Origin of the sequence: Streptomyces sp. NBC_01003, assembly GCF_045162695.1 — a bacterium.
In the GTDB taxonomy this organism is placed as follows: Bacteria; Actinomycetota; Actinomycetes; order Streptomycetales; family Streptomycetaceae; genus Streptomyces.
Window position 1 is genome coordinate 1079462 of the sequence record NZ_CP108707.1, and the last position, 230103, is coordinate 1309564.

At 71.0% G+C, this 230103-nt stretch carries 199 protein-coding genes and 3 pseudogenes (1 of these 202 running past the window's edge); 99 read left to right on the plus strand and 103 right to left on the minus strand.

Features of this window, described 5'->3' with window-relative positions; all coding sequences use genetic code 11:
- The first annotated feature begins 394 nt into the window (after window positions 1-394).
- A complete protein-coding gene (locus OG698_RS05140) occupies window positions 395-1243 on the plus strand; it encodes a nitroreductase/quinone reductase family protein (RefSeq protein WP_406101686.1) in 849 nt (282 codons plus the stop codon).
- Window positions 1244-1295: 52 nt separating this feature from the next.
- Here the strand turns inward: OG698_RS05140 and OG698_RS05145 are convergent, their stop codons facing one another.
- A complete protein-coding gene (locus OG698_RS05145; RefSeq protein ID WP_406101688.1) occupies window positions 1296-1802 on the minus strand; it encodes an FBP domain-containing protein in 507 nt (168 codons plus the stop codon).
- A gap of 330 nt (window positions 1803-2132) precedes the next feature.
- On the opposite strand from OG698_RS05145, the gene OG698_RS05150 reads away from it, so the two are divergent.
- Both OG698_RS05150 and OG698_RS05155 read left to right on the plus strand, forming a co-directional pair.
- Window positions 2133-3338, plus strand: a complete 1206-nt coding sequence (locus tag OG698_RS05150) for a cytochrome P450 (RefSeq protein ID WP_406101689.1) — start codon at window positions 2133-2135, stop codon at window positions 3336-3338.
- A gap of 29 nt (window positions 3339-3367) precedes the next feature.
- Window positions 3368-3562: a ferredoxin gene (locus OG698_RS05155; RefSeq protein ID WP_356278193.1), complete on the plus strand. Its 195-nt coding sequence runs from the start codon at window positions 3368-3370 to the stop codon at window positions 3560-3562.
- A gap of 9 nt (window positions 3563-3571) precedes the next feature.
- Here OG698_RS05155 and OG698_RS05160 read toward each other — a convergent pair whose 3' ends face one another.
- The 8 genes from OG698_RS05160 to OG698_RS05195 form a co-directional block, all read right to left on the minus strand.
- Complete coding sequence (locus tag OG698_RS05160; RefSeq protein WP_406101691.1) at window positions 3572-4444, minus strand: universal stress protein; 873 nt, start codon at window positions 4442-4444, stop codon at window positions 3572-3574.
- 313 nt (window positions 4445-4757) lie between these two features.
- Window positions 4758-6041, minus strand: coding sequence for a hypothetical protein (locus OG698_RS05165; RefSeq protein WP_406101693.1), 1284 nt, complete (start codon window positions 6039-6041; stop codon window positions 4758-4760).
- Window positions 6042-6169: 128 nt separating this feature from the next.
- Complete coding sequence (locus tag OG698_RS05170; RefSeq protein ID WP_406101695.1) at window positions 6170-7510, minus strand: FAD-binding oxidoreductase; 1341 nt, start codon at window positions 7508-7510, stop codon at window positions 6170-6172.
- 112 nt (window positions 7511-7622) lie between these two features.
- The gene (locus OG698_RS05175; RefSeq protein WP_406101696.1) at window positions 7623-8075 is read right to left on the minus strand and encodes an ATP-binding protein; all 453 of its coding nucleotides are present in this window, start codon (window positions 8073-8075) and stop codon (window positions 7623-7625) included.
- A gap of 138 nt (window positions 8076-8213) precedes the next feature.
- Window positions 8214-8591: a peptidase inhibitor family I36 protein gene (locus OG698_RS05180; protein WP_406101698.1), complete on the minus strand. Its 378-nt coding sequence runs from the start codon at window positions 8589-8591 to the stop codon at window positions 8214-8216.
- A gap of 17 nt (window positions 8592-8608) precedes the next feature.
- Complete coding sequence (locus OG698_RS05185; RefSeq protein ID WP_406101699.1) at window positions 8609-9157, minus strand: hypothetical protein; 549 nt, start codon at window positions 9155-9157, stop codon at window positions 8609-8611.
- A gap of 7 nt (window positions 9158-9164) precedes the next feature.
- Entirely contained in the window at window positions 9165-9557 is a 393-nt protein-coding gene (locus OG698_RS05190; protein ID WP_100593226.1) for a hypothetical protein, read from the minus strand.
- A gap of 117 nt (window positions 9558-9674) precedes the next feature.
- The gene (locus OG698_RS05195) at window positions 9675-10091 is read right to left on the minus strand and encodes a hypothetical protein (RefSeq protein WP_399971636.1); all 417 of its coding nucleotides are present in this window, start codon (window positions 10089-10091) and stop codon (window positions 9675-9677) included.
- Window positions 10092-10361: 270 nt separating this feature from the next.
- Between OG698_RS05195 and OG698_RS05200 the strand changes: the two genes are divergently transcribed.
- The gene (locus OG698_RS05200; protein ID WP_406101701.1) at window positions 10362-10871 is read left to right on the plus strand and encodes a DinB family protein; all 510 of its coding nucleotides are present in this window, start codon (window positions 10362-10364) and stop codon (window positions 10869-10871) included.
- Window positions 10872-11059: 188 nt separating this feature from the next.
- On the opposite strand, the gene OG698_RS05205 is transcribed toward OG698_RS05200, so the two are convergent.
- Window positions 11060-11347, minus strand: a complete 288-nt coding sequence (locus OG698_RS05205; RefSeq protein WP_406101702.1) for a DUF1905 domain-containing protein — start codon at window positions 11345-11347, stop codon at window positions 11060-11062.
- Between the two features lie 209 nt (window positions 11348-11556).
- On the opposite strand from OG698_RS05205, the gene OG698_RS05210 reads away from it, so the two are divergent.
- Entirely contained in the window at window positions 11557-13245 is a 1689-nt protein-coding gene (locus OG698_RS05210; RefSeq protein ID WP_406101703.1) for a chitinase, read from the plus strand.
- A 25-nt stretch (window positions 13246-13270) separates the two neighbouring features.
- On the opposite strand, the gene OG698_RS05215 is transcribed toward OG698_RS05210, so the two are convergent.
- The 4 genes from OG698_RS05215 to OG698_RS05230 all read right to left on the minus strand — a co-directional run bounded on the left by OG698_RS05215 (window position 13271) and on the right by OG698_RS05230 (window position 15410).
- Window positions 13271-13504 (minus strand): hypothetical protein, encoded by a 234-nt coding sequence (locus tag OG698_RS05215; protein ID WP_116505471.1) that lies wholly within the window; start codon window positions 13502-13504, stop codon window positions 13271-13273.
- 26 nt (window positions 13505-13530) lie between these two features.
- The gene (locus tag OG698_RS05220) at window positions 13531-14187 is read right to left on the minus strand and encodes a TNT domain-containing protein (RefSeq protein WP_406101704.1); all 657 of its coding nucleotides are present in this window, start codon (window positions 14185-14187) and stop codon (window positions 13531-13533) included.
- 185 nt (window positions 14188-14372) lie between these two features.
- Window positions 14373-14813, minus strand: coding sequence for an OsmC family protein (locus tag OG698_RS05225; protein ID WP_406101705.1), 441 nt, complete (start codon window positions 14811-14813; stop codon window positions 14373-14375).
- 123 nt (window positions 14814-14936) lie between these two features.
- Window positions 14937-15410 carry a cupin domain-containing protein gene (locus OG698_RS05230; RefSeq protein WP_406101706.1) on the minus strand — a complete coding sequence of 158 codons (474 nt, stop codon included), beginning with the start codon at window positions 15408-15410 and terminating at the stop codon, window positions 14937-14939.
- Between the two features lie 122 nt (window positions 15411-15532).
- Here OG698_RS05230 and OG698_RS05235 point away from each other — a divergent pair, with 122 nt between their 5' ends.
- Window positions 15533-16288, plus strand: a complete 756-nt coding sequence (locus OG698_RS05235; protein ID WP_406101707.1) for a Clp protease N-terminal domain-containing protein — start codon at window positions 15533-15535, stop codon at window positions 16286-16288.
- A 97-nt stretch (window positions 16289-16385) separates the two neighbouring features.
- Window positions 16386-18014: a phosphoglucomutase (alpha-D-glucose-1,6-bisphosphate-dependent) gene (gene pgm, locus OG698_RS05240; protein ID WP_406101709.1), complete on the plus strand. Its 1629-nt coding sequence runs from the start codon at window positions 16386-16388 to the stop codon at window positions 18012-18014.
- 76 nt (window positions 18015-18090) lie between these two features.
- Here the strand turns inward: pgm and OG698_RS05245 are convergent, their stop codons facing one another.
- Window positions 18091-18780, minus strand: coding sequence for a phosphonatase-like hydrolase (locus tag OG698_RS05245; protein ID WP_406101711.1), 690 nt, complete (start codon window positions 18778-18780; stop codon window positions 18091-18093).
- The gene (locus OG698_RS05250; protein ID WP_383082830.1) at window positions 18773-19546 is read right to left on the minus strand and encodes a GntR family transcriptional regulator; all 774 of its coding nucleotides are present in this window, start codon (window positions 19544-19546) and stop codon (window positions 18773-18775) included. Before OG698_RS05250 ends, OG698_RS05245 begins: the two co-directional genes overlap by 8 nt.
- A 179-nt stretch (window positions 19547-19725) precedes the next feature.
- Between OG698_RS05250 and OG698_RS05255 the strand changes: the two genes are divergently transcribed.
- Together OG698_RS05255 and asnB (OG698_RS05260) are read left to right on the plus strand one after the other, a co-directional pair.
- Window positions 19726-20910, plus strand: coding sequence for a TIGR03364 family FAD-dependent oxidoreductase (locus OG698_RS05255; protein ID WP_406101713.1), 1185 nt, complete (start codon window positions 19726-19728; stop codon window positions 20908-20910).
- A gap of 781 nt (window positions 20911-21691) precedes the next feature.
- Window positions 21692-23533 carry an asparagine synthase (glutamine-hydrolyzing) gene (gene asnB / locus OG698_RS05260; protein ID WP_406101714.1) on the plus strand — a complete coding sequence of 614 codons (1842 nt, stop codon included), beginning with the start codon at window positions 21692-21694 and terminating at the stop codon, window positions 23531-23533.
- A gap of 77 nt (window positions 23534-23610) precedes the next feature.
- On the opposite strand, the gene OG698_RS05265 is transcribed toward asnB (OG698_RS05260), so the two are convergent.
- Window positions 23611-26778, minus strand: a complete 3168-nt coding sequence (locus OG698_RS05265; RefSeq protein WP_406101715.1) for a cytochrome P450 — start codon at window positions 26776-26778, stop codon at window positions 23611-23613.
- 215 nt (window positions 26779-26993) lie between these two features.
- Here OG698_RS05265 and OG698_RS05270 point away from each other — a divergent pair, with 215 nt between their 5' ends.
- Window positions 26994-27641, plus strand: a complete 648-nt coding sequence (locus OG698_RS05270) for a LuxR C-terminal-related transcriptional regulator (RefSeq protein ID WP_399971612.1) — start codon at window positions 26994-26996, stop codon at window positions 27639-27641.
- Between the two features lie 148 nt (window positions 27642-27789).
- Here OG698_RS05270 and OG698_RS05275 read toward each other — a convergent pair whose 3' ends face one another.
- Entirely contained in the window at window positions 27790-28332 is a 543-nt protein-coding gene (locus OG698_RS05275) for an SRPBCC family protein (protein ID WP_406101716.1), read from the minus strand.
- 5 nt (window positions 28333-28337) lie between these two features.
- Window positions 28338-28676 carry an ArsR/SmtB family transcription factor gene (locus OG698_RS05280; RefSeq protein WP_406101718.1) on the minus strand — a complete coding sequence of 113 codons (339 nt, stop codon included), beginning with the start codon at window positions 28674-28676 and terminating at the stop codon, window positions 28338-28340.
- 159 nt (window positions 28677-28835) lie between these two features.
- Between OG698_RS05280 and OG698_RS05285 the strand changes: the two genes are divergently transcribed.
- Window positions 28836-30008, plus strand: coding sequence for a dihydrofolate reductase family protein (locus tag OG698_RS05285; protein WP_406101720.1), 1173 nt, complete (start codon window positions 28836-28838; stop codon window positions 30006-30008).
- A 78-nt stretch (window positions 30009-30086) separates the two neighbouring features.
- A complete protein-coding gene (locus OG698_RS05290; protein WP_406101722.1) occupies window positions 30087-30524 on the plus strand; it encodes an SPW repeat protein in 438 nt (145 codons plus the stop codon).
- Here OG698_RS05290 and OG698_RS05295 read toward each other — a convergent pair.
- Window positions 30463-31500, minus strand: coding sequence for an EamA family transporter (locus OG698_RS05295; RefSeq protein WP_406101724.1), 1038 nt, complete (start codon window positions 31498-31500; stop codon window positions 30463-30465). The two genes, OG698_RS05290 and OG698_RS05295, sit on opposite strands and share 62 nt — an antisense overlap.
- A gap of 111 nt (window positions 31501-31611) precedes the next feature.
- Here OG698_RS05295 and OG698_RS05300 point away from each other — a divergent pair, with 111 nt between their 5' ends.
- The 3 genes from OG698_RS05300 (at window position 31612) to OG698_RS05310 (ending at window position 35366) form a co-directional block, all read left to right on the plus strand.
- Complete coding sequence (locus OG698_RS05300) at window positions 31612-32082, plus strand: protein phosphatase (protein ID WP_406101726.1); 471 nt, start codon at window positions 31612-31614, stop codon at window positions 32080-32082.
- 188 nt (window positions 32083-32270) lie between these two features.
- Window positions 32271-34190, plus strand: a complete 1920-nt coding sequence (gene otr(A), locus OG698_RS05305) for a tetracycline resistance ribosomal protection protein Otr(A) (protein WP_406101727.1) — start codon at window positions 32271-32273, stop codon at window positions 34188-34190.
- 126 nt (window positions 34191-34316) lie between these two features.
- Complete coding sequence (locus OG698_RS05310) at window positions 34317-35366, plus strand: PHP domain-containing protein (RefSeq protein ID WP_406110853.1); 1050 nt, start codon at window positions 34317-34319, stop codon at window positions 35364-35366.
- Between the two features lie 42 nt (window positions 35367-35408).
- Here the strand turns inward: OG698_RS05310 and OG698_RS05315 are convergent, their stop codons facing one another.
- Entirely contained in the window at window positions 35409-36224 is an 816-nt protein-coding gene (locus tag OG698_RS05315) for a putative protein N(5)-glutamine methyltransferase (protein ID WP_406101728.1), read from the minus strand.
- 423 nt (window positions 36225-36647) lie between these two features.
- Here OG698_RS05315 and OG698_RS05320 point away from each other — a divergent pair, with 423 nt between their 5' ends.
- From OG698_RS05320 to OG698_RS05335, 4 genes and pseudogenes are all read left to right on the plus strand, one after another.
- Complete coding sequence (locus OG698_RS05320; protein WP_406101729.1) at window positions 36648-37472, plus strand: slipin family protein; 825 nt, start codon at window positions 36648-36650, stop codon at window positions 37470-37472.
- A gap of 29 nt (window positions 37473-37501) precedes the next feature.
- Window positions 37502-37927 (plus strand): nuclear transport factor 2 family protein, encoded by a 426-nt coding sequence (locus tag OG698_RS05325; protein ID WP_406101730.1) that lies wholly within the window; start codon window positions 37502-37504, stop codon window positions 37925-37927.
- A 113-nt stretch (window positions 37928-38040) separates the two neighbouring features.
- The gene (locus OG698_RS05330) at window positions 38041-38763 is read left to right on the plus strand and encodes an FCD domain-containing protein (RefSeq protein WP_356278273.1); all 723 of its coding nucleotides are present in this window, start codon (window positions 38041-38043) and stop codon (window positions 38761-38763) included.
- 25 nt (window positions 38764-38788) lie between these two features.
- Window positions 38789-38941: pseudogene (locus OG698_RS05335) on the plus strand (exo-alpha-sialidase); the annotation flags it as partial.
- A gap of 84 nt (window positions 38942-39025) precedes the next feature.
- On the opposite strand, the pseudogene OG698_RS05340 reads toward OG698_RS05335, so the two are convergent.
- A pseudogene (locus OG698_RS05340) lies at window positions 39026-40681 on the minus strand (IS200/IS605 family accessory protein TnpB-related protein).
- A 294-nt stretch (window positions 40682-40975) separates the two neighbouring features.
- Here OG698_RS05340 and OG698_RS05345 point away from each other — a divergent pair.
- From OG698_RS05345 to OG698_RS05360, 4 genes are all read left to right on the plus strand, one after another.
- Window positions 40976-41935: a dihydrodipicolinate synthase family protein gene (locus OG698_RS05345; protein ID WP_406101731.1), complete on the plus strand. Its 960-nt coding sequence runs from the start codon at window positions 40976-40978 to the stop codon at window positions 41933-41935.
- On the plus strand, window positions 41932-42861 hold the full coding sequence (locus tag OG698_RS05350) for an ROK family protein (protein ID WP_406101733.1): 930 nt from the start codon (window positions 41932-41934) through the stop codon (window positions 42859-42861). The genes OG698_RS05345 and OG698_RS05350 overlap by 4 nt, the downstream gene beginning before the upstream one ends.
- A 22-nt stretch (window positions 42862-42883) precedes the next feature.
- Window positions 42884-43576, plus strand: coding sequence for an N-acetylmannosamine-6-phosphate 2-epimerase (locus OG698_RS05355; RefSeq protein ID WP_406101734.1), 693 nt, complete (start codon window positions 42884-42886; stop codon window positions 43574-43576).
- 88 nt (window positions 43577-43664) lie between these two features.
- On the plus strand, window positions 43665-45149 hold the full coding sequence (locus OG698_RS05360; RefSeq protein ID WP_406101735.1) for a sialate:H+ symport family MFS transporter: 1485 nt from the start codon (window positions 43665-43667) through the stop codon (window positions 45147-45149).
- Here the strand turns inward: OG698_RS05360 and sigJ are convergent.
- Entirely contained in the window at window positions 45111-46091 is a 981-nt protein-coding gene (sigJ, locus tag OG698_RS05365; RefSeq protein ID WP_406101736.1) for an RNA polymerase sigma factor SigJ, read from the minus strand. The two genes, OG698_RS05360 and sigJ, sit on opposite strands and share 39 nt — an antisense overlap.
- Before the next feature lie 145 nt (window positions 46092-46236).
- On the opposite strand from sigJ, the gene OG698_RS05370 reads away from it, so the two are divergent.
- Together OG698_RS05370 and OG698_RS05375 are read left to right on the plus strand one after the other, a co-directional pair.
- Complete coding sequence (locus OG698_RS05370) at window positions 46237-46704, plus strand: nuclear transport factor 2 family protein (protein ID WP_406101737.1); 468 nt, start codon at window positions 46237-46239, stop codon at window positions 46702-46704.
- Complete coding sequence (locus OG698_RS05375; RefSeq protein WP_406101738.1) at window positions 46701-47333, plus strand: LUD domain-containing protein; 633 nt, start codon at window positions 46701-46703, stop codon at window positions 47331-47333. Before OG698_RS05370 ends, OG698_RS05375 begins: the two co-directional genes overlap by 4 nt.
- Window positions 47334-47395: 62 nt before the next feature.
- Here the strand turns inward: OG698_RS05375 and OG698_RS05380 are convergent, their stop codons facing one another.
- Together OG698_RS05380 and OG698_RS05385 are read right to left on the minus strand one after the other, a co-directional pair.
- A complete protein-coding gene (locus OG698_RS05380; protein WP_406101739.1) occupies window positions 47396-47797 on the minus strand; it encodes a hypothetical protein in 402 nt (133 codons plus the stop codon).
- Window positions 47798-47902: 105 nt separating this feature from the next.
- Window positions 47903-48349 (minus strand): MarR family winged helix-turn-helix transcriptional regulator, encoded by a 447-nt coding sequence (locus tag OG698_RS05385; RefSeq protein WP_399971572.1) that lies wholly within the window; start codon window positions 48347-48349, stop codon window positions 47903-47905.
- A gap of 182 nt (window positions 48350-48531) precedes the next feature.
- Here OG698_RS05385 and OG698_RS05390 point away from each other — a divergent pair, with 182 nt between their 5' ends.
- The 3 genes from OG698_RS05390 (at window position 48532) to OG698_RS05400 (ending at window position 51820) form a co-directional block, all read left to right on the plus strand.
- Window positions 48532-49701: a serine hydrolase domain-containing protein gene (locus OG698_RS05390; RefSeq protein WP_406101740.1), complete on the plus strand. Its 1170-nt coding sequence runs from the start codon at window positions 48532-48534 to the stop codon at window positions 49699-49701.
- Window positions 49702-49850: 149 nt separating this feature from the next.
- Complete coding sequence (locus OG698_RS05395) at window positions 49851-50228, plus strand: hypothetical protein (RefSeq protein WP_406101741.1); 378 nt, start codon at window positions 49851-49853, stop codon at window positions 50226-50228.
- A gap of 122 nt (window positions 50229-50350) precedes the next feature.
- Window positions 50351-51820: a SulP family inorganic anion transporter gene (locus OG698_RS05400; protein WP_406101742.1), complete on the plus strand. Its 1470-nt coding sequence runs from the start codon at window positions 50351-50353 to the stop codon at window positions 51818-51820.
- Window positions 51821-51839: 19 nt separating this feature from the next.
- Here the strand turns inward: OG698_RS05400 and OG698_RS05405 are convergent, their stop codons facing one another.
- On the minus strand, window positions 51840-52448 hold the full coding sequence (locus tag OG698_RS05405; protein WP_406101743.1) for a TetR/AcrR family transcriptional regulator: 609 nt from the start codon (window positions 52446-52448) through the stop codon (window positions 51840-51842).
- Between the two features lie 124 nt (window positions 52449-52572).
- Between OG698_RS05405 and OG698_RS05410 the strand changes: the two genes are divergently transcribed.
- From OG698_RS05410 to OG698_RS05425, 4 genes are all read left to right on the plus strand, one after another.
- Entirely contained in the window at window positions 52573-54054 is a 1482-nt protein-coding gene (locus tag OG698_RS05410) for a cytochrome P450 (RefSeq protein WP_406101744.1), read from the plus strand.
- A gap of 132 nt (window positions 54055-54186) precedes the next feature.
- Entirely contained in the window at window positions 54187-54417 is a 231-nt protein-coding gene (locus OG698_RS05415; RefSeq protein WP_100593188.1) for a hypothetical protein, read from the plus strand.
- 139 nt (window positions 54418-54556) lie between these two features.
- Entirely contained in the window at window positions 54557-55777 is a 1221-nt protein-coding gene (locus OG698_RS05420; RefSeq protein WP_406110855.1) for a cytochrome P450, read from the plus strand.
- Window positions 55778-55884: 107 nt separating this feature from the next.
- On the plus strand, window positions 55885-56664 hold the full coding sequence (locus OG698_RS05425) for an arylamine N-acetyltransferase (RefSeq protein ID WP_406101746.1): 780 nt from the start codon (window positions 55885-55887) through the stop codon (window positions 56662-56664).
- A 66-nt stretch (window positions 56665-56730) separates the two neighbouring features.
- On the opposite strand, the gene OG698_RS05430 is transcribed toward OG698_RS05425, so the two are convergent.
- From OG698_RS05430 to OG698_RS05445, 4 genes are all read right to left on the minus strand, one after another.
- On the minus strand, window positions 56731-57519 hold the full coding sequence (locus OG698_RS05430) for a nucleotidyltransferase domain-containing protein (protein ID WP_406101748.1): 789 nt from the start codon (window positions 57517-57519) through the stop codon (window positions 56731-56733).
- Complete coding sequence (locus OG698_RS05435; RefSeq protein WP_406110857.1) at window positions 57516-58103, minus strand: TetR family transcriptional regulator; 588 nt, start codon at window positions 58101-58103, stop codon at window positions 57516-57518. The genes OG698_RS05430 and OG698_RS05435 overlap by 4 nt, the downstream gene beginning before the upstream one ends.
- 55 nt (window positions 58104-58158) lie before the next feature.
- On the minus strand, window positions 58159-59628 hold the full coding sequence (locus tag OG698_RS05440; protein WP_406101749.1) for an MFS transporter: 1470 nt from the start codon (window positions 59626-59628) through the stop codon (window positions 58159-58161).
- A gap of 175 nt (window positions 59629-59803) precedes the next feature.
- Entirely contained in the window at window positions 59804-60697 is an 894-nt protein-coding gene (locus OG698_RS05445; RefSeq protein WP_406101750.1) for a LysR family transcriptional regulator, read from the minus strand.
- Between the two features lie 130 nt (window positions 60698-60827).
- Here OG698_RS05445 and OG698_RS05450 point away from each other — a divergent pair, with 130 nt between their 5' ends.
- Together OG698_RS05450 and OG698_RS05455 are read left to right on the plus strand one after the other, a co-directional pair.
- Window positions 60828-61754, plus strand: coding sequence for a DMT family transporter (locus OG698_RS05450; RefSeq protein ID WP_406110859.1), 927 nt, complete (start codon window positions 60828-60830; stop codon window positions 61752-61754).
- A complete protein-coding gene (locus tag OG698_RS05455) occupies window positions 61751-62677 on the plus strand; it encodes a Gfo/Idh/MocA family protein (protein WP_406101752.1) in 927 nt (308 codons plus the stop codon). The genes OG698_RS05450 and OG698_RS05455 overlap by 4 nt, the downstream gene beginning before the upstream one ends.
- Here the strand turns inward: OG698_RS05455 and OG698_RS05460 are convergent.
- Window positions 62645-63568 carry a phosphotransferase family protein gene (locus OG698_RS05460; protein ID WP_406101754.1) on the minus strand — a complete coding sequence of 308 codons (924 nt, stop codon included), beginning with the start codon at window positions 63566-63568 and terminating at the stop codon, window positions 62645-62647. The genes OG698_RS05455 and OG698_RS05460 overlap by 33 nt on opposite strands.
- A 154-nt stretch (window positions 63569-63722) precedes the next feature.
- Here OG698_RS05460 and OG698_RS05465 point away from each other — a divergent pair, with 154 nt between their 5' ends.
- The 4 genes from OG698_RS05465 (at window position 63723) to OG698_RS05480 (ending at window position 68600) form a co-directional block, all read left to right on the plus strand.
- Window positions 63723-65012, plus strand: a complete 1290-nt coding sequence (locus tag OG698_RS05465; RefSeq protein ID WP_406101756.1) for a DUF4032 domain-containing protein — start codon at window positions 63723-63725, stop codon at window positions 65010-65012.
- A gap of 98 nt (window positions 65013-65110) precedes the next feature.
- The gene (locus OG698_RS05470) at window positions 65111-66160 is read left to right on the plus strand and encodes a hypothetical protein (protein WP_406101758.1); all 1050 of its coding nucleotides are present in this window, start codon (window positions 65111-65113) and stop codon (window positions 66158-66160) included.
- 497 nt (window positions 66161-66657) lie between these two features.
- A complete protein-coding gene (locus tag OG698_RS05475; RefSeq protein ID WP_406101760.1) occupies window positions 66658-67479 on the plus strand; it encodes an XRE family transcriptional regulator in 822 nt (273 codons plus the stop codon).
- Between the two features lie 80 nt (window positions 67480-67559).
- Window positions 67560-68600, plus strand: a complete 1041-nt coding sequence (locus tag OG698_RS05480; protein ID WP_406101761.1) for a PhlD — start codon at window positions 67560-67562, stop codon at window positions 68598-68600.
- Between the two features lie 18 nt (window positions 68601-68618).
- Here OG698_RS05480 and OG698_RS05485 read toward each other — a convergent pair whose 3' ends face one another.
- On the minus strand, window positions 68619-69779 hold the full coding sequence (locus tag OG698_RS05485) for an amidohydrolase family protein (RefSeq protein ID WP_406101763.1): 1161 nt from the start codon (window positions 69777-69779) through the stop codon (window positions 68619-68621).
- A gap of 109 nt (window positions 69780-69888) precedes the next feature.
- Between OG698_RS05485 and OG698_RS05490 the strand changes: the two genes are divergently transcribed.
- Window positions 69889-70977 carry an acyltransferase family protein gene (locus OG698_RS05490; protein WP_406101765.1) on the plus strand — a complete coding sequence of 363 codons (1089 nt, stop codon included), beginning with the start codon at window positions 69889-69891 and terminating at the stop codon, window positions 70975-70977.
- Window positions 70978-71029: 52 nt separating this feature from the next.
- On the plus strand, window positions 71030-71329 hold the full coding sequence (locus OG698_RS05495) for a hypothetical protein (RefSeq protein ID WP_406101767.1): 300 nt from the start codon (window positions 71030-71032) through the stop codon (window positions 71327-71329).
- On the opposite strand, the gene OG698_RS05500 is transcribed toward OG698_RS05495, so the two are convergent.
- Entirely contained in the window at window positions 71310-72005 is a 696-nt protein-coding gene (locus tag OG698_RS05500; RefSeq protein ID WP_406101768.1) for a DUF2470 domain-containing protein, read from the minus strand. The two genes, OG698_RS05495 and OG698_RS05500, sit on opposite strands and share 20 nt — an antisense overlap.
- A 145-nt stretch (window positions 72006-72150) precedes the next feature.
- Between OG698_RS05500 and OG698_RS05505 the strand changes: the two genes are divergently transcribed.
- From OG698_RS05505 to OG698_RS05515, 3 genes are all read left to right on the plus strand, one after another.
- Window positions 72151-72435, plus strand: coding sequence for a hypothetical protein (locus tag OG698_RS05505; protein WP_406101769.1), 285 nt, complete (start codon window positions 72151-72153; stop codon window positions 72433-72435).
- A 149-nt stretch (window positions 72436-72584) separates the two neighbouring features.
- The gene (locus OG698_RS05510) at window positions 72585-73160 is read left to right on the plus strand and encodes a VanZ family protein (protein WP_406101771.1); all 576 of its coding nucleotides are present in this window, start codon (window positions 72585-72587) and stop codon (window positions 73158-73160) included.
- Window positions 73161-73165: 5 nt separating this feature from the next.
- On the plus strand, window positions 73166-73567 hold the full coding sequence (locus OG698_RS05515; RefSeq protein ID WP_406101772.1) for an ATP-binding protein: 402 nt from the start codon (window positions 73166-73168) through the stop codon (window positions 73565-73567).
- Window positions 73568-73650: 83 nt separating this feature from the next.
- On the opposite strand, the gene OG698_RS05520 is transcribed toward OG698_RS05515, so the two are convergent.
- Together OG698_RS05520 and OG698_RS05525 are read right to left on the minus strand one after the other, a co-directional pair.
- Window positions 73651-74283, minus strand: coding sequence for an MBL fold metallo-hydrolase (locus OG698_RS05520; protein ID WP_406101774.1), 633 nt, complete (start codon window positions 74281-74283; stop codon window positions 73651-73653).
- Window positions 74283-75368 (minus strand): S-(hydroxymethyl)mycothiol dehydrogenase, encoded by a 1086-nt coding sequence (locus tag OG698_RS05525; protein ID WP_100593167.1) that lies wholly within the window; start codon window positions 75366-75368, stop codon window positions 74283-74285. The genes OG698_RS05520 and OG698_RS05525 overlap by 1 nt, the downstream gene beginning before the upstream one ends.
- A gap of 116 nt (window positions 75369-75484) precedes the next feature.
- Here OG698_RS05525 and OG698_RS05530 point away from each other — a divergent pair, with 116 nt between their 5' ends.
- The gene (locus OG698_RS05530; RefSeq protein WP_399971524.1) at window positions 75485-75976 is read left to right on the plus strand and encodes a glutathione peroxidase; all 492 of its coding nucleotides are present in this window, start codon (window positions 75485-75487) and stop codon (window positions 75974-75976) included.
- Between the two features lie 174 nt (window positions 75977-76150).
- Entirely contained in the window at window positions 76151-77674 is a 1524-nt protein-coding gene (locus OG698_RS05535) for an MFS transporter (RefSeq protein ID WP_406101776.1), read from the plus strand.
- Between the two features lie 21 nt (window positions 77675-77695).
- On the opposite strand, the gene OG698_RS05540 is transcribed toward OG698_RS05535, so the two are convergent.
- From OG698_RS05540 to OG698_RS05550, 3 genes are all read right to left on the minus strand, one after another.
- On the minus strand, window positions 77696-78841 hold the full coding sequence (locus tag OG698_RS05540) for an LLM class flavin-dependent oxidoreductase (protein WP_406101777.1): 1146 nt from the start codon (window positions 78839-78841) through the stop codon (window positions 77696-77698).
- Window positions 78842-78910: 69 nt separating this feature from the next.
- Entirely contained in the window at window positions 78911-79471 is a 561-nt protein-coding gene (gene ssuE, locus OG698_RS05545; protein ID WP_406101778.1) for an NADPH-dependent FMN reductase, read from the minus strand.
- A 228-nt stretch (window positions 79472-79699) separates the two neighbouring features.
- On the minus strand, window positions 79700-79783 hold the full coding sequence (locus OG698_RS05550) for a putative leader peptide (RefSeq protein ID WP_351255852.1): 84 nt from the start codon (window positions 79781-79783) through the stop codon (window positions 79700-79702).
- 197 nt (window positions 79784-79980) lie between these two features.
- On the opposite strand from OG698_RS05550, the gene OG698_RS05555 reads away from it, so the two are divergent.
- From OG698_RS05555 to OG698_RS05580, 6 genes are all read left to right on the plus strand, one after another.
- Window positions 79981-81522, plus strand: a complete 1542-nt coding sequence (locus tag OG698_RS05555) for an ATP-dependent DNA ligase (RefSeq protein WP_406101779.1) — start codon at window positions 79981-79983, stop codon at window positions 81520-81522.
- 121 nt (window positions 81523-81643) lie between these two features.
- A complete protein-coding gene (locus tag OG698_RS05560) occupies window positions 81644-82114 on the plus strand; it encodes a cation:proton antiporter regulatory subunit (RefSeq protein ID WP_406110861.1) in 471 nt (156 codons plus the stop codon).
- Window positions 82115-82118: 4 nt separating this feature from the next.
- Window positions 82119-83405, plus strand: a complete 1287-nt coding sequence (locus OG698_RS05565; RefSeq protein WP_406101780.1) for a cation:proton antiporter — start codon at window positions 82119-82121, stop codon at window positions 83403-83405.
- Between the two features lie 105 nt (window positions 83406-83510).
- Complete coding sequence (locus OG698_RS05570; protein WP_406101781.1) at window positions 83511-85040, plus strand: MFS transporter; 1530 nt, start codon at window positions 83511-83513, stop codon at window positions 85038-85040.
- A gap of 18 nt (window positions 85041-85058) precedes the next feature.
- Entirely contained in the window at window positions 85059-85523 is a 465-nt protein-coding gene (locus OG698_RS05575) for an NUDIX domain-containing protein (protein ID WP_406101782.1), read from the plus strand.
- A 91-nt stretch (window positions 85524-85614) separates the two neighbouring features.
- Window positions 85615-87009 carry an NADP-dependent succinic semialdehyde dehydrogenase gene (locus tag OG698_RS05580; RefSeq protein WP_406101783.1) on the plus strand — a complete coding sequence of 465 codons (1395 nt, stop codon included), beginning with the start codon at window positions 85615-85617 and terminating at the stop codon, window positions 87007-87009.
- A 31-nt stretch (window positions 87010-87040) separates the two neighbouring features.
- Here the strand turns inward: OG698_RS05580 and OG698_RS05585 are convergent, their stop codons facing one another.
- Entirely contained in the window at window positions 87041-87490 is a 450-nt protein-coding gene (locus OG698_RS05585; RefSeq protein ID WP_406110863.1) for a GNAT family N-acetyltransferase, read from the minus strand.
- Window positions 87491-87685: 195 nt separating this feature from the next.
- On the minus strand, window positions 87686-88852 hold the full coding sequence (gene xylA / locus OG698_RS05590) for a xylose isomerase (protein WP_406101784.1): 1167 nt from the start codon (window positions 88850-88852) through the stop codon (window positions 87686-87688).
- Window positions 88853-89018: 166 nt separating this feature from the next.
- Between xylA and xylB the strand changes: the two genes are divergently transcribed.
- The 7 genes from xylB to OG698_RS05625 all read left to right on the plus strand — a co-directional run bounded on the left by xylB (window position 89019) and on the right by OG698_RS05625 (window position 98253).
- A complete protein-coding gene (gene xylB / locus OG698_RS05595) occupies window positions 89019-90458 on the plus strand; it encodes a xylulokinase (RefSeq protein WP_406101785.1) in 1440 nt (479 codons plus the stop codon).
- 76 nt (window positions 90459-90534) lie between these two features.
- Window positions 90535-91740 (plus strand): ROK family protein, encoded by a 1206-nt coding sequence (locus tag OG698_RS05600; RefSeq protein ID WP_383083006.1) that lies wholly within the window; start codon window positions 90535-90537, stop codon window positions 91738-91740.
- A 247-nt stretch (window positions 91741-91987) separates the two neighbouring features.
- Window positions 91988-93505: an APC family permease gene (locus OG698_RS05605; RefSeq protein WP_406101787.1), complete on the plus strand. Its 1518-nt coding sequence runs from the start codon at window positions 91988-91990 to the stop codon at window positions 93503-93505.
- On the plus strand, window positions 93502-94533 hold the full coding sequence (locus OG698_RS05610) for an acetamidase/formamidase family protein (protein WP_329566319.1): 1032 nt from the start codon (window positions 93502-93504) through the stop codon (window positions 94531-94533). The genes OG698_RS05605 and OG698_RS05610 overlap by 4 nt, the downstream gene beginning before the upstream one ends.
- An 89-nt stretch (window positions 94534-94622) precedes the next feature.
- Window positions 94623-95219 (plus strand): N-acetylmuramoyl-L-alanine amidase, encoded by a 597-nt coding sequence (locus OG698_RS05615; protein ID WP_406101789.1) that lies wholly within the window; start codon window positions 94623-94625, stop codon window positions 95217-95219.
- 157 nt (window positions 95220-95376) lie between these two features.
- Window positions 95377-96675, plus strand: a complete 1299-nt coding sequence (locus OG698_RS05620; protein WP_406101790.1) for a GAF domain-containing protein — start codon at window positions 95377-95379, stop codon at window positions 96673-96675.
- Window positions 96676-96729: 54 nt separating this feature from the next.
- On the plus strand, window positions 96730-98253 hold the full coding sequence (locus OG698_RS05625; RefSeq protein WP_406101792.1) for an aldehyde dehydrogenase family protein: 1524 nt from the start codon (window positions 96730-96732) through the stop codon (window positions 98251-98253).
- 356 nt (window positions 98254-98609) lie between these two features.
- On the opposite strand, the gene OG698_RS05630 is transcribed toward OG698_RS05625, so the two are convergent.
- Genes OG698_RS05630 through OG698_RS05645 form a run of 4 tightly spaced genes read right to left on the minus strand, consistent with a single transcriptional unit; the run spans window position 98610 to window position 103630 of the window.
- Window positions 98610-100088 (minus strand): amidase, encoded by a 1479-nt coding sequence (locus OG698_RS05630; protein ID WP_406101794.1) that lies wholly within the window; start codon window positions 100086-100088, stop codon window positions 98610-98612.
- Between the two features lie 53 nt (window positions 100089-100141).
- On the minus strand, window positions 100142-101089 hold the full coding sequence (locus OG698_RS05635) for an alpha/beta hydrolase (protein ID WP_406101796.1): 948 nt from the start codon (window positions 101087-101089) through the stop codon (window positions 100142-100144).
- Window position 101090: 1 nt separating this feature from the next.
- A complete protein-coding gene (locus OG698_RS05640) occupies window positions 101091-102383 on the minus strand; it encodes an amidohydrolase (RefSeq protein WP_406101798.1) in 1293 nt (430 codons plus the stop codon).
- Entirely contained in the window at window positions 102380-103630 is a 1251-nt protein-coding gene (locus tag OG698_RS05645; RefSeq protein ID WP_406101799.1) for an MFS transporter, read from the minus strand. Before OG698_RS05645 ends, OG698_RS05640 begins: the two co-directional genes overlap by 4 nt.
- A gap of 170 nt (window positions 103631-103800) precedes the next feature.
- Here OG698_RS05645 and OG698_RS05650 point away from each other — a divergent pair, with 170 nt between their 5' ends.
- Entirely contained in the window at window positions 103801-104796 is a 996-nt protein-coding gene (locus OG698_RS05650; protein ID WP_406101800.1) for an Lrp/AsnC family transcriptional regulator, read from the plus strand.
- A 3-nt stretch (window positions 104797-104799) separates the two neighbouring features.
- Here the strand turns inward: OG698_RS05650 and OG698_RS05655 are convergent, their stop codons facing one another.
- Window positions 104800-106623, minus strand: a complete 1824-nt coding sequence (locus OG698_RS05655; RefSeq protein WP_398376993.1) for a sulfatase-like hydrolase/transferase — start codon at window positions 106621-106623, stop codon at window positions 104800-104802.
- 104 nt (window positions 106624-106727) lie between these two features.
- Between OG698_RS05655 and OG698_RS05660 the strand changes: the two genes are divergently transcribed.
- The 7 genes from OG698_RS05660 (at window position 106728) to OG698_RS05690 (ending at window position 116983) form a co-directional block, all read left to right on the plus strand.
- Complete coding sequence (locus OG698_RS05660) at window positions 106728-107687, plus strand: formylglycine-generating enzyme family protein (protein ID WP_406101803.1); 960 nt, start codon at window positions 106728-106730, stop codon at window positions 107685-107687.
- 72 nt (window positions 107688-107759) lie between these two features.
- Window positions 107760-108326: a PadR family transcriptional regulator gene (locus OG698_RS05665; RefSeq protein ID WP_116505658.1), complete on the plus strand. Its 567-nt coding sequence runs from the start codon at window positions 107760-107762 to the stop codon at window positions 108324-108326.
- 116 nt (window positions 108327-108442) lie between these two features.
- A complete protein-coding gene (locus OG698_RS05670; RefSeq protein WP_406101804.1) occupies window positions 108443-110023 on the plus strand; it encodes a sulfatase in 1581 nt (526 codons plus the stop codon).
- 45 nt (window positions 110024-110068) lie between these two features.
- On the plus strand, window positions 110069-111433 hold the full coding sequence (locus tag OG698_RS05675; protein WP_116505662.1) for an MFS transporter: 1365 nt from the start codon (window positions 110069-110071) through the stop codon (window positions 111431-111433).
- A gap of 46 nt (window positions 111434-111479) precedes the next feature.
- Window positions 111480-112943, plus strand: a complete 1464-nt coding sequence (locus tag OG698_RS05680) for a sulfatase-like hydrolase/transferase (RefSeq protein ID WP_406101806.1) — start codon at window positions 111480-111482, stop codon at window positions 112941-112943.
- Window positions 112944-112975: 32 nt separating this feature from the next.
- Window positions 112976-115447 (plus strand): beta-glucosidase, encoded by a 2472-nt coding sequence (locus OG698_RS05685; protein ID WP_406101807.1) that lies wholly within the window; start codon window positions 112976-112978, stop codon window positions 115445-115447.
- A 48-nt stretch (window positions 115448-115495) separates the two neighbouring features.
- Window positions 115496-116983 carry a sulfatase gene (locus tag OG698_RS05690; RefSeq protein ID WP_406101808.1) on the plus strand — a complete coding sequence of 496 codons (1488 nt, stop codon included), beginning with the start codon at window positions 115496-115498 and terminating at the stop codon, window positions 116981-116983.
- A 9-nt stretch (window positions 116984-116992) separates the two neighbouring features.
- On the opposite strand, the gene OG698_RS05695 is transcribed toward OG698_RS05690, so the two are convergent.
- Window positions 116993-118042, minus strand: a complete 1050-nt coding sequence (locus tag OG698_RS05695; protein WP_406101809.1) for an Lrp/AsnC family transcriptional regulator — start codon at window positions 118040-118042, stop codon at window positions 116993-116995.
- A 101-nt stretch (window positions 118043-118143) separates the two neighbouring features.
- Here OG698_RS05695 and OG698_RS05700 point away from each other — a divergent pair, with 101 nt between their 5' ends.
- From OG698_RS05700 to OG698_RS05715, 4 genes are all read left to right on the plus strand, one after another.
- Window positions 118144-119355 (plus strand): M20 family metallopeptidase, encoded by a 1212-nt coding sequence (locus OG698_RS05700; RefSeq protein WP_406101811.1) that lies wholly within the window; start codon window positions 118144-118146, stop codon window positions 119353-119355.
- Window positions 119356-119452: 97 nt separating this feature from the next.
- A complete protein-coding gene (locus OG698_RS05705) occupies window positions 119453-120778 on the plus strand; it encodes an MFS transporter (protein WP_406101812.1) in 1326 nt (441 codons plus the stop codon).
- A 47-nt stretch (window positions 120779-120825) separates the two neighbouring features.
- Window positions 120826-121725, plus strand: a complete 900-nt coding sequence (locus tag OG698_RS05710; RefSeq protein ID WP_406101813.1) for an alpha/beta hydrolase fold domain-containing protein — start codon at window positions 120826-120828, stop codon at window positions 121723-121725.
- Between the two features lie 292 nt (window positions 121726-122017).
- On the plus strand, window positions 122018-123940 hold the full coding sequence (locus tag OG698_RS05715; protein ID WP_406101814.1) for an acyl-CoA synthetase: 1923 nt from the start codon (window positions 122018-122020) through the stop codon (window positions 123938-123940).
- A gap of 615 nt (window positions 123941-124555) precedes the next feature.
- Here OG698_RS05715 and OG698_RS05720 read toward each other — a convergent pair.
- The 6 genes and pseudogenes from OG698_RS05720 to OG698_RS05745 form a co-directional block, all read right to left on the minus strand.
- A complete protein-coding gene (locus tag OG698_RS05720; protein ID WP_406110865.1) occupies window positions 124556-125554 on the minus strand; it encodes an amidohydrolase in 999 nt (332 codons plus the stop codon).
- A pseudogene (locus OG698_RS05725) lies at window positions 125540-125953 on the minus strand (MFS transporter); the annotation flags it as partial. The pseudogene OG698_RS05725 and the gene OG698_RS05720, both read right to left, overlap by 15 nt.
- Window positions 125954-126287: 334 nt before the next feature.
- The gene (gene xdhC / locus OG698_RS05730) at window positions 126288-127097 is read right to left on the minus strand and encodes a xanthine dehydrogenase accessory protein XdhC (protein WP_383083024.1); all 810 of its coding nucleotides are present in this window, start codon (window positions 127095-127097) and stop codon (window positions 126288-126290) included.
- Between the two features lies 1 nt (window position 127098).
- Complete coding sequence (gene xdhB / locus OG698_RS05735; RefSeq protein ID WP_406101815.1) at window positions 127099-129525, minus strand: xanthine dehydrogenase molybdopterin binding subunit; 2427 nt, start codon at window positions 129523-129525, stop codon at window positions 127099-127101.
- Complete coding sequence (locus OG698_RS05740) at window positions 129522-131021, minus strand: xanthine dehydrogenase small subunit (protein ID WP_406101816.1); 1500 nt, start codon at window positions 131019-131021, stop codon at window positions 129522-129524. Before OG698_RS05740 ends, xdhB begins: the two co-directional genes overlap by 4 nt.
- Before the next feature lie 806 nt (window positions 131022-131827).
- Window positions 131828-133399: a hypothetical protein gene (locus OG698_RS05745; RefSeq protein ID WP_406101818.1), complete on the minus strand. Its 1572-nt coding sequence runs from the start codon at window positions 133397-133399 to the stop codon at window positions 131828-131830.
- A gap of 81 nt (window positions 133400-133480) precedes the next feature.
- On the opposite strand from OG698_RS05745, the gene OG698_RS05750 reads away from it, so the two are divergent.
- Entirely contained in the window at window positions 133481-134164 is a 684-nt protein-coding gene (locus tag OG698_RS05750) for a phosphatase PAP2 family protein (RefSeq protein ID WP_406101819.1), read from the plus strand.
- 12 nt (window positions 134165-134176) lie between these two features.
- On the opposite strand, the gene OG698_RS05755 is transcribed toward OG698_RS05750, so the two are convergent.
- The 23 genes from OG698_RS05755 to OG698_RS05865 all read right to left on the minus strand — a co-directional run bounded on the left by OG698_RS05755 (window position 134177) and on the right by OG698_RS05865 (window position 164519).
- Window positions 134177-135541: a glutamate-1-semialdehyde 2,1-aminomutase gene (locus OG698_RS05755; protein WP_406101820.1), complete on the minus strand. Its 1365-nt coding sequence runs from the start codon at window positions 135539-135541 to the stop codon at window positions 134177-134179.
- Between the two features lie 7 nt (window positions 135542-135548).
- Complete coding sequence (rfbC, locus tag OG698_RS05760; RefSeq protein ID WP_406101821.1) at window positions 135549-136100, minus strand: dTDP-4-dehydrorhamnose 3,5-epimerase; 552 nt, start codon at window positions 136098-136100, stop codon at window positions 135549-135551.
- Complete coding sequence (locus OG698_RS05765; RefSeq protein ID WP_406101822.1) at window positions 136097-137374, minus strand: polysaccharide pyruvyl transferase family protein; 1278 nt, start codon at window positions 137372-137374, stop codon at window positions 136097-136099. Before OG698_RS05765 ends, rfbC begins: the two co-directional genes overlap by 4 nt.
- Window positions 137371-138318: a glycosyltransferase family 2 protein gene (locus tag OG698_RS05770; protein ID WP_406101823.1), complete on the minus strand. Its 948-nt coding sequence runs from the start codon at window positions 138316-138318 to the stop codon at window positions 137371-137373. The genes OG698_RS05765 and OG698_RS05770 overlap by 4 nt, the downstream gene beginning before the upstream one ends.
- Window positions 138315-139613: a hypothetical protein gene (locus OG698_RS05775; protein ID WP_406101824.1), complete on the minus strand. Its 1299-nt coding sequence runs from the start codon at window positions 139611-139613 to the stop codon at window positions 138315-138317. The genes OG698_RS05770 and OG698_RS05775 overlap by 4 nt, the downstream gene beginning before the upstream one ends.
- Entirely contained in the window at window positions 139610-140932 is a 1323-nt protein-coding gene (locus OG698_RS05780; protein ID WP_406101825.1) for a DUF4910 domain-containing protein, read from the minus strand. The genes OG698_RS05775 and OG698_RS05780 overlap by 4 nt, the downstream gene beginning before the upstream one ends.
- Window positions 140920-141945, minus strand: coding sequence for an NAD-dependent epimerase/dehydratase family protein (locus OG698_RS05785; RefSeq protein WP_406101826.1), 1026 nt, complete (start codon window positions 141943-141945; stop codon window positions 140920-140922). Before OG698_RS05785 ends, OG698_RS05780 begins: the two co-directional genes overlap by 13 nt.
- Before the next feature lie 3 nt (window positions 141946-141948).
- On the minus strand, window positions 141949-142596 hold the full coding sequence (locus OG698_RS05790) for a PIG-L deacetylase family protein (protein ID WP_406101827.1): 648 nt from the start codon (window positions 142594-142596) through the stop codon (window positions 141949-141951).
- Complete coding sequence (locus OG698_RS05795) at window positions 142593-143402, minus strand: glucose-1-phosphate cytidylyltransferase (protein WP_399971468.1); 810 nt, start codon at window positions 143400-143402, stop codon at window positions 142593-142595. Before OG698_RS05795 ends, OG698_RS05790 begins: the two co-directional genes overlap by 4 nt.
- Window positions 143399-144673, minus strand: coding sequence for a class I SAM-dependent methyltransferase (locus OG698_RS05800; protein WP_406101828.1), 1275 nt, complete (start codon window positions 144671-144673; stop codon window positions 143399-143401). The genes OG698_RS05795 and OG698_RS05800 overlap by 4 nt, the downstream gene beginning before the upstream one ends.
- On the minus strand, window positions 144670-145911 hold the full coding sequence (locus OG698_RS05805; RefSeq protein ID WP_406101829.1) for a glycosyltransferase: 1242 nt from the start codon (window positions 145909-145911) through the stop codon (window positions 144670-144672). The genes OG698_RS05800 and OG698_RS05805 overlap by 4 nt, the downstream gene beginning before the upstream one ends.
- A 2-nt stretch (window positions 145912-145913) precedes the next feature.
- Window positions 145914-147218, minus strand: a complete 1305-nt coding sequence (locus OG698_RS05810) for an O-antigen ligase domain-containing protein (RefSeq protein WP_406110867.1) — start codon at window positions 147216-147218, stop codon at window positions 145914-145916.
- A 1-nt stretch (window position 147219) separates the two neighbouring features.
- On the minus strand, window positions 147220-148761 hold the full coding sequence (locus OG698_RS05815; protein WP_406101831.1) for a right-handed parallel beta-helix repeat-containing protein: 1542 nt from the start codon (window positions 148759-148761) through the stop codon (window positions 147220-147222).
- An 8-nt stretch (window positions 148762-148769) separates the two neighbouring features.
- Window positions 148770-150746 carry an alginate lyase family protein gene (locus OG698_RS05820; RefSeq protein ID WP_406101833.1) on the minus strand — a complete coding sequence of 659 codons (1977 nt, stop codon included), beginning with the start codon at window positions 150744-150746 and terminating at the stop codon, window positions 148770-148772.
- Window positions 150743-152947, minus strand: a complete 2205-nt coding sequence (locus tag OG698_RS05825) for a bi-domain-containing oxidoreductase (protein ID WP_406101834.1) — start codon at window positions 152945-152947, stop codon at window positions 150743-150745. The genes OG698_RS05820 and OG698_RS05825 overlap by 4 nt, the downstream gene beginning before the upstream one ends.
- Window positions 152948-152975: 28 nt before the next feature.
- On the minus strand, window positions 152976-154910 hold the full coding sequence (gene asnB, locus OG698_RS05830) for an asparagine synthase (glutamine-hydrolyzing) (protein WP_406101836.1): 1935 nt from the start codon (window positions 154908-154910) through the stop codon (window positions 152976-152978).
- A 4-nt stretch (window positions 154911-154914) separates the two neighbouring features.
- The gene (locus OG698_RS05835; protein ID WP_406101837.1) at window positions 154915-156441 is read right to left on the minus strand and encodes a Wzz/FepE/Etk N-terminal domain-containing protein; all 1527 of its coding nucleotides are present in this window, start codon (window positions 156439-156441) and stop codon (window positions 154915-154917) included.
- Window positions 156438-157802 carry a Wzz/FepE/Etk N-terminal domain-containing protein gene (locus OG698_RS05840; RefSeq protein ID WP_406101838.1) on the minus strand — a complete coding sequence of 455 codons (1365 nt, stop codon included), beginning with the start codon at window positions 157800-157802 and terminating at the stop codon, window positions 156438-156440. The genes OG698_RS05835 and OG698_RS05840 overlap by 4 nt, the downstream gene beginning before the upstream one ends.
- On the minus strand, window positions 157799-159010 hold the full coding sequence (locus tag OG698_RS05845; protein ID WP_406110869.1) for a glycosyltransferase family 4 protein: 1212 nt from the start codon (window positions 159008-159010) through the stop codon (window positions 157799-157801). Before OG698_RS05845 ends, OG698_RS05840 begins: the two co-directional genes overlap by 4 nt.
- 43 nt (window positions 159011-159053) lie before the next feature.
- Complete coding sequence (locus OG698_RS05850; protein ID WP_406101839.1) at window positions 159054-160370, minus strand: nucleotide sugar dehydrogenase; 1317 nt, start codon at window positions 160368-160370, stop codon at window positions 159054-159056.
- A gap of 73 nt (window positions 160371-160443) precedes the next feature.
- Window positions 160444-161922, minus strand: a complete 1479-nt coding sequence (locus OG698_RS05855; protein ID WP_406110871.1) for a sugar transferase — start codon at window positions 161920-161922, stop codon at window positions 160444-160446.
- A 902-nt stretch (window positions 161923-162824) separates the two neighbouring features.
- The gene (locus OG698_RS05860) at window positions 162825-163559 is read right to left on the minus strand and encodes a class I SAM-dependent methyltransferase (RefSeq protein ID WP_406101841.1); all 735 of its coding nucleotides are present in this window, start codon (window positions 163557-163559) and stop codon (window positions 162825-162827) included.
- Window positions 163560-163664: 105 nt separating this feature from the next.
- The gene (locus OG698_RS05865; RefSeq protein WP_406101842.1) at window positions 163665-164519 is read right to left on the minus strand and encodes a helix-turn-helix domain-containing protein; all 855 of its coding nucleotides are present in this window, start codon (window positions 164517-164519) and stop codon (window positions 163665-163667) included.
- 115 nt (window positions 164520-164634) lie between these two features.
- On the opposite strand from OG698_RS05865, the gene OG698_RS05870 reads away from it, so the two are divergent.
- Window positions 164635-166071 (plus strand): amidase, encoded by a 1437-nt coding sequence (locus tag OG698_RS05870; RefSeq protein ID WP_406110873.1) that lies wholly within the window; start codon window positions 164635-164637, stop codon window positions 166069-166071.
- A 20-nt stretch (window positions 166072-166091) separates the two neighbouring features.
- On the opposite strand, the gene OG698_RS05875 is transcribed toward OG698_RS05870, so the two are convergent.
- Both OG698_RS05875 and OG698_RS05880 read right to left on the minus strand, forming a co-directional pair.
- Window positions 166092-167687 (minus strand): SDR family oxidoreductase, encoded by a 1596-nt coding sequence (locus tag OG698_RS05875; RefSeq protein ID WP_406101843.1) that lies wholly within the window; start codon window positions 167685-167687, stop codon window positions 166092-166094.
- Between the two features lie 142 nt (window positions 167688-167829).
- Window positions 167830-168963, minus strand: a complete 1134-nt coding sequence (locus OG698_RS05880) for an Lrp/AsnC family transcriptional regulator (RefSeq protein WP_406101844.1) — start codon at window positions 168961-168963, stop codon at window positions 167830-167832.
- Window positions 168964-169022: 59 nt separating this feature from the next.
- On the opposite strand from OG698_RS05880, the gene OG698_RS05885 reads away from it, so the two are divergent.
- From OG698_RS05885 to OG698_RS05895, 3 genes are all read left to right on the plus strand, one after another.
- Window positions 169023-170312 carry an amidohydrolase family protein gene (locus OG698_RS05885; protein WP_406101845.1) on the plus strand — a complete coding sequence of 430 codons (1290 nt, stop codon included), beginning with the start codon at window positions 169023-169025 and terminating at the stop codon, window positions 170310-170312.
- The gene (locus OG698_RS05890) at window positions 170312-171883 is read left to right on the plus strand and encodes an AbgT family transporter (protein WP_406101846.1); all 1572 of its coding nucleotides are present in this window, start codon (window positions 170312-170314) and stop codon (window positions 171881-171883) included. Before OG698_RS05885 ends, OG698_RS05890 begins: the two co-directional genes overlap by 1 nt.
- Window positions 171884-172687: 804 nt before the next feature.
- Window positions 172688-173662: a zinc-binding alcohol dehydrogenase family protein gene (locus tag OG698_RS05895; protein ID WP_406101847.1), complete on the plus strand. Its 975-nt coding sequence runs from the start codon at window positions 172688-172690 to the stop codon at window positions 173660-173662.
- Between the two features lie 147 nt (window positions 173663-173809).
- Here the strand turns inward: OG698_RS05895 and OG698_RS05900 are convergent, their stop codons facing one another.
- Genes OG698_RS05900 through OG698_RS05910 form a run of 3 tightly spaced genes read right to left on the minus strand, consistent with a single transcriptional unit; the run spans window position 173810 to window position 176952 of the window.
- Window positions 173810-174592: a DeoR/GlpR family DNA-binding transcription regulator gene (locus OG698_RS05900; protein ID WP_406101848.1), complete on the minus strand. Its 783-nt coding sequence runs from the start codon at window positions 174590-174592 to the stop codon at window positions 173810-173812.
- Window positions 174593-174643: 51 nt separating this feature from the next.
- Window positions 174644-175657: a 4-hydroxythreonine-4-phosphate dehydrogenase PdxA gene (gene pdxA, locus OG698_RS05905; protein ID WP_406101849.1), complete on the minus strand. Its 1014-nt coding sequence runs from the start codon at window positions 175655-175657 to the stop codon at window positions 174644-174646.
- Between the two features lie 38 nt (window positions 175658-175695).
- Complete coding sequence (locus OG698_RS05910; RefSeq protein WP_406101851.1) at window positions 175696-176952, minus strand: four-carbon acid sugar kinase family protein; 1257 nt, start codon at window positions 176950-176952, stop codon at window positions 175696-175698.
- Window positions 176953-177364: 412 nt separating this feature from the next.
- On the opposite strand from OG698_RS05910, the gene OG698_RS05915 reads away from it, so the two are divergent.
- From OG698_RS05915 to OG698_RS05950, 8 genes are all read left to right on the plus strand, one after another.
- Entirely contained in the window at window positions 177365-178345 is a 981-nt protein-coding gene (locus OG698_RS05915) for an aldo/keto reductase (RefSeq protein WP_406101852.1), read from the plus strand.
- A gap of 33 nt (window positions 178346-178378) precedes the next feature.
- A complete protein-coding gene (locus OG698_RS05920) occupies window positions 178379-179164 on the plus strand; it encodes an HpcH/HpaI aldolase/citrate lyase family protein (protein WP_406101853.1) in 786 nt (261 codons plus the stop codon).
- A complete protein-coding gene (locus tag OG698_RS05925; protein ID WP_406101854.1) occupies window positions 179164-180117 on the plus strand; it encodes a phosphoglycerate dehydrogenase in 954 nt (317 codons plus the stop codon). Before OG698_RS05920 ends, OG698_RS05925 begins: the two co-directional genes overlap by 1 nt.
- Window positions 180118-180237: 120 nt before the next feature.
- The gene (locus tag OG698_RS05930; protein ID WP_406101855.1) at window positions 180238-181665 is read left to right on the plus strand and encodes an Nramp family divalent metal transporter; all 1428 of its coding nucleotides are present in this window, start codon (window positions 180238-180240) and stop codon (window positions 181663-181665) included.
- A 26-nt stretch (window positions 181666-181691) separates the two neighbouring features.
- The gene (locus tag OG698_RS05935) at window positions 181692-182117 is read left to right on the plus strand and encodes a VOC family protein (RefSeq protein WP_406101856.1); all 426 of its coding nucleotides are present in this window, start codon (window positions 181692-181694) and stop codon (window positions 182115-182117) included.
- Window positions 182118-182196: 79 nt separating this feature from the next.
- Window positions 182197-183843, plus strand: coding sequence for a PucR family transcriptional regulator (locus tag OG698_RS05940; protein WP_406101857.1), 1647 nt, complete (start codon window positions 182197-182199; stop codon window positions 183841-183843).
- Window positions 183844-184144: 301 nt separating this feature from the next.
- Window positions 184145-185491 carry a diaminopimelate decarboxylase gene (locus OG698_RS05945; RefSeq protein ID WP_406110875.1) on the plus strand — a complete coding sequence of 449 codons (1347 nt, stop codon included), beginning with the start codon at window positions 184145-184147 and terminating at the stop codon, window positions 185489-185491.
- A 260-nt stretch (window positions 185492-185751) separates the two neighbouring features.
- Window positions 185752-187224, plus strand: a complete 1473-nt coding sequence (locus OG698_RS05950; protein ID WP_406101858.1) for an amino acid permease — start codon at window positions 185752-185754, stop codon at window positions 187222-187224.
- A 48-nt stretch (window positions 187225-187272) separates the two neighbouring features.
- Here the strand turns inward: OG698_RS05950 and OG698_RS05955 are convergent, their stop codons facing one another.
- The gene (locus OG698_RS05955) at window positions 187273-187809 is read right to left on the minus strand and encodes a hypothetical protein (protein ID WP_406101860.1); all 537 of its coding nucleotides are present in this window, start codon (window positions 187807-187809) and stop codon (window positions 187273-187275) included.
- 476 nt (window positions 187810-188285) lie between these two features.
- Between OG698_RS05955 and OG698_RS05960 the strand changes: the two genes are divergently transcribed.
- A complete protein-coding gene (locus tag OG698_RS05960; protein ID WP_406101862.1) occupies window positions 188286-188891 on the plus strand; it encodes a GPP34 family phosphoprotein in 606 nt (201 codons plus the stop codon).
- Window positions 188892-188972: 81 nt separating this feature from the next.
- Here the strand turns inward: OG698_RS05960 and OG698_RS05965 are convergent, their stop codons facing one another.
- Window positions 188973-189698, minus strand: coding sequence for a GNAT family N-acetyltransferase (locus OG698_RS05965; RefSeq protein ID WP_406101863.1), 726 nt, complete (start codon window positions 189696-189698; stop codon window positions 188973-188975).
- Window positions 189695-189901, minus strand: a complete 207-nt coding sequence (locus tag OG698_RS05970) for a hypothetical protein (RefSeq protein ID WP_406101865.1) — start codon at window positions 189899-189901, stop codon at window positions 189695-189697. Before OG698_RS05970 ends, OG698_RS05965 begins: the two co-directional genes overlap by 4 nt.
- A gap of 267 nt (window positions 189902-190168) precedes the next feature.
- Between OG698_RS05970 and OG698_RS05975 the strand changes: the two genes are divergently transcribed.
- Window positions 190169-191965 carry a protein kinase domain-containing protein gene (locus tag OG698_RS05975; RefSeq protein ID WP_406101867.1) on the plus strand — a complete coding sequence of 599 codons (1797 nt, stop codon included), beginning with the start codon at window positions 190169-190171 and terminating at the stop codon, window positions 191963-191965.
- A gap of 83 nt (window positions 191966-192048) precedes the next feature.
- Here the strand turns inward: OG698_RS05975 and OG698_RS05980 are convergent, their stop codons facing one another.
- The 8 genes from OG698_RS05980 to OG698_RS06015 all read right to left on the minus strand — a co-directional run bounded on the left by OG698_RS05980 (window position 192049) and on the right by OG698_RS06015 (window position 202086).
- A complete protein-coding gene (locus OG698_RS05980; RefSeq protein ID WP_406101869.1) occupies window positions 192049-193803 on the minus strand; it encodes an FAD-dependent oxidoreductase in 1755 nt (584 codons plus the stop codon).
- A gap of 226 nt (window positions 193804-194029) precedes the next feature.
- Window positions 194030-195979, minus strand: coding sequence for an acetoacetate--CoA ligase (locus tag OG698_RS05985; protein WP_406101870.1), 1950 nt, complete (start codon window positions 195977-195979; stop codon window positions 194030-194032).
- Window positions 195976-196569, minus strand: coding sequence for an RBBP9/YdeN family alpha/beta hydrolase (locus tag OG698_RS05990; RefSeq protein ID WP_406101871.1), 594 nt, complete (start codon window positions 196567-196569; stop codon window positions 195976-195978). The genes OG698_RS05985 and OG698_RS05990 overlap by 4 nt, the downstream gene beginning before the upstream one ends.
- A complete protein-coding gene (locus OG698_RS05995; protein ID WP_406101872.1) occupies window positions 196566-197837 on the minus strand; it encodes an MFS transporter in 1272 nt (423 codons plus the stop codon). Before OG698_RS05995 ends, OG698_RS05990 begins: the two co-directional genes overlap by 4 nt.
- Before the next feature lie 4 nt (window positions 197838-197841).
- Entirely contained in the window at window positions 197842-198717 is an 876-nt protein-coding gene (locus tag OG698_RS06000; protein ID WP_406101873.1) for a TauD/TfdA dioxygenase family protein, read from the minus strand.
- A 32-nt stretch (window positions 198718-198749) separates the two neighbouring features.
- Window positions 198750-199721 (minus strand): quinone oxidoreductase family protein, encoded by a 972-nt coding sequence (locus tag OG698_RS06005; protein ID WP_406101875.1) that lies wholly within the window; start codon window positions 199719-199721, stop codon window positions 198750-198752.
- A 72-nt stretch (window positions 199722-199793) separates the two neighbouring features.
- Window positions 199794-200852 (minus strand): 3-keto-5-aminohexanoate cleavage protein, encoded by a 1059-nt coding sequence (locus OG698_RS06010; protein ID WP_326772295.1) that lies wholly within the window; start codon window positions 200850-200852, stop codon window positions 199794-199796.
- Window positions 200853-201069: 217 nt separating this feature from the next.
- The gene (locus tag OG698_RS06015) at window positions 201070-202086 is read right to left on the minus strand and encodes an AraC family transcriptional regulator (protein WP_406101877.1); all 1017 of its coding nucleotides are present in this window, start codon (window positions 202084-202086) and stop codon (window positions 201070-201072) included.
- 253 nt (window positions 202087-202339) lie between these two features.
- Between OG698_RS06015 and OG698_RS06020 the strand changes: the two genes are divergently transcribed.
- The 3 genes from OG698_RS06020 (at window position 202340) to OG698_RS06030 (ending at window position 207155) form a co-directional block, all read left to right on the plus strand.
- The gene (locus OG698_RS06020; RefSeq protein WP_406101879.1) at window positions 202340-203437 is read left to right on the plus strand and encodes a TauD/TfdA family dioxygenase; all 1098 of its coding nucleotides are present in this window, start codon (window positions 202340-202342) and stop codon (window positions 203435-203437) included.
- Window positions 203388-204890: a long-chain-fatty-acid--CoA ligase gene (locus tag OG698_RS06025; RefSeq protein WP_406101881.1), complete on the plus strand. Its 1503-nt coding sequence runs from the start codon at window positions 203388-203390 to the stop codon at window positions 204888-204890. Before OG698_RS06020 ends, OG698_RS06025 begins: the two co-directional genes overlap by 50 nt.
- 282 nt (window positions 204891-205172) lie before the next feature.
- A complete protein-coding gene (locus OG698_RS06030; RefSeq protein ID WP_406101882.1) occupies window positions 205173-207155 on the plus strand; it encodes an ABC transporter ATP-binding protein in 1983 nt (660 codons plus the stop codon).
- A gap of 44 nt (window positions 207156-207199) precedes the next feature.
- On the opposite strand, the gene OG698_RS06035 is transcribed toward OG698_RS06030, so the two are convergent.
- Window positions 207200-208126: an RNA polymerase sigma-70 factor gene (locus OG698_RS06035; protein ID WP_406101884.1), complete on the minus strand. Its 927-nt coding sequence runs from the start codon at window positions 208124-208126 to the stop codon at window positions 207200-207202.
- A gap of 198 nt (window positions 208127-208324) precedes the next feature.
- On the opposite strand from OG698_RS06035, the gene OG698_RS06040 reads away from it, so the two are divergent.
- Window positions 208325-208810: a carboxymuconolactone decarboxylase family protein gene (locus tag OG698_RS06040; protein WP_406101886.1), complete on the plus strand. Its 486-nt coding sequence runs from the start codon at window positions 208325-208327 to the stop codon at window positions 208808-208810.
- Window positions 208811-208908: 98 nt separating this feature from the next.
- Here OG698_RS06040 and OG698_RS06045 read toward each other — a convergent pair whose 3' ends face one another.
- Window positions 208909-209577, minus strand: a complete 669-nt coding sequence (locus tag OG698_RS06045; protein WP_406101888.1) for a DUF2238 domain-containing protein — start codon at window positions 209575-209577, stop codon at window positions 208909-208911.
- A gap of 276 nt (window positions 209578-209853) precedes the next feature.
- Between OG698_RS06045 and OG698_RS06050 the strand changes: the two genes are divergently transcribed.
- The 8 genes from OG698_RS06050 to OG698_RS06085 all read left to right on the plus strand — a co-directional run bounded on the left by OG698_RS06050 (window position 209854) and on the right by OG698_RS06085 (window position 218360).
- Window positions 209854-210624, plus strand: coding sequence for a GntR family transcriptional regulator (locus OG698_RS06050; RefSeq protein WP_406101889.1), 771 nt, complete (start codon window positions 209854-209856; stop codon window positions 210622-210624).
- 41 nt (window positions 210625-210665) lie between these two features.
- Window positions 210666-210893, plus strand: a complete 228-nt coding sequence (locus tag OG698_RS06055; protein WP_406101890.1) for a ferredoxin family protein — start codon at window positions 210666-210668, stop codon at window positions 210891-210893.
- Between the two features lie 14 nt (window positions 210894-210907).
- The gene (locus OG698_RS06060; protein ID WP_406101891.1) at window positions 210908-212254 is read left to right on the plus strand and encodes an ABC transporter substrate-binding protein; all 1347 of its coding nucleotides are present in this window, start codon (window positions 210908-210910) and stop codon (window positions 212252-212254) included.
- Window positions 212251-213123 (plus strand): ABC transporter permease, encoded by an 873-nt coding sequence (locus tag OG698_RS06065; RefSeq protein ID WP_406101893.1) that lies wholly within the window; start codon window positions 212251-212253, stop codon window positions 213121-213123. Before OG698_RS06060 ends, OG698_RS06065 begins: the two co-directional genes overlap by 4 nt.
- The gene (locus OG698_RS06070; RefSeq protein WP_406101895.1) at window positions 213120-213869 is read left to right on the plus strand and encodes an ABC transporter ATP-binding protein; all 750 of its coding nucleotides are present in this window, start codon (window positions 213120-213122) and stop codon (window positions 213867-213869) included. Before OG698_RS06065 ends, OG698_RS06070 begins: the two co-directional genes overlap by 4 nt.
- 29 nt (window positions 213870-213898) lie before the next feature.
- The gene (locus tag OG698_RS06075) at window positions 213899-216634 is read left to right on the plus strand and encodes a fumarate reductase/succinate dehydrogenase flavoprotein subunit (protein WP_406101897.1); all 2736 of its coding nucleotides are present in this window, start codon (window positions 213899-213901) and stop codon (window positions 216632-216634) included.
- A gap of 81 nt (window positions 216635-216715) precedes the next feature.
- A complete protein-coding gene (locus OG698_RS06080) occupies window positions 216716-217273 on the plus strand; it encodes a pyridoxamine 5'-phosphate oxidase family protein (RefSeq protein ID WP_406101899.1) in 558 nt (185 codons plus the stop codon).
- 97 nt (window positions 217274-217370) lie between these two features.
- The gene (locus OG698_RS06085) at window positions 217371-218360 is read left to right on the plus strand and encodes a phosphotransferase family protein (RefSeq protein WP_406101901.1); all 990 of its coding nucleotides are present in this window, start codon (window positions 217371-217373) and stop codon (window positions 218358-218360) included.
- A gap of 58 nt (window positions 218361-218418) precedes the next feature.
- Here the strand turns inward: OG698_RS06085 and OG698_RS06090 are convergent, their stop codons facing one another.
- Window positions 218419-218865: a hypothetical protein gene (locus OG698_RS06090; RefSeq protein WP_406101902.1), complete on the minus strand. Its 447-nt coding sequence runs from the start codon at window positions 218863-218865 to the stop codon at window positions 218419-218421.
- 14 nt (window positions 218866-218879) lie between these two features.
- On the opposite strand from OG698_RS06090, the gene OG698_RS06095 reads away from it, so the two are divergent.
- A complete protein-coding gene (locus tag OG698_RS06095) occupies window positions 218880-219095 on the plus strand; it encodes a hypothetical protein (RefSeq protein WP_406101904.1) in 216 nt (71 codons plus the stop codon).
- 237 nt (window positions 219096-219332) lie between these two features.
- Here OG698_RS06095 and OG698_RS06100 read toward each other — a convergent pair whose 3' ends face one another.
- Window positions 219333-221219, minus strand: a complete 1887-nt coding sequence (locus tag OG698_RS06100; RefSeq protein ID WP_406101905.1) for an SMI1/KNR4 family protein — start codon at window positions 221217-221219, stop codon at window positions 219333-219335.
- Window positions 221220-221428: 209 nt separating this feature from the next.
- Between OG698_RS06100 and OG698_RS06105 the strand changes: the two genes are divergently transcribed.
- Window positions 221429-221857: a pyridoxamine 5'-phosphate oxidase family protein gene (locus tag OG698_RS06105; RefSeq protein ID WP_329566463.1), complete on the plus strand. Its 429-nt coding sequence runs from the start codon at window positions 221429-221431 to the stop codon at window positions 221855-221857.
- 131 nt (window positions 221858-221988) lie between these two features.
- Here OG698_RS06105 and OG698_RS06110 read toward each other — a convergent pair whose 3' ends face one another.
- The 8 genes from OG698_RS06110 to OG698_RS06145 all read right to left on the minus strand — a co-directional run.
- A complete protein-coding gene (locus OG698_RS06110) occupies window positions 221989-223419 on the minus strand; it encodes an FGGY-family carbohydrate kinase (RefSeq protein ID WP_406101908.1) in 1431 nt (476 codons plus the stop codon).
- 70 nt (window positions 223420-223489) lie between these two features.
- Window positions 223490-224953 carry an FAD-binding oxidoreductase gene (locus OG698_RS06115; RefSeq protein WP_406101910.1) on the minus strand — a complete coding sequence of 488 codons (1464 nt, stop codon included), beginning with the start codon at window positions 224951-224953 and terminating at the stop codon, window positions 223490-223492.
- Window positions 224954-225011: 58 nt separating this feature from the next.
- Entirely contained in the window at window positions 225012-225788 is a 777-nt protein-coding gene (locus OG698_RS06120; RefSeq protein ID WP_406101911.1) for an SDR family NAD(P)-dependent oxidoreductase, read from the minus strand.
- A 107-nt stretch (window positions 225789-225895) separates the two neighbouring features.
- A complete protein-coding gene (locus OG698_RS06125) occupies window positions 225896-227197 on the minus strand; it encodes a nitrate/nitrite transporter (protein ID WP_406101913.1) in 1302 nt (433 codons plus the stop codon).
- A gap of 245 nt (window positions 227198-227442) precedes the next feature.
- On the minus strand, window positions 227443-228009 hold the full coding sequence (locus OG698_RS06130; protein WP_406101914.1) for a glycerol-3-phosphate responsive antiterminator: 567 nt from the start codon (window positions 228007-228009) through the stop codon (window positions 227443-227445).
- Between the two features lie 148 nt (window positions 228010-228157).
- On the minus strand, window positions 228158-228922 hold the full coding sequence (locus OG698_RS06135; protein WP_406101915.1) for an alpha/beta hydrolase: 765 nt from the start codon (window positions 228920-228922) through the stop codon (window positions 228158-228160).
- Window positions 228923-229119: 197 nt separating this feature from the next.
- The gene (locus OG698_RS06140) at window positions 229120-229887 is read right to left on the minus strand and encodes an NPP1 family protein (protein WP_406101916.1); all 768 of its coding nucleotides are present in this window, start codon (window positions 229885-229887) and stop codon (window positions 229120-229122) included.
- A gap of 134 nt (window positions 229888-230021) precedes the next feature.
- On the minus strand, window positions 230022-230103 hold the final stretch of the coding sequence (locus tag OG698_RS06145; protein WP_406101917.1) for an SGNH/GDSL hydrolase family protein. Its footprint extends 1133 nt past the window's final position; the window shows 82 of its 1215 coding nt (coding positions 1134-1215); the start codon falls outside the window, past its right edge; the stop codon is at window positions 230022-230024.

Here is a 230103-nt window from a genome sequence, read left to right on the forward strand (position 1 = left end):
TTCGAAACGGGAGGGAACGTGGGGCATGTGCGCGCGGAGCCACCAGCACCACGTACCGGCAATTGGCCGGCTGACGTGCACCCGTAGAACAGCGAGCACGTACATGCCCCCGCGGCCCCGCACCCAAAAACGCATCTGCCAGTCCTGCCCCGAGCCCGCACCCGAGAGCAGACCTCAGCAGAACGACCGCCCCGAGCCCTCACCGGTAAGAAACGCATTGCCGCCGCACGCCCACATGAACTAGGGTCTCGCCCCGTGACTGCCGGGTCGGCCTTGGGCCATCAACGAGTAGGGCACCCGGCCTCCGAGTGAGGCCGGGGCGGGCGCGAGGCCCGCCGATCTTCTTTTGCTTCCGCGATCCAGATGTCGTAAGTCCCGGAGACGAAAGAAGAGAATGCCCAACGATTTCAATCAGCACGTCATCGAAGAGTTCCGAGCCAATCGCGGTCGGCTCTCAGGCCCCTTCGAGGGTGGCCGGATCCTCCTCCTCACCACCACGGGAGCCCGCTCGGGCGCCGCACACACCACGCCGGTCGGCTTCCTCCCCGACGGCGGCGAGCGCGTCCTGGTGATCGCCTCGGCGGGCGGCGCGCCCGGCAACCCGGACTGGTTCCACAATCTGCTGGCCACCCCGCGCGTCTCGGTCGAGGACGGCGTGTTCACCTACGAGGCGGAGGCCGAGGTCCTGACGGGAGCCGAGCGCGACGCCGCGTTCGCCCGGGCGGTCGAGCGCGATCCCGGCTGGGCGGAGTACCAGGCGAAAACCTCCCGAGTGATCCCCGTGGTCGCCCTGCGGGCCGTCGAGAGCGGCCCGCCGAACGTGACGGGCGCGACGTCATGGGGTGACGGGCTCAAGGCCGTCCACGACGGGATCCGGCGTGAACTGGGCCTGATCCGCAAGGAGATGGCCGAGTCGGGCCCGGGTCTCGGTCTGGGAGCCCAGCTCCGGATCAACTGCCTCACGCTCTGCAAGGGACTGCACAACCATCACGCCGGAGAGGACGCCGCCCTGTTCCCGTTCATCGGCTCGCGCCACCCCGAGCTCGGCGCGGTCCTGGAGCTGATGCGCGAGGAGCACGAGCGGATCGCCGTGCTCCTCGCGCGTCTGCAGGAGACGGTCTCCACCGACGCCGCCGACCCCAGCCTGGTGCTCCCCGAGGTGGAACGGCTCACGGACGAACTGGAGAGGCACCTGCTGCACGAGGAGGAGCAACTCATCCCACTGCTGGACGCGGCGATGTAAGGCCGCCTCGCCACAACCAGTCCGAACGAGCCCCACACCGGTCACGCACCGGTCACGCAACCTCGGTGACCTTGGCCACGAAGGCGTCCAGGTTGCTCATGGCGCGGGCGATCCGCTCATCGAGCGAGAGCGACTCCTCGTAGCGCCCGGCCCGCAGCTTGGGCTGGCGTTTGCCGCGCAGATAGAGCGAGCAGGCGAGGTCCGCGCAGAGATAGATGCCGACGGTGTTGCCCTCCCGCCCGCGCGCCCCGGCCAGGGGCGCCGCGAGGAGGGCGACACCGGAGGAGGCGTGTCCGGTCAGGCACACCTGGCACATGCTGGACTTCACGGCGCTGGTCCGGCCCACCGAGGGAACCCGCAGGGTGATGCCGAGGGGCCCGTCGGGGCCGGGGCGCACCAGGTGGGCCCGCAGGGGCGCTCCCGGGTCGACCCAGCCGAGAAAATCGAGGTCCTCCCAGGGGACCTCGGCGAAGTCGAGGGGGAGCTTCATCCGGGCGGCCTCACCCTTCGTGCAGTTCACGAAGGACGCCCGGATCTGTTTCTCGTTCAGTGGTTCCACGTGCGGCGACGATACCCACCGCCGCTCGCACAAGCATCCGCATTTCCCCGCGGAGCGCGGCCGGCACCGGTGCGGTCGACACGGCGCGAACAAGCCGCGCCACGCCCGGGAACACCCCATCGGCTCCGGCCGTGCGGCACATGCCCCGTCCGCCCCGCCGGTCCGACGGCACGCCCCGACCAGACAGAACACACCCCTGGCAGAATCGGAACAACAGGGTTCGGCCAGATGTCCCCGATGGGCGGACTGGCCGATCTTCGAGTGGCCGACTGGATGCCCAAGGCATCTAATGAAGATCACCGAGGAAGACTCACCGCCTGCGAGGTCACCATGACCGTGACACCCCCCACGCCGGACACCGTCGCCTTTCCCCAGGACCGCACGTGTCCCTACCACCCGCCGGCCTCCTACGATCCGCTGCGCTCGGCGCGGCCCCTCTCCCGTGTCTCGCTCTTCGACGGGCGGACCGTGTGGGTGGTCACCGGCCAGTCGACCGCGCGCGACCTGCTCATCGACCCGCGCCTGTCCACCGACCGGGAGAACCGCGCCTTCCCGATGCCCACGGAGCGCTTCGCCCTCTCCCGCAAACGGCGCATCGCCCTTCTCGGAGTCGACGACCCCGAGCACAACGCCCAGCGCCGCATGCTGATCCCGAGCTTCACCCTCAAGCGGATCACGGCACTGCGGCCCCGCATCCAGGAGACCGTCGACCGGCTCCTCGACGCGATGGTCGAGCAGGGTCCGCCGGCCGACCTGGTGAGCGCGTTCGCGCTGCCCGTGCCGTCGATGGTGATCTGCTCGCTGCTCGGCGTGCCCTACGCCGATCACGACTTCTTCGAGGAGCAGTCGCGGCGGCTGCTGCGCGGGCCGAACGTGTCGGACACGGAGGCTGCGCGCGAGCAACTCGACACGTACTTGGGCTCGTTGATCGACCGCAAGAGGCGCGAGCCGGGCGAAGGACTGCTCGACGAGCTCATCCACCGCGGGCCTGACGAGAAGGAGATCGACCGCGAGGAGCTGATCAGCCTCGCCACGATCCTGCTGATCGCGGGGCACGAGACGACGGCGAACATGATCTCGCTCGGCACGTTCACCCTGCTCCGGCATCCGGACCTCCTGGAGGAGCTGCGCTCCGCCGACTCGCTGCTGCCGGCCGCGGTCGAGGAACTGCTGCGCTTCCTGTCCATCGCCGACGGCATCCTGCGCGTCGCCACTGAGGACATCGAGGTCGCCGGCGAGACCATCCGGGCGGACGACGGGGTCATCTTCTCCACGTCGATCATCAACCGCGACGGCGACAGTTTCACGGCCCCCGACTCCCTCGACTGGCACCGCCCCACCCGCCACCACCTCGCGTTCGGCTACGGAGTCCACCAGTGCCTGGGACAGAACCTGGCCAGGGCCGAGATGGAGATCGCGCTGGGGTCGCTGTTCTCGCGGCTGCCCGGACTGCGCCTCGCGGCGCCCGCCGAGGAGATCCCGTTCAAGCCGGGAGACACGATCCAGGGCATGCTCGAACTCCCGGTCATGTGGTGACCGCCCGAGCCGCAAGAAAGGCGCAGACCGTGCGGATCCGGATCGACAAGGACAGCTGTGTGGGCGCGGGCATGTGCGCGCTGACGGCGCCGAACGTGTTCACGCAGGACGACGACGGCTTCAGCGAGGTGCTGGAGGGCCGCGAAGACGGCGCCGGTGACCCGCTGGTGCGGGAGGCGGCCCGCGCCTGTCCGGTGCGGGCCATCACCGTCGCCGACGACTGAGGACAAGTACTAGGCGGGCGGTACGACGGCCAGCGGGCAGGGCGCGTGGTGCATCACGGCATGCGCGACGGACCCGATCCGGGATCCGACGGCCGAGCGTCGGGCGCGGCGGCCCACGACCACCAGCTGGGCCCCCGCGGCCGAAGCGAGAAGGACCTGGCCGGCGCTGCCGATCTCGACGTGCTCCACCACCGGCACGTCGGGATACCGCGTGCGCAGCGATTCGAGCGCCTCGCCGAGCGCCTTCTTCTCGTACGGCTCCATGCCGCCGGCCTCGTCGAGCAGCTTCAGCGAGGCGGGGCTGTACGCGTACAGGGGTGGCAGTGTCCACGCGCGGACGACCCTCAGCGTCGCGCCGCGGGCGGAGGCCGTGGCGAATGCGAACTCGAGGACCGCGCGGCTGTCCTCGGGCGCGCCCTCCTGGCCGACGACGATCTCGCGGCCCGCCGCCTCCGGTTCGGCGCGGTCGTCGGCCCTGACCAGGACGACGGGCCGCGCCGACTCGGCGATGACCTGCTGCCCGACCGACCCGACCAGGAAGCCGACGAGCGCGCCGTGTCCGCGGGAGCCGAGGACGAGGAACTCCGCGTCGGCCGCGGCGCCGAGGAGCGCGGGAACGGCTTCGTCGGACGGGGACTCGACCGACAGCGCCAGCTGGGGGTGACCGCCGGCCACGGCGCGCCCGGCCTCGTCGGCCACACTTCTGGCCCACTCGGCCTGCGCCGCGAGATCGGGCGCGGACGCCGCCACGTCCGGCAGCGGGGACCAGGCGTGCAGCAGGCGCAGCCCGTATCCGCGGCGCACCGCTTCGCGCGCAGCCCACGCGGCCGCGGCCGAGCTCTCCGGCGATCCGTCCACTCCCGCGGTGATCCAGCGGTCCATGCGCCTGCCTCTCCGTCGCCGATCAGGTCCCGACCAGTGTGCGTCAGCGAGGCGGACAACACGTCGGAACCATCTAGGGTCTCTCGTTTGGATCAGGCTGGATCAGGGAGCAGGGTCATGGGGGTCCCCCCTGCTCGAGCGCAGTCGAGAGCTTGGGGGAGCGTGCAGCTGCAAGGCGGAGGAGGGAGTCGACGCGATGGGGGTCCCCCCTGCTCGAGCGCAGCCGAGAGCTTGGGGGAGTCGGCGAGTGACGACAACGCCGCAGATGGGCGTGCCAGACCCCGCGAGCCCAGCCTGATCCAAACGAAAGACCCTAGGTGCCGCTGCCTGCGGCGCCGGTGGGTGCCGTGACGGCGTCGCCGAGGTACCGCGACCAGCCACCCGCGGGTACCTCTCCGACCTCCAGCGAGCGGAGCCGGTCGAGCACGTTCGGGTCCTGGGCGTCCAGCCAGTCGACGAACTGCCGGAAGGAGACGAGGCGTACGTCCTTCTTGCCGGCGATCTCCTTGAGCGCGGCCTCGACGGCGTCCATGTAGATCCCGCCGTTCCAGTCCTCGAAGTGGTTACCGACGAAGAACGGCGCCCGGTTCGTCTCGTACGCCCTCTTGAAGCCCGCGAGGTACGACTCGATGGCCTGCTGGCGCCAGCCCGCGTAGTTGTAGGACGGCGCTCGCGTGGAGTTCTTCGACTGGTTGGCCAGGATGTTGTAGTCCATCGAGAGGACCTCGAAGGTGTGTCCGGGGAACGGGATGCCCTGGAGCGGCAGGTCCCACAGCCCCTGCCGCTTCTCGGGCCAGCGCTGGACGCCGCCGGGGGACGAGGCGTCGTAGCGCCAGCCGAGCTCGCGGGCGGTGGGCAGCAGGTTGTCCTGGCCGAGCAGGCAGGGCGTGCGGCCGCCGATGAGTTCCTTGTCGTAGTCGAACGGCAGGGGGTCGTGGTCGTGCCAACCCGTGTTCGTACGCCAGGTCTTGATGAACGAGCTCGCCTGCTCGATCTCGCTGTACCACTGCGCGGGCGTCCAGTTGGCCACGGAACCGGAGCCGGCGCAGAAGTGGCCGTTGAAGTGCGTGCCGATCTCGTGACCGTCGAGCCACGCCTGCCGGGTGTACTTCAGCGTCTCCTTGAGGTGCGCGTCGGTGAGATACCCGACGTCGGAGGCGCCCACGGGGTTGTTGGGCGGGTAGTAGAGCCGTTTCTTCGACTCGGGCAGGAGGTACAAACCCGACAGGAAGAACGTCATGTGGGCGCCGTGGGTCTCGGCCAGTTCGAGGAAGCGAGGGAAGAAACCCTTGCCGACCTCGCCCGCACCGTCCCAGGAAAAGATCACGAACTGCGGTGGCGTCTGGCCGGGTTCGAGGGGGACGGGCGACTCGGGCTGGTTCGGCTGCTCGCCGGTGTACGCCGTCGAGCCGTCACCGATCAGCCGCGGAGCGGCCTTCATGCCCTGGTGGGGGGCCCGGTCGGGGCGGCGGCCGGGGCCCCCGGGCGGGCGGGTCGCGTCCGTGCCCATCCCGCATCCGGCGAGGCCCGCGGCGGCAACGCCCAGGCCGATCCCGAGTCCCAGACCCACGGCTCCTCTGCGGCTGATCTCACTCATCGGCATCCCAACCCGCGTCCGCGAGGGACACGTTGCGCAGCCCCCTGACAACACACGCACCGTAAGTCGGATAAGCACACAATTAGTACATTTAGGTCGGCGCGGCGGGCAAAGCGCTGTCCAATGGGTCAGCTCCGGCCGGGGTCGCCGACGACCTTCCCCGGGTTGAACAGGTCCAGCGGGTCAAGGGTGTTCTTCACCGCGCGCTGCACCGCGCAGACCTCGGGACCGAGTTCCCGCCGCATGCCGCCCCGCTTGAGCAGGCCGACGCCGTGCTCACCGGTGACGGTGCCGCCCTCGGCGACCGCGGCGCCGAGCAGTTCCTCGAACGCGGCCTGCGCCGCGCGCCGCGCCTCGGCGTCCCCGGGCGGGGTGATCAGGAGCGGGTGGAGGTTGCCGTCCCCGGCGTGCGCGATGGTCGCGATCCGCACCCCGTGCCGCTGCCCGATCTCCTCGACGGTGGCGAGCATGGCGGGCACTGCCGAGCGCGGTACGCAGATGTCCTCGGTGAGCACGGGCCCCAGGCGTTCCAGGGCCGGGTAGGCGGGCCTGCGGACGTCGAACAAGGCTTCGGCCTCGACGGCGTCGGTGGACTGTTCGGCCCAGAGTGCTCCCGCGTCCGCGAACGCCTCGGCGACTGCAGCCGCCTCCGCCGCCCCCGCGTCGCCCGGCGCGTCGATCCGCGCGAGGAGCAGGGCGGCGGCGCCGGGCTCGATCCCGAGGTGCTTCCAGTCCTCGACGGCCTGCATGCAGTGCCGGTCGAGGAGTTCCAGGGCGGCGGGCTGGAGGCCGCGCCGGGTGGTGAGCGCGACGGCGGCACCCGCCGCGACCAGGCCGTCGAAGGCGCCGACGACGGTGCGGGGTTCGGCGGCGGGCGCGGGACGAAGGCGCAGCGTGATCTCGGTGATCACTCCGAAGGTGCCCTCCGAGCCGACGAACAGGCCGGTCAGGTCGTAGCCGCTGACACCCTTCGTGGTGCGCCGGCCGAACCGTACGCCGGTGCCGTACTCGCCCGCTGGCCCGCCCATCACGGCTTCGAGGCCGAGGACGTAGTCACGGGTGACGCCGTACTTGAGGCAGCACAGGCCGCCGGCGTTGGTGGACACGTTGCCGCCGATGGTCGACCAGGGGGCGCTGGCGGGGGCCGGCGGGTACCAGAGGCCGTGCTCGGCGACGGCCGCCTTCAGGTCGTTGTTGACGACGCCTGGCTGTACGACGGCGAGCAGGTTCTCGGTGTCGATCTCCAGGATGCGATTCATCCGCGAGAGGTCGAGGACCAGGCAGCCGTCGGTGGCGTTGGCGCCGCCCGAGAGCCCGGTGCCGGCGCCGCGGGTCACGACGGGTACGGACAGCGCGGCGCAGGCGCGCACCACCTGCTGTACTTCGCCGGCGTCCGTGACCCGGACCGCCGCGAGCGCTCGGCCCACCGGCGCCCATTCCGCGTCGTCGTGGCTGAGCCCGGACAGCACGTCGCCGTCCTCGATCAGCGTGAGGCCGGGCAGCGCCTTGGCCAGGTCGTTCAGGAGCTCGCGGTCGGGTGCCGTGTCGATGTCGCCGTCTCCTCGCGCGAGAACCGTTCGATTACGGTCGCAGTCTAAAGACGGCCTTGATCCACTTCCCGACCGGTACCCGCTCCACGATGACCTCGGTGGCGAGCGCGTGGACTATCTCGAGACCGTGCCCGCCGATGCGCCCGGGGTCCCTGACGAAGAGACGGGGCACGGCGACGCTGCTGTCGTAGACGGTGACGGCCACCTCGTCCTTCGTTCCCTCGAGATCGAGGACGTACGGTCCGTGGCTGTGGCGGTCGGCGTTGGTGACGAGCTCGCTGACCAGGAGCAGCAGGTCGCCGCGGGATCTGGCGTCGATCAGGGCGCACCACTCCGACCGCAGCTGCTCGAGGAACACCTCGGCGAAGGCGCGCGCGTCGGCGATGCAGCCCGGCTCTCCGGTGTACTGCGTCGCCCGGCGCAGCGGCTCGACGGGGTCGGCAGCACCGGTCGGCATCAAGGCTCCGTCCAGGTACTCGGTCATGCGGTTCTCTCAATGGGATCGGTCGGCACAGTAACTCCCCTGCAGACCTCCTGATACCCAGTGGCGCGTGCGGCAGTCATAACCGGCCGGAACGGGCGGCTCGGCACGCCGCCCGTTCCGGTCCCGCGGTGCGCGAGGTCAGCAGCTCATTTTCCACGTGTGGGAGTCGCCGCTGTCATTGCCCCAGCTGTCGGAGGCGATCTCCTGGCCCGGGGCGAGGCAGACGGTGCCGAGACCGACGAGACCCGGGTTCTCGTAGACCTGCACGTGGTCCTTGATGCCGGGGCCCGAAATGCCATGGTTCGCCCAGGAGGAGTCCTGGTCCTGGATGGGGTCCTCCCAGTCGTGGTCGTCGCCCGACCAGTTGGTGCGCTGACCGCCGAAGTCCGCGTCCGTCCAGGCGCAGAACTGGCCGCTGGGGCACGAGGCGCCGAAGGCGGCGGACGAGGTGGCGACGGCGCCGCCGAGGGCGAGGGCCACGGCCGCGAGGAGCGCGGCGGAGTTCTTGATGATCACTGTGTCTCTTTCTCTTGCTACGGAGTCCGTGACCGGTCGGTGAGGAGGTGGGTCGCGCGGGTCAGGGCGTGCGCCCGAAGGCGCTGCCAGTCGGCGATTTCGGTGCGGTGCGCGGCCCGGACCGAGGCGAGGCTGGTCTTGCGGTAGGCCGCTTCGGGCTTGAGGTTGTTGACGACGGTCGAGACCTGGAACCAGCGGCGCTGGTCGCCGTAGAGGGCGCGCTGCGCCGAGGCCAGGCAGCCGTCGGTGTGCGCGCGCACGGAGTATCCGGTCGGCAGTCTCAGGGAGAGTTCCGCGCGTCCGGCGCCGAAGAGGGCGTCGGCCAGGTGTTCCTCCTGGGCCTTCGTGCCGGGCCGTCTGCCGGGGCGCGGCGGGGTGAGTCCCCGCGCGGTGAGGCAGCGGCCGGTCAGGAGCTGGGTGGCGGCCTTGACGGTGTCGTCGGCGGAGAGTGCGGGCCCGGGGTCCGGGGCCGCACAGCCGGTGACGAGCACTCCGGCCAGAAGCAGTGGGCCGAGCGCGGTGAGCGCCGGGGCCGGCCGTGCCCAGGGGCGCGGTCGGTGGGTCATCGGCGGATCAGCCCGCTTCGCATCCCATCTTGTTGTCGCTGACGCCGTCGAACTTGGTGGCCCACGCCTCCCAGTTCTCGTCGTAGTCGTCCTTGCGGATCTCGCGGTAGAGGCAGCTGTTCCCCGGTCCGTAGCTGATCGCGTAGACCGTGCCGTCGACGCGGGAGTCGAAGGAGTAGGCGTGGCGCTGGGTGCCGTTCTCCGCCTCGGCATAGCCGGGTGGCGCGTAGCACCAGGCCTGGCCGTGCTGGCCCGCCTCGGTCCAGAAGCAGACCTGTCCGGGGCCCGCGGCGCGTACGGAGCCGGCCGGCGCGGTGGCGACGGCGGTCGGTGCGGCGAGGGTCAGCGCGGCGGCGACGCCGGCGAGAGCGGTGGTGAGCAAGGTGGTGCTGCGGCGCATTCGAGCGGCTCCGAAAGTGTGGTGACGACGCTGTGCATGACCACAATCCCCCGGCATTTACGCAGGTAAGCGCGGCGCCACCCGTACCGGCTACTAGTCATATAGGCGCCGCGCCGATCATGCGTGTGGCACGAGCGCGGCCCTGGACGCGCGGGTGCGCTGCATCCGCAGGGCGTCGATCGACTCGGCGAGGAACTCGTATTCCGTGGTGTCGTCGCGAGTGATCAGCCGGACGAGTTTTCCGTCGGCGAGTTCCTCGGCCACTTGTTCCTGCCGCTCGACATCACCGCACCAGTCGCGCAGCGCTCCGGGGACATCGGGGACGGTGTCGGCGACCGGGGCAATGGCGTGTTCGGGGAAATGCGGATTGCCGGGGCGCGGATCCAGCCGTTCGGCTATCCAGGAGGCGCGGTCGCGCAGCCACCACATCGCGAGCGGCAGAGTGGGCGCGCGATACGTGCCGAGCGGTACGCCGACGCGCTGACCGCCGCAGATTCCGTACGCGGTGACATGGCACAGGAATTCCTCGTGCACGCTCTCCCCCGTCGCTCGTTCGCCGCCCTGCGGGCCTCACTTTCATTCCGTGCGATGTGCGTGGTCCGTTCGGGTGCGCCGGGTCGGGACCGGCGAAATGATCTATTGGTCGGGCGCCATTCAACTTCCTCAGAAGACGAGTATCGACACTTCCGGCGCGCTGTCACCATGCCTTTCTGGCCAGTCTCCTGGCATATTCAGGGCCTCTAATGGCCGGAATGGAACGGGTGCGCGGGTGTGAAATCGTCGCCATCGAGGAAGCAGCACGTCATGCACTCCAAGGACGTTCTCACCGACGCATTCGGACGGATCCACGAAACGGTTCACTCGGCGGTGGAAGATCTTTCCGCCGAGGAACTCAACACCCGGCTCAATGACGACTCGAACTCGATCGCGTGGCTGATCTGGCACCTGTCACGCGTGCAGGACGATCACATTTCCGACGCCTTCCAGACCGATCAGGTCTGGCTCGCCGACGGCTGGGTCGACCGCCTCGATCTCGCCCTGCCACCCTCCGACACGGGGTACGGCCACAGCGACAAACAGGTCGCCAAAGTGCACGTCCCGTCGACCGATCTGCTGCTCGGCTACTTCGACGCAGTGCACGAGCGCACCCTCGCCCACCTGGCAGAACTGAGCGACGCGGATCTGGACCAGGCGATCGACGACACCTGGTCGCCGCCGGTCACGCTGGGCGTGCGCCTGGTGAGCGTCATCTCGGACGATCTCCAGCACTCCGGACAGGCCGCCTATGTGCGCGGGATTCTCGAACGCCTCTGAAACCCGGTGCGCACCCCGTGTGAATCGGGCGCACCCAGTCACTGTGTTCGCACGCTTCCAGCCATCGGAACGACGCAGTCCACTACGAGAGGAACCCCGCACAGGATTGACGGCTCCTGCGCGGAGGGGCCGCCGGCCACTCCCTACCCACGCCCAGGCCGGCGGCCCCGCATCCGCGCTCCCCGGAGTCAGCCCTCCAGCCGCTCCTCGAGCCGGATCGTGACGCGCTCCCCCGCCTCCTTGCCGATCGCCTGGCGCACGTCGGCCTTGATTGGCAGCTTGTGGCGGCCGTCCCCCAGGGCCATGAACGAGCTCCGGAACGGGTGTCCGTCGACCGTGCCCCTGACCTTGACCAGGCCGCGCGTCCCGAAGAAGGCGGCCGACTCGGGCCATACGACATAGGTCCAGCCTCCTTCACTCGGGCTCTTCTCCAGGACGGCGCCGAACTCCTCGTTCAGGCTGCTTGACGTGCTCATATCTGCCTCCTCGGACGCTTTCCGGCATCACTGAAGACCTTCCGCGCGCACGGAACTCATCGCACCTGAGGGCCCTACGCATCAACGCCGGCGCACGCCCCGGCAACGGTTGAGGTCTTGACAACTCGATTGGTCTGGACCAGCTTTGGGCCCTACAGCGGTGGCCACCGTTCACTCCCGCCCCCTTCACTCCCCACCGGAGGCAGTAAGTGGACCGTGCACGCAGATGGATCGAGGGCGCACTGGCCTTCACCGCGGCCGCAGCGCTCGGCGTCACCGCTCTGGCGACCACGGCGCAGGCCGCCGACATCAACGTCGCCAAGAACGCCGGGTTCGAATCGGATCTGAGCAACTGGACGTGCTCCGCCGGCACCGGTTCCGTGGTCGGCTCCCCCGTACACAGCGGCGCCCGGGCGCTCAAGGGCACACCCACCGCACAGGACACCGCCCAGTGTTCCCAGGCCGTCGCGGTCAAGCCCAACTCGACGTACACGCTGAGTTCTTGGGTCCAGGGCAGTTACGTGTACCTGGGCGCGAGCGGCACGGGCACCACCGATGTGTCGACGTGGACACCGGGGTCCTCCGGCTGGCAGCAGCTGAGTACCACCTTCACGACCGGCGCGAACACGACGTCCGTGACGGTCTACACGCACGGCTGGTACGGGCAGAGCGCGTACTACGCCGACGATGTGAGCGTGCTCGGTCCCGACGGCGGCGGTGGCGGTGGCGATCCCGTCGTCATTCCGGCAGTCCCCGCCGGACTCGCGGCCGGCACCGCGACCTCCTCCTCGGTCGACCTCTCCTGGAACCCGGTCTCCGGCGCCACCGGCTACAACGTGTACCGCGACGGCTCCAAGGTCGCCTCCGTCAGCGGCGCGTCCGCCACCGCCACCGGGCTCGCCGCCGCCACCTCGTACAGCTTCCAGGTCAGCGCGACCAACTCGGCAGGTGAGTCCGCGAAGTCGGCGGCCGTCACCGCGAAGACCGCGCCCTCCGGCGGCGGTGGCGGCGGCACCGTGCCCAAGCACGCGGTGACCGGCTACTGGCAGAACTTCAACAACGGCGCCACCGTGCAGAAGCTGCGTGACGTCCCCTCCCAGTACGACATCATCGCGGTGTCCTTCGCCGACGCGACCAGCACGCCCGGGCAGATCTCCTTCACCCTCGACCCGGCCGTCGGATACGCGTCGGCCGCCGACTTCAAGGCCGACATCGCCGCGAAGCAGGCCGCGGGCAAGTCCGTGATCCTCTCGGTCGGCGGCGAGAAGGGCAGCGTGTCCGTGAACAGCGACGCATCGGCCACCGCGTTCGCCGACAGCGCCTACTCCCTGATGCAGGAGTACGGGTTCGACGGCGTCGACATCGACCTCGAGAACGGCCTCAACTCCACCTATATGTCGAAGGCCCTGCACCAGCTCTCCGCGAAGGCGGGCGCGAAGCTGGTCCTCACGATGGCGCCGCAGACCATCGACATGCAGTCCACCTCAGGTGAGTACTTCAAGACGGCGCTGAACGTGAAGGACATCCTCACCGTCGTCAACATGCAGTACTACAACAGCGGTTCGATGCTCGGCTGCGACGGCAAGGTCTACAGCCAGGGCTCGGTCGACTTCCTGACCGCGCTCGCCTGTATCCAGCTGGAGGGCGGCCTCGACCCGTCGCAGGTCGGCCTCGGCGTTCCCGCGTCGACGCGCGGAGCGGGCAGTGGCTACGTGGACCCGTCGGTCGTCAACAACGCGCTCGACTGTCTGACGCGCGGCACCGGCTGCGGATCCTTCAAGCCCGCGAGGACGTATCCGGGCCTGCGGGGCGCGATGACCTGGTCCACGAACTGGGACGCGACGGCGGGCAACGCCTGGTCGAACAGCGTTGGCCCCAAGGTGCATTCACTCCCGTAGGACCCTGCGGCGCTTACGGCGGCACTCAGTTCAGCAGCTGCCACAGATGGGCGCAGGCGGCGTCCTCCGTGGGATGCCGCGCGATCGTCTCGTGGGTGCCGCGCTCGTACGCGCCGGTCTCCCAGCCCCCGCCGGGGTCCTCTCGCACATAGAGGAAGTCGGTGGGGGTGGGGGACGGTTCGTGGACGCCCTCGATCCAGTAGTGGGTCGGGGGCACGGCTGCCTGCCGCAGAGCCCGCTCCAGTGCGTGCCGGTCCACGAGCCGTCCTCCTGTCTCGATCGTGCCTACGCGGGCTCGAGGTAGTCGTGTTCCAGGAGCCACTTCACGTTGAGGCGCTGGCCCTCACCGGGGTTGAGGAACACCTGGTCGAGCTTGATCTGCCGGCCGCCGCCGGGCTGCTCGAACCAGGGAGCGATCGGGCCCTGCCACACGAAGAACGGCTTGGCGACCTCGTAGACGTGATAGTCGCACGCGTAGGCGAGCTCACGGGTGTTGAGGTTCTGCGGCGGCAGCGCCCGCTTCTTGTACGCGTCCCCGGCGGGCGCCAGATAGGAGCCGTACTCCGAGCCGAACCGGTCGAGGGTCTGCCCGGGCCGCAGCTCGGTGGGGCGGCGGTCGACCTGGCCGTTGGTCTCGGTGAATCCGTCGTTCGGCGGGTACTTCCAGTGGCCGGAGTCCGCCGGCCCCTCCCAGTACTTCTTCAGGAACGCCTTCGGGCTGAGGGAGCCCGTGCGGTGATAGGCCTTCAGGAGCGGGCCGACCGGAGCCTGCCACTTCTTGGGCAGGTACTTCGGGCCGAGCCGGGCGTCGCCCTGGAACTCTCCCGTGCAGGGCTCGTGCGCGGCGGGCGCGGGCGCGGGCTCCGCCGCTGCCGCGGACGGCGGCGCGGTGAGCGCCATCGCAGCTCCCAGAGCGGCCAGGACCAGACGTAGGGACTTCACGCAGTCGTCTCCTCGATGCTTCGACGGATCGTCAGGTCCGCATGCGCACAGTGACCATGCGGACACTCAGGGAGACTATGACGATCTTCGGCTGCGGCGGCGACATCCGGCCACCGCGCCGTTCACTGCACCTCGAAGACGCGTCACCCCACCTTGAAGACGAGTCACGCCACCTCGACGGCGAGTCAGCCCGCCATGAAGACGAGCGTGCCGTCCGGGAGCCGCGCCTCGATCCGGGCGCCGTGTTCCACGGTCCGGCTGACGGTGCAGTACTTCTCGTGGGTCAGGCGCACCCCGCGTGCGAACACGTCGGCGGCGTGCTCGTCGCCCTCGGGCAGCTCCACTTCGTAGCTGACGCGCACCGCTCCGACGCGGCCGTCGTCCTCGGGCCGTGACACGGACTCCACGACGATGCGCAGTCCGTCGTGTTCGACGGTGCGGGCCGTGCGGTCGGTGACGAGGCCGCCGCAGCCGCCGAGCGCGGCGAGGAGCAGCTCGACCGGGGTGAACGACGGCTGCACGTCCGGGTCTTCGGCGGCTCCGATGCGGACCTCGGCGCCGCGGTCGTTGCGTGCGGTCCAGTCGCGGAAGCCGTTGCGGACGGTCTCGATGCGGTAGTCGGCCATGTCGGGTGGTTCTCCCTCGCTGCGGTCGCCCGGTCCTGCTCGTCCCCGGCACCGTACGGGCGAGGGGGCGTGGGGCGGCGCAGGCCGGACCGTCGGGCGGGCATGAACGCCCGCTCGGTCGCGTCAGGGAGTGGGCAGGCGTCCGCCGCAGCGGGCGCAGTAGGCCGCCGCGGCGTCCTCGGAGACCCGGTCACAGGCGGGGCAGATACGGCTGAGCAGGCAGGCCGGTTCGCCGCCCTCGCGGGCCGGGGTCCGCGCGATGGTCAGGCCGGGGCGCCTGCGGTGGGCGGTGAGGTAGGCGAGACCGTCGGGGCCGGCCGTCACGGACCGCCGTTCGCCGCGCGCTATGAACACGAGCGCGCCGGGCGCGAGTTGCTCCTCCTGGTCGGCGTACCGAAGCGATCCGTCGCCTTCGAGGACGACGAGCAGGACGTCGAGATCCGGCTCGACATGCTCGGCCACGACGGTGCCGGGCCGCAGCCGGACGACGTTCGCGTCGAGCTGCCGGGCCGCGCCGTCGAGCTTCCAGACGGCGCCTGTCCGTGACTCGTCCGCAGTACGCAGCACGTCCGCAAGTAGCACTCGGGCCGACGGCATGACTCTCCTCATTCAGCGGTGGGTACGTCGTGCACTCCGCAGCCTACGGCGTGCGCGGGGACACCATCAGCGACTGTCAACTAACGGTTGACACCCCCGTACTGTCAACCTACGGTTGTCACATGACGGAATCTGCGAAGCCCGTGGGCATGACCACAGCCGTACGCCTCGACGATCTGATCGACGCCATCAAGAAGGTCCACACCGACGCACTCGACCAGCTCTCCGACGCCGTGATCGCCGCGGATCATCTCGGCGACGTCGCGGACCATCTGATCGGCCACTTCGTGGACCAGGCGCGCCGCTCCGGGGCGTCCTGGACCGACATCGGCAGGAGCATGGGGGTCACCCGGCAGGCCGCCCAGAAGCGGTTCGTGCCGAAGGCCTCGAGCGAGGCGGGCGAACTCGATCCCAGCGCGGGCTTCGGCCGCTACACCCCGCGGGCGCGCAACGTCGTGATGTCCGCGCAGAACGAGGCCCAGGCCGCCGGCAACGACGAGATCCGGCCCGAACACCTCGTGCTCGGCCTGCTCGCGGAGCCCGAGGGGCTCGCCGCGCAGGCCATCCGGGCCCAGAGCGTACTCCTGGACACCGTGCGGCAGAACGCGACGGCCACGCTGCCGCCGGCCGTGTCCGACGTGCCCGGCCTCATCAAGTTCGACGCGAACGCGAAGAAGGCCTTGGAACTGACCTTCCGCGAGGCGCTGCGCCTGGGCCACAACTACATCGGTACGGAGCACATCCTGCTGGCCCTCCTGGAGCAGGAGAACGGCGCGGGCACCCTCGCCGAGTCCGGCATCGACAAGGCCGCCTCCGAGGCACACATCGTGGAGACGCTGGCCGCGATCGTCAAGGAGCGCTCGAAGCGGGAGTCCTGACGGCCTGTCGACCGGCCGCTGTCCCGGAGTCCGCGTGGCGCTCCGGGACACCCGGGCGGTCATGCGTCGCCCTGGTCCCGGATGGGAGACTGCCCCCATGACTGAGCGCGCAGGAACCCAGGCCAGGCCGGAGGATCTCGTCGACGTCGACGAACTCGTCGACGCGTACTTCACCAAGGTCCCCGATATGGACCGCCCCGAACAGCGCGTCGTCTTCGGCACGAGCGGGCACCGGGGCTCCAGCCTGGACGGCGCGTTCAACGAACGGCACATCGCGGCGATCACGCAGGCCATCGTCGAGTACCGCACGGCCGAGGGCATCACGGGCCCGCTGTTCATCGGGCCCGACACCCACGCCCTCTCGCGCCCCGCGCTGGACACGGCCCTCGGCGTCCTCGCGGCGAACGGGGTACGTGTCTTCGCCGACGTCCACGACAGCTACGTGCCGACCCCGGCGCTCAGCCACGCCATCCTGCGCTGGAACAGCACCGCGCCTGACGAGCTCGGACAGGCGGACGGCATCGTCATCACGCCGAGCCACAACCCGCCGCGCGACGGCGGCTTCAAGTACAACCCGCCGCACGGCGGCCCCGCCGACTCCACAGCGACCTCTTGGATCGCGCGCCGCGCCAACGAACTGCTCGCCGACGGCAACCGGGACGTGCGCACCACGAAGGACGTGGCTCCGGAGTTGTACGACTTCCGTGAGCGGTACGTCGAAGAGCTGAGCTCCGTCATCGACACCGACGCCATCCGGGCCTCCGGGCTGCGCATCGGCGCCGACCCGCTCGGCGGGGCGAGTGTGCACTACTGGGCGCGGATCGCCGAGACGTACGGCCTCGACCTGACGGTGGTCAACCCCGAGGTGGATCCGACCTGGCGGTTCATGACGCTCGACTGGGACGGCAAGATCCGGATGGATCCCTCGTCGGCCCCCGCGATGGCGTCCGTCCTCGCGAAGCGGCACGACTACGACCTGCTGACGGGGAACGACGCGGACGCCGACCGGCACGGCATCGTCACGCCCGACGCCGGTCTCATGAACCCGAACCACTATCTCGCCGTCGCGATCCACTACTTGGCCACGCACCGCACCGGCTGGCGGTCCGATGCCGCGATCGGCAAGACGCTGGTGTCGAGCGCCGTCATCGACCGGATCGTCGCGTCGCTCGGCCGCGAGCTGCTCGAAGTCCCGGTCGGGTTCAAGTGGTTCGTGCCGGGGCTCGTCGACGGGTCGGTCGTCTTCGGCGGCGAGGAGAGCGCGGGCGCGAGCTTCGTGCGCAAGGACGGCGGCGTCTGGACGACCGACAAGGACGGCATTCTTCTCGCGCTGCTCGCGGCCGAGATCACCGCGGTGACCGGCAAGACCCCGTCGCAGTACTACGCCGAACTCGCCGCGGAGCACGGCTCGTCCTCGTACGCGCGCGTGGACGCGAAGGCGACCAAGCAGCAGAAGGCACGGCTCGCCGAGCTCAGCGGCGACGCGATCACCGCGGACACCCTCGCGGGCGAGCCCATCACCGGGAGGCTCAGCCACGCGCCGGGCAACGGCGCCGCGATCGGCGGCGTGAAGGTCACCACGGAGAACGCCTGGTTCGCCGCACGGCCGAGCGGCACCGAGGACGTGTACAAGATCTACGCCGAATCGTTCCGCGGCCCCGACCACCTGGCCCAGGTGCAGACGGAGGCGCAGTCGATCGTGGACGCGGCGCTCGCGGAGAACTGACGGAACGTGGGCGGCAGCGCGCGGACTTCTGCCCGAGCACTGCCGCCCACGCCATTTCGCTGTGCTCCGCGTACGACTACTCAGCGGCCGTCGCCTCCGTGAGGCCCGGCACCTCGGCGACACTGTCCAGCACGTAGGTGTGCGGGTGCAGTTCGAGCTCCGTGCGCGGGAGCTGGCCGGTGAGGACGGCGACGACGACGCCCGCGCCCGCGTGGTGCCCCGCCTGCAGGTCGACCGCGGTGTCACCCGCGACGAGCACCTTGCGGACGTCCACGACGCCGGTCTTCTCCATCGCCCGGTGGATCATGTACGGGGCGGGGCGGCCGCGGACGACCTCGTCGGCGGTGACGACCGCGTCGAGGTTGCCGCCCTCGCCCGTGGACCAGCCGAGCGACGCGAGCAGCGGCAGGGCGACGTCGTCGCTGAATCCGGTGGTCAGGGCGACCTTGATGCCCCGGGCGCGCAGTTCGGCGAGGGCCTTGTCGGCCTGGGCTATGGGCTGCGGCGGGACCTCCGCGTAGCGCTGCTTCAGGAACAGGCGGAAGACCCCGTACTGCCGCTCGACGAGCTCCGCGTCGGGGGTGCCGCCGCCGAGGCGGACCAGGGCGTCGATGGCCTCGCGCTTGTCGGTGCCCATCCAGGTCTGGAGGTCCTGCGCGTCGACGGTCACGCCGGTCGATTCGACGGCGTGGCGCAGCGCCTCGTACACCGCGCCGTGTTCCTCGATCGTCGTGCCTGCCATGTCGAAAACGGCGAGTTCAATCACTGGGGTTCTCCTCGTCAGTGCGGTACCGGCCGACGACGGTGCGTCCCTCGGCGGTGTTCTCGATGGTGAAGTTGGCGAGTGTGGGCAGATAGCGGTCGTCGGCGTACTCCAGGGGCACGCCGTCCCGCGAGAACGCCAACCGCCTTACGCGCAGCAGGGGTTCGCCCGGCTCGATGCCGAGGAGCGACGCGTCCTGCGCGTCGGCGGCGATGGCGTCGATGGTGTGGCGGGCGTGGTGCAGGTCGACATCGCGCGCGCACAGCGCCTCGTAGATCGAGCCCGCGTCGGGGTCCATGTCGAACAGGTGCCGACCGACGTGGAGGACGAACGTGGAGCGCTCGACCATGACCGGCACACCGTCCAGGTGACGCAGCCGGACCAGGTCGACCACGGGTTCACCCTCGTCGAGGCCGAGCCGTGCGGCGGCCTCCGGGGAGGCCCGGCGGCGGGCGACCTCGACGGTCAGCTGCCCCGGTTCGCGGCCGATGGATCTGGCCCACTGCGTGAACGACATGAGCGACGCGAAAGGCTGCGACGGGGCTGCTCTGCGGGCGACGGGCGGCTTGCCCCGGCCGCCGACCAGATGCCCGTCGGACCGCAGTATCGACAAGGCCTGCCTGACCGGCCCGCGGGAGGTCCCGAACTCTTCGCAGAGCTGGGATTCGCTCGGTACCGGCTCGCCCTCCGGCCACTCACCGGACTCGATACGCCGCAGGAACTCGGCGCCGAGCTTCTCGTGGAGCGGAACACCCTTACTTGTCTTCACAAGCTGACTATGGCAGCTCGACCCGCCTCGCCTCAAGGCCCGCACGTGGCCAGTGCGGGGCCCTCGGGTGACGTTTCGGGGTCCCCCACCCCCACCCCGGGGCACGGAAGGTAAACAGACGGAAAACTTGTACACACAAGTCTTGCCCCATGCGCCCAAGGCCTCGCACGCTGCAATCCATGAGCATCACAACAGCGTCCCCCTCCACCCCTTCGCCCGCCTCCGAGCTGCCCAGCGGCCGCAGCGACCTGGTCATCGTCGGGGCCGGGGTCGTCGGCCTCGCCCACGCCTTCGAGGCCGCCCGGCGCGGGCTGACCGTCACGGTCATCGAGCGGGACTGGCAGCCCGTAGGGGCTTCGGTACGCAACTTCGGGCACTGCTGCATCACGGCACAGCGCGGCGACCTGCTGGAACTCGCCTACCGCTCGCGGGCCGGATGGCTGGAGGCCGCGAAGAGCTCGGGCCTGTGGGCCAAGGAGGCCGGCGCGCTCGTGGTGGCGAGGTCGGAGGCGGAACTGACGGTCCTGGAGGAGCTGCGCGAGGAGCGCGGCGCGGACACCGTCCGGCTGCAGACCCGCGAGGAGGTCGCGGGCGAGCTCGGCCGGGGCGCCGACGCCGGGGACATCGTGGGCGGCGCCTTCCTCCCCGACGACCTGCGCGTCAACCCCCGCGAGGCCGCCCCGGACCTGGCCGCATGGCTGTCCATACAGCCCAACGTCACCGTGGTGTGGGGCACGAACGTGAACGGCGTCGAGGAGGGCACCGTCCACACCGGCCGCGGCCCGGTCCACGGCGACCGGATCCTCGTCTGCGTGGGTCACGACCTGGACCGCCTGTACCCCACGGCGGCGGAGGAGCACGGCATCGAGCGCTGCCGCCTCACCATGGCGCGCGTCGCGGCGCCCGACGCCTTCCGCACGGACGCGGCGATCCTGACCGCCACGTCCATGCTGCGCTACGACGCCTTCACGGCCATGCCGTCGGGGCCGAGGCTGCGCGAGGAGGTCATCGGCCACAGCCCCGAGCTGCTCGACGTCGTCGCGAACGTCATGTTCACCCGGCTGCCCGACGGCACCGTCCTTGTCGGTGACTCCCACGCCTACGGGCGGACCACGATCCCCTTCGAGGACGAGCCGACGGCACAGCTCCTGCTCGACTCGGCGGCCAAGGTCCTCGGCACGGGCGATCTCCAGGTGAAGGAGCGCTGGCAGGGCGTCTACGCGAGCAGCGGCAGCGGCCCCCTCCTGGTCCGCGACATGGCACCGGGCGTACGGGCCATCTCGGTCACCTCGGGCATCGGCATGACGCTCTCCTTCGGCCTGGCCGCAGCCACGTTCGACGAGTCCCTGACCGCGACGGCCTGACCGGCCACCCCGGCACAGAGGGCACAGAGGGCAGCCCGCGCCGCGAGCACGTCTCGCGGCGCGGGGCCCGGCATCACGCAGCACTGCGGCACGTCACCCCCCGCACTCAGCGCCACCAGGCACCGAGGAAGAGGAGACCACCATGCCCGACGGCACCCGGCGAGGGCTCGCGCTCGACCCGCTCCGGTCCCCCGCCGCCGGCCCCGGATCCGTCCGGCGGTCGCAGCGCCGGCGATAGCAGATCTTCGCAGTCACCTGGATCGCGTACGCGAGCCTCCACCTCCTCCGGCAGGCGTTCTCGGTCGCCGGACTCGGCATTCTGGACGACCCCGCGGTCAACCACACGCTCACGTCCCACACGCTCGGCGTGATCGACGCCGACGCGATCGTCGGCGGCCTGCTCCCGGGTTCCTCCCGACCGCCGTGCTCTTCTACGGCTTCGTGGCCGCGGCGGCGCTCGCCGGTCATGCTGCCGCACTGAAACCGGACGGCCGTGACGGCCTGAGGACCGCGGGGTCCGGCCCGGGGTTGATCAAGTTTTTGCCCTTGGCCGGATCCCGACCGTCCGGCCCTCCCGCATTCCGGCAAGGACCGGCGCGCCGTCGCGATTTGCGATGGGGACCATTCCACTCTGTCAAGCAAAGAGCGGCCGAAACCGTCGGGTCACCGGCTTCCACCGGGTTACCGGCGCGTTGACCGTACACAGTGCCATGTCACACGCTCGACACATAGGTGCCGGATACAACTGATTCGGCGCCAGAACGGCATGCAGGAGGAACATATGTGTGGCATCACCGGCTGGGTCTCCTTCGATCGCGACCTGCGCGCTTCGGCCGACACATTGGATGCGATGACGCAGACGATGGAGTGCCGCGGCCCGGACGACCGAGGCACGTGGGCCGAAGGGCCCGCGGCGCTCGGCCACCGCAGGCTCGCGATCATCGACCTGCCGGGCGGGCGTCAGCCGATGACCGCCGAGACGCCGAGCGGCACCGTCGCGCTCGTGTACTCCGGCGAGACTTACAACTACACGGAACTCCGCCGCGAACTGACCGGACTCGGCCACAGGTTCACCACCGACTCCGACACCGAGGTCGTGCTGCGCGGTTACCTGGAGTGGGGCGATGCGCTGGCCGAGCGCCTCAACGGCATGTACGCGTTCGCCGTCTGGGACGGCCGCGAGAGCAAGCTCGTGATGATCAGGGACCGCATGGGCATCAAGCCGTTCTATTTCTACGAGACTCCGGACGGCGTCCTGTTCGGGTCCGAGCCCAAGGCGATCCTCGCCAATCCGCTCGCGAAGTCGCGCGTGACGTTGGACGGCCTACGGGAGCTGTTCACCATCGTGAAGACGCCGGGCCACGCGGTCTGGGACGGGATGCACGAGGTGGAGCCGGGCACCATCGTGACCGTCGACCGCAGCGGACTGCGGCAGCGGGCGTACTGGACGCTGGAGACCCGCCCGCACACCGACGACCGCGCCACGTCGATCGCGACCGTGCGCTCGCTCCTCGACGACATCGTGCGCCGCCAGCTCGTCTCCGACGTGCCGCGCTGCACGCTGCTGTCCGGCGGCCTCGACTCGTCCGCCATGACGGCGATCGCGGCGCGGCAGCTCGGTGAACAGGGCGAGACCGTACGCAGCTTCGCCGTGGACTTCGTGGGCCAGACGGAGAACTTCGTCGCCGACGAGATGCGCGGCACACCCGACACCCCGTACGTGCACGATGTGGCGAAGGCGGCCGGCACCAACCATCGCGACATCGTCCTCGACTCGACCGAGCTGGCCGACCCCGAGGTGCGCGCCCGGGTGATCCGGGCCCGTGACATCCCCGCGGGCTTCGGGGACATGGACACGTCGCTCTATCTGCTGTTCCGGGCGATCAGGGAGCACTCGACGGTCGCCCTGTCGGGCGAGTCCGCCGACGAGGTGTTCGGCGGCTACCTCCAGTTCTTCGACGAGGAGGCGCGCACTGCCGATACGTTCCCCTGGCTGGTTCGCATGTCCCAGCACTTCGGCGACGACTCCGACGTCCTGCGCGACGACCTGGCCGGCGCCCTCGACCTGGACGGATACGTCCGCGAAAGCTACGCGGGCGCTGTGCGCGGCATCCAACGCCTGGACGGCGAGAGCGACTTCGAGTACCGGATGCGCAGGATGTGCCATCTGCACCTGACCCGTTTCGTGCGGGTCCTGCTCGACCGCAAGGACCGCACGAGCATGGCCGTCGGACTGGAGGTGCGCGTCCCGTTCTGCGACCACCGGCTCGTCGAGTACGTGTACAACACGCCCTGGTCGCTGAAGTCGTTCGACGGCCGGGAGAAGAGCCTGCTGCGCGAGGCGACCGCGGACGTGCTGCCGAAGTCGGTGTACGACCGGGTGAAGAGCCCGTATCCGTCGACGCAGGACCCGAAGTACGCCGTGGCACTCCAGGACCAGGCGAAGGATCTGCTCGCCCGGCCGTCGCACCGGGTGTTCGACCTGGTCGACCGGGAGCGGGTGGCGCGGGCCGCGAACCGTGACGCACCGCAGACCGAGCAGGCGTCCCGGCGCGGGCTCGAACGCACGCTGGACCTCGCGCTCTGGCTCGACATGTACAGCCCTGAGCTGGTCCTTTCCTGAGCCCGGTCCGCTCCGGCGGCAGCGTGCGGCGTCGGCCGGACACTGCCGCCGGGTGCGGTGCCGTGCGCGCGGAGTCCTCAGCCCGCGTAGACGTCCTCCACGTAGCGTCCGTCCATGATCAGACCGGCGAGCCAGCGCTCGGCCGCGTCGTCGTCGGCTCCCGGTGTGCGCTCGCGGAACAGGGCGCGGAACGCGTCACGCACGCCGGGCGCCATCCGGGCCCCGTCGCCGCAGACGTAGACGCGCGCCCCGGCCCCGAGCAGCGCCCACAGTTCGTCTGCCTCGGCGGCCACCCGGTGCTGGACGAAGGCGTGGCCCGCCTCGGGCGCCTCGCTGAAGACGGGGCGCAGGGAGACGGCGCCCGCGGCCTCGGCGGCACGCAGTTCGTCGGCGTGCAGGAAGTCACCTCGGGGGTGGTCGCAGCCGAAGTAGCACAGAGCGGGTGCGAGCGGGGTGCCGGCGGCCAGCAGCGCGCCGCGGTCGGCGATGGCGCCGCGGAACGGGGCGAGGCCCGTCCCCGCGGCGATCATGACGACCGGGGTCTCCGAGTCGTTCGGGACACGGAAGACCTCGCGGCACGGCTGGACGCGCGCGAGCACCGTGTCACCGGGCCGCAGCCCGGCCAGGTACGCCGATCCGGTGCCGCGGAACCGGCCGCGGCCCGAGCGGGCCGGGGCGTCGAGGACGGACACCATGAGGTCGGCGTGCGTGGGGCTCTGCTCGGCGCTCGACGAAATCGAGTAGTGCCGGGGCTTCAGCGGCGGGAGCAGGTCGAGGAGTTGCGGCCAGGTCAGCGCGCCGCGCAGCGCGGGGTGGTCCTCCACGAGTTCGACGAGCGTGCGCGGGTCGTCGGCGAGGGCCGCGAGCGCCGCCTTCTCGGGAGAGCAGGGGTTCGCCTCGGCGAGCAGCGCCACCTGGGCCGGGGTGGGAACGTGCCCCAACTCGACGTGGGATGTGAGGAGTTCACGGACGGTCAGTGGGCGGTCGAGCGCGAGCCCGTCGCGGCGCGGGCGCCGGGCCCTGATGTCGAGGACCGTGTCCGGGCCGACACCGAAGGCTGCGGCCGTCCGCTCGACGAGCGCGGGATCCTGGGCGGGCAGCACCGTGAGATGGTCCCCCGTGCGGTACGTGACGCCCTCGGGCAGCGCCAGACGCACGAAGCGCTTGGTGCGCGGGTGGTCGGGCGCGGTGAGGGAGCTTGCCTCGGTGACGGTGAACGGGACGAGCCCGTGCCGGGCTGCCGCGGCGTCGAGCGGCCCACCGCCGATCTCCCGGATCTCGTACGCGTCATCGGGCTCCGCGGCATCGGCCGGAGCCGCGTCGGGGTCCCCGTACTGCGTGAGGAGCGCGGCGCGCAGCCCGGTCGTGAACGTGCGGACGGTGGCGTTGAGGTCGCCGGAGGCGTCGGCCGCGGCGCGCTCGCACAGACGGGTGCCGCCGAGCGCGTCGAGCCGTTCGTCGATGCGGGTCGGTACGTGCTGGTAGGTGGCGGCCCAGTTGCGGTCGCCCACGCCGAGGACCGCGTAGGTGACGTCGTTCGCGGCGCCGTCCTGCGCACCGTCGAGCCAGGCGGCGAACTCGGACGCGTCGTCGGTGGGCCGGCCGTTGTAGGAGGCCGCGACCACGACGACGGGGCGGTCGGTGGGCAGCGCTCCCGCGTGGGTGTCGAGCGGTGCGACGGCCGTGTCGCAGCCCAGCGCGGCGACGTCGTCGGCGAGCTGCTCGGCGAGGCCGCGGCAGGTCCCGTAATTGCTGCCGTGCAGGAACAGGACCCCGGTGCCGGGCCGCACCCGGGCGGGCAGTGTGTCCGGCGCGGCGGTCCGCTCCTCTACCGGCGCGTGGCCTGGCAGGGCCGGATGCTTCCGGTCGGCGGAGGTGCGTGGGACGAGCGTGAGGGTGAAGCCCTCGGGCTTGAGCGTCAGCGTCTCCTTGACCGTGAGCGCGTAGTCGGCGTGGTCGACGAGCCGGTAGCGGTGCACCAGGAGAGCGAGCAGCATCGTCGCCTCGTGGAGCGCGAACTGCCGCCCGATGCAAGCGCGTTCACCGGTTCCGAACGGCTTGAAGGCGTGCGGCGAGCGCGCGGCCTCCGCCTCGGGTGTGAACCGGGAGGGGTCGAACAGCTCCGGGTTGTCGCCCCACACGGGCTGCCGGTGCAGCATCGGCGCGAGGACGGTGACCGCCTGCCCGGCGCGCAGCGGGATGCGTCCGCCGAGGAGCGTGTCCTCGCGCGCGTGGCGGCTGAACGCGGCCGCGGTCGGCCACAGGCGCAGCGCCTCGTTCAGTACCTGCCGCGTGTACGTGAGCCGGCCGACCTCGTCGAAGGTGGGCTCGGGGTCGGCCGCGTCCCCGAACACGGCGTCGGCCTCACGGCGTACCAGGTCGAGCACCGCCGGGTGCTTGGCCAGGTAGTACAGGGCGAAGGACATCGCGCCGGAGGTGGTCTCGTGGCCCGCGATGAGGAAGGTGATGACCTGGTTGCGGATGTTCGCCGTGTCGAGCGCGCTGCCGTCGGGGTGGCGGGCGGTGAGCATCAGGCCGAGCAGGTCGTCGCCTTCGGGCGCGTCGGTGCGCGCCGCGATGACGTCGTCGACCACCTGCGCCAGATAGTCCGCGTCGGCCTTGAACGCGGCGTCGGCGGCCGAGTGGTCGGCTCCGGGTGTGCGGGCGAGCCGCTTCATCGACCATTCGAGGCAGCGGACCATGGCCTCCACGAAGGGGTGCGGCTCGGAGCCCTCGAAGGACCCGAAGTCGTAGCCGAATCCCGCGAGTCCGATGGTGTCGAGGGTCATCCGCGTCATGTCGCCCGGCACGTCCACGGGGCTGCCAGAGCGCGCGGCGCGGTCCCAGGACTCGATGAGGCGGCGGGACACCTGGTACATGACGGGGTGGTAGGTCCGCATGGAGCCCAGGGCGAACGCGGGCATGAGGATGTCGTGGGCGCGGGCCCAGTTCGGTTCGTCGTTGTACGCGGTGAAGAGGCCGTCGGCCGTGAAGTTGCGGACGTTCTCCAGGGCCGGGCCGACGTGCTTGGCGAAGCGGGTCTCGTCGGCGAGTTCGGTGACGAGGTCGAGGTCGCTGACGAAGAGGGCGTCGCGGCCGTGCAGCCTGCGCACGAGTGCGGGGCCGTGGCGGCGCGTCAGCTCCATGGCCTGCTGGAGCGGCGCGGGTCCCGGACCCGTGGCGGAGATGTCGATGAGCGGAAGGCCGTCGGTGGGGGCCGGCGGGAGCAGCGCGGAGTCGGGCATGGGGGCGGCAACTGCCTTTCGCGGTACGGAGTTCGGTGCCTGTCCAGCTTGGTCCCGCGGCCCCACCGGGCCGGGCCTTCGCACTGCATGATTGTGTAGTGGCCTGCGGCGATCCGTGCTTGCGCTCGCGGGGCGGACGTGCCATGGGTCCGGACGCGACATGGCGCCGGACCAGACATGGTCCGGACGGTGACGGTCACGGCACCGGACGTGACATGGGAAAGGGGTACGCGATGGACGGCGTGCTGTGGCGCAATCGCGCGATGCTGCTCTTCGACCGGATCCCGATGCCCGTCGCGGTGTGCGAACCCCGCGGGACGATCATGCTGGCGAACGCGGCGATGGCCGCGGAGTGCGACACCACCCCCGGCCGTCTGAAGGGCCGGGACATCCTGCACCTGTTCCGCCCGCGGGACGAGTCGCAGCTCCACCGGATCGCCGAGGCGCTGCGGCTGCGGCGGCGCTCCCGCTACCAGGTCTCGGTCACCTGGGAGACGCCGGACGGGGCGCTGCGGGAGGGCGAGCTGACGGTGGATCCGGTCAGCGACACCGTCGAGCGGACGCCGGATCTGCTCGTCATGCTGCGGGTCGTCGGCGAACGCCCGGCCGCGCTGCCCGACCGGCCGCGGGCGACGGCCGGCGCGGCCGAGTCACGCATCCTGGAGCTGCTCGCCGCCGGCGCGACCACGGCACAGGCGGCCCGCGAAACGGGCCTGACCACGGACGGCGTCAACTACCACCTGCGGCGCCTGACCCGCCGGTGGGGCGCGACGAACCGTACGGAACTGGTCGCGCGCGCCTACGCGTCGGGCGTGCTGACGCCAGGGGTGTGGCCGCCGCGGGCCGCGGGACCGGACGGCTGACGGCTGACGGCTGACGGCTGACGGCTGACGGCTGACGGCTGACGGCTGACGGCTGACGGCTGACGGCTGACGGCTGACGGCTGACGGCTGACGGCTGACGGCTGACGGCTGACGGCTGACGGCTGACGGCTGACCGTAGGGGACGGGGTTACGCCTCGTCCATGCCCGGGACCGGCGCCCCCGAAGGCAGTCCGGCCTCGACATAGGCGGCGTAGTGGATCTTCCACGGGGCGAGCGTCCCCGCGTGCGGACCGTCGAGGCTCTCGCCGCGGTCGGCCGCGTCCAGGGCGGTGAGGCAGACCTCCCAGCCCGCGGCGTTGCGGGCCGCGGTGTCTGCGGCCTCCAGGACATTGGTCAGGGTGAAGCGGGTGCGGCCGGCGTCGAGCGCCTCCAGGTCGAAGCGGAGTTCGTCGCCGCCCCAGCTGAAGGAGAGGTGGCGCGGGGCGTCCACGGCGAGGACGCGGCCGGTCGACTCCGGCATGTTCGGGTCGCCGTGGAAACGGATCACGCCGCCTGCGCGCAGCTCGATCTCGACCTGGGAGGGGAACCAATGTGCGAGCTCGGCGGGATCGGTGACGTATCGCCAGACCCGCTCGATCGCGTGGTCGTACGTGCGAGTGAAGCGGATGGCGGGACGGCCGTCGTCGAGCGGGGCGTAGCTGCCGGTGGGTCCGGGCTGCGGGGTGGTCATGGCCTTCAGTCCTTCGCTGGTTCGTCGTCCTCGGGGGCGTGGGCGTCGAGGCGGCGCCCGAGTGCGTCGAGGCGGTCGTTCCACAGGCGCCGGTATGGCTCGAGCCAGGCGTCGAGCTCGGCGACCGGTCCTGGCTGGAGCCGGTAGACGCGTCGCTGGGCTTCCTGCTCGACGTCGACCAGGCCCGCCTCGCGCAGGACCCGCAGGTGCTTCGAGGTGCTGGGCTGGCTCAGGCCGCAGGCCTCGACGATCTCACCGACGGGCCGCGGATGCTCGAGCAGCACCGCGACGATGGCGCGGCGGTGCGGGTCGGCGAGCGCGGTCCAGACGGCGGGTGCGGGCATGACTCCAATATGCCTCATCGGTTATATGCCGGTCAAGGAATGTAAGATGCTGCTGCGGTCGATGCGGCTGCGCTGACGACCGCCTCGGCCGCGGCAGGTCCCGGATAGTGTTCGAAGGTTGAAGCAGCACAGCTCTCGCCACCCGGACCCGGAGCCGCCATGTCCCAGCCGTCCCGCCCGTACGTCCTGCTGTCCGCCGCCGTCTCGCTCGACGGCTGCCTGGACGACGTGGGACCCGAGCGCCTGCTCCTGTCCAACGCCGAGGACTTCGACCGCGTCGACGCAGTGCGCGCGTCGTGCGACGCGATCCTCGTGGGGGCGGGCACTCTGCGGGCCGACCGGCCGCGGCTCCTGGTCAAGTCGGCGCAGCGGCGCGCCGACCGGGTGGCCGCCGGGATGCCCGCGTATCCGCTGAAGGTGGCGGTGACCGCGTCGGGCGAACTGGACGCAGGAGACCCGTTCTGGACGACGGGCGGCGACAAGGTCGTGTACACCACCGACGCCGGGGCGCTCCTGGCGCGGGAGCGGCTCGGCGCGCTCGCCGAGGTGATCGCCCTCGGGGAGACCGTCGACTGGGCGAGGCTGCTCGACGACCTGGCCTCGACGCACGGTGTGCGGCGCCTGATGGTGGAGGGGGGCGCCCGGGTCCACACCCAGTTGCTCCGGAGCGGTCTGGCCGACGAGGTGCAGCTGGCGGTGGCGCCGCTCGTCGTGGGCGAACCGGACGCCCCCCGACTCTTCGGCCCCGGCGCGTACCCCGGCGGCAGCCGGCACCGGATGCGACTCCTGGAGACCCGCCCCGTCGGCGACGTGGTCCTGATGCGGTACGCGCCCTGCGCGCCCGGCACCGATGACTCCCCCACCGCGGCCGACCGGCACTGGCTCGCCCTCGCCTGCGCACTCGCCGCCGACTGCCCGCCCTCGGAAACGGCGTTCAGCGTCGGCGCGGTGATCGTCGCGAGTGACGGCACGGAGCTGGCGCGCGGGCACTCACGCGAGGGCAGAGACCCGGTCGTGCACGCCGAGGAGGCGGCACTCGCCAAGATCGACCCGGCGGACCCCCGGCTGGGGACCGCCACCGTCTACAGCAGCCTCGAACCGTGCGCCCGGCGCGCGTCACGGCCCAAGCCCTGCGCCCGGCTCATCCTCGACGCGGGCGCGCGGCGCGTGGTGACGGCCTGGCGCGAGCCCGACACCTTCGTGGCGGGAGCCGACGGCATCGGAATCCTGGAGGGCGCGGGCGTGACCGTGGCGGAGATCCCGGACCTCGCCGAGGCGGCGATTCGTCCTAATAAGCACCTCATTCTCGCCCCGAGTACACATAAGGAATGAATAAGCGCAGAATGAAGAGTGCGTGGCAGCCCGCCGCGCTACGCGGTGAGACTTCGAAACCCTAAGGAGTCGATTCTCATGGCCGACGTTCACCACAGGCCTGACCTCTCCAGTCACCCTGATGTCTCGGAAATGCGGGACCGGTACGCGCGCGTACTCGGTGGCCGCGATGTAGCCCTCATGGACGCACCGGTCTTCCTGATCGGTCTCTACTGCGCCATCTCTCCCTGGGTGGTCCACTACAGCGCCAGCCAGCCCCAGCTCGCGACCCATAACCTGATCATGGGCATCGCGATCGGAGTCCTGGCCGTCGGGTTCGCCGTCACCCCGGCCCGGATGTACGGCCTCAGCTGGGCCATGTGCGCCATGGGCGCCTGGATGATCATCGCGCCGTGGGTCGTGGGCTCCAGCCCCGACCTGGGAGTCATCCTCAACAACGTGATCATCGGTGGTCTCATCGTCGTGCTCGGGCTCTTGTGCGCGAGCCTGTCGATGAAGAACAGCCGGGCGGCGTAGGAGGCAATGCCGCCCCACAAGAGTCGGCAGATCCGGCGGAATCGGGAGTCACTGACGGCCCGGGAGCGCTCACACCGCTCCCGGGCCGTCGCCGCTCCAGGGTGACGAGGGCGATGCCCGCACAGGCGGCGGCGAGCAGCGCGGCCTCGGTGACTCCCGGAGCGGACGCCGTGCCCAGGACCCAGTCACCGATCCGCACCGTGAACGGCACGGCGAGCTGGACGGCGGCGGTGAACACGGGCCCCTTGAGCAGGATCAGCCGGTGCTGCACCAGATAGGCGGGGGCGTACACGGCACCCCCGAGGAGCGCGATCCCCGCCCACTGCGCCGGCGACGGCGGATGCGCGAGGAGCCCCGGCAGGGTGAGGGGGAGCAGCATCACGGTGGCGGCGGCGAGGAGCACCGGCAGTACGGCCAGTGGCGACAGACCCGCGAGGGTACGCCGGTAGAGGAACCCGTACACCGCGAACCCGAGCATCCCGGCGAGCGCCAGGAGCAGGCCGGGTGCGTCGAGGGTGCCCTGACCGCCGAGGGCCGCGTATGCGCCGGCCGCCGCTGTCGCGAGGACGGCGCCGACCACGGAGTGCCGGCTCGCGCGCTCGCCGAACCAGAGCGCGCCGATGGCCACTCCCGCACACGGCATGAGGGCGACGACGAGATTCGTGAGGGAGGTACCTACGCGCGGGATGGCGAGGAGGGTGCCCGCGGCGTATCCGGCGAAGCCGAGCAGGGCCAACAGGCAGACCAGCCAAGGGCGTTGGAGGACTCGGCGCATCTGCACGCGCCCCGAGGAACGGGCGGCGGCGAAGGCGGTGAGAACGACGCAGCACACCGCGGTGCGCCCCGTGGCGACCGTCAGGGGCCCGGCGGCCGCGACGAGGGCGCCCGACATGAGCCAGGTCCCGGCGAGCAGCGCGACGAGTACGGTCGCGAGCAGCGGCACGAGTGCGCGACGTCCCGTGAGCGTCAACTCCACGTACCGCCTCCGTGGTTCGGGATTCAGGGCTTCTCGTAGATACTCTCGCTTCCCCTGAGTCGTGGTCACCCGTCCGTCGAACAAACTGTTCGCACGGGAAATGGAGCGCAGATGAGCGAATCCGATTCCGGGCCCCCGTCCGAGTCGGGCGACGGGGTCCCGTGGGAAGCAGGCGCCCCCGGCGTCCTGCTCCTGCCGTCCGGACGAACGGTTCGCGGGCGCGGTCTGCGCCGCCCGCTCCCGCCGGGCCCCTCGCCCTCTTACGCGGTGCATCTCCTCGGCCGTCGGCCGCCCGGCGTCCCATGGGAGTCGCGGTGGCTGCGGTGGCCCGACTTCTGGCTGCCGAGCAGCCACGAAGAGGCCCGGGAGGCGTTCACGGACGCGTGGGAGCGTGCCGCCGGGGAGCGGGTCGAGTTCGCGTGCGGCGGTGGCCGCGGGCGGACCGGGACGGCACTGGCCTGCCTGGCCGTCCTGGACGGCGTACCGGCCGACCGCGCAGTGGAGTTCGTGCGCCGGAACTACGCCGCGCAAGCGGTGGAGACGCCCTGGCAGAGGCGGTACGTGCGGCACTTCGCCGGCTGACCCCACCCGGGAGAGCCGGTGGGGCACCGCGAGCTCCGGGCCACGGAAAATGAGTTGCGCGGGCCTGCCGGTAGCCCCCCATCATGGTCGGGCCACGCCCCCGACAGTCCTGGAGCACGGAATGCGTCATTCCTTCGAAGCAGTTCAGCGCCCTGACCGGACGAACTCTTTCGAGGACTCGACCTTCCATGCCTTCCCAGCCCACGCGGCACACCCTGAACATCGGCATTCTCGCCCACGTCGACGCCGGTAAGACCAGCCTCACCGAGCGCCTCCTCTTCGACACCGGCGCGATCACCCGCCTCGGCAGCGTCGACGCGGGCGACACCCGCACCGACACGGGCGAGATCGAGCGGCAGCGCGGCATCACGATCCGCTCGGCCGTCGCCGCGTTCACCGTCGGCGACGTCCAGATCAACCTGATCGACACCCCTGGGCACTCCGACTTCATCGCCGAGGTCGAGCGCGCCCTCGAAGTCCTCGACGGCGCCGTGCTCCTGCTGTCCGCCGTGGAGGGCGTCCAGGCCCAGACGCGGGTCCTCCTCAAGACCCTGCGACGACTGCGGCTGCCCACCCTCGTCTTCGTCAACAAGATCGACCGGGCGGGCGCGCGGGACGAAGCGCTGCTCGACGAGGTCCGCCGCCGTCTGACCCCGCACGTCGTCCCGCTCACGAAGGTCCACGACGCGGGCAGCCCGCAGGCCCGGACGGTCCCGCGAAGCCTCGACGACCCGGCTGCATGGGCCACTGTCGGGGAAGCGCTCGCCGAGGTCGACGACTCGGTGCTCGCAGGTCTGGTCGACGGCCCCGAACCGACCGCCGCCGAACTGCGCCGGGTCCTCGCGGCACGCACCGCGGACGGCTCCGTGCACCCCGTCCTGTTCGGCTCCGCCCTCGGCGGCCAGGGCGTCGCCCAACTCATCGAGGAAATCCCCCGGTTGATCCCTTCCCGACCCGCCGCACAGACCCCCGGAGCCGCACCGCGCGGCACCGTCTTCGCCGTCCGACGCGGCCCGGTCGGCGAGCGGTTGGCCTATCTCCGCCTGTACGAGGGAGAAGTGACAGAGCGTCAACGTGTGACGTTCGTCCGGGACGCGTCCGACGGCTCTGTCACCGAGATCCCCGGACGCGCCACCGGCCTCGACGTGGTGGGGCGAACGACCCACACGCTCACGGCCGGGAACATCGGTGAGCTGCGGGGCGTGCCGGACGTCCGGGTCGGCGACCGGCTCGGCCCACGCGACGGCCTCGACCGGACGCCGGGCTTCGCGCCGCCCACGCTGGAGACCCTCGTACGCGCCGTGCGGCCCGGCCGCTCGGCGGCGCTTCGGACCGCGCTCCTCGACATCGCGGGGCAGGATCCACTGATCCACGCGGAGGCGGCGCCCGACGGGAGCACGGCCCTGCTGCTCTACGGCGAGGTGCAGAAGGAGGTCCTGGCCGCGACCCTCGTCCAGGACTACGGCATCGAGGCCGTCTTCGAGCCGAGCCGCATCCGCTGCGTCGAGCGCCCCGCAGGCAACGTCGAGGTGCACGAGGACATCACGAACAACCGCGAGACGGGATTCTGCGCGACCGTCGGGCTGCGCGTGGAGCCGGGACCCCGGGGTTCCGGGCGGGTCTTCGCGTACGAGACGGAGCTGGGCGCGCTGCCCCGCGCCTTCCACCAGGCCATCGAGGACACGGTCCACGCGACGCTCGGCGAGGGGCCTCGCGGTTGGCCCGTGACGGACTGCCGGGTCACGCTCGTCCGCTCCGGGTTCTGGTCACCGATCACTGTCGCCGGGGACTTCCGGGGGCTGACGCGCCTCGTACTGCGGCGCGCGCTGGAGCGGGCAGGGACGACGGTGCACGAGCCTGTGCACGCGTTCGAGGCGGAGATCCCGCTGGAAGCGCTCGCCGCCGTGACGGCCCGGCTCTCCGCGGCGGAGGCCGAGTTCGGCAGTACGACGGGCGGCACCACGTCCTGGGTGGTCACGGGCACGCTCCCGGCCCGCAAGGTGCGGGAGGCCGAGCTCGCTCTGCCGGGTCTGACGCGCGGGGAGGGCGTGTGGTGGTCCCGAGTGTCCGGCGACCGGCTCGTCCGTACGCCGGAACATGCGGCGTAGGCAACAGGCACTCCCCTCCGTGTCTGCACCTCCCCGGGCTCGCATGTCGCGGCGCACGCGGGGCTGAGCCACGCTGGAGGGAAGCGGTACGCGACGCGGGAGCGGGAGGTGGCGAAGGGCATGGCCATGGAACCCGTCGAGGCGCTGGAGCGGGTCGCCTTTCTCCTGGAGCGCACGCTGGCGCCCCCGTATCGCGCCGGAGCCTTCCGTACCGCCGCCCAGGTGCTCGGCGCGCTGCCCGAGGGGGAGGTGGCCGAGCGCGCCGCGGCCGGGACGCTCGAATCGCTGAAGGGGGTCGGGCCCAAGACGGCGCAGGTGGTGCGGGAGGCGCTGGCAGGCGAGGTACCGGCCTATCTGGAGGGCCTGGAGAGCGAGGGCGCGGCGGCGCCGCTCGCCGAGGGCGGTGAGGGGCTGCGCGCGTTGCTGCGCGGCGACTGCCATCTGCACTCCGACTGGTCGGACGGCGGCAGCCCCATCGAGGAGATGGGCCGAGCGGCGATCGCCCTCGGTCACGAGTGGGCGGTGCTGACCGACCACTCTCCGCGCCTGACGGTGGCACGCGGCCTGTCGCCGGAGCGGTTACGTGAACAGCTGGCCGTAGTGGCGGAGTTGAACGAGCGCTGGGCGCCCTTCCGGCTGCTCACCGGCATCGAGTGCGACATCCTCGCCGACGGATCCCTCGACCAGGAACCCGAACTCCTCGACCGGCTCGACCTGGTCGTCGTGTCGGTCCACTCCAAGCTGCGCATGGACGCGCCCGCGATGACGCGCCGGATGGTGGCCGCCGTGACGAACCCGCTCGCCGATGTGCTCGGACACTGCACGGGACGGCTCGTGACGGGACGAAACAAGGTCGGACGGGGTCGCCCCGAGTCGCAGTTCGACGCGGAAGCCGTGTTCGCGGCGTGCGCGGAGTCCGGCACCGCGGTCGAGATCAACAGCCGCCCCGAACGTCTCGACCCGCCGCGCCGGCTCCTGCGCGAGGCCGTGGCGGCGGGCACGCTGTTCTCCGTCGACACGGACGCGCACGCACCGGGCCAGCTGGACTGGCAGCACCTCGGCTGCGCCCGCGCCGAGGAGTGCGAGGTACCGGCCGACCGCGTGGTGAACACCTGGCCGGCCGACGAACTCCTCGCCTGGACACGCACGCGCCGGGCTCCGAGCCGGGCGGGGTAGGTGCGGGACGCAAAGCCGTCCCCACACCGCCGCGCATGCTCGCTACCCCTCCCCCGCCGCACCCCGCTTCGTGCCGATGACCACGGTGGCGTACAGGTCGTCGTCCGTCACGACCCGGGCCGACAGACCGCTGCGGATGACCGCCGCGACGGCCTCGGCGGCCTGCTGTTCGCTGGTCTCCACGAAGAGGTGCCCGCCCGGGGCGAGCCACTGAGGCGCCCCGGCCGCGACGCGGCGCATGATGTCGAGCCCGTCGGCGCCTCCGTCGAGCGCCATGCGCCGCTCGTGGTCACGGGCCTCGGGCGGGAGAAGGGCGACGTCGCCGGTGGGAACGTACGGGCCGTTGGCGGCCAGGATGTCGACGCGGCCCCTGAGCCCTGGGGGCAGGGGCGCGTACAGGTCGCCCTCGTGGACCTCGCCGCCGAACGGCGACACGTTCCGGTGGGCGCAGCGCACGGCCGCCGGGTCCAGGTCGGCGGCGTGGAGTTCGGCGGGGTCGGCGTGGGTGGCGAGTGCCGCGGCCACCGCCCCGCTGCCGCAGCACAGATCGAGGACGACGGCCCCGGCCGGTGAGAGGGCGGCCGCCTGGCGGGCGAGGAACTCGGTGCGGCGCCGCGGGACGAAGACACCGGGTTCGAGCGTGATACGCAGACCGCAGAACTCCGCCCAGCCGACGACATGTTCGAGGGGGAGGCCCTCCACGCGGCGCTCGACCATCGCGGCGAGTTCGTCCGGCGTACGAGCCGTCGAGAGGAGGATGTCCGCCTCTTCCTCGGCGAAGACACAGCCCGCTGCGCGCAGCCTGGCGACGGCGGCGGGGTGGTCGTGGTGTGACGGGGGTGACGGGTGAACCGACATGTATGAAGCGTGACCTTTCGGGATGCCGATGGGGCTCCCGATGACCTGCGGCCACCTACGTCCGGCGGACCGCGCGGGTCTGCGAAGGGAGCACCCGACCTGACACAGCGGTAATGGGGCTCACCTCCTCGGCCGAAGCGCTGCTGGGAGCGGTAACACTACCCCAGCCGTCGCCGTGGCCCGGCCGGGAGTTGGGGCCGGGCGCGAGTGACCCTCCGGCCGCCGGACGGGCCCGTTCGGCGCGCATCGGAGGGCCGGACGCGGTTACTCCGCGTGAGCGGTCAGCACTCCTCGCCCATTGAACATTTCGGGCATATCGTGGATTAGGCACATCAACCTGCTCACGGACACCGTCGCCGGCTTACGTACCCCGAGCCGGCCTCCGCACATCGAGCTGGACGACTCAAAAGACAGGGGGTCGCCATGCTGGCGGAACTGCTCACGGCCGCGGCCGCGGCCGCCTCGTTCGGCGCTGTCTACACCGCCGCGGCGGCCCGTGTGGTCAAGCAGTACGAGCGAGGCGTGGTCTTCCGCCTGGGGCGGTTGCACGGCGCGGTCCGTGGGCCGGGGTTCACCACCGTCGTCCCCGGTATCGACCGGCTGCACAAGGTCAACATGCAGATAGTGACCATGCCGGTGCCCGCCCAGGACGGCATCACCCGCGACAACGTCACCGTCCGGGTCGACGCCGTCATCTACTTCAAGGTCGTCGACGCCGCCAGCGCGATCGTGCAGGTCGAGGACTACCGGTTCGCCGTCTCGCAGATGGCCCAGACCTCACTGCGCTCCATCATCGGCAAGAGCGACCTCGACGACCTGCTCTCCAACCGCGAAAAGCTCAACCAGGGCCTTGAGCTGATGATCGACAGCCCGGCCATCGGCTGGGGCGTACAGATCGACCGCGTCGAGATCAAGGACGTGTCGCTGCCCGAAACGATGAAGCGGTCCATGGCGCGGCAGGCCGAGGCCGACCGTGAGCGGCGCGCCCGCGTCATCAACGCCGACGCCGAACTCCAGGCCTCCAAGAAACTCGCCGAGGCCGCAGCCCAGATGTCCGAACAGCCCGCGGCACTCCAACTCCGTCTCCTGCAGACCGTGGTGGCCGTCGCCGCCGAGAAGAACTCGACCCTCGTACTGCCCTTCCCGGTGGAACTCCTGCGCTTCCTCGAACGGGCACAGCAGCCCGGTCCCCCACCGCCCGCCGTCGAGGAGGGCGAACACAACAAGCCGGCGAGCTCCGAGGAATGACGGCGCCACGGGGGCGCGTTCGCACCGGCATGGACACAGCTGACGCGGCACGGCGGTTCGTCGAGACCTGGGAGCGGGGCTGGACGCGACACGACGTCCCGGCGCTCCTCGCCCTCTACGCGGAGGACTGCGTGCACCGCTCGATGCCGTTCAGGGCGCCGCACCGGGGCCGGGCGGCGCTCGCCGACTATCTGCGCTGGTCGTTCGAGGACGAGCGCCCGCTCGACGTGCGGTTCGGGCCTCCGACGGTCGGGCCCGACGGACTGGCCGTGACCGAGTTCCGGGTGGTGGCCGAAGAGGGCGGCGAGGTCTCGACGCTGGCGGGCTGCGTGTTCGTACGGTTCCGCGGTGACGGGCTCGCAGTCGAGACGCGGGACTACTGGCACCAGACCAGTGGTCGACAGGAGCCCGAAGGGGCACTGTTCCTCGGAGCCGAGGGCGGCGGGACGCCTTGAGGGGCGGGGTTGCCGGCCCACCCGGCCCGGGACATCTGATGTCCGATGCCTTGGTAGCGTAGAAGCGGCCCGGGCGGCGGGTCCAGGCGCGTCCAGAGGTGGGGAGACCGCTCATGCCCGGTACCAGGCCGGTCCGGCCGCTGCTCCGGCAGGAAGTCGCCGACGGCATCAAGCGGTACATCCTCGAGAACAGGCTGCACCCCGGCGATCCGCTGCCCACGGAGACGGAGCTGTGCGAGGCGCTCGGCGCGAGCCGATCCAGCGTCCGCGAGGCGGTCAAGATCCTGCACGCGCTCGACATCGTCGAGGTCAGGCACGGCCACGGCACGTACGTGGGACACCTGAGTCTGTCCGCGCTGGTGGAGAGTCTGACGTTCCGCGGGCTGCTGAGCCCCGACGACGACGTGCAGGTGCTCGCCGACCTCGTCGACGTGCGTGAGCTGTTCGAGCGCGGCATGGCCGAGCGGATCGTCGCGTCGCTCAGCGGCGAGCAACTCGACGCACTGGAACGCCTGGTGACCCGGATGAGCGACGCCGGCGTCGGCGGCGACGGCCGGGGCCTCATCGAGGCCGACCGCGCGTTCCACGCCCTGCTCGTCGCGCCGCTCGGCAATGACCTGATGGGCCAGCTCTCGATGGCCTTCTGGGATGTGTACGCCATTGTGGCCCCGCAGATCGACGGCTTCACGCACACCGAGCAGGCGGAGACCGTCGCCGCACACCACAGCATCGTGACGGCGGCCCGCGCGGGCGACCCGGTGGCGTTCGTCCAGGCCATCGGTGAGCACTACGCGCCGGTCCGGCGGCGCATCTCCGAGGCCCGCACGCGCTCTTGACGGCCCTCTGCGGCGCCCGTAGGACGATCCCGACCTCCTCACGCCGACCACAGCTTACTCGGACGACGACGGCGTGACCTGGCACCGCCGCATCACATCGATGGTCAAAAACCCCGCGTGGGGCGGCCTGTTCGCCGCGTCCGGTGAGGGCGTCCAGCTGCACCACGGCCCGCACAAGCAGGCGGCGGGTGCAGGCGCCGGCGACGCCCGCGTGACGACACAATCCCTGCGGCTGGGCGTGGGAATGTGACCTCTACCGTTCCTAGAGACTGAGCGGGAGTGAGTCCTGTTGCCAGGGTCCGTGCTCAGCCGTGTGCCCCGAACGGTTTTGGGCACCCTGGTCCCCCGCGTTCGCTCCGCATCCGGGCGGCACGGATCGTGTCCGTGGTCCGGGCATGCGGGGGTGGGGTTCCTCGCCCCCAAGAGCACGCCGCTCGGCCTGGACGGTCCGATGCCCCACACGATCGCTCTGGTCGTGTGGGGGCGGTGCCGTCCGCCGCCGGATCGGGTGCCCTTGGGCGCGCCTGCCGATCGCGATGCTCGCGGCATCGTGACGGCTGGTCTTCCTGGTCCTGCTGGTGAGGGGCTGCTGCCAGTGTTGCGCGCCCCATTTGGAGGTGTAGGCCGGGTCGACGGCGATGACCGCGATGCCCGTCTGGTCGGCCATGGAGGCAAGGCGGGCGCGGAGTTTGCCGGTGGGCATGCCGGAGATCACCTGGCGGAAGCGGCGCTTGCGTCCGTGTTTCTCGCGGGTCTTCTCCGTCGTGAAGTCCAGGTCTTCGACTGCGACGGCGGTGACGCCGCAGGATTTGGCCCAGTTCAGCAGCCGGGTGAGGGCGTGCCGGACCTGGGCGTCGCGGTGCTGGGCGGTGCCGGACAGGTCGTAGAAGAAGCGCCGGGGCCGGCCGATCGGATTGCCGTGGGTGTCGAGCCGCCAGGCGGCGAGGTGGTCGGCGTTGGTGTCCACGCCGACCACCCCGTGCGCCAGCGCAGCATCCATGGGGATGGTCGGGGTGACGGGGAATGTCCACGTGGCGGTGAGGTACCAGCGTGAACGGGCCACGTCCAGGTGGATGCGGTAGGCGACTGCCCGGTTTGCCTCCACGCGGTCTCGCCATTCCTGGCCGCGGTGCGGAAAGCGCACCGTTGCGGCGAGCACGTACCGGCCGTGCTTGCTGTTGGCGTACGAGGCGAGCGGGGCCGGGAGTTTGATGGACACTTCGCCGTCGGGGCTGATGCGGATCGTCTCGTTCCCGTACCGCTTGCCCGACTCGCCGTCCGCCTGCAGGAACCAGCGCTCCGCCTCCCACCGCTGCCGCCACTCCTGCTCGCTGAGCTGGGCCGTGGCCAGGTGGTGGCGGTTGTTCATCGGACGCTTGCCGCCGCGTACTACGTGCACCCGCCCGGCCTCCCGGTCGGCCCGCACCGCAGCGAGACGGTCCTCCAGCGCTGCCAGGCGGCGGGACTTGGCGTGCCACTCCCGCCGCGACCGATAACCTCCCGGAGCCCGCTTGCCGCCCCTCTCCCCGACCGGCAACGACAGGCGGTGCGTGATGGTCCTGATTCCGGCTTCGAGGTTCTGGATGTGCGCCATCTGTCCGCGCCGGGACAGCGCCCACTGATCATGTGTGGCCTTCGTGATCGCACCCGCCCACCTGGACGACGACCGCGCCGTCAGCTCCCGCTTCCTCGCCGCCCACGTCTGCGCCGAATGCTGCAGACCATCCCGGCAACGTGACATGAGATCCCGTGACGCGAGCGCGCCCAGGTGCGCGCCGACCAACGTGAGGACCTGCTCATCCGCGGCCGTGAGGTGCTTGAGACGGTCACGTACCGCCACACCGGAAGGCCCTGGAGCGACGAACGGTCGGGCGGGCACACGCAGCCCCGAAACTGACCGCCCCGTGGTCCCGCGCACCCCACCCACCCCGCTCCACCCTCTGACCCGCTTGTCATACCGAACAACGAACCACGCGGAGGGAGGTCACGCGTTCCCCTCTCGAACGTCCAGGCAACTCACTTGGTGTCACCGAGTAGATCGGGGAGTACGCGTATATATGCGCTCATGCTCTGTAATGAGTTGAGAATCAAAAGCAGTTGAATACCCCTTGACCGCCCCCACAGGGTGCGACTTAAGGTGACGCCAGGACGTAGGACGTCTTATGTCTGATGCCCTACCCCCTCTGAACCGAAGAGAATCCGGAGCGCCGCCATGCCCCTGACCGCACCCCTGCGCGGGGTCGTCCCGCCCGTCTGCACCCCCCTCGACGAGGCGGGCCGGGTGGACACCGCCTCCCTCGCCCGTCTCGTCGAGCACCTCGTCGCGGGCGGGGTGCACGGACTGTTCGCGCTCGGCTCGACCAGCGAGGTCGCGTATCTGACCGACGAGCAGCGTGCCGTCGCCCTGCGGACCGTCGTGGAGACGGCGGCGGGCCGGGTCCCCGTGCTCGCCGGTGTCATCGACACGACGACGGCGCGCGTCATCGCCCACGCGCGCGTGGCCGCCGAGCTCGGCGCCGACGCCCTGGTCGCCACCGCGCCCTTCTACACGCGCACCCACCCCAAGGAGATCGCGGGCCACTTCCGCACCCTGCGCGCGAGCGTGGACCTGCCGCTGTTCGCGTACGACATCCCGGTCGCCGTCCACAGCAAGCTCCCCGCGCCACTGGTGCGCGAGCTCGCCGAGGACGGCACGCTCGCCGGCCTGAAGGACAGCAGCGGCGACGAGGGCGGGCTGCGCCGGCTGATCGTCGAGCTGGGCGGCCGCGACGGCCGCGCGGACGGGCCCGCCCCGCACTTCTCGGTACTCACCGGATCCGAACTCACCGTGGACTGCGCCCTGTTGGCCGGCACGGACGGCGTCGTGCCCGGCATCGGCAACGTCGATCCCGCCGGATACGTGCGCCTCTACGACGCCGCGCTGGCCGGCGACTGGGCGCTCGCCGCCAAGGAGCAGGAGCGTCTTGTCGCGCTGTTCGGCATGGTCGACGTCGGCCCCGAGGCCGACATGGGGCGCAGCTCGTCCGCACTCGGCTCGTTCAAGGCGGCGCTGCGGCTGCTCGGGGTCATCGAGTGCGGCGACACGGCGTTCCCGCAGATCCAGCTCGGCGCGGAGTCCGTCGCCGAGGTCGCGCGGCACCTGCGTGCTGCCGGGCTCGCGCCGGTCCGATGACGGTCACGGGCCCCGCGATCGGCCTCGACCTCGGAGGCACGAAGATCGCCGCCGCGCTCGTGGCCCCGGACGGCACGGTCCTGGCCCGGCACACCCGGCCCACGCCCGCCGCTGACGGACCCGACGCCGTGCTCGACGCGCTCGCCGACGCGGCCCGCTCGGTCGACGGCGGCACAGGGCCCGGCGCCCTCGGGGTCGCGGCGGCAGGGGTGATCGACCCGGTGACCGGCACGGTCACCAGCGCCACCGACTCGATCCGCGGCTGGGCGGGCACGGCGCTCGCGGCCGGTCTCGCGGCCCGTACGGGGCTCCCGGTGGCGTGCGACAACGACGTACGCGCGACGGCGGCCCCCGAACTGGCCGCCGCCGGCACTGGCGCGTCCCTCGTCTACGCGGCGATCGGCACCGGTGTCGGCGGCGCGGTGGCCGTGGGAGGGCGCATGGTGCACGGAACCGCGGGCATCGCGGGCCACCTCGGCCATGTGCCGAGTCCGGAAGCGGCGGGGCTGCCATGCACCTGCGGCGGCACGGGACACCTCGAAGCCGTCGCCTCGGGGCCCGGGATCGCCGCGCTGTACGCGCGGGTCACGGGCCGGCCCGCGGAACGCCTGGAGACCGTGGCCGAGCGGGCCGCGTCGGGTGAGGAGCCTGCCGTGCGCGCCATCGTGACGGGCGCGGTCGCCGCGGGCCGGGTCCTGGGCGGGCTCGCGAACACGCTCGGGCCGGACCGCGTCGTCGTCGGCGGCGGAGTGCCCCACATCGGGCCGCTCTACTGGGACGCGCTGACCGAGGCGTTCACCTCCGAACTCATGCCGCCGTTGGCTCGGCTGCGGCCCTCCAGGCCCCTCTTCGGGGCCGACGCCGCCGTCATCGGCGCCGCGCGTCTGCCCTCCCAGGTGCCGCTGCACGCGCCGCCGCAGTCCTGAACACCCCTCCCTGGAGTCCTCGATGAACGACCCCGCGCCCTCGTCCCCCGTCGCCGACCTGCTCAAGGGCCGGCTGATCGTCTCCTGTCAGGCACCGCCCGGCGATCCCATGCGCGACACCGACACCCTCGTACGGCTGGCGCGGGCCGCCGCGGCCGGCGGGGCGGCCGGGGTCCGGGCCAACGAACCCGAGGTCGTCGCCGCGATCTCCGCCGCCGTCGACCTGCCCCTCATCGGGCTGTGGAAGGACGGCGACACCGGCGTCTACATCACGCCGACCGTCCGGCACGCCCTGGCCGTCGCCGAGGCGGGCGCCCACATCGTCGCGGCCGACGCGACCGCGCGCCCCCGGCCCGACGGCGGCACGTTCGCCGACATCGTGGCCGCGGTGCACGCCGCCGGGGCCCTGGTGATGGCCGATGTGGCGACCCTCGACGAGGGCGTCGCCGCGGCCGTCGCCGGCGCGGACCTCGTGTCCACGACGCTGTCCGGCTACGTTCCCGGCTCCCCCCGCCAGGACGGCCCCGACCTCGAACTGGTGGCGGCGCTCTCCGTCGCGGTGGACGTCCCGGTAGTCGCCGAAGGCCGTATCAGCACCCCCGAAGAGGCCGCGCTGGCGCTCGCGCGGGGCGCTCACAGCGTCGTCGTCGGCACCGCGATCACCGCGCCCACCGCGCTGACCTCGCGTTTCGCGGCCGCACTCCCCTGTACGTAGTTCCCGCTCAACCCCCACTCAGGCCGTACCGCACCCCACACCGCAGACGGGACTCGACGGCGAGTCCTTCCGGCATCCTGGAGTAATCGTGCACACCACTGCCAAGCCACCGCTCCCCTGGTACCGCGAGGTGAGCCGTCCCCAATGGAAGGCGTTCTTCGCCGCCTGGATCGGCTACGTCCTCGACGGGTTCGACTTCGTCCTGATCACCCTCGTGCTGACCGAGATCAGCTCGGAGTTCGGCCTGAGCACCGTGCAGGCCGCGAGCCTGATCTCCGGCGCGTTCATCACGCGCTGGCTCGGCGGAGCGGTCCTGGGCGCGCTCGGCGACCGGTACGGCCGCAAGCTCTCGATGGTTCTCAGCATCCTCCTGTACTCCCTGGGCACGTTCGCGTGCGGCTTCGCCTGGGACTACACGAGCCTGTTCGTGGCGCGCCTCGCGATCGGGATGGGCATGGCCGGCGAGTACAGCGCCAGCGCCACGTACGTCATGGAGAGCTGGCCCACGCGCGTGCGCAACCGGGCCAGCGGGTTCCTGATCTCGGGCTTCTCGATGGGCTCGGTGCTCGCCGCACAGGTCTACAAGTGGGTCGTGCCCACGCTGGGCTGGCGCTGGATGTTCTATGTGGGCCTGGTCCCGATCGTTGTCGCGCTGTGGATGCGGCGGGCGCTGCCCGAGGCGGCGGACTGGAGCGAGTCGGTCGGCAAGCAGGCGGAGAAGGAGCGGCCGAACCCGTTCCGGCCGCTGTTCGCCACGCCCGCCAGGGCGACGGTGAACGTCGTCCTCGCCGTGGCCGCCACGGTGTCGCTGTTCGCGATCTTCACGCCCGTCGGCGACGGGCTCGTGCCCGCGCTGTCCGCCGTGGCCGCGGTGGCGCTGATCGCGTTCGCCATGCAGCTGGGCGGGCGCAGGAGCTGGCTGCTCTATGTGTCGATGATCGTGACGATCTTCTTCGCGTTCCTGTACTCGTGGCCGATCCAGGCGCTGCTGCCGACGTACCTCAAGACGGAGCTGGGCTACTCGCCGGGACAGGTCACCGACGCGCTGTACTTCGCGGGCTTCGGCACGATGGCGGGCTGCTGGCTCGCGGGCTTCGCCGGGGACTGGATGGGCACTAAGAAGGCGTACGCGCTGACGCTGCTCGCCTCGCTGGTCTTCGTCTTCCCGGTGTTCGCGGTGCGCGACAACCTTCTCCTGCTCGGCGTCCTGCTCTTCGTGCTCCAGGCGACCAGCTTCGGCATCTCCGGGCTGCTGCCCCGGTACATCGGCGGCCACTTCCCCACCGAGAACCGCGCCGCCGCACTGGGGTTCACGTACAACGTGGGTGCGCTCGGCGGGGCCGTCGCGCCGGTGCTCGGCGCGCATCTCGCGGCGGGCATGGACCTGGGGCGCGCCCTGGCCGTGCTGACCTTTGCCGGCACGGTGATCGTGGTCCTGCTGGTCGGCTTCGACGTACCGGGCCGCCTGAACCGCCTCACCGACCCGGACGGCACCGTCGACCACCTCGCCGAAGCGGCGCCGGAGACGGCGACGTCACCGTCCGACGGGCATGTCCCCGCGGCGTCCCGCTGACACACGGACCCCGCCACCGTCACCCTCTGTCCAGGGGCGGAGTTTCTCCGGATTGCGTACCGCCCAGATGTGGGTGATCCGGTCACCGGCGACGCGGAACGCGAACACGGTGACCGTGACGCCGTCCTGCTGGGCGACCAGGCCGGGCCGGCCGTTGACCGTACGCTCCAGCAGTGTCTGGTCGGGTGCGAGGCGGGCGACGTTGAGATAGGCGTGGGCGACCCGTTCGCGACCCGTGATCGGCCGCCGCAGGGCGCCGACCAGGCCCCCGCCGTCGGCGATCACGGTGGCGTCGGGGTCGAGCAGGCCCACGAGGGCGCTCACGTCCTTCGCCGCCCAGGCCTGCTTGAACTCCCGGACGATGCCGGCCTGCGCGGTCGTCGGCCCGGCCGGAGCCTGGGAGGCGCGGATGCGGCGGCGGGCCGAGGAAGCCAGTTGGCGGCAGGCCGCCGGCGTACGGCCGACGACCTCGGCCACCTCGGCGAACGCGTAGCGGAAGACGTCGTGAAGGATGAAGGCGACGCGTTCGGCCGGCGTCATGGATTCCAGTACGACGAGGAAGGCCATGTCGACCGACTCGTCGAGGGTGATCCGGTCCGCCGGGTCCGCCGTGACGCCGTCGGTCCACTCCCGGCGTTCGGGAAGCGGCTCCGGGATCCACTCGCCCACATAGCGCTCCCTGCGCGCACGGGCGGAGCCGAGCAGATTGAGGCAGATGCGGCTGGCGACCGTGGTCAGCCAGGCGCCGGGGGCTTCGATGGCGTCGCGTTGCGGCCGGTCCATGGCGTACCAGCGGACGAACGTCTCCTGCACGACGTCCTCGGCGTCGGCCAGCGAGCCGAGGAGCCGGTACGCCAGATTGATCAGCTGGCGCCGCTCGCTCATGATCGCGCTCAGGCCCGGATCGGCCTGGCCTTGTGCCGTCTCGGTTCGGTTGGCCATGGTGTCGCGCACTCCCTTGCCTCGGCCTCGTCACTGCCCTCCGTCTCTTTGACGAGACAGCCCTCCGGAATGTGACGTCGTGCGCGTCGCCTCACATTCCGGAGGGCTGCGTTGTCGTACGAGGTATACGGAACGGAGGAAGCCGATGACCGACTTTCAAGCGATTGCCGACCGCGTCGAGATCGAGGCGCTGCGCGGTGAGTTCACCGACGCGGCGATGATGCGCGACCGAGCCCGCCTCGCGTCCCTGTTCACAGAGGACGGCGTGCTGCGGATGCCCAACGTCCCCATCGAGTTGACCGGCCGGGAGGAGATCCGCGCCGGGGGCGAGCGGCTGCAGGCGCAGTGGGACTTCTTCGTGCAGAACACACATCCGGGCGTGATCCGGATCGACGGCGACACCGCGACCGGCCGCGCCTACATGCAGGAGATCGCGCGCATGCAGAGCGGTCTTCAGGGACTCAACTATGCGATCTACCACGACCGATACCGCCGCACCGGCGAAGGCTGGAGGTTCAGCGAGCGGGTCTACGAGGTCAGGTACTTCGACACCACCCCGCTGACGGGCTCGGCGCCGGCCGGGGACATCCACGCCACTCAGGAGGCACGATGACCGTCTCGACCCCGACCACGCTGTTCACCGACCCGGCGCCCGCAGACCGCTTGGAGCGGGCGGCCGGCGCGCTGGCGGCGCACGGCTTCACCGCCGAGATCCTCGATGACGCCGCGGGCGCGCGGCACCGGGTGCAGGAGCTGATCCCGCAGGACGCAAGTGTGTTCACCGTGGCCAGCGAGACGCTGCGGCTGTCCGGCATCGACGACGACATCAACACCAGCGGCCGGTACCGGGCGGCCGTCAAGCCCCGCGCGCTGACCATGGACCGGGCCACCGAGGCCGACGACATCCGGCGCCTGATCGCCGTCCCCGACGTCGTCGTGGGCAGCGTCGCCGCGCTCACCGAGACCGGCTCCCTCGTGGTCGCCTCGGCCTCCGGAAGCCAGTTGCCCGCCTATGCCGGAGGCGCCGGGCGCACGATCTGGATCGTCGGCGCGCAGAAGGTGGTGCCCGACCTGCCCATGGCGCTGCGCCGCCTCGAGGAACACGCCCTCCCCCTGGAATCCGCCCGGGCCCAGGAGGCCTACGGACAGCCCAGCGCCGTCAACCAACTCCTGGTCCTCAACGCGCAACCCCGCATCGGCCAGGGCTTCGTCCTGCTGCTCCGCGAGGCGATCGGGTTCTGAACCGGGCGCTCGACGTGGCCTCCCCCGGCTGACGCCGGGGGAGGCTGCGGGCGCGTGGGATCTCAGGCCGTGACGTCGATGTACGTCGAGGGGCCGTAGCTCGATCCGCTGACCGGGGTGACGTACATGCGGACGGTCCTGCCCTCTTTGAGGTCTCCGCCCTTCCACGGGCTGCAGTAACCGGCCGTGTGGCCGCGGGTGTCGACGCTCCGGTCCATGATCCCGTCGTAGTTGTAGTCGAGCGCGGTCTCGATGCCCCAGCCGTCCGACTTGGTGTCGCAGGCGCGGATCGCGTCGCCGGGGATCGAGCCGTCCGGATCGGCGTTCCAGGTGGCGTTGCCGGCGCCGCTGGGCGCGTAGATGGTGACCGTTCCGGCCCAGGCCTGGCCCTGCAGGCCGGCGACGAGGCCGATCGCGCAGGCACCGGTGGCGAGTGCTCTGATCACGGTGCTTCGGGTCTTCATGATGTCCCCTCCCCTTGCCGGCGGGCCGTGCCCGCCGACGCTCGAGGAGGAGAATGCCATACGTAGATCAACTTCGGGAGGCGGGGCGCCCGTTCCCCGTACCGCTCACTTCTCCACCAGTCGCTCCATGAGGCCGGTGGCCTCGGCGAGCGTGCGCAGTTCGGCCTCGTCGAGCTCGCCGGCCAGGGCCTGGACGAGCCAACTGTGCTTGGCGGCGCGGACCGAGGCGAGGGTGTGCCGGCCGCTCTCCGTGATGGCGACGACCGACTGACGGCCGTCGTCCGGGTCGGGCGTGCGCGCCACGAAGCCCTGTTCCTCCAGGGCGGCCAGAGTGAGCCGCATCGACTGGGGCCGCACGTACTCGGCGCGCGCGAGGGCGGCCGTGGTGGCGGGACCTTCGCCGTCGAGGCGCGCCAGTACGGTCCGCTGCGTCGGGGTGAGGAGGCTGCCGGGCGACGCGGTGCGCAGTCGCCTGAGCAGCCGTCCGACGACGGCCGACAGATCGGCGGCCACCTGTTCTGCGAGCGGCTCGTCCGCGGTTTCTCGCTGCATGGCCTCACCGTAGAAGGCCGACAGGCAGCCTTGCAATTTCATCCCATTTCGCCTGGCGGGTAGGCGTGGGGAAACCATCCGCCGTCGCCCCTCTTCCCGCTGGTCCGACCAGTCGGTATGTTCACCTCCTGCGGACCCATCCCGACTCGCCCTGCCCCACCGCTTCGGCCCACGGAGACGCCATGACCCAGCACGCGCCCGGCATCCAAGGACACTGCGACGCGCGCTTCGACGCCGTCCGCGCCGCCTTCGAGGAGAACTTCGACGAGCGCGGCGAACTGGGTGCGGCCTTCACCGTCCTGATCGACGGGGCACCCGTCGTCGACCTGTGGGGTGGCTGGGCCGACGCGGCCCGCACGCGCGCGTGGGAGCGCGACACGGTCGTCAACGTGTGGTCGACGACCAAGGGGCCGACCGCCCTGTGCGCCCACATCCTCATCGACCGCGGACTGCTCGACCCGGACGCGCCGGTCGCCACGTACTGGCCGGAGTTCGCCGCGGCCGGCAAGGACGGCGTACTCGTACGGCATCTGCTGTCGCACCGCGCCGGACTCGCCGGGCTGCGCGAGCCGCACTCCCTGGAGCAGCTCTTCGACTGGGAGCTCACCACGTCCCGGCTCGCGGCACAGGAGCCCTGGTGGGAGCCCGGCACGGTCTCCGGCTACCACGCGCTGACGTACGGGTTCCTGGTCGGCGAGGTCGTCCGGCGCGTCAGCGGGCTGCTGCCGGGCGCGTTCCTGGAGCGCGAGGTGACGGGCCCGCTCGGCATCGACTTCACGATCGGACTGCCGGACAAGGAGGCGGGCCGCGCGGCGGAGATGGTGCACCCGCGCGCGCAGGCCGGCAGCGAACAGGCCGCGGTCTTCGCCCAGTTGGCGCCGGCCGCCCTCGCCGCGCTGACCAATCCGATCGCGGGCGCGTCCGAGGCCAACACCGCGGCATGGCGCGCCGCCGAGATCCCGGCCGCCAACGGTCACGGCACGGCCCGCGCCGTCGCCGCGCTGTACGGAATCGTCGCGGGCAAGGGCCGGTCCGGTGACCGCCAGATCCTGTCCCCGCAGGCCGCCGAGCGGATCCGCGAGGGTCAGGGCAGCTGCCGCGACCTGGTCCTGGGCAGCGGGTTCACGCACGAGACGGAGCTGGGCCTCGGCCTCTGGCTGAGCGGGCCGAACGGCTCGTACGGGCCGAACCCGCGCGCGGTCGGGCACGACGGCTTCGGCGGCTCCTTCGGCTCGGCCGACCCCGAGTCGGGTGCCGCGATGGGCTATGTGATGAACCGGATGGGACCTCACATCGCCGACGACCCGCGGAAGATGGCCCTGATCAGCGCCGTGTACGACGCTCTCGGCTGATATCCGACCACCGGAATCCGGCCACCACGCGCCGTCCCGCGCGCCCTTACCGCCGCGCAACCTTACGGTAACCACATGGGCAGTTCGCCAGGCTAATCTGCTGACTGCCCCAGAGGATTACGAGGCGACGCGACCAGGGAGCCGACCGGATGGCACGCGGCACGACGACAGCGAGGGCCTGCCTGATGGCCCTCACCGTCGGCATGCTCGTCCTCCAACTCCTGGTCAGGAGCGCCCCGTCCGCGTCCGCCCACGAGTCGGTGGCACACACCGGCGGCCCGATCGCCACCTGCGACGACAGCGAGCTGCCTCGGAGTTCGTCCCACCACTACCTGCCCCGCGACCGGTACCGCGCCGAGGAGTACGTGCCCGACGGCACCGTGCGCGGGGCCGCGTGCCCGTGGCAGGTCCAGGCCGGGGAGCCCGGCGTCGCGCCGACGGCAGGCGCCGGCGAGAGGTCCCCGCACCGCCAGCCGAGACGGGCGGCCGACGCCCTCCCCGTCATACTCCAGGTCTTCCGCTGCTGAGAGCGCCCGAGGGCAGGAGCAGTTCCCGTGGGTCTTCGGCGCACCCTCCTGCCCGCCTCCATTGACACTCCGCACGTGTAGGACTACGCGCCCCGCACGGGGCGCGCTGGAGGTATGCGCTCGTGAAGCGTTTGGTACCGCGGCAGGACTTCGCCGCGTCTCTCGTCGTGTTCCTGGTCGCCCTGCCGCTGTGCGTGGGCGTGGCCGTGGCGTCCGGCGTCCCGGCCGAACTCGGCCTCGTCACCGGCATCGTGGGCGGTCTGGTTGCCGGGTCCATGCCCGGCAGCAGTCTTCAGGTGAGCGGGCCCGCGGCCGGGCTCACCGTGCTCGTGTACGAGGCCGTGCAGGCGTACGGCCTGCCCGTGCTCGGCGTCATCGTGCTCGGGGCAGGGCTGCTCCAGCTCCTCATGGGCAGCCTGCGCCTGGGCCGCTGGTTCCGTGCGATCTCCGTAGCGGTCGTCGAGGGCATGCTCGCCGGGATCGGTCTCGTACTGATCGCCGGGCAGCTCTACGCGATGGCCGACACGCCGGCGCCCACGTCGGGGCCGGAGAAACTCGCCGGGCTGCCCGGCCTGTTGATCGACTCGGCCTCTTCGCCGAAGGCGCTCGCCGCGCTCGCCCTCGGCGTGGGCACGATCGTCGTGCTGCTCGGCTGGAAGCGGCTGCCCAGGGCGGCCCAGGTGGTGCCCGCGCCACTCGCCGCGGTGGGGCTCGCGACGCTCGCGGCCGCCGGGTTCGGGCCGCCGGTCGCGCGGGTCGAGGTGCAGGGTCTGATCGAGTCCGTGCAGCCGCCCGGCGCCGACGCGTTCGGGCAGCTCGCGAGCGTCGGGGTGATCGGCACCGTCCTCGCGTTCACCCTCATCGCCTCCGCCGAGAGCCTGTTCAGCGCGGCCGCCGTCGACCGGATGCACGACGGGCCGCGCACGTCGTACGACAGGGAACTCATCGCGCAGGGCACCGGCAACACCGTGTGCGGGCTGCTCGGCGCACTGCCGATGACGGCAGTGATCGTACGCAGCTCCGCCAACGTCCAGGCGGGCGCCCGCACCAAGGCGTCCCGGATCCTGCACGGAGTGTGGCTCCTGCTGTTCGCGGCGCTGCTGCCCGCCGCGCTCGGCGTCATCCCGGTCGCGGCGCTCGCTGCCGTCCTGGTCCACGCGGGCTGCAAGCTCATCCCCGTACGGCAGATCACGGGGCTGTGGCGTGAACACCGGGGCGAGGCGCTGGTGCTGCTCGTCACGGCGGTGTCGATCGTCGCGGTCAGCATGTTCGAGGGCGTGCTCATCGGCCTGGCGCTCGCGGTGGCGAAGACGGCGTGGGAGGCCTCGCACGTGCGGCTCGACGTCATAGACAAGGGCGCGGGACCTATCCAGGTGTATCTGACGGGCAACGCGACCTTCCTGCGGCTGCCGAAGATCCTCGACAACCTGGAGGCGCTGCCGCAGGACCGGCCCGTCGTGCTCGACCTGTCCGGTCTTCACCACCTCGACCACGCCTTCGGGACGGCGCTGCGGAACTGGGCGGACCGGCACAGCGGCGCCGGCACGGATCCCGTCAAGGTCACTCCGGGGCGGGCGACTCCGGGGGGCTGAGACCGGCCCGTGCGGCGCGCTACGGCGTGATCGCGCCGAGCAGGGCCCGCGCGCACAGGTCGCGCACCTGATCCCTTGACAGTTCCGGCTCGTCGAGCCACTCCAGGCACACGGCCACCATGAAGGCCAGCCAGCCGCGGACGGCGAGCCGGAGCACGGGGGATTCGCCGTCGATGTGGGAGCTGCCGGGGTCGGCGGCGAGCGCCTCGACGATCTGGCGCTCCTGCGCGGCCAAGCCCTGCCGGTACACCTCGCGCACGGCCGGGTCGCCCGCGGCCCCGGCGCGCTGAAAGGCGCGGAAGCCCTCGCCGTGGGCCTCCACATAACCGAGGAACGTGTCCAGGCCCACGGCGATCTGCTCGCGCACGGGGATCCCGGGAGCGGCCGCGGTCAGGCGCAGCATCCGCTCGCTCTCGCGCTGGACGACGGCGGCGAAGAAGTCCCGTTTCGTCGGGAAGTAGTGGTAGAGCAGCCCGCGCGAGACGCCGGCGATCTCGGCGACCTGCTCGATCCAGACGTCGTCGTACGTGCTCTGCGCGAAGAGCCGCGCACCCACGCTGAGCAGCTGTTCTCGGCGCTCCTCCGTGCTCAGCCGGCGGCGTGTGCGCTCCTGCTCCCTGGCGGCCATGGCAGCACTTTACCCGCATTACTTGACGTGAATTCAATAGCGGGACCACACTGGGAAGCGTATTGAACCCACGTATAACAGCGGCTCGGGTACACGCACTCTCTACGTCCAGCAGGTGGGGATCATGGCTCAGTTGACGCAGGTGGCGACGGATTCGACACCGCCGAAGGGCTTTCGCAGCGCCGAGCTCGGCTGGCCCGGACTCGACCGGATTCCGCACCCGCCGCGACGGGTGCCTTTCGTCGGCGACATCCTCGGCGCGAATGTGCGCACGCCGGTCCAGGACTCCATGCGGATCGGCAAGGAGCTCGGGCCCGTCTTCCGCCGCAAGGCCTTCGGCAACGAGATCGTGTTCGTCTGGGGCACGCGGTTCGCCGCCGACATGGCCGACGAGTCGCGCTTCGCCAAGCATGTCGGCCTGGGCGTGGCCAATCTGCGGCCGGTGGCCGGTGACGGCCTGTTCACCGCGTACAACCACGAGCCGAACTGGCAGCTGGCTCACGACGTACTCGCTCCCGGCTTCGGCCGCGACGCGATGGAGGGCTACCACCCGCTGATGCTGGACGTCGCGGGGAGCCTGATGGCGGCCTGGGACGCCCGGGAGGCGGCCGGCGAGGCCGTGGACGTACCCGGCGACATGACCAAGCTGACCCTGGAGACGATCGCGCGGACCGGTTTCGGCCATGACTTCGGGTCGTTCGAGCGGGAGCGGCCCCACCCGTTCGTGACGGCCATGGTCGGCACGCTGTCGTTCGCGCAGCGCCGCAACGTGGTGCCACCGGCGCTCGCTCCCCTGCTTCTGCGGAGCGCGGAGCGGCGCAACGCCGCGGACATGGCGTACCTCAACCGGACCGTGGACGATGTCGTCGCCGTGCGGCGGGCCGCGTCCGGATCACGCACCGGCGGGCAGGGTGACCTGCTCGACCGCATGCTGGAGGTCGCCCACCCCGACACCGGGGAGCGGCTCTCCCCCGAGAACATACGGCGCCAGGTCATCACATTCCTCGTCGCCGGACACGAGACGACGTCGGGCGCGCTGTCGTTCGCGCTGCACTATCTGGCGCACCACCCCGACGTCCTCGCGAAGGCGCGCGAAGAGGTGGAGCGGGTGTGGGGCGACGCCGACGAGCCCGCGTACGAGCAGGTGGCCAAGCTCCGCTATCTGCGCCGGGTTCTCGACGAGTCCCTGCGGCTGTGGCCGACGGCTCCGGCGTTCGCCCGCGAGGCCACCGTCGACACGACGCTCGGCGGGATCCACCCGATGCGCAGGGGCGCTTGGGCGCTGGTCCTGACCGCGCTCCTGCACCGCGACCCGGAGGCGTGGGGTGACGACCCGGAGGCCTTCGACCCGGACCGCTTCGCTCCGGCGGCCGTGCGTTCGCGCGCCCCGCATGTCTTCAAACCGTTCGGCACAGGTGCGCGGGCGTGCATCGGCCGCCAATTCGCCCTGCACGAGGCGACGTTGGTACTCGGCCTGCTGCTGCGGCGTTACGACCTGCACCCCGAACCGGGCTACCGGCTGCGCGTCGCGGAACGCCTGACGCTGATGCCGGAGGGCCTGCGGCTCAACCTGGGACGCCGGGCGAAGGTCCGTACAGCGGACTGAGTTCGACACCTGAGTTCGACGGCTGAGCCCCCCTCGGCTCTCGCGTCGAAGGCGAATTGTCAGACCCGTGCGCAAGAGTGGAGGCACATGTCTGTACATCCACGTCTTCGCCGAGCTGAGGGGCCCATCGACATGAACGCGACCAGGAGTGCCGAACTCGCCGCGGCCCAGGCCTGCCTGCGCCTGCTGCACACCGCGCGCGCCGCACTGACCGGATGCGAGCCGGCGACCGCCGCCTCGCTGCTCGCCCTGCCGATCGCGGAGGCCGACGAGGCCCTGGACAGGGCGGGACTCGCGGGAAACGAGGCGTGGCTGCTGGAGAAGCTGTACGACTTGGGAACGGAGAAGCGCGTTCATACGTGAGGTAGGTGTACTCGTCCGTAGGTGAGGTATGTGCGTTCGTCCGTGGGTGACGTGCGTACGTCCACGTCCCGCATTCCCCCGCATTCCCGCGACCGGTCAGGAGAGCTCGTTGACGATCCCACCCGTGGTCCCGCACCGCATAGACCCGGCCGGTGGCTGCCCGCACGCGGCGAACGCGCGGCTGCTCGACCAGGGCGTCGTCGCCCCGGTCGTGCTGCCCGGTGACGTCGAGGGCATGGTGGTCCTCGGCCACGACGCCCTCAAGGACTTCCTCGCGCACCCCGATGTCGCCAAGAGCGCCCGGCACTTCACCGCCCTGATCGAGGGCCGCATACCCGACGGCTGGCCGCTCATGACCTTCGCGACCGTGCAGGGCATGACGACCGCGGACGACGAGGACCACCGGCGGCTGCGGTCGCTGGTGAGCCGGGCGTTCACGGCGCGCCGCGTGGAGGCGCTGCGGCCGCGCGTCGAGGAGCTGACCGGCAAGCTGCTCGACGGGCTGGAGGCAGCCGTGGCCGAGGGCGAGGACGTCGTGGAGCTGCGGCGGCAGTTCGCGCTGCCGCTCCCGATGAGCGTGATCTGTGAACTGCTCGGTGTGGACGAGGAGTTCAGAGGACGACTGCACCATCTGTCGGGCCAGGTCGTGGCCACCGACATCGGCCCACGCGAGGCGGTGGCCGCCAACCGTGAGCTGGTGTCGGTCCTCGCGGCGGTCGCCGCGTCCCGGGCGAGCCGGCCGGGCGACGACCTGACCAGCGCGCTGATCGCGGCTCGCGAGGAGGACGGCGACCGACTGAGCGAGCAGGAGCTGATCGGCACCCTGCTCCTGATGATCGTCGCCGGGCACGAGACGACGCTGAACCTGATCACGAACGCCGTGCGCGCCCTGTGCGCCCACCGCGACCAGCTCGACCTCGTCCTGTCGGGCGGGGCGTCCTGGTCCGACGTGGTGGAGGAGACCCTGCGCTGGGACAGCCCCGTCAGCTACTTCCCGTTCCGCTACCCGAAGCGTGATCTGACGGTGGACGGCACGGTGATCCCCCGGGGCACTCCGGTGCTTGCGGGCTACTCTGCGGCGGGGCGTGACCGGAGCGCGCACGGCCCGGACGCCGACCGGTTCGACGTCACCCGAGCCTCCCCCGCCCGCCACATCTCGCTCGGCCACGGCCCGCACTACTGCCTCGGGGCGCCGCTCGCCCGTCTGGAGGCCACCGTCGCCCTGGAGCGCCTGTTCACCCGTTTCCCCGGTCTCGATCTCGCCGCGCCCGACGCGGAGCTCGCGCGGAAGGCGGGCTTCGTGGGCAACAGCGTCGACCAACTCCCGGTGCGTCTGCGGCCGGTGGCCGAGGCGGCCTGAGGGACGGCTCCCGGGTTCCTGGTCCGCTGGTCCTAGGCCGCGCGACCTGGGCCGATACGGTCCTTCCGCCCGTGGCCCAGGTCCGCCCGGCCCCCCAGACTGACCCTATGGACGCCTCACGCACCGACGCCTATCTCCGCCGCATCGCGACGCCACGCCCCGCGGCGCCGACCGCGCAGGCACTGCGCACCCTGCACCTCGCGCACCAGCGGACGGTCCCGTTCGAGAACCTCTCGATCCACCTGGGCGAGGACATCTCCATCGATGAGGACGCGATCGTCGCCAAGCTCGTGGACCGCCACCGCGGCGGCTTCTGTTACGAGCTCAACGGCGGGTTCGCGGCGCTGCTCACCGCGCTGGGCTTCGAGGTGTCGCTGCTCCAGGGCCGGGTGTACGGCAAGGACGGGCACCTCGGCATCCCGTACGACCATCTCGCCCTCCGGGTCCGTACCGTCGACGGGGCCGATCTGCTCGCTGACGTCGGTTTCGGGGCGCACAGCCACTTCCCGCTCGACCTCGGTGAGCGGGGGGAGCAGCGGGATCCGGGCGGCGTCTTCCGGATCGCCGAGACGAAGGAGGGCGACCTCCGTGTGTCCAAGGACGGGGTACCGGAGTACCTCCTCGAACAACGCCCGCGCGAGCTGCGGGACTTCGAGGTCGGGTGCTGGTACAACTCCACGTCGCCGGGGTCGACGTTCACGCGGTCGCTGGTCTGCTCGCTGGTCACGGACGAGGGCCGGCTGACCCTGAGCGGACGCACGCTGAAGACGACGGCCGGCGGCGAGCGCCACAGTACGGAGCTCGCGTCCGACCGGGAGGTACTTGACACGTACCGCGACTCGTTCGGCATCGAGCTCGACCGGGTGCCGCCGGACCCGGCCGCCTGAATCCGGCCCCGCGGCCCTCCGGCTGTGCACCTCTGCGGCTCTCCGGTCACGCCGGCTGCCCGGTTCTCAGCTGTCGGCGGTGTGCTCGGCGACGGTGCGGTCGAGTGCGGGCACGAGCCAGTCGAGGGTCAACTCCGCGCGGCGCGCGAGCCACGCGGGATCGGGGGCGGTGTCGGCCGGGCCGCCCTCGTACCGTCGGCGCTCGATGTCCGCCACGACCTCGGCGGGCGCGCCCAGTTCGGTGAGGACGGCGAGTGCCTCGGCCTTGCTGACAAGGGTTCCGTCGCGCAGGGTGACCGTGGCCCGGGCCACGACCATCAGCCCCAGGTCGACCCAGACATTCTCCAGCCACAACTCGGGGCGCCCGGTCCTGGGCCGCCAGTAGCCGGCCAGGTCGGTGAGGATGTAGTCCCTGAGCGTGCGGTCGTCCACCGGCGGCAGGGTGCCCGCGATGGGGTCTCCGTGGAGCACGAGGCCGTAGGTGTGGAGTTCGCGCCGGGTGATGGGCGTGACCGTGCGGGCGTAGGCCTCCCGGTGGGCCCAGGTGAAGTGCGTACGGTCAGGGTCGTCGAGGTCCCCGTGCGGCATGTAGGAGCAGTGGAGGTGGGCCGCGAGGGGCAGTTCCGCGTCGATTCCCTCGTGCAGCGTGGCGAGCCGTGTCTCCTCGTCCGGCTTCAGCGGATGCGGGACGACGGCGATCAGGTCGAGGTCGCTGCGCCCTTCCTGGTAGTCCCCGCCGGCGAGCGACCCGTGCGCCCACAGCGAGAACGGGGCAGGCAGTGCCTCGCGCAGCCCGGCCAGAAAGCGGTCGAGCAGGTCGGTCGTGGCCGCCGGATGTGCCTCCGCTGTAGTCATCCGGCCAGTGTGCCAGGAGTCAACTGGGCTTGTACGGCTGGTCCGTAGCGTTCGGTGATCTCTTCAACCGAGGCGGAGCGCACATGGGGGCCGCGTGCGATTCCGTACATGACTCCGAGACCGAGGAGCAAGGAGACGGCAAGCTCGGCGCGCAGGCCCGCATCCGGTCCGTGCAGGCGCTCGGCGAGGCGGTCGCTGACCTGCGCACGGAAGTTGGCGCGCAGGATGTCGCCCTGTTCGCCGTGGAGCGGGGCGAACACGATGCGCAGGATGGGGTCGGCGCCGTGCTCGGACTGGCCGGTGAGGAGGTGGCGCACCATGTGCCGGCCGAGGTCCTCCAGAGGCGCGTCGAGGAAGGGCTCCACGTCCGCCTCGAAGTTCATGACCTGGGAGAACAGGGCGTCCTTGTTGCCGAAGTACTTCAGGATCAGCGGGGCGCTGACCCCGGCGCGCTCGGCGACGGCCTTGAGGGTGATGTCGGTGTGCGCGTGCCGGGCGAGGAGGTGGCGGCAGGCGCGGATGATCGCGGTCTTGGTCGCCTCTGCGTCGCGGCGCGCCGGCCCCGACCGGTGGCCATCTCTCACACCGGAGGTGGATTCCGACTCGGCGGATACCGTCGGGGCCGGGCTCGTCACGGGGTCACGCTCCTTCGAGGGCCTTGTCCGTCCGCCCGGTCGTGCCGCTGACGGACTTGCGCCCTCCATTGTCCGCCGCGTCGGCCGGGACGGTGAACGCCGCCGCTATCACCACGAGGGCGACCGCACCGGCCATGAGGAAGGCCATCTGATAGCCGCGCAGTGCGGGGAAGCCGGCGCCGGTGGCGTGGTGGACGAGGATCGCTGCGACGGCGGCGCTGGAGACGGCCTGGCCGATGGTCCGCATCAGGACGTTCACACCGTTCGCGGACGCGGTCTGGCCCGCGGGCACGGCCCGCAGGATGAGGGTGGGCAGCGCCGAGTACGCGAACGTGGTGCCGGTCGACACGATCGCGGCACCCAGGACGATCACCCACAGGTCGCGGCTGTCCGCGATGCGGACGGCATAGCCGAGCGCCATCGCGGCGCCGCCGATGGCGAGGCTCACGCGGGGGCCGCGCGCGGCGGAGACGCGGGCCGACACCGGTGAGAGGAGCAGCATGATCACACCGTTGGGCAACAGGCACAGGCCGGTCTGCACGATGGAGAGGCCGAGCCCGTAACCGCTGGACCTGGGCGCCTGGACCAGCTGCGCCGTGACGAGCGAATTGGCGTAGAAGGCGAATCCGGCGAGCAGGGCGGCGAGGTGCGGCAGGCCGACACGGCGGCCCACGGCGAGCTGGAGGTCCACCAGCGGACGGGCGGCCCGCAGCTGCTGCCACGACCACAGCGCGAGGATCACGACGGCACCGGCGAACAGGCCGACCACGCGGGCGCTGCCCCAGCCCCACTGGCCGCCCTGCGACACGGCGAGCAGCAGGCAGACGAGGCCACCGGCGAGCCCGGCCGCGCCGAGTGTGTCGAACCGGCCCGGTTCGCGTACGGGCGACTCGCGCACGGCCCAGCAAGCGAGCGCGAGGCCGAGCGCGCCGAGGGCGCTGGTCGCCCAGAACATGACGTGCCAGTTCGCGTACTGGACGATCAGGGCGGCGAGCGGCAGGCCGAGCGCGGCGCCGATACCGACGGTCGAGCTCATGAGGGCGACCGCAGATCCCGTGCGGTGGGGCGGGAGTTCGTCGCGCAGAATGCTGATGGAGAGCGGAACGACCGCGGCGGCCGCGCCCTGGAGCGCGCGGGCCGCGATCAGGACGCGGATGTCGGAGGTGAGCGCGCACAGCACTGACCCGCCGGTCATCAGCCCCAGCGCGAGCAGCAGCACGCGCCGCTTGCCGTACATGTCGCCCGCCCTGCCGAGCACGGGGGTGAGGACGGCGCCGGCGAGGAGGGTCGCGGTGACGGTCCAGGAAACCGCGCCGGGCGAGGCTCCGGTCAGCCGGGGCAGGTCGGGCAGCAGCGGGACCACGACCGTCTGCATGACGGCCATGAGGATGCCGCCGAAGGCGAGGACCGGGATCGTCAGCCGACCACGCAGGCCGGGCAGAGGAGCCATTTCGGGGCGTATGCCGGTATTCATGTCTGGGTTTATCGCGGGCTCCATGGACGCTCCGGTGGACGCCTCCGGGGCGGGGGCGGGAGGTGTGGTGAATTTCTATTCACCTACATGGTGAATCAGTATTCACCAGAGCGCTCGCATATGGCCAGAGCGCCCGGACGAAGCCCCCACACACCCCTGCATACCGGCCTGACAGTCAGCCCGTCGCCGCCTCGCGCACCGCATCGACGAACCCCTGGAGGGCCGGCTGCGAGGGGGCCGTGTCCCGGGTGGCCGCACAGATCACCCGGATCGGCTCCGGTCTGCGGACCTTGCGCAGGACGACGTCGGGGTGCCGATTTCTCAGGCCCATCAGAGGCATCAGCCCGATGCCCATTCCCGCGGCGACGAAGCCCTGAGCGGTCGCGTAGTCCTGACTCGCGACGGAGAAATCGGGGCTGAATCCGGCGGCGGCGCAGGCGTCGCGGACGATTTCGTGGCAGGGACCCGCGACGCCCTCGGTGTCGACCCAGGGTTCGTCGGCGAGCTCGGCGAGGTCGATGACGCGCCGTTCGGCGAGCGGGTGATTCCTGGGCAGGACGGCGCGGTAGGGGTCGTCGGCCAGGTGGCTCATGCGGATTCCGGTGGGCGGCACATCGCGCGTGCGCACCACGACGGCCACGTCGGCCCGCCCCTGCCGCACCTCGGGCAGCGGGTCTTCGGGGTCGGTCACTCTCAGGTCGACGCGCACGCCGGGATGCCGCTCACGCAGGCGCGCCACAGCGGGTGCCACGAGCGCGGCTCCGGCGGTGGCGAAGTAGCGCACGGCGAGTGTGCCGGTGCGGCCGTCGCGCAGATCGGCGAGTGCGGTCTCGGCCTCGGCGACCTGGCGGCTGATGGCGTCCGCGTACCGCGTGAGCAGCCGCCCCGCCTCCGTGGCCTGCACTCCCCTGCCGACGCGTTCGAGCAGCGCCGTGCCCGCCTGCTTCTCCAGGGCGGCGACCTGCTGGCTGATGGCGGACGGCGTGTAACCGAGGTTCGCCGCCGCGGCGGTGACCGAACCGCTGGTGACAACGGCCCGCAGGACCTGCATACGTCGCACATCGAGCATGTAGCAGAGATTAACAGTTGGTCCAGGACTTTTCACTTGTCCTGTCGAGTCGAGTGAGGGAGCGTACAAGGCCAGGGCGACGACGACTGGGAGGTGCGGGGTGTTCGGTGGACGCGGCGCGGCGGTGCGGATGGGGGTGCTCGCGCTCCTGTGGGGCTCCGGGTTCCTCTGGATCAAGTTGGCGCTCCAGCACGGGTTCTCGCCGGTGCACATCGTCGTGGTGCGGTGCGCGCTCGGCGCCGGCGTCCTGTTCGCGCTGAGCCGGGCCACCGGACAGCGGCTGCCCCGCGACCGTCGCACGTGGGGGCGTCTCGTGGTCGCCGCGTTCTTCTGCAACGCGGTCCCGTTCGCCCTGTTCGGCTTCGGTGAGCAGACCGTCGACTCGGGCGTCGCCGGCGTGCTCAACGCGACAACTCCCTTGTGGTCCCTGCTGATCGGCGTGGCCCTCGGCTCGGAGGGGGGCCTGCGACCGCTGCGGCTGACGGGTCTGCTGTTCGGCTTCGCCGGTACGTTGCTGATCTTCGCGCCGTGGCAGCGCACCGGCCTCGCGAGCTGGGGCGCGCTCGCCCTGCTCGCGGCCGCGGCGAGCTACGCGGTGGCGTTCGCGTACATGGGGCGCAAGCTCACCGGGCCCGGCGTCCAGCCGATCGCGCTCTCCTCGGCACAGTTGACGACGGCGACGGCGCTGAGCGCTCTGGCGCTGCCCTTCGGTGGCCCGTCGTCCTCGGGTGTCGATCTCACCGGCGTCATCGCGGTGGTGATCCTCGGGATCCTGGGCACGGGAGTGACGTTCTACCTCAACTACCGCCTGATCGCGGACGAGGGCCCGACCAGTGCGGCGACGGTCGGCTATCTCCTGCCGGTCGTCTCGGTGGCGCTGGGCGCCGTCGTGCTCGGCGAGGGCCTGTCGGCGCGGGTGGTGGCGGGGATGGCGGTCGTGCTGGCCGGGGTGGGGATGACGCGCAGGTCCAGAGCCCGCGCGGTGACGCCCGGCGTCCCTGCGGCGGCGGCCGTTCCTGTTCCGGCCGCGGACCGCCAGCCATACTGCCGACCATGACTTCTGCTGCCACCATCCTTCGCGTCGGGCTCGTCGGCACCGGCACCTGGGCCTCGAAGACGCACGCCGCCGCACTGCGCGCCCACCCCGGGACGGATCTCGTGGGTGTCTGGGGGCGCAGGCCCCAGGCTGCGGCCGAGGTCGCCGCCGCCCATGGGACGCAGGTGTTCGAGGACGTCGACGAGCTGTTCGCGGCGTGCGACGCGGTGGCGTTCGCGGTGCCGCCGGACGTGCAGGCGCCGCTCGCCGCGCGGGCCGCCACAGCGGGCTGTCATCTCCTCCTCGACAAGCCGCTGGCCACGTCGGTGCCCGCGGCCAGGGAGGTCGTGGACGCCGTACGGGCCGCCGGGGTGGCGTCCGTCGTGTTCTTCACGATGCGCTTCGCGAGCGTCACCTCGGGCTGGCTGGCCCAACAGGCCGCCGAGGGTGTCTGGTTCACTGGCCGGGCCGACTGGTACGGGTCCCTGTACACCCCCGGCGACACCTCGGAGCTGACCGCGTCGCCGTGGCGGGTCGGACGCGGCGCCCTGTGGGACGTCGGCCCGCACGCCCTGTCCGTACTGCTTCCCGTGCTCGGGGACGTCACCTCGGTGACGGCCGCGCGGGGCCCGGCGGACACCGTGCATCTGGTCCTCGCGCACGCCTCGGGCGCGTCCGCCACGGCGGCGCTGAGTCTGACCACTCCGGCGAAGGCGGCGGGCGTCGCCGTGGAGCTGCGCGGAGAGTCCGGCATCGCGTCGATGCCGACGGGCGGTGAGTCGGTCGACGCGTTCGGGGCGGCCATCGACGCGCTCCTGGAGTCGGTGCGCACGGGACGGCCGCACGCCTGCGACGCCGCGTTCGCGCTGCGCGTCACGGAGATCCTCGCGGCGGCCGAGGCCCGTCTCGCGTCACCCGGCGGCGAACCAGGCCCCGGCGAGTGAGTCGAGCGTCGTCTCCGGCGGCGCGGGCAGTTCTCGCAGGTACCAGGGCAGATCGCTGTACACGTGCAGGAGTGTGTACGCCATCACGGTACGGGGGGCGAACTTGCGGCCGTAGGCCTCGGTGAAGCGGGTCATCAGGCGCGGGTCGGCCCGGGTGACGAACAGGCCGACGGCCACGAAGTCGTACGCCGGGTCGCCGATCATGGCGGGCTCGAAGTCGAGGAGTCCGGTCAGTTTGCGGTCCCGAGGGTCGATGACGAGGTGCTGGCGCATGAACTCCGTGTGCAGCAGGGCGCGTTCGGGCCCGCACGGCAGCGTGAGGGAGTCGAGGAAGGCGGGGATCTGCTCCAACCAACTCTCGGCAAGGCCGTGTTCGCGCTGCTGCTGTACGGCGCCTGCGCGCTGCTTGCGCACGAACGCGTCCCAGTCCTCCGGGCCCACCGCGCCGGCCAGGGGCGTGGGGTCGAGGGCATGCAGTGCGGCGAGGCATGCTCCGGCCTCGTCGACGATGCGGTCCTGGTCGGCGCGCGGGATGCCGGGCCAGGCCACGGCCAGGTCCGCGCCGGGCAGCCGGGACATGAGGATGTAGTGCCACCCGTTCTCGTACGTGCCCGCCGAGCGGACCTCGGGGGTGGGGACGGGGAGCCGGCCTTCGAGGTGGGCGAGGACCCGGGCCTCGGTGGCACCGTCCTGCGCGGAGGCGGCCGGGAACAGCTTCAGGACGTGCTCGTCACCGACGGCGTAGACGGGCTGGGTGCCCCCTTCGTAGCGCGTCAGCGGGAGGCCGGTGAGGCCGAGCCGGGCGCAGAGGTCGTCCGCTCCCCGCCGCATGACCGCTTCGTCGGGGACCACGGCGTCCCATTGTTCGTCGGTTTCCACAAGGGGCAGCATGGCCCGCACCCTAGGGCGCGAGCCGGAGGGCCTCAACGGGAATTCGGCGCCCTTGCCTGCCGAAAGCGGGTCCCGCCCCGGGTCTTGACCCGCGCCGCCCCTTCGGGGTCCGATCACTCGTGGCCCCGCCGCGCGACCCAGGGACTGTGACCGCATGACTTTGCAGATCAGCGCCACCAACCCCGAACACCCGGCCCTCCTCCTCGAACTCCCCTGGCACGTCCCCCTGGAGCAGTGGCCGGACGAGTATCTGGTACCGCTCCCCCGCGGCATCTCGCGGCACGTCGTGCGCTACGCCCGCGCGGGCAGCGAGGTCGTCGCCGTGAAGGAACTCGCCGAGCGGCCCGCGCTGCGCGAGTACGAACTTCTGCGCACCCTCGACCGACTCGCGATACCCGCCGTCGACCCCCTCGCCGTGGTCACCGGCCGCACCGATGCCGGGGGCGCGCCCCTCGAACCCGTCCTCATCACCCGCCACCTGGGCGGCTCGCTCCCCTACCGCTCCATGTTCGAGACGACGATGCGCCCCGGCACCGTGCACCGCCTCATGGACGCCCTCGCCGTCCTCCTCGTACGGCTGCATCTGGCGGGGTTCGCCTGGGGGGACTGCTCGCTGTCCAACACCCTGTTCCGCAGGGACGCGGGCGCGTACGCCGCCTACCTCGTGGACGCCGAGACCGGGGAGCTGCACCCCCGACTCAGCGACGGGCAACGGGCGTACGACATCGAGCTCGCCCGGGTCAACATCAGCGGCGAGATGCTCGACCTGGAGGCGTCGGGCGCGCTGCATCCGTCCATCGACCCGATCGCGTTCGGCACGGAGATCGGGGAGCGGTACGACGCGCTCTGGACGGAGCTGACGCGCACCTCCGTCTACCCGGCCGGCAAGCACCACTACATGGAGCGCCGCATCCGCCGTCTCAACGACCTTGGCTTCGACGTCGCGGAGATGCAGATCTCGCACGCGGACCAGGGGGACACGGTCACGTTCGTGCCGAAGGTCGTGGACGCGGGCCACCACCAGCGTCAACTCCTGCGCCTCACCGGCATGGACGCCGAGGAGAACCAGGCCCGTCGTCTCCTGAACGACCTGGAGAGCTGGATGGCCACGCAGGACGACTACGCGCCGGGCGCCCCTCCCCCAAATTCTCGGCTGCGCTCGAACAGGGGGGACCCTCATGGCGCGCGCGCCGAAGTCCTCGCGCACCGATGGGTGCGCGACGTTTTCCGCCCGACCGTACGCGCGGTGCGCGACCACGTGCCGGACCGGACGGACGCGGCCGAGCTCTACCACGAACTGCTCGAACACCGCTGGTACCTGTCCGAGCGGGCGCAGCACGACATCGGTCTCGACGCGGCGGTCGCGGACTACGTCAAGAACATCGCCGGCCGCTCACGCCCCTTCAACTCCCCGTCCGCGGACGGACCGCGGCCTCCCGCCTGACCGGAAACCTGCCGCTACGAAGATCGTCGGGGGCGGAACCGGTGACGCGGCCCGGTCGTGGTACCACCGAGGAAGAGGCACGACGAGGGGAGACGGACATGGCCGGGAGTGTGCGGGTCGACGGGAACAGTCTGGTGCTGCCGGGCGGTGCGCGGGTGCGGTTCGTGCGCACGCTGCGCCTGCCGGAGACCGGAACGCATCCGCTGCCGCCGGGGCTCGGCGAGTTCCCGGTGCGGCGGGTCGAGGACCACGCGGACTCGGTGCCGCCCCAGTGGCGGGCGCGCGGCGGCGTGATGCTGCCGATGTATCTGCGCGAGGCGATGTGGCTGAGCTTCGCGGGAACGGCCGAACCGGCCGCTCTCCAGGTGGGCGTGGGCAAGGTGTGCGCCATCTCGGGGCTGCCGTGGAGCAGCCGGCTGTCCCGGGATCCGCAGAACTACGTGGTGCTGCCTCGCCAGCCGTGGCTCGACGGCATCAAGTCCGGGAAGGGCACGGTACGGCAGTTCGTGGCGCTGCCCCTGGGGCTCGGCGCCACGGTCGAGGGCCAGGTCACGGGCGAGGAGACCTGGGGCGGGATCCAGCTCCAGGCCTTCACCCTGAGCGAGCCGGCGCTGGGGGCCTGGCGCGCGGAGGAGGCCCGCAAGCGGGAGGCCGCGCGGGCGATGCCGCCTGCGCCCGGCGGCGTGCAGTGGATGGGGGCCTCCTCCGGCGGCTACGGGGCCGCGCCCATGCCGGCCGCGCCGGGTGCGGCGCCGCAGGCTCAGGCGGCGCGTTCGATGGGTCTCGGCGCGGGCGGCACGATGCGCCAGCAGGTGTTCCGGGACGACCGGCCCGAGTCCGACTGGGCCGAAACGCCCGCGGGCCGCGTGTTCGTGCACCTCGTGACGCCGCCGGACTGGCACCGCATCACGGGCGAGGAGCCGCCGCCGTCGCCGGTGGACCGGGCCGCGTACACGAGGGCGGGGCTGCCCTGGTTCGACTACTACGACGAGAGCGCGGAGGATCTCGCGCCGACGGACACGCTGGGGGCGGTGAAGCCCGCGGGTAAGTGGCTCGGCGACGACCACGAGCCGTGGCAGGCGCCGGACGCGCACCAGGTCAAGCCTCTGGGGGACGCGGGCAAGCCGGTGGAGGACGGCGACTGGTGAGTGCGCTGTGCGGCGGGGTCGGTTCGCCGGCCCCGCCCTGCGGCCGGCCCGCGTGCGCGGCCGCTGTTGCGCGGCTGGGCATGCGCGGGCGGCCGGTACCGTGGCCGCTACGTAATGGCGAGTGACGGCACCGGCCGCAGCCAGTGAGCCCTTGATCTGCCCGGGAGAAGTGCCCGAACTGGGCCAAGCGATGCACTTTCCGGTCACATGGATCGGAATATGACAACTGGCCTTGCACTGTTCCCGAAACGGATCCGAGGGTTCGACGGATACCCAACACCGGGAAATTCAGCCATTTTCGAGCGTCCCGGTCCAGGTGTCCCATCGGCGTGGCCGCGCGGCCCCTGGCATTCAAACCAGCAGGTCGCCGACCCCACGAGCTCCATCATGACGCACTGGCTGATCGTTTTCTTCGGGCAATGTTTATTACCAAAGGTGATGGGAGTAATTAGACTGCACTCGCTCAACTCGGCGTGGACCTCAAGGGATTACCCACCATGAACAAGACGGCGCTCCGCGCCCTGCTCCGTGAACGGCGCGCCCTGATAGCCCCCGAATCCCACGGCTTCACCCGCCCCACGGGCCAGGGCCGGCGCGCCCCTGGCCTCTCCCAGCACCAGGTGGACCAACTGCTCCACCGCACCCTGGGGACGTACCACCGGCTGGAGTCGGGCAACTACCCGAACCCGCCGACGGTCCTGCTTCGGGACGTCGCCCTGCTGTTCGACCTCGACGAACAGGAGTGGGTGTCGCTGTGCCGCTACGCCCTGCTCCAGGATCCGCCCGGACCGCTGCACCAGTCGTCGGGGAAGGAGATCCCGGGCTTCTGGCAGGACGCTGTCGACGGGATCGGGCACATGGCGTACGTCACCGACGCCTCCTGGGACATGATCGCCTACAACGTCGCGTTCGCCTCCCTGTTCCCCGACGAGCAGGTTCCGACGAACACGATGCGCTGGATGCTCCTCGAACCCCAGGGCCGCGAGCTCCTGACAGACTGGGAGAATGCCTGGGCCCCCTGGGTGCTCCCGCAGTTGCGCGCGGCGCTGGTCGCGCGGCCGGAGGACGAGACACTGCGGCAGATCGAGAAGGAGGTCATGGAGGATCCCGACACATCAGACATCTACGAGACCGGGGCTTCGCTCATCCACGCCGATGGCCACGAACGTCCCCTGCTCCACAGCAGGAAAGGGCAGGGCTGGGTGTCGATCTGCGCCGCACAACCCATGACAGCTCCCGGCTCGCGGCTGTTCATACTCGTCTTCCGCCGTGGCACCGAACGCCCCGGTCCACGGCCGCCGATGCTCAGGGCCCACTGAGCAGATGGTCGGAGTCGAGGGGCGTCCAGTACTTTGTGCGACACCCCCCACGCCCGACTCAGCACTGTGGGAGACACCCCATGCCCGCCTACGTCTCGCCCCCTCGGACCATCCTCGGCGCCCACAAGGTCACCACCGACGAGATAGCCGACGACATACGCACGAACCATCCGGATCACCCACGCCTCGGCGCCTTTCTGCGTGTCGTCAACAACTGCGGCGTGCGCACCCGTTACTTCACCAGGCCGCTGAACTCCCCCACAGTCGGCGGTACGGCGGACGTACACGCGCGAACCCAGGCGGCCTTTGACGACGCCGTGGACATGTCCGAGCGCGCCGCCGCGGCCGCGCTCGAAGCGGCGGGGGTCGGCGCGCGTGACATCGATGCCATCGTGACGACGCATGCCACCGGCTACGCGGTCCCCAACCTGGACGTCCATCTGATCGGCCGCCTCGGCCTGCGCCCCACCACGCGCCGTGTCGCTCTCACGACAGTGGCGTGCGCCGGAGGGGTCCACTCCCTCATCCGAGCCACGGACCTGGTGGCCGCGCGGCCGGCAGAGACGGTGCTGGTGGTGGCCGCGGAGGTGCTCTCCACCGCGTACAACCACTCCGCTTCCACCATCGAGGCGATGATCTACAAGGCCCTGTTCGCGGACGCGGCCGGCGCCACTGTCGTGACCAGTGAGCCGCTGACCACCGGGCTCGCGATAGAGGACACGTTCGAGTACACGCTTCCGGACACCTTCGACCGTTACCGCGGCCGTCTGGACGCCCACGGCATGCACTTCGACTCCACCAAGAAGGCCCCGCGGGCTGCGACGGAGACGCACCCGGCCCTCATGGACTGGCTCGCGGGACGGGACGTCGGATTCACGGTGATACATCCCGGCAGCCCGAGCATGATCACCGATACAGCCACCGCTCTCGGCCTCACCCCCCAGGCCGCCCACCACTCCACGGACACCCTCTCCGAAGAGGGCAACCTCGGCGGCGTCAGCATTCTCCGGGTTCTGGAGCGCACCCACACCGCGCCTCCCGCCGCCGGAACCAAAGGCGTCGCCGTCGCCTACGGTCCCGGCTTCACCACCGCCGCCCTCCACGGCCACTGGCACGCCTGAAACGGCGCCCCCCGCCCCTCATCCCACGCCCTGAGGCGGGATCAGCTCTCCCCGGCTCATGACGAACCGCAGGTCCGCGAGCGCCTCGAGTCCGGCGCGCGGGTCGCTGCCCACGGCGATCAGGTCGGCCGGGCGCCCCGGGGCGAGCAGTCCCGCGCGGCCGCCGGCACCGAGCGCGTCGGCGGCCTCGGTGGTGGCCATGTCGATGACGCGCGGCGCCGGCATCCCGATGTGCTCGAAGAACGTCAGGCTCCGGCGCAGGCCGTCGAACCCGGCGCGCTGCACCCCCGCGTCGGTACCGGCGATGAACCGGACCCCGCGTTCCGCCATGGTCCGCACCTGGCCGAACAGCCTCTCGGCGCGCTCGGCCCCGAACACGGTCGGCAGCATCCGCCAGTGCGGACTGACGGTCGGGCAGACGCGGATCCCGCGCTCCGCGATGGTGTCGAGCACGTCGTCGCGCAGATCGTTGCCGTCCTCGGTCATCCAGGTGCAGTGTTCGAGCGTGTCGACGCCCGCGGTCACCGCGGCCTCGATCCCGGCAGTGCCGTGCGCATGGGCGGCGACCGGCAGCCCGGCACGGCGCGCCTCCTCGACGACGACGGCCAGCTCACCCGCGCCGAACTGGGCCTGCCACGTGGCCGGTCCGCCGCGTGTCAGAGCGCCACCGGTCGCCATGACCTTGATCACGTCGGCGCCCAGGAACCAGCAGTGACCGCCCTTAGGGGTGACGGGCGTCGTCGCGGCGACGATCCGGGGTCCCGGCACCGCGCCAGACTCGATCTCCTCGCGCAGCCGCAGCGTGAGCCGCCCGCGGTCCCCCAGGTCCCACACCGTGGTGACGCCGCTCGCCACGAGCTGCGCGGCGCGCTCCCTCATGACGGCGAGCAGCGCCTCGTCGTCCTGCCGTTCGAGCGTCCCGACGGGGTCCGTACCCGCGTCGAAGACGAGGTGGACGTGCGCGTCGACGAGTCCCGGCAGCACGGTGGTGCCCGGCAGCGCGATGCGCTCGTCCCGCTCGTCCCGCTCGTCCCGCTCGTCCGCAAGAACCTCGACGTCGGAGCGTCTCCCGGCCGCGACGACGGTGTCCCCGTCGGTGAGAACGGCACCGTCCTCGACACAGCGGCCGCCGGGACCGGTCACCACACGCGCCGCCGTGATCAGCTTCCTGCTGCTCATCCTGACCTTCCGAAGGGTCGGAAAAAGGGCACCCGGGAGTGTGTCATGAAACGGGCCCTATCGGGCAGGGCACCAAGGGTCATGCACCGCGAGGGGCTCAAGGGGAACGATGGACAGGCGCCACGAACCGGCCGGACCAGGAGCACGGGACCCGTACTTCGACAACGCGAAATACCTGACGATCGCGCTCGTGGCATGCGGGCACGCGTGGGAGCCGCTGACGTACGGGAGCCGCACCGTGACGGCCGTGTATCTCGGTGTGTACGCCTTCCACATGCCGGCGTTCGCTCTCATCTCCGGCTATTTCTCGCGGAGTTTCGACATGGCGCCCGGCCGGCTGCGCCGCCTTGTCGGCGGGGTCGTGGTGCCGTACGTGGTGTTCGAGGTCGCGTACACGCTGTTCTACCGGTGGGCGCAGGACGATCCGGGGTATCCGATCAGCCTGCTCGACCCCTGGTATCTGATGTGGTTCCTGGTCGCGCTGTTCATCTGGCGGCTCACCACACCCCTCTGGCTGCAACTACGACACCCGGTACCGGTCGCCCTGGCGTTGGCCATGCTCGTGTCGATGGCGCCGGACGCGGGCGGTGACCTGGCACTCCAACGGGTGGTGGGTTTCCTGCCGTTCTTCGTCCTCGGGCTGACGCTGCGGCCCGAGCACTTCGAGCGGCTGCGCACGCGGCGGGCCCGGCTGTGGGCACTGCCCGTGGCGGCCGGGGCGCTGGTCGCCGCGTACGCGGTGGCTCCCTGGTTCGACGCGGGCTGGTTCTACCGCCGGGGCAGCGTCACCGGCCTCGGCGCCCCCGCCTGGGCGGGACTGGTCACGACGCCGGCCCTGTTCGCCCTCGCCGTCGTCCTCAGCGCCTGCTTCCTGGCGTGGGTGCCGGGACGGAAGACAATGTTCACGACACTGGGCACCGGGACGCTGTACGCGTATCTGCTGCACGGCTTCCTCATCAAGTCGTCGCGCTTCTGGGGTTGGTACGACCACCCATGGCTGCACACTCCGGCGGGCGAACTGGCGGTGACTGCCACGGCGGTCGCCGTCATCACCCTTCTGTGTACGTCTCCCGTGCGGTGGGTCTTCCGATTCGCCGTGGAGCCGCGCGTGCCGTGGGCGTTCCTGCGTACGGAACCGGCGCGGGAGGCCGAACCGCCGGTGACCGGCGTCCCCGTCGAGCGGGTCCTGCGCCCCTAGCCTGTGCCGGGTCGCCGAACCTTCAGCCGGCCCCCAGAGAGGCACCTCCCTCGTGATCCGCACCCGCTTCCGCCGCTTCCGACTGCTGCTGCCCGCGGCCCTGCTCCTCGCCTCCGTGCCCCTGCTCGGTGGCACGGCGCACGCGGGCGGCACGTGTATCGCCACGCACGAGGACGCCCCGATCTACGCGGGCAACAATCCGTGGACGGACATCGTCGGCTATCTGGACCCTGGAATCCCGGTCAACGGCACACGGCAGGGCGCGGACGAGCTGTGGCGGGTCTCGCGTACGGACAACGGCGCGCCCCTCGGATTCATGCGCGCCGCCGACCTCACCTGCGACGGCGGCTGACCGCCTGCGCGGACGAAAGCAGGGCGTGCATGCGCTCGTTCAGCTGGACCAGGTCGTCGGCGGGCGCGTGGAACGGGAGGCGCACGTCGGCCTGGCCGCGGATTCGTTCGAGCCGGAGGGTGATCCCGTGCCGGTCGACGGCCAGGGGCTGGACCCGGACGACGCCGTGCAGGCTGTCCACGTCGACGAGCCGGGTGAGCTGCTCGACGGCTTCGGGGTGGCAGTCGGCGAGATGGGTGAGCAGGCGGGGTTCTGCCGCGGTGAGTGGGTCGGGCGCGGTCTCGGCGAGTTCGTCGAGATCGATGCCCGTGCGGCCGGTACGCGTCTGGAGTACGGCGCGGACGGGCCTGAGCACGAACTGCTCGCCGTCGGGCTCGAGCGACCCGGACAGCCACAGACGTGCGCGGATCCGGTCCCTGACGGGTACCGGCGCGGCGTCCGCGAACTCGACGAGCGCGGTCGGCTCACCCCGGGGCGCGCAGAGCACGGCGGCGGACAGGAGGCTGTCGGCCGGCGGCTGGATCCGTACCTCGCCCTCATCGGTGACGCGATGGGATCCCACGAGGTCCTCCTGCCCGATGTCCGTCGTCACTTCGCACGACCAGGCGGTGGCGAGCATTGATCGCGCGCGTGCCGCCGCGGTGGGAGCGGCGGTACTGATCTGTCGGACACCCATCCGAACCTCCTTAGGTAAGCCTTGCCTAAGTTATCGGAGATTCGCGGAGGAGGCCAGTACGTGCGATGGCGGCGAACGCCACGCGATCGGACGGTGAATATGCCGTATGCCCACGCGCGTCGGCCGGGAGCGGCATCATGCCGCCATGGACGGTACTGCCCTTCTGCGGGACCTCTTCACGCCGGACGAGTACGACGCGGTCCGCTCGCACGCGGACCACCTGGGCGTGACGGTGGTCGAGTACATACGTCAGACAGCCGCCGAACGTGCCCTGGAACGACTGCACTTGGCGCAGGCCATGGAGGAGCAGGACCTGCGCCTGGGGAAGCTGTCGATACCGCACGTCGAGCGCGGCCGCTGCGGCGAAGGACCGCCCGCGCTGCAGCGGTTCCTGGACTCCCTGACGCATCCTCCGGAGACGAAGAGCTGACGCGAACGCTCCCGAGCCGGATTGGCCGGCGCGCGCGGGGGCAACCGGCCTCCATGACCTCAGAGACTGCGGCACGTCGGAGAAAGGGCCAGGAGCGTAAGGGCGACGCACGGAAGCGGGTGGCGAGAAAGCGGGTGCCACGGAAACCGGTGGCGCGTAAGCCGGCGACACGGAAGCCGGTGCCGTGGGGGCGGATCGTCGCCCGGGCGCTCATCGCCGGCCTCGCGTTCTTGGCGCTCGTGGCGTTCTCCGCGGTCCTCGCCCGGCTGACCCTGACACCGTCCCCGGCGTCGGCGGACGTCGCGGGGTCCAACATGCGGCCGGGCCACTCCCTGCGCCAGTACGCCGAGTCGTACACGTTCCTCGGCGCGTGCAAGCAGATCGGCGGGAATCTGCTGCTCGGCGCGCCCTTCGGGCTGCTGCTTCCGGTGCTTGTGGCGCGCAAGGGCCGCATGATGCGGGTGCTCGCGGTGACGGTGCTCGTGATGGCGCTCGTGGAGCTGGCGCAGGGCGCGATCGTCGAGGGGCGCGCCTTCGATGTGGACGACGTGATCCTCAATACGGCGGGCGCCCTGATCGCCTACTTCCTGCTCGGGCGCCGCATCGGGCACAGCTACCACGCCCTCGCACGGCCGTCGGGCCGTAACCGCTTGGCGATCAGGTTCCCGGGGAATGGGGCTCGTTACCGGGGAACACCCGGCGCCACCGGCGACGGAAGGAAGTGATCGTCATGCGTGCGCTCAAGCGCGCGGTACGGCGACCCGCACGCGTGGAGTACCTGTTGCCGCAGGGCTCGGGCTCGGCCCGCTGGGCCCGCCGCCTCACCCAGGACTTTCTTGCGGGACGGAGCCCCGGCGGCGCGCACGACGCGGTGCTCGTCGTCTCGGAGCTGGTCGCCAACGCCGCCCGGATCAAGGGCAGTCACTGCCGGATGAGTCTGTGCCTCGACGCGGACGAGCTGACCGTCTCGGTCCACGACGACAGCCCGCACCACCCGCGCCTCAGGCCGGAATCGGTGTCCGCGGAGTCGGGCCGCGGCATCTCGCTCGTCGACGCGCTGTCGCGACGTATGTGCGTGGTGAGCGACCCCTACGGCGGAAAGACGGTTCGCGCCGTACTCGCCCACCCCTGACGACCAGGCCCTTCCGGGCGGCAGCGCTCTGTCTGCCGCCCGGCCTGTTGGACCGGCCTGATCAACCTGCCTGATCGACCGGCTCAGTGACCCCTGGCGATCCACTCCTCCAGGTGGGGCGCCTCCGCCCCGATCGTCGTGCTGTCGCCGTGCCCCGTCCGTACGACGGTCTCCTGCGGCAGCGTGAGGAGCCGCTCCCTGATCGACTCGACGATGGTCGGGAAGTCGCTGAACGACCGCCCCGTCGCACCCGGGCCACCCGCGAACAGGGTGTCCCCCGTGAAGACGGCGCCGAGTTCCGGCGCGTACAGGCTGACCGCGCCGTGGCAGTGCCCCGGCGTGTGCAGCACGGTCAACTCCACGCCCGCCACGGCAAGTTGCTGACCATCGGCGAGTTCCCCGTCAGGCGTGCGGTCGGGGTGCTTCTGCTTCCACAGCTCCGTGTCCGCGGGGTGCAGGAGGATGGGCGCCCCGGTGCGCTCGGCGAGCGCGGGTGCCGCGTCGATGTGGTCGTCGTGCGCGTGGGTGCACACGATGGCGACGAGCCGCCGGTCGCCCACGGCCTCGGCGATCGCGTCGGCGTCGTGCGCCGCGTCGATCACGACGACCTCGCTGTCATCCCCGACGAGCCATACGTTGTTGTCGACGTCCCAAGTGCCCCCGTCGAGGGAGAACGTGCCGGACGTGACGAGGTGTTCGATGCGCGCGCCCGCCATCAGAAGATCACCACCGAGCGGAGCACGTCGCCGTGGTGCATTCGCTCGAACGCCTTCTCCACGTCCTCCAGGGCGATCGTCTCGGTCACGAACGTGTCGAGGTCGAGCCGCCCCTGCCGGTAGAGGTCGATCAGCATCGGGAAGTCGCGCGAGGGCAGACAGTCGCCGTACCAGGACGACTTGAGCGCGCCGCCGCGCCCGAACACGTCGAGCAGGGGCAGTTCGAGCTGCATCTCGGGCGTGGGGACGCCGACGAGGACGACGGTTCCGGCGAGGTCGCGGGCGTAGAAGGCCTGCTTGTAGGTCTCCGGGCGGCCGACCGCCTCGATGACGACGTCGGCGCCGAACCCTCCGGTCAGCTCGCGTACGGCCTCGACCGGGTCGGTGGAGCGGGAGTTGACGGTGTGCGTGGCGCCGAGCTTCCTGGCCGTCGCCAGCTTCTTGTCGTCGATGTCGATGGCGATGATCTTCCCGGCACCGGCGAGGTGGGCGCCGGTCACGGCCGCCGCGCCGACGCCGCCGCAGCCGATGACGGCGACGGAGTCGCCGCGGCCCACGTTGCCGGTGTTGATGGCGGCGCCGAGACCGGCCATGACGCCGCAGCCGAGCAGGCCCGCCGCGGCGGGCGACGCCTCCGGGTCGACCTTGGTGCACTGCCCGGCGGCGACGAGCGTCTTGTCGGCGAACGCGCCGATCCCGAGCGCGGGCGAGAGCTCCGTGCCGTCGAGGAGCGTCATCTTCTGCTTCGCGTTGTGCGTGTCGAAGCAGTACTGGGGGCGCCCACGCAGGCAGGCGCGGCACTGGCCGCACACGGCACGCCAGTTGAGGATCACGAAGTCGCCCGGCGCGACCTCGGTGACCCCGTCACCGACCGCCTCGACGACACCGGCCGCCTCATGACCGAGCAGGAACGGGAACTCGTCGTTGATGCCGCCCTCCCGGTAGTGCAGGTCGGTATGACAGACCCCGCACGCCTGGATCTTGACCACGGCCTCCCCGGGCCCGGGATCCGGCACGACGATCGTCTCGATCCGCACCGGCTCTCCCTTGGCCCGCGCGATCACGCCTCGCACCTGCTGCGCCATGACGATCAGCCCTCCACTCGCTCGTCGCATCGTTCTTGGCCATCTTCACAGATGGGCCGCCGATCCGGGCCGGGGTGACGAGGAGCGCGACCGCACGGGTCGCTAGCATCCGAAGCATGTCTGTCTACGAGAATGTCGAGATCGCCGCCCTCCAGGGCGGCCCCGCCGACCTCCCCCAGTACGAGGGCAAGGCCGTCCTCATCGTCAATGTGGCCTCGAAGTGCGGCCTCACCCCGCAGTACGCGGCCCTGGAGCAGCTCCACGCCGAGTACGCGGGCCGCGGCTTCAGCGTGCTCGGGGTCCCCTGCAACCAGTTCATGGGCCAGGAGCCCGGCAGCGCCGAGGAGATCGCCGAGTTCTGCTCGGCAACGTACGGCGTGACGTTCCCGATGACCGAGAAGGTCGAGGTGAACGGCGAGGGGCGCCACCCGCTGTACGAGCGTCTGGTCACCACGGCGGACGCGGAGGGCCACGACGGGGACATCCGCTGGAACTTCGAGAAGTTCGTGCTCTCCCCCAAGGGCGAGGTCGTCGCCCGCTTCTCGCCGCAGGTCGTGCCGGACGCCCCCGAGGTGCTCGCCGCGATCGAGGCCAACCTTCCGAAGTAGGGGTTACGCGGTTCTCCGATCGCCGGCCTCCGTCATGCCCCGCTCCGAGCAGTCGGCGCGGGGTCTGTCGGAGGCTCCGTGGCCGACCGGGTCGGGCGCGATGACGGCGCGGTGGAACGGCTCGCTCGCCGCGCGGTCTCGCGCCGCTCCCCCGCGTCCACGACAATGGCTGCGATGACGCCCGAACCCGTCGAGTCCACCCCCGGAATCCGGCTCTCCTCCGCCAGGGGTCGCTGGATCCTCGCCTGCGTCGTCCTGGCCTCCGGGATGGCGATGCTCGACGGCACGGTGGTGAATGTCGCCCTGCCGACCATCGGCCGCGACCTCGACGCCTCCCTGTCGAGCCTCCAGTGGGTCGTGAACGCCTACATGCTGACGCTGTCCGCTCTGCTCCTGTGGGGCGGAGCGCTCGGCGACCGGATCGGACGGCGGCGCACTCTCGTGCTCGGCGTGGCCTGGTTCGCGGTCGCGTCGGCGCTGTGCGGGCTCGCCCCCGACCAGGGCGTACTCATCGCAGCCCGCGCGTTGCAAGGAGTAGGCGGTGCGCTCCTCACACCCGGGTCTCTGGCCCTCGTACGGTCCTCGTTCCACCCCGACGACCAGTCGCGAGCCGTGGGCGCCTGGTCGGGGCTCACTGGCGTGGCGGGGGCGCTCGGACCGTTCCTCGGCGGGTATCTGATCGACGGCCCCGGGTGGCGGTGGATCTTCCTGATCAATGTGCCGCTGGCCGTGATCGTGCTGCTGATCGCGGTGCGGCACGTGCCGGAGAGCCATGAGGCCGAGGTCGCCGGGACCCGCTTCGACATGGCGGGGGCCATACTCGCCGCCCTGTGCCTGGTGGGCATCAGTTATGCGCTCATCGGGTCGTCCGGCGGCGCGTCCGCGGTGTCGACGGCGCTGCCCGCTGTGCTCGGTGTCGCCGCCGGCGTCGCCTTCGTCGCCGTGGAGCACCGGCGCGCAAACCCGATGCTGCCGCCCTCGCTGTTCCGCTCCCGGCTGTTCAGCGCGGCCAACGCGATGACGCTGTGCCTGTACGCGGCGATCGGCGGCATCCTGTTCCTGCTGCCCGTACAGCTCCAGATCGCACTCGGCTACAGCGCGCTCGAGGCGGGTATGGCGACGCTGCCGATCACCGTCCTGATGCTGCTGCTCTCCGCCCGTGCGGGCGATCTCGCGCGCCGTGTCGGACCGACGCCGCCCCTGGTCGCCGGGCCGCTGATCGCGGCCGTGGGCCTGCTCCTCATGCTGCGGATCGAGCCCGGCTCGTCGTACGTGGCCGATGTGCTGCCCGCGGTGGCGGTCCTCGGCCTGGGCATGAGCGCGTTCGTCGCGCCCCTGACGGCCACGGTCCTGGCGTCGGTCGAACCGAGCCACGCCGGGCTCGCCAGCGGCGTCAACAACACGGCGGCCCGTGTCGCGCAGCTCCTCGTAGTGGCGGCGCTGCCGCTGGCGGTCGGGCTGTCCGGGGACGCGTACACGCAGCCGGACTCCGTCAACACGTCGTTCCACCGGGCGGCCATGGGGTGCGCCCTGCTGTTCGCACTGGGTTCGGCGACGGCCCTCGTGTTCATCCGTCCGGCGGCGGTCCGGCCGCGGCTGGAGGAGGCGCCGAAGCCGCAGTGCCGCTCGCATCTGGGCGTGGCGGCACCGGCATTGGAGCCCGGGACGCGCGAGCGGAACCAGCCGAAGGTGCTGTAGCGGCGGAGCGCGCGGACCGGCTCAGCTCCCGAACGGGACCTGGGGTGCCGTCAGCGCTGCCGCATCCCGGTGCGGGTGTGCCCAGAGCCCGCGGGCTTGCAGCCGTGGCAGGACGCCCTCCCCGAACCAGTACGCCTCCTCCAGGTGCGGGTATCCGGAGAGCACGAACTCGTCGATGCCGAGTCGGTGGTAGTCCTCGACGCGGTCGGCGACCTCGTCATGGCTGCCGACCAGCGCGGTACCGGCGCCGCCGCGTACGAGGCCGATGCCGGCCCATAGGTTCGGGTGGATCTCCAGGCTGTTGGAGCTTCCGCCGTGCAGGGCGAGCATGCGCTGCTGGCCCTCGGACTCGCTGCGCGCCAGCCCTTCCTGGACGGACCTGACGGTGGCCGGGTCGAAGCCCTGGAGGAGCCGGTCCGCCTCCGCCCAGGCCTGCTCGGCGGTGTCGCGCGTGATGACGTGCAGCCGGATCCCGAAGCGGACGGTGCGGCCCTCCTTCTCGGCGAGGCCGCGGATCCAGGCGATCTTCTCGGCGACCTGGGCGGGCGGCTCGCCCCAGGTGAGGTAGACATCGCTGTGCCGCGCCGCGATCTCCCCCGCGACCGGCGAGGAGCCACCGAAGTACACCTCGGGAACCGGGTCGGGCAGCCGGGCGAGCCGCGCGTCCTGCACCTGGAGGTGTTCGCCCGCGAGATCGACAGTGTCGCCGGCCCACAACCCCCGGACGATCTCGAGGAATTCACCGGTGCGCGCGTACCGGGATTCCTTGTCGAGGAAGTCGCCGTAGGCGCGCTGCTCGCGGCTCTCGCCGCCCGTCACGACGTTCAGCAGAAGCCTGCCGCCGGTCTGGCGCTGGTACGTGGACGCCATCTGCGCGGCGAGCGTGGGCGAGACGAAGCCGGGCCGGAACGCGACGAGGAACTTCAGGCGCTCGGTCTGCTGGCTGAGCATGGCGGTGGTCAGCCACGCGTCCTCGCACCAGGCGCCGGTGGGGGTCAGCGCGCCGACGAAGCCGAGGTCCTCGGCGGCGCGGGCGATCTGCGTGAGATAGCCGATGGACGGGGGCCGGTCACCGCCCGCCGCGGTCACGGGTGTGCCGTGACCACCGCCGACGACGTGGCGGCTGTCGCCGTTGGTCGGCAGGAACCAGTGGAAGGTGAGGGACACGGGCGGGCTCCGATCGCAAGGAACTACAACATGCTGTCAACAGGCCCTGACTGGGCGGGAGTCGACGGGTCAGCTCGCCGCGGCGAGCAGGGGCCTCGCGGTGCACGTGAGCGCGCCGGAGAACTGGTCGACGACGCGGCTGAGCGCCTCGGCCGACCCCGGCGCGACGCCGACCGTGCCGTCCGGGGCGACCGTGATGTCCTTGTCGAGCGTGAACCACCCCTGGACGATGTGGTCGGCGCCCATGGAGTTGAGGACGGGCCGCAGCGCGTAGTCGAGGGCGAGGACATGGGCGGTGGTGCCGCCGGTGGCGAGCGGCAGCACGGTCTTGCCGTCGAGTCCGTACTGCGGCAGCAGGTCGAGGAGTGCCTTGAGGAGCCCGGAGTACGCGGCCTTGTAGACGGGCGTCGCGACGACGACCCCGTCGGCGCGGGCGAGGAGCTCGGTCGCCTCGACGATGGCCGGATGGGCGAAGTCCGCGCCGAGGAGCGCCTCGGCGGGCAGGGTGCGGACGTCGAGCGCTATGACGTCGTGGCCCTGCGCTTCGAGCCGCGCGTCGAGGTGGCGCAGGAGTCGCGCCGTGCGGGAGGTGGCGGAGGGACTTCCGGAAATGGAGAGGACGGTGCCCATGACGGGACCCTTCGGACTGGAATTCGGCACGTGGAATGCGGGCACTGCGAAAGGCGCGAACGCAGGAAACGCAGGAGTGCCGAAATTCAGGAATTCGCGCATGCCGAATACGCGGTGCGGTTCAGTGCGGTGCGGTGGGAAGCCGTGCGGAAATCGATCGGCACGGTGGAGGTTCGACGATGGCGGTCGCCGCGGAGGCGGCCTGGTCGCCGGGGCGCGTATGGCTCGTCAGAGGGCGCGGCAACAGAAGGAGCTGGAGACGCGCGCGAGGTCGACATGGCGTCGCCGCGTGAGGTCCAGTCTCGTGTTCATGCCACCGATCCAACCAGGGGCGCGTCACGCCAGTCAAGAAATCTCCGTGCCGGTCTCGCATCGCGGAACGGACTTCCGATGACGGGAGAATGGACACGAAGGGCGCGCCCCTTTGGGGAATCCCTTGGTGAGTGCGGTTTATCGGCGGGAGCGCGTACCCTCGTGCGCCGCGTCGCGACCCGGTGCACGATGGCTGCATGCTGTTCTCCCGGCTCGCACAGGTGTCCCAGGAGGTCGCGGCCACCAGGGCGCGGTCGCGGAAGATCGCGCTGCTCGCCGAGCTCTTCCGGGCGGCGGAGCCGGACGACGTACCGATCGTGATCCCTTACCTGGCGGGACGCCTCCCGCAGGGGCGTCTCGGCATCGGGTGGCGGGTGCTGCGCGACCCGGTGGCGCCGGCCGCGCAGCCCCGGCTGACGGTCCAGGACGTCGACGCCGCGCTGACCGCCCTCGGCGACGTGGCAGGCGCCGGGTCGCAGGCCGAACGGACCCGTCTCGTCGGGGAGTTGATGGGCGCCGCGACCGAGGACGAGCAGCGGTTCCTGTTCGGTCTGCTCACCGGCGAGGTGCGGCAGGGGGCGCTCGATGCGGTGGCTCTGGAGGGGCTGGCGCAGGCGACCGGCGCGCCGCCGGAGGAGATGCGGCGCGCAGTGATGCTGACCGGGTCGCTCCAGGTGGTGGCGCAGGCCCTGCTGAGCGAGGGCCCGGACGCGCTGGGCGAGTTCCGACCGACTGTCGGGCGCCCGGTGTTCCCGATGCTGGCGCACAGCGCTCCCTCGGTCGGGGCGGCCGTGGACAAGCTCGGGGCGTGCGCGGTGGAGGAGAAGCTGGACGGCATCCGCGTACAGGTCCACCGCGACGGCGACGCCGTACGCGTCTACACGCGCACGCTCGACGACATCACCGACCGGCTGCCCGAGGTCACGGCCGTGGCCGCCGGGCTCGACGGGGACCGCTTCATCCTCGACGGGGAGGTCATCGCGCTCGACGGGGACGGCCGGCCGCGCCCGTTCCAGGAGATCGCGAGCCGTGTGGGTTCGCGATTGGACGTGGTGACGGCCGCCGGGTCCGTACCCGTGGTGCCGGTGTTCTTCGACGTCTTGTACACGGGCGGGGACGAGCTGCTCGATCTGCCGTTCGCCGAGCGCCACGCGCGCCTGGCACGGCTGGTGCCGAAGGTGATGCGGGTGCGCCACGTCGTCGTTCCGGACGGGGAGGACGCGGCGGCCCGTGCGGCGGCCGACGCGTTCTTCGCCGACGCCCTGCGCCGCGGTCATGAGGGCGTCGTCGTGAAGGGGCTCGACGCTCCGTACAGCGCGGGGCGGCGCGGCGCGTCCTGGCTGAAGGTGAAGCCCGTACACACACTGGACCTGGTGGTGCTCGCGGCGGAGTGGGGGCACGGCCGCCGTACGGGCAAGCTGTCGAATCTGCACCTCGGTGCGCGCAGGCCGGACGGCTCCTTCGCGATGCTGGGCAAGACGTTCAAGGGGCTCACGGACGCGCTGCTCGCCTGGCAGACGGAGCGGCTGCGGGAGCTGGCCACGAGCGACGACGGGCATGTCGTCACGGTCCGGCCCGAGTTGGTCGTGGAGATCGCCTACGACGGTCTGCAGAAGTCCACCCGCTACCCGGCCGGCGTCACGCTGCGCTTCGCTCGCGTGGTGCGGTACCGCGAGGACAAGACGGCCGAGGACGCGGACACGGTCGAGTCGGTGCTCGCCGCGCACCCAGCCCCGTGACAAGACCGTTTCTTTGCCAAATATTGGGGCCGATAGGGTGACACACGACGCCCGGTACCTGCAGGCGCCATGCATCACCCAGGACAAGCACGGACAGGGGAGAGCTGTGCCCGCTTCACGTCTGAGCCGCACGCCACTGCCGGGGATCGGCTTCCGGTACGACCTGACCACCCGCGACCGACGCCAGGTGTCGGTGGTCGCGCACCGGGACGGCGGGCGCACCCTGAGCGCCTACCGGACCGACGACCCGGACGCCTGCGACCTGTCGCTGAAGCTGACGTCCGGTGAGGCGGCCGCGCTGATCGACGCGCTGATGCCGTCCCACCACAGCCCGAACCTGCTGCACACCACCGACCTGGGCCTCGTCGCCGAGCGCATCGAGATAGGCGCGACCTCGCACTGGAACGGGCGCCTGCTCGGCGAGACGCAGCTGCGCACAGAGACCGGCGCCTCGATCGTGGCCGTGCTGCGGCGCGCCGAGGCGATCCCGTCGCCCACCCCCGACTTCCGGCTCGCCGGCGGGGACACCGTGATCGTCATCGGCACCCGCGAAGGCGTGGAAGCGGCGGCGACGATACTCGGAAGGGAGTGATCGGATGCACTCCGCGGTGTTCCTCATCGAATTCGGGGCGATCATCCTCGCGCTCGGCCTCCTGGGCAGATTCGCCGGGCGGTTCCGGTTCTCACCCATCCCCCTCTACCTCCTCGCGGGCCTCGCGTTCGGCGAGGGCGGGCTGCTCCCGCTCGGCGCGAGCGAGGAGTTCGTGGCGATCGGCGCCGAGATCGGCGTCATCCTGCTGCTGCTGATGCTGGGCCTGGAGTACACGGCCAGCGATCTCGTCAGCAACCTCAAGACGCAGTACCCGGCGGGCCTCGTCGACTGCGCGTTCAACGCGCTGCCGGGCGCCGCGGCCGCGCTGCTGATGGGCTGGGGCCCGGTGGCGGCCGTCGTCCTCGCCGGTGTCACGTGGATCTCGTCATCGGGTGTGATCGCCAAGGTGCTCGGCGACCTCGGCCGGGTCGGCAACCGGGAGACCCCGGTGATCCTCAGCATCCTGGTCCTCGAGGACCTGGCGATGGCGGTCTATCTGCCGATCATCACGGCGCTGCTCGCCGGTGTCGGCTGGGCGGCGGGCGGTGTCACCCTGGCCATCGCGCTCGGGGCCGCCGGCCTCGTCCTGTTCCTCGCCGTGCGGTACGGCCGTCTCATCTCCCGGTTCGTCTCCAGCGACGACCCGGAGAAGCTGCTCCTGGTGGTGCTCGGCCTGACGATCCTGGTCGCGGGGATCGCGCAGCAGCTCCAGGTGTCGGCGGCGGTCGGCGCGTTCCTCGTCGGCATCGCCCTGTCCGGTGAGGTCGCCGAAGGCGCCCACTCACTGCTGCTGCCGCTGCGCGACCTGTTCGCCGCCGTGTTCTTCGTCTTCTTCGGCCTGCACACCGACCCCGCGAGCATTCCGCCGGTCCTGCTTCCGGCGCTCGCTCTCGCGGTCGTCACGGCCTGCACGAAGATCGCGACCGGCTACTGGGCGGCGCGGCGGGCGAAGATCTCCGTCAAGGGCCGCTGGCGTGCCGGCGGCGCTCTCGTGGCGCGCGGCGAGTTCTCCATCGTCATCGCGGGCCTGGCGGTCACGGCCGGGATCGAGCCCAGGCTCGGTCCGCTGGCGACCGCGTACGTCCTGATCCTCGTCATCGTCGGACCGCTGACGGCGCGCTTCACCGAGCCCGTCGCCGTGCGCGTGTCGCGGTGGCGGCAGCGCGGCGACGCACCGGCCGTGGCGGTCACCGCCGGTGCGGGGATCGTGCCCGCGCCGCGGGACGCGCAGGATCCGGTCGGCCCCGAGGCGGAGGCGCAGTCCGGGCGGGCCTCGAACTCCTCGTCCTGATCCGGTCACCCGCCCGGTCGTCGACCATCCAGGTCGCCGCCCGGAGCGGGGGCCTTTAGCGTGGGGCGGGCGCGTCAGAGACCTTGGGGGGCTTCTGGAGGCACCATGGATCGCCCGCCCTATTGCACACCTGTATCCACCGCCGCTTCCGCGCCACCCGCACCCGTGCAACCCCATGCGGGAGGCGGCCGGCACGAGCACCGCTGGTGGATCCTCGCGGTGATCGGCATCGCGCAGCTCATGGTCGTCCTGGACGCCACCATCGTGAACATCGCCTTGCCGTCCGCACAGCAGGACCTCGGATTCAGCGACGGCAACCGGCAGTGGATCGTCACGGCCTACGCGCTCGCCTTCGGCAGCCTGCTGCTCCTCGGCGGGCGCATCGCGGACCTCGTCGGCCGCAAGATCGTCTTCATGGCGGGGCTCGCCGGCTTCGCGGCGGCCTCCGCTCTGGGCGGAGCGGCCACGGGCTTCGGCATGCTGGTCGGAGCGCGGGCGTTGCAGGGCCTGTTCGGCGCGCTGCTCGCACCGGCCGCGCTGTCGCTTCTGACGACGACGTTCACCAACCCGCGCGAGCGCGCGAAGGCGTTCGGGATCTACGGCGCGATCGCGGGCGCGGGCGGCGCCGTCGGCCTGCTCCTCGGCGGCGTGCTGACCGAGTACCTGGACTGGCGCTGGTGCCTGTACGTGAACCTCGTCTTCGCCGTGGTCGCCATGGTGGGCGGAGCCAGACTGCTGCACGCGGGCGCTCCCGCTGACCGGCCCGAACTCGACGTGCCGGGCACGATCCTCGTCTCTGCCGGTCTGTTCTGCATCGTCTACGGCTTCTCGAACGCCGAGACGCACGAGTGGGGCGACGTGCAGACCTGGGGGTTCCTCCTCGTCGGCGCGGTCCTGCTCATGGCGTTCGGCTGGTGGGAGACACGGGCCCCGCACCCACTGCTGCCGCTGCGGGTCATCCTGGACCGGGACCGCGGGGCGTCGTTCCTCGCCATGTTCATCTCGGGCGCGGGCATGTTCGGCGTGTTCCTGTTCCTGACCTACTACCTCCAGCAGATCCTGCTGTACTCGCCGGTCAGGACCGGCCTCGCGTTCCTGCCGATGGTCTCCGTCATGGTCGTCGTCTCCGTGGTCACGACCAACTACCTCGTACCGAAGCTCGGGCCCAAACCGATCGTGCCGCTCGGCATGGGGCTCGCCGGGGCCGGCATGGCCTGGCTCACCGCACTCGACCTGCACAGCAGTTACGCCGCCCATGTGCTGCCGCCGCTGCTCGTGGCCGGCCTCGGTCTCGGCCTGGTCTTCGCCCCGGCGATGAGCATGGCGACGGCGGGAGTCGCCGCACACGACGCGGGCGTCGCGTCAGCCATGGTCAACACCAGCCAGCAGGTGGGCGGTTCGATCGGTACGGCCCTGCTCAACACGCTGGCCACGAGCGCGGCGGCGAGCTATCTGGTCGGCAGGCCGCCCGGTCCGCAGACCCAGGCGCAGGCGGCCATGGAGAGCTACTCGACCGCGTACCGGTGGTCGGCGCTGTTCTTCGCGGTCGGCCTCGTCGTGACGTTCGTGCTCTACCGCCGCGGCGCCCCCGCGCAGTACTCGGAGGGCCGCGCGGAGGGAGCCGTTCACATGTAGCGCGCCGACACTGGTGCCATGGCGTACAAGAAGCAGAGCGCGGGCCTGCTCCTGTTCCGGCGCACGGCCGCCGGTACCGAGGTGCTGCTCGGACACATGGGCGGCCCGTTCTGGGAGCGGCGCGACGCCGGGGCGTGGACCGTGCCGAAGGGCGAGTACGAGGACGACGAGGAGCCGTGGGCGGCGGCGCGCAGGGAGTTCCAGGAGGAACTGGGCCTTGCCCCGCCGGACGGCACGCCGGTGCCGCTCGGCGACACCGTGCAGTCCGGCGGCAAGCACGTCACCGTGTGGGCCGTGGAGGGCGACCTCGACCTGGACGGCTTCGTGCCCGGCACGTTCACGATGGAGTGGCCGAAGGGCTCGGGGGGCATGGCCGAGTTCCCCGAGCTGGACCGCGCGGCCTGGCTCGGGCTCGACGCGGCGCGCCCCCTTGTGGTGCAGGCGCAGACCGTCTTCCTCGACCGGCTCGCCGAGCGCGTCTGACGACCGCGCCACCGGGTACACGGTGCGTCCGCGTTGCGCGGCGCGACGTGGCGCGGCAAGGTCGAAGCACCGCGCAGAGGAGGTCACCCCCATGCCCATCGCGACGGTCAACCCCGCGAACGGCGAGACGCTCAAGACGTACGACGCCCTGACCGACGAGGAGATCGAGCACCGGCTCCTTCTCGCCGCCGGCACGTTCCGCACGTACCGCACCACCACGTTCTTCGAACGGGCCCGGCTGCTCCACGCCGCCGCGGACCTGCTCGACGCGGACCGTGACGACATCGCGCGCGTCATGACCACCGAGATGGGCAAGCCCGTCGTGGCGGCCCGCGCGGAGGCCGCGAAGTGCGCGAAGGCGATGCGCTGGTACGCGGAGCACGCGCAGGAGCTCCTCGCCGACGAGCACCCCTCGGCCAAGGACGTGGAGGACTCCGGCGCGGTCAGCGCCCATGTGCGCTACCGGCCACTGGGCATCGTCCTCGCCGTGATGCCCTGGAACTTCCCGCTGTGGCAGGTCGTACGGTTCGCCGCGCCCGCCCTGATGGCAGGCAACGTAGGGCTGCTCAAGCACGCGTCGAACGTGCCGCAGACCGCGCTCTACCTCCAGGACCTGTTCCGCAGGGCCGGGTTCCCCGACGGGTGTTTCCAGACGCTGCTCATCGGTTCCCGCGCGGTCGAGGGCGTGCTGCGGGACGAGCGGGTCGTGGCGGCGACGCTGACCGGGAGCGAGCCGGCGGGACGTTCCGTCGCCTCGATCGCGGGCGACGAGGTCAAGAAGACAGTCCTCGAGCTGGGCGGCAGCGACCCGTTCGTCGTACTGCCGTCGGCCGACGTGGCGAAGGCAGCGAAGGTCGCTGTGACGGCCCGGGCGCAGAACAACGGGCAGTCCTGCATCGCGGCGAAGCGGTTCATCGTGCACACGGACGTGTACGACGAGTTCGCCGAGCTGTTCGTCTCCGGGATGCGGGCCCTGCGGGTGGGCGACCCGATGGACGAGAACACCGACGTCGGGCCGCTCGCCAGCGAGCAGGGCCGCGCCGACCTGGAAGAACTCGTGGACGACGCCGTGGAGTGCGGCGCGACGGTGCTGTGCGGCGGGCAGCGCCCGGAGGCATACGCCAAGAGCGGCTGGTACTACGAGCCGACGGTCATCACCGACATCACGGAGGACATGCGCATCCACCGCGAGGAGACCTTCGGCCCGGTCGCCACGCTGTACCGCGTCGGCGACCTGGACGAGGCCGTGACCCTGGCCAACGACACACCGTTCGGGCTGAGTTCCAACGTGTGGACACATGACGCGGCGGAGATCGACCGCTTCGCCCGCGACATCGAGGCGGGCAGCGTCTACGTCAACGGAATGACAGCCTCACACCCGGCCTTCCCGTTCGGCGGCGTCAAGCGCTCCGGCTACGGCAGGGAGCTCTCGGCCCACGGAATCCGCGAGTTCTGCAACATCACTACGGTGTGGGTCGGGGCCTGAACGGTCCGCGCCATGCCCCTGAGGTCAGGGTTCAGGTGCGGCCCTCTGGCATGCCCCGTGGGGCACGCACCATGAACACGTCGATCGGGTCCTCCGATTCGAGGGTGAAGCCGTGGCGCTCGTAGAGGCGGCGGGCCGCGCTGCCCTGGATAACGTCCAGGCGTACGGTCTCGCCCGCCGCGTCGGCCCGGTCGAGCAGTACGCGCAGGACGGCCGTGCCGAGGCCTCGACCCTGGTGTTCCGGGGCGAGGTAGAAGTGCTCGATCCACTGGCCGCCGGACGGCGACGGGCGCATCGTGACGCTGCCCGCGAACGCGTCGTCGGCCAGGACGACGGAGGTGTACCGCTCGGAGAAGGTGTCGCGCAGCCGCTGCCGGACCCGGTGCTCGTCATAGCGGCCGAGGCGCACCAGGTCCGGTCGCATGACAACGGCGCGCAGCTCGGCGATCGGCTCCACGTCGGCGGGCCCGGCAGCCCTCAGCTCCCACCGGACGCGGGGCGGCGGGCCTGCCTCGGAACGCTCCTGACCAGGCGGTTCCGCGTACTCCGTCGTGCGTGTGTCCATCGCCGAAGTATCACAGAGGCCACGTACGTCCCGGTGCGCCGACCGGGGGCAACGGCTGAGGTTCGGCCCCCGCACGCGGGGGCCGAACCGGGCACTACGCGCGCGTGACGGTCAGCCGCGGGCCGCCAGCAGGTGGTCCATCGCCAGCTGGTCGAGGCGCTCGAAGGCCATGCCGCGGGCGGCGGCCGCCTCCACGTCGAAGCCCTCGAAGGCGCTCGCGTCGGCGAGCAGCCCCGACAGACCGTCGGCGGCGGTGGGCCGCACCAGCTCGTCGAGCCGCGAGGCGCGCAGCGCCTCCTGAACCTCCGGGTCGGCCCGGAACGCCGCCGCACGCTCGCGCAGGATGAGGTAGTTGCGCATGCAGCCCTCGGCCGACGCCCACACCCCGTCGTAGTCCTCCGTGCGCGGCGGCTTGAAGTCGAAGTGCCGCGGCCCCTCGTACCCGGCGCTCTCCAGCAGGTCGACCAGCCAGAACGCCGAGCGCAGGTCGCCCGCGCCGAAGCGGAGGTCCTGGTCGTACTTGATGCCCGTCTGGCCGTTGAGGTCGATGTGGAAGAGCTTGCCCGCCCACAGCGCCTGGGCGATGCCGTGCGGGAAGTTGAGCCCCGCCATCTGCTCGTGGCCCACCTCCGGGTTCACGCCGTACATCTCGGGCCGCTCCAGGCGCTCGATGAAGGCGAGGGCGTGGCCGACAGTGGGCAGGAGGATGTCGCCGCGCGGCTCGTTCGGCTTCGGCTCGATCGCGAACCTCAGGTCGTAGCCCTGCTGAACCACGTACTCGCCGAGCAGGTCGAAGGCCTCCTTCATCCGGTCGAGGGCAGCCCGTACGTCCTTGGCCGCGCCCGACTCGGCGCCTTCGCGGCCGCCCCAGGCGACATACGTCTTCGCGCCGAGTTCGACGGCGAGATCGATGTTGCGGATGGTCTTGCGCAGGGCGTACCGGCGCACGTCTCGGTCGTTCGCGGTGAACGCGCCGTCCTTGAAGACTGGGTGCGTGAAGAGGTTCGTGGTGGCCATCGGGACGATCAGGCCGGTGGCGTCGAGGGCCTGGCGGAAGCGCTTGACGTGCGACTCGCGCTCGGTGTCCGAGGCCCCGAAGGGGATCAGGTCGTCGTCGTGGAACGTCACTCCGTAGGCGCCGAGGTCGGCCAGGCGCCGCACGGACTCGGCCGGGTCGAGGGCGGCGCGGGTGGCGTCGCCGAACGGGTCGCGCCCCTGCCAGCCGACCGTCCACAGGCCGAAGCTGAACTTGTCGTCGGGGGTGGGTCGGTACGTCATGTTGCGGCTCCTCGCCAGTCACGCCTATTTCGTCATGGCACTTTACAAATTAGTATGCGGACACGTCGCTGGGAAGAGGCATATCGGGAGAGCATTGGGTGAACGCTCTGTCGCACATGTACTTCGGACAGCCACGAAATCGTCTTGTCGGGAACGGGAGAGCCGGATGTCATCAGCCGATGGACCACTCGTCGTCGGGGTGGACAGCTCCACGCAGTCCACGAAGGCCCTGGTCGTCGACGCCGCCACGGGCGCGGTCGTGGCGAGCGGTCAGGCACCCCACACGGTCAGCTCGGGGCAGGGCCGCGAGAGCGACCCCGAGCAGTGGTGGACCGCGCTGTGCGAGGCGCTGCGCCAGTGCGGTGACGCGGCGCACCGGGCCTCGGCAGTGTCGGTCGGCGGTCAGCAGCACGGTCTCGTCACGCTCGACGCCGCCGGCCGGCCGGTACGTCCCGCGCTGCTCTGGAACGATGTGCGCTCGGCGCCCCAGGCCCGCCGCCTCATCGACGAGATGGGCGGCCCCAAGGCGTGGGCCGAGCGGGTGGGCAGTGTGCCCGGGGCCTCGTTCACCGTCACCAAGTGGGCCTGGCTGGCCGAGCACGAGCCGGACGCCGTACGCGCCACGGCCGCTGTGCGGCTGCCGCACGACTACCTCACTCAGCGGCTGACCGGCGACGGCACGACGGACCGGGGCGACGCCTCGGGCACGGGCTGGTGGGCCTCGGCCACGGAGTCGTACGACGACGACATCCTCGCGCGCGTGGGGCTCGATCCGGCGCTGCTCCCCCGGGTCGTGCGTCCCGGAGAGGTGGCCGGTACGGTCCACGGCTCGGGTGAACTGCCGTTCTCCAGGGGGACGTTGGTGGCCGCGGGCACGGGCGACAACGCGGCGGCCGCCCTCGGCCTCGGACTCCGGCCCGGCACCCCGGTCCTCAGCCTAGGCACGTCCGGCACGGTGTACGCGGTGTCGCGGCGCCGCCCCGCGGACCCGACCGGCACTGTCGCCGGCTTCGCCGACGCGCGCGGCGACTGGCTGCCACTCGCATGCACCCTGAACTGCACGCTGGCCGTCGACCGGGTCGCCGCGCTGCTCGGCCTGGACCGCGAGGCCGTGGAACCCGGCGGCGACATCACGCTGCTGCCGTACCTGGACGGCGAGCGCACCCCCGATCTGCCGAACGCTTCTGGGCTGTTGCACGGACTGCGGCACGACACCACGGGAGGCCAGCTCCTGCAGGCCGCCTACGACGGCGCCGTCCACGCGCTCTTGGGCGCGCTCGACCTCGTCCTCGACGCTGACGCCGACCTGTCGGTGCCGCTGCTGCTCATCGGGGGCGGCGCCCGGGGAACGGCCTGGCAGCAGACCGTACGACGGCTCTCGGGCCGTGCCGTGCAGGTGCCCGAGGCCCGCGAGCTGGTCGCGCTCGGCGCCGCGGCGCAGGCCGCCGGGCTGTTGACCGGGGAGGATCCGGCGGCGGTGGCGCGGCGCTGGGGAACGGCGCAGGGGCCTGTTCTGGATCCTGTGGAGCAGGACGCGGCGGCGCTGGCGCGGATCTCCGGGGTACTCTCCGACGCGGCCCCGCTCCTGGACAGGGGCCCGCGCTGACCACCCCGCCGACCGAGGATCCAGGAAGGCCGACGGCCGCGTGCGCCGGCCCGACCCCATGGGAGCGTCCGGAGGCATGACCGCACCACTGCACGAGCCCCGGCCCGGCACGCCCGACACCCAGCAGGGCATGCGCCGGCGCAACCTCTCGCGGGTCATGCACGCCGTCGCCACGGACGGACCGTTGTCGCGGGCCACGGTCGCCCAGCACATCGGGCTGACCAGGGCCGCGGTGTCGACGCTCGTCGACGAACTGATCCGGTCGGGTCTGATCGAGGAGCTCGGCCCGCAGCGGCCCGGCAGGGTCGGGCGTCCCGGCTCGGCGCTCGTCGTCAGCCGCAGCGGTCCCGCCGGGATCGGGGCCGAGGTCGGTGTCGACCATCTCGCGGTGTGCGCGGTCGATCTGAGCGGCGGGGTACGCGCGCGTGCCGTGCGCCGCGTCGCCAACCGCGGGCGCGCGCCCGGCCCCGTCCTCAAGGAACTGTCCGTGCTGATCCGGGAGGTGACGGCACGTGCCGAACGGGAGGGGCTGCGCCCGGCGGGCCTCGCGGTCGCGGTGCCGGGCCTGGTCGCGCGCGGCACGCATACGGTGGTCCGGGCGCCCAACCTGGACTGGCACGACACGGACGTCTCCGCGCTGCTGCCGACACCGACCGAGCCACGGTCCGTTCTGCCGCTGAGCGTCGACAACGAGGCGAATTTCGGGGCCCTCGCCGAGCTCTGGCTCGGCGAGGAGACCCCCGCCGACTTCCTGCACGTCTCGGCCGAGATCGGCATCGGCGCGGCACTCGTCGTCGACGGCAAGCTGCTGCGCGGAACCCGTGGATTCGCGGGCGAGTTGGGGCACGTTCCGGTCCGCCCGGAGGGTCCGGCGTGCCCGTGCGGAGGGCGCGGCTGCCTGGAGCAGTACGCGGGCGAGGAGGCCGTGCTGCGCGCGGCGGGCCTCGGCCCCGGCGAGGACCGGGTGGGGCTGCTCGCCGAGCGCGCCGCGGCAGGGGACACGGATGCGCGGCGGGCGCTGCGCGGGGCCGGGGCCGCCATGGGCATCGCGCTGACGGGGGCAGTGAACCTCCTCGACCCTCGGGCGGTCGTGCTCGGCGGGGCGCTGTCGCGGCTCGCGCCGTGGCTACTTCCCGCGCTGGAACGGGAGTTGACGCGCCGGACGGCGACGCCGGCCGACGGGGTGACGGTGTCGCGCCTGGGGTCGGACGGCCCTCTGCTGGGTGCGGCGCACTCTGTGGTGCGGGCGGTGCTCGACGATCCGGTGGCGGCGAGCGTGTAGGACGCCGCTGGCCGTCCGGAGCCCCGGGCCGTGGCGCGCGGGTCGCGTGGACGCCTGCGCCGTGGCGCGCGAAGTGCCAGAGGTTCGGACCTCTGACGTGCGGTTGTTCACAATCGGCGAGTTATCCACAGGCGCGCCGCGCCCTCTTCCGCCCCAACCGTCAAGGCCCTTAACGTAATTCACGCGGGACGCCATCGCCTGGGCGCGGTGGCGCGGTCACGTGGATCGGGGGATTCAGGTGTCGGGGGTGGACGTTCAGAACGGAACGGGACTGCGGCGCGGGGCGATCGGGCTGCGCGAGGTCCTGTTCCAGAGCATCACGGCGATGGCGCCGGCGGCCGCGGTCGCCGCCTCGATCCCGGCGGGTACGGCGTTCGCGGGCGGCAGTCTGCCGCTGTCCGTGCTGATCGCGCTGGTGGCCTGCCTGTTCACCGCGTCGTGCGTGGCGGAGCTGGCACGCGAACTGCCCGCGGCCGGCTCCGTATCGACGTACGCCGCGCGCGGCCTCCATCCGAGCGTGGGTTTCCTCGTCGGCTGGGGCTATGTGTTCGTCGAGGCCCTTGTGCCGCCTCTGCTTCTGCTGCAACTGGGCTTCACCACAGCCGGGACGCTGCACAACGAGTGGTCGTCGTACCCGGCGGACCTGTGGTGGCCGTGGTCGCTCGCCGGAGCCGGGATCATCGCCGTGGCAGGCTACTTCGGAGTGCGTGCGTCGGCCCGCTTCGGGACGGTGCTCGGCGCCTTCGAAGTCGTCGTCTTCCTGGCCTTCGCGATCCTGCTGATCTCGAAGGCGGGCAGCGACAACACCCTTTCGGTGTTCGGCACTTCGCACTCGGCGCAGGGGTACGAGGGCTGGAGCGGCGTCTTCGCCGGTTCGGTGTACACGGTGCTGGCGTTCGCCGGGTTCGAGGCGGCGGCGCCCCTCGCCGAGGAGACCCGCGACCCACGGCGCACCATGCACCGGGCCGTCCTCGGGGCGGCCCTGGCGATCGGGCTCTTCTACGTACTGACGACGTACGCGATGTCGGTGTACTTCGGGCCCGGCAGGTTCGCGACGTTCGGAGCGGAGGGCGCCGCGTCGTGGGAGGGCGTGGCCCGCGCCTCGTTCGGCCTCTTCTGGGTCCTGGTGTTCCTGGCGGTGGTGAACTCGACGATCGCGAACGCCAACGCGTGCGCCAACGTCTCGACACGCACGGCGTTCGCCCTCGGCCGGATCGGCGTCTTCCCGAGCGGATTCGCGCGCCTGCACCCGGTGCGCCGCTCCCCCGTCACCGGCGTCGCCGTCCAGTTCGTCGTCGCGGTCGCGGCGATGCTCGGGCTCGGCTTCGCCTACGACCCGGTGACGGCGTTCCTGCTCCTGGCGACGGTGATCGTCACGGTCATCATCGGTGTGTACATCGTGGCGAACCTCGCCTGTGCCGGGTACTTCCTGCGGCGCGGTCGCTCCGTGCTGCGCCCGGTGCGCCATCTCGTCCTCCCGCTCCTCGGCATCGTCGCCTTCGTGCCCGCGCTGCTGACGGCCGCGGGCCTGCCGGTCTTCGACTTCGTGTCGGAGCTGACGGCGCCGGTTTCTTACGCGGGCCCGGTCGTCGCCGTGTGGATGCTCGCGGGGGTCGTGGTGCTCGCGGTGCTCCTGCGGCGCCATCCGGAACGTATAGCGGAGACCGGACGCGTCCATCTCGACGACGACGCACCGGACGGAGCACCGGACCCGGGCTCGGACCCTGACGCACCCACCTCACAGAGCGGAGCGGCACAGCGATGAACGACCCCAGGATCCTGACCGTGCGGCCCGAACCGGGCGAGTACGCCTACACGTTCGGCGGCGCGCCGCCCGTCGCCCGGATCGCGCCGGGCACGGTCCTGGACCTCTACACGGAGGACTGTTTCGACGGGCGGGTGCGGTCCGAGAAGGACCTGGTGTCGCAGGTGTGCGAGTTCCCGTTCCTCAATCCGCAGACCGGGCCCTTCCACATCGAGGGCGCCGAACCCGGCGACACGGTCGCGGTGCACTTCGTCTCCGTCGAGCCGGCCCGCGACTGGGCGGCGTCCACGACAGTCCCGCTCTTCGGCGCACTCACGTCCACCCACACCACGGCCACGCTCCAGCCGCCGCTGCCCGAGGTCGTATGGATGTGGCACCTCGACCGGGAGCGACGCACCGCCCGGTTCACTGCGCACGACAGCGACCTCCAGGTCGAGCTGCCGATGGACCCGATGCACGGAACGGTCGGCGTGGCACCGGCGAACCTCGAGGTCCGCTCGGCCCTCGTCCCGGACGCGCACGGCGGCAACATGGACTCGCCGGAAATGCGGGCGGGCGTCACGTGCTACCTCGGGGTGAACGTCGAGGGCGCGCTGCTCAGCCTCGGCGACGGGCACGCGCGACAGGGCGAGGGCGAGACGTGCGGCGTCGCCGTCGAGTGCGCCATGCGGACCGTCGTGATCGTCGAGCTCCTCAAGGGGGTCGCGACGCCGTGGCCGCGCATCGAGTCGGACACGCACATCATCTCGACCGGGTCGGCGCGGCCTCTCGAGGACGCGTTCCGGATATCCCAACTCGACCTGGTGCGCTGGCTGGAGCGCGACTACGGCTTCAGTGAGCTGGACGCCTACCAGTTCGCCTCGCAGACCGTCGAGTCGCCGCTCGCCAACGTCTGCGACACGAACTACACGTGCGTGGCGAAGCTCCGTAAGGAGTGGCTGCCGGCACGGGAGACGCATCGCGGGCTGCACGCGCACTTGAGGGACGTCGCCGCGACGCTCCCCCGCCCGGACCACCGCACCTTCTGACGACCCACCGCTCGCTGTTCGCAGTTCGCAGTTCGCAGTTCGCAGACAAAGCCCTGCCCCACCGTCCCCACCAGAGAGGCAGACCAGTCATGGACCGAAGGCCACTTCCGAGCCGGCGCCGGTTACTCCAGGCCGGCGCGCTCGCCGCCGTGCCCGCAGCACTGCTCCCCGCCGCCCGCGCCTCCGCCGGGGCGCAGGCCGTCGACTATCCGGGCGCCGAGTCCGTCCCTGCCAGCACCTCCAACTACACGGCGTCCAGCCGCCCCACCAGCTATCCCCTGAACTACGTGATCATCCACGTGACCCAGGAGACGTACGCCGACGCCCTGGCCATCTTCCAGAACCCGGCCAAGAAGGTCTCCGCGCACTACGTGGTCCGCTCGTCCGACGGCCACATCGCCCAGTGCGTCCGCGAGCGCAACATCGCCTGGCACGCCGGGAATTGGGACTACAACACCCGAAGCATCGGCATCGAGCACGAGGGCTGGGTCGATCAGCCGGAGTACTTCACCGACGCGCTCTACCAGTCGTCGGCCAATCTGACCGCCGCGATCTGCGCCAAGTACGGCATACCCATGGACCGCCAGCACATCCTCGGGCACTACGAGGTCCCCGGCACGGACCACACCGACCCGGGCCCGTACTGGGACTGGTCCCGCTACATCAGGATGGTCAACTTCGCCTGAGTGGTGGCCAGGAGCGCAGCGGGGTCGGCCTGCCCGGCGCGCACGCACTGTGACGCATCCGTGCGGATCAGTGTCGGGACGCTTGTCCGTATGCGTCCCCGGCGCGACGATGTCCCCACAGCGATGCACCGCCGCATCGCCCGCCGGGGAGGCCGATTTGACCGATCCATGGGTGGCCCTGGAGCCGGGCACCGATCCGTCCGAGCGGGTACGGGTCCTGCGCCGCGCGCACGAGACGTTCACCGCCGCGGGGACCGTGTCCCGCCCGGTGCGCTCCGTGGTGGCCGATTCCTGGCGGCGCTCCGCCGGAGCGCACGTCAGCCCGGACGCCTCGGCGTCGGTAGAGCTGAGCGACGGCGACCTCGGGGCGTACCGCGCCGAGCATCCGCTGGCCCGCGTCATGCCGCTGTTCCGTGAACTCATGGGCACGTTCGCCCAGGACGGCGAGCATCTGCTCGCCGTGTGTGACGCGCACGGCAGGCTCCTGTGGGTCGAGGGCGACCGGACGACGCGGCAGCGGGCGGGGAAGATGAACTTCGTGCCGGGCGCGCGCTGGTCGGAGACGGCGATGGGGACGAACGCGCCGGGCACGGCCGTGGCGGTCGACCGGCCCGTCCAGGTGTTCGCCGCCGAGCACTTCATCCGGCGTGTCCAGCCGTGGACCTGCGCGGCGGCCCCCGTGCACGATCCGCGTTCGGGGCGGCTGCTCGGCGCCGTCGACATCACGGGCGGGGACGGGCTTGCCCATCCGCACAGCCTGGCGTTCGTGCAGGCGGTGGCTCGTGCGGCGGAGTCCCAGCTGGCGCTGCTCGCGCCGCCGCCTTCGGACGCGGACAGCCTCCGGCTCACCGCGCTCGGCCGGGACGAGGCGCTCCTCATCACGAGCGGCGGACGCAAGATCCGCCTCAGCCGCCGGCACAGCGAGATCCTCGTCCTGCTGGCCCGCCACCCGGAGGGCCTGACCGGCGACGAGCTGCTGTGCGCCCTGTACGAGGACGAGTCGGTCACACCTGTGACGCTGCGGGCCGAACTGGCGCGCCTGCGCCGGGTACTCGGCCCCGACATCCTCGGCTCGCGCCCCTACCGCCTGGCGGCGCCCGTCGAGTCCGACTTCGGGGCGGTCGAGCGGCGCCTGGGGACGGGCGCGGTGACGGCGGCCGCCGCCGCGTTCGGCGGACCGCTGCTGCCCGGCTCGCAGGCCCCTGCCGTCGTTCGTATACGGCGCAGGCTCACCGACGAGATCCGTGCCGCGCTCATCGCGCGTGGCGACCCCGACCTGCTGGCGGACTGGGCGCACGCACCGTGGGGCGAGGAGGACCTCGACGTGTGGCGGGCGCTGGCCACGGTGCGCCCCGCGCCGTCCGTGCTTGCCCGCCTCAGGGAACTCGACGCGGAGCAGGCCGCGCCCGGCCCCCCGACGTCGTACGCAACCTATCTGCAACGTCCGCGCGCCTAGCCTCCGTGCGAAAGCTGCCCAACGGCGGGCGGCTCGCACGGGAGGCCAGCCAAGATGACCCTTTACGCAGCGCCCGGTACCAACGGCTCAGTCGTCTCCTACCAGGCCCGCTACGACCACTTCATCGGCGGCGAGTACGTGCCGCCGGCCCTCGGCCAGTACTTCGAGAACCCGAGCCCGGTCAACGGGAAGCCGTTCACGGAGATCGCCAGGGGCACCGAGGCGGACGTCGAGCGCGCCCTCGACGCGGCGCACGCCGCCGCGCCCGCCTGGGGCCGTACGTCGCCCACCGCGCGCGCCGACATCCTTCTCAAGATCGCCGACCGGATGGAGGCGAACCTCGAGAAGCTGGCGGTCGCCGAGACCTGGGAGAACGGCAAGCCGGTCCGCGAGACGCTCGCCGCCGACATCCCGCTCGCCATCGACCACTTCCGCTACTTCGCCGGCGCCCTGCGCGCCCAGGAGGGCTCGCTCAGCGAGATCGACGACGACACGATCGCGTACCACTTCCACGAGCCGCTCGGCGTGGTGGCGCAGATCATTCCGTGGAACTTCCCGATCCTGATGGCCACTTGGAAGCTGGCCCCGGCCCTCGCGGCGGGCAACGCGGTGGTCCTCAAGCCCGCAGAGCAGACCCCGGCGTCCATCCACTACTGGCTGAGCCTGGTCGCCGACCTGCTGCCGCCGGGCGTCGTGAACGTCGTCAACGGCTTCGGCGTGGAGGCGGGCAAGCCGCTCGCGTCCAGCGCGCGCGTGGCGAAGGTCGCGTTCACCGGCGAGACGACGACGGGCCGGCTGATCATGCAGTACGCGTCCGAGAACATCAAGCCGGTCACCCTCGAACTCGGCGGCAAGTCGCCGAACATCTTCTTCGACGACGTGTGGGCGAAGGACGACGACTTCCGCGACAAGGCCCTCGAGGGCTTCACGATGTTCGCCCTCAACCAGGGCGAGGTCTGCACGTGTCCCTCGCGGGCGCTGATCCAGCAGGGCCACTACAGCGAGTTCCTCGACGCGGCGATCGCGCGCACGGAGGCCATCAGGCCGGGCAACCCGCTCGACACCGACACGATGATCGGCGCCCAGGCGTCCAACGACCAGCTCCAGAAGATCCTCTCCTACCTGGACATCGGCCAGCAGGAGGGCGCCAAGGTCCTGACGGGCGGTCAGCGCATCGAATACGACGGCGAGTTGGCGGGCGGCTACTACGTCCAGCCCACCATCTTCGAAGGCAACAACCGCATGCGGATCTTCCAGGAGGAGATCTTCGGCCCGGTCGTCTCGGTCGCCTCCTTCGCCGACTACGACGACGCCATCAAAATCGCCAATGACACGCTGTACGGCCTCGGCGCGGGCGTGTGGACCCGGGACATCAACACGGCCTACCGCGCGGGCCGTTCGATCCAGGCGGGCCGAGTCTGGACGAACTGCTACCACGCGTACCCGGCCCACGCCGCCTTCGGCGGCTACAAGCAGTCGGGCATCGGCCGCGAGAACCACAAGATGATGCTGGAGCACTACCAGCAGACGAAGAACGTTCTTTGTTCATACAGCCCTAAGAAACTTGGGTTCTTCTAGAGCCTCAAGTTGGGTGCCTGGAGGGAGCTTTACCCTTCCAGGCACCCACAGCCCCGCAGCCCCTATCCGTGACCATTCAGCAACCTTCCGGACCCGTTCGCCGCGAATCTGCGCGCGCCGTGGACCAGTCACGGACCAGCTGGGTCGCTACGTTGCATCGCCCTCGGCGGGGCGAAGCATGCGAAGAAGTGCGAGACGACGTCGGGTGACGGGCGCGATCACACGGCAGTGGGCTCTCGGGTGGTCTCGAGGTCGTTGAGCACCGCGAGGACTGGCTTCTCCACATTGTCAGCCCAACGAGCAAGCTCGGAAAGCAGGCTGGAAAGGCTCAGTGCCTGGTCAGGACGGACCGACGATCAGTCAGTGGCTGACTGTACGAGAGGCGTCGGCTGGACGCTCGGTCGGCGGTTCGGGGTGTATGCCCAGGTGCGGAGTTGCTCTACGGCTTTGCCGATGCGGAAGACGGTCGGGTCGTCATAGGTGTGGCCGACGATCTGGACGCCGGTCGGAAGGCCCCAACTGGAGTGGCCGCTTGGCACGTTGAGGACGGGGCAGCGGTTGCTGATGTTGAAGGGCAGCGTCATGGTCGCCCACAGCGGCTCGCCGTGGTCCTCGCCGTTCACCACCAGACGCCCCAGGAGATCGTCTCCGGCGGGCAGTCCCGGAACGGCCGTGGTCGGACAGATCAGGGCGTCGAAGGGGGCAATCGCCTCAGCCAGTTCGCGCTGCAGCCGGGTCTCGACGCGCAGGCCGTCGAGGTAGGTGACCTGCTCACGGGCGACGGCCATGGTGTCGGCGAAGGCTGCCGCGTACGGCGACATCCGGTCGCGGTGCTCGGCTTCGATCTCGCGGACGAGGGCGCCGAAGATCGTGGAGAAGTGTGCGGCGGCACTGATGAGGAGGTCGTCCTTGGTCCACGGGAGTTCGATCTCCTCGACGATCGCGCCCGCGTCGGTGAGGGCGCTGGCGACGGCGCGGGTGTTGGCCTCGATCTCCGGGTGGACGTCGTAGGCACCCAGGCGCAGGCACAGGGCGATGCGCATCCCGGCGACCGCGTCGTACTCGGTCGGCAGGACGAGTTTCGGGCGCAGCGACACGTGGTCGCGCGGGTCGGGGCCTGCCAGGACGTTGGCGAAGGTGATGCAGTCGTCGACGGTGCGTGCCATGGGGCCGTCCCCGCGGTAGTGGTCGGCGGACAGCGGTGCGACGCCGGGTATCCGGCCGTACGGGGCCTTGTACCCGACGGTGCCGGTGAAGGCGGCGGGGATGCGGGTCGAGCCGCCGATGTCGGAGGCGGAGGCGAGCAGCGCGGTACCGGCGGCGAGGCAGGCGCCCGCGCCGCCGGACGAGCCGCCGGGGGTGAAGTCGGGGTTCCACGGATTGCGGGTGACGCCCCACAGGCGGCTGTGGGTGAAGGTGGCGATGGAGAACTCGGGGGTGGCGGTGCGGGCGTGGACGATGCCGCCCGCGTCGAGGATCCGGTCGATGACCGGGGCGTTCTCGGTCGCGGTGTTGCCGACGTTGACGAGGGAGCCCTCGGTGAGGGAACGCCCGGCGATGGCGTGCTTCTCCTTGGTGGCGACCGGGATGCCTTCCAGCGGGCGCGGCGTCAGGCCGCCCTTGCCGAGGAAGCGGTCCTCGGCGTGCCGGGCCTGTTGGAGTGCCTCGTCGAAGAGCTGCTCGGTGAAGGCGTTGACGACCGGTTCGGTCTGTTCCGCGCGGGCGATGACCGCGTGCATCAGCTCCACCGGGGAGAGCTCGCCGGCGTCGAAGAGCCGTCGCGCCTCGGTGGCGCTGAGGTAGGCGAGATCGGCACCGGCGTCGTTCGGGTTCATACGGACTTCCTTACGGATAAAGGGACTTCACGGACGAGGGTGGGTAGGGGCTGTCAGCCGAGCAGTCGTTTGAGCGCGGCGTTGATCCAGGCCGTCGCCTCCCCTGCGGCAGGGCTGAGGTGGTCCATGCCGTAGAAGCCGTGGACGAGGCCGTCGAACCGCCGGTGCGCGACGCGTACGCCGGCGCCCCGCAGCGCTTCGGCGTACGCGTCTCCCTCATCACGCAGCGGGTCGTACTCCGCGGTGGCCACGACGGCCGGAGCGAGCCCGGACAGGTCCTTCGCCCGCAGGGGTGCGACCCGCGGGTCGGCGCCGAACGCGGCGGAGGCAGGATCGGAGGGGCTGACGCCGAGGTACTGCTCGAAGAACCAGTGCAGTTCTGTGGTGGTGAGGAAGTAGCCTTCGCCGTTCTCGGCCCGCGACGGGTAAGCGCCGGACATGTCCGTGCTGGGGTAGACCAGGAGTTGGGCGGCGAGCGACAGTCCGTCGGCGTGGGCCTGCTGTGCGCACACGGCGGACAGCGTCGCTCCGGCGCTGTCGCCGCCGACGACCAGCCGGGCAGGGTCGCCGCCGAACGCGTCCGCGTGCCGCGCGACCCAGGTCAGGGCGGCGTAAGCGTCCTCGACCGCGGCGGGGAAACGATGCTCGGGCGCGAGCCGGTAGTCGACGCTCACCACGACGGCGTCGAGGTCGCGGCACAGGTTCCGGGCGTGCACGTCGTGTGTGTCGAGGTCGCCGGCCACCCAGCCGCCGCCGTGCAGGTACACCACCGTTGGCACGGGCGTCGTGGCATGCGGCCGGTAGACGCGGGCCGGGACGGAATCCGCCAGCACCGTCGAGGTCACCGTCGCGACCTCGGGCTTTGCGGCCTGGTCGAGGTGGTCGGCGGTCAGCGCCCGCAGCCGGGCTCTGGCCCGTGCAACAGCGTTCTCCCCTGGTTCTGGGGCGCCGAGTTGCTGGAGCCTTCGCAAGAACGCGGCAATGTCCGGGTCCAGAGGCACGTCACTTCTCCTGTCGGTCGCCGGCACACAGCCAGTGGGCGGCCGCCGCGAGCAGCGCCGTCACGCCGGTGTGGATCGTGGGTTCGGGTACGGGGGCGAAGTACGGAGAGTGGTTGGCCGGGACCGTGTCTGGCAGGCCGTCCGTCAGCAAGGTGTCGGGGTCGATGTGCTCGAAGTGGGCCGGGTCGCCGCCCCCGAAGTGCCAGAAGACCGAGGGAACACCGAGCGCCGTGCCGAAGGTGCCGAAGTCCTCGCTGCCGGTGAGGGGTTCGGGAAGGGTGAACACCCGCTCACCGCCCAGGACTTCGGCGATCGCGGTCAGTACGGTGCCGGTGGCCGCGGTGTCGTTGACCGTGACGGGGAAGGCGTTGAGAGCGGTGATTTCGGGCTCCTTGGGCGCGCCGGACGCGGCCGCCTCGGCACGGACGATCCGTTCGACAGCCGCCAGGACCCGCTCCCGTACGACGGGCGTCGTGGAGCGAATGTTGATCCGCAGGTCCGCCGTGTCGGGAATGATGTTCTCCTTGGTGCCCGCGTGCAGCGAACCGACGGTCACCACGGCGGTCTGCGCCGCCCCCACCTCCCGGGAGACGACCGTCTGCAGCCGCATGACGACCGCGGCGGCCATGACGATCGGATCGACGGTCGTCTCAGGCGTGGAGCCGTGTCCGCCGCGGCCGTGAAGGCGGACCCGCAGGCTGTCGGAGGCGGCCATCACCGTGCCCGGGCGGGTACCGACGAGACCGACGGGGGCCGGGGACACATGCTGGCCGAGGCAGACATCCGCGCGTGGAAAGCGGTCCAGGAAGCCGTCCTCGATCATGGCCGGTGCCCCGCCGACCTCCTCCGCCGGCTGGAACACCGCGACGACCGTGCCATGCCATTCCCCACGGGCGGCGGCGAGTTGGGCGGTCACGCCGAGCAGGCAGGTGACGTGCATGTCATGGCCGCAAGCGTGCATGACGGGAACCTTGTTGCCCTCGCCGTCGACGCCCATCTCCTGGGAGGCGTACGGCAGTTGCGTCCGCTCCCGCACCGGGAGCCCGTCCATGTCGGCGCGGAGCAGGACCACCGGGCCCTCGCCGTTGGCCAGGACCCCGACGACACCGGTGCCGCCGACGCCCTCGGTGACCTCCCAGCCCTGCTGGCGCAGCCGTTCCGCGACGACTCCGGCCGTACGGAACTCCTGGAAGGACAACTCCGGGTGGGCGTGCAGGTCCTCGTAGAGGGCCATCAGGCCGGGCAGCCGCTCCGGGAAGCCGGACAGCAGGCGCGCGATGGGGGCGGCGGTCATGAGTGCTCCTTTGCGGGCGTGGGCAGGTCGGACGCGCCGGTGACGGTCCGGAAGGTGGCGGCGTCCTGCGGGGTGAGAAGCGCCATCACAAGAGCGATGGCCGCGCCGAGCACCAGGGAGGCGAAGGCCACCTTGAAGGAGAAGGCGTCGGCGAGCGCGCCGATGACGGGCGGGGCGACCATCCCGGCGACCTGGCCGCCGAAGACGATCGCGCCACTGCCCACGCCGACGTCCTCGGGCGCGAGGCCGCCCAGCGGCACGGCAAGGATCGGCATGTAGCACAGGGAGACGGCGGTCGTGGCGAGCGTGCCGAAGACGATGAAACCGATGAGCGACGGCGAGAAGACCATGAACAGCAGCGTCACGGCAGCCACCGTCATGCCGGGCACGATCACCCTGCGGTGGTGGCCGCCAAGACGGTCCGCGAGCCGCCCGCCGACGACGATCGCGCCGGTCGCGGCGAGACCGGGAATCGCCACGAGGGCCCCGGTCGAGGCGAGCGAGACGCCGTACTCCTCGCTCACATAGGACGGGATCCACGTGCTGAGACCCCACACGATCACGCTGTAGCCGAACATCATGGCGCTGAACCGCCAGATCACGCCTTGACGCAGGACGCCGCCCGCGCGCCGCCGGGCGACGCGGGTCTCCGGCTCCGTCGGCGGCAGCGGCGCGGGGAGCCACACCCGTATCGCCACCAGGACGAACACGCCGAGGGCCGCCGTCGAGTAGAACGCCGAGCGCCACCCGAAAGCGGCGATCAGAGGCGCGACGAGGAGCGGGGTGAGGACCCCGGCGAGGGCGTTCGAGCTCATGATCACGCCGTTGGCGCCCATGCGCTGGGCCGGTGTGGTCCGCTCGACGAGGACCTTCATCGAGGCGGGCGGGAAGACGCCCTCGGCCGCGCCGAACGCGAACCGCATGAGCAGCAGGACGGCGAACGACCAGGCGAAGCCGGTCAGCGCGGTGAACACCGACCAGGACAGCAGGGCCCAGAGCATGATCCGCTGGGCACCGTACCGGTCGGCGAGCAGGCCGCCGGGGATCTGGCACAGGGCGTAGGCGAGGAAGAACGCCGAGACGATCAGGCCCTGTTCCCCGCGGCCCACGTCGAACTCGTCGCCGATGGAGGGCAGGGCAAGGTTGATGACGAGCCGGTCGGCGTAGTCGACCAGCCAGGCGGTGAACAGCAGCACGATCGTGATCCGGACGGTTCTGCGGACGGGCTGCAGGGGCGGAGCAGACACGCGGCACTCCTTCGACTCCGGGTGGCCGAAGCCGGGGCTGGGAATCGGCCGGAAGTGCCCCTACGATCCGGTCCGTGACAGGAATCCCTGGAGAATTGCAGGAAAACATCTCAGGAGAAGCCACAGTCCCTGATTCCCGCGGGACCGGCGGGGCTGCTCCGTTCTCCGAGTTGGACCTGGCCCTCGTCGACGCACTCCAGGCCGCTCCCCGGGCACCGTGGGCCCGGATCGGCAGGGCCCTCGGCGTGGACGCGACCACGGCGGCCCGCCGCTGGGAACGGCTGCGCGCGGGCGGTCTGGCCTGGGTCAGCGCGTACGACTCCGCGAAGGCGACGACCGTCGCCTACGTCGAGGTCAGGTGCCGGCCCCGGGCCGTGGAATCCGCCGGCGCCGCCCTGGCCGACATGCCCTGGGTCTTCAGCGTCGACGAGACGGCCGGCGACTTCGATCTCCTGGCGTCGGTCGTCGCTGCCGACCTGCCCTCCCTCGGCCGCTCGGTGCACGGTCTGATCGGCGGCCTGAGAGGCGTACGGTCCACCCGCACACGCCTCGGCATCACCCTGTACAGCGAGGGCGGCGACTGGCGCATGCGGGCCATGCAACCGTCCGGCGACGCGGGGCTCTCCGCTCCGCGCACCTCGCACCCGACTCCGTACAGCGCCCATATGCACCACCGGCCGCCGCCCGAGGATCAGGCCCTTCTCGAAGCCCTCGGCCGTGACGGACGCCTCGGCTACACCGACCTGGGCACCGCGACCGGCATGAGCGAACACACCGCCCGCCGCCGGCTCCAGCGGATGGTCCGCGACAGGGACATCACTTTCCGCTGCGACCTGGCCCATCCCCTCGCCGGGCTCTCGACGGTCGTGCTCTACCGCACCGCGGTCCCCCACACCCACCTCGAGGCCACGGGCAACGCGCTCGCCCGAAGGGAAGAGGTCCGCCTGGCCGTGTCCGTCAGCGGCTCCGACAACCTCCTCGTCATGGTCTGGCTGCGCGGCCTGCACGCCATCGACCCCTTCGAGGCGCACCTCGCGGAACGCTTCCCGCACCTGAAGGTCAGCGACCGCACCGTCTTCCTCCACACCCGCAAACGCATGGGCCGGCTCCTCGACACCACCGGCCGCGCCGTCGGACACGTCCCCTTCTCCCTGCCGCAGGTCTGACCCCTACGACTGGACCGCGTTCGCCGTCAAGGTCGAGAAGGTCCTCAGTTCTGGCGACGACGCGGCGGCGAGTTCGGTGGCGATGGCCCGGAGCAGGTCGCGGGGGACGAGGCCGACCGCGAACGTGGCGATCTGGAGCAGGGACAACTCCGCGGCCATGCGGGCGAACGGCCCATCCAGGAGTGCCGCGAAGTGCGCCCGCAGGATGCGTTCGCCCTCGGTGTGCGCGAGCAGGTCACGCAGCGGTACGTGGACGCTGAGCGGGCCTGGGGGGAAGTCCTCCGGGCGGGGCGGGGGTTCGGTGGACGCCTCCACCTGGGGGCGCTGCGTCCGGGCGAGCAGATGCGCTTCGGTGACCGGGCCTGACTCCGGCAGTCCGAGCCGCACGTACTGCTCGCGCGGAGCGTCCGAGGTCCTCAGCAGGTCGGTCAGCAGCGTCGCCATGCGCAGCTCCAACGCGTCGTCGACGAGCGAGTGTTGCTGCTCGGGGTCGGTTTCCAGGTCGTAGAGCAGGGTTCCGAAGGCGTACGGGTTGGACATGGCGTGGCCCGGCACCTTCACCAGCGGCACCTCTTTGGTGAAAGAGAACGGTGGTACCAGTTCGGCGCCCTTGAGCTCGGCGGGGGCGAAGCGGCCGCGCATGTGGGTGGGCATGAGGGTGTGCTCGTGCAGGGGCTGGTTGGTCCGCTCCGCGCTCGCCCGCATGTAGACGTGGCGGCCGTCGGTGACGCTGACGTGGCCGCCGAAGGCGCCGAACAGGCCCGCTTCGCGTACGGGGGTGTCGTCGGTGACGGTCCGCTGCAGCGGGTGGCCCTGCATGTCGGGGGTGGGGGCGAGGCCGAAGTGGTCCAGGAGCGTCGGTGCCAGGTCGATGGTCTGGACGAGAGAGGTGCGGCGCTCGCCCTGGACGCGGCTGCGCGGGTCCCAGATGAACAGAGGGGTGTGGATGGTCTCGTCGTACCAGGGCTGGACGTTCTTGCCCCACCAGCCATGCTCTCCGAGCAGCAGGCCGTGGTCGGTGCAGACTATCAGCAACGTGTCGTCCCACAGAGCGAGTTCGTCCATGGTGTCGAGGACTCGGCCCAGGGAGGCGTCGCACATGGACAGCAGGGCCGCGTACTCGCGGCGGGCATGGTCGACCTGTTCGTCGCTCTCGCTGACCTGTTTGTAGTCGGGCCAGTCGAAGTGAGGGCCGTCGTAGGCGTGCGCGTAGTGCTGCTTGTGGCGGGCGTAGCTGAAGAACGGCTCGTGCGGGTCGAACGTCTCGATCTGCAGGAACCAGTCGTCCTCGGCGTGGTTGGTGTACAGGAACTCCAGGCCCGCGTCGAAGGTGCGGGTCTGCGGGTGGTCGGCCTCGTCCGCGAGGTACTGGCGGTTGATCCAGTCCTGTCGCCAGCCCTCCCCGCGACGCACGCGGACGGCGTCGGGAATGTCGGGGTCGGCCACGTGCCCCTTCCAGGGGTCGCCCTCCTGGCCGCGGAAGAACTCGAAGGTGCGGTAGCGGCCGTGATAGGTGGCGCCGCCGTCCTCCCAGTAGTGCTGATGGTCCGTCACCAGGTGGGTGTGGACGTCGTGTTCACCGAGGATCTGGGGCATCGAGTCGTCGAAGGGTTCGAGCGGGCCCCAGCTGCGGTGCAGGAAGTTGTGGCGGCCGGTGTGCAGTTCGCGGCGGGCCGGCATGCACGGCATGGAGCCCGCGTAGCAGGTGTCGAAGGTGGCCGTGCGCTCGGCGAGGCGCGTGAAGTTCGGGGCATGGATTTCCTGTGCCCCGTAAGGCGGCAGGAAGCGCCGGTTGAGCGTGTCGAACATGACCATGATGGCTTTCATCGAGCCTCTTCCCCTGCCACGATTCCCCGTGCTTATGTGCATACGAACATAGGTCGGGGTTGTCGACGGAGACAACCCCCGGTACCCGGAGGATCAGAGCCGAGATGAGCGATACCCGCGCCCCCGCACGCTGCTGCATGCCGACCGGCGGAGGACCGGCGGCCGCCTCCGTGGCCGTACCCCTGACCGCGGCACCGGGCCGGGTGCGCGACGGGCGGAGGATGGTGTCGCTGCCGGGCGGCGAGTTCCTGATGGGCGCGGACGACGCCGAGGGCTTCGCCGGGGACGGCGAGGGGCCGGTGCGGGCGGTGCGGCTCGACCCGTTCCGCATCGACGTGTGCGCGGTGGCCAACGAGCAGTACGCGACGTTCGTCGAGGCCACCGGGTACCGCACCGACGCCGAGCGCATCGGCTGGTCGTACGTGTTCGCCGGCTTCCTGCCGGCGGCTCTGCGGCGCGGCGCTCCCCGGCCCGAGCGAACCCCCTGGTGGTGCGGGGTACGGGGCGCCGCCTGGGACCGGCCGGAGGGACCCGGCAGCACGCTGGAGGGGCGCGGTGACCACCCGGTCGTGCACGTGTCCTGGAACGACGCCGCCGCGTACGCCGCGTGGGCGGGCAAGCGGCTGCCGACCGAGGCCGAGTGGGAGTACGCCGCCCGCGGAGGGCTCGAACAACGGCGTTACCCCTGGGGTGACCAGCTCGACCCCGACGGCAGCCACCGCTGCAACATCTGGCGCGGCACCTTCCCCACGAAGAACACCGCCGTCGACGGATATCGCGGCACGGCCCCCGTCGACGCCTTCGAGCCCAATGACTTCGGCCTGTACAACACCTCCGGCAACGCGTGGGAGTGGTGCGCCGACTGGTGGACCACGGACCACGGATCCGCCCGGCCGCTCGTCAACCCCCAAGGCCCGCGCGGCGGTTCGGACAAGGTGATCCGTGGCGGCTCGCACATGTGCCACGTCTCGTACTGCAACCGCTACCGCGTCGCGGCCCGCACCGCCAACAGTCCGGACAGCTCCAGCGGACACGCGGGTTTCCGCTGTGTTGCACCCGCGTGAAGACTCTTGACACCGTCCGGGCGGCGGGTGAATCTGAGCCTAGCTAGGTTCCTGCGAACATAAGAGGTTCGGATGCAGCTCGACTACGTGATCCTCGGTGCGCTGGCGCTTCGCCGCCTGTCCGGCTATGACCTGCGTCGCTGGATGGAGGGTCCGGGCCGCTACATTGGCTACGGCGTCAAGCTGCCGCAGATCTACCGCAGGCTCGGCACCCTGGTGGAGCGCGGCTGGGTGGACTTCGATGTCGACCCGCGCGAGGGCCGCCCGGACGCCAAGGTCTACCGGCTCACCGAGGTGGGCGAACAGGCGCTGCTCGCGTGGGCGCGTTCCCCGTACGAGCCGTCGCCGCGCCCCATGGACCCCGAGTTCAAACTGCGCTTCATCTTCGCCGGGCAGCTCGACCCCGAGATCGCCCTGGACGTCGTACGCACCGAGCTGGCATACCGGCTCAAGCACGACGCGCTCAGCGCCACGCTGTACGTCCCAGACCCGTACGAGCCGCAGATCGACGGCCTCGACGGGGACTGGGCCCGCGAGGTGCACACCATGGCCCACGAGCACGGCTACGCGTTCGCGGCCTCCTACATCGCCTGGCTCCAGCTGACCGAGGCCCGCCTGGAGGCGCGGCTCGGCCGCTGACCCCGCCCCACCTGGCCCCTCCTCGACATCCCCCATACCGCTTCCGCAGCACGTGGCGAGCCGCACCGCCACGTGGCGGTCGCCCCTTGCCCGATCCCCGACCGGGAGCCGCACATATGCGCATCATCTACGTCGACGTGGACACCCTCCGCGCCGACCACACCACCCCGTACGGATATCACCGGCCCACCACCCCCAACCTGCAGAAGCTCGCCGACAAGTCCGTCACCTTCGACCGCTACTACTGCTCCGACTCTCCGTGCCTGCCGTCCCGCACCGCGCTGACCAGCGGCCAGTTCGGCATCACGAACGGGGTGATCGGGCACTTCGGCCCGGCCGCCCAGTTCCGGCTCGACGCCGGGCACGGCCCCGAGCCCGACCGGCCACTGCTCGGCCAACGCCTCGGCTTCGGCGGGTACTACACCGCCGCCGTGTCGGTCTTCGCCGAACGCCACCGCGCGTACTTCTTCCACGCCAACTTCCGCGAGTCGGTCCGCGCCACCGACCGGATGGGTGACGAGGAGGCGCACGACGTCAACCGCGCCGCGATCGACTGGCTGCGCCGGCACGCCGACGACGACAACTGGTATCTGCACCTGACCTATTGGGACCCGCACACCAACTACACGCAGCCCGCCGAGTGGACCGAGGAGATGGCCGCTTCGGGGCCCGTGCAGTCCTGGCCGGACGAGGAGACGATCGCCGCGCACGCCGAGGTGTACGGCCCGCGCAGCGCTCTCGACCTGCACTACTCGATCCGCGGCGCGGGCACCTCGCCCGTCCCGCACAACATGCCGGACGCGATCCGCTCCCGCGCCGACTTCGAGCACCTGATCAACGGCTTCGACGGCGCCATCTCCTACTGGGACCACCACTTCGGTCAACTCATGGCCGCACTGGAGGAGTTGGGCATCGCCGACGACACCGCGGTGATCGTCAGTGCCGACCACGGGGAGTCCTTCGGCGAGCTGGGCTCGTACGCCGAGCACGGGCACGCCAGCGAGCCCGTCCAACGCGTCCCGCTGATCGTGCACTGGCCAGGGCTCACCGACCGGCTGCCCGAGGAGGCCCGCCGCAACGACGCCCTCCTCTACAACATCGACCTCGCCCCGACCCTGTGCGATTTGCTCGGCTTGGACGTCCCTGCCGGATGGCAGGGAGAGTCGTTCGCACCCGCGGTCCGCGGCGAGCACATCGACTCGCGCGAGTACCTCGTCCTCGGCCACGGCGCCCACACCTACCAGCGCGCCGTCCGCACCCGCGACCACCTCTACATCCGCACCTACCACCCCGGCAGCTTCCGTACCGAGTGGGAGCAACTCTTCGACGTCACCAAGGACCCATACCTGACACGGGACTTGAGGGACGACGAGCCCGACCTCGTGGCACTGATGCGGTCTCATCTCGCCGAGTGGTGGCACGAGTACGCGGGCCGCCCCGGCGCCCTGCCCGACCCCATGCAGACCACCCTGCAGACCGGGCCCACGTACTACAACGACCCCGCCCGCTACGCCGCGCACCTGCGCGCCACCGACCGCGCCCACCTCGCCGACGACCTGGAGCAGCGCCTCGCCACGCTGAACATCCCCGTGTCCTGGCATGCCCCCGACCGGCCCCGCACCGCGGAGCTCCTCGAACGCTGGGTCCACCTGCTGCAGACCCGTGACCAGCGCACTCCCACCCAGCAGGACGGCTGAGCCTCCCCACCCGCGCACGCACCCCGCACCGGCAAAGGAGCCGAGATGCCCACCGATGCCGTACCACCAGTGCCGCCCGTACCCGTGCGATCCGTCCCGCCGCCCACGAAGGCGCCACCGCCCGGCGCCCCTCGCCGATGGCGTCAACTCGCCCTCCTGGGTGGGCTGCTGAATGTGGACAACAGCGAGTCCAGTGTCCAGTCCGTCCTCTTTCCCGCGCTGCGCGCCTCCCTCGGGCTTCCGCTCGCCGCGCTCGGCCAGCTGGTCGCCGCGAGCAAGCTGGCCCACGCCGTCGCCGGGCCCCTCTGGGTCGCGCTGGCCCGCCGATGGCCGCGCAAGAACGTCCTCGCCGTGTGCTGCGGATTCTGGGGCGTGTGGACCGCGGCCATGGGCCTGGCCCAGAACTTCGTCCAGCTCCTCGTCCTGGGCACCATCGCCTCCGCCGGGATCGCGGGCGGCGGACCGCTCGTCAACGGCCTGGTGGCCGACCTCTTCGACGACGCCGACCGCGGCCGCGCGGCCGGTGTGCTGTACGGCATCGCGGCGCTGGGCCTCGGTATCACGGGTCCGCTGCTCGGCCTGCTCTCGGACGTGGAGAACGGCTGGCGGTACGGATTCTTCGCCTCCGGCACCGTCCAGGTGGTCTTCGGCGTGCTGATCCTCGCCTTCCTCCGCGACCCGGGCGTCGGCGCCAGGGACGGCGCCGGCTCCGGACCGGCCGCCGTGGCCCGGCTGACCCGGGCCCAGTTCCGCGGCCTGCTGCGCAACCGCACCCTGCTGCTGATCTGCGTACAACGCCTGACCACCGGGCAGTTCATCCTGATCAGCTTCGGAGTCACCTTCCTGGTCGACGAGCGCGGCTTCACCAACGCCACCGCCTCCCTGGTGACACCGGCCGTCACCGTCACCTACCTGCTCGGCACGTTCCTCGGCGGCTTCGTCGCCGACCGGGTCCACCGGCGGCACCCGCGCACCGGCCGGATCGCGGCCATGCAGACGGCGATCGTCGCCTATGCCGTGGTCGCCTACGCCGCCACCCAGATCGACTGGGGCCCGATGTGGGTGTACATGGTGGTGTTCGGCCTGGTGGGCGGCGTGCAGAGCGTCAATCCCGGCATCAACCGGCCGGTGGTGATGTCGGTAGTGCTGCCCGAACTGCGCAGTGCGGCCTTCGCGTTGATGCTCTCCGTCGAGGCCGCCGGGTGGGCCATCAGTTCTCTCCTGGTCGGCTACCTCGGCGACGCGTTCGGCCTGCAGACGGCATTCCTGTGGCTGGCTGTCGTCCTCATGCTGGCCAACGGCGCCCTGGTGACGCTGCTCTACCGGCCCTACGTGCGCGACGCCGCCGCCGTCCGGTCGGAGCTGGCCCGCCGCGCCGCCGCCACCATCGGAGGAGCGAAGCAGGCATGACCACCGTGACCGAGATCGTCCAGGCCCCGCACCCGGAGAACGCCTCATGAGCACCCGCACCGCCCGCCCCAACTTCCTGATCCTCATGCCGGACCAGCTGCGTGCGGACGCGCTCGGCGCCTTCGGCAACGTGCACGCGGACACCCCGCATCTAGACGCGCTCGCCGCGCGCGGCACGCGCTTCAGCAACGCCTACGTCCAGCACCCGGTCTGCTCGCCCAGCCGCGCCTCGATCCTCACCGGCTGGTACCCGCACACCGCGGGCCACCGCACCCTCACCCACCTGCTCAAGGACCACGAGCCGAACCTCCTGCGCATCCTCAAGGACGCCGGATACCACGTCACGTGGGCCGGGATGCGCGGTGACACCTTCGCGCCCGGTGTCACCGAGTCCAGCGTCGACGAGTACGGTTTCTCGACCTGGCCCACCCGGCTCTACGGCGGGGACTACCCCGAGGGCGTCTGGTCCCGGCTGTTCTACCGGGGCCGGGTCCCCGACGACGGCGGGATCGACTTCGACGAGGCCGCGGTGCGCACCGCCGAGCAGTGGCTGCGCGAGCCTCCGCAGGACCGGCCCTGGGTGCTGTTCGTGCCGCTGGTGGCGCCGCACTGCCCGTTCCAGGTGGAGGAGCCGTGGTTCTCCCGGTTCGACCGCGACGCGGTGCCCGACCCGGCCCCGCCTGGCGATCCCTCCGGTGAACCGCGCTATCTGCGTGCCATCCGCGAAGCCCACGGCCTGGACGAGGTCACCCCCGAACAATGGCGCGAGGTCGTGGCCACCTACTACGGCATGGTGTCCCGCCTCGACGACCAAATCGGCCGCACCACCCGGGCAGTTGAGCAGGCCGGCGTCGCGGACGACACCGTCACCCTCTTCTTCGCCGACCACGGCGAATACCTCGGCGACCACGGAATGATCGAGAAGTGGCCGTCCGCGATGCACGACTGCATCACCCGCGACCCGCTGATCATCAGCGGTGCCGGGCTCGGCGAAGGTGGCCAGGAGTGCGACGCGATGGTGGAGATGGTCGACGTCCTACCCACGGTGCTCGACCTCGCGGGCGTGCCCGCGCCCCAACGCCACTTCGGCCGCAGTCTCCTGCCTCTGCTGCGCGATCCGGCGGCTCCGCATCGTGAACTCGCCTTCACCGAGGGCGGGTTCACCCTCGACGAGGAGCCGCAGATGGAGCGCGCGGACTTCCCGTACGACCTGAAGGCCGCGCTCCAGCACCAGGATCCGACCTTGGTGGGCAAGGCCGTCGCCGTCCGGGACCGGGAGTGGACGTACGTATGGCGGCTGTACGAGCAGCCCGAGCTGTACCACCGGGCCGAGGACCCGCACGAGCGCACCAACCTCGCGGGCCGCCCCGAACGCGCCGACCTGGAACGGCGCCTGCACGACGCCGTGCTGCGCTGGCTGGTGGAGACCTCCGACGTCATCCCGGCCGATCCCGACCCCCGCCGGCCCGACGTGGCCCTGCCCGCCCCCGCCGCACCCGCCCAGCCCTGAACGAGCCCCGCACCCACGCAAGGGAACCAACGATGAACCACCCCGATCACCCCGACTACACCGCCGCCGTCGAAGCCGCCCTGGCCCGCCTCGACCTCGACACCAAGACGCGCCTGCTCGCCGGCCAGGACCTGTGGTCCCTGCCGGCCGTCCCGGAGATCGGCCTGGAGTCCGTGGTCATGTCGGACGGACCCGTCGGCGTGCGAGGACCCGCGTTCAACCCCGACGACCCGGCCCTCACCCTGCCCAGCCCCACCGCGCTTGCCGCCACCTGGAGCCCGGACCTGGCCCGCACGGCCGGCCGTGCCCTCGCCCAGGAGGCCCACCGCAAGGGCGTGCACGTCCTGCTCGCCCCCACCGTCAATCTGCACCGCTCCCCGCTGGGCGGCCGCCACTTCGAGTCGTACGCGGAGGACCCGCTGCTCACGTCCCGCATCGGCGCGGGATACGTCACGGGCCTCCAGGAAAGCGGCATCGCCGCCACCGTCAAGCACTTCGTCGCCAATGACGCCGAGACTGAACGCTTCACCGTCGACAACCAGGTCGACGCCCGCGCCCTGCGCGAGCTCTACCTCGCTCCGTTCGAGGAGATCATCGCCACGGCCCGGCCCTGGGCGCTGATGTCCGCCTACAACTCCGTCAACGGCTCCACCATGACGGAGCACCGCCCGCTCCAGATCGGCATCCTGCGCAAGGAGTGGGGCTTCGACGGCGTCGTCGTCTCCGACTGGCTGGCAGCCCGGGACACCATGCGGGCCATCGAGGGCGGACTCGACATCGCCATGCCGGGCCCGTTCACCGTCTTCGGCCCCGCGCTCGCCGCCGCCGTGCGCGACGGCCGGGTACCGCAGGCCACGGTGGACACCGCCGTACGGCACGTCCTACTGCTCGCCGCACGCCTCGGCCTGCTGAAGGACGCCCCACCCGCCGTGCGGCCGGACGACCACCCCGCGCCCGTGGACGGGGAGGCCGTGGCCCGAGAGATCGCCACCCGGTCCATCGTGATGCTGGAGAACCGCGACCGGACGCTGCCGCTGAACGCCTCCAGCACGCCCCGCATCGCGCTCATCGGCCGGGCCGCCCACGACGCCCGCATCCTCGGCGGCGGCTCCGCCACGGTCTTCCCCGCCCATGTGGTCTCCCCGCTGGTCGGACTGCGCGCCGCGCTCCCGGACGACGTAGCACTCGACTATGCCCTGGGCGCCGACCCGGACAACGAACTCTCCATCGCGGCAGAAGAGTTCACGCTCCGTGCCGTCCTGCGGGACGCGCATGGATCGGTTCTCGCCGAGTGCCCGCTGCCGGTCGGCAACCTGCGCTGGACGACCGACACACTGCCCGACGGCGTCGACTTCGAGGCTCTGGACTCGGTCGAGGTCACCGGCACCTTCACGCCACGCGACAGCGGCACCCACCACTTCGGCACGCGTGGCATCGGCGACTTCCGGCTCACCGCGGACGGCAGCGTCGTGTACGAAGGCGTGGACGACCCGGATTCCGTGGACCCGATGGACGCGGTCCTGATCGGCCGCTGTCTGCCGCGCGGCTCCGCGGACCTGGAAGGGGGCCGCCCGGTCACCGTCAGGCTCCTCAACCGCACACCCAAGGGCGCCATCGGCCCGCTGCGCGGTGTCGCCTTCGGCCTCGCCCACCGGGCGCCGGAACGCGACGGCGACCAGCTCATCGAGGAGGCGGTCGCCGCCGCGTCCGCCGCCGATGTCGCGGTCGTCGTGGTCGCCACCACCGAACGCGTCGAGAGCGAGGGCTTCGACCGCGCCACCCTGCGCCTGCCGGGGCGCCAGGACGAACTCGTCGCCCGCGTCGCCGCCGCCAACCCGCGCACCGTCGTGATCGTCAACTCCGGCGCCCCCGTGGAGATGCCGTGGCGTGAGGACGTCGCCGCGGTACTGCTGAGCTGGTTCCCCGGGCAGGAGGGCGGTGCGGCCCTGGCCGATGTGCTCCTCGGCCACGCCGAGCCGGGCGGCCGCCTGCCCACCACCTGGCCCGCCCGCCTCACCGACACCCCTGTCACCCAGGTCACCCCCACCGACGGCGTCCTGCGCTACGACGAGGGCGTCTTCATCGGCTACCGCGCCTGGCAACGCTACGCCACCGCCCCCGCCTACCCCTTCGGCCACGGACTCGGCTACACCGACTGGACGTACGAGCACATCGAGATCACGGACACCACCACGGCCCGCATCCGGCTGCGCAACACCGGCGACCGCACCGGCCGGGAAGTGGTCCAGCTCTACGTCGCCCCCACCCGGCCCGACACCGTGGAACGGCCGGAGCGCTGCCTCGCGGGATTCGCCTCCGTCACCGCGGAACCGGGCGAGGCCGGCACGGTCGAGATCCGGCTTCCCGAGCGCGCCTTCACCATCTGGGACGAGAACACCGGTGGCTGGACGACGATCCCCGGCGAGTACCAGGTACTGGCCGGCCACAGCGTCGCCGACACCCGCCTCTCGGCCGTCATCGCCGTACCCGCCAAGGACGCCTGAGACCCGGCCGCCTCCATGACGGCACTCCACGAAAGGCACTCCACTTCCATGCAGTCCGCCCCGCCCGCCGGGCCTCTCAACGTCCTGTGGTTGTACTGCGACGAGCTGCGCGCAGACGCGCTCGGCTGCTACGCCACAGGCCCCTTCCGCCCGCACACGCCCGCCATCGACGAACTCGCGGCATCCGGAGCCGTGTTCAAGGAGTGCTACACCAACTCCCCAGTCTGCGTGCCCTCCCGCACCGCCCTGCTCACCGGTCAGCCACCCGAGCGCACCGGCGTCTACCACAACGAGGCATACGCCGACGGCTTCCCACTGCCACCGGGCCTGACCACCTTCCCGGAGGTCTTCGCCCGCCACGGCTACCGCACGACCAGCTTCGGCAAGGAACACATCCCGGCCGGGCTGACCCCGTGGCAGTTGCACGACCCCGCCGGCGGCGCCATGCGCGACCCGCTCAGCGGCCGGGACCCGGCGGACTGCGCCCTGACGGTCACCCCGAACGGGAAGACGGTCGTCGCCGGCACGCTCCCCGAAGGACAGCCGTACGGCCCCGCCCAAGTCACGGAGAACGCCGCCGCCTGGATCGCACAGACCCAGGAACCCTTCCTCGTACGGGCTTCCTTCCTCCAGCCGCACACTCCGGTGATCGTTCCGCACGCGTACGGGCAGGTGCACAGGCCCGAGGACTTCCCGGACGTGCTCCCCGGCTCACGGGCGCCGGTGAGCCGGTTCGAGCGGCGCTTCGCCGAAGTCAGCGGCGGCGGCCAGGACGCCGACCCGGCCGTGGCCCGCCGGGCCCACGCGGCGTACCACAACCTGGTCAGCTGGGTCGACGCCCAACTCGCCGTCCTCATGGACGCCTTGCGCGCCAAGGGAGTTGCGGACCGCACCGTCGTCGTCCTCACCTCGGACCACGGCGCCCACCTCGGCGAGAACGGGGCGTACGGCAAACACACCTTCGCCCGCGGCTCCCACCGGGTGCCGCTGATCATCAGCGCACCCGGACGCCTCGCGCGCCAGGTCCGCACCGACCTGGCCCAGTCGCTCGACCTGGCCCGGACCCTGTTCGGGCTGTGCGGCATCGAGGCACCGGAGTCGTTCGACGGACGCGACCTCTTCCACGACCCGGCACCGACCGGGATCTTCTCTACCATCGGCTACGGCGCACCATGGAGCCGGGCCTTCCCCAACCAACAGCACGGAACCTACGACGACGGCCGAGGCTGGCCCCGCCGCTCGTGCATCCGCACCGACCGCTACCGCCTCGACGCCACCGTCCGGATCGACGGCCGCCCACCACGCGACAGCGAGGAGGAGGACCTCGTCCTGATCGACCGCGTCGCCGACCCCGACGAGACGGTCAACCTGGCAGACGACCGTCAACTGGCCGACGTGGCGAAGGACTTGCACGCCCGGCTCCTGAAGAACGCCGCGGATGCCGTGGAAGTCGACGACGACCTGCTCAAGGACCTCGCCCTCAAGACCCTGGCCCGGCACCGGGAGCTGCGGCGTGGCGGCCGTAGTCCGCTGTGACGCACGGCTTCAGGAAGGATCGGACCAGATGTCCATGGGGACGGTGCTCACGCTGCGGCCTGTCGGGTCGAGGATGCGGCCCATGCGCTTGACGAAGCGCAGCGAGACGGCCTGGTCCAGCACCTTCAGCTGGGGCAGTGCGCTGGTGAGGCGGGATTCGAGGCCGCGGGCCTCGGTGAGGGAGCGGAGCCAGACGCTGATGAGCAGGTTCGCCGTACCCCCGGCGAGGCCGATGCACGCCCGGATCTCTGGTACGGCGGCCAACAGTCTGTTCAGGGCGTCGCGGTCGTCGATCCGGGCCTGGGCCCAGATCGAGGTGGAGATCGGCCAGCCGCACAGGGGTTGAGCCACTTCGCAGCGCAGCTCCAGGTCCTCGTTGGCGATGAGGAGGGCGAGACGCTTTCGTACGGTGGTGATCCCGACGCCCAGCTCCTGCGCGAGGTCCGTGAGCGACGTACGGCCGTCGGCCCCGAGGCGCACGCTGAGGAGCCGGTCCCGCGCGGTGAACGTCTGGGGCGTCGACGGCGACCTGGCCGGGCGTTCGGCGGTGATGTGAGCCCGCTGGCGGGGGTCGAGGGCGCGCAGGCGCCAGTCGGTGGCGTGCACGAAGACATGGGTGCCGAGCTGGGTGCGGGTGGCGCTGATTCCGGGGAGTGTGCCGAGGCGTTCGAGCAGGTATGCGGAGAGGGCGGGAAGCGTGGGCATCGACACGGTGAGCAGCAAGTCCCGGCCGCCACTGGTGTGTTCCACGGTCATGACGTGGGGCCACTGCGCGAGGGTGTTGGCCACGTCGAGCGCACGGCCGGCCTCACAGTCCACTTCTACGAAGGCCACGAAGCCCTGGGCGATCTGAGCGCGCCCGGGCTGTGCCGTGATCCACGCGACGCCCGTCTCGGTCAGTCGGGACCAGCGCCGGGCCACGGTGACGGGGTCGAGGTCGAGTACCCGTCCGATGCGCGACCAGGGGGCGCGGGGGTCGATCTGCAGCGTGTTGACCAAGCTGAGGTCGGCCTCGTCCAGTTGCGCCGGTTGAGCATATTCCTGCAAACGATCAGGCATAGAACAAAAATCCTGCGTATTGGATGAGCGTACGTGTCGAGTATCCATCATCACTGGCAACCGAGCGACAGCGAGGCGAACGTCAGTGAAAGGGGACAAGGGTGTCGGTGCGCGAGGACGCGTGGAGTGTGCAGGGTGATCTGGTCCGCCTGCGGCGGGCGCTGCATGCCGAACCGGAGCTGGGCCTGGAGTTGCCGCGCACGCAGGACAAGGTCTTGGCCGCCTTGGACGGGCTGCCGCTGGAGGTCACCACAGGGAACCGGCTGACCTCCGTCACCGCGGTCCTGCGGGGTGCCCGTCCCGGTCCCACGGTGCTCCTGCGCGGTGACATGGACGCGCTGCCCGTCGCGGAACGCGCCGATCTTCCGTACGCCTCCCGTACGGAGGGGGTCATGCACGCCTGCGGTCACGACCTGCACACGTCCATGCTCGTCGGCGCGGCGCAGCTCCTCAGCTCTCGCCGGGACGAGCTCGCGGGCGATGTGGTCTTCATGTTCCAGCCCGGCGAGGAGGGTCAGGACGGCGCCGGCCACATGCTGGGCGAAGGGGTCCTTGAAGCCTCCGGTGAGCGGCCGGTGGCCGCCTACGCACTGCACGTGACGTCAGGGGTACTCCCGAGCGGGATGTTCGCGACCCGCCGGGGCCCGATCCTCGCGTCCTCCGACAGCCTTCGCGTGACCGTCCGCGGTGCGGGTGGTCACGGCTCGATGCCGCACGTGGCCAATGACCCCGTACCGGCGGCGTGCGAGATGGTTACCGCGCTGCAGACGTTCATCAGCCGCAGGTTCGATCCGTTCGACCCCGTGGTGCTGACCGTCGGCGACTTCCACGCGGGCACGGCCGCCAATGTCATTCCCGACGAGGCCCGGTTCACAGCGACCGTACGGTCGTTCTCCGCGTCGTCGCACGGCCTGATCAAGGACGGCGCCGTGCAGGTGTGCCGGGGTATCGCGGCCGCCCACGGCCTCGATGTCGAGGTGGACTTCGCCGAGCTGTACCCCCTCACCGTCAACGACGCGGCCGAAGCCGAGTTCGTCGCCGACGTGGTGGCGGAGGTGCACGGAGAGGAACGGTTCGCGTGGGCGCCTCGGCCGGCCACCGGGTCGGAGGACTTCTCCCGGGTGCTGGACGAGGTCCCCGGCGCGTTCGTGGTCCTGGGTGCCTGCCCGCCGGACCGGGACGTACAGCAGGCCCCGTACAACCACTCGCCGCGGGCTGTCTTCGACGACCGCGTGCTCGGGGACGGCGCCGCGCTCTACGCCGAACTCGCCCTGCGGCGACTGTCGAAGGCAACGTCGGCCCCCGCCTCCTGACCACTCCGTCCGCGGCTCCCACCCGCCGCGTCCCTCGCACCGCCGCACCGCCGTACACAGCTCGTCCACGCTGTGTCTCGTCCCCCAGGAGGAACCCGTGCCCAACCATGCGCCCTCGGCCAACAGACCCGGCACGCCCGGCACCACGGTGAAGAGCGCCCCAGCCCCGTCCCGGCTCCACACCATCATGAGCACCGGCGTGGGCAACGCCCTGGAGTGGTACGACTGGAACGTCTACGCGATCTTCACCCCCTTCTTCGCCTCGCAGTTCTTCCCTTCCGCTGATCCGACCTCGGCGCTCCTGAGTACCCTGGCCATCTTCGCCGTCGGCTTCCTCATGCGTCCCCTGGGCGGCCTGGTCTTCGGCCGGCTCAGCGACCGCAAAGGGCGGCGTGCGGCGATGGTCGGCTCCATCGGATTGGCCGCCGCCGGAAGCCTCCTGATCGGCCTCGCACCGACCTACGGCACGATCGGCGTGGGCGCCTCCGCCCTGCTGGTGTTCGCGCGACTCGTCCAGGGCCTGGCCCACGGCGGGGAGCTTCCCGCGGCCCAGACGTACGTCGCGGAGATGGCCCCCCGCGAACGGCGCGGGCTCTGGTCGAGCCTGATCTACATCTCCGGCACCTGCGGCATCATGGTCGCCACCGTGATCGGGGCGGTCCTGGCCTCCTTCCTGAGCGAGGACCAACTCCACGCGTGGGGCTGGCGGGTGCCCTTCGTCATCGGTGGACTTCTGGGCCTGTACGCGCTGATCATGCGGCTCCGCCTGGAGGAGACCGAAGCCTTCGAGAAGCAGGCCGACACCCCACACGACGAGCCGCGCCCTTCCGTGTGGCGGGGCTTCTGGGAGAACCGGGCGGCGTGCCTGCGCGTGATCGGCCTCACCCTGGGCGGAACAGTCGTCTACTACACCTGGGCCGTCTCCGCTCCCGCCCAGGCCATCTCCCTCAAGGGCATCGACGCATCATCCGCGCTGTGGGCGGGAGTCCTCGCCAACCTGGTCTTCCTCGTGACGCTGCCCCTATTCGGGTCACTCTCCGACCGCGTCGGCCGCAAGCCCGTCCTGTACGGCTCCTACATCGGCGGAGCCATGCTGGCCTTCCCCCTGAACTGGTTCATCCAGGACCAGGTCTGGCAACTGGCCGTATCGATGACGACGGCCATGCTCTTCATGTCCGCAGGCGCGGCGATCACCCCCGCGGTGTTCGCGGAGATGTTCCCCACCCGTCTCCGCACGACAGGCGTGGGCTTCCCCTACGCGATCGCCGTGGCCGCCTGCGGCGGCAGCGCGCCGTATCTTCAGACGTGGCTGACCAGCACCGGGAAGGGTGACCTCTTCCTCGGCTACACGGTGGTCCTGCTGCTCCTCGCCCTGGTCGTGGTGCACCGGATGCCCGAGACGAAGAACACCGACCTGACGTGACACCGAAGAACACCGACGTCCAAGGACCTCGAGAACGGAGCCGTACTGTGCCGAGCCTGATCAGCAGAGCGATGCCGACCGTGGTGCGGCTCCGTGGCGCCAAGAAGGTGCTCAGCTCGGCGGAGGCCGTCCGGAAACAGGCCCTCGCCCGTTCCCTCCGGCCGACCGGATACGCACCGCCGCCCGGACTGGAGCGCACGGTCGACCTCGCCGTACGCCGGGTGGCCGGATGGCCCGTCTACGACGTCACCCCGCACGGCACTCGCGACTCCGGACGGCGGGCCATCTATCTGCACGGCGGCGCGTACATCAACGAGATAGCACCCCAGCACTGGAAGCTGATCGCCCAGGTGGCCGTCGAGACCGGCACCCGGGTCACCGTGCCGATCTACCCCCTCGCTCCCCTGGCGACCGCGGCCGAGGTGGTGCCGGCCGTCACCGACCTGGCCGCCGAGATCCTCGGCGAAGGGGCCGACACGGCGCTCAGTCTCATCGGAGACTCCGCCGGCGGCGGAATGGCCCTCGCCGTCGCCGTCCATCTGCGGGACCGAGGACAGCCCGCGCCCGCCCGCACCGTCCTCATCTCCCCCTGGCTGGACATCAGCCTGACCGATCCGCGCATCACCCTGCTCGAGGACCGCGACCCCTGGCTCGCCGTCCCAGGTGCGCGCTACGCCGGGGGCCTCTACCGCGGCGCGCTCCCCATCGACCACCCGCACGTCAGCCCTCTGCTCGCCGACCTGACCGGGTTGAACCCGATCACGCTGTTCAGCGGAACCCACGACATCGTCAACGCCGACGCACGGCGACTGGCCGCCCGCGCCACGGCCGCGGGCGTCGAGCTGGACTTCCACGAGGCGCCCGAGATGCTCCACGTCTACCCCCTCCTGCCGATCCCCGAAGGCAGAGCGGCCCGCGCCGCCCTCTGCGCCGCCCTGCTGAGCTGACGCGGAACGACCATCCGGTCTCATCCGTATGCACGGGCATCCACCCGGCGCGGACATACAGGAGGGTGCCGCCCACCCTCCCTTTAGGCGGCGCCCACCCCTGACTCCGCAGTACGTGTCGAGCACCAGCAGTTCGACGGACTCGTCCGCGGCTTCTACGGCATGGACCACCTCAGCCCGGCCGGCGGCGAAGCAACAGCATGGATCAATACCGCTCTCAAGCGTCTGATCGGCTGAGACCGAACCGGATCCCTCCTCACCTCCACCAGCCCGCTCTCGGAAGGCAGTTGCCGTGAACATCCCTCAACCCGATCCGCTCTGGCCGACGTACGACCAGCCGGGCGACCTGAAGACGATCGAGTCCCTCGCACTCGAGGATCGCGGCCTGCCAGGTTCCACCTACGACGTTCTGGCCCGCGCCGCCATGCTGTGGCCCGACCGGCCGGCTCTCACCGTGCTGCCCAGCGCGGAGCAGTGGACGCGCGGCGAGGCCGTGGGCTTCGCCCAGCTGCGCGACCAGGTACACCGCATCGCGAACCTGTTCCACCAGCACGGTGTCCGCCGTACCACCGCCGTGGGCCTGCTGACCCCCAACACCGGCCTGCTGCCCGCCACGCTCCTGGCCGCACAGCTCGCGGGCATCGCCGCACCCGTCAACCCTTCCCTCGCCGCCGAGCACGCCGAACGCCTGCTGGGACTGGGCGGGGCAAGGATCCTGGTCGCGGCCGGACCCGAACTCGACCCCGGCGCATGGCGGACGGCCCGCACCGTGGCGGCGTCGCTCCGCTGCTCGGCTCTCTTCGCGCTGCGCCCCGTCGGCGCGCCCTGTGCCGCGCCCGCTCTGGAGCCGGTCGAGGGGGTCGAGGTCGCCTATCTGCACGTCGCGGCCGCCGCCCAGTCGGCGGATCTCCGTCCCGGGGTGGTACCCCCGAAAGCCGGTGACCTGGCCGCGTACTTCCACACCGGCGGCACCACCGGCGCCCCCAAGCTGGCCGCGCACACCCACGCCAACGAGGTGACCGACGCCTGGATGATCGCGGCCAACAGCCTGTTGGACTCCGGTTCCGTACTCTTCGCCGGGCTGCCGCTGTTCCACGTCAACGCCCTGGTCGTCACCCTGCTGGCACCGCTGCTGCGCGGTCAGCACAGCGTGTGGGCCGGTCCCCTCGGATACCGCGAGCCGGTGCTGTTCAAGGTCATCTGGAAGATCGTCGAGCACTTCCGGATCGCCACCATGTCCGCCGTTCCGACCGTCTACGCCGGACTGGCCCGGGTACCGCTCGACGCGGACATCACATCGCTGCGCTTCGCGATCGTCGGGGCGTCCCCTCTGCCGCCGGCGGTACGCGCGGCGTTCGAGGACCACACGGGCGTCCCCCTGTGCCAGGGGTACGGGCTGACCGAGGCCACCTGTGGCAGCGCTCGAAGCTTCCTGCGCGAACACCAGCGCCCCGAGGCGGCGGGCCAGCGCATGCCCTACCAGCAGGTGAAGACGGTCCGGATCGACAGCGACGGCCAGTGGCACGACCTCCCTCAGGGGGAACCCGGCATCCTCGCCATCAGCGGCCCCACTATCTTCCCCGGCTACGTCGTCGGCCACGCCGACGGACCGCGCATGGACAGCCTCGGCAGCGTGCGCGACGGCTGGCTCAACACTGGTGACCGCGCGCGCGTGGACGCCGATGGCTTCATCTACCTGCGCGGCCGCGCGAAGGACCTGATCATCCGCGGCGGCCACAACATAGACCCCGCCGTCATCGAGGACGCCCTCCTAGCCCACCCGGCCATCACCGGCGCGAGCGCCGTCGGCCGCCCCGACCCGCACTCCGGCGAAGTCCCCGTCGCCTACGTCACCCTGACCCCCGGCGGAACCGACACCGGCACCGACGAACTGATCGCGTTCGCCGCACGACACGTACCCGAGCGAGCCGCGGCCCCCAAGGACGTCATCGTCCTGTCGGCGCTGCCCCTGACCGACATCGGCAAGCCCTCCAAGATCCCCCTGCACCTCGACGCCACCCGGCGCGCCTTCTCCAGCGCTCTGGCCTCCATCGGCATCGCCTACTCCCACAAGGAGATCCGATGCGACCTGGCCGACGGCCGCCCGACGGTATCCCTGCCTCCCGTCTCCGACCCCGACCTACGCCGCCGGATCACGGGCCAGCTTGCCCCGTACGGCGTGGACTGGGCGTTCGCCGACTCCGGAAGCGACTGAGACTGGCCTGCCGTATCGGGCGGCAGCTCCGAGGGTTGAGGAAACCAGTGGTCTACGCCAACTTCTCCTCGGTGCATGATCAGCTGTTCCCCACACGGACGTTGAGCCGTGGGACGTCGACTGATCGACCTGCGCTTCGAACTCACCCAGCCGGATACCGAATTGGCCCGCACCTCGTTCGACAGCCCGTAACCTGCCCGTCGCAGTTCCACGTGCTGCGTGAACGCTTCGAGATGGCCGACCGACTGCCTCCGGCATGAGGACAGTTCTGCCGACCTGTGCCATGTGGTATCTCGGTGGCCCACTCGTCAGCACCCCGGGCAGCACGCCAAGATCCGGACCAGACGCGGACCAACTCGGCGTCACACCATGCAATTTCCCCCTAAGTACAGGTCAGAAGCGACTAGGGCCGTGTACCACCAGCAGACGAAGAATCTTCTTGTGTCGTACTCGGCGAAGAAGCTCGGCTTCTTCTAGACACCCGAAGAGAGGCGTCTGACCTGGCCTTTTGCCAGACAGACGCCTTTCGTTCGGACCGCTTGCAGCGGGTCCTGGATTGCGCTGTGACTCCCAGTTCCTCCCGCGGGTATCCCACGCCTGACCAGCAGTTCCGGTCTATTTCCGGTCCAAGACCCGGCTCACCCGGCCGCGCCGGGTGGTGGAGCGGACGTTGATCTTCAGTTCGGCGGTGTCGGGGATGACGTTCTCCTTCGTACCCGCGTGCAGCGAGCCGACGGTCACCACGGCGGTGTGCGAGGCGCCGATCTCCCGGGAGACCACGGTCTGCAGGCGCATGACGACGGCGGCCGTCCTGACCACGGGGTCGATGGTCGTCTCCGGCGCCGATCCGTGGCCGCCCCGGCCGAAGAGGGTGACCTTCAGGCTGTCGGAGGCCGCCATGGTCGGTCCCGGGCGGGTGGCGATGAGGCCGGCCGGTGCGGGCGGGACGTGCTGGCCCAGGCAGACGTCGGGGCGGGGGAAGCGGTCCCGGAAGCCGTCGTCGATCACGAGGGGCGCGCCGCCAACCTCCTCCGCGGGTTGGAAGACGGCGAGGACGGTACCCTGCCAGGATTCGCGGTGCGCGGCGAGTTGGGCGGTGGCGCCGAGCAGGCAGGCGACGTGCATGTCGTGCCCACAGGCATGCATGACGGGCACCTCGTTGCCGTCCGGGTCGGTGCCGGTCGCGGTGGAGGCGTACGGCAGTCCCGTCTCCTCCTTCACCAGCAGGGCGTCCATATCGGCGCGGAGCAGGACGACGGGGCGGCCCCGCCATTGGCCAGGACGCCGACGCCTGCGGTGTCGCCGATGCCTTCCGTGCCGCCGATGTTCTCGGTGACCTGCCAGCCCTGGCGCGCAGCCGGTCGGCGACGGCCTTCGCCGTACGGAACTCCTGGAAGGACAGCTCGGGGTGGGCTTACAGGTCCTTGTACAGGGCCAGGAGTCCGGGGAGTTGTCCGTCCAGGCCGGCGAGCATCTCGGTGACGGCGGAGCCTTCAGTGGGCCGGGCGGAAGGGTCGGTGCCCATGCTGGTTCCTTTGCGGGGTTCGTCGGGAGGATTGCCCGGCCCATGGCGGCGCGGAAGGCGGTCTCGTCCTGGGGAGTGAGGCAGGCCATCACGGCGGCTGTCACCGCTCCGACGGCGAGGAAGGCGAAGGCGACCTGAAAGGAGAACGCGTCGGCGAGCGCGCCCACGGCGGGCGGGGTGACCATTCCGGCGATCTGGCCGCCCAGGACGATCATCGCACTGCCCGTGCCGACGTACGACGCCGGAAGGCCGCGCAGCGGAACGGCGAAGATCGGCATGTGGGTCAGGGAGGCGCTCAAGACGGCGAGTGTGCCGAAGAGGATGAACCCGGTCAGTGACGAGGAGAACGCCATGACCGGCAGGGCCAGCGCGGCGACCGACATGCAGGGCACGATCACTCTTCGGTGGTGTCCCTGGAACCGGTCGGCGAGCCGCCCGCCGATGATCGTCGCCGTCGCGGCGGCGAGGGCGGGGAGAGCCATCAGCGCACCCGCCGTGGATCGCCGACTCGGAACTCCTGCAGTTCCTGGGGCCGACCCGGCTCATCGACATCGCCGCGATGGCGGGCGGAATGATTCCGCCCGACCGGCTGCGCCCGGTCGCCCAGGGATTCGCGAAACTTTGAAACCCGGCAGCAAGACCCACCGATGAGGACCGGTGAACGCCGGTGACGGGGCGGCCACCCCGTCACCGGCTTGGCTACCTCTGGCCTGGCTCGACCTCCTGGTGACGAGCACGGTCACGCCGACAGAACCTCGCGCATGTGCATGAGCACCGGCGCGGGGCCCTGTCGATCCAGTTGGAGAGAGTCAGTTCTGAGAGTCAGTTCCCCTCGACCTCGAAAGTGCGCAGCAGATCGGCAGCGACGCTCACGGCAATCGTCGCGGGTTCCTTGCCTGTGATGTCCGCCAGCCCGATCGGGGTCTTGATCCTATCGATGGTGGCATCGTCGTGACCGCCCTCGGTGGCGAGGCGGTTGCGGAACCGCACCCACTTGGCCGCCGACCCGATCAGCCCGATGGAGCCGAGATGGGTTGTGCGCAGGGCGGCGTCGCACAGAGCGGCGTCCTCCGCGTGATCATGGGTCATGATCAGGACGTGGGTGCCGCGCGGCAACTCCGCCAGCACCTCCTCGGGCAACAGCAGCGTGTGATGCACGTGCACCTGCCCCACCGCGTCTGCCAACACGCCGAGCCGCTCCTCGGTGAGGATGTCGGAGCGGGTGTCGATCAGATGGAGGTCGAGGTCCTGACGCGCCAGAATGCGTGCCAGTTCCAGCCCGACGTGCCCTACTCCGAAAATCGCCACCGCCCGTACCACCGCCAGGGGTTCGAGCAGCACCGAGACCGTGCCGCCGCAGCACTGCACGCCGTGCTGGTTGGTCACCTTGTCGTTCAGGGCGAAATCAATCAGCTCCGGCTCCGGCTTGGACGCGGCGATCATCTCCCGGGCCCGATCGATCGCCACGGCCTCGACATTGCCGCCTCCGATCGAGCCCCACGTCTCGGTCTGCCCCACGACGAGTTTCGCACCGGCGTCGCGCGGGGCATGTCCCCGCACGGTCGCGACGGTCGCCAGCACGCCGGGCTCCCGGCGTGCTCGCAGCCGTGCGACCGCGGCGACCCACGTCATGTCAGGCACCGCTCAGCGTTTTTGCTTCGTTTCGGATCTTGCCGTCGGCTGCGTGGCCGTTGGTGGCAGAGCCGTTGTGCGCGAGCCCGTTCCGGGAGACATCACCCTGGCGAGCTGCCTGGATCGCCCAGTACACCGCTTCCGGCGTCGCGGGCGAGGCCAGCTCGACGCTGACCCCGGTCGGCCCGAACGCGGCGGCGGCCTGCCGCAACGCTTCGCGCACCGAGAACGCCAGCATCAGCGGGGGCTCACCCACCGCCTTGGACCCGTACACCGCGCCCTCTTCGGTGGCGTTCTCAAGGAGCGTGACGTTGAACTCCTCGGGCATCTCCGAGAAGCTCGGCAATTTGTAGGTGCTCGCGGCCTGGGTCAGCAGCCGGCCGCGGTTCGGCCCCTCCGTGGCGTCCCAGCGCATGTCCTCAAGGGTCAGCCAGCCCGCGCCCTGCACGAAACCGCCCTCGACCTGACCGATGTCGATCATCGGGGACAGGCTGTCGCCGACGTCGTGCACGATGTCCACCCGCCGGATGCGGTACGCGCCGGTGAAGCCGTCCACTTCCACCTCGGCCGCCGCGGCGCCATGGGAGAAGTACTTGAACGGCGAGCCCCTGAACGTCTTCGCGTCCCAGTGCAGTCCCTCGGTCCGGTAGAAGCCGGCCGCCGACAACTGCACTCGCTGCAAGTACGCGGTGCGCACCAGGTCGTCCCAGGCCAGCTCCTTGTCGTTGCCCAGCGTGCGCGCGACGCCCTCGACGATGCGTACGTCCGAGGCGTTCGACCCCAGTTGGGTGGCGGCCACCTGCCGCAGCCGCTCGCGCAACTGCTCGCAGGCGTTCTTCACCGCCGCACCGTTGAGGTCCGCCCCGGCGCTGGCGGCGGTGGCGGAGGTGTTGGGCACCTTGTCGGTACGCGTCGGGGCCAGCCGCACTTTGTGCAGCGGGATGCCCAGCGTGGTCGCGGCCACTTGCAGCATCTTGGTGTGCAGGCCCTGGCCCATCTCGGTGCCGCCGTGGTTGATCAGTACCGAGCCGTCCTTGTAGATCAGCACCAGCGCGCCGCCCTGGTTGAAGGCGGTGAGGTTGAACGAGATGCCGAATTTGACACCGGTGACCGCGAGGGCCCGCTTGGCGTGCTGGTGCGCGGCGTTGAAGGCGGCGATCTCGCGCTTGCGGTCGGCGATGCCGCCGTTGTCCAGGGTCTTCTGCCAGACGGCGGAGATCCGTTCGTGCTGGACGACCTGCTGTCCGTACGGCGTCGACTGACCCTGCTGGTAGAAGTTGCGCTCCCGCAGATCCATCGGATCCAGGCCGAGCAGCGGCGCGCACCGGCCCATGATGTCCTCGATCACCAGCATGCCCTGCGGTCCGCCGAAGCCGCGGAAGGCGGTGTTGGAGACCTTGTTGGTCTTGGCGATGCGGCCGGCGATACGCGCGTTGGGGATCCAGTACGTGTTGTCGATGTGGCACAGCGCTCGGGCCACCACCGGCTCGGAGAGGTCCAGGCTCCAGCCGCCGTCCGCGGTCAGAGTGGCGTCAAGGGCCCGGATGCGGCCGTCGGCGTCGAAGCCGATCCTCCACGTGGCGTTGAACCCGTGCCGCTTGCCGGACATGGTCAGGTCCTGCGTCCGGTTGAGCCGCAGCCGGACCGGCCGACCGGTCAGCTTGGCGCCGAGCGCGGCAATGGCCGCGAACCCGTGCGGCTGCATCTCCTTGCCGCCGAAGCCGCCGCCCATCCGCAGACACTGCACGGTCACCTCGTGGCTGTGCAGACCGAGAACGTGCGCGACGATCTCCTGGGTCTCCGAAGGATGCTGGGTGCTGCTCTGGACGAACACCTGCTCGGCCTCGTCGATGTGGGCCAGCGCCGCGTGCGTCTCGAGGTAGAAGTGCTCCTGGTCGGAGAACTGGAACTCGCCGGTGAACACGTGCGCCGAGTCGGCGAAACCCGCGTCGACGTCGCCGGTCAGCATCATGGGCCGGGCGCCGTGGAAACTGTCTGCCGCGATGGCGTCCTGCAGCGTGACCACGGAGGGCAGTTCGTCGAGGTCCACTTCGACGGCTGCCGCTCCGAGTCGGGCCGCCTCAAGGGTCTCGCCGAGCACCCAGGCGACCGCGTGGCCGTGGAACATGACCTCTTCGGGGAAGAGCGGTTCATCGTGCTTCATCCCGGCGTCGTTGACGCCCGGCACGTCGGCACCGGTGAGCACGCGGACCACGCCGGGCACGGCGAGCGCGGGCTCGGTGCGCAGCGCGGTGATCCTGCCATGGGCCTTCATCACCTGGACCGGGTACGCGTGCAGCACGTCCTTGGTGCGATGAACCAGGTCGTCGGTGTAGAGCGCGGTGCCGGTGACGTGCAGGACAGCGCTCTCATGCGGCATGGAGACGCCGACGACAGGCTTTTCGGGACGCTCGGACAAATGGCTCATGACGGCACCGCCTCGGTGGTCTGTGCGTGCAGCTTCAGCAGGCTCTGGCCGAGCATCGCGGAGCGGTAGTCGGCGCTGGCGCGGTGATCGTTCATCGGCGTGCCCTCGGCCCGCAGCACCAGGGCCGCGGTCTCGACAGTCTCTGCCGTCCACGGCTTGCCCTCAAGGGCCGCCTCGGTGGCCAGGGAGCGGATCGGGGTGGCGGCCACGCCGCCCAGGCCGATACGTGCCTTGCGGACGATCCCGTCCTCGATGTCGAGTGCGAAAGCGACCGCGACGCTGGAGATGTCGTCGAAGCGCCGCTTGGCGATCTTATGGAAGGCCACGACCGGCGACAGCGGCAGGGGAATGCGCACCGCGCGGATCAGCTCGCCGGGGCGGCGCACGCTCTGCCGGTAGCCCGTGAAGTAGTCCACCAGCGGGACCTCGCGCTCACCGTCGGCGTCGGCGAGCACCACCGTTGCCTCAAGGACGAGCAGCACGGGCGGACTGTCACCGATGGGCGAGCCGGTGCCCAGGTTGCCGCCGAGGGTCGCACCGTTGCGGATGAGGCGGGATGCGAACTGCGGGAACAGCTCTGCAAGGAGCGGGACTTCACCGCCGAGGCGGCGTTCGATCTCGGTGAGCGTCAGCGCCGCCCCGATCACTATGCGGTCGGACTCGACGCGCAGCTCCCGCAGTTCGGGCAGCCGGTCGATGGCGACCACGCAATCCGCCCGCCGGGATCGGATGTTGACCTCGACGCCCCAGTCCGTGGAACCGGCGACCACTACCGCGTCGGGATGCTCGCGCAGCAGCTGCAGCGTTTCGGCCAGGGTGCCCCTGCGCAGGAACGCGCTGCCGTCCTGGGTGTACTCGGTGGCGACCGGTGCGGGCGGGGACTGCTCACGACGTTGCGCCAGCGGGTCCTCATCGGCGGGCGTACCGACGGCGAACGCGGCATCGCGAATCGGGCGATAGCCGGTGCAGCGGCACAGGTTCCCGCTCAGCGCGTGCAGATCGAAACCGTTCGGTCCGTACTCGACGTCGGTGCCTTCGGTCGCGCCCGTGCTACCGGTCGAGTCCGCACTGTCGGCCGCGTCCGCCTGGGCGCAGCGGTTGGGCCGGTAGTACTCGGCGGCCATGCTGCAGATGAATCCCGGTGTGCAGTATCCGCATTGGGAGCCGCCACGGACCGCCATCTCCTCCTGCACCGGGTGCAGCGTGCGCGGTGTACCGGGTTCGCCGACGGTGGCGAGACCTTCGGAAGTGACGATCTCCTGACCGTCGAGGGCCGCGGCCGGGACCAGACAGGCGTTGACTGCCACCCAGTCGGTCGGCTTGTTCACACCGGGACGGGCCACCAGGACGGAACAGGCGCCGCATTCACCCTCGGCGCAGCCCTCCTTGGTGCCGGTGAGACCACGCTCACGCAGGAAATCGAGCGCTGTGGTGTGGCACGCAGCCGGGTAGATCGGTGTTTCTTTCCCGTTGACCGTGATCCGCGCCGCTGTCATGACAGGCCTTCGTTTCGTTGCGCGATCGGTCGATTCATCATGTTCGCCAATTTCAGGCAGCTTTCTGTGTTCAGGCGCGCCACGTGAGAGAGGGGCGGGCGCAAGACAGCACGCAACAGTGACGTGCCGGAAGGTGATGGCGGGAGACCCGGAAAGTGCCACGGACGGGCGGGCACGAATGTGCCACGGACGGGCACATCAGGACGGCGTACTCAGGCGCCGTGTGCGATCCGACCTGGAACCCAGACCGTGCGTTGGGCGAGGCGACCAAGATCAGAGTTGGCGTTCATCCGCTGGTCGCCCCCTTTCGGTAGTGACAGGTCGACGGCCAACGCAAACTAGTGGCTGGGGCCACCAGGGTCAAGAGGTCGCCCTCTGTCTCCGCTCGAGAACCGATCGGAATCAGAGCCGGGACGCCGCCGCCGGCGGCCAAGCGCACAGTGCCTGACCGGGGATGATCTGTGTACCACCAGCAGACGGAGAACGTTCTTTGTTCACGCAGCCCTAAGAAACTTGGGTTCTCCTAGAGTCTGAAGTCGGTTGCCTGGAGGCTTCGTTCCACTCCAGGGAACCCCGACACGGGAGCTACTCTCCGTGATCAGCACGGTCCCTCATGCCACTGCCCGAATCCTGAGCGAACCCCTCAGGGACCAACCGCGGACCAAACGGCCTCCTTGTGGCACCACTTCCGACGGGTCTGTCCAGCACGGCCGTAGGTCTACCGAACGAGCAGCCTGACCTTGCTGTTGACACCCTCCTGCTCTGGCGTCCCTCGCGACAGGACCATTGGGTGCGAGGAGAGCACCCTAGCCCGCCCTCGTCCCGATCAGCCGCCCCTCCACCGTGCCGATCACCAGGTCCCCGTCCGGACCGGCGCTCAGGCCGGTCGGGGTGTAGACGTGCCCGCCAAGGGTGAGCGTCCTCCGCCGTACTACCGTGCCTTCCGCTGCTCGCAGCGTGATCAGCTCGCAGGACCCGGCTCCGGTCACGGCGTGGACGAGACCGCCGTGGACGTCGACCCCGGTAACCCGCGTGTCGAAGCGGTGCGCCCAGGCCACAGCACCGCCCGGGTACGCGCGACGTACGAGGTGGGTGCCGTTGCGCGCCGTGCACGTGTGGACGAGTCCTGGCCCAGCGTCGTCGTCGACGTACACGGCGGGACCGCCGCGCAGGTGAGGGCCGAGGGAGTCGTCCCAGGCGAGCGGGAACAGCCGCTCGATACCGTTGGGGTCCGCCCGCACGACCCACTTCTCCAAAACTTCCGCCCTCACCTCCCCGCCACCTGCGCCGTAGAGGAAAAGCAGATGGGGCGAGCGTCGCACCGGAAAGTCGTAGGAACTGTCGCTCTCCCCCAATGCCAGGGTGGTCAGCTGTCGCCCGGAAGGCGTGAGCACGACGCTCTCGTTCGGCGGCCGGCGCGGCTCGGGAAACAGCTCCCGGGAGTCCCGGGCCACCCAGGCACCATCCGTGCGCGCAGCGATGGCCACCGGAAAGTCGAGGCGGAGTTCGGCGAGTTGGGCGCCGTCGGCGAGGGCGAACCGGCACAGCAGGGTGCGCCGATCGCTGCTGTCGCCCTCCAGGAGGCTGATCCAGACGCTCTCCTCGTCCGGGGTGACGTACAGCCGACAGCCGTTGCGTTGCCACGGCCCGTCAGGCGCCGGCACGCACCACTGCAGGGTGCCGTCCGGCGACCAGCACTCCAGCAGGACCCCGCTCTGCGCCGCAGCCAGCATCCGGCCGTCCCGCAGCACCTCCACAACGGCCACCCCGGGCCGCCGGGTCCAGGCGCGGCGCCTCTCGGCGGCGACGCCGGCAAGGTACCGCTGAGGCTGGTCGATGTCCGGTCCTTTGATGCCGCTCCAGTCGACCTCCACCGGCACCTGCGGCCAGGAGACCAGCACCGCGAGCACGTCAGCAGTAACGCCCTGCCAGTCGTCGCAATCGGCGACGGATCGCGTGTACGTCACCCGGCCCAGGTCTTCGAAGTCGACGACCGGCCGAGCGAACGTCACCTCCAGACGGCGCGCGTCCCGCCAGCGCAGGGCACTGACACCGGCCCCGGCGACGGCCACGTCTGTACGACGCCGGGTCTCCGGCTCGTACATGTGCAGCCCGCCCCGGAGTTCGAACTCGTCGCCGTCCTCCGTTCCCACGGCAAGCACGGGCAAGGCGGGATGGAAGGCGAGCCCTTCGATGCTCTGCTCCAGCACGATCTGGTCCCACAGGGCGAGATCACTCGTCCGGTAGACGACGATCCGACCACGGCCGTCGCGCCCGCTCGCGTGACAACTGACGGCGATCCAGCGGCCGTCCGCACTCACGTCGGTCGTGAAAGGATGGCCGATCTCGGGGAACGGGTCGTCGGGTATCAGACGCATCGCAGGAGCGTATCGTTCGATGATGCTGCGCACGGTGGACAAGAAGGTCATCACCGCAGGTCGACCGGACGCGGTGGGCGTGTGACCGGTCGGCCGGCGCCCGTGGTGCTGCCCCCGTCGTTGCGGGTGCGGCTCGGGCTGGTTGCGGCCCTCGCCGCGCTGGTGGTCGTTGTGCTCGGGGTCCTGTATGCCGGGGCCGGCCGGCCTGGCAGGGTGGACGCGCGGATCTGGGCGGCGGTGGAGGATGTGGGGCCGCTGTGGTGGCACGTCGCTGTGGCCACGGACTTCTTGGGCGAGCCCGTGGGAGCGGCGATGCTGGTAGCGGCCACCGTGACGGGCTGCGTGCTGCTTCGGCGTCCTCGCGCGGCGGTGCTCGCCGTTACCGGCGTCGGCATCACGGTGGGGACGACGACGCTGCTCAAGCACCTGGTGGGACGCACCATCCACGGCGACGAGAACCTGTCCTACCCGAGCGGGCACACCGCTTTCGCCACTGCCCTCGCCCTCGTGGTGGCGCTGCTCGCGACCGGCCGGTTCGGCCTCGGCAGGACGGCCGGCACCTCACTCGTGCTCGCCGCGGCGCTGGTCGCCGGCGCCGCCATGGGCTGGGCGCAGGTCGTCATGGGCGCGCACTACCCGACCGACGCCCTCGGCGGCTGGTGCACCGCGCTGGTGGTCATTCCGGCGACCGCGTGGCTGGTCGACCGGACGGCCGACCGGCTGGGCGATCGGACGGCCACCGCCGGTCGGCGGGCGCGTCGCTGACGTCACGTCACGTCACGCCAAGCGGCGGAATACGGGCTTCACCGGCCGCCCGGCCAACCAGGGGGTGGGGTCGGCGGCGTCCAGTGCCTTCCGGTACACCGCACAGGCCTGGGCCACCACGTCGACAGTGCGGTCGATGTCGGCGTCGTCGAGCGCGCTGCTCACCACGAACGACGGGGCAAGGACTCCTCCCGCGAGGAGCCGACGCAGGAACAAGGTGCGGTACTGCTGCGACGGCTGCCCGGTCTCGTCGAGGGTGGCGAAGACCAGGTTGCTGGCCCGGCCCCGGACGACGATGTGGTCGCCGACGCCCATGCTCGCCGCGGCCTCGCGGACACCGGCCGCCAACCGCTCCCCGAGGGCGTGCAGTTGTGCCGTGATGCCCTCCTCGACATACGTGGTGAGCACGGCCATCGCGGCGGCCAGCGAGTGCGTCTCCGCACCGTGTGTGGTGGACAGCAGGAACACCCGCTCGCTGGAGTGACGAAGACCGCCCCGCTCCATCAGATCCCGGCGCCCGGCCAGCGCGGAGACGGCGAACCCGTTGCCCAGCGCCTTGCCGAACGTGGAGAGGTCGGGGACAACGCCGTACAGACCCTGGGCTCCCGCCTCGGACCAGCGCAGGCCGGTGATCATCTCGTCGAAGATCAGTACGCAGCCGTGCCGGTCGGCCAGCTCGCGCAGGCCGGCGAGGTACCCGGGAGTGGGGTGTCCCCTGCTCGAACGAAGTGGAGAACTGGGGGAAGGCTCGGTGTGGCCGACGGGTTCGAGGATCAGGCAGGCGACCTCGTCCTGGTACCGGGTGAGCAGCTCCTCCGTGGCGGCCAGGTCCCCATATGGGAACGCCACGGTGAGCTCGGTGGTCGCCGCCGGAACACCGGCGGACATCGGCGATGTGCCGATGAACCAGTCGTCGACGGAGAAGAACGGATGGTCGCCACAGATGGCCACCCGCGTGCGCCCGGTGACGGCGCGGGCGAGGCGCACCGCGGCGGTGGTGACGTCGGAGCCGTTCTTCGCGAACTTGACCATGTCGGCGGTCGGCACCGTGGCCAGGAAGCGTTCCGCGGCCTCGACCTCCACGATGGACGGCCGGACGAAGTTGCTGCCGCGGTCGAGTTCCCGCCGCACCGCCTCGAGCACGCGCGGGTGGGCGTGGCCGAGGCTGACCGACCGCAGGCCGGACCCGTACTCGATGTAGCGGTTGTCGTCGATGTCCCACACGTGGGCACCGCGGCCGTGGCTGATGACCGGGGCCAGGTTCTCGGGGTACTGGTCGTCGCCCTTGGCGTAGGTGTGCGCGCCTCCGGGGATCATGGCGTGCAGCCGCTCGTTCGCCAGCTGGGACCGGGGCAGGAGGAACTCTTCGGCATCCACGCTGACTTCACGTCTCCTTTTGCTTCAGTGCCTCGGCGAGTCCCGGCGCCTCCCGGTCCCGCTGGGACATCGATACGACCGGCAGCGGCCAGGGGATGGCGAGCTCCGGGTCGTCGAAGGCGATCGTCACGTCCTCGGCCGGATCGTGCGGGCGGTCGATCCGGTACGAGGTGTCGGCGGTTTCGGTCAGCGCCTGGAAGCCGTGCGCGCACCCCGCCGGGATGTACAGGGTCACCTGCGTCTCGCCGGACAGTTCGAAGAAGGCCCGGTTGCGGTAGGTCGGCGAGTCGGGCCGCAGGTCCACGACGACGTCGAAGATGCTCCCGTACGAACACCGCACCAGCTTGGCCTCGCCTGCGCCGGAGCGCAGGTGCAGGCCGCGCAGCACGCCCCGGACCGAGCGGGACACGCTGTCCTGGATGAAGGCGTCCGGGTCGAGGCCCACCGAGCGGACCACCTCGGCGTCGAAGGTGCGGCAGAAGAAGCCGCGTTCGTCCGCGTACGGCGTCGGCTCGAACAGGTACGCGCCGTCGATAGCCGGGACTTCGATCGCTTTCATGGGGCCTCCCGCATGGCGTGGGTGGGGGCGTGGTCGGCCGCCGGGAACAGGGCCGAGGCCAAGGCGCTGAACTGGTACTCAAGTTGCCGAACGGCGACCAGGTTCCGCTCGGCGAGGGTCCGCCGCAGCTCCGCCGATCGCTGCTCCAGCGCCCGGAACTGCTCGAGCAGCCGGTCGGCGTCGACCTCGCGAGCCGGGTGGCAGTACGCGCCGAGGCCCATCCGGGCCATGAGCGCGTCGCTCTTCGCCGCATAGGTGAGGGCGAGCGTCGGCGTGCCGACCTTCAGCGCGCAGATGAGGTTGTGGTAGCGGGTCGCCACCACGGTGTCGACCGCCGCCATCTCCTTCATCAGGTCGGCCAGCGAGGCCGCCTCGGCGCCGGTGACCAGCGGCGAGTCCACGGCGTCGAGGATCGCGGCGACCACCGGCGCGTCGACCTCGTCGCCGGACAGCAGCCGGACCGGCCTGCCCTCCTCGACCAGCGCGCGGACGAAGCCGATCGTCCCCTCGAGGTAGCGCCGGTGGATCTCCTCGGCCCGGGCGCGGTCGTCGTTGCCGCCGTGGAAGGCCATGACGCCGACACCGACCGGGCCCGGCGGGCCCGAGGGCGCTTCCCCAAGCTCTCCGACGAGCTCCGAGCAGGGGATACCCCATTCCCGCAGCGTCGGCAGGGAGAAGGTGAGGTCCGGGTAGACCTCGTCGCGGCTGGTGTCCACGCCCATCGCCCGCATCGCGTCGCGGGACGGGGTGTCCCGGTACGACCGGTACGCGGCCAGCCGCGCCGACCAGCGCACCAGGGCCCGGGTGGGACGGCTGCCGATCGGGGCGGCGCCGACGCTGACCAGCGCGACCCGGGTGCCGAACAGCCGGCCGGATGCGCAGAGCAGGAACAGCGCGTACGGGAAGCCCCACGGGCGCAGCGGCAGCGTGGCCTCCAGGACGCCCATGCCTGGCACGATCACCACGTCGTGCCGGCGCACCCAGGCGGCGGTGCGGACGGCGTCGACGAGTTTGCCCAGACCCTTCGCCGCGATCGCGCCCGCCCGCGACGCGGTCCGGTACTCGCCGCGGTACCAGTGCAGCCGCGTCGCGGGGATGCCGTACCGGGTCGCGACGACCTCGGGTCCGCCGCACAGCGCGTCCACGGCCGCCTCCGGGTGTTCGGCGCGGAGGTGGCCGAGCACGGCCTCGAGCGACCCGTCGTTGCCGAGGTTGCCGGAGCCGAGCAGGCCGAAGATCCCGACGCGCACCGGAGTTTCGTCCGCGGACGTCATGCCTGCCTCCCCTCACGGCCGGCGACGAGGGCGTCTACGGAGACACTGAGCCCGCTCGGGTCGACCGGGGCGCGGTCCTCGACCCGCTCGCCGGCGCCGGGCCGGACCCGGCTGGACAGCCATGCGGCCAGGTGGCGGTAGCACGCGCGCCGGTCGGCCTGGGACAACGGCGCCCGCCGGATCGCCGCGACGAAGCCCCACACGTACTCCGCGAGCAGCCGGGGCGTCGGGTGCAGCGGGCCTGCCCGGCGTGGGTCCAGGTTGACGGACCGGGAGCGCTTGCCCGGGTTCGCCCGCTCGGCGCGGGTGGGGTGGTCCCGGCGGAAGTACAGCAGCTCCGGCACCTGGTGGAAGGGCCCGTGCAGGGTGATCTCGGCGACGAACGTGCGGTCCGCGTGGTGGTAGCTGTCGAGCGGCTTCACCCGGCGCAGCACGTCGGCCCGCATCACCCCGTAGAAGTCGTCGCCACCGGGCTCGAACAGCAGACTGCGGAAGCGCTCCGGCGGGTGCGGCGAGTCGGTGGCAAGCCCGTATTCGTACGGGACCTTCACCCGACCGTCGCCGTCGATGACCGCCTGGCCGCTGTGCGCGAGGATCACGTCCGGCCGCTCGTCCAGCGTCTGAACGCAGCGCCGCAGCAGGTCCCGGCCGTACAGGTCGTCGTGCGAGGCCCACTTGAACAGCTCGCCGCGGGACTCGGTGAACACACGGTTGTGATTCGGCGTGGCGCCGATGTTCCGGGGCAGCCGGAGGTACCGGATGCGCGAGTCCTGCGCGGCGTACCGGCGGCAGATGTCCTGGGTCCCGTCGGTCGAGGCGTTGTCGGAGATGAGCAGCTCGAAGTCCTCGTAGGTCTGGCCGAGCAAGGCGTCGAGCGACTCGGCCAGGTACTCCTCGCCGTTGTACACGGGCAGGCCGATGCTCAGCCTGGGTTGCGCAGTCATGAGGTCCTCACTTCGGGGATGCGGTTGTGGCGGTGCTCGCGCAGGGCGGACCGCAGTTGCAGCCACCACACGGCGGAACCACTGACGGTCGCGGCGGCGACGCCCCAGGCCGAGCCGACCGTGCCGGCGAGGGCCGCCCCGCCGAGCCCGCAGCTCACGTAGCAGGCGGAGGCGAACAGTTGGCAGCGCAGGCTGCGCCGGGCCGCGGCGAGCGCGCGCAGCCCGGCCGCCGCGCCGGTGCCGAGGCCGGCGCCCGCGACGCCGAGGGTGATCGGCACGATGAGCTCAGCGGCGGAGTTCCAGACGCTGCCGAGCACGAGCTCGCCGAGCCGGACCGGCATCAGCAGCAGCGCCCCGCCCCAGAGCAGCGCGGCGACGGCCTGCCCGCCGCCCAGCAGGAGGCAGAACGTACCGAGGCGCTGCGGGGCCCGCCGCAGCACCCGTGCCGCCTCCGGGACGGTGACCAGCGACAGACCCATCAGTACGGCGAGGAACGGGCCGAGCAGCAACTCGGCACCCCGGACCGCACCCACCGCACTGACCCCGACGATCGCGCCGAGCCCGTACGCCCGCAGCTGGTTCGCGCCGCTGAGGCTGACGTTCTCGACCAGGTACCGGTAGCCGAGATCGCGCTGCTCGCGAAGCCACCCGCGCGCTCCCGTCATCCGGGGCCGGATGCCGGACTGGAAGTAGCCGTACCCCGCCGCCACGGTGGCGGACGCACCCCAGGCGAGCACGAAAGCGGCCACGGTGCCCACGCGGGCCGCCACGACCAGGGCCGGGACGAGTGCGACGCCCCAGACGAGGTCGTTGACGAACGCCTTCCGCCCGGTGCCGGCGGCGAAGAACGAGAACCGCCAGGCGTCCTGCAGCAGCAGCCCGGGCAGCATGACGCCGAGGCAGGCGAACGCGGGCCCCACGCTGCCGCCGAGACCGAGCCCGACCACCAGACACACCACGCCGATGGCGGCACCGACGCCGAGCGCGGTACCCGACGACCGGGCCACCGCCCCGCGCCAGGAGGCGTCCGGCGCTCCGCTGAAGCGCACCACGAGCGGGTCGGTGGCGAGGCCGCGGGAGACGTTGAGCACCACGCCGTAGGTCACCCAGGCCAGGCTGAACACGCCGAACGCGGTCACCCCCAGCGAGCGGGCCACGTAGATCCCCACCACGAAGTTGCTCATGCTGGAGGCCGCCTGGTCGGCCAGTCCCCAGGACAGCCGGCCGACGAGGGCCCGCCGGGCGGATCCGCCCGGCGTCGTCGTCTTCTCCCCCGCGGTGGTCATCGGCGTCATGCCTTGATCAGCCCGGCGCCGTGCAGGGCGTCGGCCGCGACGGCGACGGTGTCGAAGGGCAGCCCGGACCGCTCGGCGACGTCCAGCAGACTGTGCTCGCCTTCGGAGAGGCTGAGCACCCAGAGCATGGCCATCTGGGCCTGCTGCGCGTCGCTGCGGCCGCCGAGCGAGTCGTACAACCCGCGTCGGCCCAGCTGTGGTTCGCCGTAGGGGCTGAGGTTGAGGTACCGCCGGTTGCGGTCGAGGACGGCGAATGCCTCGCGGCAGACGGCGAGCGTGTCCGCCATCGCCTGAGGGGAGACGAAGTCCGGGTTGTCGGCCGAGGTGTGGTACTCGGGGTACCCGGCGTACGGGGTCCGGCTGAGCGAGCCCACGCCGAGATCGAACCCGGGGGAGCAGAACTGCCGCTCGTCGTACCCGTACGGAGTGAACTCGGTGACGTGGTGCGGGCGTTCGGAGGCGGCCAGCACATGCCGCATCACCCGGTCGATCTCCGCGTCGCCGCGCCTGCTCTGCTTGTACGTCAGCCGGCCCGAGTCACCGGCGCAGGCCAGCACGAGCCCGTGCTTGACCCTTCCCCCAGCTCTCGGCTCCGCTCGAGCAGGGGATGCCCCATTGATCCGCTCCGCGTTGCGGGCCAGCCATGTGATCGCCCCGATGGTGCCGGGCGCGTAGATGAACCGGTACGTGTAGTACGGCGTCTCCTGTGCAAGGGCGCGGGCCAGGTACGTCGCCACCGCGATACCGGCCAGGTTGTCGTTGGCCAGCGACGGGTGGCACACGTGGCAGGAGACGATCACCTCGTCGGGGACCTGCCCGGGAATCACATGCTCGGCGTAGGTGAGGTGACCGTCCGCGAGCGTGGAGTCGATGCGCACCTCGTACTCGCCGTCCGGCAGCGCGTCCAGGGTCTCCTGGGCCAGGCAGAACCCCCATGTCGGCTGGTAGTAACTGGTGCGGTACGGCACCCAGGTCGGGTGGTCCGGCAGGGTGTGCAGGTGTTTCCGCAGCTCGGCCAGCGGCATGGTCGCCGACACCGGCACGCTGTAGCCGAGCACGTGCAGGCTGGACGCGGCGAAGTCGACGACGCGGTTTCCGGCGGTGTCGGCGATGTACGCGTCCCGGATGTTCCACTCCTGCGGCACCGTCCAGTCGAGCACTTGCGTCCCGGTCGGCACCTCGTGCACCTGGAGGGGGACGTACTCGCCGACGATGTCCAGGGTGGCACGCACACCGTCGCCGGTGATGCTGCGGCAGAGCGGGTACAGCCGCTCCACCAGTGCCTGCATCTCTTCGCCGACCGCTGTCATCGGCGCCACCGCAGGGTGTCGTCGACAGCGCCGGCTTCGGACGCCGCGCGCAGCACGGCAAGGCGGGTGAAGCGTCGCTCGAAGTCCTCCCGGGTCAGCCCGAACTTCCGGTAGGCGTCGGCGAGTTCGAGCGCGCCCCGCTTCACCGTCCACTCGCAGTCGAATCCGGGGATCGCGGCGCGGAACCGGGAGAAGTCCACCCTGTAGGACCGTGGATCGGCACCGGTCTCCCCGGTGATCACCACCTTCGAACCGGACACCGCCTCGGCGACCTGCTCGGCGATCTCGGCGACCGTGACGTTGTTGATCTCGCTGCCGATGTTGAACGCCCGGTCGTGCACCGCTTCACGCGGCGCGGTCAGCGCGGCCGTGAAGGCATGTGCGATGTCGGCGGCGTGCACGAGCGGGCGCCACGGAGTGCCGTCGGACATCACAAGCACCTCGCCGGACAGGAGCGCGTGGCCCACCAGGTTGTTCAGCACGATGTCGGCGCGCAGCCGGGGTGAGTAGCCGAAGGCGGTGGCGTTGCGCATGAACACCGGGCTGAAGTCGCCGTCGGCGAGCGGGTGCAGGTCGTCCTCGACCCGCACCTTGGACTCCGCGTACGGCGTCACCGGGCGCAGCGGGGCGTCCTCGGACACCAGGTCGTCTCCGCCCGCGGCGCCGTAGACGGAGCAGGTCGACGCGTACAGGAACCGCCGCACTCCGGCGTCGCGGGCCAGCCGGGCAAGGCGTACGGACGCGTGGTGATTGATGTCGTAGGTGAGGTCCGGCGCCAGCGATCCCAGCGGGTCGTTGGACAGCGCGGCCAGGTGGATCACGGCGTCCACTCCGGCCACGTGGTCGGCCGTGACATCGCGCAGGTCCACCCGATGCCCCGCAGGGTCCGCGGGCGGCGGGCCGAGGACGCAGTCGGTGAACAGGCCGGCGTCGAGACCGACGACCTCGTGCCCGGCGGCCGTGAGGACCGGGGCCATCACGGTGCCCAGGTAGCCCTGGTGTCCGGTGAGCAGTACGCGCAAGGTTCAGTCCCCCAGATTGAGCGTGAGTTTGGTGACGGCGAAGGCCTCGGCGTAGCGCGCGTGGCATTCGATGCCGCGGATCCGGGCAAGGCCGAGGAAGGCCTCCCGGTCGTACCAGGGCCGGTGCCGTTGCGAGGGGTAGTGCTCCTGCAGCAGCCGCACCTTCTGTTCTGCGATCTCCGACGACAGCGGCTGGTACGCCGCCGGACGGCCGAGATCGCCGTCCCACTTGACGATCTCGTAGCCGAGCACGAGGTGGTCGCGGAATGCGGTGGTCATCAGCTTCGCCAGGGTGCGGTGATCCTGGTGCGCGTCGTCGGTACGCGGCGCGAGGACCAGGTCCGGCTCGGTCTGCCCGCGCAGCTCCTCGACCGCGGATTTGGCTTCCTCCCAGTGCGCGGGCATCCGGCCGTCGGGCAACTTGAGGACGGTCAGGTGCAGTTCGGCGCCCGGGCAGCCGGCGGCGAGCGCGGCCCGCTCCTCGTCCTCCCGCTCGCTGCCGCCGCCGGACAGCACCAGCGCGTCGATGCGGACACCCGGCCGCGCGAGGCACAGCGTCAGCAGCGTGCCGCCCGCTCCGATGGCGATGTCGTCGCAGTGCGCGCCCACCGCGACGATCCGGTCCAGGGGCCCGGCCCCGAGCCGGATCACGCGGTCCTCACCGCGGCGTTCGTCCCCGCGCCGTCCCGTTCCCACACGGCCCACGGGCGGTCGCCCCGGGCGTACGCGTCGTCGAGCGCGGCCCGCTCCTTCACGGTGTCGGTCGGCTTCCAGAAGCCGCGGTGCTGATGTGCCACAAGGCGGCCCTGCTTGGCCAGTTGGGCACATCCGTCGGCGACCAGGTCCCCGTTCTCCGGTATGTGGTCGAAGACCTCCTGGCGGAGCACGAAGTAGCCGCCGTTCTCCCACAGCGGCATGTCGCTCACCGCGGTGATGCCCCCCACCAGGCCGTCCTCGCCCAGGTCCACGCAGTGGAACGAGGACTGCGGGGGCACCACCATCATCGACGCACCGGCGTCGCGCCGGGCGAACCGGTCGATCATCTCCGGCAGCGGGGCATCTGTGAGCACGTCGGCGTAGTTGGCGAGGAACATCTCGTCGCCGTCCAGGTGGTGCCGCACCCGGCGCAGCCGCTCCCCGATCGGCGACTCGATGCCGGTCTGCGCGAAGGTGATCGTCCAGTCGGCTATGTCGGTGGACAGCAGCTCGGTCCGCCCGCCCCGCAGCACGAAGTCGTTGGACGTCGTCTCCTCGTAGTTGAGGAAGAAGTTCTTGATGTGGTGCGCCCCGTACCCGAGGCACAGGATGAACTCCGTGTGCCCGTAGTACGCGTAGTAGCGCATGACGTGCCAGATCAGCGGTCGCGGGCCGACCATCGCCATCGGCTTGGGCATGTCGTCGGAGGCTCCGCTGCGCATACGCAGCCCGTAACCGCCGCAGAACAGAACGACCTTCATGACTTGACCTCGACAATGCTCAGTTCCGGTATGGGGAAGACCAGCCGGCCGCCCCAGTCGTGGACGAAGGACAGTTGCTCGACCAGCTCGTCCCGCAGGTTCCACGGGAGGACGAGGACGTAGTCGGGCTTGTCGGCGGCTATCTGCTCGGGCGGCAGGATCGGGATGCGGGTGCCCGGGGTGTACCTGCCGTGCTTGTAGGGGTTGCGGTCGACCGTGTACGGGAGCAGGTCGGGCCGGATGCCGCAGTGGTTGAGCAGGGTGTTGCCCTTGCCGGGGGCGCCGTAGCCGACGACCGTCTCGCCGCGCTCGGCCGCCTCGATGAGGAACTTCAGGAGGTCCCGGCGCACCTTGGCCACCCGAGCGGAGAACTCGGTGTACCCGGACAGCTCCTGCAGTCCGGCGGCCTTCTCCCGGTCCAGTACGTCGGCCACCCTTCCCCGAGCTCTCGGCTCCGCTCGAGCAGGGGACACCCCATCGGTCGGCTCGCCGGCCACGTCGGCCGGCCGGGCCCACAGCCGGATGGATCCGCCGTGTGTGGGCAGCAACTCGACGTCCACGAGCGCGAGTCCGCCGCTCGCAAGGGCCCGGATCGCGGACGCGACCGTGTAGTACTGGAAGTGCTCGTGGTAGATCGTGTCGTACTGGTTCTCCTCGATCAGGGTCAGCAGGTGTTGCACCTCGATGGAGACCCAGCCGTCGTCGGCGACCAGGGCGCGCAGCCCCTGGGTGAACCCGACCACGTCGGGGATGTGCGCGTAGACGTTGTTGGCCACGACCAGGTCCGCCGGGCCGTGCTCCTCGCGGACGGCGGCGCCGGTGGCCGGGTCCAGGAATGCCGTGAGCGTGGGCACACCCGCGTCCCGCGCCGCGGCTCCGACGTTCACCGACGGCTCGATGCCCAGGCAGCGGATCCCCCGGTCCACCATGTGCCGGAGCAGGTAGCCGTCGTTGCTCGCGACCTCGACCACGAAGGCGTCGGCGCCGAGATCAAGGCGCTGTACGGCGTCGGCGGTGAACTTGCGCGCGTGCTCCACCCAGGAGGTCGAGAAGGAGGAGAAGTACGCGTACTCGCTGAACGTCTCCTCCGGCGTGATCAGCGGCGGGATCTGCGCGAGCCAGCAGTCGGTGCAGACCCGCAGGTGCAGCGGGTACGCCGGCTCCGGCCGGTCCAGTTGGTCCGCGGCGAGAAAACTCTCACACGGCGGGGTCGCCCCCAGATCGACGACGCTCCCCATCGCCGCCGAGCCGCAAAGTCGGCATCGTGTCATTTACTGCCCCCATCCCCCCTGCTCGCGCGGGTGCCCCCACCGCGAGCCAGTGCTGACCGACCCGCGATCGCGGTGCGGTACTCCTCCACCAGGCGCTCAAGGCCGACGGCCGGGCTGAACCCCTGCTCGTAACGGCTCCGGGCCGCCTGGCCCATGTCCTGGTTGCGGGCCGTCCCGGCCGTGATCCGGCGCATGCAGTCCGCGAGCGAGGCAACCTCGCCCGGCCGGTGCAGCAGCCCGGTCACCCCGTCCTCGACGAGTTCGACGAAGGCGCCGTGACCGGCGGCGACGGTCGGGACCCCGGCCGCCATCGCCTCCACTACCACCAGGCCGAACGCCTCCAGCCACGTGGAAGGGGCCACCACGGCGACCGACCGCGCGATGGCCTCCCGGCACTGGGCGGTGTCGTACAGGCCCACGTACCGGACGTCGTCCCGGCCCGCCGCCCAGGCGGTGACCTCGCGCTCCAGCGGTCCCGTGCCGGCGATCACGAGCGGTACGCCCACACCGCCGTCCGCGGCGATCCGGTCCCACGCGGCCATGAGCAGCCGCACGCCCTTGGCCTCCGCGAGGCGGCCGAGATAGAGCAGATGCTCGCCGGTGCCCGTTCGGCAAGTGCCCGGCTCCGGCACGAAGTTGTGCTTCACCGCCAGCCGCTCGGGTGGCATGCCGGCCCGCACCAGGACGTCGCGCTGCGCCGCGGAGATGCAGAAGAACCGCTCCACGCCGGACCACCACCGCCGCCGGTTGACCGACAGGCTGACCGCGAGCGGCACCGTCGCCAGGCGGGAGTTGCGGTAGCAGCCGTGCCGGACGGCGGGCAGTGGTGCAGAGCCGACGCACTCGGTGCACGGCCGGCCGTCCCGCTGCAGCGTGCCGGGCGGGCAGATCTGGGTGTAGTTGTGCAGCGTGGCGACGGCGGGGACGCCGGCGTCGGCGCAGGCGGCGAGGACCGCGGGCGACAGGAGCGGGAAGACGTTGTGGACGTGGACCACGTCCGGCCGCTCGGCGCGCAGCCGGGCGGCGAGTTCCGCGCGGACCGCCGGGTTCCACGGCACGAGGAGCGGCACCGCGACCTTGCCCGGCAGGGACCGCGCGGCGATGGTGTCGCTGCGCCGCTCGAACACCTCGACCCGGTGGCCGGCCGCGCGCAGCAGCTCCACCTCCTGGTCGACGACCTTGTTCTCCCCGCTCGGCTGCGCCGAGGCGTAGCGGTTGTGCACTACGAGGACGTGCATGCTCAGGTCATCTCCGATCTCCGGGCCCACCGCGGGATGTGCCGTCGAGGGGCTGCGGGCGTCGGGAGGGGCGTGGCGGGGGCAGGTGCCGCCAACAGCGAGGCGGCCACGGCCAGATGCAGCAGATAGGGCGAGGCGTCGCCCAGGCCTGCCTCGGTGTACGACGCGATCGCGCAGTAGCTGATCAGGAAGATCGCGCAGGCCCTCGACAGCGACGGTGGCCGCAGCAATGCGACGCCGCCAAGGACGATGATGATCGCCGCCACCAGGATGACACCGGTCAGACCCTGCTCCTGGTAAACGGCCAGCCAGCTGTTGTCGATCGGCAACCCGCCGAACGACTTGTCGCCCAGGCCCATGCCGAACAGCTGCTCCGAGGTCGTCCGGGGCGCTGCCAGCAGGGCATCCCAGACCTTGGCCCGGCCCGTGAGGCTGGCGAAGTTCTCCTGGCTCTGTCCGCGCAGGAACCACGCCTGCAGCGCGGAGCCGAACCCCACCGCGGCCACGGCGGCGCACAGCACTGCCCAGGTGAAGAACCGGCGGGCGGCGGCGCTGGTCAGGATGAGCGAGCCGATCGCCAGCACAAGGCCGATGACCAGGCCGAGCGTGGCCGTCCGGGTATGGGTCAGCGCGAGCAGGACGAGTGACGGCACGATGACCACCGCCGCGCTTGCCCTGTCGGTCCGGCGCCCCAGTACGAGCAGCACGGTGAGCCCGATGATCACTGCGGCGTACTGTCCGATCTGTGGCGGGGTGAGCGGCCACAACGCACCGACAAGGCGTCCGCCGTAGAGATCGGGCAGGGCCGCGCCCGGTGAGATGACCAGGCCGGCCGCCACCGAGCCGAGCACCGCGAAGTACATCCGGATGTGGTGCCGGACGAAGGTCAGGCCGCCGTCCCACCAGCGGCTGAGCAGCCACAGCGTGCCGATGAAGAGAGCCAGCCTGGCGCAGCGGAACAGCGCGCCGAACCCGGACTCCAGGTTCGCGCTGGAGATCACGCTCGGCACAAGGAGCAGGGTGAGCAGGAACACGAAGGCGCCGGCTCGGATGCGCAGGCGGAGATTGACCGCGAGCGCCAGCGCGAACGCGGCGACCAACGCGCCCATGGTGACCATCTGGATGAGGGAACGGGGCAGCGGGATGATGGTCTCCGCCCCGGCGGAGCCGAGCGTGTTGAGGACCAGCAACCCCCAGACGATCCCGACGATCTTCGCTGTGCCGGCAGGGCGTGATTCCGCGCTGGGCTGCGTGCCCGCCGTGACCGGTCCGCCCGGCAGCCCACCGCTCCGCAGGCCCTCACCCATCTCAGCCACCCGCCCGTGTGTCGAGGGTGCTGTCCGCGTCCTGCTGGTACGGCGTGCCCTGCCACTGCCCGAAGTCGAGCACCCGGCTCTGGTCCTGGGCGACGAATTTCCATGGCCCGAGGTAGACGTTGTCGTGCCAGCGGTTGTGTTGCTCATGGGTGATTGCCTCAGCCACCCGCTCGCCCTGGTACGGCGACCAGTCCGGATAGGTGCCGTAGTTGGCGAGCACCGCCATGCGGTCGCACTTCACCGTGCACGTGACGACGGACTTGTCCAGCACGAAGCGGTTGTCGTGGATGTCCACCCGCTGGGTCTTCCACCGGCAGTCGGCGTAGAGCGGTGCGGTGGCGATCGCCGGCTTCGCGCAGCGGTCGGTGTCCTTCACCAGCAAGGTGCAGTCACCGGACGAGGTGTTGGCCGGGCTGTTGCAGAACCGGTCGGCGTTCTCCCACAGGGTGATCCCGGACCAGTTGTTCTCCAGCACGTTCCGGTAGATCTCGATCTTGTCGGTGCGGGCCCGGATCCGTGGTTCGCCGCCGGACTCGGACAGGTAGACGGTCGCGAACGGGAAGGTGTCGCCGCGGTCGGCTTCCCTGCGGCCCTCGACCCAGTTGTTCCGCCGGATCGTGTTGTTCCGGATGACCGCGTTGTAGCTGGTCTCGTAGATCAGCGCGGCACCGTCGTTGTCCTCGAGCACGTTCTTCTCGATGCGGAAGTCGTTGTTGTTGGTGTCCGCCCACAACCCGGTTCCGCGGTTGTCGTGCACCCAGTTGCCGCGTACGTCGGCGCCGTTGACGGCCCAGAACTTGATGCCTCCGGTGCAGCCGCAGCCCTTCCGCCGCCGCTCCCAGTCGCCGGTGTTGTTGCCGACGATCTCGTTGCCCTCGACCACCAGGCCGCTGAGACGGCCGGTGGCCTTGTACGCGTTCATTCCGTACTGACCGTTTTCGCGCAGGCAGTTGGCACGGACCTGCTGGCGGGCACCGGCCATCAGTCCGGCACCGGAGTTGTGCTGGATCGTCGCGTGCTCGATCGCCCACCCGTCGGCCGAGTCATGGTTGACCACGCCCTCGTCCTGCGGCGCGACGAAACGTTGCACGGTCAGATAGCGGATGGTGACGTTGCGGGCGGTACCGCCGAACGCGTACTGGTTCTTCTTCCCGCCGTCGAGCACCGCGCCCGGCGCACCGAGGTAGCGGTTCCCCTCCTTGGGGATGACCTGGGCGTAGCGGTCCGGGTCGAGCCTGTGCTTGCCCGGTCGAAGCCAGAACGTGGTGTTCGGGGGGCTGCTCTTGGTCTTCGCTGCCAGGTCACCGACCACCTTGGGGTCGACCGTCACCGCGCCCGCCGGCGCCTTCGCCGGTCCGGCCGCGGGCTTGGCGCACACCCGGGCCACGGGCGTGGATGGCGCGGCGGTCGGGTTTGCCCGGGCGCCCGGCGTGTTTGCCCGGGTGCCCGGCGTGCTCTCACAGCCGGTCGCCGCCAGCAGGGCCAGCGCCAGCGGTGCCGCCGCCAGCGCCCAGTGCCGCCCGTTGATCCCCACACGCCCCCCTAGCCGCGGAACCTGAGTACGGTGGCGAACCCCTCAGCGCCGTCGGCGAAGCCGATGCCGACCAGCGTTGTGGTGGGTTCCTTGCGGCCGAAGCCGGCGGAGTACCAGCCCAGCGGCGGGTCGGTCTCTCCGCGATGCGCCCGCCAGCTCAGCTGCCCGGGCAGGTCGAGCACCGCGGAGCGGTCCTCGCCGTCCCGGGTCCAGGTGAGCACTGCCCGGTTGCCCACCAGGTCCGCGGCGATCGCCGGGCCGAGGTGGAATGCCAGGCGCACGTCCCGGCGCGGGCCGCGCACCTCGTCAAGCACCCTCAACTCCTGGCTCGCAGCGGTCAGTTCCACCCGGCGGCGGTGCACGGAGCCCTGGTAACCGTCGTGTTCGGCGCACCAGCGGGCCGTCCCCCCGTCGGAGGCGCCCGCTGTGTCCGTGGCCAGGACGCGACTGCGGGCATGCCGGGTCCACAGGAACGGGCCGCCGGAGACGGACTGGTCACTGCCGTCCAGTTGCAGGGTGTTGTGGCCGAGGGTCGACCGGAAGTACTGCCGCCACTCGGGTTGCCCGTGGTAGCAGAACGTTCCCGGGTCGGCGAGCACGTCGACCCCGTCGTGCCGGACCTCCACGGACAGCGCGTCCGCGTGGGCATGCGCGGCGATGGACAGGAAGCCGTGCGGACCACCGTCGCAGCGGCACCAGATCTCCTCCGGACCGCGCAGGATGGTCATGCCCGCGTCGGCGAAGTGGGCCGGTCGGCTCGCCGGACGGATCACGGCCGGTGCGGTTTCGTTTTTCGGGTACGGCCGGATGAGCGCGGCAAGGAGCGGGGTGCGCACATCGGTGCCGGTCACCGCCGGCCACCAGTCGAGCCGGCCGAACACGGCGTCCCCGGTGGCAAGGAGCGAGGCCCAGCGGTCGGTGCCCGCGCCGTCCACGACCAGACCGTGTCCGTCGTCCGCGTCCCCCTGGCGGGGCGGACGTAGCCGGTTGTCCACGATGGCCGCGAGCGCGTCGGTCATCCGCAGCAGTACCAGCCGGATCGACGCGGGGACCGGCACGCCTGCGGCATCCGCCTCGGCCACCGCGGCCAGGCCGAGCTCAAGGACAAGTCCGTGATATTCGGTGGCCAGCTCGCGGTTGAGGCCGGAGCCGAAGGTGTTGCCGCGCAGCTGCCGCTCAAGGGACCGCAGCGCACCGGCTCGCCAACGCGCCGAGGAGGGGAACCACCCGAACGCGCAGGCTGCGGCCAACTGCCCGCAGGCCTCGGCGATGACGTGGTTGTTCGCCGAGGACCCCCGGCTGGGGAAGGCGGCCAGCCAGCGCTGGTGGTGCCAGATCTGGTTCAGCGCCACCGGGTTGCCCTCGAACAGCTCGGCCGCGCCCGGCCAGCCGTCGAGCAGCCGGCGGATCCACACCCAGGAAAGAAGCCGGATCCCCAGCTCGATGCCGCTGATCCAGTGCACGCCGCGCAGCGGTGGGTTGGCCTTCCACCACGACCGCAGGTGCTCGGCGACCCGCTCGGCGTACCGCTCGTTCCCGGTGATCGCGTAGGCGGCGGCGAGCACGGTGAGGTACTGGTGCCGGGACAGCTCCCAGATCTGCTTGATGTCCCCGACCGCGTCCTCGTTCCGGTACGGCACGTCGAAGGCGTAGCCCCAGGGAGCCCGGCGCCCCGTCTTCGGGTCGCACCACCAGTCCGGGTCGTCCAGGTCGTCGCGGACCACCCCGAAATACTCGACGTGCCCGTACATCAGCCGATCCGCCTCGGCGACGAGACGTTTCGCGGCGTCCGGCGGTATCGCTGCGATCGTCCCGGCGGGCAGGACCGCGGTGAACCGGGCGCCGGTCACGCTCGGGCAGTCGGGCCGTGCCGACCGCCACCGCCGCCTGCGCACCGCGTCGCCCACCCGGCCGCCGACCTCCCGCGGTCCCATCCGGGACAGCCGCCGCAGGTACCAGCCCGGACTCCCCGAGCTCACAGTCATCGCGCCCTCGCCAGCGTCACCGGCGCGCCGCTGACCAGGCCTGCCTGCACGGCGAGGGTGGCCGACGTGGTGGCGACCAGCGACTCCAGCGGCACCGGCATCGGCCCGCCGGTCCGCACGGCCTTGACGAACGCGGCCAGCTCGGCGGACTGGCCCTTGTCCCGGGCCTTGGGCAGCCGCGAACTGACCCACCGCTTGCGGCCGACCCCGCCGTCCATGAACACCGAGGCACGGACGAAGTCGTCGAGCCGCAGCACCTTCCCGTCCGCGACAAGGTCCAGCGTCTCCTTGGGGAAGCCGGCCGCGCCGGTGGTGACGTAGCTGATGGTGGCGGTGGACCCGTCCGGGTAGCGCAGCACGACCTGCAGGTCCTCGTTGCCGGACGTGGCGACCGCGTACACCGAGACCGGGTCGGCCTCGAGCAGCCAGCTCGCCGTGTCGACGAAGTGTCCGCCCTCGCCGGCGAACCGCGAGCCCTCGGTGCCCTGTTGGAGGTACCAGCTGCCGTGTCCGAGGCGGCCCGCGTTGACCAGGTAGCGCAGGCTCGCCGGACCGGTGCGGGCGCCGAACCGCTTCCTGCCCTCCTGCAACAAGGGCGCGAACCGGCGGTTGAAGCCCACCTGCAGCCGGTCGTTGCCGGACTCCTCCACCGCCGCGAGCACGCCGGCCAGCTCGTCCTCGGTGAGGGCCAGGGGCTTCTCCACGAACACCGTCTTGCCGGCAAGCAGCGCCCTGCGGGTCAGTTCGGCGTGCGAGCTGTGCCGGGTGACCACGAACACCGCGTCGATGGACTTGTCGCCGAGCACGGCGTCGAGGTCGGTGGTCGCCTCGGCGAATCCGAACTTCCGCTTCGCGTTGGCGGCGGACAGCGCCGTCGTGGTGACGACCGTGGACAACTCGACGCCGTCGCGCTGTGCCAGGTGCGGCAGCAGCATCGACGTCGCGTAGTTGCCCGCGCCGACGAACGCAAGCCGCACCGGCGTCTTGGCGGACCGGGCCGGGGTGGACGCTCCGCCGCTGCGTCGCACCGCGGGCACTGCCACCGCCGGGGTCTCCGCTTCCGCGGCTCGGTCGGGGCGGCCGGGGTAGCGGAACAGCACGGCCACGGCCTTGAGGTCGCCGTCCTTCAAGCGCTGGTACGTCTCGACGGCGTCGTCGAAGTCGGCGATGTGGGAGACCAAGGGCTCCACGTCGACGCTGCCGCGGGCGAGTAGATCGAGGAAGCACGCCAGGTTTCGGCGCTCGGTCCAGCGCACGTAGCCGATCGGGTAGTCCCGCCCCTCGAGCTCGTACTCCGGGTCGTAGCGCCCGGGGCCGTAACTGCGCGAGAACCGGACGTCGAGCTCCTTCTCGTAGTACGCGTTCCACGGCAGGTCCAGGCGGCATTTGCCGATGTCGACGACCCGGCCGCGGTCCCGGCAGAGCCGGGCGGCCAGCTCGACGGGCTGGTTGCTGCCGCCGCCGGCGGCCAGATACACCTGGTCCACGCCGTGTCCGTCGGTGAGTTCGGCGACGGCGGCCTCCACGGCCGCGGACTCGGGATCGCCGCAGGCCGAGGCGCCGAGGCGTCGGGCGAGCTCGCAGCGTTCCGGGGCGGGGTCGACGCCGACGACGCGGACCCCGGAGGCGGCAAGGAGCTGCACCACCAGCTGCCCGATGAGTCCGAGGCCGATGACAAGGGCCACGTCGCCAAGTTGGGGTTCGCCGCGGCGGACGCCCTGCATCGCGATCGACCCGACGGTGCCGAAGGCCGCGTGCCGCGGCGCGAGGCCGTCCGGCACCGGGGCGTAGAGGTTCTTCGGCACCCAGTTCAACTCGGCGTGCAGCGCGTGCTCGTTGCCGGCGCAGGCCACGAGGTCGCCGACCTTCACGTCGTCGATCCCAGGGCCGACCTGCTCGACCACCCCGCACAGGGAGTAGCCCAGCGGCGTGTAGGAGTCCAGCTTGCCCATCACCTTGCGGTACGTGGCGGGCACCCCGTTGGTGGCCACGCTCTGCATGACCTTGGCCACCTGGTCAGGACGGGAGCGGGCCTTGCCCAGCATCGACATGCCGGCCTCGGACACCTTCATGAGCTCGGTCCCGGTGGATATCAGCGAGTAGGCGGTGCGAACCAGCACACCGCCCGGCTTGCATCCCGGCACCGGCACGTCGAGCACCGCGAGCTCGCCGCTCTTGTAGTTCTGAACAACCTGCTTCACCCGAAGTCCCCTTGTTTCTAGCCGTCTTCTACGCTGCCGAGCGAGTGCTCCGGGCGGACCCGGAGGTCGCTTCGCGGTACCAGTACTCGAGGGTCAGTACGTGCCACAGATGCTTGGAGAAGTCCCGCTGCCCGGCGGCGTCCTCGGCGACCATGCGCGCCAGCGCGTCGCGGCGCAGGAGCCCGGAGCTGACGAGCACGCCGTCGTTGACCACCTCGCGCACCAGCGGTGCCAGATCCCGGCTCATCCAGGCCCGCAGCGGGGCGCTGAACAGGCCCTTGGGCCGGTACGCGATCTCCCGGGGCAGGATCGAGGTGGCCGCCTCCTTGAGGACGGCCTTGCCCTGTCGTCCGACGATCTTGCGGTCGCCGGGCACGGCGAACGCGGCCTTGACCACCTCGACGTCCACGTACGGCACCCGCACCTCGGTGGAGGCGGCCATGCTCGACCGGTCTGTGTAGGCGAGGTTCAGGCCCGGCAGGAACATCCGGGCGTCGCCCAGGCACATGCGGTTGACGAAGTCGTCGAGCTCGTTGTCCTGGTAGATGTCCGCATGTTCGGTCAGCACGTCGTCGACCGTCCCGGCCAGGTCCGGACTGACCAGGGCGAGCAGCTCGTCCTGGTCGTACATGGTGTAGCTGCGCCGGAACGCGGTCTCCTCGGGCAGGTCGGCGAAGGAGAGGAACCGCTTCGCGAAGCGCACCGACCGGTACCCCCTACGGGCCGTGGCGACCGGCAGCCGGTCCACGGCCCTGAACACCCCGCGCCGAAGGGGCCGCGGGACGCGCTGGTAGCGCAGTGCGAGCAGGTTGGCCAGGTGTTTGCGATATCCGGCGAACAGCTCGTCGGCACCCATCCCCGAGAGCATCACCTTGACCCCGGCCTCTCGCGCGGCCGAGCAGATCAGGAACGTGTTGATCGCGGCGGGGTCGCCGATCGGCTCGTCCAGGTGGTACGTCATCTGCGGCAACAGGTCGAGCACATTGGGAGCGATCTCGATCTCATGCAGGTCGACGCCGAACCGCTCGGCCACCCGCCGGGCATAGCGCAGGTCGTCCGGCATCGCCTCGAACTTGGCGTCCTCGGCGCGGAACCCGATCGTGTAGGCGGAGATGCCGGGCTGGTGACGGGCCGCGAGGGCGGTCAGGTAGCTGGAGTCAAGGCCGCCGGAGAGGAAGGCCGCCACGGGTACGTCGGAGAGCAGGTGCTGCCGGGTCGACTCCTCGACGATGGCGGCCAGGTCCGGCTGCTCGCCGCTGCGGGCTCGCTCCCGCCCGTCGGCGGCGACGTCCTTCAGGTTCCAGTACCGTCCGCGCTCCACTCGGCCGTCGGGCCGGCACCTGAGCCAACTGCCCGGCGGCAGCTTCTCCGCCTCGCGGAACGCACAGCGCGAGTCCGGCACCCAGTAGTACAGCAGCGAGGCCACCAGCGCCGCATGGTCCACCTGCAGCGACCCGTCGGTCACGGCGGCGAGCGCCTTGAGTTCGGAGGCGAACATCAGGCCCGCACCGCGCCGGAGCAGGAACAGCGGCTTGATGCCCAACTGGTCGCGGGCGAGGACCAGTTCACCGGTGCGCTCGTCGAAGATCCCGAACGCGAACATGCCGCGCAGCCGGGGCAGGCAGTCGGTGCCCCAGCGCCGCCAGGCCTCAAGGAGCACCTCGGTGTCGGAGGTACCGCGGAAGCGCACCCCGGCGGCTGCCAGTTCGGCACGCAGCTCGGGCGCGTTGTACAGCTCGCCGTTGTACGTCAGGACGAGGCCGCCCGAGACCATCGGCTGGGCGCCTGTCTCGGACAGGTCGATGATAGCCAGGCGGCGGTGCCCGAGGTGCACTTCGCCGTCACCGACGGGGTGGCTGTACCGGCCCGCCCCGTCCGGACCGCGGTGGGCGAGGGTGTCGGTGAGCCGGTCGGTCACGACCTTCCCGTCCGGCCATCGATAAGTGCCTGCGATGCCACACATGTGCTTACCGCGCCTCCTGGTCGCTGTCCGGGACTCGTACTGCCCATGACGGCCGTTCCGTCCGCACCCGGCCCGTCGCGTTCTCCCGTGCCAGCCGCTCGTTGTGGCCGCGCAGCGCGGTGTGCAGCCCGTCCCACAGGGTGCCGTCGGTCCGGTCCCGCGGATCGGGGTCGATCAGCACCACACCGATCACCGGAATGAGCAGGTCAGCGAGCTGCCGCGCCACGGTGTGCAGCCATGCGGCGCTGCCGTGCCCGGCACGCACGACGAGCACGGTCCGGGTACCGAGGTCCGGGAGGCCGGTCCACGCCGTGCCGGGCGCGACCGAGCCGACGCCGAGCCGGCGCACCTCGTGCGGCACGGCCGCGGCATCCTCGACGCCGACCACGTCCGGGCCTCCTGGCTTCTGGCCGCGGTGGGCGCGCCGCAGGGCCGGCAGATCGTCGATGATGACCACCGGCCCCTCCGCCGCCAGTGCCCTGGCGAGGTCGAGGGCGATCACGCTGGTGCTGCGCGCACAGCCCAGTTCCAGCAGTGACACCGGTTCCGCGGAGCCACGCACGGTGCGGGCCAGCGTCGCGGTGAGCCGTTCGCGTGCCGCCCGGGTCCGTCGGCGCTGCCACCGCCTGGCCGGCCGGTGGGGCGCGCGGCGCAGTTCCGCGATGACCGAGGCGCCCAGGTTCGCCGCGATCTCCCGGCGCAGCACGGGGCGGTCCGCCACCACCGTGCCGACCGCGGCCACCGCGAGCCCGAGGACGAGCCCGAGGACGAGCCCGATCGCGGCGTTGGTCGCAGCGGCCCTGGGCAGGGAGTGCCGCACCGCTCGCGGGGCGTCCACGATCTGAGTGCCGGCGACGATCTGGGGCGTTCCCATGCGCGCCTCCTCGGCGCGCTGGTCGAAATCGGCGATCCGCGAGTTGAGTTCCGCCCGGCGGGCGAAGAGCGACTCGATGCTCGCCGACGCCTTCGGGTCGCTCTCCGGCGTTCTGTCCCCGATCGCCTTGTTGACCTGGGCGAGTTCGCCCCGCATGCGGTCACCCTGGTCGCGCAGGGCCTTGGCCTCGGCCTTCGCGGCTTCCTGCATCCGCCTCACATGGTCCGCGACGAACGCATCCGCCAGCGCCTTGGCTCGGGCCACCGCGTCCGCGTCGCTGTCACCTGTCACATCGATCTGCAGCAGGTTGTTGGTCAAGCCGGTGCCCCGGTAGTCCCGCATGAAGTCTTCCGTGCGTTCCGAGGAGTTGAGGGACTGCAGGGCCTTGTCGGCGATCCTCGTGGTCCGCAGTAGCTCCACGTCGGTGCGGATCAGCGTTCCGGGGTCGTTCGGCTGGTCCGCCTGATGCGCGACCAGCACCTTGGCCACCGCGGCCGGCGGCGGCGGCCGCAGGACCGCCAGCGCCGCGCCGACCAGCAGCCCCAGTAGCGCCAGGGAGCACCACAGGCGGCGGCGCCTGCGCACCGCCACCACCAGTGCCTGCAGGTCCAGCAGGTGTGTGGCTGCCGACGACTCCGAAGTCGTGCTCGTCGTCACGCGGAACCTCCCGTCGAGTGGCCGGGGACCGCGAGCGCCAAAGTGGCGTCGTGCGGAGGATGGCCGGCGGATCGTGTCGGACGGTCCCGGACCGTGCCGGCGACGACGATGCCGACGACTTCATGTCTGCCGTCCGCACACGCCTCGGCGATGCCGGCGAGCTGCCCTGCGGTCCAGTTGCCCGCGCTGAGCACGACCAGGGCGCCGGACTCTGTGTCGCGGTCCGGCACCATCGGCCGGTCCACCGAAACTTCGACCACCCGCAGCAGCGGATCGCCCTCGGCCACGAGCTGCCCCGCGGCCCGGCGGGCGATCTCGTCGCCGTTCGGTACGACAACCAACAGCCGTCGGGAGGACGGCAGTTGGTCCCGGAGGCGGGCGCACACCCGCCGGTAGCGGATGCGCCTGCCTGCCTCGTCACCGGACCTCTGCGGGGTCGGCATGTCCCACCGGGTGTCGACGCCGAGGAGTCTGCGGAACCGGGCTCGCGTGCCACGGTCTTCGGGCCGGTCCGCGAGCCGTTCACCAGGCACGTCGACGGTGCCGATGAGCGTCGAGCCCAGCGCCGCGGCGATCTCCGGTCCGGTGCGCGGTCGGCGGTTCACCCGTGCGACGGCGAGATGGCCGATGACCGCGAGCAGGAAGGACAGCAGCGCCCCAGCGACGACGAGTTGCATCCTTGTCGGCGGGGCCTCACCGGTCGGCCGGGCCGCCGGCCCCATGACGACAAGCCCGGCCTTGCCGGCCGCCGGGTCGGCCTGGTCCAGCTTCGTCATGGCCTCCTCCAGCGAGGTGCGCAGCTTCTCGAGCTCGGTGCGGGCCTGCACGCTCTCCACGGTCTTGCCCGGATCGGCCGCATTGGCCAGGTCGGTGATGCGACGGTTGGTCTCGACCACCTGCTGCCGCAGCGCCTCGGGCCCGGTTGCCGCGTCGGGCTCGGTGCTGCCGTCTGCGAGCCGCGCGGCGAATCCGACGAATTCCTGGGCCACCCGGTCGGAGAGCTGCTGCGCGCGCTTCGGGGTGTCGGCCGTTCCCGAGATCTTGATGATGTTCCCGTCGGCGGCCTTGGCGCTCACCCGGTCCCGCAGCTCTGCGGCGCTGACGCCCCTCCAGCCGAGCTTGGCGGCCACGGGGTCGACCACCGACGAACTGATCGCGATGTCCACCTGGGTCAGCAGTTCGCGCTCTTCCCACTGCCCCGGCAGCAGTACCGATGTCGACGCCGTGTAGCGCGGCGGAAACAGCACCACCGAGGTGCCGTAGCCGACGAGCGCACCCACCACGGTGAGAACGGCGAGAAGCCGCCAGCGCCTACGGAGAATCCGTCCGATCGTGACCAGACGTATCGTGTCATCGCTCAAGGGTGCTGCCTCCCCCGTGCCCGGACCGGGTCGCCCGCCGACACCGGAGTGTGGTCGCGGCACGCGGCGGCGTAGGCGGCGAGCAGCGACGCCTGCGAGTTCTTCCAGGAAAGCTGCCCGCTGATCCGCTCCTGGCCGATCTTGCCCATCCGGGCCCGCTGCTCCGGATCGTCAAGCAGCAGCACGATGAGCTCGGCGAATGCGGCCTCGTCGTTGGCGGGCGCGTAGACGGCGGCGTCACCGGCGGAGACGCGCGCCTCCCGGAGGTCGAAGGAGACGATCGGACGGCCCATCACCATGTACTCCAGGACCTTGTTCATGGTCGAGACGTCGTTGAGCGGATTGCGCGGGTCGGGGGAAAGGCACACGTCCGCGGTGGACAGGTAGCGCACCAGCTCGGCGTCCGGGACGCGCCCGGTGAACTGCACCTGCTCCGAGAGCCCGAGCTGCTGGGACAGCTCCACCATCGCGTCGAATGCGTCGCCGGCGCCGACGAACACCGCATGCCAGTCGGTCCGCCCGAGTTCGTCGCGCAGCTTCGCGAGGGCCCGCAAGGCGTAGTCGACGCCGTCCTGCGGGCCCATGACGCCGAGGTAGCAGAGCAGATGAGGCTTGCCGCGCCTCAACTCCGGCTCGGGCGGCACCGGATGGAACCGGTCGATGTCGGGTGCGCTGCGCACCACGAAAACGTCCGCCGGCCGCCGACCGCCACGGCGCACCGCGACGTCCCGGTAGCTCTCGTTCGTGGCGAGCACGATGTCCGCGGCCCGGTAGGTCCGCCGCTCCAGCGCGCACACAGCGCGGTAGAGCAGGTCCTCGCCGCGGTCGAACCGGGAGAGGTACAGCTCGGGTACCAGGTCGTGCTGGTCGAAGATGAACCGCGCCCCGTGCCGCTTCATCCACAGTGCCGGCAGGAACAGCAGGTCGGGCGGGTTGCAGGCGTGCACCACGTCGACCGGGCCGACCTTGCGGGCCAGCCGGACCGTGTGCCACAACGCCGTTCCGTACTCCCGCAGGTAGCCGGCCGGTCCGCCGGTGGCCGCGCGCAACGGGTAGCGGTGGATCCGCACCCCGTCGATCGAAACCTCCAACTCCGTGTCCCGCTTCTCCCCTTGAGGACAGATGACGTGCACCGTCCAGCCCGCGTCGCGCAGTGTCGTGCACTCCTGCCACACTCGCCGGTCGAACGGCACCGACAGGTTCTCCACCAGGATCAGCGCGCGCCGGGCCGGCCGGGCGCCGCTGCGCAGGTCACCAGACAAGGCCCATGTATCCCGGTTCGGCCCGGCGCGCTTCGGCGTCGGGAATGCGGATGAGGTCGACGAGCAGCGTGCCGTCGTCATGGGGCAGCGCCGACAGCACGGCCGGATCCTTTGTCCCGACCAGGCACACCTCGGCGTGCTCGAGCACCTCGTCGACGGAGTCCACGAGCAGCTGCGCGATGTGCGGCAGCCGGGTCTCGATGTACTCGCGGTTGGCGCCGAGCAGTCGTGACAGGTTCACGTTGGCGTCATAGATCCGCAGGTCGTATCCCTTGCCGATGAGCCGCTCCGCCAGCTCGACGAGCGGGCTCTCGCGGAGGTCGTCGGTGCCGGGTTTGAAGGACAGCCCGAACAGGCCCGCCCGGCGCTTGCCGGTGCGCTCGACCAGCTCCACCGCGCGTTGCAGATGTGCGGAGTTGGAGGTCAGCACGTGGGCGAGTATGGGCACCGAGACGTCTGCCCGCTGGGCCGCGTGGACCAGGCTGCGCAGGTCCTTGGGCAGGCAGGAACCGCCGAAGGCGAAGCCGGGCCGCAGGTAGGCGGGGCTGATGTTCAGCTTGCGGTCGGCCAGGAACACGTCCATCACCTGGTGCGAGTCCACCCCGAGCGCCTGCCACACCGCGCCCAGCTCGTTCGCGAAGCCGATCTTCAGGCCGTGGAACGCGTTGTCCGCGTATTTGATGGCCTCGGCCGTCGGGATCGGCACCCGGAACAGCTCGCCGGGCAGGCCTTCGTACAGCGCCGCCACCGCGTCGCCGCTTGCCGGATCGAGCTCGCCGATGACGGTCTTCGGCGGGTCGAAGAAGTCCCGCACGCTCGTGCCCTCGCGCAGGAACTCCGGGTTGACCGCGACCCCGAAGTCCACCCCGGCCGTGCCGTCGACGTACTTCTCCAGGATCGGTACCAGGAGGTTCAGGCAGGTGCCCGGGAGCATGGTGCTGCGGAGCACGACGGTATGCCGACCGCTCCGCTCGGCCAGCGCGGCGCCGATCTGCTCGGTGACCCGCTCCAAGTATGTGGTGCACAGACTGCCGTTGGGCTCCGACGGCGTGCCCACGCAGACCAGCGACACCTCGCTGCCCGTGATCGCCTCGTGGACGTCGGCGGTGGCGCGCAACGCTCCGGTCCGCACGGCCTCGGCGATGAGCTCGCCGATCCGCTCCTCGACCACCGGCGCCTTGCCGTCGTTGACCAGGTCGACCTTGACCTGGTTCACGTCCACGCCGATGACCTCGTGACCGAGGCTGGCCAAGCACGCGGCCGACACGCAGCCCACGTAGCCGAGCCCGAAAACGCTTACTCTCATGACCCGTTCCTCCCCCCAGGCAGGCCTTTCCGGCCTGCGGTCCGCGCGTCGGCCGGACGATGGCCCTCGCGCATCAGTAAGCCCCCTGCCCCTGCAGCACCGCACGCAGCGTCTTCCACAAGATCACTGCGTCCAGGGCGAGCGACCAGTCCTCCACGTACCGCAGGTCGAGCCGGACCGCCTCCTCCCACGGCAGGTCGCTGCGTCCGCTGATCTGCCACAGACCGGTGAGCCCGGGCTTGACCAGCAGCCGCCGCCGGATGTCCGGGCCGTACGCAGCGGACTCCTCCGGCAGCGGAGGCCTCGGACCGACGAGCGACATCGATCCGGTGAGCACGTTGAAAAGCTGCGGAAGCTCGTCGATCGAGTACCGGCGCAGCACCGTTCCCACCCGGGTCACCCGCGGATCCCGGCGAAGCTTGAACAGCAGGCCTGCGCCCTCGTTGCGGTCGGCCAGCGCGGCCCGGGCCCTGTCAGCCCCGACGACCATGGTGCGGAACTTGAAAATGGTGAACTCGCGGCCGTCCTTGCCGACTCTGCGCTGGCGATAGACCGCCCCGCCCCGGCTGTCCACCAGTACGAGCAGCCCGACCACCACCATCAGCGGCGCGAACAGGAGCAGCAGGATCGCCGCGCCCATCCGGTCGACGACCCCTTTGACCGCCCGGCGGCCCCCGGTGAAGGTCGGCATGCTGACCCGCAGCAGCGGGATCCCGAGCACCGCGTCGACGTGCAGCCGCGGGCCGGCCACCTCCATCAGCACGGGGGCCACGACCATCTCGGCATCGCTGCCTTCGAGGTTCCAGGCCAGCCGCTGCAGCCTGTCCGGTGACCAGTGCGGGTCCGGTGTGACCGCGACGACACGGTAGCCGTCGCGGCTGACGTGGCCCGCGACGTCCGACAGTCGGCCGACGACCGGCACTCCGTCCAGTTGGTCATCGTCGAGCCCGAGACCGTCCGTCGTGCACACCGCATCCACCCGCCAGCCGAGGTGCGGGAACTTGCGGGTTCGGGCGATCAGGTCGCGCACGGTGGCCACGCTCCCGGCAGCAAGCACCGGTCTCAGGCACCGCCCTTCCTTCCGCTGTTTGTGCAGCGAGAGGCGGAGCAGATACCGCTCAGTCATGGTGACGAGCGCGATCGCGGGGATCGCGACGAAGATCCAGAGCTTGATGTTGCGCGAGGTGAGGGCGATCCCGCCGAGCGCCAGCACGACGGTCGCCATGAACAGCGAGCGTCCGAGCCGGCGGAATTCCTCGGCGCCCTGGCCGAGCACGGCCGGAGCCCACGACCGGCTCACCGCAAGCGCTCCCAGCACAAGGAGCCAGGTGCCGAATGCGAGAATTCCCCACTTCTCGTGCCAGTTGGCCGCGTCCCGGGCCCCGAAAAAGTTGCCGATCGCCGCCACCACCAAGGCGGTGGCCACCGTATCGCTGGTGATCACGGTACGGCGGTACCGCTGCTCCCAGTCGTTGGCCAGCTGACTGATCGCCCCGTTCGCCAGACGCTCGCGCGCCGACGGTAAAGGGCCGACCAATTCCCCCTGCCGCACAGAACCCACCCCGGTCCCCAGTCGTTCGACGTGGTCGCCCAACACTGTCCCTCCCCCCAGAAGGCCCCCGCCCCGCACAGTCCTTCCCCTCGGGAGGCCCCCGCCTCCCGCGCCGCGCTGTTCCTCCCCCCGGAGGCCCCCGCCCCCCGCGCACGACATCCCGGCTGTTTCAGCGCTACTTGAGCAACCCACCCTGGCGACCGCGGAATCGCATGTCCTGCCAGGCCCTCGACGCGCGTGCGAACCCGTCGCAACCTCGGGTGCTCCCCGCACCCGAAGCCCTTCGCAGGCTCCAAGAATTGATCACCCCCCACGTCCGGCGCCGGAGACGCAGCTACTGGCCGTCCGTAACACCTGACCTATAGATCATCATTTGTCGCCTCGTGTCCCAGCATGTGAAGCACGGTCAATCTAGACCATCGGGGCCCATCTGGAGAGTGGGATGTGTGGAATTTGTGCTCAAGATTTGAAGCTGGTTCCACGGACCGGTGACCATCCGCGGTGCCTTGATGACGAAGAAGTGGCTCTGACCTGTGACGGCGGCAGTTCTCCGGCTGCCGGCACCGGCAATCCCGAGGCTTCCTGGGACTGCCAACTGGGCGGCCTGTCCGGCGAATCGTGCCGGTGAGCACGGAACGGTGGATGTCAGGTGCGACCGATCGACGGCACGTGGGAACGGATCGCAACCGGCCGATCGGATTGCCACACGCAAACGCCGTGGCAGATCCAGGGGCCCGGGCGGACAGCTTTGAAGCCGAGCACGACGTGAGACTTCCACAGCCTTGCCCTCAACGCCCGTCCCGGGCTTGGCGACCGCCCGTCTCAGCACCGCTCGCCACTTGCAGCAGGGCCATCGCCCTCCCCCGGCACGCGATCATCCCCTCAGGAGCTGTGCAACCGGCTCAGCGCTCCTTGACGGCATGCAGAAGTGTGACGCCGAGCCACGGGCCGCCGTACCAGTACGCGGGGCCCAGTCCACGCAGCGTGCCCTGCCCGATGTGCTCGGCGTACTTTCCGGCCATGGGCCAGAAGTCGGCGACGATCAACTGGCCGCCGGGGCGCAGCACCCGCATGGCCTCGTCCACCGCGCGGTATCGCTCCTCGGGCGACGGGATGTTGTGGATCGCCAGCGCGCTCGTCACGACGTCGAAGGAGCCGTCCGCAAACGGCAACTCGGTCATGTCGGCGGTACGTACCTCCACCCGGTCGGCGACCCCTGCCGCAGCCGCGTTGGCGAGCGTGACTTCGGGCCGGTTCCCGCTCTGGTCCTTTCCGGACCACAGGTCCACGCCCACGGCGTGCCCCGTCGGCAGCCGCCTGGCCGCCTCGATCAGCACCGCGCCGCGACCGCAGCCAAGGTCGAGGAGCTTCTCGTCGCCCTTCAAGCCGGCGCGGCCCAACTCCCGCCTCCAGACCTGCAGTTTGCCGTGCAGTGTGGTGTGCAGGTAGAGGCCGGTGTGGGCGATCAGTACCGTCCCCGCAGTTGCCAGCGCTTTCCGTCCCGGCCGCCATCGGCCGGCGGCCAGGCAGCAGGCCGCGCCGGCGGCACCGAGCACCGCCGGGAACGCTGGGGCGTCAACGCCGTACCGCGGCCACCGGACGCGCGGCAGCGGGGAGTCTTTCCGGTTCTTGGACATGCTCGCAGTGTCACCGGCTCGATCGCCGGGCGTCTTGTAGAAATGTTCCCGCGTGAACCGCGCGACCGGCCTCGCGCCTGCCGGGTCCGGACCGTGGGGCAGGGGTCAAGACGGGGACAGGTATGCGGGGGCGGCCCACGCGACGTCGTCGACCGCGAGCCACGGCGCGACCGCGACGGCCGTGGGCGTCACACCGGCGAAGGCCATGACATCGCGGTGGAGGTGGGACTGGTCGACGTAGCCGGTCTCCGCCGCCACCCGTGCGGCGCTGTGCCCCACGGCCAGACGGTGGGCCGCGTGGTCGAAACGGACCAGCTGCGCGGCGCGCTTGGGATTGAGACCGATCTGGGCTCGGAACCGGGACCAGAGACGCTTACGGCTCCAGCCGACCTCGGCTGCCAGGCGCTCGACCCGAACCCCTCCCCGATGTGTCACCATCTGCCCCCACACGAAGGCGACTTCAGGCTCGACCGCTCGGCGGCCTGCCGCGTGTCGTCGGACGAGTGCGGCCTGCGCGACCGCGAACCGGTCGTCCCAGGTCTCGGCGGCGCGCAGTTGCTCTTGGGTGCGCGCGGCGTCGCGGCCCCAGAAGGCGTCGAGGGAGACCATCGTGGCGCCCGACTCCGCACCGGCGCCGAGCACCGCGTGCGCGACCAGCGGCGACAGCCGTATCTGCAGGCATGCGACGTCCCGGCCGCGGGCTCGAACGCCGCCGGACCCGAGTCCCAGGACGACGCTGCCGCTCTGCTGCCGGCCGCTGAAGTCGTTGACGACGATCGGCCCGTCGCCGAGGTCGACGGCCACCGTGACGGCCGGGTACGGGACCACACCCAGGTCGACGAGGCCGGTCGTACGGGCGCGGAATCCGGCCATGCTGACCCCGGGCAACCGACCGTGCCGCGACGGGGTGGCGATGTCCCACACCGACGCCGCGTCATGGGCCGGCTCGGCGGATCGCATGGCGCCAAGCTACGGGACATTCGTCCAAGACGCGACGGTCGAGACGCGACGACACTGACGGCTCCCGCAGGCCCCGTATGCCCTGCAAGCCCCGCACCAGAAGGGAACACTCGTGATGCTTTCGCCGATCGACCCGTTCATGCCCGCCGTCGAACTCGCCGCGGCCATCCGCCGCAAGGAGGTGAGCCCCGTCGAGGTGGCCGACTGCTTCCTCGAGCGGATGGACCGGCTCGACCCCGCCCTCAACGCCTTCTGTCACCGGGCCGACGACGACGTCCGCAAAGCCGCGTCTGCCGCGGCCGACGCAGTGGCGAGGGCCACGTCGGCCGACGACCTCCCGCCGTTCCACGGCGTCCCGCTGCCGGTCAAGGACCTTGTCGACGTTGCCGGTTGGCCCACCACCTACGGGTCCGCAGGCGCCGGACAGGCACCGGCGCAGGAATCGGACCCTGTCGTGCGACGGTTCGCGGACGCGGGCTTCGTCCTGCTCGGCAAAACCACCACCTCCGAGTTCGGCAGCCTGCCCTTCACCGAGAGCGCTGCCCTGGGCATCTCGCGCAACCCGTGGGACCCGGACCGCACGCCCGGCGGTTCGTCGAGCGGAGCGGGCGCCGCCGTCGCCGCCGGGATGGCGCCCATCGCCCACGCGGAGGACGGCGGCGGGTCGATACGGATCCCCGCGTCGTGCAACGGCCTCGTCGGCCTCAAACCCACCCGCGGTCTCGTCACCAACGACGTCGTGGAGGTGGAGGGCCTCGGCACCAGCGGCGTGCTCACCCACTCGGTGGCGGACGCCGCGGCGGCCCTCGATGTGCTGGCGTGTCACGATCCGGCCGCGTGGTGGTCGCCTCCGACGCCGCGCACGTCCTTCGCCGCCGCGCTGAGGACGGACCTGCCGACCGGGCTGCGAATCGGCGCGCTCATCGACTCCCCCATCGACGGGATACGCGTGCACCCGGCGTGTGTCGCAGCTGTCGACAGAACTCTTCGGACGCTCGAATCGGCCGGCGCGCACCTCGTCGACACCCCTCTTCCGCTGCCGCCGACCGACGAGCTGGTCACTGCGTTCACCACCCTGTGGAACGTCGGCGGTACCGGAATCGCGCTCGCGGAGCCGGACCAGGTCGAGCCGCACAATCGCGCCCTGCGTGAGGCGGCACGAGCGATCGACTCGTGGGCGTACGCGGAAGGGGTGCGGAAGACCCAGCAGTTGTCGCGGCGCATCGTCGAAGGTTTCCTCGCCGGCTTCGACCTCCTCGTGACGCCGACGATGGCCTGTCTTCCGCCGCTCGTCGGTGCCTGGCGGACAGGCACCGACGACGATCCCCTGAGGGCACTGCGGAACAGCTACCCGATGGGGGTGTTCACGTCGGTGTTCAACGTGACCGGCCAGCCGGCCATCTCCCTCCCCATCCACCACGACGAGGCCACCGGCCTGCCCGTCGGCGTCCAGATCGTCGCCGCACCCTGGCGGGAGGATCTCCTGCTCCAGGTGTCCCGCACCCTCGAACTCGCACTCCCCTGGGCCGGTCGACGCCCGCCTGTCGGCTGATCCCGCGGCCGGTGCAGCTGCTACCGCCGCAGTCTTCGCCTGCGGCGTGAGCGCCGGATGCGGCCGGCGGGTGACGCGCTCCCCCGCGCGCTCATGCCCTTGGCGGCGGCTTGGGTGATGTTGCGGGCCATGCCGCCGAAGACGACGGCGTGGAAGGGAGAGACGGACCACCAGTAGACATGGCCCAGGAGGCCGCGGGGGTGGAACAGAGCGCGCTGCCGGTAGCGGGTACCGCCGTCGGCGCCCGTCTCGACATACATCTCCAGCCACGCCAGGCCCGGCAGCCTCATCTCCGCGCGCAGCCGCAGTAGTTGTAGGGGCTCGATCTCCTCGACCCGCCAGAAGTCCAGCGAGTCGCCGACCCGCAAACGCTCCGCGTCGCGTCGTCCGCGGCGCAGGCCGACTCCGCCCACGAAACGGTCCAGCCAGCCGCGGACCGCCCAGGCCAGCGGGAAGGAGTACCAGCCGTTGTCGCCGCCGATGCCCTCGATCACCTTCCACAGGGCCTCCCGCGATGCCTCGACAGGCAGTTGCCGCTCGTCCTCGTAGAGACTGCCGCCGGCCCAGTCGGGGTCGGTGGGCAGCGGATCGCTGGGCGCCCCGGGGACGGCGGCGGACGACCACCGGGTGTCGACCTGCGCCTCCCGTACCCTCCGCAGCGCCAGGGCCAGAGCCTCGTCGAACGGCAGTGGCCGGCCCGGGGGGTCGGGCACGTAGCGGGCGATGTCGTGCTCGTGGCAGACGACCTCGTGGCGGAGCGACTCCGTCAGGGGCCGGGCGATGGATGCCGGTACCGGCGTCACGAGGCCCACCCAGTGGCTGGACAGCCGCGGAGTGAGCACGGGCACCGGCAAGATGATCCGCCGCCGCAGTCCGGCGACCTCGGCGTAGCGGCGCATCATCTCCCGGTAGGTGAGGACGTCGGGCCCGCCGATGTCGAAAGCCCGGTCGACGTCGGTCGGCATGGTGGCCGAGCCGACGAGGTAGCGCAGCACGTCGCGGACCCCGATGGGCTGCGTGCGGGTGTGCACCCAGCTGGGGGTGACCATCACCGGCAGCCGCTCGGTCAGATAGCGCAGCATCTCGAAGGACGCCGATCCCGAGCCGATCACCACAGCGGCCCTCAGCACGGTGGCGGGCACCGGGGCGCCGAGGAAGATGCGACCGACCTCAGCCCTGGAGCGCAGGTGCGGGGAGAGGTCGTGCTCGGGTACGTCCTGCGGAGTGAGCCCGCCGAGGTAGACGATGCGCCGTACGCCGGCAGCGTGTGCCCGATCGGCGAAGATCCGGGCCGCGCGCCGGTCGGTGTCCTCGAACCCGGAGCCGGATCCGAGGGAGTGCACCAGGTAGTACGCGACATCAACGCCACGCATGGCCGCGGCGACCGACTCGGCGTCGGTGACGTCTCCGCCCACCGTCTCCGCGGCGGCCGCCCAGGGGTAGTCACGCAGCTTGCCCGGCGAGCGGGCCATGCAACGAACCCGGTGACCGGCCTCCAGCAGTTGCGGTACCAAGCGACCTCCGATGTACCCGGACGCTCCGGTCACCAGACAGTGCAGCTGCTCCGCGCTGTGCTCTGTGTCCGTGTCCGTGTCCGTGTCCGTGTCCGTGTCCACGACCATCTCCCTGCACACTCGATCCGATGCTGCTCCTTGCCCTCCCGTTTGATCATGGCCGATCGCCCCTCGACTTCCCGCCTCATGACGTGTTGTCGGCGCGCTCCCAGCGGCGACGGCTGACGGCGGGGCCGCGGGCTGTTCAGTCCTCCGGATGCCGCAGCGGCACGACCCCCACGCTGTGTCCGTCGCGGTCCAGGAGCCGACCCATGTGCTTGACCGTGCGCAGCACCACCGAGCGGTCGGTGACCGTCAGGCGCGGCAGCCTGCGTGACACGTGCGCCTCGAAGGTGTGCACGTCGTGCAGTGTGCGCAGCCAGACGTCGACGACCAGGTTGTGCGGGCCCGCCGTGATGGCGCAGGAGCGCACCTCGCGCAGGCCGGCGAGGACCTGGCTGGTCTCCTCCAGGTACTGACCCGGCACGGAGGCGAAGTACATCGCGGACAGCGGCCATCCGGACAGCGGGCGGGCCAGGTCGCAGCGGAGCAGCAGCCGTGACGCGAGCAGGGACTGCGTCCGGCGGCGCACTGTGGACAGGCTCGCGTCGCTCGCCGCCGACAGGTCGCGCAGTGACATCCGGCCGTCGATGCTGAGGAGTTCGAGCAGTCGCGCGTCCAGCGCGTCCCATCGGGTCGGCTCGGCGGACCCGGTGCGGCAGGCCGCGGCCGCGGCCTCCGCCAGGCGCTCGCTCTGCGCCGCGTCCAGGCTGCGCAGGCGCCACCGGCTGCCGTCGGTCGGCAGCCCTGTCGACACATGCGTACGCGTCGCCCGCACGCCGGGGGTCCGCTGGAACAAGTGCCCGGTGAGGCGGGACAGTTCGTCCAGGCTTCGCGTCTGCACCGCGGCCACGATGTCCCGGCCGCCTGCCGTGAGCTTGATGTTCGGCACCGCCGGGTCCTCGGCCAGGGCCCGTGCCACGTCCTCCGCGGCCCCCGGTTCGGTATCCACCTCGACGAGGCCCGTCACCACGATCCGGGCGTCGGTCAGGCGCGGATAGGCGGTCACCCAAGCAAGGCCCGCCTCCTCGAGGCGGTGCCAGCGCCGCGCGGCCGTCACCGGATCGACCTTGAGTACATCGCCGACCAACGTCCACGGGGCCCTCGGATGAACTTGCAGGGCGTGCACGACGCCGCGGTCGAGCTCGTCGAGATCCCCGAGCTCCTGACCGGACGCGGGCCCGGCGTATTCCTGCACCGCCAGGGGCGGCACTTCCCTGCGTGTCGCACGGGAATCCCGTACGAAATCTGCGCTGTCACGCAGCGACGACGTCCGCATCCCACACTCCCCTCCAACCGGTTCCGACTTCAACGCACTTCCAGGAGTGACCGCACGCCATGAACCACCCCATCACGCACGAGGCCGCCAGGACCCCGCTGCGGATCACCAACGCCCGCCTCGTCGACGGCACGGGCGCGTCCCCGCTGGACGACGCGGTCGTGCTCGTCGACGCCGAGGGGATCATCACCTACGCGGGTCCCGCCGCGGAAGCGCCCGAGACCACTGTCCGGAACACGGACCCGCAGGTCCGGACGGTCGACGCCGGCGGCCGCACCCTGCTGCCCGGCTTCTTCGACTGCCACGTACACATGTCCTACGCCCACGGCGCGCACCCGGGCCGCCGCGGTGAGCTCGACCGGATCCTGGTCACCCTCGACACCGCCGGCCGCCTGAAGCAGACCCTCGACGCGGGTATCACCACCGTCCGTGACCTGGCCGGCCTCGCCTCCGGCTACCGCACCGCCGTCGAGACCGGTCGCATCGTGGGGCCCCGCATCCAGACCGCCGTCCGGGTCATCAGCCACACCGGCGGCCACGGCGACGTGCGGCTGCCCGACGGCACGGACCTCAGCGACGGGATGTCCGAGCTGGCCGACACCGCGGACGAGGCCCGTCTCGCCGTGCGCCGGGTCATCCGCGAGGGTGCCGACCTGGTGAAGGTCTGCGCCACCGGTGGCATGGGCAGCCCGTACGACCAGCCCGACGACGAGGGCCTGACGGAGGAGGAGATCCGGTCCGTCGTCGACGAGGCGCGGCGGCACGGCGACAAGCCGGTGGCCGCGCACGCCCAGGGCACCGCGGGCATCCTCAACGCCCTGCGCGGCGGCGTCACCAGCATCGAGCACGGCTACGGGATCGACGACCGGGCCCTCGACCTGGCGGGCGAGCGCGGTGCGTTCGTCGTCCCGACCCTGTCCACGGTCTACGCAGGGATCAACAAGGACACCATGCCGGACTACCACTACCAGAAGAAGGTCCGCTGGTCCGGCATCACCAAGGAGAACATCGCCCACGCCATCGAGCGGGGCGCCCGCATCGCGATGGGCACGGACGCCGCCGTCGGCCCGCACGGCGTGAACCTCATGGAGCTGTCCTACCTGGTCGATCTGGGCATGTCTCCGATGGACGCGATCGTCGCGGGGACTCGCACCTCGGCCCAACTCCTCGGTGTGGACGACCGGTTGGGCACGGTGACCGCCGGGCGCATCGCCGATCTGGTCCTGTGCGAAGGCGACCCGCTGACCGACATCGGCATTCTCGGCGACCCCGCCAACATAGTCTGCGTCGTCCAGGACGGCGTCGTCCGCAAGGACCTGCTCGGCCTCGACGACGGAAGGCGCCCCTGATGCCATCAGTAACCGAACTGCCCGCCCCCGCGCCGAGCCACGACGGGGACGAACCGCGCGGCATCGACCGGGTGCTCGCCCTGATCGAGCGGGCGGGCAACGCGTTGCCCAACCCGATCGTCCTGTTCGCCGGCCTCTTCGTGCTCCTCGCCGTCATCTCCACGGCGCTCGCGCTCGCCGATGTGTCGGTCACCGTGCCGGGGACGGACGAGACCCGGCAGATCACCGGTCTGTTCACGGATGAGGGGATCCGCTGGCTGGTGGAGAACCTGGTCACCAACTTCGCGACGTTCCCGCCCGTGGCCGCCGTACTCCTGATGATCATGGCGGTGGGGCTCGCGGAGAAGGCGGGGCTCCTGGAGACGGTGATGCGGGCGACGCTGTCGCGCGCACCACGGGCGCTGCTGCCGTATCTGGTGGCCCTCGTCGCCTGCCAGGCCCACATGATGAGCGACGTCGCAGCGATCGTGCTGCCGCCGCTGGCGGCGGTCGTCTTCAAGAACGCGGGCCGGCATCCGGTGGCCGGCCTGATCGGCGGATTCGCCTGCGTCACCGCGGGCTACGCGGCCGGGTTCACCATCGGCTCCCTCGACGCCCTCTACATCGGCATCACCCAGCAGGCAGCCGCGGTCCTGCCGGGCGGCGCCGACCTCGACCTCAACCTGCTCGCCAACTACTTCTTCACCGCGTCCAGCAGCCTGATCCTCGGCCTGCTCGGCGGCTTCCTCATCAGCCGCGTCCTGGAGCCGCGGCTGCCCGCGTACCGGCCGGCGGCGGGCGAGGCCGAGGCACCGGAGAACCTGTCCCTCACCAAGGTGCAGCGGCGCGGCCTGCTCGTCACCGGCCTGGCTGTCGCCGCGTACGCGGCCGTGGTGCTGTCCCTGTGGCTGCCCGACGGCGCCCCGCTGCGCGGCAAGGGCGGCGCGCTCGTCCCGTCACCGCTCCTCTCCGGCATCGTGCCGGTCCTGTTCGGCGCGTTCCTGATCGCCGGGCTCGTGTACGGCATCACGACCAAGGCCATCGAGAGCTCGGACGGCGTGGTGACGGCGATGACCGACTCGGTCAAGAGCATGGCGGGCTATGTCGTCCTGATGTTCGTCGCCGCCCAGGTCATCTCCCTGTTCAACTGGTCCAACGTCGGCGTCCTGCTCGCCGTCAAGGCCGCGGCCGGCCTCAACTCGGTCGGCCTCACCGGCCTCTGGGCCCTGATCGGCTTCGTGCTCCTGGTGTCCTTCCTCAACCTCTTCGTGGTCTCCGGGTCCGCGCTGTGGTCCCTGGTCGGCCCGGTCTTCGTCCCGGCGTTCATGCTCCTGGGCATGAGCCCGGCGGTCAGCCAGGCGGCGTTCCGCATCGGTGACTCGGCGACTGCCGTCGTCACCCCGATGAACACCTACCTGTTCCTCCTCCTCGCTCTGCTTCGCCAGTACGAACCCGAGGCACGTCTGGGCACGTTGATGTCCCGCCTCGCCATCTTCGTGCTGCCGTTCCTGGTGGTGTGGCTGGGGATCCTGGCGGTGTTCTACGGCTTCGACCTGCCGCTGGGGCCGGGGGCGCGCATCGGCGTCAAGTGACGCTCACGCGTACGGCTACGCCCCCACCGGAGACTTCCGGTGGGGGCGCCTTCCCGTCGGGCGGCGTACGGGCTCAGCCGCCGGCCACCCACTCCGCGACGACCTCGGCGAACTCCTGCGGCACCTGCTCCGGCGCGGCCACATGCCCGTCGGACAGCACCCGGGTCCCGCAGCCGAGCGCCGCCGCGAACTTCGGCAGGGACGGCCGGGAGTAGTGGCGTCCGGCGCACAGACCGCGAGGGTGCGGGCGGTGATCCGCGGCAGGCGTGGCTCCATCTCGTAGCGGCGTATGGCCTCGTGGCCCTCCTCGACGCGGTCGAGCACGGTCAGCGCGTCGACCACGTACCGGGTGAGGGCCACCTCCTCGCCTGCGCGATGGAAGCCGCGCCGCCTGTCCCACAGACCCTGGAGGTGCGAGCCGTCGGGTGTGGGATCGACGTGGTCGATGCGCCCGTGCCCGCCCGCACCCCGCCGCTTCTCGTCGTCGACGAACGGACGCGGTCACCACGCGCCGTGTCGCGGACGCGTGCTCGGTCGTGAGGTTTCGGGGCATGGGCACTCCTTGCCGATAGGGCCCGGGAATCGACGGAGCGTATGGACGCCTCGGTGCCACCTCAACCAGGTCGGTCCGCCAGACGAGACGCCTCGCTTCACGCGCCCGCTGTCCTCCGGAAGCGTGCAGCCATCACGACCATCACCTTCCGGGCTCGGCGCGATCGCGATACGTGTACTACACAAGTACGGAGCTAAGGTATGAACGACGGCACCTTGCGGACAACGGGGACGATCGGAGACCGAAAGCACGTGAGCAGCAGCACCTCAGCCACCGCCGCTCCCACCTCGCGAGCCCTGATCCTGGAGGAGTTCGGCACCCTGCCGCGTCTCCTGGAGCGGGCGGTTCCCGAGCCGCAGCCCGGGCAGACCCTCGTACGGATGAAGGCGGCGACGGTCGCCCACCTGGACCTCAACGTCCTCGACGGACAGTTCGGCATCCTGCCCGACCTGCCGTCCGTACCCGGCACGCAGGGCAGCGGCACCGTCCTCGCCTCCGGCACCCACCCCGAGGGCGCGCTCGTCCGGGTGCGCGGCGAAGGGCTCGGGCTCAGCCGTGCGGGCGCCTGGGCGGAGCACGTGCTCGTGCCCGATGCCGCCGTCGAGATCATGCCGGAGGGCACCGACCCGGTCCTGGCCTGCATCTACTTCTCCCCCGTCGGCACCGCCTGGGCCTCCGTGCACCCGATCGCCCAGGTACGGCCGGGTGAGCGGGTCATGGTCACCGGCGCGTCGGGCGCGGTCGGCGCGATGGCGGTGCAGCTGGCCGCCCGGGCAGGTGCCGAGGTGGTCGGCGTGGTCGGCCGCCCGGCCAAACTGCCCCATGTGCCCGCCCCCGCCAAGGCGGTGCTCGCGTCCGACCTCTCCGAGGAGGCGGTCGGCGGCAAGGTCGACGTGCTCATCGACACGGTCGGCGGCAAGATCCTGCAAGGCGCCCTTCGTCTGGTCCGCCCGCGCGGCCGGGCCGCGCTCGTCGGCTACACCGCGGGCCGCGAGCTCACCCTCGACCTCGCGGACTTCTTCCTCGCCGATGTCTCGCTGCTCCCCGTCAACATGATCAGCCGGGGCAAGGAGGTCGCCGCGGAGGTCGCACGCCTCCTGCCGGACCTCTCCTCCGGCAAGCTCACGCTGCCGTACGAGCGCTACGGCATCGACCGCCTCGAGGAGGCGGTGGGGCGGCTGCGCACGGGCGAGGCGATCGGCAAGGTGGTGCTCGACCTGGGCTGACCGCGCCGAGGCGGCTGACGGCCGGCGTTGCGGCGTCGCCGGGGCGTGGACGGATTGGTGGACGTCCGAGGCCCCGGACGCCGCAGATCCGTGCGGGCCCAAGGGGCGCAACGGACAGGCACGCCAGGATCGGCAACTACCCTTCCGTCATGCTCCCCCGGTCGGGGCGATCTCGACCCGTACCCCGCTCGCCTCGAAGGCGCGGATCTGTGCGTCGGGCGCCGATGCGTCCGTGACCAGGGTCCACTCCTTCCGCAGCTTCGCCCAGGCGTGGAACGGCGCGCGCCCCAGCTTGGCACCGTGGGCAAGTACGTAGACCCGGTCGGCGCGGCGGGTCATCAGCTCCTTGAGGCGGGTCTGGCGCAGGTCCGCCTCGCAGATGCCGCGGTCGACGGTGACGCCGTCGGCGCCGAGGAAGACCCGGTCGAAGGACATGTGCTCGAGCGCGGCCTCCGTGAGCGGGCCGACGAAACCCTGGCTGAGCGGGCGGAGCGTGCCGCCGAGGCATTCGACGTCCACGCCTTCCGCGTCCGCGAGGGCGTGCAGGGCCGTCAGGCCCGTGGTCGCGACCGTCAACTCCTTGGCGCCGCGCAGCTCGTGGGCCAGCGCGCCCACCGTCGTACCGGCGTCGAGGAGCAGGGTCTCGCCCGGCTCGACCTGCCGGGCGGCCCACTGCGCGATGGCCCGCTTCTCCTCGTACGCCTCCCCCGTGCGCTGCCGCAGCGACGCCTCGGGGTGCGCGGACAGCGCCATCGCGCCGCCGTAGGTGCGCGCGAGGCGGCCCTCCGTGGTGAGGCGGGCGAGGTCGCGGCGGATGGTCGAGGGGGTGACGTCGAAGAGCTGCGAGAGTTCCTCGACGCTGGCGAGGCCGGTGGTGGTGGCGAGGTGGACGATGCGGTCGCGTCGTGCCTGGGATGTGGTCGGCGGCATCTACGGAGTCCTCTACGGTGCGGTGGTAACGGCCGTGCAGGGGACGGCGGTTCAGGCCGCCGGAGCGACCGGCGCCGTCGCCATCTCAGCCGCCTGGCGCAGCGCCTCGACCATGCTACCGGCCTCCGCCGCGCCCGTTCCGGCGATGTCGAACGCGGTGCCGTGGTCGACGGACGTGCGGATGACGGGCAGTCCCACGGTGAGATTGACACCCGCCTCGATGCCCAGGACCTTGACCGGGCCGTGGCCCTGGTCGTGGTACATCGCCACGATCAGGTCGTAGTCGCCACGCGCGGCGAGGAAGAAGGCGGTGTCGGCGGGGAGCGGGCCGCGGGCGTCGACGCCCTCGGCGCGCAGCTTCTCGAGGGCCGGGACGATCTTCTCGCCCTCCTCGCCGTAGCCGAACAGGCCGTTCTCGCCTGCGTGCGGGTTGATGCCGCAGACTCCGATGACGGGGTTCGGGGTGCCGGCGCGCACCATGGCCTCGTGACCGCGGCGCACCGTGCGCTCGACGAGGCCCGGTTCGATGCGGTTGACGGCGTCGATCAGGCCGATGTGCGTGGTGACGTGGATGACCTTCACCTTCTCGGTGGAGAGCATCATCGAGACCTCCTCGGTCCCGGTCAGGTGGGCGAGGAGTTCGGTGTGACCGGGGTAGATGTGGCCCGCCGCGTGCAGGGCCTCCTTGTTGAGGGGGGCGGTGCAGATGGCGTGCACGTCTCCTGCCACGGCGAGTTCGGCGGCACGCGCGATGTACGCGTACGCGGCGTCGCCCGCGACCGGCGACAGCTTGCCCCAGGGCAGGTCGGCGGGGAGCAGACCGAGGTCGACGACATTGACGCGGCCCGGCGTGAACTCGGCGTCGCGCGGGTGGTCGACCGCGGCGATCTCGCAGTCCAGACCGAGAATGCGGGCGGCCTCGCGCAGCCGCGGCGCGTCGCCGATCACGACCGGACGGCAGCGGGTGAGAACGGCGTCGTCGAGCAGGGCCGCGATGACGACCTCGGGGCCGACGCCGGCACCGTCGCCCATGGTGACGGCGATGAGAGGGAGGGGGGTGCTCATACGGACAACTCCTAGGCGGGAGGCGGGTGGTGAAGGGTTCAGGTGGCTGCCGGGGCGGCGGCCAGGCGAGGTCGTAGCGCGGCAGCGATGCGCAGCAGCGAGTCCTCGGCGCCGTAGCTGCCGGGGCGGGTGACGACGCGGCGGCCGTCAGGGGTGCGGGAGTGGACGGCGCCGTGGTGGATCTCGCCGAGCGGCTCCAACTCCCGTATTCCCAGTGCGTCCAGGGTGGTGCGAGCGGTCTCGCCGCCGGTCAGGACGAGGTCGGGGCAGCCCGGGTACGCAGCGGCGAGTGCGCCCAGGGTGGCACTGAGGGCCCGCCCCGCGCCGGGGCGCAGTCCTGCCGAACCGTCGATGGACAGCACGGTCAGGGCGGGAGCGGCGGCGATGCGCGGCAGGCGGGCTGTGCCCGCCGCCAAGTCGGCCGGATCCAGCGGCACATGGTGAGCGCCGAGCGCCGTGAGGTGCGCGATCTGCGCAACCGCGGCGGGCTCGGCGGTCCCGACGACGAAGAGCAGCGGGGCGCGGTCCTGGGCGGGCGCGGGCGGGTGAGTGACGGCAGCGGGACGCACCAGCGCGCGCCCGAGTGCGAGTGCCAGACCAGCGCTGCCCAAGAGCCGGAATCCGGGGCCGAGCCGCAGCGCCGCCGCGGCCACGGCATCCAGGTCGGCGTCTGTCTCGGCGTCCGGAGCGGGGTGCGCACCGGAGTCGGCGATCCGCCGGAACTCCGCGTCCAGTACGGCGGGTTCGGACCGTACGACGCCGAGGGGAACCGTACGGACCGGCAGGCCGGACAGCGCCTCGGGGAGCGAGCGGGGCGCGGCCGCACGCTCCGCGCGCCAGCCGTCGGTGCAGTGCAGCGGAACGCCGTTCACGTGCACCACGCCGCCGGTCACGGTGCGCCCGGCCGCGGGCAGCGCGGGGGCGATGACGACGGCCCCGGCCCCTTCGGCGTAGGCGGCTGCCTCCGCGGCGAGGTGGCCGCGCAGCTGTGAGTCGACCTTCTTGTACAGCAGCCGGGGCGGGCCGGCCTGCGCCGCGCGCAGCGCCGTCCGCACGGCGTACGCCGCTTCGGCGGCCGGCAGGTGCCGGGTGTCCAGGTCCACGACGAGGTCGTGCGCGCCAGGGCTCTCGGCCACGTCGGCGGCGGTGAGCGACAGACGGACGGGTCCGCCGAGCGCACAGGCGGTCTCGGCCGCGCCGGACAGGTCGTCCGCGAGCGCGAGGACGTACCGCAGTACGGGCACAGAAGCGGACGGCGGGACAGACGGGCGTGGGGGCGGGGGCAGGGAAGCCACGGGATCGAACCTCCTTGGGCGCGCCCGGCGTTGGGCGGCCCGGTCCGGATCATGGCACAGATTGCGCGAAGTGCGCGAGACCTCTTGCGCGATTCACGCAGTCGTGCGAGCGTTCCGGTGGCGCCGACGGCCCTCACCCGCGGACCGCGTCGCCCTCGTGGACGCGACGCGTACCGGCTCACACAGCACGGCGCACATCGGCTTGCACCGCACATCGCAGCAGAACGCAGCACATCGCACCGCACTTGGCCGCAGTGCAGCGCACCTCCGGGAACCACCATGGCGACCGGTCGAAGCCGCGCAGCCACACGCCACACCACCCGCGATGCGCACATCACGCACGAGATCGCGCACAAGCACGAGACCGCACGACCCGCACCACTTGCGCTACCCGCACCGGAAGGAACCCGCCGTGACCGTCGGCCTCGAACTCCCGCACGTCCCTGTCCCGTTGTCCCCTCTCGCCCTCGGCACGATGACCTTCGGCGACACCGCGGACCGCGCGACGGCCGCCGCGATGCTGGACGCCGCGCTCGACGCCGGCATCACCGGCGTGGACACCGCCAACGGCTACGCGGGCGGCGAGAGCGAGCGCATCCTCGCCGAGCTGCTGCCCGGCCGACGCGACCAGGTGGTTCTCGCCACCAAGGCCGGCATCCCGCACCCCGACCAGGGCGACCACGCGCCGCTCTCCGCCGAGGGCCTGCGCACTGCGCTCGACGGAAGCCTCAAGCGCCTGGGCACCGACCACGTCGACCTCTTCTATCTGCACCAGCCCGACCGCAGGACACCGCTCGCCGAAACCCTGGCCACCGTCGCCGAGTTCGTACAGGCGGGCAAGGTCCTCGCCCTCGGTGTCTCCAACTTCGCGGCCTGGCAGATCGCCGAGCTCAGCCGCGTGGCCGACGAGGTCGGCGCCCCGCGCCCGGTCGTCGCCCAGCAGCTGCACAACCTTCTCGCGCGCCGCATCGAGGAGGAGTACGTCGAGTACGCCGCCGTCACCGGTCTGCACACGATGGTCTACAACCCGCTCGGCGGCGGCCTGCTCACCGGCCGCCACAGCTTCGAACAGGCCCCGGACGGCGGGCGCTTCGGCGACTCGAAGCTGGCCGCGATGTACCGCGAGCGGTACTGGAACGAGGATCTGTTCCGCGCCGTCACCGACCTCACCGGCATCGCCACCGACGCGGGCCTGCCGCTCACCGAGCTGGCCCTGCGCTGGCTCCTTTCACGGCCCTCCACCGACGCACTGCTGCTCGGCGGCTCCAAGGTCGAGCACCTGAAGGCCAACATCGCCGCCGCGTCCGCCGGCCCGCTGCCCGCAGATGTCCTGGCCGCCTGCGACGAGGTCGGTGCCCACCTGCGCGGCCCGATGCCCGCCTACAACCGATGACCTCGCCCCCATCCTCGTAACGGAGACAACAACATGGCCACCGGCCGCAGTTCTGCCGAGTTCACCGCCACCCTGCGCAATCGCGAACAGCTCATCGGCTACTGGTCGTTGCTCGACTCGCCGGTCGCCGCCGAGCGCCTCGCCCGCGTCGGCTACGACTACCTGGCCTTCGACGCCCAGCACGGTCTCTTCGGCTACCAGGGCATGCTGAACAACCTCCTCGCCACCGACACCAAGGGCAGCACCGCCGTCGGCATGGTGCGCGTCGAGGCCAACGACCTCACCTACATCGGCAAGGCCCTGGACGCGGGCGCGACCGCCGTCATCGTCCCGCTGATCGACACCGCGCAGGACGCCGCCGACGCCGTCTCCGCCGTCCGCTATCCGCCGCTGGGCCGCCGCTCGTACGGCCCGATGCGCGCCCAGCTGCGCATCGGCCCGAACCCGGCCGACACGCACGAGCAGACCGCCGTCCTCGCGATGATCGAGACGGCCGACGGCCTGGCCAACGTCGAGGAGATCTGCGCGACCCCCGGCCTCGACGGCATCTACGTCGGCCCGTCCGACCTGCGCCTGGCCATCGGCGGCGCGTCTTCCACCGACCCGTCCGTGCAGGACGAGTTCGAGCAGGCCCTCACCCGCGTCCGCAAGGCGGCCGAGACGGCGGGCATCGCGGCCGGCATCCACAACGCCGACGGCGCGAGCGCCGCCCGCCGTCTCGCCGAGGGCTTCACGTTCGCGACGGTCGCCGCCGACGTCGTACACCTTCAGCAGATCGCGACGTCCCACCTCCAGGCGGCGCGCGGCGAGGCGCGCTGATGCCTACCACCCTCATCACGACGCCCACCTTCGCCCGGCACTCGGCGCGCCCCTGGCAGATGCTGGAGGAGGCCGGAGCCGGTCCCCGGCGCCCGTCCGAGGACGCGGCGCTGCCCGCCGCCGAACTCCTCAAGCACGCGGCCGACGCGGACGCGTTGATCGTCGGTATGGACGCGATCACCGCCGAGGTGATGGACGCCGCGCCCCGCCTCAAGGTGATCGCCAAACACGGCGTCGGCGTCGACACCATCGACGTGGCCGCCGCCCGCGCGCGAGGGATTCCGGTCGTGTGCGCGCCGGGCAGCAACTCGCGTGCGGTCGCCGAGTACACCTTCGGCCTGCTGCTCTCCGCGACCCGCTCACTCGCTGCCTCGCACACCGCGGTGGCGGCCGGCGGCTGGCCGAAGCTCTTCGGCCCCGAACTGCACGGCAGGACGCTGGGCATCGTCGGCTTCGGCCGCATCGGCCGCCTTCTGGCCGGTTACGCCCGCGCTTTCGGGATGGAGCTGCTCGCCCACGACCCGTACGTCCCGGACGCCGACGTACGCGCGCACGGCGCCGAACCGGCCGCGCTCGAAGCCCTGTTGGCGCGCGCCGACGCCGTCAGCCTCCACACGCCGCCCGACCCGTCCGGCACCCCGCTGCTCGACCGGGCACGCCTGGCGGCGATGAAGGAGGGCGCGGTCCTGGTCAACGCCGCGCGTGGCGGCCTCGTCGACGAGCGCGCGCTCGCCGACCTGCTCGGCTCCGGACACCTCGGGGCTGCGGCCCTCGACGCGTTCAGCACCGAGCCACTGCCCGCCGACCACCCGCTGCGCGCGGCCCCGCGCACGCTCCTCACCTCGCACATGGCCGCCTGCACGCCCGAGGCCAACCAGGCCATGGGTGCGATGGTGGCCGAGGACGTCGTCCGCGTACTGGCGGGCAAGGAGCCGCGCCACCAGGCGAGTTGAGACACAGGGCACCCCCTCAGTACCTGCACCCCCGCACTACGACACCTCGGTACCACGGCACCACCCCCGTCCCATTCCGGATTCCGGCGACGACGCCGGAGGATCCCCCAAGGACCTGACATGGCCACCTCGACCGATGGCGCCACGGCGGCGCCACCCTCCGCGCAGACCGACCCGTACGCACTGCGCGCCGAAGACGCCCGCCCGGCCCCCGAGACCTTCCGCGGCCGACTGCGCCGGCTCGGCCCCGGACTCGTGCTGTCCGCTGCCGTCGTCGGCTCCGGTGAACTGATCACCACGACCTCGCTCGGCGCAAAGGCCGGCTTCGCCCTGCTGTGGCTGGTGATCGTCTCCACCATGGTCAAGGTGTGGGTCCAGATGGAGCTGGCCCGCTGGACCATCCTCAACGGCCGCCCCGCGCTCGACGGCTTCCGTGACGTCGGCCCCCGGATCGGCAGGCTGAGCTGGATCAACTGGCTCTGGATAGGCATGGACTTCGCCAAGATGTTCCAGCGCGGCGGCATCATCGGCGGTACCGCGGCGGCCTGTTCCATCCTCCTGCCGCTCCACGGCGCGTCCCTGAGCACGTCGTCGCTGACGATCTGGGCCCTCATCGTCACCGCCGCCGCCGTCCTCATCCTCCAGACGGGCAAGTACCACGTCGTGGAGCGGGTCGAGGTCATCGGCATCACACTCAAGACGGTCATCACCGTCGGCCTGGCACTCGCCCTGCCCCTCACCGCCTTCGGGTACGGCACCGAGCAGCTCGCCGACGGACTGAGCTTCCAGATCCCCGCGGGCACGGTCGGCATCGCGCTCGCCATGTTCGGCATCACCGGCGTCGGCGCCGACGAGATGACGACGTACACGTACTGGTGCCTGGAGAAGGGCTACGCCCGCTGGACCGGCCCCGACGACGGCACCGAACAGCGCGCCCGCCGGGCCGAGGGCTGGCTCAAGGTCATGCGGCTCGACGTGGGCGTCTCCTGGATCGTGTGCACCCTCTGCACCCTGTCCTTCTACGTGATCGGCGCCTCGGTGCTCCATCCGCAGGGCCTGGTGCCCGAAGGCAACGACATGATCACCACGCTGTCGCACATCTACACCGACACCCTGGGCCCGTGGGCCGAGTACCTGTTCCTGGCCGGCGCGATCGCCGTCCTGTTCTCGGTCACCGTCGCCTCGTCGGCCAGCGTGCCGCGCCTGTGGACCAACACCCTCGGCCTGCTCGGCGTGGTGAACTGGCACGACCTGCGCTCACGCACCCGCACGATCCGCATCCTCACCTGCTGCCTGCCCCCGGTGTGGATGTGCTTCTTCCTGTGGATCCAGTCCCCCGTACTCATGGTGCAGATCGGCGGTATCGGCGGCGGCGTCTTCCTGCTCGCTGTCGTGGTCGCGGTCTGGCGCCTGCGGTACACCGGCGTCCCTCCCCGCTTCCGCGCCAACCCCTGGCTGACCGCCGCCCTCGTCCTGAGCAGCGCGGCGATCCTGTTCCTCGGGGTGTACGCGGTGCTGGACACGCTGGGGCTCACTCCCGGCAGCTGAATGCTGCGGCGGGGCACAGTGGAGGAATGAACGCGGACAACAGGAACATTCTGGCCCGGGGGCGCGTGGCGACCCGGCTGCCGGCCCAGGACCTGGACCGGGCACGGCGTTTCTACGCCGAGCAGCTCGGTCTTGAGCCCGTCGACGAACGGCCCGGTGGACTGCTGTACCGGTGCGGAGACACCGAGTTCGCCCTGTTCAAGTCGACGGGAGCCGCGCCTGGCACCTTCACCCAGATGGGGTGGCAGGTCGACGACGTCGAGACGATCGTGGCGGAACTCGAGCAACGCGGCGTGATGTTCGAAGAGGTCGACGTGCCCGGGTTGCGGACGAAGGACGGGATCGCCGAGATCGACGGAAACTACCCGAGCAAGGGCGCACGGGGAGAACGCGCTGCCTGGTTCCGTGACAGCGAGGGAAACCTGCTGGGCATCGGCGAACCGGTCGTCTGATCAGGGCACCCCCTGGTCCGGCTGACGCACTCGCGGCCCGGGCGGCCGTCGGCCGGCCGGCATCGGTGACACTTGGGGCATGCAGCTTTCCCCGCCCGGCCCTCCCCCTTCGCCCGATCCTGCCGCCGCGCACGGCGGTGGTGCGCCCACGCTGGGGCAGGCCGTCGGTGTGGTCGGGCCCGACGTGGTGGAGGTGCTGCGGGCGCCGTGCGGGACGGACGTGCCGGTGAGCGGGGCCGGGGTGTTCGACGAGGGCGAGACGCTGCAGGCACGGGGGCGGATTCTCATCGCACCCGGCGTCGACACGTCCGCGCCGGGCGCCGCGGGCGTGCTGCGCGCGGCGGACCGCGCCGGGGCGGCGGCCGTGGTGCTGCGACGTGGCGCTCAGGGCATCGCGCCGTCGCTCGCCGAAGCGGCCGATGAGGTGTCGACCGCCCTGCTCTCCCGGGCCCCGTGGATCGAGTGGGGCGAGCTGATCGGGCTGCTGCGTGCGGCCATCGCCCGCACCGGAACGGCGGCGCCCACCGAGGCGTCGCCCGATGTGGCGCTAGGTGATCTGTCGGGGCTCGCCCTGGCGCTTGCCGCGCTGGTGGGCGGCGCGATCACCGTCGAGGACCCCGAGTCGAACGTGCTGGCGTACTCGCCGACCGCCGACACCGCCGACCCGCTGCGCAGGCTGACGATCCTGGGCCGCCGGGTGCCGAGCTGGCGGGTGACCGAACTCGCCGAGAGCGGGTTCCTCACCACGCTGTGGGCGAGCGGCGACGTGGTGCACCGGCCCGCGGACGCGCGGTTCCCCGAACGTCTTGCTGTCGCAGTGCGGGCCGGCGACGAGATCCTCGGGTCGCTGTGGGCGGCCGCCGACGGCGAACCGCTGCCGCCCGGGGCCAGGGAAGCGCTGCGGCAGGCGGCCGCCATCGCCGTACCGCATCTGCTGCACCACCGGCTGCGGTCCCGGTCCGCCGCCAGCCGTCGCCGGTACGCGGTGCGGGCCCTGTTCGAGGAGCGCCCGCCGGACGTGGCCGCGGCGGCGGTCGTACTCGGGGTCGAGGCCGGACAGCCGTGCACCGTACTCACGGCGGCCGTCGCGGTGCCGATCGCACCGGACGTACTGGACCGGGCGTTCCACCTGGCCTCCCTGCGCGTCGCCGCGCATCACACCCCGGCCTTCGCGCACCGCGACGGCGACCGGCTCGACGTCCTGCTGGCCGGTACCGGGGCGGGGGACGGTGTGGACCGGCTGGCACGCGACCTGGCCGGCGTGCTGCGCGGCGCCGGGGCGCGGCCGCTGGTCGCGACAGGGCCCGCCGTCGGGGGGCTCGGCGACGCCGCCGCCTCCCGTGCGGGGGCCGCCCAGGTCTTGCGGGTACTGCGCGAGCGCGGCGGGCCCGAGACGGCCTGCGCCGAGGATGTCCGGTTCGCCATGGACGCGCTGCGGGTGACCGATGCGGTCGCCGAGCACGTGCCTTCGGCCGCGGACGCGGTGGCGGCGCTGCTCGAGCACGACGAGCGGCACGGAACGGACCTGCCGCGCACCGTCGCCGCCCACCTGGTGTTCTTCGGCGACGCGGCAGCCACCGCCCGCTATGTGGGGGTCCACACCAATACGCTGCGGTACCGGCTGCGCCGGGCCGGGGAGCTGTGCGGCATCGACCTCACCGATCCCGACGTTCGGCTGCTGGTGGAGCTGGGGCTGCGGCGGGCCGGGCTGATCCCGCTGCCGTGAAACGGTGTGGTGCGGGCGCACCACGTCGTCCCCCGCTCCGTCGTGCGGGCGCACCATGGAGAGGTGGAGGGCGCCCGGCCTTTGTGCGCGGCCACGACGGGACCGGCGCGGACTTCGTGCCGGCGCACGCAGACAGTGCGGGGCTCGGGGCTGCACAGTGAACCTGGGCGGAGCGCACGGGCGACAGGTCGGTGGGCATGGACACCGCCCGCGGCCGCCGCAGTCGGCGGCCCGCCCGGCGGGCGATCCCCGGGCACATAGCCGGCAGTGCGCAGCGAGAAGGCAGGAACACCCCATGACCATGGCCCACGAATCCGCCATCCGCAGGGAGGCGGCCGTGCACGCCGCCGCCGAGCAGGGCCTGGTCGGCGCGCAGGCGCCGGTCCTCGGCCTGCTCGATGTGGACGGGATCCGTGGCGCCGCCCGCGAGCTGCGCGAGGCCTTCGCCTTCGACGGGGTCTCGGTGCAGCACACCTTCGCGGTGAAGGCCGCCTCGCTGGTGCCGGTCCTCGCGCTGCTGAACGAGGAGGGCATCGGCGCGGAGGTGGCCAGCGCCGGTGAGCTGGAACTGGCCCGCGCCGCGGGCGTCCCCGCCGAGCGGATCGTCTTCGACTCCCCCGCCAAGACGATGGACGAGCTGCGCGACGCTCTCGCCCACGGCATCGCGGTCAACGCCGACAACCCGCAGGAGCTGGACCGTGTCGACGCCGTCGTCGCCGATCTCGGGGTCGGCTGCGCGCCCGTGGGCCTACGGGTCAACCCGCAGGTCGGCAGCGGTTCGATCGGGGCGATGAGCACGGCGACGGCCACGTCCAAGTTCGGCGTGGCGCTGCGCGACGAGGGCGCGGAACAGTGGGTGCTCGACGCCTACCGGCTGCGCCCGTGGATGACCCGGCTGCACACCCACACCGGCTCACAGGGTGTCGCCCTGGACCTGATGGCCGAAGGGGTGCGGGCCGCCTACGAGCTGGCGGAGAAGATCAACGCGCATGTCGGCGGGCAGCAGATCGACACCCTCGACATCGGCGGCGGCCTGCCGGTGAACTTCGCCTCGGACGAGGTGACCCCGACGTTCGCGCAGTACGCGCGGCTACTCAGGGAGACCGTGCCCGGCCTGTTCGACGGGCGATACACGCTCGTCACCGAGTTCGGCCGTTCCCTGCTGGCCAAGCAGGGGCTGATCGTGGCGCACGTCGAGTACACCAAGACCTCCGGCGGCCGGCGGATCGCCGTCACACACGCCGGCGCGCAGGTGGCCACCCGCACCGTGTTCGTGCCCGAGTCGTGGCCGCTGCGCGTGGGCGCGTACGACCCCGCCGGGCGGCCCAGGGCGACCGAGCCGCTGGTACAGGACGTCGCCGGGCCGTGCTGCTTCGCCGGGGACCTGGTCGCGCGGGAGCGGGAACTGCCCGAGCTGGCACCCGGTGATCTGGTCGCGCTGTACGACACCGGGGCCTACTACTTCTCGACCCATTTCCACTACAACAGCCTTCCGCGTCCCGCTGTGTACGGATATGTCGTGTCCGATGCGGGAGTGGTGACGTTCGCTCCGGTCAGGTCCGCCCACACGGTGGCCGAGGTGGTCGCGGAGTCCGGTGCGGCGCAGGCCGGCTCGCTTCTCGGGCTGACCGACCGGCCCTCCTCGTAGGGCCCCTCCCCACCTGGGGAAAGTTGCCCCAGGAAACGGTTTAAGGTGACGTGTCGCCGCGTGGTACTCCCGCGGCGCCCCACCGGGACACTGCGTTCCTGGCGTGATCCGCACAGCATCACGCCTGGTCCGTCGTGTTCCCGCTCTGCCGGCCCGCCGTACGGGGGTACGGGCCCTGTCCAACAGGTATGCCGCGCCGCTCTCCGGCGTTCGCTTTAGCGTGCGCGGGTGCGGTGTACCGCTATGCACGTCGGAGAACCATGGAGCACACAGCACAAGCCGAGCCGCAGTCCCGGCCGGCGCAGGCCCCCGCCGCCGCGGCCGAGGCGAGCGCCGCCGGCGCCATCCGCGAAGGCGGTTACACCGCCGGTCTGCGCAACCGTCAGGTCCAGATGATCGCGATCGGCGGCGCCATCGGCACCGGCCTCTTCCTCGGCGCCGGCGAGCGGCTGCACGCGGCCGGCCCGTCGCTGGTCGTCATCTTCGCGCTCACCGGACTGTTCGCCTTCTTCATCTCGCGCGCCATGGGCGAGCTGGTGATGCACCGGCCGACGTCCGGTTCGTTCGTCTCGTACTCGCGTGAGTTCCTCGGCGAGAAGGCCGCGTACACGGCGGGCTGGGTCTACTTCCTGCACTGGGTGTGCAGCGGCATCGCGGAGATCACCGCGGTGGCGATGTATCTGCACTACTGGGCGGCGTTCCGGGACATTCCCCAGTGGACGCTGGCTCTGTTCGCACTGCTCGTGGTGCTCGCCGCGAACCTCATCTCGGTGCGCTGGTTCGGCGAGTTCGAGTTCTGGTTCTCCATCATCAAGGTCGCCGCGATCCTGGGCTTCCTCGCCATCGGCTGCTGGCTGCTGGCCAGCCGGCACCCCGTCGACGGCCACAGCACGGGCCCGCAGCTGATCGCCGACCACGGCGGGATGCTGCCCAACGGCCTGCTCGCCGCCGTCGTGCTCATCCAGGGCGTGGTCTTCGCGTACGCCGCGATCGAGATGGTCGGCATCGCCGCCGGCGAGACCGAGAACCCGCGCAAGGTGATCCCGCGCGCCATCAACTCCGTGTCGTGGCGCATCGTGCTCTTCTACGTCGGCAGCGTGCTGCTCCTCGTCCTCCTGCTGCCGTGGACCGCCTACAAGGCAGGCGAGTCGCCCTTCGTGACCCTGATGGGCAAGCTGGGTGTTCCCGGCATCAGCGGCATCATGAACTTCGTGATCCTCACGGCGGCCCTCTCCAGCTGCAACTCCGGCCTCTACTCGACCGGCCGCGTGCTGCGCTCGATGGGCCTGGCCGGTTCGGCGCCCGCCTTCACCACGAAGATGAACAAGCGCGGTGTGCCCTTCGGCGGCGTCCTGCTGACCGCGTGCTGCTACATCCTCGGCATCGTCCTCAACTACGTCGTGCCGGAGCGGGCGTTCTCCATCGTGCTGAACTTCTCCGCGATCACCATGATCGGCACCTGGGTGATGATCATGGTCTGCCAGATGGTGCTACGCCGCAAGGCGCTGCGCGGCGAGCTGGAGCGCCCCGCCTTCCGGCTGCCCGGCGCACCCTTCACCTCCTGGCTCACGCTCGCCTTCCTCGCGGGCGTCGTGGTGCTCATGTGCGTCAACGGCGGCGACGCCGCCTGGTCGGTGGCCTGTGTCCCGCTGATCGTCATCGGCCTGGTGATCGGCTGGTACGCGGTCCGCGGCCGGGTCGCCGAGCGGCAGGCGACCCTCACCGAAAGGTGAGTTCGGGCGAGCCGCCCGAGCCCACGCACGTGGTTGCCGCGCGGCCCGTCAGAGGGTGTCCAGGGTCCGCCGGGCCTCGGCGACAAAGGCCCGCTTCGCTCGATCGAGGTCGTCCAGCGCCAGGTGCCGGCGCATCCCTGCGCGACCGTCGCAAGGCATGTGCGCGAAGCGGGCCGAGCAGCCGCATGCGGCCGTCCCCGGGGCCCAACGCCGCGCGCAGGTCCAGTAATCCTGCCCGGTCCAACTCCTCGAGCGCTTGCACCGCGCCTTGAACTGCGCCGCCAAGAGGGTCGGATCCGTGCCGAGGGACTCAAGCGGCTGCGCCAGAACGTCGCCGGTATCCACGATGCCGCTCAGCCGGAAGTCGTCGAGGTCGACCGACAGGACGCCTTCCGGGAAACGCTCGTGCAGAACCCGTGCGACCAGGTGGGCCGGCTCCGTCTTGCCCACACCTCCCGGCCCGCTCAGCGTCACTACCAAGGGCCGGGAACGCCCCCGCCACTCCTCCACCGCCTGCAGTACGCGCCCACGCTGCTCGTCGCGGTCGACGAAGTGCGCCGGTTCCGGCGGAAGTTCGACCCTCATGTGCTGCTTCTCAGCCCCTCTCGCCCCGGTCCAACTGCCCGGGACATACACGGAAGTCGCGCTCCTCCAGGACCACTCCCTCGCCGTCCGGGATGCAGGTGAACTGGTCGATCAGGGGCTCGCCTGACGGTCCTCACCACTCCGGGCCGTCCGTTCACCGCGGGCAATCTGGTGGGTGCCGGCGCGGGCTGCTGCGCCCCGAGGGCTGAGCGACGCAGGGGCCGAAGCCGGCTTCGAACCCTTCGGTGCGCACGACGACGGGAGCGCCGGCGGCCAGGCAGCTCGTCAGGGGGATTGCTCCAGATGGAGCTCTCCCCCCGCGCAGCTGACGATCTTCCGGCCCCCTCCATGCTGCGGATCGAATTCCCGCGCGACATGGTCGTAACAGCGCACACATTGCCCGAGCTGCGGCGACAATCGACCGGAGAGCCGCCGACGCTCTCGCCCGCACTCGGCCAACTCATGTGGAGCCGCTGATGACCACCGCACGTGACCTCGCGATCGTTGCCCTGGGTGTGACACCCGACCACCCCGTCGAGCAGGGCGAGCTGTCGCTGGCGCTCGCGGGGGCCGAGGTGTTCGACCTCATCGAGGCCAAGGCCCTGGTCCTGGACGGCGACCGCATCCTGCCCAGCGCTCAAGCACCGACAGGGCACCGCCTGCTGGATGAAGCCACCGGGGCTCTCGTGCGACAGGAGCCGTACGAGTCGGTCGAGGACTGGCTGTGGCGCCGGGGCCGCGGGCTCTCCTCGGCGTACGTCGACGAGCTGGAGCGGGAGGGGCTGACGACCCGGCCGCGGGGCCTGCGGAATCCACTGCGGACCGGGCGGACGGAGCCGGTCGACTCGGCGGACCGGCGCCAGGCAGAGGAGCGCTTGACGTCGGGTGAACCCGTGCTCGCCGCGCTGGCGGCCGCCGCCGGAATCCGGGACGAGCCGGCCGAGGACGCGCCCGAGCTCTCCGGGGACGCGGTCGCGGCCGTGCTGGCCGCCGTCGGGAACGCCGTCCAGGAGCTGCAGGCCGTACGACAGCGCAGGGCGATCGAGGACGCGGCGTACGACAACGTTTGGCGCGGCTACTGAGAACGGTCCCTGACCCGACCCATCCCGAGAGACAGTGTGATGACAACGGTGAGCCGAGGGTGAGGCACGGCTCCCACCGGCTCAGGCCGCCATCCTGGCCTTGATGAGCGGCGCGTCCCGCGTCAGCTCCCGGAACCCGACGCCGTAGTACAGCCCGCGCGCCTCGGGATGCCCCGGCGCGCCCAGGCAGGCGACCGTCATGTGAGTGGCCCCGGCCGCTCGCGCCAGCTGCATCCCGTGCAGGAGCATCGCCCTTGCCAGCCCCGGGCGCCGGTAGTCCGGATGCGTCCCGACGGGTTCGAACTCCGCGGTCCTGTTCGCTTCGTCGAGCCACATGATCGTCGAGGCTGCCATCGTTCCGTCCGGCGCCTCCACGAGGATGTGCAGGTCGCCGCGGTACGGCGCTGTCTGCCGGACGCGCTGGTAGTTCTCGTGCGTGTACGTCGTGGGAGCCCAGGCGTCCAGATGGGCCTGGACCGCTGCCCTCGGCCCGGCCTCGTCGGCGGTGCGGAACCGGAATCCCTCCGGCAGTACCCGCTGTTCCACGTCGGTGAGATCCCGCTCGTTGAGCTGGGTCCAGGACCCGGTGTCGCCGAGCGAGGCAGGGTCGGTCTCGTAGCCGTGCGCCGCCCATCGTTTCAGGGCGAACACATCGGCGGCCGACGGCGACACCGTACGCTCGATGTCCGCCGCCACACCGTCGTACCAGTCGATCACCTCGTCGATGAGCCCGGCGTGGTCGGGGTGGACCTGATACGCCAGACAGGTGCCGGTGACGTCCTTGACCGACCCGTCGCTGCGCCTCACCTGGTGCGGAAGACGAGCCCAGCTCCACGCCACCGGATCCCCTCCGGAGAACCACAGCCGGCGCGGCCGGCTCGCGCCGTCGGCGGCGTGCCCCAGTTCCAGGCCGGCTCGCCGAACGACGCGTCGGCGTTGACCAGGTCCGGCCGGGTGGCGGTGACACGCCGCGCCAGACCCTGCATGAGCCGCACATCCGCGGCGGTCACAAGCTAGAAGTTCGTCATGGTGCGCCACCGTGTCAGGACAGCGCAGAGCCGTCGAACCGTTTTCGCCTCCGTGACCGCTCTCGCACCGCAACACTCGTGATGCCGCATCCACCACCCTTTCGGGTGTCACCACCACGCAGCGTTCGTGGAACCAGAACCGTCCCGGTCGCCCGGCGCGTCCTCGCCTGCACCGGGTGCATCAACAACCTTTATTCTCACCTGAGTTACACCCATTGCCAGGCAGAAGAGCTGGGGAGCCAGATCGCCATGAGCAGCACCAACAAGGACGAGCAGGACGACTCTGTCGATGGGGGTATCAAACCTCTCGCGGCCTTCGATCCGGCGCGCATCGGGCCGTATCTCCTGCTCGGGCGGCTCGGTGCGGGTGGCATGGGGCGGGTCTTCCTCGCCCGTTCCGAGAGCGGGCGCACCGTCGCCGTCAAAGTGGTGCACGAAGAGCATGTGTCCGACGAGCGGTTTCGCGCACGGTTCCGGCGGGAGATCGACGCGGCGCGGCGCGTCGGGGAGCGCTACACCGCTCCCGTCCTGGACTCCGGTCCCGACGACGATCCGCCGTGGGTCGCCACCGGGTATGTTCCCGGGCTCTCGCTCGAACAAGTCGTGCGCCGGTACGGGCCGTTGCCCACCGCGTCCGTGCGCGCCGTCGCGGACGGGCTGCTGCGCGCCCTGAAGGACATCCACGACGCGGGGATCGTGCACCGCGATCTGAAGCCGTCCAACGTGATGCTGACCGTGGACGGGACAAAGGTCATCGACTTCGGCATCGCGCGGGCTCTGGAGACGTCCGCGGAGTCGCTGCTGACCAGTACAGGGATGGTCGTGGGCTCGCCCGGCTTCATGTCGCCGGAGCAGATCCGGGCGGAGAGCATCGGGCCGAAGAGCGATGTGTTCACGCTGGGGAGCGTGCTCACGTACGCGGCCACAGGCCGGCTGCCCTTCGGGTCCGAGGCCAGCAACCAGCACGCGGTCATGTTCCAGATCGTGCAGGACGAGCCCGACCTGGACGGCGTCGACGACCCCGCGCTGCGGGCGCTCATCTCGCGGTGCCTGACCAAAGACGCCGGGCACCGGCCCGACGTGGACACGCTGTTGGCGGATCCGGAACGAGTCGAGTCGGTCGCCGCCAAGGACGCCCGGCTGCCCGCCGACGTCGTCGCGCACCTCGCGCAGCAGTCCGCGCGGCTGCTCGACGCCGAGGCGACGCCGCGTCGGGCGGAGCCCACGGACCGGTCGACCGTCGGCCTGCGGCCGCAGCCCGGACCGCCGGAACCCGTCCCTGCGGCGGGTGATGCCACGACGCCGAAGCGGGAACAGCGGCCTGCCCGTCGGCGCCGCACGCTGCTGGTCCTGCCCATCGTCGCCGTCATCACCGTCGGCGGCGGCACCGTTGTCCTGCTCGAGCAGTTCGGGGGCGGCGGGGGCGGAACCCATGCCAGGTCGCCCCAGAGCAGCGCCGGCGTCACTCCTGGCGGGAGCGGGGCGCCGAGCGGAGCGAGCAGTTCCCCTTCCAAGAAGGGAGACGGGAAGGATGGGGGAAACAGCGAGGAGCAGCAGGGCAACGAGGGCGAGCAGGCCGGGGCGAAGCCCAAGGAGAGCGCCGGGAGTTCGACGTCGACCAGCGGCGCCGACGGCTCCGGCACGGACAGCGGCTCCGTCGGCGGCGCCACCAGCAGCGGGTCCGGCTCGTCGAGCTCGGACGGCGGAGGTTCGTCCGGCGCCGGCGGCTCGTCCACCGGCTCCCCGCCGCCCGCCATGAAGAGCTACAGCGTCAAATACACGAATTCGTGCGTCGGCGCATGCTCCATGCCGGTCCTCGTGAGCTGGCCGGCGATCTCCCGGGCGACCCGCTACGACATCCACTACACGAACAAGGGCAGCCAGTACACCGAGAAGAACGTCGACACCATCCATTCGACCGGCAACACCAGCTACACGATCACTGGGCCGTACTCCGGTGACGAGGTCTGCTTCTCGGTGCGCGCCGCCAACAAGTACGGAGCCTCTGCCTGGGCGGAGACCTGGTGCACCACGGTGCCCTACTAGGGCGTTTCCTGTGGAGCGTTCGAGGGCCCCGGCTCACCCGGCGGGACGTGCCTGCCCCTGCTGACTCGCGGGAGTCCCGGGCCTCAGAAGTCCAGTACGTGTGGCAGCCCGAGGCGGTAGCGCGTCCGGTCGGTGGCCTTGAGTACGTCGAAGCCGGGTGGCTCCGCGCCGGTGAAGAGGCGGACCTCGTCCGCGCCGTCGGCTCCCGCGGCCGCGAGGACGCCGTTCGCGGCGCGCCGGCCCGTCTCGTTCGCGGTCTCCATGCACGTGAAGTCGGTGTTGCTGTGGGCGCGGACGTGGTCGCCCGCGAGGAAGAGGTTCGGGATCGCGGTGACCGCCTCGGAGCGCAGTTCCCAGGACGAGACGTCGTTGAGGAAGTACTCGTCGTCGTTGGTGAGCCCACCGCCCGCGGCCCGGGTGACCGCCGGGTCGAGGAACCAGGAGTGCACGATCCCGTCGGGCAGGACGACATCGCCGTTGTCCTCCAGGCCCGCCTTCATCTGCGCCCAGACTTCCTCGGCGATCTCCTTCGGCGTGCACTGCCGTGCGGGCTTTCCGTGGATCCGGCCCGGTGTCTCCCAGTCGGAGATGACGACGGAGAGGGACTCGGCGGCCGCCCCGTCGCCCCAGGTCTTCGCGAACGGCTGCGACCAGAAGCGGGACTGAGCCACCGGACAGAGCGCCCACGGCGAGTCCATGAGGCTGAGATGGGCGAGCGGCCCGCGGAACCTCTCCTTGAGCCAGAACACGATGCCCTGGCACCAGGCCGTGCGCAGCTTGTCCATCGCGGCGAGCCGCGGATCCGCACGGCGGATGCCGTCGGACCACAACTGCCGTACCCGGTCGACCGGGAGAGCCGCAACGAACCAGTCGGCGTCGATGCGCGCGGGCCCGGCCGCCGTACGGGCGTGGGCGGCGGTGATGCGCCCGTCGGAGCCGAGTACGAGGGACTCGACGAGATGTCCGGTCACGAACCGGACGCCGAGCGAGGTCAGGTGTCGCACCCATGGGTCGATGAAGCGTTCGCTGGTGGGACCGTCGAGGATCCGGTCGAAAGGACCGTCGGGGCCCATGCCGAGTATCGAGTAGAGAATCTTGCTGATGCCCTGCCCGCAGGTGCGCGTGCTGGCCGTCTCGGGACGCAGCGCCTGGATCACCTTCGCCGAGCCGCCCCACATCACCTGGTAGAAGTCGGACTTGCCCGCCGCCTCGATGAACTTCAGCCAGTTCAGGTGCTCCCACTGCCCGAACTGCCGCTCGTCGCAGCTCGTCATGACGATCGCCAGCTTGCGGGCGAGCAACACGACTTCCTGCGGCAGGAGTTGGGGCATGACCCGCAGCAGGCCCTCCAGGACGGCCGGCAGCGTAACGGGGTCGAGGGTGCGGGTGCTGGGCGGCAGGGTGGGCAGGAACAGGTCGCCCTTCCCGTTCTCCCGGTTGAACGCGAAGTACGGCACGGTGGTGAGGTTGTCCCAGACACCGTGCGCCTGCCCCTCGAAGGGGATCCGGCGCATGGTGTCGGGCAGGTTGGTGTAGAAGCCGAAGAAGCCACGGTGTCCGTGTTCCCCGGGCAGATCGCGGCGGCCACCGGAGGCCGTGCCGCCCACCGGCACACTGCGCGCCTTGCCGCCCCACTCGGCCCGCCGGTCGTACACCGTGACGTCGAAGCCGCGCTCGGCGAGCTCGTGGGCGGCGGTGAGGCCGCCGATCCCGCCGCCGAGCACCGCCACTTTCGTACGCGCCCGCTGCGCCGCGGTCGCCCGCGAGGGCCGCAGCCCCAGTGCGCCCGCCGCCGCCATCGATCCACCCAGGGCCAGTAACTGCCTGCGTCCCGGCATCGTGCTTCCCCCATCCACTCCGGCGTTGCTGTCGGCGGGACGCTAGGGGCGACTGCTCAAGATCGGAACGAGCGGCCCGCGATATTCGCAGCTTTCACACGTGGTGGGCGCCCACTGTTGCGCCAGGCGCACTGCCCACTCCTGGCTCCCGAACCGCGTCCTCACGAGCTCCGCGCCCGGTGCCGGGACGTTCGGGCTCGTCCCGTCATGCGCCTCACCAACGCTCTCAGCTCTGCCCCAGCCCGGCCGCGAAGTCCGCGAACCAAGCCAGCATGTCGGGGCGGGTCACCGCGCCTTCCGCGCTGACATCCGTGACGCGGGCGCCCTGGAGGATGCGCTTGACGGGGACCTCCAGTTTCTTGCCCGTCAGGGTGCGGGGCACGGCCTCGACGGGGACTACGGCGTCGGGGACGTGCCGGGGAGACAGAATGTGCCTGATCGCGCCGACGATCTCGTCGCGCAGCGCGTCGTCGAACCGCTCGCCGTCCGCAGGGACCACGAACAGCGGCATGTAGTAGCGGCCGTCGGCCATTTCGGCGCCGATGACAAGGCTGTCCGCGATCCGCGGGAGCCGTTCGACGACGGCGTAGAGGTCGGCGGATCCCATGCGCACGCCCATGCGGTTGAGCGTGGAGTCGGAGCGTCCGGCCACGACGACGGACAGGTCGGAGTCCAGGGTGACCCAGTCGCCGTGCCGCCACACGCCGGGATAGACGTCGAAGTAGCTGCTCCTGTAGCGCTCGTGGTCGGGGTCGTCGACGAAGTGGAGCGGCATCGACGGCAGGGGTGCCGTGACCACGAGTTCGCCCTGCTCCCCCACGAGCGGCTGCCCGGTGGCGTCCCAGGAGGCGAGGGCGACGCCCAGGGAGGGGCCGGAAAGCCGGCCCGTGCGTACCGGCAGCAGCGGGGAGCCTCCGGCGAGCACCGAGCAGATGTCGGTGCCGCCGCAGATCGACTGGAGCCGGGCGTCGGGGGCGAGCCGGTCGTGGACCCAGCCCCAGGTGCTGTCCGGCATCGCCGACCCCGTCTGCAGGATCGTCCGCAGCGCACCGAGGTCCGTATCGGCGGCCGGGTGGGCCCCCGCCTTCTCCCCCGCGATCAGGTAGGCGGCGCCGACGCCGACCGTCGTGGCACGGGTGCGTTCGGCGATCCGCCAGAGACCATCGATGTCGGGGTGGGTGGGGCTGCCGTCGTAGAGGACGAGCGTGCTGCCGTGCAGGAGGCCCGCGACCATGAAGTTCCACACCATCCAACTGGTGGAGGTGTGGAAGAGGTAGCGGTCGTCGGCGCGCAGGTCCACGCCGAGCCCGAGTGCCTTGAGCAGTTCGACGACGATGCCGCCGTGGCCGTGAACGATTCCCTTCGGGACGCCGGTGGTGCCCGAAGACCAGAGGACCCACAGCGGATGGTCGAACGCGACGTCGGCGTACGTGAGTTGGGCTTCACGGTCGGCCAGGTCGGACCAGTTGTGCTGCGTCACGTCCGGCCGCCGTGACCATGCCGGTCCACCGGCGGACGCGTGCAGGCGGTCGACGGCGACGAGGTGGCGGACCGTGGGCAGACCGTCCAGGATCTCGGCGATGTGCGGGCGCCGGTCGTACTCCTTGCCGCCGTGGGGGTAGCCGTCCGCGGCGACCAGGACCGTCGGCCGGGCCTGGCGCAGCCGCGCGAGGACACTGGGCGTGCCGAATTCCGGAGAGCAGACCGTCCAGGTCGCGCCGACGGCGGCGGTGGCCAGGAGAGCGATCACGGCCTGCGGGATGTTCGGCAGGTACCCGGCGACGCAGTCACCGGGGCCGACGCCCATCTCGCGCAGGGCCGCGGCCGTGCCCGCCACTTCCTGGGTGAGCCGGTCCCAGGAGATCTCCACGGCCTCGCCGGTCTCGGACACGGCGATGAGCGCAGGGCGTTCGTCGGTGGCGTGGGCGAGGCACTGCTGCGCGAAGTTGAGGCGTGCTCCGGTGAACCAGGTCGCGCCGGGCATCCTCGCGTCGGCCAGGACCTCGTTGTAGCCGCTGACTGCGTCCAGGCCGTAGAACTCCCATACGGCCGACCAGAAGCCGGGCAGGTCGTCGGTGCTCCACCGCCACAGCTCGGCGTAGTCGGTGAACGACAGTCCGCGCTCCTGTGCCAACCAGCTCAGGAATTCAGTGACGTTGGAGTTCCGGGCGCTCATGCCGACGCCTTCGGCTCGGGTGTCGTACGGCAGCCGAAGGCCTGGAGGAATTCCAGGGCTCGGGGCCACTCGCCGTACCCGGAGGCGGGGTTGAGGTGTCCCACCGGGCCGAGGTCCACCAGCCGGCTGCCCCACGCGTCGGCCAGCGCGGCGACCCTCTCGAAGCGGGCCAGGGGGTCGTTCGTGCTCGCCGCGACGACGCTGGGGAACGGCAGTGTGGCGCTCGGCGTCGGCAGCCAGCCGTTCTCACGCAGGGCCTGCGGTCCGGGGTAGCCGTCCGGCAGCGGGACTTCGAAGTCGGGCGGCGTCGCGAGGAGGGCGCCCTGCACCGGGTGGGTGTGCCGGGCCGCCCAGTGGACGGTGGTGAGCACGCCGGCGCTGTGCGCGACGAGCACGACCGGTCCCTCGATGCCGGACACCACGTCGTTCAGAGCGGTGACCTGAGCTTCGCAGCTCAGCCTGAGGTCCGTCAGGGGCGGCACGGTCACACAACCGGGGAGGCGGGCGGCGAGGGCCGTATGCCAGTGGTCGGGGACGTGGTCGCGCAGGCCGGGCACGAGCACGACCGTGGGCGCGGGAACCGGGTTCATGCGGAGATCTCCGTCTTTTCGAGGGCCGGGGCCGGGGCCGACGCCGAGACGAGGCCCTTGTCGTAGTGGCGCCTGCCGAGGGCGAAGGCCAGGCTCGCCACGATGGCGATGAGCGGGACGAGGCGGAGTGCGCCGGCCAGACCCAGGCGGTCGGCGAGCATGCCGGTCACCGCGGGACCCGGCGCGAGGCCCAGCAGACTGTTGGCGAGGGTGAGCGTGGCCATGGCCGTCGCCGCGACGGCGGCCGGGGTCAGGCTCGCCACCATGGCGGCGGCGGGTCCCGCTGTTGCGTTGCACAGCAGCGTCCCGGCGCCGATGGCGAGGAGTTGCGGTACGCCGGACGGGAGTTGGAACCCGCCGGTGAGCAGGACCAGCGAGCCGGCGCTGCACACGATGGCGACGGTCCACTTGAGGTGGGGGTTCCTGCGGCCGAGCCGGTCGCTGACGATGCCGCCGCCTATCATGCCGATCCCGGTGATCAGCGCGAAGCCTCCGGCGGCGAGTCCGGCCTTGGCGGGCGGCAGGCCGTAGTAGCGGTCGAGGAAGCTGGGCATCCAGGCCATCAGCGCCATCGCGATGAACATCTGCAGGCCGCTGCCGACGTAGGCGCACAGCACGGACACCGACGAGAACAGCCGGGGCAGCAGGGTCCGTACCGGGCCTCCCGTACCCGGTGCGGGGCCGGTGCCGCGGCCGGCCGGCGCCAGTCTCCGCTCGGTCACGACGACGGCGTAGACCGCGGCCAGGACCAGTCCGAACAGTCCCATGACGGCGAACGTCCAGCGCCAGCCCAGGTGTTGGGCCACCACACCGCCGATCGACACGCCGAGTACGGAGCCGAAGGCGCCGCCCGCGATGAAGGCGCCCGACAGCGTGGCCCGCAGGCCCACCGGGAAGACGCTCAGCACCACCGCGATGCCCACACTCCCGTACGCCGCCTCGCCGACGCCCACCATGAAGCGGCCGAGGAACATCTGGCCGTAGCTCGCGGAGACGGCACAGCCCAGGGTGGCCAGGCTCCACACCACCGCCGCGAGGACCAGGCTCCTGACCCGGCCCCAGCGGTCCGCGAGCAGCGACAGTGGAAAGGTCAGCAGGCCGACCATGAGGGCGACGATGCCGCTCAGCGACCCCAACTGGGTGTCGGAGAGCAGCCATTCGGCCTTAAGGAGCGGGAACACCGCGTTCAGTACCTGCCGCGACATGTAGTCGGACAGCAACAGCCCAAAACTGAGGGCGAACACCAGCCACGCGTAGCGACGGGTCATCGGCTCAGCAGGGCCTGTCACCGGCGATGCCGGCGCGCTCCATCTTGCGGACGGCGGGCCAGTAGTCCTGGACCGCGTAGTGCTGGGTGGAGCGGTTGTCCCAGAGAGCGACGCTGTTCGGGGTCCAGCGCCAGCGGACCTGGTACTCGGGGACGGCCGCCTGGCTCATGAGGTAGTTGAGCAGGTGGCTCGCGCCGGGCGCGTGGTCCTGGCCGAACCGCACGTTCTCGGGGGTGTGGTAGTTGACGAAGTGAGTGGTGAAGGAGTTGACGAAGAGGATCTTCTCGCCGGTCTCGGGGTGGGTGCGCACGACCGGGTGCTCGGGGTCCGGGTAGCGGGCCTTGAGCTGGTGGCGCTGTTCCATCGGCATGACCGCGCCGAAGCTGGCCTCGATGCTGTGCCGGGCCCGCAGCCCGTCGATCTGCGTGCGGACGTGCGCAGGGAGCCTGCGGTACGCCTCGGCCATGTTCACCCAGATCGTGTCGCCGCCGACCTCGGGCGTCTCGATGCAGCGAAGCAGGGCGCCCATCGGCGGGCAGTCGCGCCAGGTCGCGTCGCAGTGCAGGGCGTTCTCGTAGTGCTCGGGCTTGCTGTCCAGGTCCTTGTAGATGCGCACGAGGCCCGGGTGGTCGGGGTCGCTGCCGAGGACCGGGTGGTCCTCCAGCGGGCCGAGCCGGGAGGCGAACGCGACGTGCTCGTCGCGGCTCATCTCCTGGTCACGCAGGAACAACACCTTGTGGCGGAGCAGCAGTTCCTTGATCTTGGCGAAGAGCGCGTCGTCTTGGACGGCGTCGCCGAGCTGGACGCCGTGCAGTTCGGCGCCGATGGTGCAGGTCAGCGGTTCGACCTGGATCCGGGTACGGGCAGCGGTCCGGGGCATGGGTGCTCTCCAGGGGTACGGGGACTGGTGGCTCACGGGACGAGGACGGACGAGCCCGTGGTGCGGCCCGCTTCCAGCGTGCGGTGCGCGGTCACGGCGTCGTCGAGGGCGAAACGCTGGTCGACGCGGATCCCGATGCGGCCGGCGGCGACGTGGCCGAACAGCTCCCCGGCGAGGTCGTCCCGCTCGGCCGGGTCGGCGATGTAGTCGGCAAGGGCCGGCCGGGTCACGAACAGCGAGCCGTGCCGGACGAGTTGCATGGCGTCCAGCGGCGGCACACCGGACGAGGTGCCGAAACAGACCAGCAGGCCGCGGCGGCGCAGCGAGGCCATGGACCCGGCAACGGTGTCCTTGCCGACGCTGTCGAGGACGAGCGGGACACCGGCCCCGTCGGTCAGCTCCCGCACGCGCTCCGCGACGTTCTCCTGCCGGTACAGGATGGTGTGGTCGCAGCCGTGGGCGCGGGCGAGTACGGCCTTCTCCTCAGTGGATACGGTGCCGATGACGGTGAGGCCGAGCAGCTTCGCCCACTGGCAGACGATCAGCCCCACGCCGCCCGCGGCGGCGTGCAGCAGGATCGTGTCCCCGGGCTTCAGCGGGTGGATACGGCGCAGCAGGTACGAGGCGGTGAGGCCGCGCATGGTCATGGCGGCCGCGGTCTCGCAGTCGATGGCGTCGGGGAGCCGGATCAGGGAATCGGCGGGCATGACCCGCTCGGAGCTGTACGCGCCGAGCGGGCTGCCGGTGTACGTGACGCGGTCGCCCTCGCCGACGTGAGTGACGCCCTGGCCGACGGCCTCCACGACACCGGCGGCCTCGACGCCGATTCCCGCGGGCAGCGGCGCCGGGTACAGGCCGGTGCGGAAGTAGGTGTCGGCGAAGTTGAGGCCGACGGCCTCGTGCCGGACCCGGACCTCGCCGGGGCCGGGGGCGCCGACGGTGACCTGTTCGCGGCGCAGGACCTCGGGGCCGCCGGTCTCGTGGAAACGGATGGCGTATGCCACGGGATGCTCTCTTCGTTCGGCTTGTTCAGTGTGTGGCGGTGTGTGCTGATTCTTCGGCTTGTTCGGCTGCCGTCAGCGGGCGGATCCGCCGAGCATGAAGCCGCGCTGGCCCGGACGCCGGTTGGGCACCATGCCGAGCGCGGCCAGGGTCTCGTCGGTGCCGGTGTAGTACTCGCCGATGTGGTAGATCTCCTTGGCCTCCGCGCCGTTCGCGATGTCGCGGCCGAGCGTGTCGGCGATGCTGACCATCTGCTCGACCTGCTGCACGGAGCTCATGGGCTCGCCCTTGCGGGCCCACAGGTTGTCCTCGTTGCCCACGCGGACGTGGACTCCGAGGGCGATGGCGATGGCGTTCATGGGGGCGACGGCGCGCATCGAGGACTCGATGGTGAGGACGGCGCCGTCGGGAACACGGCGGACGAACTCGATGAGGTCGGCCGGGTGGCGCCCGGAGAACCCGCCACCGATGGCCACGTAGTTGAGGACCAGGGGGCCGGTGTACACGCCGCTGCGGATGAGACGCTCGACGGTCTCCAGCTGGGCCAGGGTGGCGAGCTGGAAGTGCGGCTGGATGTCGTTCGCGTGCAGACGCTTGAGGTGCTCGAGGTAGAAGTCGGGGCCCGCCTCGACGACCATGTCCCGGTACGCCGCGTAGTAGTCGGGCTTGGCGATGGAGGTCCCGGCGAGGTCGTCGTCGGACATGATCTCGACGATGTTCATCTGGCTGGTGTTGATGGCGATCGTCACCTGGTCGGGCCGCGGGTCGAGTTCGGCCAGCAGGTGGCGGGTGTCGTAGCTGAGCCACTTCGCCTCGGAGCCCTCGTCCTCGGGGGCGAACGAGATGGAACCACCGATCTGCAGGACCATGTCCGGGACCGCCTCGCGCAGCCGGCCGATGAGCTCGTTGAACATCGACATCCGCTTGGAGCCGTGGCCGTCAAGTTCACGTACGTGAATGTGGAGCACGGTGGCACCGGCGTTGTAGCAGTCCACGGCGGCCTGGACGTGCTCGTCCATGGTGAGGGGCAGGTCATCGGCGTCGCCGGGGAGCCACTCGGGGCCGTAGGGGGCCGCCTGGATCACCAGCTTCTGCTGGTTCTCGGGCAGCAGGGAGTCGTCGAGGAAGTGCATGGTCATCTCCTGGTACGTGGACGCGCCGAGCGGCAGGCCTTCGTGGGCACACCGACCCAACTGATGGCTGGCGCAAGGGCGTTGCCTTATCGAGCCGCGGTGGCCCTTGCGGTACGGCCACGTTAAGAGCGGGTTACGCGCGGCGCTTCACCACAGGTGACAGGAGACTTGTCAGTTGGGGACACGGCCGATGGCCGGGTGGGGACAGGGCCTGCGGTCAGTCCTGGACGGGGCCGGTGGCGGCCCGCTGAGCGCGCCAGTCGCGCGCGCTGCTGCCGAATTGGTCACGGAACCAACGCGAGAAGGCACTGGGCGCGGAGAAGCCGAGGAGCCCGGCGATCTCAGTGAGGGAACGGCTCGGGTTCGCCACGAGCTGCTCGGCAAGATGCGTGCGCGTGGCGTTGACGAGCGAGGAGAAGGTCTCGTCCGACGCGGCGAGATGCCGGTGGACGGTCCTGCGGTCGACGCCGAGGCTGCCGGCGACCTGTTCGACGGAGCAGCGCCCCGTCGGCAGCAGGACCTCGATCAGCTCGCGCACCCGATCGAGCTCGGTGGTGTCCTCGGAGACCGCGATGGAGTCGAAGTACTGTCGGGCGTAGCCGCGCAGCAGGGGGTCCGACATCGCATTGGGGGTGTCGAGTTCGGTCGCGTAGAAAACGATGCCGTTGAATTCCCGGTCGAATTCCACGACGGGCCCGAAGAATCGCCGGTGCGCGGAGAGGTCGAGGGGTGCGCCGTGGGAGAAGCACACGGACAGCGGCTGCCAGCGGGCGCCGAGGAACACCCGGAGAAATCCGTGGAGCACGCCGACGGCCAGCTCGACGGACTGCCGGGCCTCACGCGCCTCGCCGTCGAGGCTCACCTTCACCGTGGCGAGCCCGTTCGCCTCCGTGAGTCTGCTGCGCAGCATCTCGTTGTACATACGCTCGTGGCGCACCAGGAGCCGGAGGGCGCTGCGCGCGTCGGGTTCCTCGCGCAGGACGAGGCTGATCGGGCCGAGGTTGGAGAAACGGCGCCGCTCCGCCAGGAGCAGGCCGAAGTCCTCGCGCCGCGCCGCTGCGGCCGACAGCTCGAGCAGCTCGGCGACGGCCGCGCCGGGGATCCAGCGGTCCTGAATCGTGAGTCCGACGGGGTCGAGGCCCACGCGCTTCATGAGGGCACGGGGGTCGATGCCGAGGGACTGGCTGACCTCGATGTAGCGGCTCAGTGCCGCGTTGCGGACCAGCGGTTTCATCGGCGCGCTCCAGGGCTGTGTCCCAGATTGATAAGTCATTCGTCCCGTGACGTCAAGCGATGGCCGGGGTCGTGACTTAGCGTGGCACCACCGCGAAGGACGCACGGAATTCCGATGGAAGACACCTTGGCAAAGTATCGACCTCTTGAAAAGGGGTCGATATCGCGGCGGTAGGGGCCGCGAAAGAGCCGGTGAATCCGGGTCTCGCCACCCGCCTCTCACGGAATTCCCCGGCGGAGAAAGGATGAATGTGGTGCGTGGGCAATCCCCAGAACTTCCCCGCCGCCCCTGCACCGGTCCGGCAGTGTGGCGGGGCCGGGAGCACGCAGCCTCCCGCGCCTGGGCGCTGCACCTGTCACCGGCCCGGCTCGACGAGCTGGACGCGGCCCTGCGGACGGTGCGCGCCCGGGGCACGCCTCTGTTGAAGGTGACGGCCGGCGACTTCCCGCTGCCGACCCTGGCGGGCGAGTTGCAAAGTGCGGCCGACGAGCTGGAGAACGGCCGGGGCTTCGTGCTGGTGCGAGGCATCCCGGTGGAGCGGTACAGCGAGGAGGAGGCCGGCGTCCTCCTGTGGGGTGTGGGACAGCACCTCGGCATCCCGGTGTCGCAGGACGCGACCGGCCACATGCTCAGGCATGTGCGGGACGCGCCCGACGCACGGGCCGCGCCGTCGCCGCGCACCGAAGCGGCCGACGCGCTCGCGCTGCTGTGCCTGCGAGCGGGCGGCTCCAGCGGGCGTACGACGCTCGCCAGCTCGGCGGCGGTGCACAATGCCGTGCTGGCTCGCCGGCCCGAGCTCCTGGACGGCCTGAGCCGTACACACTTCCTCGACCGCCACGGAGAACAGCTCCCGGGCCAACTCCCCTGGCAGGCCGTGCCGCTCGCCCACCGGGACGAGGAGATGCTCAGCCTGCGCTACGACCGCGGCCGACTGGAGTCGGCGCAGCGGTTTCCCGAGGTGCCGCGCCTGAGTTCGGCCGATCGGGAGCTTTTCGACCTGCTGGACGAGGCGGCGTCATCGCCGGAGCTGCGCCTCGACATCGACCTCACCCCCGGCGACCTGCTGCTGCTCAACAATCACGCGGTCCTGCACGCCTGCGGACCGCAGGACGAGGACGGGCCGCGGCGCGAACGGCCGTGGCATCTGGTGCAGTTGTGGCTTACGCCTCATCAATCACGCTCCCTGCCGACGGAGTTCTGGGGCGGTGAGCACTCCGGAACCGGCGGGCGCGGTGGGGTCGCACCTCGCGATGTGATCACCCCGCACACCCCGCACACCCCGACGAAAGGTAAGCAGCCACATGTCCGACCTCTGCGCACTCCTGGCGCGTTCGGCCCGGTCCCACGCTGACCGGACCGCCGTCCGTCAGGGCAGCAGCGTCCTCACGTACGGGGAACTCGACGACCTGACCGCCCGGTTCGCGGCCCTGCTGCGGACCAGGGGCGTGCGCGCGGGCGACCGGGTGGCGATGGTCCTGCCCAACGTCGTGCACTTTCCCGTCGTGTACTACGGAATCCTGCGCGCGGGCGCCGTCGTGGTCCCGATGAATCCGCTGCTGAAGTCGGACGAGATGGCGTTCGTGCTGCAGGACTGTGCCGCCCGGTTCGTGGTGGCCGAGCCTTCCGCCTCCGGCGAGGCCGTTCCGGCGGCGGCGACGGCCGGCGCGGAGTGCCTGGTCGCGGACCCGGTGGCCCTCGACGCGCAGCTGCGCCTGGCCGTACCGATGACCGGAGCGGCCGTGAACGCCGACGACGACACCGCGGTGATCCTCTACACCTCCGGCACGACGGGGACGCCCAAGGGTGCCGAGCTGACGCACCGCAATCTGGTGAGCAACGCGCTGACGGCGGCCCGGACGCTGCTGTGCGTGGGGCCGGACGACGTCCTGTTCGGCGGGCTCCCGCTGTTCCACGCCTTCGGGCAGACCTGCGCCATGAACACCGCGGTCGCGGCGGGCGCCTGTCTGACCCTCCTGCCTCGCTTCGACGCGGCGGCGGCACTGGAGCTACTGCGCCGCGACGAGGTGACCGTCTTCCTGGGCGTGCCCACCATGTACACCGCGCTGCTCCAGACCGGCATCGGGCCGGCCCTGCCGCGGCTGCGCCTTGCGGTCTCGGGCGGCGCCTCGCTGCCCGTCGAACTGCTGCACGCCGCCGAGCGAGACCTGGGGGTCACGGTGCTGGAGGGCTACGGCCTGTCGGAGACATCACCGGTGGCCTGCTTCAACCCGCCGGACCGGCCGCGTAAGCCGGGTTCCATCGGGCTTCCCGTGCGGGGGGTCGAGTTGCGGCTCGTCGGGGATGACGGCCGGGTGGTCGGCCCCGGCGCGGTGGGCGAGCTGGCGATCCGGGGCGAGAACGTGATGAAGGGGTACTGGAACCGGCCGGACGCCACCGCGCGGGCGTTCCAGGAGGGCTGGTTCCACAGCGGCGATCTCGCCCGCGTCGACGAGGACGGCTACTACTTCATCGTCGACCGCAAGAAGGACCTCGTCATTCGCGGCGGGTACAACGTCTATCCGCGCGAGATCGAGGAGGTCCTGTACCGGCACCCGGACGTCGCGGAGGCGGCGGTGATCGGTGTGCCCGATCCGGCGCGCGGCGAGGAGGTGGCCGCCGTGGTGGTGCTCCGGCCCGGCGCAGGCACCACGACGGACGAACTGCGCGACTATGTACGGCAGCGGGTGGCGGCCTACAAATACCCGCGGATCGTGAGATTCGTCGACGCACTGCCCAAGGGGGCGACCGGCAAGATCCTCAAGCGGGACATCGTGCTCGCCCCGCCGGCACCTTCGGGAGCCTGATCCGGCGACGCACTCGAATCCGGCCGGAACGGCCCTCTGGGCGACACGCCATCCCTCAAATGGGTAACCAACCTCGCACGGGTGATGCGAAAAGGAGATGACGGCACCACCGCCGGAGGCCACCTGCCGCGTTCCCCGTGTTCGAACCTTCGAGCGACGGATCGCCCCCTCGACACCGTTACGAGTCACAGATCGCTCACGTTCTCCGAGCATCTGTCCGATCGCCGGCGTAGGAGGTCCCATGGAGCAGCATCGGGTGTCGAGGGGAACGGAGGCACGTGGATGAGGCTGTTTCGCCGTCCGGAGCCGGGGGCTCCCGTTGTCTCGGACAGTGAGAGGGAGTTGTTCGGCGGGCCCTTGCGCTACGACGCGGGCTGGAGCAAGCACGAGTACGCCCGCCTCGACCTCACTCTGTGGAGTGCGCTGAAGTCCCTGCCGCATCTTGTGTGGCAGACCGTCCGACTGGCCTGGCACACGGATCGACGCTCACTGATCACCGTAGGAGTGACGGAAGTGGGCCAAGGCATCGCGGCCGCACTCAAGTTGCTGGCCGTGAACGCCGCTCTGCACGCCGTCGTCGCCACCGGCACCGACGTGCGAGGTCTGCGCGACGCCTTGCCCGCCGTGGTGATGACCGCCGTCGTCCTGGCCGCCAACGCGCTGCTCGCCTCCCGGTCCACCGCGGCAGCCGGGAGCCTGGAGCCGAAGGTCGAACGCGCCGCGTCCGAGCAGTACTTGGCGGCGTGCCAGCGGGTCGAGATGTCGGCGATCGAGGACGGCACGTTCCGTGAGTTGATCGACCGGGCCCAGTTCGGGGCCAACGAAGCCCGCCACATGATCGGTTCCAGTGTCGCGGCGATCAACAGCGTGCTGGCGCTGGTCGCCGCGGGCAGTGTGCTGTCCGTGCTCAATCCGGCCCTGCTGCCCATGCTGTTCCTGATCGTCGCGCCGCGCGGCTGGGGTGTGATGCGCGTGGCCCAGCAACGCTACCTATCGACGATGACCTGGATCGAACACCTGCGGGCCAGCCGGGTGTTGTCCAATCTCCTCACCTCGGTGACCGCGGCCCTGGAGGTGCGCGTGCACCACGTGGGCGCTTTCCTGCTGCGCCACTACGGGATCATGGCGCACACGGCCGAGAGCGAACAGGAGCGATTGGCCAAGGACAAGGCCCGTACCGAACTGGCCGCGTCCGCGCTGTCCGGGCTCGGCTACGCGCTCACCTTCACGGTGATGATCGGGCTGTGCCTGACCGGCCGCATGAGCGTCGCCGTCCTCGGCACGGCGATCATGGCCATCAACGCGGGCTCCGCCGGCATCGGCGCGCTCGTGAACACCATGAGCCAGCTGCACGAGCAGTCCCTGTACGTGCATGACCTCACCGACTTCCTCAAGAAGGCCGAGGACCTGGCGATCCCCGAGGGCGGCCTCGCCCTGCCCGCTCGCCCGCGGTCCATCCGCCTCGACCACGTCTCCTTCCGCTACCCCGGCCGGGACGAACCGGCCGTCGACAACGTCTCCTTCAGCATCGAACTCGGCAGCGTCATCGCCCTCGTGGGCCCCAACGGCTCCGGCAAGTCGACCCTCGTGCGCCTGCTGTCCGGCCTGCACTTACCCGGAGAGGGCCATATCCACTGGGACGACGTGGACATCGCCGAAGCCGACCGCCGACAGCTCTTCGGCCACGTCAGCCTGCTCACCCAGACCTTCGAGCGCTGGCCCTTCACCGCCGCGGCCAACATCCGCATCGGCCAGCCGGACCGCGACGTCACCGACGAAGACCTGCGCAGCTCCGCCGCGTACGCAGGAGCGGACCGCGACATCGCCGGACTCCCCCACGGCATGAACACCTTGCTGGGCAAGAACTTCCGCGGCGCCAGTGACCTGAGCGGCGGACAGTGGCAGAAGATCGGTCTGGCCCGCGCCCACTTCCGCGACGCCTGCATGGTCATCGTCGACGAGCCGACGTCCGCCCTGGACCCGGACGCGGAGCAGCGCGCCTTCGACCAGATCCTCGGCCTCGCGGGCCCGGACCGCATCATCGTCCTGGTCACCCACCGCATGGCCGCGGTGCGCCGCGTCGACCGCGTCTTCGTGCTGGACGAGGGCCGGCTGATCGAGGAGGGCAGTCACGCCGAGCTGTTCGCCGCCGAACCCGCCAGCCGCTACGCGCAGATGTACCGCCTCCAGGCCGACCAGTACGAACACGCACGCCCCGCCCAGCTCCCCGGCCCCACCCGGCCGCCCGCGTCCGAGCCCGCGTGACCTACGGGCGACCGGTCCGACGCGGCCGGATTTTCCCCACGGGGTCAGCGGCTCACGGCGGTTTCGCGGTCGATGCGCGACAGCTTCTCGGGGTTGCGCACGGCGTAGAGCCCGGTGATGAGGCCGTTGTCGATGTGCACCGCCATGACGGTGTCGATCTCGCTGCCGCGCCGCAGAACGAGCGCCGGGTATCCATTGACCTCTGCCGGCCCGAGGGACATCGTGGCGTCGATCCTGCCCAGCACCTGGGCCACCTCGTCGGCGCCCACGACGGGGACCAGCGCGGCCCGCACGACTCCGCCGCCGTCGGTCAGCAGCACGACGTCCGGCGCGATCATGTCGAGCAGGGTCTTGAGGTCGCCCGTCTCGATCGCCTGCTGGAAGGCGGCGAGCGCACCACGCGTCTCGGCCGGGGAGATGACCTCGCGCGGCCGGCGTGCCGCCACGTGGGCCCGTGCCCGGTGCGCGATCTGGCGGACCGCGGCCGGGCTCTTGTCGACGGCTTCCGCGATCTCGTCGTATCCCAGATCGAACACCTCGCGCAGCACGAACACCGCGCGTTCGGTCGGCGCGAGTGTCTCCAGTACCAGCAGCATCGCCATCGAGACGCTGTCGGCCAGCTCGACGTCCTCCGCCACGTCCGGTGCGGTGAGCAGCGGCTCGGGCAGCCAGGGTCCGACGTAGGACTCCTTACGGCGGCGGAGCGTACGCAGTCGGCTCAGCGCCTGGCGCGTGGTGATGCGGACCAGGTAGGCCCGATGGTCCCGCACCGTGTCGAGTTCGACGTCCGCCCAGCGCAGCCAGGTCTCCTGCAGGGCGTCCTCCGCGTCGGCCGCCGAGCCGAGCATCTCGTAGGCGACGGTGAACAGCAGATTGCGATGGGCGACGAACGCCTGGGTGGCGGTGTCCGTGCGGCTGTCGCGAGCGTGGTCGTCGGCCGTGCCGGTGCTTCGCTCTGTGGGCTCGCTCATTGCCTGCTCCTGCCTGTTCGCTCACGACCGTGTCACGCACAAGACGCCGCCCCTCACCGTCTTGTGACACCCGAGGCCGGTGGTCTACGTCACATCGCCGCGCTGTCACAGGATCCGGTCGGGCGGCATCTCGTGTTTGTCAGGCTGCCGCGCGAACGATGCGCACGGCATGCGATGCACGATCGAGGAGACATTGTCATGGAACTCCGTATGAACCTTTTCGGCAGCGAGATCGGTACCAAGATCGGCAAGCGGATCTACGCCGTCAGCCAGGTGATCCAGGACTCGCCGCTGCCGAAGACCACCCAGGAGCTGGTGCAACTGCGCGCCAGCCAGATCAACGGCTGTGGTTTCTGCGTCGACATCCACGGCAAGGACGCCGCGGCCGGCGGCGAGACCCCGGCCCGCCTGAACCTGGTCGCGGCCTGGCGCCACTCCACCGTGTTCACCGAGGCCGAGCGGGCCGCGCTGGCGCTCACCGAGGAGGGCACGCGCATCGCCGACAACGGCCGTGGTGTGTCCGACGAGACGTGGGCCCAGGTGCGCAAGCACTACGACGAGGACCAGGCCGTCGCGCTGGTCTCCCTGATCGCGATGATCAACGCGACCAACCGGCTCGGCGTGATCCTGAACAACCAGGGCGGCTCCTACGAGCCCGGCAGCCTCGCCACCCTCGCGAACTGATCAGCAGGTGCGTCTGGGCCGGTCCTGGATCCTTTCGATCCGGGCCGGCTCAGGTGTATCTCAAGCGCGCTCGACAGCGCTGGAGAGTCGCACCGACGTCAGACGGCCAGGCGGTTCAGCTGGCGGTCGTGCCACTTGCTGAGCAGCAGCAGCGAGGACGTGGCACCGATCAGCGCGCAGAACATGTCCCATTGGGTGTCCCACACATCGCCCTGCGTGGCCAGGAAGGCGTCCGCCGCCTGCCCGCCGATGACGGCCGCCACCCACTCGAACATCTCGAAGACCGCGCTGAACGCCAGGCACGCGCAGACCGTCAGCGGTGCCAGCCATCGGCTGCCGCGCAGCGGAGACGTGCGGCTCAGCAACTCCCGTACCAGGACGGCCGGTACGAAGCCCTGCATGAGGTGTCCGAACCGGTCGTAAGGATTCCGGGACAGCCCCAGTCCGTCCTGCACCCATTCGCCCAACGGCACCTGGGCGTACGTGTAGTGCCCGCCCAGCGCGAGCACCAGCGCGTGCGCCGCGAGCAGACAGCACAGCAGCCCCGACAGCTGAAAGCGTCGCCAGGTCAGGACGACCAGCGGCAGTCCGATCAGTACCCACACCACTTCCAGCAGCCAGGTCGTCCGGTCGCGCGGTGCCCAGGCGGAGAGGGCGACCCCCGCGACCGCGACGGCGACGCAGACACGGGGCAGCACCGGCGACGGGGCCAGGGAGGTGGCCGGAGTGTTCGCCGCCCGGCGACGGGCAGCTGCGATCAGGGACATCGGGGCACTCCTTCTTCTCGGTCGCCTCATCGTGGCGGCCAGGAAGCCGGGTGGCCTGAGTACGGCTACTCAATCAGGAGCGGGCGAGTGGCGGTGGTGATCACGTCGGCGGCGACAGCTCCGCCAGGTACTCGGACAGGGCCGCTGGGCGGTCAAGTGGCAGATCTTGGTCGTCGGCCGGCGATTCAGCAGGTCAGAGCGGTGCGACGGGAGCCGTCAGGTGGCGCAATGCTGCTGCAACACCACCGGAGCCGCGGCGCCGGTACGTTCCCTGCCATGCCTGCCGAACGTATCCCCGCCTCGCTTCCGGTCGCCGCCGCGCGTCGTCGGCGGCTGCGTGCGGACCAGGCCCGGCAGCTCGCGGATCTGCTGCGCCACCAGATCCTGTCGGGCGGGTTCCCGCGCGGCGTCCTCCCCCTGGAGGACGTCATCGCCGCCGACTACCGGGCCAGCCGCAACACCGTCCGGCAGGCCCTCGACCTGCTGCGCGGCGAGCAGCTCGTGGAGCGCAAGGCCGGCGTCGGCACCGTCGTGGTCTGCGAGAAGTACCCGCACGGCCTCGACCGGCTGCAAGGCCTGGCCGAGACCCTGCACGAGCACGGCCGGGTCACCAACGAGGTTCGTACCGTCGGACCGGTCAGCGCTCCCGGCCCGGTGGCGCGCCGGCTCGGTCTGCCCGACCACACCGACGTGCTCTGTATCGAGCGGCTGCGGCGCCTCAACGGGCTGCCGCTCTCCCTGGACCTGTCCTATCTGCCCATGGATCCGGGCGGCGAGCTGCTCGGCTGCGATCTGGAGAACACCGACGTGTTCCGGCTCCTGGAGACACTGACCGGCGGCCCGCTGGGGCATGCCGAGATCACTCTCGAAGCCGTGAACGCCGACGCACACTCCGCCGCGGTCCTCGAGGCCCCGCGCGGGAGTGCCGTTCTGATGCTGGAGCGACTCACTCATCTGCCCGACGGGCGGCCCGTGGACCTGGAGTTCATCCGCTTCCGTGGCGACCGCATCACCATGGGCGGCGTCCTGCGCCGCCACTCGGTCTGACCCACCCCACTTTCCTGCTACCGCCCTCCCTGGAGACAGTCATGCCTGTTGTCCCGCAGCGCGCCGACGTACCCGTGACCATCGACGGGTCGCGGTGTATCGACGGCTGCACGCTCTGCGTAGACATGTGTCCGCTCGATTCGCTCGCCATCCGCGAGGACAACGGCAAGGCGTACATGCATGTCGACGAGTGCTGGTACTGCGGCCCGTGTGCGGCCCGGTGCCCCACCGGAGCGGTCACCGTCAACATGCCCTACCTGCTCCGGTGAAAGGCCCAACTGCCGTGCCACATCAGTCCGTTGTCCCACTCGCCCGGCTGCTGCCGCTCGCCCTCCTGCTGCCCCTTGCCACGGCGTGCGGTGGCGCGGCCGGGGCCGGGGACTCCCACACCGTCACGGTGACCGTCGGATACCAGTCGAAGACCATCAACACCGTCACCGCCGGAACGCTGCTGCGCTCGCGCGGCTACTTCGAGGAGGAACTCGCGGCCCGGGGGAGGAAAGACGGCACGACCTACACAGTGAAATGGCAGGACTACGCGACCGGCGCCCCGATCACCGCCCAGATGACCGCCGGGAAGATCGACATCGGGTCGATGGGTGACTTCCCGCTCCTGATCAACGCGGCCCGGGGCAAGCAGCTGGGGCAGCCGACGCGGCTGGTCTCGGTCACCGGATACAACCTGCGCGGCGGCCTCAACACCGTTGTCACCAGGACTGGTTCACCACTGCGGTCACTGGGCGACCTGCGCGGCAAGAAGGTGTCCACCAGCGTCGGATCGGCCGCCGACGGCACGCTGGTACGGGCCCTGAAGAAGGCCGGGATCGACCCGGAGAAGGGCATCAGCAAGCTCAACCAGCAGCCCAGCGTGGGCGCTTCCGCCCTGACCGGGGGCAGCGTCGACGCACTGTCCCAGTTCGTCGCGTGGCCCGGCCAGTTGGCGTACGAGGGCAAGGCGCAGGCCCTGTACGACGGAGCCGACCTGAATCTGCCGACGTTCCACGGTGTCACCGTCCGGGAGAAGTTCGCCGAGGAGCGCGCCGGGGTCCTCGACGACTTCCTCCGGGCTCAGCGGCGGGCCACCGCCTATCTCCGCAAGCGGCCGGTGGCCGCCGCCGAGTCGGTGGCCGAGGAAACCGGGCTGCCGGCCGAGGCGGTCTACCTCTACAACGGCGCCCACGGCATCGCCACGTTCGACCCGGCGCTGCGCCCGGAGCTGATCGCCGCGCTGAAGAAGGACGTACCGATCCTGAAGGCGGCCAAGCTGGTGGGCGACGTCGACGTGGATTCCTTCGTCGACCAGGAGCCGCTGAAGCGGGCCGGGCACACACCCTCGTACCCGAAGGCGGGCGGCGCCAAGTCCGAGCTGTGGCTGAAGGGACAGGGCTCCACGCGCACCTTCGACAGTCCGAAGCAGCTCCTGAGGGCCGCGAAGGGCGCCGAGGTGCGGGCCGCATACGTCCCGGACGCGCTGACCGGCACCCTTTGGTTCGCCGACAAGGCGGTGTGGGTCGCGGACGGCTCCGACCTGCGCGCCTTCGTCACTCCGAGCCACGCGAGGACGTACGTGGAACGGCACGCCGGCGCCCGCGTCGTCAGCTATGCGGACGCCGTGGAGCTCGCGTCATGAGCGCGGGCCGCTGGCTGATCCGGGCCGCATCGCTTGCCGTGGCCCTCGGGCTGTGGCAGCTGCTGACCTCCCTGGACGTCGAACTGTGGCTGAGGTTCGGCCAGTTCCCCACGGTCGGCGAGGTTGCGTCCGCCTTCGGCGACCGGCTGGGCACCGCCCCGTACTGGCAGGACCTGGGCCACAGCCTGCGCCGCATCGTGATCGGTTTCCTGCTCGCCGCGGTCCTCGGGGTGGCGGCGGGCACAGCGATCGCGCGGTCGCGGTGGGCCGCCGATCTGCTCGGCCCGCTGGTGGAGGTGGCACGGCCGATCCCGGCGATCGCCCTGGTCCCGGTCGCGATCCTGCTGCTGCCCAGCAACGAGCAGGGCATCGTGTTCATCACCTTCACCGCGGCCTTCTTCCCGGTGTTGGTGTCTACGCGGCACGCGGTACGCGCGCTGACGCCGGTGTGGGAAGAAGCCGTGCTCACCATGGGCGGCGGCCGGCTGCGAGTGCTGTCCTCGGTGGTGCTGCCGGGCGCGCTGCCGGGCATCTTCGGCGGGCTCTCGGTGGGCATCGGCGTCGCGTGGATCTGTGTGATCTCCGCGGAGATGATCTCCGGAGAGTACGGGGTCGGCTACCGCACCTGGCAGGACTACACGGTCGTCGACTATCCCGGCGTCTTCGTCGGCATGGCCACCATCGGCGCCCTCGGCTGGCTCACCTCCACGGCGGTGGAGTTCCTCGGCCGCCGCGCCACCGCCTGGCTGCCGCGGCCGCCGGAGCGGGCACCGTCGCGTGCCGTACGCCGCGCCGCCGCTCCCCCGGCAGTCCCGTCCCCCGCTCCGGCCCTGGAGAATCCGGCCCTGGAGAAGGAGCCCGTCTCATGAGTCCCACGAGCACTGCTCCCGTGCGTCAAGGTGCCGAACTCGCCCTGGACGACGTGCGACTCGGCCATCGCGAGGGCCGGCCCCTGCCCGGTACCGTGCGCCTCCGGATCGCGCCGGGCGAACTCGTGGCCGTTCTCGGCCCGTCCGGCTGCGGCAAGTCCACGCTCCTTCGCACCCTCGCCGGACTGCTGCCCCCGCTGGACGGGCAGGTCACCCAGGACGGGGCGCCGATCCGCGGGCCCGAGGCCGACCGGGCGCTGGTCTTCCAGGAGGACGCCCTGCTGCCGTGGCGGAGCGTCCGCGCCAATGTCGAACTGCCCCTGGCCATACGGCGGTCGGGGCGCGAGGAGCGGCGACGCGTCGCCGCGGAGTGGCTGGAGCGGGTCGGCCTCGCCGGGCATGCCCGCAAGCTGCCGCGCCGGCTCTCCGGCGGGCAGCGGCAGCGCGTCCAGCTCGCCCGTGCTCTGGCCGGGCGGCCCCGCGCGGTCCTCATGGACGAGCCGTTCGGCGCGCTCGACCCGCACACCCGCGCCGGTATGCAGGACCTGCTCATGGACATCCTGCGCGGCACCGGCGCGACCGTCGTCTTCGTCACCCATGACGTGGACGAGGCCCTCTACCTCGGCGACCGGATCGCCCTGCTCTCCTCCGGCGAGGTCCTGGACGTCCCGCACCCCCGGCAGCGGGACGCACGCAACGCGCCGGCCACCACCGGCCTCCGCCGCCGCATCCTCACGTCCCTCTGACCACCCGCACCCCTGTGAAAGGCCCGCCCGTGGACACCCCCCTGGCCATCCCCGCCCTCTCCGACGCGACCGAACTCTCCTGCGACGTCCTCGTCATCGGCGGCGGCACCGCGGGCACCATGGCCGCCCTGACCGCCGCCGAACACGGCGCGGACGTACTGCTCCTGGAGAAAGCACACGTACGGCACTCCGGCGCGCTCGCCATGGGCATGGACGGCGTCAACAACGCGGTCATCCCGGGCCGGGCCGAACCGGACGACTACGTCGCCGAGATCACCCGCGCCAACGACGGCATCGTCGACCAGTCCACCGTGCGCCAGACGGCGACCCGCGGCTTCGCGATGGTCAAGCGCCTGGAGTCGTACGGCGTGAAGTTCGAGAAGGACGAGCACGGCGAGTACGCGGTCCGCCAGGTGCACCGCTCCGGCTCGTACGTGCTGCCGATGCCGGAGGGCAAAGACGTCAAGAAGGTCCTCTACCGGCAGTTGCGGCGCCGCGAGATGCGCGAGCGGATCCGCATCGAGAACCGGGTGATGCCGGTACGGGTGCTCACGCGTCCCGAGGACGGCCGGGCCGTCGGTGCGGCTGGATTCAACACGCGTACGGGCGAGTTCGTCACCGTACGGGCGGGGGCGGTGATCCTGGCCACCGGCGCCTGCGGCCGCCTCGGCCTGCCCGCATCCGGCTATCTCTACGGGACGTACGAGAACCCTACGAACGCGGGCGACGGCTACGCGATGGCGTTCCACGCGGGTGCCGCGCTCACCGGCATCGAGTGCTTCCAGATCAATCCGCTGATCAAGGACTACAACGGCCCGGCGTGCGCGTACGTCGCGAACCCGTTCGGCGGCTATCAAGTGAACCGGCACGGCGAGCGGTTCGTGGAGTCGGACTACTGGTCGGGGCAGATGATGGCCGAGTTCGCGGCCGAACTCGCCTCCGACCGTGCTCCGGTGTACCTCAAGCTCAGCCATCTGCCGGAGGAGACCATCAGCGCCGTCGAGTCGATCCTGCACACGACCGAGCGGCCCACGCGCGCCACCTTCCACGAGGGACGCGGCCACGACTACCGCACGCATGACATCGAGATGCACATCTCGGAGATCGGCCTGTGCGGCGGCCACTCGGCGTCCGGCGTACGGGTCGACGCCCACGCCCGCACCACCGTCCCCCGCCTGTACGCGGCCGGCGACCTGGCCTGCGTACCGCACAACTACATGATCGGCGCGTTCGTCTTCGGGGACCTTGCGGGTGCGGACGCGTCCCAGTTCCGCGCCCACGAGGGTGAGCTGCCCGGCGACCAGCTGGCTGCCGCGCACGAACTCGTCTACCGGCCGCTGCGCAACCCCGACGGGCCGCCGCAGCCACAGGTCGAGTACAAACTGCGGCGGTTCGTGAACGACTACGTGGCGCCGCCGAAGGCCGGGGCGAAGTTGTCCCTGGCCGTGGAGGCGTTCGAGCGGATGAGGGGTGAGATCGCCGGGATGGGGGCGCGGACCGCCCATGAGCTGATGCGGTGCGCGGAGGTGTCGTTCATCCGGGACTGCGCGGAGATGGCCGCGCGCGCCTCGCTGGCGAGGACCGAGTCGCGCTGGGGCCTGTACCACGAGCGGCTCGACCATCCCGAGCGGGACGACGCGGGGTGGCTGCACCATCTCGACGTCTACAAGTCCCGTGCGGGGGCTATGGAGTTCAAGGCCCGGCCGGTCGAGCCGTATCTCGTTCCGGTGCCGGAGTTCGAGCCGGTGGCGGCCGGGGCGGAGCGGGTGCTGGGCGAGGTCGCGTTGGTGCCGGTGGCGACGGCGGGGCAGCAGGACGTGGCTCCGGCCGCCCGCCCGGCGACGTCAGCCGCGGCGGCGCCCTCGCCCCCGGCCGCCCAGGCCCCCGCGTCGAGCCCCGCCCTCCTCGGTGTCCTCTCCCTGGCCGAGGAGTCCCCCGGCCTGGATGCCCTCTCCCCCTACCTTGCGGACTCCGACCCGGCGGTGCGGGCGGCCGCCGTCAGCGTCCTCGCCGAGACGGTGCCCACCGGAGCCGGCCCCGCGCTCGCCGCACGACTGCGGGATGCCGCGCCCCAGGTCCGGGAGGCCGCGGCGGGCGCCCTGCGTGAGCTGGTCGAAGTCCTGCCCGCCGAGCCGGAGTTGGGGACCGGCCTGCGGGCGGCACTCGGCGTGACGGACCCGGCGGTGCGGGGCGCCGCGCTTGACGTCCTGCGGGAGCTGCGGCTCGGCGACGCATCGGTGTACGCCACCGCGCTCTCCGACACCGACGTCGACGTCCGTGTCCATGCCGTCCGGGCCCTGGTCTCGGTGGACGCGACCGCTCAGCTCTCGGCTGCCACGGCCGACCCCGCCCGCGAGGTCAGGGTCTCGGTGGCCCGCGGGCTCGCGGCGGTGCGCGACCCGGCACCGGCCCCGCTCGACCCGCTCCTCGACGACACCGACCCGCTGGTCAGGGCGGCCGCGCTGACCGCGCTGGCCGCAACGGGCTGCCCGTCCCCGTATGCCGAACGGGCGGTGGCCGCGCTTGACGACCCCGCCTGGCAGGTCCGGGCCGGCGCCGCGACCGCCCTCCGAACGTCCCTCCCCAGCACGGCAGTTCCCGCCCTCGCCAAGGTGTCGGCGGACCCGAACGCGGACGTCCGCAAGGCCGCCGTCCTCTCACTCCTCACCCACCGCGCCGACCCCGATGCCCGCGCGGCCCTCGCCACCGCGGCCACCGACTCCGACGCGGACATCCGTGCCTACGCATCCCGCGCCACGACGTGACCGCCATCCGTGGCTGACCCACGGCACGCGATCTCCGTGCGGGCGGCGGATCGTTGCACGGGAGAGGAAGGGAGATCCACCATGCCGACACAGGGACCTGCGCAGCAGCCCACGACCGAGCTCGACGCCCGCTACAGCTCCGCACTCAACCCACGCCCGGGTGACGCCGACGTCACCGCCACCGAATGGGCGGAAGCCCAGCGGCAGTTGGAGGCCGCCGAGATCTTCTGGGTGTCAACGGTGCGCCCCGACGGTCGCCTGCACGTCACTCCAGTGATCGCCGCCTGGCACGACGGGGTGCTGTACTTCTCCACCGGCCCGGGCGAGCAGAAGGCGAGGAACCTCGCTCATCACGGGCACTGCGCGCTGACCACCGGCCGGAACTCGCTCACCGAAGGGCTCGACGTCGTGGTCGAGGGCAAGGCGGAGCCGGTCGCCGATCCGGCGGTGCTGGAGGAGGTGATCGCGGCATACGAGGCGAAGTACGGGGCGCACATCACCTCCCCCGAAGGCACTTTCCACGGGATCGGGGACGCGTTCCGGAAGGGGGACGCGATGGTGTTCGCGGTGTCCCCGGCCACGGCGTACGGCTTCGGCCGGGACGACGGGGTCTACTCCCACACGCGCTGGGCGTTCTGAGCAGCAGTCCCCCCGCCCGCAATCCAATCGCCTCCGCGTCGATGCTCCCGTAGGGTGCGCGGGTTGTCGTGGCGGAGGCGGAGAGGCGGTTCGGACTGTGGCACCCGGAACAGTGGCGCGAGATCAGTTGACCGGGGCCGTGCGGGCCGCGCTGGGGGGCGGGCGACAGCTGGAGGCGGTGGAGCGCGTCGCGGGCGGTAGCAAGAAGGGCGTCTACCGCCTGGTGATGGACGACGCGACTACGGCGATCGCCTACCTCTGGGACGACGCCGAGAACTACTGGCCGGCGGCCGAGGGGGACGACGACCTCACCGACCCGTTCTCCCCCGGTCTCGGGCTCGACCTGTTCGAGGCCGCGCACGCGCGGCTGGACGCGCTGGGCGTCCGCGTCCCGGCGATCCGTCTCCTCGACCGCGACGGCACTCACTGGCCGGGCGACCTCGCGATCGTCGAGGATCTGCTGGGCGAAAACCTGGAGCAGCTGCTCGCACGCGACCCACGCGCGGCCGAACCGGTCATGGCCCGGCTCGGCGGGGCGCTGGAATCGATGCGGCGCCATCGAGCTCCCGCGTACGGCAAGGTGGCCGTGGTCGACGGGGGAGGTACATCGCGCGGGACGTCGTGCGAGGGGGTCGTCCTGGACCGTGCGCTACGGGACCTCGCCGAGGCGGCGTCGCGTGATCCGCGGATCGCGCGGGCGGGCGAACGGCTGGAGGAACGGTTGCTGAGTCTCGCGGCGGCGGTACGGCCGCGCGCGGAGTACGCGGTCGTGCACGGCGAACTGGGGCCCGACCACCTACTGGTGGACGCGGGCGGGAACCCGGTGGTGATCGACATCGAGGGCTTGATGTATTTCGACGTCGAGTGGGAGCACGTCTTCCTGCGGATCCGCCTGCACGACGCCTATCCGCCGCTGCGGGTGGACGGACTGGACGAGGACCGGCTCGCGCTCTACATGCTGGCCCAGCGGCTCTCGCTGACGGCGGGCCCGCTGAGGCTGCTCGACGGGGACTTCCCCGACCGGACACTGATGGCAGCCATCGCCGAGCACAACCTCAACAAGGCGCTGGAGCTGGTCCACACCTGAACGGCCTTGTTCACAGCACCAAGGGCGAGGGCTGCCGACTCGGAGCCTGGCCCGACAGTCACTGCGCCGGTCGAGTTCCGCGGATCAAGGAAGGCTGAGAGCGCAGGGCTGCCAACCGGTCCTTGTCACCGGCCGCGGCCAGGCAATCGCCGAGGGCCAGGAGCGACAAGAGCTGTACGGGACGCCCTGCGGAAGCCGCAGCCTCCAGCTTGTGGTGGCCGTCGAGCAGGAAATGGGTCAGCCCCCAGTGCGTGTAGTAGTCGGTCGACCGGTCCATCGCGGGCTGGCACACGTCCAGGGTCGACACGGCCACGGCCGTCGGCACCGTGCCCCGCTCCATCTGCTCGGCGTACTCCTCGACCCGCTCCCGGTCGTTCCACGTCGGGGGCACCATGGGCACGACGAACTCGTAGAGATGGGCTTCGTCATCGACCACGGTCTCGAACGTGCGGTAGTACGGCGTGTGCGGGTACTCCGGAGTCCCCAGAACGCGTCGAGGCCCCACGTGGCCACCTGCTCGTGGCTGAAGTAGTCGCCCTCCTGGCCCGGAACGACCAGACGTGGCTCGACGCTGAGCAGCAAAGGAAGGTAGTCGCCTTCCGGCAGCAGAGTGCCGAACGCGCCGAGCACACCATCGTCCAGGTCCGGGAGCTGCCCGGCGAGGCGCTCCTGGACACCCTCCAACGACAGCGATTCATCGGCACCCTCGAGCCGCCGGAACAGGAACTGGCATGACCCACACCAGAAGCTGAGTTCAAAGGCAGGCTTTCCGTCGACCGCGAGCACCCTGCGCCCCGGCCCGGACCCCGACTCCGGTGGCTCCGCCTCGAACCGCAGCCTCGCCTCGGGCCCGGGAACTCCGAGCCTGCGCGGGTCACCCACCGTGATGTTCATGGTCGTGACCGTACGAGACCCCACCACCCCGCACAAAGCCGTTTCCGGCGTCGAACCGGTGCCACATCCATGCGACCCCTACCTGTGGCGTGTGAACGTGAGTCTCGCTTGCACCTCCCTCGGCTCCGGCGGCCTGAGCCACGGACGTGTCGGGAGCGTCGGCAATCTGCCGTGGTTGAGAGCGAATTCGGGTAGGGAGACCCCGAACCCCGTCGCTATCGCGTCCAGCGCTCGGCTCTCGTCCGAGAGGTCTGCCGCGGGGCCGGCCGGGTCCGGGAACAGGTGATCCGGGGAGAGCTCGACGGGGATGTCGCCTGTCTGGTGGCGCTCCGCCTCGTGCACCGTGAAGGCGTACCGCTGCTGCCCGTCCTCGGCGAAGGCGAGGTGGAACAGGCCCGGCTCCCACCAGACCGTGAGGGCCCGGGTGCCGCGCGACAGGTCGGTGCCGGGGTGAGTCAGACGGGTACGGTCGAAGCCTGGCCAGCGGGCCGATTCGAAGGCGAAGCTCCAGCCGTCGAGGGCGCCGATCCGGGCGACGGGGCCGCGCCGATCCTGCTGCCGCGAGAACGGGAGATCCCAGAAGTCCCGCTCGCTCGCCACCGGCTCCAGCGGGCCCGTGCCGAACCGCTCCGCCAGCTCTTCGGGGCGTATGCCCTCGGCCAGAACGAACCGGTACGCGTCCCTGCGCAGCTCAACCCTGTCTTGCCGATGTGTCAGCCACGCGAGCCCGTCGCGCACCCTGTCCCCCTCGGTGGCGGCCGGCGCGGGCAGCACCCCCGCCTGACCCGCCCGGGGTGTCATCAGCAGTTGCCGCCCCCGCTCCGGAGTGATCAGCGGTCCCAGCAGAGGGTCCCCGAGCAGGCCGAACGGGGCCACGTGGTCCTCCCGATACGGCTCCCACTGCGGCACCCCCGCCGCGAGCACCCGCCACGCGCCATCCGTGTCACCCCAGCGCGCCAGCTCCCTGGCCTCCTCCACCGCGTGCCCGAACGGGCCGGGCGACGTGTACTCGTACGTGCACTGCCTGATCTGCTCCAGGACGACACCGGCCCGCTCCCGGTCCGACGCGTAGTCCTCCGTCACCGGGCCGAGCACGAAGGTGTCGTCTCTCCGGTCCTCGCGCAGGTGATCGCGCACCTTCAGGGGCAGCACCTCACCCGCGTACAGCGGATCGTCCATGCGCGGGTCGACCGGCACCCAGCCGTGCCCGTCGAGCAGCGCCCGAAGCTGTGACGCCAGCAGGGCGGCCCGCGGCCTGCCGAGCTCCCCTGCCTCGCCGAAGACAGTGAGCGCCTCCTCCAACTCGCCTCTCAGGCAGGCGAGTCGGGCCTGCTCCACCTTGGCGTCGAGCTCCAGCGTCACCACGTTCTCGAAACCTGCGTGGCCGCCGCTCAGGCGGTAGAACTCCTTGTACATGCCCTCCATGAACGCGCGGAACGAGTCGTACCGGTCCGGCAGTTCACCACTCCACCCGTGGTACACGTACACCGCCCACTCCCCGTCGCCACCCACATCGCCCGGGTCGAGCAGCACGTCCGTCATGTCCGAGTCGAGCGAGAGCTGCAGCGCCCGGCCCCACATTCCGGCCCTGAGCACTTCTTCCTCGGTCGGGTCCTGGTCCAGATACTCCTCGTACATCGCCTGCCGGCCGTACGGATCTCCGTACGGCGCAATGCGGTCGGCTCCGGCCAGCAGATGGACGAAGCCCCCGGCATGGCGCCAACCGTCCGTCGTCTCAAGGAAGGAGCGGAGGGACGGCGGCAGCGGCACTGCCATCCCCAGCCCCCGGACCCGCTCCTCCAGAGCCGCCATCGCCGCCGGATCGGCCGGGCCGAACCCCAGCCAGCGGCCCTGGACGATCTCCTCGTCCAGCTCCTCGAACTCCTCCGGCCCCTCCGCCGCCAGCCCTTCCAGCCATTCCTCGCTCCACCGCTTGAGCAGCGGCCCCCACTCGAAGATCTCCATACGCGCCATCGTGACACCCACCACTGACAGTCGATCATGACCGTTCCATGGCACGGGCTACGCCGCCGCTCGCGTCCCTGAACGCGCTCGCTGACGCCTGACCGTCTCGATGGAATACCCGCCGGTGTGTTCACCGTTCTCTCCCCCGACCAGCGTTGAAGACTGCATCTCGACATGCCCGACGTGATCGACATACACGAGGAGACGCTATGCCCCTTCCGCTCGACGAGCGCGAGGCGTTCCTGGCCGAACCCCACATCGGCGCCCTGGCCGTCGCCCGCGCGGAGGCCGGCCGTGCGCCACTGACGGTCCCCATCTGGTACTGGTACGAGCCCGGCGGCACCTTCTGGATCATGACCGGCCGGGATTCCGCAAAGGCGAAGGCCATCAGGGCCGCGGGCCGCATCTCGCTCATGACCGAACGTGTCGGACCCACGGTCCGCTACGTGACCGTGGAGGGTCCGGTGACATCCGAAGTCACCTCCACAGTCAAGGAATTGACCGATCTCGCGGCCCGCTACCTGCCCGCCGACAAGGTCGAGGAATACGTGAAGACGGCCACCGCCGAGCACGGCGCGCAGGTCACCTTCCACATCCGGCCCGAGCACTGGCTGTCGGCCGACCTCGGCTCCGTCTGACCCGACGAGCGTAGGCGCAGACATCGTCGATCCGGGCCCGCGCGGTTGCGGCCCGGCACGGGCGGGGCGCGTGTTCTCGTCGGAACCCGCGCCCCGCCGTGGGCGTCACTCCATGGTGACAAGCGGAACCGTCAGCCGAAGACGTCGTACGACCGCCGGTAGATCCCGTCCGTGTGCTCACGAATGTCGCGGTACACCTCGCCGAGGCGCCGGTACAGGTCGTGGTTGGCCCGGTCGGGTGTGAACTCCGCTCCAGTGCGGACCATCGCGTCGATCGCCTCGTCGAACGACTTGTACGCGCCGAGTCCGACCGCCGCGCAGATCGCGGAGCCGAGCCCCGCCGCGTTGTTGACCTCGGCACGGTGGGCCGGGACGCCGAAGACGTCGGCGTAGATCTGCATCATCAGGTCGGAGCCGGCGCCGCCGCCGGAGATGACCGTGTGCCGGTAGGTGGTGCCGAGTTCGGCAGCCATGTGCGTGCCGGTGGCGTGGATGGACAGGGCGAGCGCTTCGAGGATCGAGCGGTACATGTGGAAGCGGCCCTGGCGGCCGTCGAAGCCGAGGATCGTGCCCTTGCGGTACGGGGCGTCGGTGGGCGCCAGCCAGTCGAGCACCGTCATCAGGCCGTCGCAGCCCGGCGGGACCTTCGCGGCCTCGGCGTTCAGGTAGTCCTCGACGGACAGGCCCGCCTCCCGCGCGCCCACGACCGCTTCCTCGCCGAGCAGGTCGCGCAGCCAGCTGACCGTCCACATGCCGCGGCGCACGCCGAAGCTCTCGTAGAGGTAGGAGTGCGGCATGCAGGCGTAGTTGGTCCAGAAGTCGGAGGCGTCGGGCACGTTCCTGTCGCCGACGGTCATGCCGGCCACGTACGTGCCGAGGGAGACCAGAAGCGTGTCGCTGGAGCGCAGTCCGCAGCCCAGCGCCTCAACTGCCTTGTCATTGGCGGTCGCCACGACCGGCAGGCCCTCGGGAATACCGGTGTGGCGGGCCGCGGCGGCGGTCACCGTGCCGAGGACGTCGCCCGGCATCACCAGATCGAAGAGCATCTCGCGCGGGACACCGGACTTGGCGAGAGCCGTGTCGTCGGTCGTCCACTGCCAGGTGTCGGAGTCCAACGGCCAGGAGTCGCCCGCGTAGTTGGCGGCGGTGTCCTGGAGGACGCCGGTCATGCGGTGGCTGATGTAGCCGGAGGACGTGGTGACGTACCGCGCCTCGGGGAGGGTGTGTTCGTAAGGGCGCGAGACCCGCGCGTCCATCCAGCTCATGACCGGCTGGGCGAGTGTGCCGTCGGCCTTGAGGACGGCACGGCAGAAGCGGATGGTGCACAGGCCGACGCCGGCGATGTCGGCCACGTCGCCGGGGAAGGCGGCCATGGCCTGGCGGCTGGCCTCTCCGATCGACGTCCACAGGTCGTCGTCCGGGTGTTCCACGACGCCGGGGCGCGGGGTGGCGTACGGACGCAGGCTCTGCCGTCCCTCGCAGACGGCTCGGCCGTGTTCGTCGAAAACGGTCACCTTCGAGCTCTGGGAGCCGTTGTCGATGCCGATGAAGTAGCGAGTCATGGCCCACTCCGGGGTGCGAGGGAGGAGGGGGCCGCCGGGCAATGACGGCCCCCCGTACGACAGTTGGGGATCAGGCGTCGAGCGGGAAGATCGTTCCCTTGTTCATGATCCCGTTCGGGTCGAACGCCTCCTTGAGCTTGGCCAGCATGTGGTAAGCGCTGCCGTGCTCCTGCTTCGTCCACGCGGTGCGGTACTTGCCGACGCCGTGGTGGTGGACCATCGAGCCGCCGACGTGCAGCGCCTCCTCGACGATGATCGCGTTGAGCGGCACGTGGTACTTGCCGATCTCCTCCTCCGGCTCACAGTTGATCTTGTAGTCGTAGACGAAGTAGAGGTTCGTACCCGTCTGGTAGCTGTGCGAGGAGTGGGCGCCGAGCAGGGTGAGGTCGTCGGCGTGCGGGTACTCGGTGCGGATGCGGTTCATGACGGCGCCGTACAGCTCGGTGACCTTCGACCAGTCGCAGGAGACCTCGGTGGTGTAGCCGAGCTCGGCCTTGGCACGCATGACCTCCTTCTCCGCCTCGATCTTGTCCGGGCCCCAGTTGAGGTTGTCGAACCAGGCCTCGATGAGCTTCGGCTCGACCTTCTCGTGCGCGTGCCGACCGGCGACCCGCTCGATCTCCTCGCTGGTGGCGCGCACGATGCCCTTGGGGCCCTCGGCCACGAAGACGACGACGCACTTGCCCTTCGAGAAGTGCGAGAAGTGCTGGCCGGCGTCCTCGGGCGAGTAGACGCGTACGACGGACGGCTTGAAGCCGCCGACGACGACCTCGCGGATGATGGCGGTGCCCGTCGCCATGTCGTCGACGAGGAAGCCGTGGAACTCGTTGTTCTCCGGCTGGTACTTGAAGATCTTCACCGTGACCTCGGTGATGTAGCACAGGGCGCCCTCGTTGCCGATGACGATGTGCCGGATGTCCGGGCCGGTCGCGCGGCGCGGGACGTTCTTGATGCGGCTGACGGTGCCGTCGGGGAAGACCGCCTCCAGACCGACGACCATGTCCTCGATCGCGCCGTACAGCGTGGAGAACTGACCGATCGAGCGCGTCGAGACGAGCCCGCCCATCTGCGCGAGCGGCTTGGACTGCGGGGAGTGCCCGGTCGTGTAGCCCTTGGCGCGCAGCGTGTCCTCGAGCACCTGGAGCTGAACGCCGCACCCGGCGGTGACCTGCATGTTCTCTTCGTCGATCTTGATGATCTCGTCGAGGCCCGAGCCGTCGAGGACGATCGTGTCGGTGACGGCCGTCTCCAGGCCGCCCTCGGTGCCGGTGCGGCCGGTGCGGGCCACGATGTTGATGCGGTTCTCGTCGGCGAAGGCGAGCACCTTCGAAACGTCGTCCACACTGGTGGCGTTGACGATCGCGGCGGGCGGCGGGGCGTCGTAGATGCCGTGCACCGCCTGGTACTTCTTGAAGCGGTCGACGCTCGCCTCGCGCAACTGCTGCTCGTCGGTGACGACCGCGCCCGCGCCGACCAGGGAGGTGAGGCGGTCGACGATCTCTTCTCGGTTCAGCTTCGATGCGGACTGCACCATGTGGATCAACCTTCTTTGTACGTGTGGGGGTGAGGGAGAAGTGGGTGTCGGGTCGGGGTCAGCGGACGAGATAGCCGCCGTCGACGGTCAGGACATGGCCGTTGACGTAGTCGGCGGCGCGGCTGGCGAGGAAGACGGTGGCACCCATGAGGTCGGCGACATCGCCCCAGCGGCCGGCCGGGATGTGGTCGAGGACGCGCTGGTTGGTCTCCCGGTCGGCGCGCGTCGCCTCGGTGATCTTGGTGGCGAAGTAGCCCGGGGCGATCGCGTTGACCTGGATGTTGTGCTGGGCGAGCTCGTCGCAGTACGCCTTGGTGAAGCCGGCGATGCCGTGCTTGGTGGCGGCGTACGCGGGGGACATCTGGCCGCCCAGGAAGGAGAACAGGGAGGCGATGTTGATGATCTTCCCCGAGCGCTGCGGGATCATGAACTTCGTTGCCTCGTGGGCGAGTTCGAAGGGCGCGGTGAGGTTCACGGCCAGCATCGGGTCCCACGCGGCGCGGTCGAACTCCTCGACGGAGGCGAGATTGCAGATGCCCGCCGAGTTCACGAGGATGTCGACCGACCCGAGGGTGTCCACGCAAGTCTCGACGACCTGCCGGGGCACGCCGGCGCCGGTGATGTCGGCCTCGAGGAACTCCATGCGCCGGCCCTCGGCCTCGATCAGCTTGCGCGTCTCGCCGCCGTCGTCGGCGAGCGCCGGGACGAGGACGTTGGCGCCCGCCTTGGCGAGGGCGAGGGAGAACGCCTGACCGAGGCCGGTGTTGCCGCCGGTGACGATCGCGTTCTTCCCGTCGAGGGAGAAGAAGTCCCGGGAGAAGTCCGTGATGTCCATGTGATGCCTGCCGATCTTCTTACTCTTCGAGACTCTTTACGAATCTTCTGAAGCTTTGTATGGATACGTTCTACGCGCTCGGGGCGGTGACTCGAAGGACCCGGCGATCACACCCCTGCCGGCACGCGGTCGCTGACGGGGGCCGGGGGCCGGGCGGCGAGTTCGCGCCGGCGGGTGTGGGCGGTGAGTGTCGTCATCACCAGGCCGAGCAGTGCGGCCGCGAGCAGGAAGACGAACAGCGCGCTGTAGCCGCCACCCTGTTCGGGCACCTTCGGGCTCGCCGAGGAGTCGCCGATCCACCAGGCGCACAGGGACGGCAGGAACGCGTCCGGAAGGTACGCGATGCCGGAGGCGAGCCCGATGACGCCCCCGCGCTCCTGCTCAGGCACCTCCACCTCGCCGACCGTGGACCAGTAGACGCCGCGCGAGGCGAAGACCAGTGCGCACAGGACGAACATCATCACGAGCGCGAGCCAGGCGAGCGCGGTGGTGCGCGGCAGCACGAGGAAGAGGGCGGCGAGCACCGCGCTGCCGGCGAACATCCAGCGCAGGAACACCGCGGAGGAGCGCGTCACCTTGTCCACGACGACGCCGCCCGCGGGTCCGGCGACGAACTGGAAGACGTAGGACCGCACGACCCCGATGACCGCGATCATGGAGGCGGAGACGCCGTAGTTGTCCTGGAGCAGCGGCGAGAAGTAGCCGAGCGTCGTGTAGAAGCAGTACATGAGCATGGCGGTGCCGCCGATGAGCCAGGTGTACCGGTTGCGGGCCGCGGTGAGGAGCTGCTTGAGGGTGACCGTCGCCGAGTCGAGCCCGGCGAGCCGCGTCTTGTCCTCGCGGACGACGAACCACACGATCGCAGCGAAGACGAAGCTCAGCACGCCGTAGATCCGGATCAGCGTGAGGACGCCGTGCGCGGGCACGACGGAGGCGGAGACGACCGCCGTGCCGATGAAGCCGATGGCCGTCGAGACGATGCCGCGGGTGCCTTCGAGGAAGCCGAAGAGCCGGCCCTGCTCGCCGGAGTCGCCGAGTATGCTGATCGACTTCACCAGCGCGGACCAGTACAGGCCCATGCCGACGACGGCCATCAGGATGTGCGCCGCCACGATTCCCCAGAAGCCGGGAACGGTGGCGAGATAAATGTCGGCGATTCCCATTCCGACGAGCGAAATCACGATGAGGAGTTTCGGCGAGAACTTGTCGGAGAACCAGCCGCCGAAGAAATACATGACGATGGCCACGGCACCGAAAGCCGAGATGATGTTCCCGTACTGCTGCGAGCTGAGATTCAGCGCCGCATAGGTAGGTTCGAGGTACACGAACCTGATGTAGGCGACCTGGAAAATGATTCCACCGGTCATGGAGAGCGCGAAGAAGCTCAGCCACTTCTGGGCCTTGTTCATCCGGATCACCGCAGCCACCTCGTCGTGGACAGGAAATGGGCACAAAAAAAGAACAGCAAACTCCGATGTTCGGAGGTTACTGTTCTCTGGTCTCTAGTAACTGTCCCGGCGCGGGGCCAGAACCTTTATTTGATTGTCGCGCCCGTGGCCATGACATGAACTCCGGGTGCGTTCGCCATGCTAGGCAGGGCCGATCAGCAGTGTCAATAGAGTCAGGCGTCACATTCCCTTACACGGCCGGACGCCTACATGGCCCACACGTCACGATTCGACGAGGCTATGGCCGCGGCTCCTGCCTTCAGCGCGGCGAACACATCCTCACGGTCGCACACGAGCCCGCCCGCTATGAGAGGCACCTCGATGTCCTGCACGGCCCAGGAGATGACCCGCGGCATACAGCCCGGCAGGATCTCCACACAGTCGGCCTTGGACTGGCGAACCTGCGGCGCGAGATTGCGGTACGACTTCGAGTCGATGAGGAAGAAGCGGTGGACGGCGAACAGGCCGACCTCGCGGGCGGCGCGCACCATGTGCGCCTTGGAGCTGAGCACCCCGTCGGCGGAGGTGTGCTCCTTCACGTACTGCACCACGATGTCCTTGCCGCTGAACCCTTCGAGCAGGTCCACATTGACCAGGACGACCTTGCCGCTGTCCTTGAGCTGCTGCACGATCGTCGGGAGGTTCAGCAGGGACCCGTAGAGCAGGAAGACGACCTTGCAGTCGGAGTCCATGACGGCGCGCAGCCCGTCGTCGTCGATGACACTGGCGACGACCGGGTGGTCCTCAAGGAGGACCGGAAGTGACACGTCCACGAATGACCTCCCATGGGATCGGCGGCCAATCTCCGCCGATCAGCGCCGTAGCGCAGGGTAACTTCCATCCGCCGGGAGCCGCCACCTGCCCCTGATCCGCCCGGTGGGCAGCGGCGCCCGGACGCCGCTGCCGTCAGGTCGAGTCAGGTCACGCCGGTGCCGTGGCCGCCCCGCCAAGATGCCGGACGAAGAAGTGCACCGCGCTGTCGGCCTCGAACCTGGGCAGTTCCTTGTGCCGGCCCGCGTTGGCGTGCAGCGTCTTGTCCTGCGAGGCGAAGGCGTCGAACAGCGCGAGTCCGGACTCGCGGGGGATGTGCTCGTCGTCCCACTGGAGCGCGAACTCGATCGGAACGGTGATCTGCTTCGCCGCCCCGGCCAGGGTCTCGGGCCAGAAGAGACCGAAGACCGCGGCGGTGATCCTGGGTTCGATCGCCGTCAGCGGCACCCCGATCGCGGTGCCCATGTTCAGGCCGAAGTAGCCGACCGGCCCGTCGGTGCCGATCTCCGGGAGTTCCTGGAGGGCGTCCAGGGTCGCCTGCCACTCCGGCACGGCGCGCTCCGCCAGGTGGGCGTTGTAGCGCTGGACGATCGGGCCGACCGGTTCGCCCGCCGCCATCGCCTGCTGCATCACGGCGATCTCGCGCTCGTCGTGTGCCGTACGGGGGCGGCCGCCGTGCCCGGGTGCGTCGATGGTGGCGACGTGGAAGCCGCCGTCCGCCACGAGCCGCTGGGCCCGGCCGGCCATGGCCGGTGACTTCCTGTGGTTGCCGCCGCCGTGGCCCATCAGCACGAGCGGCGCGCGGTCGGAGCCGGGGGCCGGCGACCAGAGCGCGCCGGTGACCTCACCCACGGTGAAGTCGCGCTCCACGACACCGTTCGACGATGTCTGCGCGGTGAATTGAACAGAGTTCATAGGTGTTGCCCTTCGGGAGTGCCTTGTGGAGGAGGCGCTCCCGGCGAGACCTACGTCAACCGCCCGACCGTGGCGAAGAGGGGAGCACCCACACAGATACAGCGTTCATGGGTCTCACCTCCTCGCACGACGTCACGGCCTGGGCGGGACGCTACCAACGGGCCGCCGTCCGGCCCAACCTGTTTTCCGCCGTCCGCTCAGGCGTTGGGGTCGAACGGTATGCCGGCCGGCTTGGCCTTCTCGAGGTGGTAGTTGAAGTTTCCGTCCTTGAGGCCGAAGACGGCGCTGCCGAAGTCGGCCTGGCTGAGCTTCTCCCGCAGGCCCGCGGGGTAGCCGTTCCAGCCGACGAGGGTCGGGAACTGCCAGGTGTGGCGGTGGTTCTCCGGCGGCTCGTCGTTGGCGGTCGCGGGGCGGAAGCAGTGCGTGCCAAGGCCGTCCTTGTGGTAGACGGCCTTGGGGTGGGTGCCGTCCCAGCGGATCTGGTCACGGCCGTAGACATTGAAGTTGCCGTGCGCCGAGGTGGAGACGTACTTGGCCTCGTTGTCCTGCACCCACACCACGACGTGCTCCCAGTCGTTGCGGTGCCCGCCGAGACCGCTGCCCGCGACGGCCTGGTCCTTCTCGAAGTACAGGCCGTACATGATGGCGCACCAGCCGTTGTTGCACTTGGAGCGGGAGTATCCGTTGGTGCTGTCGAGGTCCCAGGAGTCGTGGCACTGGCCGTTGACGGCCCCGGACGGGTTGAGGCCGGGGTTGATGGTGCCGTCGGGGCCGATGGCGGGCGTCGGGTAGCAGCCGTCACCGTCGTAGTCGTAGGCCGGCTGGAACGTCTGCTCCAGGCCGTCCGCGTTGGCGGGCAGCGCCGGGGGCGGGTCCGCGAGCGCGATGCCCGGGAAAACGATGACCAGCGCGACGGCGCTGCCGAGGGTGAGTGCCGCTCTGCTGATCCGCGAGCTCTTCTTCACTGCGTCCTCCTGATGAACCGTGGGGGGTGTGGGGCACACGCGAACGAATCTGACATGCCCTCGTCATCATCCGCGCCTCAGTTGCCCAGCGAACCCCAGCTGTGTGGCGCAGTGATGAAGAGTCCGTGCCGTCGTCAACAGGCGGTCAGGTCGCTGACGTTGACCGAGTCGGCCATCGCCTGCATGCCCTTGTCATTGGGGTGCAGGTGGTCGCCG

What these genes read in the sequence shown, in the direction of transcription:
- OG698_RS05140 (WP_406101686.1), top strand. Translation starts at nt 395, where the DNA reads ATGCCCAACGATTTCAATCAGCACGTCATCGAAGAGTTCCGAGCCAAT.
- OG698_RS05150 (WP_406101689.1), top strand. Translation starts at nt 2,133, where the DNA reads ATGACCGTGACACCCCCCACGCCGGACACCGTCGCCTTTCCCCAGGAC.
- OG698_RS05160 (WP_406101691.1), bottom strand. Translation starts at nt 4,444, where the DNA reads ATGGACCGCTGGATCACCGCGGGAGTGGACGGATCGCCGGAGAGCTCG.
- OG698_RS05165 (WP_406101693.1), bottom strand. Translation starts at nt 6,041, where the DNA reads ATGAGTGAGATCAGCCGCAGAGGAGCCGTGGGTCTGGGACTCGGGATC.
- OG698_RS05175 (WP_406101696.1), bottom strand. Translation starts at nt 8,075, where the DNA reads ATGACCGAGTACCTGGACGGAGCCTTGATGCCGACCGGTGCTGCCGAC.
- OG698_RS05185 (WP_406101699.1), bottom strand. Translation starts at nt 9,157, where the DNA reads ATGACCCACCGACCGCGCCCCTGGGCACGGCCGGCCCCGGCGCTCACC.
- OG698_RS05190 (WP_100593226.1), bottom strand. Translation starts at nt 9,557, where the DNA reads ATGCGCCGCAGCACCACCTTGCTCACCACCGCTCTCGCCGGCGTCGCC.
- OG698_RS05200 (WP_406101701.1), top strand. Translation starts at nt 10,362, where the DNA reads ATGCACTCCAAGGACGTTCTCACCGACGCATTCGGACGGATCCACGAA.
- OG698_RS05205 (WP_406101702.1), bottom strand. Translation starts at nt 11,347, where the DNA reads ATGAGCACGTCAAGCAGCCTGAACGAGGAGTTCGGCGCCGTCCTGGAG.
- OG698_RS05225 (WP_406101705.1), bottom strand. Translation starts at nt 14,813, where the DNA reads ATGGCCGACTACCGCATCGAGACCGTCCGCAACGGCTTCCGCGACTGG.
- OG698_RS05230 (WP_406101706.1), bottom strand. Translation starts at nt 15,410, where the DNA reads ATGCCGTCGGCCCGAGTGCTACTTGCGGACGTGCTGCGTACTGCGGAC.
- OG698_RS05235 (WP_406101707.1), top strand. Translation starts at nt 15,533, where the DNA reads ATGACGGAATCTGCGAAGCCCGTGGGCATGACCACAGCCGTACGCCTC.
- pgm (WP_406101709.1), top strand. Translation starts at nt 16,386, where the DNA reads ATGACTGAGCGCGCAGGAACCCAGGCCAGGCCGGAGGATCTCGTCGAC.
- OG698_RS05255 (WP_406101713.1), top strand. Translation starts at nt 19,726, where the DNA reads ATGAGCATCACAACAGCGTCCCCCTCCACCCCTTCGCCCGCCTCCGAG.
- asnB (WP_406101714.1), top strand. Translation starts at nt 21,692, where the DNA reads ATGTGTGGCATCACCGGCTGGGTCTCCTTCGATCGCGACCTGCGCGCT.
- OG698_RS05265 (WP_406101715.1), bottom strand. Translation starts at nt 26,778, where the DNA reads ATGCCCGACTCCGCGCTGCTCCCGCCGGCCCCCACCGACGGCCTTCCG.
- OG698_RS05270 (WP_399971612.1), top strand. Translation starts at nt 26,994, where the DNA reads ATGGGAAAGGGGTACGCGATGGACGGCGTGCTGTGGCGCAATCGCGCG.
- OG698_RS05275 (WP_406101716.1), bottom strand. Translation starts at nt 28,332, where the DNA reads ATGACCACCCCGCAGCCCGGACCCACCGGCAGCTACGCCCCGCTCGAC.
- OG698_RS05280 (WP_406101718.1), bottom strand. Translation starts at nt 28,676, where the DNA reads ATGCCCGCACCCGCCGTCTGGACCGCGCTCGCCGACCCGCACCGCCGC.
- OG698_RS05285 (WP_406101720.1), top strand. Translation starts at nt 28,836, where the DNA reads ATGTCCCAGCCGTCCCGCCCGTACGTCCTGCTGTCCGCCGCCGTCTCG.
- OG698_RS05290 (WP_406101722.1), top strand. Translation starts at nt 30,087, where the DNA reads ATGGCCGACGTTCACCACAGGCCTGACCTCTCCAGTCACCCTGATGTC.
- OG698_RS05300 (WP_406101726.1), top strand. Translation starts at nt 31,612, where the DNA reads ATGAGCGAATCCGATTCCGGGCCCCCGTCCGAGTCGGGCGACGGGGTC.
- OG698_RS05310 (WP_406110853.1), top strand. Translation starts at nt 34,317, where the DNA reads ATGGAACCCGTCGAGGCGCTGGAGCGGGTCGCCTTTCTCCTGGAGCGC.
- OG698_RS05315 (WP_406101728.1), bottom strand. Translation starts at nt 36,224, where the DNA reads ATGTCGGTTCACCCGTCACCCCCGTCACACCACGACCACCCCGCCGCC.
- OG698_RS05320 (WP_406101729.1), top strand. Translation starts at nt 36,648, where the DNA reads ATGCTGGCGGAACTGCTCACGGCCGCGGCCGCGGCCGCCTCGTTCGGC.
- OG698_RS05325 (WP_406101730.1), top strand. Translation starts at nt 37,502, where the DNA reads ATGGACACAGCTGACGCGGCACGGCGGTTCGTCGAGACCTGGGAGCGG.
- OG698_RS05330 (WP_356278273.1), top strand. Translation starts at nt 38,041, where the DNA reads ATGCCCGGTACCAGGCCGGTCCGGCCGCTGCTCCGGCAGGAAGTCGCC.
- OG698_RS05345 (WP_406101731.1), top strand. Translation starts at nt 40,976, where the DNA reads ATGCCCCTGACCGCACCCCTGCGCGGGGTCGTCCCGCCCGTCTGCACC.
- OG698_RS05350 (WP_406101733.1), top strand. Translation starts at nt 41,932, where the DNA reads ATGACGGTCACGGGCCCCGCGATCGGCCTCGACCTCGGAGGCACGAAG.
- OG698_RS05355 (WP_406101734.1), top strand. Translation starts at nt 42,884, where the DNA reads ATGAACGACCCCGCGCCCTCGTCCCCCGTCGCCGACCTGCTCAAGGGC.
- sigJ (WP_406101736.1), bottom strand. Translation starts at nt 46,091, where the DNA reads ATGGCCAACCGAACCGAGACGGCACAAGGCCAGGCCGATCCGGGCCTG.
- OG698_RS05370 (WP_406101737.1), top strand. Translation starts at nt 46,237, where the DNA reads ATGACCGACTTTCAAGCGATTGCCGACCGCGTCGAGATCGAGGCGCTG.
- OG698_RS05375 (WP_406101738.1), top strand. Translation starts at nt 46,701, where the DNA reads ATGACCGTCTCGACCCCGACCACGCTGTTCACCGACCCGGCGCCCGCA.
- OG698_RS05380 (WP_406101739.1), bottom strand. Translation starts at nt 47,797, where the DNA reads ATGAAGACCCGAAGCACCGTGATCAGAGCACTCGCCACCGGTGCCTGC.
- OG698_RS05385 (WP_399971572.1), bottom strand. Translation starts at nt 48,349, where the DNA reads ATGCAGCGAGAAACCGCGGACGAGCCGCTCGCAGAACAGGTGGCCGCC.
- OG698_RS05390 (WP_406101740.1), top strand. Translation starts at nt 48,532, where the DNA reads ATGACCCAGCACGCGCCCGGCATCCAAGGACACTGCGACGCGCGCTTC.
- OG698_RS05395 (WP_406101741.1), top strand. Translation starts at nt 49,851, where the DNA reads ATGGCACGCGGCACGACGACAGCGAGGGCCTGCCTGATGGCCCTCACC.
- OG698_RS05405 (WP_406101743.1), bottom strand. Translation starts at nt 52,448, where the DNA reads ATGGCCGCCAGGGAGCAGGAGCGCACACGCCGCCGGCTGAGCACGGAG.
- OG698_RS05410 (WP_406101744.1), top strand. Translation starts at nt 52,573, where the DNA reads ATGGCTCAGTTGACGCAGGTGGCGACGGATTCGACACCGCCGAAGGGC.
- OG698_RS05415 (WP_100593188.1), top strand. Translation starts at nt 54,187, where the DNA reads ATGAACGCGACCAGGAGTGCCGAACTCGCCGCGGCCCAGGCCTGCCTG.
- OG698_RS05425 (WP_406101746.1), top strand. Translation starts at nt 55,885, where the DNA reads ATGGACGCCTCACGCACCGACGCCTATCTCCGCCGCATCGCGACGCCA.
- OG698_RS05430 (WP_406101748.1), bottom strand. Translation starts at nt 57,519, where the DNA reads ATGACTACAGCGGAGGCACATCCGGCGGCCACGACCGACCTGCTCGAC.
- OG698_RS05440 (WP_406101749.1), bottom strand. Translation starts at nt 59,628, where the DNA reads ATGAATACCGGCATACGCCCCGAAATGGCTCCTCTGCCCGGCCTGCGT.
- OG698_RS05445 (WP_406101750.1), bottom strand. Translation starts at nt 60,697, where the DNA reads ATGCTCGATGTGCGACGTATGCAGGTCCTGCGGGCCGTTGTCACCAGC.
- OG698_RS05450 (WP_406110859.1), top strand. Translation starts at nt 60,828, where the DNA reads ATGGGGGTGCTCGCGCTCCTGTGGGGCTCCGGGTTCCTCTGGATCAAG.
- OG698_RS05455 (WP_406101752.1), top strand. Translation starts at nt 61,751, where the DNA reads ATGACTTCTGCTGCCACCATCCTTCGCGTCGGGCTCGTCGGCACCGGC.
- OG698_RS05460 (WP_406101754.1), bottom strand. Translation starts at nt 63,568, where the DNA reads ATGCTGCCCCTTGTGGAAACCGACGAACAATGGGACGCCGTGGTCCCC.
- OG698_RS05465 (WP_406101756.1), top strand. Translation starts at nt 63,723, where the DNA reads ATGACTTTGCAGATCAGCGCCACCAACCCCGAACACCCGGCCCTCCTC.
- OG698_RS05470 (WP_406101758.1), top strand. Translation starts at nt 65,111, where the DNA reads ATGGCCGGGAGTGTGCGGGTCGACGGGAACAGTCTGGTGCTGCCGGGC.
- OG698_RS05475 (WP_406101760.1), top strand. Translation starts at nt 66,658, where the DNA reads ATGAACAAGACGGCGCTCCGCGCCCTGCTCCGTGAACGGCGCGCCCTG.
- OG698_RS05480 (WP_406101761.1), top strand. Translation starts at nt 67,560, where the DNA reads ATGCCCGCCTACGTCTCGCCCCCTCGGACCATCCTCGGCGCCCACAAG.
- OG698_RS05485 (WP_406101763.1), bottom strand. Translation starts at nt 69,779, where the DNA reads ATGAGCAGCAGGAAGCTGATCACGGCGGCGCGTGTGGTGACCGGTCCC.
- OG698_RS05490 (WP_406101765.1), top strand. Translation starts at nt 69,889, where the DNA reads ATGGACAGGCGCCACGAACCGGCCGGACCAGGAGCACGGGACCCGTAC.
- OG698_RS05500 (WP_406101768.1), bottom strand. Translation starts at nt 72,005, where the DNA reads ATGGGTGTCCGACAGATCAGTACCGCCGCTCCCACCGCGGCGGCACGC.
- OG698_RS05505 (WP_406101769.1), top strand. Translation starts at nt 72,151, where the DNA reads ATGGACGGTACTGCCCTTCTGCGGGACCTCTTCACGCCGGACGAGTAC.
- OG698_RS05515 (WP_406101772.1), top strand. Translation starts at nt 73,166, where the DNA reads ATGCGTGCGCTCAAGCGCGCGGTACGGCGACCCGCACGCGTGGAGTAC.
- OG698_RS05520 (WP_406101774.1), bottom strand. Translation starts at nt 74,283, where the DNA reads ATGGCGGGCGCGCGCATCGAACACCTCGTCACGTCCGGCACGTTCTCC.
- OG698_RS05525 (WP_100593167.1), bottom strand. Translation starts at nt 75,368, where the DNA reads ATGGCGCAGCAGGTGCGAGGCGTGATCGCGCGGGCCAAGGGAGAGCCG.
- OG698_RS05530 (WP_399971524.1), top strand. Translation starts at nt 75,485, where the DNA reads ATGTCTGTCTACGAGAATGTCGAGATCGCCGCCCTCCAGGGCGGCCCC.
- OG698_RS05535 (WP_406101776.1), top strand. Translation starts at nt 76,151, where the DNA reads ATGACGCCCGAACCCGTCGAGTCCACCCCCGGAATCCGGCTCTCCTCC.
- ssuE (WP_406101778.1), bottom strand. Translation starts at nt 79,471, where the DNA reads ATGGGCACCGTCCTCTCCATTTCCGGAAGTCCCTCCGCCACCTCCCGC.
- OG698_RS05550 (WP_351255852.1), bottom strand. Translation starts at nt 79,783, where the DNA reads ATGAACACGAGACTGGACCTCACGCGGCGACGCCATGTCGACCTCGCG.
- OG698_RS05555 (WP_406101779.1), top strand. Translation starts at nt 79,981, where the DNA reads ATGCTGTTCTCCCGGCTCGCACAGGTGTCCCAGGAGGTCGCGGCCACC.
- OG698_RS05565 (WP_406101780.1), top strand. Translation starts at nt 82,119, where the DNA reads ATGCACTCCGCGGTGTTCCTCATCGAATTCGGGGCGATCATCCTCGCG.
- OG698_RS05570 (WP_406101781.1), top strand. Translation starts at nt 83,511, where the DNA reads ATGGATCGCCCGCCCTATTGCACACCTGTATCCACCGCCGCTTCCGCG.
- OG698_RS05575 (WP_406101782.1), top strand. Translation starts at nt 85,059, where the DNA reads ATGGCGTACAAGAAGCAGAGCGCGGGCCTGCTCCTGTTCCGGCGCACG.
- OG698_RS05580 (WP_406101783.1), top strand. Translation starts at nt 85,615, where the DNA reads ATGCCCATCGCGACGGTCAACCCCGCGAACGGCGAGACGCTCAAGACG.
- xylA (WP_406101784.1), bottom strand. Translation starts at nt 88,852, where the DNA reads ATGACGTACCGACCCACCCCCGACGACAAGTTCAGCTTCGGCCTGTGG.
- xylB (WP_406101785.1), top strand. Translation starts at nt 89,019, where the DNA reads ATGTCATCAGCCGATGGACCACTCGTCGTCGGGGTGGACAGCTCCACG.
- OG698_RS05600 (WP_383083006.1), top strand. Translation starts at nt 90,535, where the DNA reads ATGACCGCACCACTGCACGAGCCCCGGCCCGGCACGCCCGACACCCAG.
- OG698_RS05610 (WP_329566319.1), top strand. Translation starts at nt 93,502, where the DNA reads ATGAACGACCCCAGGATCCTGACCGTGCGGCCCGAACCGGGCGAGTAC.
- OG698_RS05615 (WP_406101789.1), top strand. Translation starts at nt 94,623, where the DNA reads ATGGACCGAAGGCCACTTCCGAGCCGGCGCCGGTTACTCCAGGCCGGC.
- OG698_RS05625 (WP_406101792.1), top strand. Translation starts at nt 96,730, where the DNA reads ATGACCCTTTACGCAGCGCCCGGTACCAACGGCTCAGTCGTCTCCTAC.
- OG698_RS05630 (WP_406101794.1), bottom strand. Translation starts at nt 100,088, where the DNA reads ATGAACCCGAACGACGCCGGTGCCGATCTCGCCTACCTCAGCGCCACC.
- OG698_RS05640 (WP_406101798.1), bottom strand. Translation starts at nt 102,383, where the DNA reads ATGACCGCCGCCCCCATCGCGCGCCTGCTGTCCGGCTTCCCGGAGCGG.
- OG698_RS05655 (WP_398376993.1), bottom strand. Translation starts at nt 106,623, where the DNA reads ATGAAAGCCATCATGGTCATGTTCGACACGCTCAACCGGCGCTTCCTG.
- OG698_RS05660 (WP_406101803.1), top strand. Translation starts at nt 106,728, where the DNA reads ATGAGCGATACCCGCGCCCCCGCACGCTGCTGCATGCCGACCGGCGGA.
- OG698_RS05665 (WP_116505658.1), top strand. Translation starts at nt 107,760, where the DNA reads ATGCAGCTCGACTACGTGATCCTCGGTGCGCTGGCGCTTCGCCGCCTG.
- OG698_RS05670 (WP_406101804.1), top strand. Translation starts at nt 108,443, where the DNA reads ATGCGCATCATCTACGTCGACGTGGACACCCTCCGCGCCGACCACACC.
- OG698_RS05675 (WP_116505662.1), top strand. Translation starts at nt 110,069, where the DNA reads ATGCCCACCGATGCCGTACCACCAGTGCCGCCCGTACCCGTGCGATCC.
- OG698_RS05680 (WP_406101806.1), top strand. Translation starts at nt 111,480, where the DNA reads ATGAGCACCCGCACCGCCCGCCCCAACTTCCTGATCCTCATGCCGGAC.
- OG698_RS05685 (WP_406101807.1), top strand. Translation starts at nt 112,976, where the DNA reads ATGAACCACCCCGATCACCCCGACTACACCGCCGCCGTCGAAGCCGCC.
- OG698_RS05690 (WP_406101808.1), top strand. Translation starts at nt 115,496, where the DNA reads ATGCAGTCCGCCCCGCCCGCCGGGCCTCTCAACGTCCTGTGGTTGTAC.
- OG698_RS05695 (WP_406101809.1), bottom strand. Translation starts at nt 118,042, where the DNA reads ATGCCTGATCGTTTGCAGGAATATGCTCAACCGGCGCAACTGGACGAG.
- OG698_RS05720 (WP_406110865.1), bottom strand. Translation starts at nt 125,554, where the DNA reads ATGGCCTGCCTCACTCCCCAGGACGAGACCGCCTTCCGCGCCGCCATG.
- xdhC (WP_383083024.1), bottom strand. Translation starts at nt 127,097, where the DNA reads ATGACGTGGGTCGCCGCGGTCGCACGGCTGCGAGCACGCCGGGAGCCC.
- xdhB (WP_406101815.1), bottom strand. Translation starts at nt 129,525, where the DNA reads ATGAGCCATTTGTCCGAGCGTCCCGAAAAGCCTGTCGTCGGCGTCTCC.
- OG698_RS05740 (WP_406101816.1), bottom strand. Translation starts at nt 131,021, where the DNA reads ATGACAGCGGCGCGGATCACGGTCAACGGGAAAGAAACACCGATCTAC.
- OG698_RS05745 (WP_406101818.1), bottom strand. Translation starts at nt 133,399, where the DNA reads ATGCGTCTGATACCCGACGACCCGTTCCCCGAGATCGGCCATCCTTTC.
- rfbC (WP_406101821.1), bottom strand. Translation starts at nt 136,100, where the DNA reads ATGAAAGCGATCGAAGTCCCGGCTATCGACGGCGCGTACCTGTTCGAG.
- OG698_RS05765 (WP_406101822.1), bottom strand. Translation starts at nt 137,374, where the DNA reads ATGACGTCCGCGGACGAAACTCCGGTGCGCGTCGGGATCTTCGGCCTG.
- OG698_RS05770 (WP_406101823.1), bottom strand. Translation starts at nt 138,318, where the DNA reads ATGACTGCGCAACCCAGGCTGAGCATCGGCCTGCCCGTGTACAACGGC.
- OG698_RS05775 (WP_406101824.1), bottom strand. Translation starts at nt 139,613, where the DNA reads ATGACGCCGATGACCACCGCGGGGGAGAAGACGACGACGCCGGGCGGA.
- OG698_RS05795 (WP_399971468.1), bottom strand. Translation starts at nt 143,402, where the DNA reads ATGAAGGTCGTTCTGTTCTGCGGCGGTTACGGGCTGCGTATGCGCAGC.
- OG698_RS05800 (WP_406101828.1), bottom strand. Translation starts at nt 144,673, where the DNA reads ATGACACGATGCCGACTTTGCGGCTCGGCGGCGATGGGGAGCGTCGTC.
- OG698_RS05805 (WP_406101829.1), bottom strand. Translation starts at nt 145,911, where the DNA reads ATGCACGTCCTCGTAGTGCACAACCGCTACGCCTCGGCGCAGCCGAGC.
- OG698_RS05810 (WP_406110867.1), bottom strand. Translation starts at nt 147,218, where the DNA reads ATGGGTGAGGGCCTGCGGAGCGGTGGGCTGCCGGGCGGACCGGTCACG.
- OG698_RS05820 (WP_406101833.1), bottom strand. Translation starts at nt 150,746, where the DNA reads ATGACTGTGAGCTCGGGGAGTCCGGGCTGGTACCTGCGGCGGCTGTCC.
- asnB (WP_406101836.1), bottom strand. Translation starts at nt 154,910, where the DNA reads ATGTGTGGCATCGCAGGCACTTATCGATGGCCGGACGGGAAGGTCGTG.
- OG698_RS05850 (WP_406101839.1), bottom strand. Translation starts at nt 160,370, where the DNA reads ATGAGAGTAAGCGTTTTCGGGCTCGGCTACGTGGGCTGCGTGTCGGCC.
- OG698_RS05860 (WP_406101841.1), bottom strand. Translation starts at nt 163,559, where the DNA reads ATGTCCAAGAACCGGAAAGACTCCCCGCTGCCGCGCGTCCGGTGGCCG.
- OG698_RS05865 (WP_406101842.1), bottom strand. Translation starts at nt 164,519, where the DNA reads ATGCGATCCGCCGAGCCGGCCCATGACGCGGCGTCGGTGTGGGACATC.
- OG698_RS05870 (WP_406110873.1), top strand. Translation starts at nt 164,635, where the DNA reads ATGCTTTCGCCGATCGACCCGTTCATGCCCGCCGTCGAACTCGCCGCG.
- OG698_RS05880 (WP_406101844.1), bottom strand. Translation starts at nt 168,963, where the DNA reads ATGCGGACGTCGTCGCTGCGTGACAGCGCAGATTTCGTACGGGATTCC.
- OG698_RS05885 (WP_406101845.1), top strand. Translation starts at nt 169,023, where the DNA reads ATGAACCACCCCATCACGCACGAGGCCGCCAGGACCCCGCTGCGGATC.
- OG698_RS05890 (WP_406101846.1), top strand. Translation starts at nt 170,312, where the DNA reads ATGCCATCAGTAACCGAACTGCCCGCCCCCGCGCCGAGCCACGACGGG.
- OG698_RS05900 (WP_406101848.1), bottom strand. Translation starts at nt 174,592, where the DNA reads ATGCCGCCGACCACATCCCAGGCACGACGCGACCGCATCGTCCACCTC.
- pdxA (WP_406101849.1), bottom strand. Translation starts at nt 175,657, where the DNA reads ATGAGCACCCCCCTCCCTCTCATCGCCGTCACCATGGGCGACGGTGCC.
- OG698_RS05920 (WP_406101853.1), top strand. Translation starts at nt 178,379, where the DNA reads ATGGCCACCGGCCGCAGTTCTGCCGAGTTCACCGCCACCCTGCGCAAT.
- OG698_RS05925 (WP_406101854.1), top strand. Translation starts at nt 179,164, where the DNA reads ATGCCTACCACCCTCATCACGACGCCCACCTTCGCCCGGCACTCGGCG.
- OG698_RS05930 (WP_406101855.1), top strand. Translation starts at nt 180,238, where the DNA reads ATGGCCACCTCGACCGATGGCGCCACGGCGGCGCCACCCTCCGCGCAG.
- OG698_RS05935 (WP_406101856.1), top strand. Translation starts at nt 181,692, where the DNA reads ATGAACGCGGACAACAGGAACATTCTGGCCCGGGGGCGCGTGGCGACC.
- OG698_RS05940 (WP_406101857.1), top strand. Translation starts at nt 182,197, where the DNA reads ATGCAGCTTTCCCCGCCCGGCCCTCCCCCTTCGCCCGATCCTGCCGCC.
- OG698_RS05945 (WP_406110875.1), top strand. Translation starts at nt 184,145, where the DNA reads ATGGCCCACGAATCCGCCATCCGCAGGGAGGCGGCCGTGCACGCCGCC.
- OG698_RS05950 (WP_406101858.1), top strand. Translation starts at nt 185,752, where the DNA reads ATGGAGCACACAGCACAAGCCGAGCCGCAGTCCCGGCCGGCGCAGGCC.
- OG698_RS05955 (WP_406101860.1), bottom strand. Translation starts at nt 187,809, where the DNA reads ATGAGGGTCGAACTTCCGCCGGAACCGGCGCACTTCGTCGACCGCGAC.
- OG698_RS05960 (WP_406101862.1), top strand. Translation starts at nt 188,286, where the DNA reads ATGACCACCGCACGTGACCTCGCGATCGTTGCCCTGGGTGTGACACCC.
- OG698_RS05975 (WP_406101867.1), top strand. Translation starts at nt 190,169, where the DNA reads ATGAGCAGCACCAACAAGGACGAGCAGGACGACTCTGTCGATGGGGGT.
- OG698_RS05980 (WP_406101869.1), bottom strand. Translation starts at nt 193,803, where the DNA reads ATGCCGGGACGCAGGCAGTTACTGGCCCTGGGTGGATCGATGGCGGCG.
- OG698_RS05985 (WP_406101870.1), bottom strand. Translation starts at nt 195,979, where the DNA reads ATGAGCGCCCGGAACTCCAACGTCACTGAATTCCTGAGCTGGTTGGCA.
- OG698_RS05990 (WP_406101871.1), bottom strand. Translation starts at nt 196,569, where the DNA reads ATGAACCCGGTTCCCGCGCCCACGGTCGTGCTCGTGCCCGGCCTGCGC.
- OG698_RS05995 (WP_406101872.1), bottom strand. Translation starts at nt 197,837, where the DNA reads ATGACCCGTCGCTACGCGTGGCTGGTGTTCGCCCTCAGTTTTGGGCTG.
- OG698_RS06000 (WP_406101873.1), bottom strand. Translation starts at nt 198,717, where the DNA reads ATGCCCCGGACCGCTGCCCGTACCCGGATCCAGGTCGAACCGCTGACC.
- OG698_RS06010 (WP_326772295.1), bottom strand. Translation starts at nt 200,852, where the DNA reads ATGCACTTCCTCGACGACTCCCTGCTGCCCGAGAACCAGCAGAAGCTG.
- OG698_RS06015 (WP_406101877.1), bottom strand. Translation starts at nt 202,086, where the DNA reads ATGAAACCGCTGGTCCGCAACGCGGCACTGAGCCGCTACATCGAGGTC.
- OG698_RS06025 (WP_406101881.1), top strand. Translation starts at nt 203,388, where the DNA reads ATGTCCGACCTCTGCGCACTCCTGGCGCGTTCGGCCCGGTCCCACGCT.
- OG698_RS06030 (WP_406101882.1), top strand. Translation starts at nt 205,173, where the DNA reads ATGAGGCTGTTTCGCCGTCCGGAGCCGGGGGCTCCCGTTGTCTCGGAC.
- OG698_RS06035 (WP_406101884.1), bottom strand. Translation starts at nt 208,126, where the DNA reads ATGAGCGAGCCCACAGAGCGAAGCACCGGCACGGCCGACGACCACGCT.
- OG698_RS06040 (WP_406101886.1), top strand. Translation starts at nt 208,325, where the DNA reads ATGGAACTCCGTATGAACCTTTTCGGCAGCGAGATCGGTACCAAGATC.
- OG698_RS06045 (WP_406101888.1), bottom strand. Translation starts at nt 209,577, where the DNA reads ATGTCCCTGATCGCAGCTGCCCGTCGCCGGGCGGCGAACACTCCGGCC.
- OG698_RS06050 (WP_406101889.1), top strand. Translation starts at nt 209,854, where the DNA reads ATGCCTGCCGAACGTATCCCCGCCTCGCTTCCGGTCGCCGCCGCGCGT.
- OG698_RS06055 (WP_406101890.1), top strand. Translation starts at nt 210,666, where the DNA reads ATGCCTGTTGTCCCGCAGCGCGCCGACGTACCCGTGACCATCGACGGG.
- OG698_RS06065 (WP_406101893.1), top strand. Translation starts at nt 212,251, where the DNA reads ATGAGCGCGGGCCGCTGGCTGATCCGGGCCGCATCGCTTGCCGTGGCC.
- OG698_RS06070 (WP_406101895.1), top strand. Translation starts at nt 213,120, where the DNA reads ATGAGTCCCACGAGCACTGCTCCCGTGCGTCAAGGTGCCGAACTCGCC.
- OG698_RS06080 (WP_406101899.1), top strand. Translation starts at nt 216,716, where the DNA reads ATGCCGACACAGGGACCTGCGCAGCAGCCCACGACCGAGCTCGACGCC.
- OG698_RS06100 (WP_406101905.1), bottom strand. Translation starts at nt 221,219, where the DNA reads ATGGAGATCTTCGAGTGGGGGCCGCTGCTCAAGCGGTGGAGCGAGGAA.
- OG698_RS06105 (WP_329566463.1), top strand. Translation starts at nt 221,429, where the DNA reads ATGCCCCTTCCGCTCGACGAGCGCGAGGCGTTCCTGGCCGAACCCCAC.
- OG698_RS06110 (WP_406101908.1), bottom strand. Translation starts at nt 223,419, where the DNA reads ATGACTCGCTACTTCATCGGCATCGACAACGGCTCCCAGAGCTCGAAG.
- OG698_RS06115 (WP_406101910.1), bottom strand. Translation starts at nt 224,953, where the DNA reads ATGGTGCAGTCCGCATCGAAGCTGAACCGAGAAGAGATCGTCGACCGC.
- OG698_RS06120 (WP_406101911.1), bottom strand. Translation starts at nt 225,788, where the DNA reads ATGGACATCACGGACTTCTCCCGGGACTTCTTCTCCCTCGACGGGAAG.
- OG698_RS06125 (WP_406101913.1), bottom strand. Translation starts at nt 227,197, where the DNA reads ATGAACAAGGCCCAGAAGTGGCTGAGCTTCTTCGCGCTCTCCATGACC.
- OG698_RS06135 (WP_406101915.1), bottom strand. Translation starts at nt 228,922, where the DNA reads ATGAACTCTGTTCAATTCACCGCGCAGACATCGTCGAACGGTGTCGTG.